The following is a 230,686-nucleotide window of genomic DNA, read 5'->3' on the forward strand; positions in this document are numbered from 1 at the left end:
GCCAATAAGGCTTGCAAAATAAACTGGGCCCGCTCTTTCCCTTCATACCGGATAAGAGAAGCCAGAGAGTCTAACCACTCTTTGGTTTCGACGGGATCGTTATCACTCCACGTTTTCGTCATCACTCGTTTCCTGCCAGTTCTATTTTGGCGCCAAGTTTAACTCGAAATGATAAAAAATCCAAAGCTGCGTTTTATCTCTCAAAGCCAGCAGAGAAAATATTCCTAAAGATTGGTAGTCAATACGTGTTACACATTTCTCCTATTATAGCCTAATGATCGCCAATCACGAAAAACAGGAATAAGTTTGCGTTATTTAAATGATTATATTGGATTTTTGTTTAGATTTTGCGCCCGGACTCAAGATACTCGCAGAGCTGAGCGGCGCCGTCCAGCAACCGCGGGCCTGCCCGGTCAATCCAGTCTGGATTCACTGTAAAGAGTAAGTGATTTTTTACCGCGGCCATTTCTGGCCAGTTTGCCCAACGCGATTTCCAATCCTCACTGGTGGCACTGCTCACAATCACATCCGGATTGGCAGTGACCACAGCTTCCCAACCTACTTCAGGCGCGAGGGTCCTGCTATCAGCAAAAATATTACGCCCGCCGCAAAGCGTAATGACCTGGTTAATCCAGCTATCTTTATTAATAGTAATAAGAGAATAAGATCCAATCTGATAAAAAACCGTCACAGGTTTTTTTGCATGGTAGCGCTCGCGTATTGCCTTAAGACGCGCGTTATATTGTTTAACCGCCTTATTTGCGCTTGTTGTTCTGTCAGTCAAGCAGCCGAGATTAATCATTGTGTGCGGCACATCTTCTAGATGGCGAGGTTCTGTCGTATAAACCGGCAGGTGCATTTTTTTAAGCGCCATCAGCTGGCGCGCAAAAGTATTGCTCCATGTCACGATCAAATCGGGATGCAGGGAAATGATCCGCTCAAGATCGATGCCGCTGTACGAACCCACTTCAGGAAGATGTCGTGCTGCCTCGGGATAATCACTACCGCTGATCACCCCCACTACCTGCTGACCTGCGCCGACTGCAAATAATATTTCAGTGATATCAGGCGCAAGACTGATGATGCGCTGTGCGGGTTGATTCAGGCGCACCTTATTGCCCATATCATCTGTCACTTCACAGGCTGCGTATACCAGAGGAGAGAAAAGCAGATAAAAAATCGCGGAAATAAACAACCAGGCAGCCGTTTTCTCCCATCGCAGATGGCGGCATAACAACGGCTTGTCATACAAGTAAGCCTTCACTTTCATGATGCGACTAAAAGTAGGATTAATGTTATTCAAAAAAAACCCGGCCGGTCTAAGTTCACACAACCCATGCGATAAGCGCAACAATTACTAGCACAATCACAAATACACGATCCAGCAGGTGGATAGCCGCTCGTTCTGCAGAACCGTCCTCGGGAATTTTGCCCTGCTCCTCATTGCCAAGCGCTGCCTGCCCGCATTCCGTCAATAGAGCTTCGCTGCTTGATAAACCCTGCAAGACTTTTTTCTGCCAACATGACAACACATGCACAAAATGGCCGCCCAAAGCAAAAATGAAAGTAAAGAGGCGAACGGGCACCCAATCCAGGACCGCCTTGATGAGACGGGCTGTTTGCGACAGAGTGGGTGTCATGTCCTCTCTTGGCATTTCTGACGAAGACAAGGCAACCGTCCGGTATAAAACTGCACCCACAGGACCCAAAATCAAGTACCAGAATACAATGGCAAACACACGGGTATTCGCTTCCACAAAAATATTGTTAAGAAGATGTTGGTGCAGCGACTGGGAATAACTGGTGTCGGTAATGCCAAATGAAGTTTTTAATTTATCCGCTGCAAAATGTGCATCACCTTGCGTCAGCGCGTTGATACAGGAAAAAGCATCGGCCCAAAGGTTCTGAGGACCAAGACAATACAGCAGGATAAAGAGATGAAACAGAAGCCTGATAAACCCGTATAACCAGCCTTTCAGTGAAATATCAATGATGGCAATGACAATGAGCAAGGGCAGGATAGTTAACAAAAGCGTCAGATAAGGCGACTTGCCGGGCAGGCGCTCACTGATCAAGTTCTCATACCGATGATACCAGGACCATTGACGCAGATGGCTCCAGTCAAAAAACCGCTCAATTAATAAGGCAATTAAAATCACAATAAAGGTCATTGCAGTTTTCCTTTTAAATAGCCCTGTCAAAAGCGGGCCCCTGATCTCTTTTTCAGCCTGGCGTGTATTATAACGTGAATTTTATAAACATAAATCGCCATCGCAAGTAAAAAGCAAATCCATTTCTCCCTGGTCAACCCCGGCCGCGAGCGACCGAAGGTTTATGGATCAACAGCATTTTATGCAAATTTCATTGCAAATCCGCCAGAAATATTAAAAAATGGCACCTTTATTAATCTTGTGTATACAATAAACAATCATGCAACCAGAAGAAATTAAACACTTAATTGAAGCGGGCTTAAAAGGCTCGGAAGCGTATGTTGAAGGTGACGGCACTCATTTTACGGCTGCCGTCATCTGCCCCGTCTTTGCCGGCCGATCACGCATACAAAAGCAGCAGCTAGTCTATGATACAGTAAGAGCCCAGTTGCTGGACGGCAGGCTGCATGCCTTATCCATTACCACCTTTACACCGGAAGAATGGCAACAACTCAAAGACGATCTGAATGCAGAGGAATCCTGATTATGGAAAAGCTGATCATAAAAGGCCAACACCCCTTAAATGGCGAAATTAAAATTTCCGGCGCCAAAAATGCAGCGCTGCCGATTCTTGCCGCATCACTACTGAATAGTTCTCCCATTCAGATCAGCAATATCCCGCATTTGCAGGATGTGACGACCATTGTTAGCCTGCTCGGACAAATGGGTGTGCGCATCACGCTGGATGAGCGTTCCAATATAGAAGTAGACGCAGGAAAATTGAATTCCTTCCATGCACCTTATGAATTAGTCCGCACCATGCGGGCTTCGGTACTGGTGCTGGGACCACTGTTGGCCCGATTTGGGCAAGCAGAAGTGTCTCTGCCTGGGGGCTGTGCGATTGGTACCCGTCCTGTGGACCAGCACCTGAAAGGGCTCCGGGCCATGGGGGCTGACATTCGCATTGAAAATGGTTACATCAAAGCCACAGCCAAAAAGCTGAACGGCGCAACCATTGTAATGGATATTGTGACCGTCACCGGCACAGAAAATATCATGATGGCAGCCGTTCTCGCCAAAGGACAAACCATTATCCACAACGCAGCACGCGAACCTGAAGTGGAAGATCTGGCTAACTTTCTTAACACTATGGGAGCACACATACGCGGCGCAGGTACGTCCACCCTTATCATTGAAGGCGTCGACGAACTGGGTGGCGGACGTTATCAAGTTCTCCCTGATCGGATTGAAACAGGCACCTATCTGGCCGCAGCGGCCATTACCCGCGGCAAAATCAAACTCAAAAATACCCGGCCGGAATTACTCGAATCTGTCCTACTTAAAATTGAGGAAACGGGTGCTTTCATTGACACCGGGCCGGACTGGATCATGCTTGACATGAAAGGCAACCGTCCGCGAGCTGTCAATATCAGTACGGCTCCTTATCCAGCGTTTCCCACTGACATGCAGGCACAAATGATGGCGGTGAACACGGTCGCCCAGGGCACTGGCGTGATTACAGAAACCGTTTTTGAAAACCGCTTTATGCATGTACAGGAACTGCAGCGCATGGGCGCCCATATTGCACTCAAAGGCAATACCGCCATCTGCACGGGAACCGATGACCTGCATGGCGCACCCGTCATGGCCACTGACTTGCGTGCATCCGCAAGCCTTGTGCTGGCTGGATTGGCAGCCAAGGGCGAAACGACTATCGATCGGATTTATCATATTGATCGCGGTTACGAATGCATCGAAGAAAAGCTCGCACAGCTTGGCGCGCAAATTAATCGTTTGCCATCAGACTCAAAGGAATAAAATGACATGAACCGGAAAGGATACCGATGGTTATTTTCGCTTCTGTTACTTCCCTTGCTTGCTCAGGGTGCAAACCAGAGTGACCTGGATAAGCTGGTCGAATTAAAGAAAGCTCAAAGTACTTATCTGGATTTATCCAATGTGGATTTGCGAAATTATTCGTTCATCCCCGGCAAGATTGATTTGCAACGGGCAAATTTATCTCACAGCAATTTATCAGGCGTTGATCTCTCAAAAATGAACCTGAGCGGCGCAAATCTAAGCTATGCCAATTTGGCAAATGCCAGACTCAATCAAGCTGTCTTGACCAGCGCCAACTTGCAGCATGCAAACCTAAGCGGCGCCGAACTGCATCAAACCGATCTATCCGGCGCAGATTTAAGCTTCGCCACCTTAACCACTGCCAACTTGCAACAAGCCCTTTTTATCAAAGCCGATCTCACGTGTGTCAATCTCAACCAAGCGGATTTAACCCGATCCAACTTTACAGAGGCCGTCATTTCGGGCGCAACGTTTATCAATACGATGACTGCCGATATCATCGGGTATGATTCCGTGACGGATAGGAAGATAAGTTGCGGATAGTCACGCTGACATGCATCAGGGATTTGGTTGTTATGCCTGCGGTTTGCGCTTTCTAACAAAAGACTTTCATTCCCTCATCTGGTCACAAGATGAGGGAATGATTACACGCTGTTAATTCAAATAAAAATCCAGTGTCGCCCGCAATCCTGTTTCCATGCTGACTTGCGGTGTCCAGCCTAACTGCTCATTTGCATGGCGAACCAAAGGCACACGCAATGACACATCCTGATAGCCTTCACCGTAATACTGCTGTGCGTCAATATCAACCAGCTGCACGGATTTCGCCCGCTCGGCATAGTTAGGATAAGACTGTGTAATGAGGCTAATGAGTGTCTCCGCAAGTTTGCGTATGGAAATATTTTCGGATGGGTTCCCAATATTGAAAATTTTATTACGCGCACTGTCATTTTTATTTTTGATGATGCGTAATAAAGCATCAACGCCATCACCAACATAAGTAAAGCAACGCTGCTGCGAACCGCCGTTAACGAGATTGATATTTTCACCGCGGAGGATATTGCCTATAAATTGCGTCAGCACGCGCGACCCGCCGGGTTTGGGATTAAACACGTTATCAAGACGCGGACCATACCAGTTAAAAGGACGAAATAAGGTATAAGATAATCCCTTATGTTTGCCGTAAGCATAAATCACGCGATCCAATAACTGTTTCGAAGTGGAATAGATCCAGCGTTCCTTATTGATGGGGCCCGTAACAAGGTTACTGTTTTCTTCGTCAAATTCAGTGTCAGGGCACATGCCATAGACTTCTGAGGTAGAGGGGAAGATCACATGTTTTTTATATTCAGCGCACTGGCGCACAATTTCAAGGTTAGCTTCGAAGTCAAGTTCAAACACACGCAGAGGGTCCTGCACATAGAGCGCCGGCGTTGCAACCGCAACCAGTGGCAGGATCACATCACAGTGCTGAATGCGTTCCCTGATCCAGTCTTTCTGCTTGGTAATATCGCCACTTACAAAATGAAAACGCGGATGCTGCAGACAAGTCTCGATTTTATCCTGCGCTAAGTCCATGGCATGGATCTGCCAATCAGTCTGCGCAAGAATTGCTTCGCTTAAATGGCTGCCAATAAAACCGTTCGCACCCAGAATTAAAACGTTCATAAAACACACTCCTATAAGAAAGGGATCTGACAGATTAATACTGCTGACTATAGCGTTTTAAAAAATTGCCAAATTATTGTCATCCCCTATTTATTTTTTAATTAAAAATACCATACATCACATCGAGCACTTTATCGTGTTCGGCATCTGTCATGCCCGGAAAGAGCGGCAGACTGACGATGCGTTCGCATACGTCTTCCGCGTGCGGGAAATCGCCAAGATTAAAACCAAATGCCTGACGATAGTAAGGATATAAATGCGCAGCACGGTAATGCAAACCTGTACCTATATTCTTTTCTTTCATAGCCTGCATAAATTCATCACGATTCATGCCCGTGATTTCTTCATTGATAAGCGGTGTATAAATATGCCAAGCATGCAGATGTTCATAAGGCGGTCGCTTGGGCAGCGTCCATTGCGGCCAGTCAGACAGGGCTTCCTGATAGCGATTCGCCAGTTCATTGCGGCGAGCAATAAAGCCGCCCAATTCCTGAAGTTGATGAATGCCAATCGCAGCTTGTATATCCATCATATTGTATTTATAGCCGGGCAGGACCACTTCATAATCCTGGCTGCCTCCCTTGCTGTAACGGTTCCAGGCTTGTCTGTCGATGCCATGAAAACGCAGCCGTTCAATTTGCATTGCAAGCTGTTGGTCACGGGTAACGACGCAACCGCCCTCACCTGTAGTCATGTTTTTGTTAGGATGAAAGCTGAAAACCTGCGTGTCACCAAAGCTGCCAATACGTTTACCTTTATATTCAGCACCAATCGCATGCGCTGCATCTTCAAGCACACGAAGTCCGCGCTGTTCCGCTATTTCATAGACAGGATCCAAGTCCACGGGAAGACCGGCAAAATGAACCGGCATAATGACACGTGTACGATCAGTGACTGCATCCGCGAGTCTGTTCATATCCATATTTAAAGTGCCAGGATCAATATCGATCAGAACAGGCTTGCCGCCCGCCAGCACAATCGTATTCAATGTGGCGACAAAGGTGAGTGGGGTTGTTATCACTTCATCCCCTGGCGCAAGATCCATTCCGAGCAGGGCAACATGCAAACCGGCTGTTGCGGACGTTAATGGCAGCACATGCGGTGCATCAAAATACCTCTTGAGATTTTCAGTAAATTGGTTCACCCGCGGACCTGTTGCAATCCATCCGCTTTTTAAGCAGGCAACAACTTCATCGATGGCGGCCTGACTGATAGACGGGCGCGAAAATGGTAAAAATTCTTCAGACATAATATCCCCTTTTCTTTATGAACTACTTTGGGCGACCAGATAGACGCCCGCAATAATGACGAAAATCCCTAATATGCGTATTGACGTTAATGGCTCACCAAAAAAATAATTCGCAGCCAGTGCATTGACTACATAACCTATACTTAGCATGGGATAAGCAAAGCTGACCTGAACGCGCGATAATACCAGCAGCCAAACCACGACACTGATCACGTACATGCACAGGCCCGAAATGATGGGTAAATTCCCCGCTACTTTGACACCAATCGGAATCACATTGGCTGCACTAAATTCAAAATGACCGATTCGGCTCATCCCCGCCTTCAGCATAAGCTGGGCACCCGCATTTAACAGCACCCCCAGCAGGATGAGTGCAAATATCTGCATAACTGACACCTCTCTTCAAAACCACCAGGAACAGGCTCTATTTATCCTTATATATATTGGTATATAGCAATCCGGACCCAGGGGCGGAATATGACGCAAGCAAGAGATGCATAATACAAAATTTTTAGTCAATTTACACATTTCCCAGCAAATTAAGCTATAATAGATGGCCTACAAGCAAACCAATATCTGTATTTATTTGATTAATAAAGAGTTAAGAGGAATCTACACCATGACATTACTCGTTGGCAAAAAAGCGCCGGGGTTTACAGCGGCAGCAGTGATGGCGAATGGAGAAATCAACCCTAATTTCAACCTTCATGAAGCCATTGACGGAAAATATGGTATCGTCTTTTTTTACCCCTTAGACTTTACTTTTGTTTGCCCCTCAGAACTAATCGCGCTCGATAACCGAATTGAAGAATTCACCTCACGCAATGCGCTGGTGATGGGAATCTCTATTGATTCTCAATTCACCCATAACGCATGGCGCAATACACCTGTAGCAAGCGGCGGCATCGGTCAAGTCCGTTATCCACTCATCGCAGACGTCAACCATCAAATTTGCCAGGCTTATGGCGTCGAGCACCCGACTGCACATGTTGCGTTACGTGGTGCGTTCATCATCGATAAGCAAGGCATCGTCCGTTCTCAAATCGTGAATGATTTACCACTCGGCCGTAATGTAGATGAACTCTTGCGTCTGATTGATGCATTAGAGTTTCATGAAAAACATGGCGAAGTTTGTCCCGCAGGCTGGACCAAAGGTAAAACGGGTATCAAACCGACTTCTGAAGGAATTGCAAAGTTCCTTGCTGACGAAGCTGGGCAATTATAATCATTTTCATGATATCTGTAACAAAAAAACCCGCCGCTTGGCGGGTTTTTTATTTTCCTGTCATGTTATTTTCGATAATGCTTTCATTTCTGCGTAAGGTTAGGTAATTCGTTGATGAAACTGCACCTGTCATTGTCGGGAAGCATTGTAATAGCATCTCATAAACTGGACTTTGGCTATTTTACAAAATGCTCGATAATGCTGTCATCCTGAGCGAAGCGCACTACTGTCCGGTGAACCTGTATCATAAATAAACAGGTCTCCTTGAAATTAAATAAATAGGAGGCTTGTATTGTCTATTGCGATATTCTGCAACATGCAAATTATGTCTGATCCAGACTAAAACGAGATGTAATGAACGTTTCTCATTTGAAACATTTTTAAATATTTGTATCAATATAAAAGCAATCAAGGCTGTTGCTATTTGAATTTTAACCGCATTAGAAGATCGGCCCAGAAATTTTTTAAGTCGAAGATTTTGCTTGATCCATTTAAAAAATAGCTCTATTTCCCATCGGGCTTTATAAAGCTTAGCAATATTTTCTGCTGGTAAATCTTTCAAGTTAGTTACCAAAATAAGAGGAGTTTTTCCTTCTCTTTTTACACTTATATATCTCAGCGTCTCGCTATATTCCATGCGTTTTCCACCACGTGGAACTTTATTTGAAATTCTAAAAAGACAATCTTGTAAGATGGGTTCGCGAGTATTTTTTTGCCGGCTTTCTATAACAATGGCCGCATTCTTCTTTAATCGAGTCACAAAATAAGCCTGCCTTTTGTTGATGCTCCACCACCAATTGTAATCGTAGTAACCTTTATCAAACACATAAAGGGTGTTTTTAAGGATTGGCCATTTTTGTCCCATCGTCGCATCATTACAATTTGGATGACTCAACTTCATCCTTAAGGGCAAATCTAATCCTAAATCATATTCAACATGTAGTTTTAATCCTTGTATATGCCGAGTCGCATATTGCTTTGACCACTCATCGTACCCTTGGCCTCTTAGCTGTATCGGGCTACTATCTAATATCCTGATTACTTTTTTTATTTCTTTATGTTTTTTCCTGGGTAACAAAGACATAAGCTGTTCTAATATCCAAAAGAAACTTTCGGCTGGTCGTTTTCGATTGGCATCACTTAAGGTCGAGCGTTTTACTTGCGTTTTTATACCAATTTTTTGACTGTTTATCGCAACCTCTAACGTGCGTAAGCTTTTAATTTCATTAATATGTGCATAAATCATCGTTTTTAAATGTTCAAATGTATTAAATGATTCATAACGATGATCAGATCGAAAGCGTTCTATACATTCCTTCATTAATTTTTTTGTAACGGGTTTTAATAATCGTTGAAAAACGGTATCTTTCATCAGTTCGTCCTTGGTGCTAAATGTGGTGTTTAGCGCGCTATCATAGCGCTTTACCAAGGACGATCAATTTTTAATCTGGTTCACCGGACAGTAGTGGAGCGAAGCGAAGGATCTTCTTTTGTACATCGGGAGATCCTTCGCTTCGCTCAGGATGACAGCATTGTGAAGTGTGTCCGTTTTGCTTGTTGGCCCCGATATAAATTACTGGCTTAAGCTTAATCTTTTATAATTTTTTATTTTTTTGCGGTTTATATCGAAGAGAGTCTGGATTGCTTCGCTATGCTCGCAATGACAAATACAGTTTCATCAACGGAATAGGTAACCTTTGTAATTGTGAGCGTAGCAATAAATGGGAATTAGCTTGTAAAAAATATAAAACTTTATTCATAACATGAATAAAGTTTTATAAACTTTTTTTATTTTAATTTTATAAAGTGACTTACATCTTTAAAAAAAATTGAATCTCTGCTATAAACTCACCTCTACAAAAAATGTATGATAAGCGGGTATTTTTGCCTGTTTTATACGGTGCATTTTTGTATGTTATGAATAAAAAATTGCTAGCAAGTAAACTAAAATGTGCAGCTTTAGCATGTTTGTAAGAAAATTTGCTTGCAATGGTGGACAGTCATGAGTTAATTTTGAAACTCGTCCGGATTAATCATTTCAAGGAGATACAACAACTATGAAATTAAAACTCGTTGTCGCATCAATGAGCATACTTGGATTAGTCAGCGGCCCTGCATTCGCTGCCAAGACTCATAAGATGATGAAGAGTGATATGAAACAAACGGTTCGCCATGACTATAAAGACATGGGAATCCAGGAACCTGTCTGCACCATCAACCCAGCTTCTCTTACCATGGATGAAATGACCCAAAACGTAGGTCGTGCATTACCCAATCCCTGCAACCCAGGCTGGTTTAATCGAATTCAAGTAAGCGGCGGCATCAACGTTGACGTTGGCAAATGGGGTAACAGAAACGCCAATATCATGGGTGAAAACTATCAGCGTTTGTCTTTGAATGATGCTTACATTAACGTTTCTGCCGATGTGAATGATTGGGCAAAAGGTTTCGCAAGCTTAAGCTTCAGCAACCCAACCACCAACGTGAACCCTTCTATCTATAAACTCTGGGGTGCCGCTGAATACAACGCTGCCTATGCCAACAACATCAACGGCAACGCATCAAATGTCATCCAGCTTGAACAAGCTTATGCAACTTTCGGCAACTTTGATGTCTCTCCGATCTTCGTTCAAGTCGGTAAGCAATTCCAAGATTATGGCCGTTACGAGATTCATCCGATCACTGAAAGCATGACGCAAGTCATGACCAAAACCCTGGCGACCTCTATCCGAGCAGGCTTTATTGCTAATGGTTTCCATGGTTCTATCGCAGCATTTGATGATCCAATCAATAAAATGGGCAACACCTCCAGCCCAACCAACTACACCGCTGCTGTAGGCTATGACCAGAACAACGATCAGCTTGGCTTTGATCTGGGTGCAGGTTATATCTACAACATGATTGGCGTGAACGACGTTGCTTACAACGTAGTGAACTTCAATACATTGGGCGGCACACTGGGCAACACTGGTACTTATCGTAATCGCGTAGGCGCTTACGCGCTGTATGGCGATGTCAACAGCGGACCTTTCTCGCTGGGCGCACGTTATACGCAGGCTCTGCAACGCTTTAACGTCAACGACCTGCCGAAGAACGGTATTGCTGACCTGACTGGCGGTGTCATCACTGGCGCACCAATTGCAGGCAGATCCGGTGCTAAACCATGGGCTGCAGGCATTCAGGGTGGTTACGGATTTAATGTCTGGGATAGAAACCAGAACATTTATCTGGGTTATCAAACTTCTCGCGAAGCTGCTGGTCTTAACCTGCCGAAAAACCGCTATCTGGTTGGCTACGGCATCGATGTGTGGAAGAGCACTAACCTTGGCATTGAGTGGGATCATGACAATGCCTATAGCACAGGAAATGGCGGTTCCGGCAACAACACGAACCTTGTTTCCTTACGCGCTGGTGTTCAATTCAGCTAAACCCAGACAATGGGAAAAAAGCCCGCCTCGAGCGGGCTTTTTTTGTCTGAAAATTTGAGTGCGTTTATTTAACTTTGCTTAAACTGGACTTTGGCCATTTTTACAAAATGATTCGATAACGCTGTCATCCTGAGAGCGTTTTTTTGCTCGAAGGATCTCCCGATGTACAAAAGGAGATCCTTCGCTTCGCTCAGGATGACAGCTTTGTGAATGCTTTTCAAAATGGCCAAGGTCCGGTTTAATAAACTACCCGCTAAATTGTTAGCCGATTCGCAATATGACAAAAAAGCTCCGCCGTGCGCTCAGCATCATAAATCGCTGAATGTGCTTGTTGGATATCAAAAGAAACCCGCGCTCGTCTAGCAGCTCGTGCCAGTATGGTTCGATAACGCTGTCATCCTGAGAGCGTTTTTTGCTCGAAGGATCTCCCGATGTACAAAAGGAGATCCTTCGCTTCGCTCAGGATGACAGCTTTGTGAATGTTTTTCAAAATGGCCAAGGTCCGGGTTTAATAAACTACCCGCTAAACTGTTAGCCGATTCGCAATATGACAAAAAAGCTCTGCCGTGCGCTCAGCATCATAAATCGCTGAATGTGCTTGTTGGATATCAAAAGAAACCCGCGCTCGTCTAGCAGCTCGTGCCAGTATGGTTCGATAACGCTGTCATCCTGAGAGCGTTTTTTGCTCGAAGGATCTCCCGATGTACAAAAGGAGATCCTTCGCTTCGCTCAGGATGACAGCTTTGTGAATGCTTTTCAAAATGGCCAAGGTCCGGTTTAATAAACTACCCGCTAAATTGTTAGCCGATTCGCAATATGACAAAAAAGCTCCGCCGTGCGCTCAGCATCATAAATCGCTGAATGTGCTTGTTGGATATCAAAAGAAACCCGCGCTCGTCTGGCAGCTCGTGCCAGTACTGTTTCTCCCAATGTGAGTGCGGAAAGTGAAGCAGTATCAAAGGTAGTAAAAGTGTGAAAGGGGTGATACCGTATACCCGCGCGTTTGGTTGCTGCCAAAATAAAATTCAGGTCAAACCAGGCATTATGTCCAACCAGCACTGCGCGATAACAGGCTGTCTCTTCCAGTTGCTTTCTAACTGCAGCAAAAATTCGATAAAGCGCTTGGCTTTCGGGAATAGCGAGCCGCAAGGGAGAAAAAGGATCAATCCCGTTAATTTCCAATGCCTCCTGTTCAAGGCGTGCGCCTTGAAAGGGCTCAACATGATAGGCGACTGTTTGTTGCCGGTGGAATTTGCCTCCCTCATCCATCTTAAGCAGGACTGCTGCGATTTCCAGCAATGCATCTGTTGCCGGATTTAGCCCCGATGTTTCTACATCTATGACAACCGGTAATAATCCTCGAAAACGGCGGGCTAAGCGTGTTGTTCTATTATTCATCTTTTCTCTGGCCAAAAACTAAGTTTTCACTAAAATAGGGGGGTAGTATAACAGGTGCATCATCTACCTTTCTCACCGCTCCGCTTCTGAGCGGTAACAATTTGATAAATCATTAAAACAATATCGGGAAGACTATGTTAACGACCACACCTTTACCCCAATCCAATCCTCTGCGAGATACTATCACAAAAGCTTATAGAATGGATGAAACGGAATGCCTTAACCGACTGCTTCCAGAGGCCGCCCTTTCCAAAGAGAGTTTAGATCAGGTTGCAGCGACTGCAAGGCAGCTTGTTATTGAAACGCGGGAATACAAAAAGAAGCAGAGTAAAATTGATACACTGCTTCATCAATACGATCTTTCCACCGAAGAAGGTATTGCCCTCATGTGCCTTGCGGAAGCGTTGTTACGTATTCCAGACAAAGCAACCATGGATAAATTCATCAGCGATAAAATTTCAACGGCTGAGTGGAAATCGCATCTCAGCACAGAGAATCCCCTTTTCATTAATGCAGCCACTTGGTCATTGGTCTTTACCGGAAAGGTTTTCGCACCCACGCTTAAAAGTCAGAAAAACCTGATGGGCTCGTTAAAGCGCGCCGTCAGTCGCCTGGGTGTGGCGGTAATACGGCCTTTCATTCTCCAGATGATGAAAACCATTGGCACGCAGTTTGTCATGGGACAAGACATCGATTCCGCTTTGAAGCGCGCTCAAAAAATAGAAGACATGGGCTACCGTTTCTCTTATGACATGCTGGGCGAAGCAGCGCGAACAGCAGAGGATGCGTCGCATTATTATACGGCTTACGAACAAGCCATTGCCGCTATCGGGAAGGTTGCCCATCAAGATAGCCCGATAACGAATCCTGGCATTTCGGTTAAGCTTTCTGCGCTTTCACCCCGCTTTGAATACACACAACGCGAACGCGTACTAAAGGAAGTCCCACCGCTGCTGCTCGCACTCGCCCAGCAAGCTAAACAATATAACATTGGTTTAACCATTGATGCAGAAGAAGCAGACAGGCTCGATCTCATGCTGGATATTTTTGAAATGGTTTATACCGATGCTTCGCTCGACGGTTGGACAGGTTTGGGTATTGTCGTACAAGCCTATCAGAAACGCGCCTCCTTCGTCATTGACTGGCTGGCGGATCTCGCTAAACGGCACGGTAAGCGCATTATGCTGCGCTTAGTCAAAGGAGCTTATTGGGATGCAGAAATCAAGATGAGCCAGGTCCAGGGCTTCAACAATTATCCGGTTTTTACACGTAAAAATTCAACCGATGTATCTTATCTTGCCTGCGCAAAACAGCTGCTTTCACAACCCCAGTGTTTTTACCCCCAGTTTGGCACGCACAATGCCTATTCCGTTGCGGCCATTATGGAAATAGCGCAGCAATATAATAAGGCTGAATTTGAGTTCCAGTGCCTGCATGGCATGGGCCGGCCTTTATATGATCAGATCGTGGATAAAACCAAATTCAATCTTCCCTGCCGCATCTACGCACCCGTTGGCACGCATAAAGATTTATTAGGCTATCTGGTTCGCCGTCTGCTTGAAAATGGCGCGAATAGTTCGTTTGTCAATCGTCTGGCCGATGAAAGCATTCCCATGGAAAAAATTATTGCTGATCCGGTCGCTTATATTGTGGGCCTAGAGAATAAACGGCATCCCAAAATTCCGCTGCCTCAAGCCATTTATGGTGAATGGCTCAATTCCAGCGGCATCGATCTCTCCAATACACTGCAACTCGCTCAGCTTAAAAAAGCAATGGAAACCGCTGCAAAAGAAACATGGACCGCAGGCTCCATTGTAAACGGTAAAGTTTATATTGATAAAAACCCTCACCCGGTTGTCTCGCCCAGTCATATCGAGCAAGTAATTGGTTATGCTAGCAAGGCTGATGAGACTCTGATTGAAGAAGCGCTTCAAACCGCCGTAAATGCAGCATGGGATTGGGCTACCACACCCGTTACTGAACGGGCGGCGATTTTAGAACGCGCAGCCGAAATTTTTCAGCAGGAAATGCCTGCTTTAATGGCGATCGTTACTCAGGAAGGCGGACGATGCATACAAGATTGCCTGTCAGAAGTCCGTGAGGCCATTGATTACTGTCGTTATTATGCTTACCGGGCACGACATGATCTGATGCCCATGCCATTGCCTGGCCCAACGGGTGAGTCCAACCAGCTTTCGCTGCATCCGCGTGGGGTCATTGCATGCATCAGCCCCTGGAATTTTCCCATTGCCATTTTTACAGGGCAAATTGTGGCTGCACTGGCTGCAGGCAACCCTGTAATTGCCAAACCTGCTGAACAGACCCCGCTCATCGCATTCAAGACAATAGAAATCCTGCATCAGGCAGGTATTCCTAAACCTGTCTTGCAGCTGCTTATCGGACCAGGCAGTGTGGTCGGTGCCAAATTGGTCAGTGATCCTCGCATCGCGGGTGTCATTTTTACTGGTTCAACTGAAACAGCGAAGCGAATTGAACAGTCGCTGGCAAACAGGACCGGACCCATTGCGCTTTTCATCGCAGAGACCGGCGGCCAGAATGCTATGATTGTCGACTCCTCCGCTTTGCCGGAGCAAACGGTGATAGATATCGCTCAATCTGCATTTAACAGCGCAGGCCAACGTTGTTCAGCCTTGCGCGTCCTGTTTGTGCAAGAAGAAATTGCCCCGCGATTGCTCGCAATGTTAAAAGGCTATATGGAAGAATTGACCATCGGCGATCCCCGCCTGCTTGCTACAGATATTGGTCCTGTCATCGATAACGATGCACTGCAGATGCTGAAAAATCATTTTGCCAAAATGAGCCATGAAGCCAAGCTTATCGCACAAGTCCCTATGCGCGAGTCTCCTTCAGGTCATTATTTCGCTCCTTGTGTATTTGAGATTGAACATCTCGGTTTGCTCGAGCGAGAAGTTTTCGGCCCGATTCTACATGTTATCCGCTATCAGGCACGCGATCTGGATAAAGTAATGGATGCTATCATCCGCACCGGGTATGGATTAACATTAGGGATTCACAGCCGCATTGAAGCAACGGTACAATACATCCAAAATCGGATGCCGGTTGGCAATATTTATGTCAATCGCAACATGATTGGCGCAGTGGTAGGTGTACAGCCATTCGGCGGTGAACGATTATCCGGTACAGGCCCAAAGGCAGGCGGCCCGCATTATTTGCCGCGTCTTTGTGTTGAGCACACCGTCTCCACGAATACGACTGCAGTAGGCGGTAATGCACGTTTAATATCACTACTCGAGGAAGATTAATGGCACAAGCACACCCAGTTACCTATGTCATATTTCTCATTTTCACAGGTACTGCCATTTTATCAACGATCGCGTTATTCACGCGCCAATCGCTGCTGGTTGCCTATATTGCACTAGGGGCCATTCTTGGTCCCTGGGGCCTTAAACTGATTGATAACGCAGGTATAAACCGACAGGCAGGTGATATTGGTATCATCTTCCTGCTGTTTTTGCTGGGACTGCATTTGCAGCCGCAAAATCTTTTTCATTCCTTACGGAAAATGAGTCTCATTACCCTGACAAGCTCGTTTATCTTTTTTATTCTGGGTTTTCTTACCAGTCATTTATACGGTTATACTTTTGAAGAAAGCGCCCTCGTAGGTATCGCTGCAATGTTTTCGAGTACCATTATTGGTATTAAACTACTACCTACGACAATCCTGCATCATCAACATACAGGTGAGTTAGTCATCAGTATCCTGCTGTTACAAGACATTATCGCTATTGCCGTCCTATTAGGCATGGAGATCGCAGCGAGCCGTTCCGTTTCATACAACCATGTAATGCTGGTCATCAGCGCTTTTCCGGTTTTATTACTCGTCGCTTATGTTTTCCAGCGCTATATCCTGGCGAGGCTGCTGGAACGTTTTGACAAAATTCATGAATACATTTTTATTCTCTCAATCGGCTGGTGCCTTTGCATGGCGCAGCTAAGCCGCTCTTTTGGGTTATCAGAGGAAATCGGCGCATTCGTTGCAGGCGTTGCACTTGCCTCCAATCCGATCTCATTTTATATCGCTGAAAGCTTAAAACCCCTGCGGGATTTTTTTCTGGTGATTTTCTTTTTTACCATTGGCGCCGGGTTTAACTTTGATTATTTTTCAACTGTCATTGTGCCTGCTTTAACACTCGCAGCCATTATCTTGCTGCTAAAACCAGTGGTCTTTAACTGGCTGCTCAGCCGCTCGGGTGAAGTCAAATCAGTCAGTTGGGAAATTGGTGTTCGATTAGGACAAATGAGTGAATTTTCCTTGCTCGTGATTTATATGGCGCTCGAAACAAAATTATTATCGCCAGCGAGCACTTATATGGTGGAGGCGGCCATTATTATTACGTTCATTGTTTCCTGCTACTGGACCGTCATGCGCTATCCAACGCCGCTAGCCTCAACCGACAAACTGCGACGAGATTAGGATGCTTTAAAATATTCTGAATCCTGTTCGCCTTCTTTAGACAAGTCACTTTCTGAATCTTTGCTTTCACCTTCAAAAGCACTGTTCTGAGACAGGTGACTATCTATATCTGCAGGTGGCTGTGATTGCCAAAAAGGAAAATTCATGGCTGCTAGTTGAGTTCTGTTTTCATTAAGTATGACATTGTCTTCAAGCCCGGTCGGTGTTTTGACATCATTTTTGATGACATTGACGTATGCATTGTTGTTATTATCATCAGAAAAATTTTTTTGTGGTTTAGCTGCAATCTCATCATTTATTTCAACTGGTTCGCTTTTACGCTTATGAGAATAGACATCTCTCTGTTTATGTTCATTAAAACGTTTAACCTGAAATAAAAATCTGAAAAAGGCCATCACCTCATCATCAACACCCGCCAGCACTAACACTTGCTCAAGATCAGCAAATACCTGGCCATTATGAAAAACGGCGAGCTTCGGATTGATTGCCTCTCGAATCTGCGCAGCCGTATATAGAGAATCATCTGCAGGATTAAAACTATCTGTCATAAATAAAATAGAAGGGGCAGCGTGTTTTCCCAGCTTGTATAGGATCTTGTTAATATTGCCCAGTCCATCTTTCAATTCTTCGTCTGCCATGACTTCATACTGACGGCCGTATCCAGAGGATGAACCCCTAATCGTTATAAAGCCTTTGACAGCGATAGAAAATTTACCACTTTGTCTTTCAATTTGCTTTTGGATACTATCTTCTAAGCACATCACTGTTTTCTTGGCGTAGACGGTATTCAACAGCAGCGCCAGAAAATAATGACCAAATGAAATATAATGACATTTACCGCCGCCCAGCACGGGTGTATAAGCATTTTCACTCGTCATTGTCAGCATACCAACCTGCAATAACGGCCAACCCGATGATTTGTTACGCGGGACCAGGGGGATTTTTTCATCCATACGGGGATTGGATTGATTATGCTCCTCCACATAAGGCTGTTCATTTGACATAACCGGAGTGATGAAACTGGGTTGATAGGATCGGCCTGAAGCTAGCATATTCGTATAAACCTGATTTTTAACAAATAGTTATAAGATTTTTAACTTACTCTTTGTACGCTACATCTTATTTTGATTTAACGTTATAATACCAGTCTAAAATTAATCTAAACTTAATGTATAAGTTCAAAGCCAAGCACGTAGCCAACCGTTAAAAATGAGAAACATATGGGCATTCATTCGCATTCACATCAAGGCAACACCGGCCATCATCATACACATGAAGCACCGCATTCGTTAAACAAAGCATTTGCGATCGCCATTGCCATCACTTCAGCCTACATTCTTGCTGAAGTCATTTATGCGTTTATGGCAAACTCCATGAGCTTGCTGGCGGATGCCGTACATAATCTTGGCGACGTGCTGGGGCTTGTTCTTGCCTGGATTGCGAACTGGCTGCTTTCGATTCCAGCCCGCAAACGTTACAGCTACGGATTCAAACGCACGACCATCATCGCAGCGCTTGCCAATGCGTTTATTCTGGTTGCCACATCGGCACTAATCGCCTACGAATCTGTCTTCAAGCTGATTTATTTAACCGATGTAAACGAAGATATCGTCATTGTTATCGGTATCATTGGTGTTTTCGTGAATGCCGGCTGTTCACTGCTTTTTATGCGCGGTGCACGTGATGATATCAATATTAAAGGGGCTTTTTTACATCTGGTTGCTGATGCGCTCATTCTGGTTGGCGTTGTAATAGGTGCAGTATTGATTAAATATACAGGCATTTTATGGATTGATCCTGTACTGGGTCTCATCATCGTGGGTATTGTGCTTTGGGGCACATGGGGATTATTACGCGATTCGGTCAGCCTCATCCTGGATGCGATCCCCCACTATATAGATTACGCAGGTGTTAAAGACTATCTCAATCATTTGCCGGGTGTAAAAGCCGTACATGATTTTCATATCTGGGGATTAAGCACCAAAGAAGTCGCGCTCACTGCACATCTTGTGATGCCCGAAAAACCATTAACTGATGCCGATTATAAAAAAATAAACCATGAGTTGCATGACAAATTCCGGGTCAATCACGTTACGCTACAAGTTGAATCCGGCAGTGATGATGATCCCTGTCTTCGCCGTGAAAAATGTTGAAACATAGCATTTTTTACTTTGATTTTATTGCAGCCAGTGCCTTTTTTGCAGCTTCGTGACCTTTGCTGGCAGCTTTCTCATACCACACTCTGGCTTCATTAGCATCAGGCGCAACACCCCAGCCATTTTCATAGAGGCGAGCCAAATCATACATTGCCTCCGGCACATAATGCGGCGAGCCTGCTGCCCGACTCAGCCACTGAAATGCGCTTTCATAATGCTGGCTAACGCCTATCCCCTGCAAATAATGGCGGCCAACTTCATAGGTGGCTTTGGCATTTCCCTTACCTGCGGCTTCACGCATTAACAGAAAAGCCATATCATTGTCCTGCGCAACGCCATAACCGTGTTCATACAATATGCCTTGCAAATAAATAGCATGATGATCCTGACGCGCGGCATGCTTTAAATAAAGCTGCAGCTGTTCCTGTTCTTCCACTGAGATTGCTTGGGCACGAAAATGCTCAAGCAGGCGATGGACTGATGCTTCATCCCCTGCCGCCGCTTGCTTGATAAGTTGCGCAAAATCTTCAATCATATGGATAGCTATTTTATTATCCTTTTATACACGCAAGGGGCCTTAAAAACGCAACACGCCGAGCCAGGCCACCTTTTTCAGTCGCTTCAGCAACCTCATCAACATCTTTATAAGCACCAGGCGCTTCTTCTGCCACGCCACGCATCGTTTTTGAGCGTATATAAATTTTCTGCCGCTCGAGTTCATCGATAAGCTGCCTGCCATGCCATTGTTTTAGCGCCTGATGGCGACTCATTTTTCGACCAGCACCATGACTTGCGGAAGAAAAAGCCTGATTTTGTTCCACGGGATTGCCCGCCAACAAATAAGAGCCTGTGCCCATGCTGCCGCCAATAAATACAGGTTGACCTGTTTGTTTATACCGTTCGGGCAATAACATATGTCCAGGCGGTAATGCCCGGGTGGCACCCTTACGGTGTACGAACAATTCACGCTCCTTATTATCGACGCGATGCTTTTCCTGTTTGCACGTATTATGCGAAACATCATACAACGTTTCGATGTGAATATCGGGAATGATGGATGACATGGCTTCTCGGGTCAGATGCGTGATAATTTGCCGGTTAGCGAGCGCACAATTAATCCCCGCACGCATTGCGCCAATGTATCGTTGGCCTTCTTCAGAAAGAATGGGGGCACACGCCAATTCGCGATCGGGTAAATGAATACCCAACCGACCGGCTGCCTTGGCCAATGCCACAAGATAATCGGATCCAATCTGATGTCCCAATCCTCTTGAACCGCAATGAATGGCAATAATGATTTGTCCTTCACTGATGCCAAATGCTCGTGCTGCCTCTGCATCATAAATTTTTTCGACGACTTCTACTTCCAAGTAATGATTGCCTGAACCCAGCGTTCCCATCTCGCCGAGCTGGCGTTTTTTTGCCTGATCAGAAACATTGTCAGGTTCTGCGTCTGCCATACAGCCTTTTTCTTCAACATAATTGAGATCTTCACGCACACCGTAACCTTTACGTAACGCCCACTCTGCACCCCCAGTCATTACCTTGTTAATTTCCGTCATAGAGAGACGAATTTCTCCTTCGGAACCCACACCCGCAGGAACAGTATTAAATAATGCATCGACAATTTGCAGTAAATGTCCAGACACATCGTTGATGAAAACATTGGTGCGCAAACAACGCACGCCGCAGGAAATATCAAATCCTACACCGCCCGCTGAAATAATACCGCCTTCATCCGGATCAAATGCCGCCACTCCCCCAATAGGAAAGCCGTAACCCCAGTGCGCATCCGGCATGGTCATCGCCGCACCCACAAGGCCCGGCAGTTTTGTCACATTGACAATTTGTTCGCGTACCTTCTCATCCATTTCCTCAATTAAGGCTTTATTCCCATATAAAATAACCGGCTTTGGAGTAGAGGTAATGGTCCAGCGATAAGGATCAAGCGGTTTAATATCGGTCATATCCATATAGTTTTAGTCACCTCTTTAGACATCTACTACACATCTTGCTTCCCATTGATGGTCTCTTTTTTTTACCGATAACATGGTTAGCGTGGCACCTTTCACCTCAATACCGCGTTCTATATTTTCATTCCATTTTTCGCCCGACGCCGTGCCTTGCCAGTATTTGCCTTCCTGCTTTAAGTGAAAATCACTCAAGATAAGATTGTGCTCCTGTGCTCTTGCGATCAACTGATTCAGCCATGTTACAAAAGCCAGTTCAAGATCTTCTTCTTCAAATTCAAATGTGATGGTTTGCTGCGAATGGATCTGAGACAAATTCGCCATCAGCGAGAACATCGACTTTGCTGCATTGACAAAACAGGCTTCAACCGTTTCACCACGGCCGATAATACCGATATCCGCATCATGCTCAAAATAATTTTCTTCGTCTGTCATTCCTATCGCCTAGAGCGCAACAGCTTTGGGCTTAACCAGGCGTTCAAAATCATGATAGCCAAGCTGGATCAGTTCGGAATGTGATCCGGCATTAAACAGAATATGATCTTGTTGGCTTAACTGGCTAGAAACATACACCGGCATGTCATATAGATTTCCAAACGGCGGCATTGCACCTACTTCACACCCCGGAAACTTATCTTTAAATTCCGATTCGGAAGCAAGCTCCGCTGTCGAGCCTAAGTCCTCGCGCAGTTTAGCAAAATTAACCTGGTCATTTGCCGGGATGACCACCATGGCAAACTGGCCATCTACTTTAACAATCACGGTCTTAGCAAGTTGTTTGCCTGAAACATGGGCTGCCGCGGCGATTTCCTGAGACGTAAAAGCGGGCGAATGGCCGAGCGTAATATATTTAACATGGTGACTATCAAGGAATTCTTTAAGCTTTTTAACAGGCATGGCGATCTCCTTTTCATTACTCATCTTAACATTAGTATTATAGCCCCGTTAGCCAGCAGAAGGATCATTGCCTTTTAACCACACTTGTTGTAAATTGCAGCTCGCGTAACAAATGAACAATTCGCAATGGAATATAAATTAAACAAACACTTACATGCCGAGCGCTGGCTGTTTCTTTTTATCTCAATTCACCTGATAGGCTGGACGCTTGTCCCTGCCCTGGTTCGTTATAATCTCCCGCTCGACGCCATTGAGGGAACAACCTGGGGCCACCAGCTGCAATGGGGCTATGATAAAAATCCGTTTCTGAATGGCTGGTTAACCGCGCTTGCGGGTTTTCTGGGCGGTCCTTCCGGATGGATGATTTATCTTTTCAGTCAAATTTCTGTTGTCGTCTGTTTTTGGGCGATATGGCGGGTAGCAAAAAACATGTTGCATCCCGCTTATGCACTTATTTCCGTCATGCTGCTGGAAGGGGCACAGTACTATAACTTCCACGCCATCGATTTCAATGACAATACACTGGAGTTGGGATTATGGGGACTGTCTATTTATTTTTTTTATAAAGCCTTGCGGTCTTCAAATCATTATCGAGCCTGGTTTCTCACTGGTCTCTTGGCTGGCCTTGCCTTTATGGCAAAATACTATACCGCTGTTCTGCTGGCTAGCATGACGTTGTTTCTCTTTTTACGCGCTGAAAATCGCAAACAGTTAATCACGCCAGCGCCTTATGTGGGTCTGGTTACCTTTTTAATTGTTATTTTGCCGCATCTTGTATGGTTATTCTTTCATGACTTCATTACTGTCACCTATGTTTTTCAACGTACCAGCAGCCCGCCCTCATGGACAAATCATTTCTTTTTTCCTCTGCAATTTACCTGGCAACAAGGTCAGGTGCTTTTGCCTGTTCTTGCCCTTTTCGCATTATTGCTGATGGGTAAAAAGCCCATTCTGGCGCAAGAAAAAACTGAACTGACTTCGTTTGATAAGGCTTTTTTATTTTATATTGGCCTGGGCCCTTTTTTATTGACCATTTTACTCGCTTTACTCTTCGGCATTCGATTACGTGCAGGCTGGGGTATGCCTTTATGGTCGCTTGGGGGAGTTATCCTCGTAGCAATGCTTCAACCCCACCTCACCAAAAGCAAATTCTACCGTTTTATTGCTGCTATTTTTATCATGATTGGCGCCATGCTGAGTGCATACAGTCTTTCATTGATTGATTCTCCCGATCCCTCCAGCGCCAATTTTCCAGGACGTGAAATCGCAGAGACCGTTACCAACGCATGGCGTGAAAAATATCACACTCCGCTTGCTTATGTAGGCGGATCGCGATGGGTGGGTGGAAATATCGGTTTTTATTCTTCAGACCATCCTGCTGTATTTATCGAATGGAACAAGAAACGCGCGCCATGGATCAACATAGCGGACATGAAAAAACAGGGGGCAGTATTTGTGTGGGAAATTTCAGCTGGCGAGACACTCCAAGACAGTGTGCGCAAGCAATTTCCACAATTGTTAGAAAACCAGATAATGACTTTTTCCTGGCTGCGAAATCGCTACGACTTGTCTCCCATCAAGATTGGCGTTGCCATTTTACCGCCTGCCGAATCACGCTGATATAGCCTAAAATTTCTCCTAAAACTAATGGGTCGTTAAAACACCGCGCGAATCGCCTGCAAAGCCGTATCAATATCCTCTTGGGAAGTGAATCGACCAAATGAAAAACGCACTGAGCTTTTTGCCTGGTCTTCGCTTAGTTCCATTGCGCGTAAAACATATGAGCCTTCGGTGCCCTTGCCCTGGCAAGCTGACGCCGTCGATACGGCAATGTCAGGCAGCTTCGCCAGAATCGCATCAGCAAGCATACCTTCGAAGCGAAGACTTAAAATATGCGGGACAGTGTGATTGACGTCCCCATTAATTCTAAGGTTCGTAATGTACTGCAAGCCGGATAAAAAATGATCACGCAAGCTTTTAATCGCCAATGTATCCCGTTGCATTTCCTGCGCTGCAAGATGAAATGCTTCCCCCATTCCTGCAATCTGGTGTGTGGCGAGTGTACCGGAGCGCATGCCCTGTTCCTGACCGCCGCCATGAATCAAAGGAAGAACACGCACACGCGGCTTTTTACGTAAATAGAGCGCGCCCACGCCTTTGGGACCATATACCTTGTGAGCGCTGAGCGATAATAAATCAATGGGCGTTTTACTCAGGTCAATGCTGATTTTTCCTGCGCTTTGTGCAGCGTCAACATGAAAAAGAATTCCCCGCTGAGAAGTGATACGGGCAATAGCGTCCACATCCTGTATGACGCCTGTTTCATTGTTCACATGCATGATGGAAACCAACACAGTATCATCACGCAGCGCTGCTGCGAATTCGTCAAGATCGAGCAGACCCTTTGGCGTGGGTTTCAGGTAAGTGACTTGATAACCTTCCTTCTCCAGGTGCTGACAAGGATCAAGCACCGCTTTGTGTTCCGTTTTCATGGTAACAATATGCTTGCCTCTGCGCTGATACAAATAAGCTGCGCCTTTTAAGGCAAGATTGTTTGCTTCGGTTGCGCCTGACGTCCAGATAATTTCTTCGGGTGCCGCATTGAGTAAAGCAGCCACTTTTGCTCGTGCGCCTTCAACCACTTCTCTGGCAGCTTGGCCGAATGCATGTTGTGATGCCGGATTGCCAAACAAACCATCCAGGGTCAAACAGGCTTGCATACATTCCGCAGCACGGGGATCAAGCGGCGTTGTCGCCGCATAATCTAGGTAAACAGGTTTTAAAAGCATTATCAGAATTTGAATGTATTCGTTGGTTTTGAAATTTCCACTTTTTCTGCATTCATTTTTTCTAATTCACTCGCTAATTTATCCGGCGTTATTTCCCATGGTGTTCTAAATCTTGGTCGAGAAAAAATGCCGCCGCCTATTTCGACAAAATGTTTCACTAACGAAGTGCAATTATAAATTTCTGGCAGAGAACGATCGATCTTACTGATTTTTTTGCTTAACTGTTTATTTACCGACCCTGAAAAAGGGTTCTCGGCAATGATGCCTACCGAATGAGGACTGAGATTGCGAGTCCAGGCGTACAGGCTGATATTTGGAAATAATTGATAGCAAACCTTGTGCTGTTTGACGCCTTCCTTGATTTTTTGCGCTTCTTTCTGCATTGCATCGACATCCAAATCTTTTAATTTATAAACGAAATCAGGCGCCTGTTTGTAAATGATATCTTGAGCAAGGACTTCAAATTGCGCACTTGTCTGATGTCTTACTGACTGTGCTTCCTGATCTTCAGTTAATTTATTCGCGAAAACAGATTTCAATGGAAAAATCTTTGTGGGACCGATGGAAGGCAGCCATTTCGGCCAGATACTCATATAATTGCCTGGATCATTTTCCGTGTACTTTGGCTGATCTCCGCCTATTTGAATGGCTGCATGGCCCACTGAATCGACTTGCATTTTCCAGATAAAGACCCAAACGATTTTATCTTTCGCTTCAGTCTGCTGCTGGGAAGAGGAGTTTGTTTGCTGACCGGATGAAACTTGGCTACTAAAGAAAGCTGGAAAGAAAGCGGGAAAGGTCGATCTGCGATTCAACATTGTCTGTCCTCCTGTACTCTTCTCATTAACGTAGTACATCTATTCATACAAGCTATAGCTGATCGACCGCTATAACACAAGTTTTTTTAACCCAACACAGGTTTTCGATTGTGATGAGGGTGAGTTCCTGATTTGTGTTCCGCCTTCAGTGCTTCTTCAATGAGCGCTTCTTTTTCTGTTTCATTTATCTTTTTGGCCCCAATGTATTCTAATGACAAGTGTTGCCCTATCGGTGAATTGCCCCAGGGCAGCAAATTGGGAAACCCTTCTTTTGGATAACCACCCGCTTCCAACAATCGGCGAATAACTGACGTACAGTTATCTTTTTTTACTGCGGGAACTTTTGGATGATCATGATCCAGCGGTATTTCACTGATCGGTTCATGCGCAAAAGGTGAAACACTAGGATGATAGTGATTGGCATAAGCAATCAGATTATGAATACGTGGCACATTGGGGAAAAACTGGTACCCATGCTTATGGTCTTTCACATCTTCGTGCATCTGATCATGAAGCTTTTTCATTTCGTCATAATGAAGATGAGGTACAACCGTTACCATATCCGGCTTTCTTCCCTCATTTTCAATATCTTCATGCATGCCACAGGAAAAATGGCCGCCTAATGACAGAAATTTAAATGGTAGAAAATTTACATATTTTGTTGCCGGCTCTGCAGGGTAAAAGCTAATATAAAAAGGTTGATCATTCTGGCCGCCCTTGATAAGCACAGCCTGGTGGCCTATTTGCTGACGTTCTTTATCAGGCAGCCAGGTATAAACAACTGCCAAACCCTTTTTGTCCTGGTCTTGTTTTGTATCATCATTCGCAGAACTTACTGTGTGTTTCTTTGCCAGGTGCGAAGGTGCAAATAAAGTCAAATAGGTAGTCATGGAAGAACCGAACAATACCTTGGAATACTTTAAAAATAACTCTCTGGATTTCATGGATTCATAGCCCTTGAATATTCTAATTAGAATGGAATGGCTGAAAATATAACTCATTTACGTTAAGGAAGTATTAAATAGCTGATTATTGGAAATATTTTATTTTATTAATCAATTAGATACTGATAAACCGCTTTCACTGAAAAGCGTTCACAAGACTGTCATCCTTCGCTCAGGATGGCAGCTTATTGAGCATTTGTAAAAATGGCCAACGTCCAGCAGAGAGTCTAATTTATTTCATATAATCATAAACAACGCGGCCATACGGCAAAATGAGGTCGCTCACCACATGGACAGCGGAGATAACTTTTCGCACGGGCAGCTCGGAAACCGGAGCCAGCGCATGCGCAAACAAGCTGATTTCTGCAGGCCCCGACCAGGCGCCCTTGATTTTAAGATCTTCATAAACATATTCAACCAGCTCACAGATCCGGGGCTTGCCATTTACATGCGGAATAATTTTGAGCAGATAGCCGGGTGACATAAATGCTTTAAAAATTTTCTTCTTATCGAGCTCCTGATGTTTGTAACCCATTGTAGCTGTTGCAATCCGGCATCCCTCATAATCGAGTGTGCCCAATAAGGTTTCTTTCACCACCTGCAGATTGGGATCCGCGAGCTTCTTGGGAAATCCCCATATCTCCCTACCGCCAGCGATGGGCGAATCATCGTTCAGATACATGGCATGGGTATAATTGCCCACTTTGTTTTTGAACTTCACGGGAATCACTTGACCAGATTCCACATAACTGCCAAAGCCGGTTGAATCCGGCATTAAAATAAATTCAAATTTGACAACCGGCTCCGTCACTTGAAGCGGTTCGGGAACGACTTCCTTAAGAACATCCATATCCGTTTCATAAGTGACAATGAAAAATTCCCGGTTGATAAAGCGATAGGGGCCGCGCGGATAAGAAGGGCGATACAAAGGCATGGCAAATGCATTTTTAAGTACTTGATCCTTTTTCATAGTAATAACCCTTCCTTAGGCCAATAAAAAAATAGTATATCATGGGAGCATTACCCGTTTTTAGCTGCGAAGGTAATCATGCTCTAGCTCAGACGTTCAGGCACGCTCCGTAATCCATAGGCCAAGTCTTTTTCACCTGCTGTACCTGATTCAATATATTCTGCATCCTGGTTCACACACCAGGTATCGAAACGACGTTGACCCGCTAGAATATTTTTGACAGTCAGCATGGCCGTCATCATGGAGTGATCCTGATTATTGTATTTATGCATGCCGTTACGGCCGATTAAATGCAGGGAAGGAAATTTTTCATCTAATTCACGGCGAATTACTTCCACATGTGTTTGATAATAATTGTCATAAACCGGATAGGCCTTTGTTTGCCTGACCACACAGCCATCAACAATATCATCCAGCGTGGCGAGGCCTAGTTGCACAATTTCCCGCTTGGCTTTCTGAATTAATGCATCATCCGAGGATGTCCAGACATTGTCGCCATCAAAACAAAAGTATTCCATACCGTAACAGCACATATCTTTTTCAGGCACCATATCCGGCGACCAAGATTTAAAATTTTGAATACGCGCCACATCAACCTGCGAATCGTGTACATAAATCCAGTTATCAGTAAATTGTTGCCTGTCTTTTAGAATCAGTACGACAATTAAAAAGTCACGATATTTCAGTTCGTTTGCTGCCGATAAAGCGCCAGATGAAAGCGATGGCGAAAGGTACTGCGTCACTAGATCACGCAACGGTGCGGATGAAATGACATGACTTGCGATGACTTTTGCGCTATTGCCAGCGTTATCGCGATAATGCACGTGCCATTTATTTTCATCTGCATTGTATTCACAACGGTAGACTTCACTTCCCAATAATACCTTACCCCCCTGTTGTTTTATTTTTTCTGCACATGCTTCCCATAACATCCCCGGGCCTTTGCGCGGATAACGAAAAGTATCAATCAATGTCTTGATTGTTTCTTTACTGTTGCGCCTTGACCATCTTTTGGGAATGAGCGCACTGACTACAGCCGAAGACAATGATAATCCTTTGATACGCTGCGCTGCCCAGTCGGCAGAAATCGCATTGCAAGACATGCCCCAGACTTTTTCAGTATATGTTTTAAAAAAAATACTAAAAAGACGCTCCCCAAAATGATTGGTAACCCAATCAGCAAAACTGACTGGCTGTTTAATTGGTATAAGCCGCGCTTTGGCATAAGACAAAACGCAGCGACATGACTCCACCAACCCCAGCTTGCGCAGGGCTTCAAACGCTTTCAACGGATAGGAAAAAAACTGCTTGCGATAAAAAATGCGTGAAGAACGTGGCCGCTCCAGCATGCCATGCGGCAATATTTCAGTCCATAAGGCTTCCACTTCCTGTGCCTTGGAAAAAAAACGATGCCCGCCGATATCAAAACAATAACCCTTGTAAGTAGCGGTCTTGGCAATGCCACCGACGTATACCGGATCCGCTTCCAGAATAGTCACAGAGCGGTTTTCCTTGCTAAGCAGATATCCGGCTGTTAATCCTGCAGGGCCGGCGCCGATAATCACGACTTCTGATTGCATACTGATCAAATCCATGTAACATATAAATTTTACTATCCTAAGCTATCACAATTTTATGGCTTTTCCCTATAAGAATTTCAGTCTTGATACTGAAAAAGGCTATCTCCTTTGCACTGTCGGTCTTGTCCTGCTGTATATTGGATTCGAGTTTTTTTATATATCGCATGCCGGGTTACTACGTGATGAATTCTGGTTCGGCCATCACGTTTATCAGTATGTTCACCACCTTCCTTACCGGGACTTTTTACCTTACAAGCCCGTGCTGGGTTATTACCTGTTAAGCATCCCTCTGTATTTTTCAACGTCCGCCTTTGCGCCGCTCTATTACATCAAATACGAAATCGCGCTGATCAATGTGTTTTTTATACTGATTACCACGCGGTGGCTCATGCGTTTTTTTCAGCCCCAAGCCGTTTTCTTAACATTGATTATTCTCTGCGCCAGTCAATTTTTTATGATTCATTCCGCTCAGCTTCGAGTTGACATGTTGTCCAGCTGGCTTGGACTGATCTCCTTGTTACTAATTTTATCCAATCGTACCATCATGGCTGGCGTCATGATGGCAATAGCGTTTTTGGTTTCACAAAAAGCTTTATGGTTTTTTGCCGCGACGAATGCCGCTTTTATTCTTTACTGGATAAGCGCCAGCCGTTACAGAGAGACTTGTTGGCGCATGGTCAAATTTAATCTGGCGATCATCCTGCCTGTGCTCGCCTATGTGCTAGGCTGGGCACACTACTCAAGTCTCTCGTCTGTATTGCAAAGTGTTTTTTACGAAGGTTATACGCAATCTAAAATCACCTGGTATCGTCAGATTTATTATGAATGCTGGCAGGTGATTCTATCGAGTGGTTCGCTTTTTATTCTGCTTTGGCCATTAACCTGGTTGAGCTTATGCGTGCGCACGGATGACGAAACCATATATAAAAGACGTTTATTTATTGCTTTCTATTCAACCGTGATGATGATATTGATTTTAAGCTATCAACAAGCGTTTCCTTACAATATGGTATTTTGTATCCCTGTTTTTTTTGTATTGTACGCTGATTTTTTTTCTTGGTTGTTTATGCTGTTCAGACATCCTTCCGCTTTCACATCATTTCTCAGCAAACGTCAGCTCTTCTGGTTCATTTCTGTCTACTGCATACTGACGGTGAGCGTCATGATAGCAATGGGGTTGCCCAGCGCTTACTTCCAGACATTGCTTATTCCAGTGAGTCTGGGTCTCTTGATTTATCGACGGCAGCACAGCACCTTCTATCCCTCACTCATTCTCATTCCTGTTTTGTTTGCAGGTATTGTCTACCCACTGATGGCGACGAGCATAAGCGCCCTCACGCATTCCCTTTATGGCGGTTATCAAAAAAGGAATATTGAAGTCGCGAGCGATTTGCTGGTAGACGGTGGCGATTATTTTGCAGGCTCGCCTCTGCTTTATCAAAAGAACCAAGCCATTCCCGGCCTAATGAATCTAATTGGGCCTGCGATCGATTATCTTTATCATCCTTCTCCTGATCTTTTACCTATCCTCATTCCTTCACTTTATTTAACGCCAAGAACGCCAGAGCAAATACTGCATGACTTAAAAACAAAACCCGTGAAATTTTATATCAATAATAACCGGATTGAAGCGCTGCCCGCTGCGATACAACGCTATCTTTTTTCTCAGTATCAACATTTTTGGGGAAGCATTTTTCTTTACGCACCGCTTGTACCGGCCTCAGATAACGCTTTTTTGCTCAAATTTGCAGGAACTTATCAGTTAACGGGACCGCGTGCGGCAAAGGTTTATATCGATAATAAGCGCTATCAGCCCGGCGATAAAATCGCATTGACCGCGGGTCAACATTCAACCCGAAGTGATCGAGCATATCGGCTAAAATATCTTCCTGAACACAAACTCCAACTAGACCCGAAGTATCAATACTACGCGCGCGAAATGCTGGGAAGTACTTAGCTGCACACTCGGTTCTGTTGCCTGCATGACTATTTAATAAATCATTCCTCAGGAAAGAATGGCCCGAATCATACGAAGCCAGTTGTCTTTATTGCCTATCGGATCTACTGGACGCGCTACTTCCGGAACCAGTTGCAAGCGATAGGAACGGGCTGCATCCGTCAGATGATCGCCCTCTTTCAGTTGAATCGTCTGTCCTGGATGCCTTCTTTTACCATCAATTATAATCGGTTTTTTCGCCGCGCTTTCGATACGATAACGCCCTGTGAATTTAAGATGAAAAGTTAATTGATCGGGTGTAATTTCTGGCGCGTATAGATAAAGGCTACCATAGAAGTGCTGGTAATGTTTATGTATATACTCTGACAATTCCGACGGCAGAGTCAGTATACGATAATTATTGATGACAACTTTGACGGGTTTTCTTTCAAAATCATCAATCACTTTTTTAACCGTCGTAGGCACAAGGTAAAGCGAAGGTAAAAGCAGCGGTTCGAGCTGCTTTGTGGGATCATATAAATAATCCAGCGCAGGTCCAATCAGATTTTTCAATCCCTCGATGGGTTGATCCTTTTGGTAAAGAAACGGAACGCCGCCGACATAATCCTCATTTTTTTCCAGCAGGCTAGCTGTCAAATAAATCATTTTTTTTTGATAATTTCCATTCAAATGAATACTCGTAACTAGCGAGCGATAGAAAGGATATACAATACCCACGGCGATCATGATGGTTGTGATGGCATAAAAACAGCTTAGCCGTATGGTTTTCTTCTCAAGAAATAAAAGAATACTCATCAGCAAAGGAACAAGCGCGATAAGATAATTGATGGGATTTAATGCAAATAGAATGATGATTACACTGATCCAGAATATATAAAATGCCATGAGATATATAAAATACAAAGACAATGTCGATCTCGCCGGATCCCCACTCGCAACCTTTTTTTGCATGAAAAACCACGTCATAAATTCTGCGTAAAGCAAAAAGAAAGCAGGCACGGTCAATACAAAATTATAGGGAAACGGCTGCTTGTAATTGATAAATAAAATTAAGGCAATGGAGGCAAAGCTGACAAGAAAGAGGCGACGATCAAGTTGAGAAGGCTCCGCGGATTTTTCAAACAGACAGATAAACGCGAGCGGCCATAATAAAAATAACAGTGGCCCGCGTTTGAGCGCGATCTCCCAGCACATGAGATAAATGTGAATAAACCAGTCAATGCCGGCCTGAATATAAGCCTCATAAAACAGGCTGTAGAGCACCTCTGATGGGCCCACGATCAATGACCAGCCAAGGACATACAGGGCAATAGGCATGACGGCGGTCACATTGAAAATCAGCAGCGTACGCAAAGAGAAAGAGGAAGAACGATTGCATAACCAGCAGATAAGCATGGCGCCATCGATTGCAACGAGATACCACAAAGCCTTTTGCGACACCAGAAAAGCGATGCCGAACAGAATACCGCCCAAACGAAAATAGTGATTAAGCACGCAAAGCGCCATGAGGAGACACAGCCAGCTCGTAAGCATATCAACACGCAAGTCGGCTGAATAAATCAGGAACGTGTGATTTGCCAACACGGCAAGCAACGCAAAGAGCACTGCTTTACGGTCAAAAAACCGTGTTGCCCAGAGGCTGCATAGGATAATAAACCCGGCGTTGATCAGTGCAATTTCACCTTTGATATAAAAGAGCGGCTGCAACAGGCTGTGGAAAAAAAACAGGGGGAGAGAGAGCAGGTAATAGCCAAGAACAGTCTTGTATGGTGGAAAATCACGATACGGCAAATTGAAGGTATATTCATAAATATGACGAGCAAATACAAATTCGTCCGCAGAGAGCGCCGCATACGGGATAAAAAAATATTCAAAGATAAGGTATCCCGCACTGACCAACAAGACACTGTATAAAAAAAAAGATGAAGTATTTGTCATGCGGCTGTGGTGCATTTGAAGATTTCCTTATACTCTGACGTAATCCACATCACTAGCTAGTTTTTTCCTGGTGGAATGGTCTTACTTTTTTCTTGATTCCTGTATCGCAGTCAGTATACCCCGCAACATGTTCATTTCCATGATATCAGGACGTGTGCGTAAAAAAAGACGGCGCAGGCGTGTCATTAACTTGCGTGGCGCATTCATTTTCAGAAAATCAATCTCAATCAGCACTGTTTGTAAATGGTCGAAAAATTTTTCCATTTCATCTGCTGTTGCCAGTCGATAGTCCCAGCTTTCTTCAAAGGCTGTTTCATGCAGGCCTGTCGCCATTCTTACTTCATATGCGACAATTTGCACGGCGGCAGCAAGGTTGAGCGAACTGTATTCAGGATTGGCAGGTATCTGGATATGCAAATGGCAGCGTTGTAACTCTTCATTGCTAAGACCCGACTGTTCACGACCGAATACAATGGCAATCTGGCTGCCCGCTGCTTCATGCTTGATTTTTTCAGCCATTTCTCGTGGCGTCAGCAAAGGCCAGGGAATCGTTCGCGCCCGCGCACTGGTCCCCACTACCAACGTGCAATCAGCGATCGCATCATCAAGACTTGCTGTTACGATCGCCTTTTCCAGCACGTCCGTCGCCCCCGATGCCATTTCATTGGCCTTTGGATGCGGGAAGAGTTCAGGCGAGACCAGGTACAACTCATGCAAGCCCATCGTCTTCATGGCCCTTGCCGCAGAACCAATGTTGCCAGGGTGTGAGGTATTGACTAAAACAATACGAATACGGTCTAACATAACGTCTATCGAATATCACTTTTTGCAAAAAATGGATAGCACATCCTATGCAAAAAAGGCAGGAAAAGCGAGCAGAAAGCGGGGAGCATCACCAATTATCGCTGGCATCCCTATTCTATTCGTTTTATCATGGTCGCATTTCCATAACTAAAAAACAGACGCTCTTTACACATTATGCGAGATCCCATTATCAATATTGCTATTGAAGCAGCCCGGGCTGCCGGCAACACGATTGTCAGGGCCATTCCACGCCTGAACATTATTAAGGTAGCCGAAAAACAACCCAATGATTACGTGACTGAAATTGACCAGCGCGTTGAGCAGGAAATTATCACCATCATCAAAAAGGCCTACCCTTCGCATGGCATTCTTGGCGAAGAAAGCGGCGAACAAAAAGGCGATGATTATCAATGGATTATTGACCCTCTGGATGGCACCCGTAATTTCATCCATGGATTTCCGCATTTTGCTGTTTCCATCGCTGTGACCCATAAAAACAAAATTGAACATGGTGTCATTTATGATCCAATTCGCCAGGAACTCTTTACCGCGACCCGTGGCAAAGGCGCTCAGTTAAACGAACGACGCATTCGCGTTAGCACACGTAAGCGTCTCTCTGAAAGCCTCCTGGGGACAGGATTTGCCTACCGCCATCAAAATATTGACAATCCTGTGCCGGGCAACATCCTGCAACAGCTCCTGCCCGCCTGCGGGGATATCCGGCGTGCAGGAGCCGCTACCCTGGATCTCGCTTATGTCGCTTGTGGGCGATTAGATGGCTTTTGGGAATTCGGCCTTCATCTATGGGACATTGCTGCAGGGCTTCTCCTTGTTAAGGAAGCTGGCGGCATGGTTTGCGACCCCCATGGCGGCGAGGATTATCTAAAAACAGGCAATATTGTGACAGCAAATCCTGCGATTATGCGGCAATTGCTCAAAATGATCCGGCCCCAGTTAGAGGCATGACAACCCCTTGATCGTGTTCACTTAAATTCCTTATTGTGGCTTTGGAATATAATAAGCATATAGATGTAAACGGTCCCTTCTATGCCCAGGAGAGCTAAAATGGCCTTTCGCTATACTGCCAAAATATATTTTGACGAAGACGAAGTCGCGCACGAAAGCGGAAACGACGCCGACGAGCTTTATACCTGGATGTTAATGAAAGCCCAAGGAAAGTTCGGCAATTTCAGTGGTGAAATTGTTGATAACAAAACGGGTAAAGTCGTCAAAAGTTTTCGCAAGGCTCCTCCTGATTGATCCGTAACGGAATCCTTCGTATAGTGTTGCTGTTGCGCTCCCCTGTTATTCCCGTGCAGGGAAGTACGAAGTACATGGGATAACAAGAAAGGTAAACGCTGTTCAATGTACGAAACAACCCGCGTTTGCGCAAATATCGTAAGTCGAAATAAAAAGGATTATTTATGCAATATATCGCCCGCATTAACTGGAAACGCAATGAAGCCTCTTTCAACGTCAAATCCTATGACCGCACCCATCAGATTTCTTTTGGTGGCGGTCTTTCCATTGAAGGAAGCAGTGCTCCGGAATTTTTAGGTAAAGCAGACCTGCCTAATCCTGAAGAATTGTTCACCGCCTCCATTTCGAGCTGCTTTATGCTGACTTTCCTCTATTGGGCCGCCATGAAAGGATTAACTATTGATGAGTACGATGCAGAAACAGTAGGGGTACTCGCCAAAAATGCAGAAGGAAAAATGGCCATGACTGAAGTAATCATTAAACCCCGCATCCATTTTTTTGAGAATAAAACCCCGGAACCTGCCGTGCTGGAAGAATTGTTTAAAAAAGCACATGACAATTGCTTTATTTCCAACTCTGTCAAATCCAAAATCACAGTACAATCAGAACACGTTACAGCAGCTGAATAACATAGGCTCCTGGAAAGCGCCCGCTACGTAAATCGGCGAGCGCTTCGTTCGCCTGTTCCAATCCGTAAGTATGAACTTCGGTTTCGATGGGAATAGCGGGCGCAATCGACAAAAAAGCTTCACCATCGTGACGTGTTAGATTCGCTACCGAGCAGACCATCCTTTCGCCCCATAAAATATCATAAGGGAAAGAAGGAATATCGCTCATATGAATTCCGCCGCACACCACTATCCCGCCTTTTGCCACCGCCCTAAGCGCGATGGGAACAAGCTCGCCCGCAGGTGCAAAAATAATGGCAGCATCCAGCGGCTCCGGTGGTGATTGAGTAGAATCGCCCGCCCATACTGCGCCCAATTCACGCGCGAACTGCTGGCCGCGCGTGTCCCCTTCACGTGTAAAAGCATAAACTTCTCTGCCCTGAAAACGTGCAACTTGGGTAAGAATATGCGCCGCCGCACCAAAGCCATAAATGCCGAGTCGTCTCGCATCGCCAGCTTTTCCCAGCGAACGATAACCAATCAAGCCCGCGCACAGCAAGGGAGCGGCCTGGTTATCTGGATAATGCTCAGGCACGGGAAAACAGAAACGGGGGTAAGCGAGACAATAGTCAGCGAGTCCTCCGTCTATCTGATAACCGGTGAATTCAGCACGGTCACACAGATTTTCTTTGCCTGCAAGGCAATAGGTGCAATGTCCGCAACTATTGCCCAGCCATGGCACACCGACTCGCTGCCCCAGGGAAAACGCCGTAACATTTTTACCTTTTTCAGCAACGGTACCTACAATTTGATGACCCGGAATTAACGGAAGTTTGGGATACGCCAACTCACCATCCATAATATGAAGGTCTGTACGACATATTCCGCATGCATGGACCTTGATTAGCAGCTGGTTTTCATCCGGCACGGGTGTGGCAACATGGGTATATCGCAGTGGCCGCTTTGGGTGTTCCATCAGCATGGCACGCATGGGCTTTTCCCTTCCATGGATCTCTGTATTTAGTTTAACTCAGTTTGTCCCGTCCTGTTTATTGCCCACTCGAATAATAAGCACCTGATGCGCCACTCTGCGCCTGAGGAGTGGATGAGCTGCTGCTGGAATAACCCGTGCTGGAAGAAGATGAAGCAGGGTTTAGCGCCGTGGAATGCATATCGTTGCCATGGCTGGGCGTTTGGGAACTATAATAGCCACTGCTATCTGTATGATGACGACGGTGATGGTAGTCGCGATTGTATCCCGAATACATATCACTGTGATAGGCCGCAGGATGCTGATTGCTGCTGTAATAATAATTGGATGAATAGCTTTCTTCTGCAACGCAGCCAGTCAATGACCAGGCGCCTGATAACAGCATGATGACTTTCGCAAGATATTTCATTTTAGCGTCCTCAGCAAAACATTAATTACAACTTCGCGTATTCACATATACGCTATAAGATCCTGACGAACCATATACGTCAATCACTGCATGATGGCAGGCATAACCTGTCATTGGATCATACCCGACAACCGGGAAAATCCCTTTCTGGAACGGATCACGAATTAAAATGAAAGTATCTGCAGTAACCGTATTATTGAACACATGGTCACTTTTATTAGGATAGACCAAATCCTTAATAGGTGTATTGGGCACATCCACAACAATGTTTGCTGACGTATAATTATTAACAATAATGTCTGTTGCCGGCGATGTAGTTTTAGCCACAGTGCGCACTGCCTCAGTAATAGGAAATTGCTGGCTGTAATAACCGCTCTGATCCGTTGGACCAGCAAAGGCAATCGATGTGGAAACCAAACTGATAGCGACCGTTGCGCTGAGAGAAAACTTCTTCATGATTTGTCCTCGTTAATAATCCTTGCATACTATAAGCCCAATCCAATGACAATTGGATTGGGCTGCTGTTAAGGATCCTGATTATACGTGCAGATGATTAGCTGGCAAGTACCCTTTTCCTACAATGGATTACCCTCCAACCTGGCTTTACGAGCGGAACTTGTTTGCCTGCTGATTCGTATTGATACTCGAGATAAAGCTTGCAAATTCAAGCTGTGCATTTACTTTTATATTGAAAGACTCTGCAAGACGGTCCTGCACAGTGGACAGGCTTAAAATAGTTAATAGCGCTTGGATTTGTTTAGTCTGTCCCTTAAGCAACTCCCCAAGTTGATCGCAGGGTTCCTTCCTTAAATTCGCTACAAGTTTCTGCTGACCGCGGAAATTCACTGTTACAGTAAAGAACCGGGCAAGGAAATCCGCAATTTTTATCAACTCCTTGTCTTTGTTTAAATCAAGATTTGCCAAAGCATCAAGCAAATCATTGTTTGTCATAATTGGTTTACTTTGCTGATGAAACATAATTTCCCCGTTTTTTTATCCTGATCGTTATAACTGAACTTTGGCCATTTTTACAGATGTTCACAAATTTGCCACCCTGGGCGCGCAACTTTGTCATCCTGAGCCCCGCAACTTTGCCACCCTGAGCGCAACTTCGTCATCCTGAGCGCAGCGAAGGATCTCCTCTTGTACATTTAGAGATCCTTCGAACAAAAAAACGCTCTCAGGGTGACAGCCGTTCTATAGAATCAGCAGCATTTGTCAAAAATGGCAAAATACGGTATTAAAAACATGCTTTATACTTCAACAAGTATCTTTTTTCAACAACCCATCTTCATGTCGAGCTAATTAAAAAGGAGATAAATCATATAATTGTTCACCTTTTACACGCTGCTCTGTGGTAAATCTTTCGGGATAATTTTCATAGTTAACAGTGGTCATCATGCCGCCCATTTGATGGTACAAAATATGGCAATGCAGCATCCAAATGCCGGGGTTTTCTGTATCCAGCACCACTTTCATGGTTGAATGCGGCATGACATTCACTGAATCACCTTTGCGGCCATTTATTTTCTTGCCGTTAATTTCGGTAATCTGAAAAACATGTCCATGAAAATGCATGGGATGTGCCATACCGCTTTTATTATTGAAATAGAGTTCAATGCGCTGATTTGGTTTGACCTTGTAGGGTGTTACATAAGGCCATACCTCACCGTTAATAGTCCATCGATAAGTCTTCATGTCACCTTCAAGGTTATAAAGCAGTGACTGCTTGATAGGTCGCAAAGGAAAAGGATGCAATGCTTTTAATTTTTTTTCCTGCTCATCATTCAGAACCGGGTTCACTGACTCTGTTGTTTCAGAGAGCCTGGGAACCGCTGCATGCGTCGTTGCCAAAATCAAACCTGTACGCTGACGCGTGCCTTCCGGCAGCGCCAAAATAGGATAAGCGCCTTGGCCTGGTGGGATTTGCACGCGAATATCCAACCGATTACCGATGGCTAACTGAAACCGTGAACCCTGCACCGGCTGCACAGGCTCTGCATCCACCGCAAACAAGGTACCCTGCAGTTTGCCCAGATCCACATAGTAATTGCTGCTGGCAGAACCGTTAATAATGCGAAGACGAACCGTCTCGCCTGGTTTTACGCGTATCACCTGGGGATTGCTAAGTGTGCGGTGATTGGTGAGATAAGCATCAAATTTAACATCGCTCACATCGGGCATGGCCATCTTTTTGCCCATCGTTGGCATGTCCATAGGCATCTTGTCGCTGGATGCTGCCGCCTGCTGAAGATTGCCTCTCAACTTTGCGTACACTTCCCTGGGGTTTTCAAAAGTAAAATCCTGAATAAATAGCATGGCTTCTTTTTCTGGTTTTTCATTGGCGCCATAAATAATAAGCGGCGCCGCCATCAGTTTTTGTTCCTGCAATTTATAATGGGAGTGAAACCAGTACGTTCCCGCCTGTTTTAATTTAAACTCATAAGGGTAACTTTCTCCGGGCTGGATGGGTAACTGTGTCACATAAGGTACACCGTCGTCATCATTTGGGCTCAATATACCGTGCCAGTGCAGCACTAGGGGAACTTGTGTTTTGTTTTCAACAACGACGTTAAAAAGATCTCCCTCTTTGCCGGTTAAGCCAAACTTGCCATTCCGCTGCTGAATGCCAAATACCTTACTCTTTTTTCCATTCACCCTGATAGTTTTCTCAATAACTTGCAGATGAACCTGTTTGGCAGAAGCCGCGGCGTGCGTGGAAGGGAAAGCGATAAAGAACAGAAAGAGTAGTGCAATATGAAATGATTTCCGTATCATTGCCGTCAGTCCTTGACTATTTCCTGATATTACTGCCACTTTATCGCAAAATAGCAGCAGAGGCAAAACAGCGGCCCGAATTGAATGCGCCAGAATAGCGGTATCGTAAAAACTATTATCCGCGCTTACTAATCCAATGTACGTCTATAACGCTTTAACGCAATCAATAACATCACCAGCATAAAAAGAATGATGGGCCACAAATCCACCCATATATCGGCAAACCCAATGCCTTTTAACATGATTCCCCGTACGATATTGATAAAATGCGTCAGCGGCAGCACATTGCCAATCCATTGCGCCCAAAACGGCATGCCTTTAAAAGGAAAGGCGAAACCGGAAAGCAGAAGAGAAGGCAAAAAGAAAAACATACTGATCTGGCTTGCTTCCAGCTGTGTTTTTGCTAAGGTGGAAATCATGATACCCACAAAAAGATTGGCCAGAATGAATGGCAAAGTGACCACTAGCAAGGTCAGCTCACTGCCCAGTAGAGGAATTTTAAAAAACCAGACAGCCAGAAAAATCACGATCACCACTTGCAAATAACCAACAATGATAAAAGGCGTCGCCTTTCCAACGATGACTTCAACGGGACGGATCGGTGTGGATAGCAAGCTTTCCATCGTTCCCCGTTCGCGCTCACGCGTAAGCGCCATGGAAGCGACCATCACAAAGGTCATGGTGAGTACCGTACCCAGCAACCCAGGCACAATGTTGTACTGCGTAATCGCGCTGGGATTATATTTTGTGTGAATCCGTAATTCGGCGGCACCCGGCTTCGCGTTTAATCCGTCTAAAGGCCCTACCAGATCATATTGAAACACGGTGGCCATCACCCCCGTCGCCGCAGAAACCGCCGATCCGACGGAAACAGGATCTGTACCATCCACTTCGAGCAAGGCAGCCGGATATTCACCCCGCACTAACTTGCGGGAAAAATCACTGGGTATCGTGAGCGTAAACAAAACCTGATGCCGCTCAATGAGCCGTGTCGCTTCGGCTTCCGATTTGGGAAAATGATCGAACTTAAAATATTTTGTGTTTTCCAACCCGTATACTAATGAGCGCGAAAAAGGGCCGCGGTCAAAATTAATTAACGCACTGGGTAAGTCTCTGGGATTCGTATTGATGGCAAGACCAAATAAAATAAGCTGCACAACAGGTAAAGAAATAACCATGGCGAAAGTGCTGTGATCGCGTTTGAACTGGATAAACTCTTTTATAATGAGCCCCCATAAACGGAATAAAGAAAGTTGCCTGATCATTTCGCACTACCCCCCCGTTCTTTCGGCTACCAAATGAATAAATACCGCTTCGAGGTTGGTAGGCACTTCTTCCCATTTATAATCAGGAAAGCGATTAACAGCTTGCTGGATCAAATCGAGATCTGTACCGCAGATGCGTAATTCATTACCCCATGCAATCACCTGCTCAATGCCCGGCTGATTTTGCAACGCCTCCGCAAGCCGGGTAAGATGGCGGCCTGTTGCAGCCCAGGTGATCAATCCGGCGTGATTGATAATCTCTGGAATAGTGCCTTGCGCCATCAAATCGCCATAGACAATATAGGCAAGTCGATTGCACCGTTCTGCTTCATCCATGTAGTGCGTGCTAACCAATGACGTAATGCCTTGCGAAGTCAAATTAGAAATATAATTCCAGAATTCACGTCTGGCCTTGGGGTCAACACCTGCAGTGGGCTCATCCAGCAGCAGCAACTTAGGATCATGTATCAAGGCAGCGCCCAGCGATAATCGCTGTTTCCAGCCGCCGGATAGTCTTCCCGCCAGTACATTCTCAAACTTATCCAGTTCCAAATCAGCCATCATTTTTTTCGTACGGCTGGCATAGTCTTTTTCACCATACATGCGCGATACAAATTCAAGATTTTCTCTTACTGTCATATCCTGATAAAGACTGAAGATTTGAGGGACATAACCAACGAGTGGTTTAATCATGCGGGTTTCACGCAAGATATCATAGCCCAAACATTCTCCTTCGCCTGAATCCGGCGTCATGAGACCGCATAACATGCGAATGGTAGTGGTTTTACCGCTGCCATTCGGGCCCAGGAAACCGAAAATTTCCCCGCGCCTTACCTGAAGCGAAACGTGATTAACCGCCCGCTTTCCGTTGAAACTTTTGGTTAAATCACGCACATCAATGACATATTCATCCGTTGTGGTCATCACATTATCCCTGTTTACGCGGATAATAAGTGACGTAGATCGGCTGGCCAGGATGCAGTTGGTACGCATCTTCAGGCGCGAACCTTGCTTCAACACGATACACCAGCTTTTCATTGGTTTCAGTGCTATAAATCACTGGCGGTGTATATTCCGCTGAAGGCGAAATAAAAGTAATTTTGCCCGTATAGGATTGTGTACAGCCATCGCAGGCCAGCTTGATCTGGTCATTCACCCGAATACCACCCAGCTGCGATTCACTGACAAAAAAAACTGCTTTGACATTTCCCGGCGCAAGCAGCGACAAAATAGCTTCATTGGCAGCGGCATATTCACCCAGTCGGTAATACGTATCAAAAACCACCGCTTCCACTGGCGCGTTAATTGTTTTTTGTTCCTTGGTCCATTTTGCCTGGGCAAGGGCTGCTTTTGAGGAAGCAATATTTGCATTAGCTTGAGCAAGCTGGGCGATAAGCGCATTGTAATTTGATTTAGCGCTATCCAGCTGGGATCTTTCGATAGCATTTTTGGGGACTAATATTTTGTATCGTTCATACGTAATTTTTGCGAAAGCAAGATTCGCCGCAGTCGCGTCCCGGCTTGCCACCGCCTGCTTGAGGTTTTCCTGCGCTGCCTGATAGGCATCGCTTTCCGGCTGCTGTTCCAGCACGAATAATCGCTGCCCCTGCTTAACCTTGTCACCCCGCTTAACCAGTAGCTGCTCCACTACACCGGAAACACTGGTGGCCATGTATGTATAGCTGCCTTCTATATAACCCTGCGCCTCTGCATGCTCGGGTTGACGCGAGCAGCCGCTCGCGAACAGTATGCAGACCAAAAGAATTGATGCCTGTCTGATAAAACGCATCCGTGGTTTCCTTTGCTTATCCTTGTTTTAATCATCATAACATTGATTTTATTTGATGGAGTACCGTAAAAAATGCCACCTCCCACTCGCAAAAAGTCATCCTATACGCGAAAAGTCATCCCGCACGAAAAATGTCATCCCGCAACAAGTGCGGGGCGACAAGGGAATATATGACAGGATGGGAGAACAAACAGCGAAAATCAAATAGTATTAAAGCAAGAAAATTCAAACTAAGGCCGTTCATCAGCCTCTTTACGTTGCGGCGTGAGATGCTGCCGGTTAAGTCCCAATGAAATGGTCAATGAGCCTGCCACATAAATAGAAGAATAAGTACCCACGGCAATACCGATGATCAAGGCCAGTGAAAATCCATACAGCAAGCTGCCGCCCAGGAAAAAGAGCGCGAGCACCACAATCAAGGTCAGCACGGAAGTCATGATGGTGCGCGACAATGTCTGATTGATGGATACATTCATCACTTCAAGGACGCTTGCTTTACGCATCTTGCGAAAATTTTCACGTACACGATCAAAAATGACAATCGTATCATTCAGTGAATAACCTATCACGGTCAAAACAGCCGCCAGGGTAATGAGATTAAACTCGATATTAAAGAAGGAGAACACACCTAGGATAAGGATAGGATCATGAATCAATGCCACTGTTGAACCAATTGCAAAACGCAGATCAAACCGGAAGGCAATATAGATCATCGTACCCAGCAGAGCAAAGATGATGGCAAGAATACTTTTACCTGCCATTTCCTTGCCCACCTGCGGGCCAATGTAATTGACCGCGTCCACCTTGCTGCCCGGCAAGGTTTTCATTACCTGGTTAACCATTTCGGTTTGGGCCTCATTATCCATTTCTACTGCTTTTTTGTTCTTTGGCACCAGGGTGACCAATACGTCTTTTGACGTGCCATAACTGATGACAACAGCATCATGAAAACCGGCTGTTTCCAGATTAGAGCGTATCTGTCCCAAATTGGCTTCTTCTGGAAAACTGAGCTGGATCTGCGTACCGCCAGTAAAGTCCAAACCCAAATTCAATCCATAAACCGCGAGTGAACCAAGGGAAAACAGAAAAAAAATGATAGACAAGACTGCCGCCCATTTGCGCTGGGCCATAAAATCAATGTTTGTATTCTGTTTAAAAAATTCCATGTGTCAGATCCCAATAGAAATACGCTTGATTGAACGACCGCCATAAATCAGATTAACTAAAGCACGCGTGCCCATGATCGCAGTAAACATTGATGTAATAAGACCCACTGTCACCGTAATGGCCAATCCTTTCACCGTGCCGGAACCGAGGCTGAACAGAATCATCATCACGATCAGGGTTGTCAGATTGGCATCGAGAATGGTAATAAATGCGCGCTCATAGCCTGCATGAATGCTTGACTGCACGCCCATTCCCCGTCTGAGTTCTTCGCGAATACGCTCAAAAATCAGCACGTTCGCATCCACGGCCATGCCTACTGTCAGCACAATACCCGCAATACCGGGCAGCGTCAGTGTCGCGCCAAGCATAGACAGAACAGCAACAATCAGCACAAGGTTCATGGCAAGCGCAATGTCAGCAATCACTCCCATCAAGCCGTAATAGAGTGCCATAAAGATCACCACCAGGCCCATGCCGACTTCAACGGAAAGTACGCCCATGCGTATATTCTGCTTACCTAAACTTGGCCCCACCTGGCGTTCTTCGATAATGGTCACGGGTGCAGGCAAGGCGCCGGCACGCAATAACAGTGCCAATGTCCGCGCCTCGTTTTGGCTTGCGAGACCTGTGATCTGGAAATTACTCCCGAGGGCGCTTTGGATCGTGGCCACGCTAATGATGCGGCGTTCTGTCTGATAGGCGATTGTCTGCTTGCCGTTTTCAGTTTTAGGGACGGATTTGATTTCAACATACACTACCGCCATCGGCTTGCCGATATTTTCAGCCGTGACTTTGGTAAACAGGCCCTCACCCGCGCCACTTAACCGGACTTGTACATTGGGACGGCCATCTTCGCCAAAACCGGAAGTCGCGGCCACAATGGAAGAACCACGCAATACAATCTGGTTTTTTAACAGAATGGGCTGTCCGTTATAGTTGTAAAGACGCGTATCGGGCGGTGCCACACCCTGTTCTGCAGCTAACGCAGCATGATGTTCTGTATCCACCATGTGGAATTCCAATGTTGCCGTCTTGCCTAAAATATTTTTGGCTTCTGCGGTATCTTGAATGCCTGGCAGATCAACAGCGACCCGGGATTCTCCCTGCTGTTGCACAATGGCTTCTGAAACGCCCAATTCATTAACGCGGTTCCGCAGGGTGTTCATCGCCTGCTCCAGGGTTTCTTCCCGAGCCTGGAAAAGAGCCTGCGGAGACAATTTGCCCTGTAAAATAAATTCATGCTCACTCGGCTGGTTTTTCTCCCAGCTAAATTCAGTATAACGGCGCATGACAAAAGAATAAGCCGCATCCTGCGCATCCTGGGATCGGAACTGAATGACGACCTGGTTATCTGATTTACGGGTAATGCCGGAATAGCGAATACGTTCATCACGCAATGCCTGGCCGATGCTGCGTAAATCACCTTCAATGCGCTGCTGCATGACGGAATCAACATCTACCTGCAGTAAAAAATGCACCCCGCCGCGCAAATCCAGGCCCAGCCGCATGGGCATAGCGCCGATGGATTTTAACCAGCCGGGTGTTGTACTAGCGAGGTTTAAGGCAACAAGATAGTGATCGCCCAGCGATTGCTGAATGACTTCCTTCGCCTTCAGCTGATCATCTGTTGTTTGAAAACGAAACAACAAGGTCTGCCCCTGGAATTGAACATCCAGATACGTAATGCCAGCTCCCTGCAGAGCATTCTTGGCCGCTTCCAGAGTGCTGTTATCTACCTCAGAGGAATTGGTCCCCATAATTTGTACAGCCGGATATTCCGGATACAAATTAGGTGCAGCATAGACAAATGCGGCTACAATGACAAAGACGATCAGGAGATATTTCCAGAATGGATAGCGATTTATTAAAGCTGCCATGAGCAGATAGTGTCCTATTTATTGATTATATACTGCAAACCGATGCGTTATTCGATCGATTTTAATGTTCCCTTTGGCAGTACGCTCACCACAGCGGATTTCTGCATGAGAATTTCCACATTATTGGCGACTGACAAGGTAATATACTTGTCGCTCAACTTGATGATACGTCCCAGAATCCCGCCCGCTGTCATCACCTCATCACCTTTGGCTAGCGAATTCAGCAAATTTTGCTGCTCTTTAGCGCGTTTGGTCTGTGGCCGCCAGATAGCAAAATAGATAAACAAGAAGAAAATGACAAACATAACCATTAAGGACATTCCACCACCTTGGGGGCCGGGAGGAGGCATGGATCCTTGCGACTGTGCTTTCGCCAGCGGAATAAAAAAATTCATTATTTGTTCCATCATTGGCCTTTACCTTTTTTGGAGTGCGGAAAATGGAAAGATTATAAGCGGTTTCCGCCTGCCGTCAAACCAGAAAAATCAATTAGATGCCTTTCTTGCTCCAATTAATGAATCCAATCATCCCCTTACCGCTTCAAAAAGCAGCTTGCGCGCTAACGTCCTAATATTTTGATAAGAATTAGTCACTAGAATACATGCTAATAAACGAGGAAATGGTAATCATGTTAAAAAAGCTGACTGCTGGCGAGGCCCTTGAAATTGCAAGACAAGCAAATCCAAAGGTAATTGTATTAACCTCTGCTTCTGATAAAAAAGAAAAGAATTCGCTAAAAGCGGAAGAAAACATGCTGGATACACCCATTGCTCCGGAAACCGACCCAGAGTTACGATTTTTGGTCATTGGTTGCCAGGGAAATGCAAAAGACTCGCAAAAAAAAGTAGCCAAACAGCTTGCCGAATTTATTAAAAAAACCGGAAGACGGCCAGATTTTATCCTTATCACCGGCGACAATATTTACGACAGCGGAGCAAGCTCTCCGGATGATACGGGCTTTGCCGAGTGTTTTGAAAATATTTATCGTGTCCATCCTGAGTTGAAAGACATCCCCTACTTTCTTATCCTCGGCAATCATGATGAGGACTTGCATAATGCAAGTTTACCATTGTCACTCAAAGGCCCTGAGCGAGGATTATTTCAAGTCGCTTATACCTATCTCAGCGCACAAGAAGATGTATACAACATTCCGCTCAATCCCAGCGCAGTGCCGACCACCAATACATATCGTTTACCCAGCAATGCCTGCATGGTCGACCTGGATCAGCTACAAGGCTGGAACATGCCTGCACGTACGTATTCACTAGTAAAAGGCAACACTGAGATTTTATGCATTGATTCGAACACATATGTAAAAGATTATCTGGATTATTTGGATTATCAGGATTTCCAAAACTATCTGGTGCATCTCAATGGGAATATCACCATTTCCGAAGATAATACCGCTTTTAAATTCGCGCAGGAATATGCCCGCAAGCATGCTGTTTGCGATAAAGCCCTTATCCATATTGTTACGGACGAATTTATAAAGCGCAAAATTATTATCGATGAAAAAGGAACAATCAATCCGAATAACCAGGCAAAATGGCTGGAAGACAGAATGGCCGCAGCAAAGAAAGCAGGTAGACGCACTCTGCTGGCTTTACATCATCCTCCTTTTACGCCTGGCAAACGCGCTTTCCACTCTGACGCTAAGCTTTATCTGCCTGACAAAAAAGACAGGGAGAGAATCAAGGCGCGCTTTAAAATCGAAAAAGATACCTCTTACAATCTGATGATTAGAGAAGTATTCAGAGAGCAAAACTTGGTATTTGACAGTATCTTGGCTGCGCACGACCACGATATTTATTTCTACAACAATAAACCTTTTTCTTCACAGGAAAAAAAGGAAGAAAGCAGTAACAGCAATAATACTGGGTCGCATTATTATGAAATGTGTCAGTTAACATGCGGCGGTGGCGGTGGAAAATTACAGAGCAGATTGGGTTTTACTGACCAGCAATATCTGGGCTGCTTTCTCAAACACCATGGATTTGCCGAAGTCGTTTGTGATGCGCAGGATCCAACACTAGTGCATTACTCGCTTTATGCAACAACAAGCAAGCCTATTGAGCGAACCTTCCATCTAATCTTTAACAATAAAAGCGCTGAACCTATTCGCCATTTTCCTTCCACAATGAGCGTGAAGGAACGGGAGCAGATTACTGGTTTTTGCAAAACGGTCAAAAATGCGCTTGATAAATATTTTAGCTTTCTTGATATCAAACAGACCGAGGAAGAAGGGAAATATTTAGGGCTCAATCCTATCCACGGTAATGTAAGTCATGGCGAAACAGGCGTTAATCGTGCTCATGAAATCTGGGCTTACATCAGCAATGCTGAACCAGATGATTTAGTTACTACAATTAAAACCGTATACATGATGGCAAAATGGGAACAGGATTTGGTTTCGACGCTTTTTATTACCAAGCCTACTACCAATTCACTTATCACCCTTTTAAATGGGTGCATGAAAGAAACCTATGGCAAGGAGCTAAAGGAATTGAGTGATTTGCTCGCTGATGTGCCCGTAAGACAAGAAGTTAAATTGCTCTAAAGTCCGGCACGTTTGTTTGCTTGTGCTTCTGCAAGGGAGAATCTATCCACATGGCATCGCCATAACTATAAAAGCGGTACGATTGCGCAACCGCTTCCCGATAGGCATGCATGATCCGCTCATAGCCGCCAAAAGCACAAACCAGCATCAGTAGCGTTGAACAAGGCAAATGCAAATTGGTAATGAGCGCATCGACACAGCGGAATTGATAACCGGGATAAATAAAGATACTGGTCTCGCCATGATACGGCGCAATCGTACCGCTCTGACTGGCTGTTTCAAGCGCCCGCATACTAGTCGTGCCAACGGCGATGACGCGATTGCCGCGTGATTTTGCCGCTTCAATCTGATGGCAAAGTTCTGCCGGTACTTCCAGATATTCCGCATGCATTTTATGCTCGGTAATCCTCTCCGAACGTACCGGCGCAAACGTGCCTGCGCCAATATGAAGCGTCAAATAGCCCATCGCGACGTTTTTCTCGCGCAATTGTTGTAATAGGATGTCATCAAAATGAAGCCCCGCTGTGGGTGCAGCAACTGAACCTTTATGCCTCGCGTAGACCGTCTGGTAACGGATCTTATCCAGGTCATCCGCCATCCGGCGCATGTAAGGTGGTAAAGGAATATGGCCAATGGACTCAATCATCTCCAGAATGGAATGCGTAGTGTCAAGGTAGCCTAATTCATAAAATTGATCCCGCCTGCCCAACACTTCTAGCCTGACATCGGGTGTGAAGATAAATAGATCACCGATCTTGGGTGCCTTGCTTGCCCGAACCAGGGCAAGAATTCGCTGATCATCCAGTACCCGCTCAACCAGTACTTCCACTTTTCCACCGGTGATTTTCTGTCCCAACAATCGGGCTGGAATGACTTTAGTATCGTTAAAAACCAGCAAATCCCCCTCATCAATAAGATCAATTAACGAGCTAAATTCGCGGTGAACCAAATCGTTTTGGATAGTATTAATGCATAACAGCCGGCTCGCACTGCGGGTTTCCAGCGGATAACGAGCTATCAGCTCGGTGGGCAAAGGAAAATGAAAGTCATTTAACTGCATGGGGTATTCTTCACTGTTGTAAGCATTAGCTTAATGATTAAACTGATTTTTGCTGATACCAAATAGTCATCAAATTATATAAATTTTAGACTAACTTCATATTTTAAACCAAGGATTGGTATATGAAAAAGGGAAATATTATAGATCTGGATACTTATCGCAATCAGCGAAACACTGAGCAGGAGCAACCTGCCGTTGACGCGATGAGCGATGAGCTCACCAAAGCCATCCAGTCACTCATTTATCGCTTGCGAGAGCTTGGGCCGCTGAAGCAGTCAAATTAATGACAAATGCAATTTCATCAACGAATTACTGAATCTTTAGTCCCGTCACGTTATTCAAGTCCTGTGCTTGAAGCCAGCTGTTTTAATAATCTCTTAATAATGGGTTGAATATAATATGCTCAACCCATAAGAGAACAAAATAATGCGTACATTCATTACACTTTATGCGGTCGGTGCCAGCCTGGAACTCAACGCAGTAGCAAAGGGCGCCGCAACGCTCTTATCCGCAGCGCATCCACAAAAATGCATCTTCTTTCTTACCGAAGGTGAAGCCCTTTTTTATGCGAAAAGGACTTCGGCTTATGATTCCTTTGGCAATCCAGCAACATCACCTGTTGTTTTTGAAGTCCAGGTTCAATCTTCACTGAAGCCAAATGGTAACTTTATTGTCAGCAAAATTGTCTCCGGCCGGTTTTTTTCACTTCCTCCGGTAGCGTTAAACGTGACAAGCGATCAATATTTTAAAACCATGCCGCCTCTTATTTGCCATCCCGATAATTTTAAAGGCAAATGGGACATCCTCAAAGACTATGCCAATCAGACTGATAAAGTAGAAGATGGTTATAAAAAACTACAATGGTTCACCTTTCTCTGCTGCAACAAGAAAGGTCTTACTACACCCTCAAACACTTATCACTTACCCAAAGGCGTAGATAAAGAGATATGCGACTATGTCGCCGGCCGCTCGATAGGCAAAAAGTAACAGGCTTTAGCCTGTTACCCCGCACGCGTTGCGGGGTCCGATGTATAAAAACAGGCGCGCTCCGAGTAACTAGCCCACCGAAATACGACACAAGTCGATAAAGAAACTGGGCAATAATCCCAAAAGCAATGCCGCTGCACCATTAATGCTGATAGCAATACGCATGTCAGCAGACATGATCACCGGCAGGCTACCCACACCGTCCACCGGTTCTTCAAAGTACATGAGCATGACCACACGCAGATAATAGTAAGCACCAATCAGAGCAAAAATCAGGGCCAGCACAGCGAGCCAGACATAATCCGCCTGCACAAGGGCTTCCAGCAATCCTAGTTTGGCAAAGAAACCAACGGTAGGCGGAACGCCAGCCATGGAAAAAAGCAACAACAGCATCATGAAAGCGAGCCAAGGATTGCGCGCATTCAAGCCGCGATAATCATCCAGCTTGTCAAACTCTATTCCTTCTTTGCTCATGATGCTAATAATCGCAAACGCACCGGCTGCGACCAGAACATAGGTAGAAATATAGAACATCGCTGCAGAATACCCTTGAGGATCATAAGGACCTGCTAAAATGCCCAGCAAGGTATAACCAATATGGGCGATAGAAGAATAAGCCAGCATGCGTTTAAGGTTGGATTGCGCGATCGCCAACAGATTTCCCAGGAACATGGAGAGTATCGCAATCACAATCAGCACATGACCCCAAGTAACAGAAAGGCTAGGCATAGCCTGAACCAGCACGCGAATAGTGATAGCAAACGCCGCAACTTTGGGTGCGCTTGCGATGAATAAAGTGGTAGGGGTAGATGCTCCCTGATAAACATCCGGCACCCACATATGAAACGGTACGGCACCAAATTTGAAAATCAGGGCGCCCAGCACAAAAATCAGCGCTACCAGCGGAACCATATTCTGCTGTTTTTCCAAAACCTGAGCGACCGTGCCAATTTGAATGTCCCCGGTTACGCCGTATAACAGTGAAATACCATATAACAATAGGCCTGAAGCGAGCGCGCCCAGCACAAAATATTTCATCGCCGCTTCAACGGCAAGATCAGATTCCTTATACATCGCCACCATGGCATAAAGCACAAGGGAGAGCAGTTCCAGCCCAAGGTAAATGGTCAAAAAGCTGTAAGCAGAAGCCATTACAGACATGCCCAGCACGGAAAAAAGACCTAGCAGATAATATTCACTGCGCGCAATGCGGCGTGACTTGATGTAGTCCCGCGCATAGGCAAACGCAAAAAAGCTGAATACATAAATAAACAGTTTGGACAGAATTGCAAGCTTATCAACAATGTAATTTCCACCAAACGTAATGATGGGTTCCGGATACTCGCGATATTGCGGCAGGGTTATAAAAAACGCGCCAATCAGCGTCAGCTGCACAAGCAGATAAGTCACGAAGCGATAACGCTCTGCAACGAAAACGTCGACCAGCAGAATAATGCACGCCATGCTCAGGATAAACATCTCCGGCAAAGCGGCTGAAAATTGTGGCATTGAAAAATTCATTGTTAAGCCTCAATACTTTTAGTGACACTCTCTATCTTTGTTATCAAGCAAAATTCACGCTCATGGGCATGTTCATCGCCAGTCCCGGCGGCATGCTTTGCAGCAGTAAATGGCCAATGGTGACACGCAACACGTCAATGATGGGTTGCGGATACAAACCGACAAAAAATACACCTGCCGCCAGCAAAATATAATTCACTTTCTCAAGCCAGGTGATGTCTTTAAACTGGGCGACATGTTCATTCGCAATGGGGCCGAAGAAGACGCGCTTGTACATCCACAAAGTGTAGGATGCGCTTAAAATAAGCGTCAGCGAAGCAGTCGCTGCGACCCAAAAGTGAGTCTGGAAAGCGCTCATGATGATCATGAACTCACCTACAAAACCAGCCGTGCCCGGCAATCCCACATTGGACATGGCAAACAGCATAAAGAAGGCGGCAAAAATAGGCATTGTATTGGCAACACCGCCGTAATCCTTGATGAGACGGCTGTGATTATAAAACCGTTCTGAGAGCAGTCCCACGCCAAGGAACATCGCGCCTGATCCAAAAGCATGCGCCACCATCTGTATCACCGCACCTTCCAGACTCATATAAGCATCCTGCAGCGTACGCATGTGCTGCACAATGTCATAGACCATGAAGCAGCCCAGCGTCGCAAACCCCATGTGTGCGATAGAAGAATAAGCAATCAGTTTCTTCATGTCCGACTGCACAATGGCGATTAATCCGATATAAACAATGGCGATCAGTGATAACACAATCATGAGCCAGGCGAGTTTTTCGCAGGCAATGGGCGTAATGGGCATACTAAAGCGTAGAAACCCGTAAATGCCGAGTTTCAGCATTAATGCAGCAAGAACCACTGAACCACCCGCGGGTGCTTCTGTATGCGCATCCGGCAACCAAGTGTGAACCGGCCACATGGGTACTTTGACAGCAAAGGCAAGAAGAAAGGCAAAAAACAACCATTCCTCCGTCGTTTTGCTAAGCGCCAGGCCATAAAAATCCTGAATCATGAATGAGCCGGTTTGATTGTAAAGATAAATCAATGCCACCAGCATCAGGATGGAACCCAGAAAGGTAAACAGGAAGAATTTAATAGAGGCATAAGAGCGATTGGAGCTTCCCCACATGCCAATGGAGAGATACATGGGAATCAACATGCCTTCCCAAAAAACATAAAAGAGAATGGCATCCATCGCGCAGAATACACCGACAATCATGCCCTGCATGACGAGAAAAGCCGCCATGTATTGTGCGACGCGTACTTTAATTGCGTGACAGCCGGCAATCACAACCAGCAATCCGGTAAAGTTGGTCAGAATCACCATGACCAACGAAATACCGTCTATACCCAATGCGTAATTGATTTTATAAGCCCGAATCCACAAGACGTTTTCCACATACTGCATGTCATAGCGGCCAGCATCAAAGCCTAAATAAAGGGGAATGCAGAGCAGAAAACTGGCGAGCGCGACAATCACGGCAATCGTGCGTGCGATGTTTGCGTTTTTATCGCTGCCGGTGCAAAGGCATAATACGGCGCCTATCAGCGGCAGCCAAATCACAATGGATAAAATAGGAAGTTGCGTCCACATGTCAGAATCCCACCATGTACCAGACTAAAAAGACCAAAATGCCCAGCACCATCGCTAGCGCATAGTGATAGATATATCCCGTTTGCATGCGCCGGGACACGCGCGCGAGCCACTGAATGAAGCGACCTGATCCATTCACACAAACGGTATCAATCATCTTCACATCACTTACTTCATAACACACATGGCCGGCATCCTGTGTTCCGTGCACCAGCACAATCTGATTAAAATCATCAAAACCATACTTGCGCACCAGTATTGCATAAACCCAGGCAAACCGTTCCTTAAATAGTCTGGACCATTGCGGAACGCCCGCCGTAAATAGCCACGCCGTAAAAATACCGGCAATGGCAAACCAGAATGTGAGTGACTTACCGGCTTCCAGCGCCATCAGCTTGGCACCCGGGTATTCGGTTGATAACGCGTTTAGCACATTGTGTTCAGGCAGCACAAAAATACTATTTCCCAATAAGTTGTCAGGCGCAAATAACATGGGGCCAATGAGCAGCTGACCGGCAACCAGGCTAGGTATGGCAAGCGCGATCAATGGAACCAGAACAACCCAGGGCGACTCTTTAACGTGGCCCCTCAATTGAGGATCCATGCGCTCATTCGTGTGAAAAGTCATGAATAACGCGCGGAACATATAAAGCGGCGTCACAAATGCACCTGCCAGCACACAGAGATAAGCATAACCTGCACCCGGCACCGTGCTTAATTTGACAGCTTCAATGATAATGTCCTTGGAATAAAATCCGGAGAAAGGTGGAATTGCACAGAGAGCGAGCGAACCGATGACAAAAGTAATATAGGTAATCGGCATATAAGCAGCAAGGCCACCCATTTTACGCATGTCCTGCTCATGATGTAGGGCGATAATCACAGAACCTGCCGCAAGGAATAACAGCGCCTTGAAAAATGCGTGGGTAATCAGATGAAAAATCGCGGCATCATATGCAGAAGCGCCTAAAGCCACTGCCATATAGCCCAATTGGGACAAAGTCGAATAAGCGATCACGCGCTTGATGTCATATTGGACGACGGCCACGAGACCCATGAAGAAAGCGGTTGTGCCGCCAATAACAAGAATAAAGGTAAGCGCAGCAGGTGAAAACTCAAACAGAGGCGACATACGCGCGACCATATAAATACCGGCGGTCACCATGGTAGCAGCATGGATCAGTGCGGAAATCGGCGTAGGACCTTCCATGGATTCGGGCAGCCATACATGCAACGGTACTTGTGCTGATTTGCCCATGGCACCCACAAAAAGTAAAAAACAAATCATGGTAACCACCGGTACGCTATAACCTGGGATGAATTCCATCATTCTATTCGCGATGAGGGGAACCTGACGAAACACGTCAGTATAGGTGAGCGAATCAAAATACATTAATACCATTGCTGTCGCGAGAATAAAGCCTATATCACCCACACGGTTGGCCAGAAATGCTTTGAGGCTACCAAAGACAGCGGCTTCTCGTTTAAACCAGAAACCAATCAAGAGATAAGATACGAGACCCACGCCCTCCCAGCCAAAAAACAGCAACAGGAAATTATTCGCAAGCACGAGCATCAGCATGGCAAAAGTAAACAGGGAAACATAGCTGAAAAAGCGCTGATAACCTGGATCATCCGCCATATAGCCAATGGTGTAAATGTGCACCATGAAGGAAACAAAAAGCACAATCATCGCCATAGTCGCACTCAGGCGGTCCAAGAGAAAAGCCACATCAAAGCGAAGCATGCCTGCCGTCGCCCAAGTATAGAAGCTGTCCTGCACGGACGGATGGCCATTCAGGACAATGACTTTAAACAAGTAGCAGGACAATAAAAATGAAATGCCGACCAGTGTAATCACAATGCGATGAGTCCATACGCGACCCAGCGCTTTGCCCAATAATCCCGCCAGCAGCGAACCTGCCAGCGGCAACAATGTCATGAGGAGTGCAACCCAAATAAGAGGATTTTCCACTTTCGCTATCCTTTTAATGCATCAAGATTTTGAACTTCGATTGTTCCGCGTTTGCGGTAAAACACAACCAGAATCGCAAGTCCGATCGCCGCTTCAGCCGCCGCGACTGTCAAAATAAAAAAGACAAATACCTGGCCTATGTAATTTTGCAGAAAATAAGAAAAGGCAATAAAGTTGGTATTAACAGCCAACAAAATCAACTCAATGGACATGAGCAGCACGATGATATTTTTACGGTTTAAAATAATACCCGCAATGCCTAAACCAAATAAGAGCGCGGCCACGATTAAAAATTCAGTCAGCGATGGCATGGTTATTCACCTTGATCTTGTGAAAATGTTGCTTGATTCATTTTAAACTTTCTAACCCCTTTTATCTGAACTCGATTTTTTAATACCAGACGCTGCAACAAGTGGGACACAATAAAATACCTTGCTATTCCTCTTTGTTACCTTTCTCTTTCTTCGCCGCGGGCATTTTTACCAATCGCACACGGTCTTCAGGGCGTACGGAAATCTGCTTATTTGCATCCTGCACCTTGCGACGCACAGGTCCGCGATGAGTAAGCGTGATGGCAGCGATAATGGCTGCGAGCAGTAATACGCCTGCAATCTCAAAAGGATAGGCATAATCCGTATAAAGTACCGCGCCCAGCTCACGGATATTACTAAAATGGGGAGGCTCCGGCGCAGGCGCAGGCATCTGCGTCAGACCAAAATTTTCAGGCCCCACAGCGGCAATAGTTAATCCCGTGATAATCAGCACAACAATGATACCGAACGGCAGATAACGCACGAAGCCGCTACGGACGGATTCTCTATCAATGCTCAGCATCATGACCACAAACAGGAACAGTGTCATTACCGCGCCTACGTAAACAAGCAGCAAAATCAGCGATAAAAATTCAGCGTGCAACAGCATCCAGATGCCGGCCATGGCAAAAAAGGTCACCACAAGCGACAGCACGCTGCGTACGGGATTGCGCACTGTAATCACTGCAACCGCAGAGCATACGGCAACGGTTGCGAAAAGATAAAAAATAATATGCAAAGGTGTCAGCATTAAATTTTTTCCACTGTTAGTAAACCCATTTCAAACTATTCTTTAAGCACCTTCTTAAATCACGTAACAACTTTTTGGCCTTCGTGATGATCTCTCATCAACGATACGGCCGATCTTCTTTTCTAGCCTTAGCAATCTCAGCTTCATATTTATCACCAATCGCGAGCAACTTTTCTTTAGTTAAAATATTTTCACCACGTTCTGTAATGTGATAATCCGCCATGTTAGTCAGCACAATGGAATCCACCGGACAAGCTTCTTCACAAAAACCACAATAAATACACTTGAACAAATCAATTTCATACAGCGTCGTCCGTCGTGAACCATCTGCTCGTGGTTCAGATTCAATCGTAATGGCTAGTGCGGGACAAACCGCTTCGCATAATTTGCAGGCAATGCAACGTTCTTCGCCGTTTGGATAGCGGCGCAAGGCATGAACACCGCGAAAACGCGGCGAGGTAGGCGTTTTTTCTTCCGGATATTGAATGGTAAATTTCTTTTTCCAGAAATAACGGCCCGTGACGCGCATCCCTGTTAAGAGATCCCATAGCGAAAAACTTTTTACATATTGCGCAAGACGTCGCCACATATTTTTAACCTCTAATTTCTAGCGTGCTGATGAGCACTCATTTTATGCAAACCACGGGCTCACTTTAAAATGTACCGCAAAGGCAATCACCACCACCCAGATTAATGTCAGCGGAATAAAAATCTTCCAGCCCAAACGCATGATCTGGTCATAACGATAACGTGGGAAAGTTGCCCTGAACCATAAATAACAATAGAGAAAAAAGCTGACTTTAATTAGCAGCCATACAAATCCCGGTACCCAGGCAAAAAGAGAATCGAGATAAGGAATGCCTTGAAACGGTGACAACCATCCGCCCAAAAAGAGCAGCGAAGCGAGTGTCGAGATCAGCGTCATGTTGACATATTCGGCGAAGAAAAATAAAGCAAAGGTCACGCCTGAATATTCCACATGGAATCCTGCCACAATTTCTGATTCGCCTTCCGCCACGTCAAATGGTAAACGATTGGTTTCCGCGACACCGGATGCCCAGTAAACAATGAAAAGTGGCAGTAACGGCAACCAGTACCAGCGCCAGAAGCCGCCATTTTGCGCACTCACAATATCCTGAAAGTTGAGTGAGCCGGCTGCCATCATGACACCAATCAGCGCAAAGCCCATGGCGATTTCATAAGAAATGGATTGCGCCGCAGCGCGTAGCGAGCCAAACATGGCGTATTTAGAATTAGAAGCCCAGCCGGCAATCATAATGCCATAAACAGAAAGAGATGAAATGGCAAGTGTATATAAAACACCCGCATTGATATTGGCCAGCACCACACCCTTATCAAAAGGAATAACCGCCCAGCCAATCAACGCCGTGCTAAAACTAATAATGGGCGCGATTATAAACAGAAAACGATTCGATGCAGTGGGAACAATAATTTCCTTAGTCAGGAGTTTGATGGTATCAGCAAATGGCTGGAGCAAACCTCGCGGGCCTATACGGTTAGGTCCGATACGCACATGCATATAGCCGATGACCTTGCGCTCAAAATAGGTGAGATAAAGCACAACCACCACGAGCCCAATGATGATCGCAACAATCTTGAGAAGGATAATCGCTATTAAAAATAAGCTGTCCAGCATTTTATTTTTTTACCTCATGTCCCGTACCGCTTGTTTGTCTGCCATTTTTACAAAATGTTCAGCAACACTGTCATCCTGAGAACGTTTGCTCGAAGGATCTCTTTTATACACCTTAAGATCCTTCGCTACGCTCAGGATGACAAAGTTGCGCTCAGGATGACAAGGCTGCGCTCGAGGATGACAAATTTATGAACATCCCTCAAAAATGGCCACAGTCCAGTTTATAACTTTTCAATCTCCACCTTTCCAATCAAATCACCCAGCCTGCTTGTGGCCGCAATCCCGCCTGCTATCCAGACTGCACCTTCCGCGATGCGCGCATCCAGCATGACGGATAATTGCGCCTCGCCCGAGGATTGCCGCACAGCGACGGTGCTGCCTTCATGTAAATCAAACTGAGCCGCTGTCTTAGGATGCATGCGAATTGCCGCTACATCGCCTTCCATCAGTGTCTGCGCGTCCTGCAATGGTTTCGCACGCCGTACCAGACTGTCGACCGCATAAAGTGGAATCTCTCCAATGCGAGTCAAGCCGGCCGTTTCCTGTGTTAAGGAAAAATGGTCGGGCTGCGTTAGCTTCGTCTTTTCCATTGAATTTTTTTCGACAAGCGCTTTTATTTCGTGTTTAACTTCTTCCGCACTTTCATAACCAAAGCCTTCAAGATGCAGAAAATTTCCCAGCACGCGCAATATCTTCCATGCTGGGCGCGATAAACCATAAGCTTGCGCAACGCCATTAAAACTTTGCCACTCACCTGTCGCATTGATAAACGTACCTGCGGTTTCGGTAAAAGGCGCGATCGGCAGAATAATATCTGCATGCGCTTCCAGGACGGGATTTCTATACATTGACAAGGCGATCACGCATTTAGCTTGTTTGAGCGCGGCAATCGCATGCGCTGCGTTTGCGCAATCCAGATCAGGTTCGACATTTAGCAATAGATATGCCTTACGTGGTTTTTCCAGCATGGCATAAGCGCTTAAACCGCAATAATTGATCGCTTCACCAGCCGCATGTCGATGTGGCACCGCACCCGCTAACCAGCCGCCGGCTGTATTGGCTCCATCCGTCAACATACCTACGCGAGCACCCGTGAATTCAGCCAGCTGCTCGGCAAGATAACGAATCGTAGCTGCCCGCGGATGATGCAACGCCATTGCGCCGAGGAGAATGGAAACTTTCTGTTTTCCTCGCAGCACTTCTGTTATCGCCTTTGTCTCATCATCAGCGCTAACATTGTCGAATTTAGCCTGGAAGTCATTTACCAGCGCTGCTAACACCTGCGGAATGCGATCGGGCGACACGGTTTTTTTCGCGCGCAATTTGAAATTGAATTCGTAATCCACCGGGTTCACTGCCACAATCGCCGCGCCATTCAATGCAGCCTTGCGTACACGCAAACCTACCAGCGGCTGTTCTTTTTGAATATTACAGCCAATGAGAATAATGGCATCTGACTGCTCAAGCTCGGTCAGTGACATTTGCAGTCCCGGAAAAGCAGGCATCGCTGCCTGATCTGTCGTATCTATTTCCCGCAGGCGATGATCAATGTGCGGACTGCCGAGCTGGCGCATGATTTTCTGCAGCAAATAAAATTCTTCCAATGTGGAATTGGGTGAAGCAAGCGCACCTAATTTATCGGCGCCAAATTCAGCAATCGCTTCATGCAATTGGGTCGCAGCCATTTCAAATGCCTTGTGCCACTCTACTACTTGCAGCTTTCCATCCAGCCGAACCAGTGGCTCCTCCAGACGATCAGCATGATAAAGGCCGGTATAACTAAAACGGTCACGGTCAGCAAGCCAGGTTTCATTCACTGCCTTGTTTTCACGCGACACAACGCGCATCACTTTGCCATAGAGGGTATGAATATTTAAATTGGCACCTACACAGTCATGAGGGCTGATGCTGGGCGATTGCATCATTTCCCATGCGCGCGCGGTAAAACGATAGGGCTTGGAAGTTAGCGCACCTACCGGACAAAGATCGATAATATTGCCCGATACTTCAGAAGTCATGGCATGCTCAACAAAGGTGCTGATTTCTTCATGCTCGCCGCGGAAAGTCACGCCGAGTTCACGCACACCTGCAACCTCTGCACCAAAACGCACACAGCGTGTGCAAAGAATACAGCGCGTCATTTCTGTTGCAATGAGCGGCCCCAAATTTTCATTCGCTACAGCGCGCTTGCTTTCGGTATAACAGGATTGGGATGACCCATATCCCATGGAAAGATCCTGTAATTCACATTCGCCGCCTTGATCGCAGATAGGGCAATCCAGCGGATGATTTATCAGTAAAAACTCCATAACAGCGCGCTGCGCATCAATGGTTTTTTGCGACTGGGTAAATACTTTCATGCCGGGTGTCACAGGGGTTGCACAAGCCGGCAGTGCTTTAGGCGATTTTTCCACTTCCACCAGGCACATGCGGCAGTTTGCCGCAACGGATAAATGTTTGTGATAACAAAAACGCGGAATATAAATACCCGCTTCATCCGCTACCTGAATGACAGTCTGGTTCGGCTTTGCCGTTAATTTTCGCCCATCTATTTCAATTTCAATATCGGCCATGGCTAACCTTTCAATTTCATTATTTACATTCCGGCAAACATGTTCCATGCTCTACATGGTAAAGAAATTCATCATAAAAATGCTTGAGGCATCCGCCTACCGGCCACGCGGCCGCTTCGCCGAATGCGCAGATGGTACGGCCTTCAATATTTTTGGCAGCGCGGCGCAGCGTTTCCAAATCTGCTTTGGTGCCACGCCCATGTTCAATTTCATGCACTAAACGATAAAGCCATCCTGTGCCTTCACGGCAAGGCGTACATTGGCCGCAGGATTCTTCCATATAGAATTTGGAAATGCGTTCCAGTGCTCGAACAATACACGTTGTTTCATCCATCACAATGACTGCACCTGAACCTAAACCCGAGCCTGCTTTTTGAATGGAATCAAAATCCATATCAAGGCCCATGATTATTTCTGCCGGCAAGATAGGCATGGAGGAGCCACCAGGGATAACTGCTTTTAATCGATGACCCGTACGCACACCGCCTGCGAGCGCCAGCAGGTCTTTGAAAGGCGTGCCAAGCGGCACTTCAAAGTTGCCGGGTTTATTGACATGCCCCGTGACGGAAAAGATTTTGCAGCCACCATTATTCGGTTTACCCAACCCCAAAAACCATTCTGACCCTTTTTCCATAATGACCGGAATAGAGGCATAGGTTTCTGTATTATTAATTGTGGTCGGACAGCCATATAATCCGCGCGCAGCAGGAAAAGGCGGTTTATAACGCGGCCAGCCTCTTTTGCCTTCCAGGGATTCCATCAATGCAGTTTCTTCACCGCAAATATAGGCTCCGGCGCCCAGGTGAGTATAGAGATCAAAATCAAAACCGGAATCCAGAATATTTTTACCAATCAGGCCTGCTTCGCGCGCTTCCTTGAGCGCCGCTTCGAAACGTTCATACGGCTCCCAGTATTCGCCACGGATATAGTTATATCCCACGGTCGCGCCCATGGCATAAGCGCCAATCGCCATGCCTTCGATCAGTTGATGCGGATTAAAACGCAGGATATCGCGGTCTTTGCAAGTACCGGGTTCGCCTTCGTCTGAATTACACAGTATGTATTTTTGTCCGGGCATATCGCGGCGTATAAAGCTCCATTTGAGCCCGGTAGGAAAACCCGCGCCGCCTCTGCCACGCAATGCCGAGACCTTAACTGATTCCACTACTTTTTCCGGCGCAATCTTTTCACGCAGAATTTTCTTCCACTGCTCATAACCACCGGCGCTGACGTACGTTTGCAGCGTCCATGGCTTGTCCAGATGTAATGTACGAAAGCAAACTTCATTTGCCATGTTGATACCTACTCTTTTCGCTTGAGCTGTTTTTAATGATCGCGCGCATCATCCCAGCTTTCCGAGAATCTCGTCTATTTTTTCAGCCGTCAGGTTTTCATAATACGTTTTGCCAATCTGGCATACAGGCGGCGTCACACATGCGCCCAGGCATTCCACTTCTTTTAATGTGAACTTGCCGTCTGCTGTTGTTTCATTGACATCCACATTCAGCCGATTTTTAAGATGAGCCAGTATTTTTTCCGAACCATTTAACATACAGGAAATATTGGTGCAAAGCTGTATCACATGCCGACCAACAGGCTCAAGATGGTAGAGGGTATAAAATGTGGCGACTTCATAAACGGCAATGCGAGGCATTTCCAGATAATCAGCTACTGCATCCATCCATTCGACCGTGAGTGAACCGCCGTTTTCTTCCTGTACCAGACGTAGGGCTTCAAATACGCCTGAACGTTTTTGCTCTGGCGGATAACGCAGAATCCACTCATCGATGCGTGCGCGAATGGCAGGCGTTAAAACAGTTTTCTTGTTTTCTGTCATCATCGGTCAATCTCACCAAAAACAATATCCAGACTGGAAAGAATGGCGACCACATCCGCAATCATGTGTCCGCGCACCAATTCATTGAGACCTGCAAGGTGCGGAAAGCCAGCTGCGCGTACTTTCAGGCGATAAGGCTTGTTGGCGCCATCGGATATCAGATAAACACCGAATTCGCCTTTAGGATGCTCAATCGCGGTATACACTTCGCCTTCCGGCACGATATAACCTTCGGTCATGTTTTTGAAATGATGAATCAGGGCTTCCATACTGATTTTCATTTCTTCACGCGGCGGCGGTGCTACTTTGTAATCATCAATCATCACTGGACCAGGATTTTTACGCAGCCATTCTACGCACTGGCGAATAATGCGGTTGGATTGGCGCATTTCATTGACACGCACCAGATAACGATCATAGCAATCGCCGTTCGTGCCTACCGGAATATCAAAATCCAGACGATCATATACTTCATAGGGCTGTGTCTTGCGCAAATCCCACGCGACACCAGATCCGCGCAGCATGGGGCCGGTAAAGCCCATCGCTATCGCGCGTTCTGCTGAAATCGCGCCGATATTCACTGTGCGTTGTTTCCAGATACGGTTATTCGTTAGCAGGGTTTCGTACTCATCTACGCATGCGGGGAAACGTTCTGTAAAACTTTCAATAAAATCGAGCAGCGAACCCTGACGGTTTACGTTTAATTTGGCGACTTCTTTTTCATTACGCCATTTCGAAGGTTTAAACTGCGGCATTTTATCTGGTAAATCGCGATAAACACCGCCCGGGCGGTAATAAGTTGCATGCATGCGCGCGCCGGAAACGGCTTCATAGCAATCCAGCAAATCTTCTCGTTCGCGAAAACAGTAAAGAAAAACCGCCATCGCGCCGTTATCCAGCGCGTGTGAGCCAAGCCATAACAAGTGATTAAGGATGCGAGTGATCTCATCAAACATCACGCGAATATATTGTGCGCGAACCGGCGGCGTAACACCCAGCAATTTCTCAATTGCAAGGACATAGCCGTGTTCGTTACACATCATGGAAACATAATCCAGACGGTCCATATAACCGATGGTGTGATTAAACGGCTTGCTTTCAGCGAGTTTTTCCGTGGCACGATGCAGCAATCCCACGTGAGGATCGGCGCGCACGATGGTTTCACCGTCTACTTCCAGAATCAGGCGCAAAACGCCGTGAGCGGCAGGATGCTGGGGGCCAAAGTTGAAAACATAATTCTTGATTTCGGGTGCCTGGTTTGACATGCGCTACTCCCCCTTCTCGACCAGATAACGATGGTCATGGCGGATGACTTTGGGTTCCAGTGTACGCGGCACGATGCTGACGGGCTCATAAATTACCCGCTTCAATTTGGCGTCATAACGCGCTTCGACTTTGCCGATCAGCGGAAAATCCTTGCGGAAAGGGTGACCCGCAAAACCATAATCTGTCAGAAGACGACGTAAATCGGGATGGCCTTTGAAAAGAATGCCGAAGAGATCAAAAACTTCGCGTTCAAACCAGTTCGCAGAAGGCCAGAGAATCATCACGGAATCCACGATCAGCTCTGTACCATCCGGAATATTGACGCGCAAACGCAGACGGTGATTATTGGAAAGCGACAGGAGGTGATAAACCACTGCAAACCGGTTGGATTTACCTCCCTCTTCACGCACCAACTTGGGCATCACACCACGGCCAAAGCCTGTTTCTGTCGTGGATTCTGTTTGCCAGTCAGCGAGACCATAATGCAGATAATCCACGCCGCAAACATCCACTAGCAATTTAAAATCAAATTCAGGCGCATCGCGGAGCACGCGGCAAATTTCCAGCAGTTTTTCGGGCTTGACAGTGACGGTCAGCTCATCGAACGCAATTGCTGTCTGTTCAATCCCATCTGCAAAACGGGATTGGATCAGCGTACCAAGATCATTCACATCTGCCATGATTGTTGCCCTTAGCGTTCTATGGTTTTGCGGCGTATTTTATTCTGCAGCTGGATGACGCCGTACATTAAAGCTTCGGCTGTTGGCGGGCAGCCCGGCACATACAGGTCAACCGGTACGATTCGGTCACAGCCGCGCACTACGGAATAGGAATAATGATAATAGCCGCCACCGTTCGCGCAGGATCCCATGGAAATGACCCAGCGCGGCTCTGCCATCTGGTCATAAACTTTGCGAAAAGCGGGCGCCATCTTGTTGCACAAGGTGCCGGCAACAATCATCAAATCAGATTGACGGGGACTGGGACGAAAGATAACGCCGAAACGATCAAGATCATACCGCGAAGCCGCCGAGTGCATCATTTCAACCGCACAGCAGGCAAGCCCAAAGGACATGGGCCAGAGCGAGCCGGACCGGGCCCAATTGAAAACATTTTCAATGGACGTAACATAAAAACCCGGCTTCACCAAATCGGTTATTCCCATTCGAGCGCTCCTTTCTTCCACTCATAAATAAAACCAATCGTGAGCAGCCCTAAAAAAATACCCATGGCGATCATGCCAAACCAGCCCAGTTCTCGGAACACCACGGCCCAGGGCACTAAAAAAGCGGTTTCAAGGTCAAAGATAATGAAAAGAATCGCTACCAGATAATAACGCACGTCAAAAGGGGCGCGGGCATCGCTGAAGGCATCAAAACCGCATTCATAAGGGGATAATTTTGCGGAATCCGGCCGTTTGGGGCCCAGCAAATAGCCGAGCATGGGCGCAATGAGACCGACCGCCAGGCCGATAATCATGAATATAAATACTGGCAAGTAATTTTGTAGCAACCCCATTTCTCCTGATTTGAGTTTGCATAACAAGTCAGGCGATAGTATACCTTAATTCTTCGAGAGCCGTTTATTTGGCTACGTGATAGACCGTATGCACGTTTTACTATTACTAAAAATGCCGACGGACGGACTCGAACCGTCACAGCTTGCGCCACTACCACCTCAAAGTAGCGTGTCTACCAATTCCACCACGTCGGCTTTTTCTGTCGCTCATTTATTTCTTTGTTGGTATCTGCTCCGGTGAGACAGGCGCGGGTTGGCCCGATGTATTATTGACCGGAATTTGTTCTTGTGTGTTTCTTGCCGGCGCTACAGGCAAAGTAATTACTTTTTCCTGCTTATACGCATGGGCAGCCAGGTTATTCAGGACAATGCTGGTTATAAAAAACACAGCAATTAATCCGATGGTAATTCTGAAAAGAAATGAACCGGATCCACGGCTTCCGAATACCGTCTGCGATGCGCCGCTACCAAATGCCGCGCCCATAGTTGCACCCTTGCCCTGCTGCACCAGCACCAGCGCAATGATGAAAACTGCCGCAAAAACATGTATGAGCATAATAAATTGATACATTCTTACCCTCTCAGCCTGCTCTTCCTTACTCGGAAAGCAGACGATGATTAATTCACTTTCGCCTTTTGTACGCTATTATCCATCGGCATTGCCGCAGCGCAAATTTTCAAAAAGCTGGCCGCATCTAATGATGCTCCGCCTATCAAGCCGCCATCAATATCTGCCATAGCCAGCAGAGACGAAGCATTCTCAGCCTTCATGCTGCCGCCGTACAGTATACGAATTGTTTTCCCTATATCAACATTAATTTGTGATAAAAGTTGGCGAATGTACGCATGTACTTCCTGCGCCTGCTCGGGCGTCGCGGTTAAACCCGTGCCAATCGCCCAGACAGGTTCGTAAGCGATGACGGCTTGACGAAATGCTTCGATACCGGCAGCCTCAATCACAGACTGGATCTGTTCACTAATCACCCGGACGGTTTCGCCGTGTTCACGCTGATCTCGGGTCTCGCCCACGCAGAGAATGGGCTTTAATCCCGCCTCGATTGCGGCTTTAAATTTAGCGGCAATTAATGCCAAATCTTCATGAAAAAGCGTTCGGCGCTCGGAATGGCCGATTAAAACATAATCGCAACCAAGATCAGCCAACATGGGACCTGCAACTTCACCAGTAAAGGCACCCTGCGTGCCAGGATAAAGATTCTGTGCACCCAGCATGATGGCTGACGCGTCCAGCAATGTTTTTGCCTCAGCAAGATGTACGAAGGTGGGAAGCACTAAAATATCGATTTCTGCAAAACCATCAGCGCCCTGCTTGATCCCTTCGATCAGGGCTTTCACCTGGCTTTTTGAGCCATGCATTTTCCAGTTGCCAGCAATTAGAGGTTTACGCACAACATCACCGCCTTATCCATTAAGTGGCGGTGATTTTAAACGAATTGAGGAAATGTGTGCAATGATTTCTATATAAAATAGAAAAATGTTCGTTACGGATTTCTTTGTGTTTTTAACCTGTCACGTACATCCGCTGCATTGTTGATTTTCGTATTCATGCCAAGATCATTTTGACGCGTCTTATCAATGTTATTTGGACTCGCGGGATCCGTAAACGAAGAAATTTTTGGTTTCTGCTCTTGCACCTTGGATAAAAGCTGGGTTTTCTTCGCTTGCAGTTGGGGATCAGCTGTCGTATCCAAATTGGTTGATAATTCTTTTTCCCAAGCGGCAGTCCGTCTCGAAAGCTCTGTTTGCTCTTGTTCTATTTTCGCGATCAGCGAAGATCGGTTACGTTCAAAATTATCTCGTATTTGCACAAGATCACGCAGTCTGTCTGGCTCGAGATTAGGGTTAGTAAGCAATTCTTCGCATTCTTTCAGATGAAAATCCAGTTTGTCCTTGGCTTCCTGCAAGTGCGAGATGCGATCCTCAATGGAACTCAGATCTTTCTCAATCACCTTCAGCTTCTTGCCAACATCTGCATTATTTGCATTTGCGAATGGCGTAGCGTCATCATTCTTGTATAAAGCCTGCTTGAGACTTCCTAAATTCGTATCCACATTATTTGGGTCTTGGCAGGGTCTGTCCTGAGCATCCAGTGCATTTCTGTAACCTAAAAATTCCCCGCTGTTATTCATTCTACGTTCTTGCCGCAAAACTGCCATTTCCGCATTATGCTTGTCTATTTTTTCATAAATCGATTTCGCAGGGTTCTTCGTTCTTCCACCAGAAAGTGCAAGGTATTCCTTCAATTGTGGATCATCAATATCCATGGCAAGCTTATGTTCTTTCGCTGCCTTTAACATCTGCTCAATGTTACCAATGATATGAGGATGGTCCTTAGGATTAATGGGGTTCTTATACTTCAAAGAAATATAGTCACTGCCTTGATCTTCCAGCATTTGCGCGGCCATTTTGCTTGACTTATAAAAATCCATAACAGGCGCACGATGATCTTCACCAAACATGCCGCGCTTTCTTTCGTGGGGAGGGCGAATGGGGATAATGGTCTTGCCATCGTCCTCAACCTTGACAATCACTTCCTTATAATAATCTTTCTGCCCATTATTATAATAACCGTTTTCCAGTCTTTTACGCCCAATGCTTTCCGCAACAATACGTGGACGCTCGTTAAGGTCAATGTCCTCGGGTGGCTTATCAGATCGGTAGTATCCCAGCCCTCCTGTATGCTCAGCCCACTTCATCGTGGCGACGGAGTTGACCTTCTCCCACCATGCGCGCTCCTGATCACGCTTTTCTTTCTGCAATCTCTTTTCTTCTTCTGTGGGACCTGTAAATGCCATATTTCGCCTCTTTTACATTAGATCGTCACTATTAATGATAAATTATAATACAAATTTATGGTTAAAGTTACTGTTTAATCCATCCCTCTCATTTTCACTTGGGTCGTATAAGCCTTTATATCCTCAGAATTGGGTGTAAAATTAATCACTTCCAGCTGCTTGCCATATTTATCACCCAGGCGCTGGATCTCTACCCAGGCTGCCCGCATCATTTTATTGAGACCTGCCATTTCAATTGTCCAATTGCGCTTGTAAACCTCTCGGGCCATGGCACGGGCAGTTTGCAAACCATCCTCAATCGTACGCTCATAAGAAAACAAGTCTTTTGGACAACCGACCAAGCAGCTACCCCGATCATAGACGTTATAATGAGGGCTAACGCCTTCCAGCGTTAAAAGATGCTTTTCCCCCGGCGGCTCCAGATTAAAAGCGTCCCACATGGTGAGCAAACCCCAGCGCTCCACAAGATAATAAATATCCTCCATGGTGATCGGCCGTTCATACATCTCGCCCAGATCGGGAAGCGGCAAGTTTTGCCCCAGCGCCTGCCAAACCTGCGCCTTTATCTGATCTGCATATTCACTAGCAGAGGATGAGAGGCTGGGTTTGATTGTCAGGATAAAGTTTGCCTGCGCAGATCCTTCTTCATTTTGAGCTGTAATCAATATTTCATAATTGCCATGCGTATCCTTGGCGGGAATACCTGTTATAATGCCGTCTTCTGTGCAAATCAGCCCTTTAGGCAAAGCTTGTCCATCTGATAATTCACCCTGAAAACGCGCGGGAGCGCTGCCCTCTGCTACCTGAATAAACTGTTTAAGATCAAAAGGCCCAAAAGCCGCCTGCTCGTTGACGACCTGCGCTGGGATAGGGTTAACAAGAACGGGTGCTGCCATGGTCAGGACTTTCCTAAATTAATGCCATTTTGGTTAAGTATAACAAGTGGCTCAGGTAAATACAGGTCGAATATATAAGACAAGTAAACAGGAAAACAACGTCCGTGCTTAGCTATTCAGCCAAAGTGATTTGGCTAGTTTGTAAAACCTTTTCCACTTTGCCTTACACGCATGGATCCCGCGGACAAGCCGCGGGACGACGAGTAACAATGACAACATAACCAAGGCTTACATTTCATTCGTTGTCATCCCGCGGCTTGCCCGCGGAATCCAGGATTCATTCAACCTCATCACACTAAACAAGAGAAAAAACATGAAGCAATATTTTGTATATATTCTTGCAAGCCAGCGACATGGCACGTTATATACCGGCTCGACATCCGATTTAAAAAAACGTATTTGGCAGCATAAAAACAATATTATTCCAGGGTTCACTGCCAAATATCGGGTACATCGGCTTGTTTATTACGAAGAACATTCAAGCCTTGTTGAAATGGTACGTCGTGAAAGACGAATAAAAAACTGGTGCAGGAAATGGAAGTTAAATTTAATTGAAGAATTTAATCCCACCTGGAAAGATTTATATGAAGAAGTCTGCTCCTGAATGGATCCCGCGGACAAGCCGCGGGACGACGGTGGCAGTGCTCTACCTTGAGCATACACAGCTCTCACGGAACAGCGGTGGTAGCGCTTGCCTTGGGCACAGCTCTTACGGACAGCGGTGGTAGCGCTTGCCTTGGGCACAGCTCTTACGGACAGCGGTGGTAGCGCTTGCCTTGGGCACAGCTCTTACGGGCAGCGGTGGTAGCGCTTGCCTTGGGCACAGCTCTTACGGGCAGCGGTGGTAGCGCTTGCCTTGGGCACAGCTCTTACGGGATAGCGGTGGTGGCGCTTGCCTTGGGCACAGCTCTTACGGGCAGCGGTGGTAGCGCTTGCCTTGGGCACAGCTCTTACGGGCAGCGGTGGTAGTACTTGCCTTGGGCACAGCTCTTACGGGATAGCGGTGGTGGCGCTTGCCTTGGGCACAGAGCTCTTACGGACAGCGGAGGTGTGGGCAACCTACCACAGGGAGAGCGGCTCTTGTGAGACATCGTCGTCCCGCGGCTTGTCCGCGGGATCCACTGCAGCATTACCTCTGAATTGAAGAATTGAGATCGAGACAAAAAGGTACGTTAACAAACCACCGTATTATCCACCCACTCATACATCTCCGTACTCGTCACCGGACACTTGAAACACTGACTCCCACAGGCGGGTTTTTTGCTGCACTGGCGAATTTTCCCCTTACGCATCCAATGTGAAAGCAGACAGCGAATGGTGTCGGGATCTGCATTGAAGAGACTGCAGAGGCTGCCTAAAGTGGCGATTTTGACTTGCATCATGTGGTTTTTGATATCAATCAGGTTCACGTTGACCTCCCTGTTGCCAAAGTTCCTGTGGGTGAAAAATATTTATGATCACGATTCGCATACCAGCGAATGGCTGCAATCGTTCCAATAAAAAAAGCAGCGAGTGACGCAATCCAGATGGAAGAAGAAAGCGGATGCCGCATCCATGTCGCCGCCTGATAAAAAGCGACCGCTGTGCCATAGGCCACGCCTGTCATCCAGCAGGCTGAAAATAGAGACCAGCCGCGGTGCAACTCACGCAACATCGCTGCGGTAGTCGAAATACAGGGAAAATACAGCAACACAAAAAGCAGATAGGCGAACGCGCCAATCTGGCCGTCAAATTGCTGATACATGAGACCGTAAACACCTTTATCCACCGGATCAATGGGCGCTTTCGCAAGCACCGGATTGCTTAATGCGTTACCCAACTGAGCGAAATTTTCAGGAATGGAACGGAGCGCTTCGGCTAATCCCGCCCACAGGCTAAAAGTGTCAGCCGAAGAAGCGGCAGCAAGATGTCCCATCTGTGTGTAAAGCGTGTTAAGTGTACCCACCACGACTTCCTTGGCCAGAATGCCAGTGACCAATCCTACCGTCGCGGGCCAGTTATTCGCATGAATACCCATCGGTGCAAAAATCGGTGTCGCCCACTGACCAATCAGCGAGAGCAGCGAGTGTGCATCGCCTTCTCCTGTATTCATGGTGCCGTCGAGGTTCAGCGAATTCAGCGCGCCGATCAGGATGCAGATGGGAACAATCAGCTTACCTGCGCGGAAAACAAAACCTTTGAGACGTTGCCATGCATGTAACATCAGCGTTTTCATATGCGGGACGTGATAAGGCGGTAATTCCATCACCAGCGGCGCGGGATCACCTTTTAACAATGTTTTGCGCAGCATAAAGCCGGTTAACACGGCCATGAGGATGCCGATGAGATAAAGCGCAAAGACAATATTTTGTCCGCCACTTGGAAAAAATGCGGCTGTAAACACGGCAAAAATAGCAAGCCGTGCCCCGCAGGACATGAATGGGCTCATGAGAATAGTGAGAATGCGGTCGCGTTTATTTTCCAGCGTGCGTGCACCCATCACAGCTGGCACATTGCAACCAAAACCCACAATCATGGGCACAAAAGCCTTGCCCGGTAATTGCAGCGCACGCATCAGACGATCCACTACAAAGGCAGCACGCGCCATGTAACCGGAATCTTCCAGCATGGCGAGAAACAGAAACATGGCGCCGATGACGGGAATAAACGTGACAGTCGTGTTAATGCCTTTGCCAATGCCATTCGCCAGCAAAACCGTCAGCCACGCGGGTGCGCCTATGCTGTTGAGCGCATAGGCAAAGCCATCTACAAAAATTGTCTGGCTGCTGATATCAAAAAAATCCTGAAACGCGCCACCGATGTTAATGGAGAACAAGAACAGCAAATACATGACTGCGAGAAAGATGGGAACACCCAGGATACGATTCAAGACGATATTATCGATACGCGTTGTCCATGGTGTTTTAGTGTAAGCAGAACGCATAACACAGGATTGAATGAACTGCTCTATATAGCGGTAGCGTGTATCGGCGAGCAAAATATCCGCTTCTTCGCCTAATGCTTGTTGAATTGCCGCTTGATGTGATGCAGCTTTTTTTAAGATATCAACCGAAGCACGCTGACGAACTAGCACGTCATCCTCAAGCAGACGGATGGCATTCCACCTATTTGCAGATTGCTCGAGCGATTGCGCATACAGCATCCTGTCAGCAGATAAAGCGCCTGACAAATCGGCGATCGCCTCTTGAATCATCGCAGGATAAGCTAAACTTTTACGATCCTCTGCTGAAGACGGGTCATATTCGGTAATAACACGCTTCAATTCCCGCAGCCCATTTCCCTTATTCGCCTCAAGCGCAACCACTGGACAGCCGAGTTCATGCGAAAGCTTTGCGATATCAATCTGTATGCCGCGCGCTTGTGCTACATCCATCATATTGAGCACAAGGATAACTGGTGCATTCATTTCAAGGAGCTGCAGGGTAAGATAAAGGTGTCGCTCCAGATTGCTGGCATCCACGATATTGACGATTACGTTTGGATGCTGCTCCAGAAGATATTCGCAAGCAATTCGCTCATCCATTGCAGCCGATTCTGAAGCTAGGGTAAGAGAGTACACACCAGGCAAGTCTACGACTTCGACAAGTGTAGTTCCTTCTGTAAAAGAACCGCTTTTTCGCTCAACTGTCACACCCGGCCAGTTGCCTACCCGCTGGCGGGCGCCTGTTAAGGCGTTAAATAGCGTGGTTTTGCCGCAATTAGGGTTGCCAACAAGGGCAATAGATCGCTTTGATTTGGGTGCTGCGCCCGATTGAATAGCGCAGCAGGAAGAGGAGGATTGGCAGCATGGCATCAGGCAATCACCTCTATATCCAGCATACTAGCTTCATCTTTGCGCAGGCTCAAGGCATAACCTCTTACCTGAATCTCAACAGGATCACCCAGAGGCGCCACCCGTAGTACAGTAAATGCGGTGCCTGGAATTAAGCCCATTGCAATCAAGCGCTTGCGATAGCATCTTTCACCGGCTTTAATGGCGATGATACGGGCTTTATTACCTGTTGTTAAATCAAGGAGTTGCATAGGTATTCCCTTGTGATGAAGGTTAGTATTCCGAAAATAGAGGCAGATTGTCAATAGTAATGAGAATTATTCTCATTACTATGATTCAATATTGGGTTTATAATTAAAAAGATTAAGAATAAAGCTAAATAAGAAAATTTTAAGACAGAGGCATAAGATCAAGATTATAATTAGAAGTATCGCTTATGATGGATTTAAGAACATCTTAAGTCAAAATGAACTACTATATTACATATTAGAAGTGCTTTTCTAAAACTAAATCACTTCTATTGAATTTTCAGAATAGGCAGCGAGGCATCACATCCATGGCAACAAAAAAAGAACAACTGATAGCTCAAGGAAAACATGATTTTGTAGATAATCTTGAAGCAATTAATAATCTTTTGGGCCAAATAGAAAATGTCTTAGTGACGCTTCGGCCTAGGTCCGACGTCTTATTGGGTCAAGTGCAAGGTCATCGCCAGCTAATAACAAACTACCTAGCTGATGGAGCTCCAATTGATCCTAATGCTGATCAAGAAATACTAACACAGACGCCTTTATTAATTAATCCAAGTAACGATTTGATTGGCAACGGTCGCCTGATGCAATTCATCGCTCGCGCTGATGTCGCTGCCTTACCAGGATTGGCTGCTCTCCTTAACACCGATCCGGTCAAAACCAATTTGATAACCCATTTCTCTACTAACCCGCTTCCGGCCGATATCAATACCCTGCGTACTGGTATCGCAACCGCAGGCAATACCGCAGACGATGTTTTCAATGCCATTGTAACTAACCTTCCCGCTGTGGGTACGCTTGCTAACGTCCGCGCTGCTGCTGGTACAGCTGGCGTTACCGAAAATAACCTCCGCGGACAAGCTCGTTTACGAGAATTCATCGCTCGCGCTGATGTCGCTGCCTTACCAGGATTGGCTGCTCTCCTTAACACCGATCCGGTCAAAACCAATTTGATAACCCATTTCTCTACTAACCCGCTTCCGGCCGATATCAATACCCTGCGTACTGGTATCGCAACCGCAGGCAATACCGCAGACGATGTTTTCAATGCCATTGTAACTAACCTTCCCGCTGTGGGTACGCTTGCTAACGTCCGCGCTGCTGCTGGTACAGCTGGCGTTACCGAAAATAACCTCCGCGGACAAGCTCGTTTACGAGAATTCATCGCTCGCGCTGATGTCGCTGCCTTACCAGGATTGGCTGCTCTCCTTAACACCGATCCGGTCAAAACCAATTTGATAACCCATTTCTCTACTAACCCGCTTCCGGCCGATATCAATACCCTGCGTACTGGTATCGCAACCGCAGGCAATACCGCAGACGATGTTTTCAATGCCATTGTAACTAACCTTCCCGCTGTGGGTACGCTTGCTAACGTCCGCGCTGCTGCTGGTACAGCTGGCGTTACCGAAAATAACCTCCGCGGACAAGCTCGTTTACGAGAATTCATCGCTCGCGCTGATGTCGCTGCCTTACCAGGATTGGCTGCTCTCCTTAACACCGATCCGGTCAAAACCAATTTGATAACCCATTTCTCTACTAACCCGCTTCCGGCCGATATCAATACCCTGCGTACTGGTATCGCAACCGCAGGCAATACCGCAGACGATGTTTTCAATGCCATTGTAACTAACCTTCCCGCTGTGGGTACGCTTGCTAACGTCCGCGCTGCTGCTGGTACAGCTGGCGTTACCGAAAATAACCTCCGCGGACAAGCTCGTTTACGAGAATTCATCGCTCGCGCTGACGTCGCTGCCTTACCAGGATTGGCTGCTCTCCTTAACACCGATCCGGTCAAAACCAATTTGATAACCCATTTCTCTACTAACCCGCTTCCGGCCGATATCAATACCCTGCGTACTGGTATCGCAACCGCAGGCAATACCGCAGACGATGTTTTCAATGCCATTGTAACTAACCTTCCCGCTGTGGGTACGCTTGCTAACGTCCGCGCTGCTGCTGGTACAGCTGGCGTTACCGAAAATAACCTCCGCGGACAAGCTCGTTTACGAGAATTCATCGCTCGCGCTGATGTCGCTGCCTTACCAGGATTGGCTGCTCTCCTTAACACCGATCCGGTCAAAACCAATTTGATAACCCATTTCTCTACTAACCCGCTTCCGGCCGATATCAATACCCTGCGTACTGGTATCGCAACCGCAGGCAATACCGCAGACGATGTTTTCAATGCCATTGTAACTAACCTTCCCGCTGTGGGTACGCTTGCTAACGTCCGCGCTGCTGCTGGTACAGCTGGCGTTACCGAAAATAACCTCCGCGGACAAGCTCGTTTACGAGAATTCATCGCTCGCGCTGATGTCGCTGCCTTACCAAGATTAGCTGCTCTCCTTAACACCGATCCGGTCAAAACCAATTTGATAACCCATTTCTCTACTAACCCGCTTCCGGCCGATATCAATACCCTGCGTACTGGTATCGCAACCGCAGGCAATACCGCAGACGATGTTTTCAATGCCATTGTAACTAACCTTCCCGCTGTGGGTACGCTTGCTAACGTCCGCGCTGCTGCTGGTACAGCTGGCGTTACCGAAAATAACCTCCGCGGACAAGCTCGTTTACGAGAATTCATCGCTCGCGCTGATGTCGCTGCCTTACCAGGATTGGCTGCTCTCCTTAACACCGATCCGGTCAAAACCAATTTGATAACCCATTTCTCTACTAACCCGCTTCCGGCCGATATCAATACCCTGCGTACTGGTATCGCAACCGCAGGCAATACCGCAGACGATGTTTTCAATGCCATTGTAACTAACCTTCCCGCTGTGGGTACGCTTGCTAACGTCCGCGCTGCTGCTGGTACAGCTGGCGTTACCGAAAATAACCTCCGCGGACAAGCTCGTTTACGAGAATTCATCGCTCGCGCTGATGTCGCTGCCTTACCAGGATTGGCTGCTCTCCTTAACACCGATCCGGTCAAAACCAATTTGATAACCCATTTCTCTACTAACCCGCTTCCGGCCGATATCAATACCCTGCGTACTGGTATCGCAACCGCAGGCAATACCGCAGACGATGTTTTCAATGCCATTGTAACTAACCTTCCCGCTGTGGGTACGCTTGCTAACGTCCGCGCTGCTGCTGGTACAGCTGGCGTTACCGAAAATAACCTCCGCGGACAAGCTCGTTTACGAGAATTCATCGCTCGCGCTGATGTCGCTGCCTTACCAGGATTGGCTGCTCTCCTTAACACCGATCCGGTCAAAACCAATTTGATAACCCATTTCTCTACTAACCCGCTTCCGGCCGATATCAATACCCTGCGTACTGGTATCGCAACCGCAGGCAATACCGCAGACGATGTTTTCAATGCCATTGTAACTAACCTTCCCGCTGTGGGTACGCTTGCTAACGTCCGCGCTGCTGCTGGTACAGCTGGCGTTACCGAAAATAACCTCCGCGGACAAGCTCGTTTACGAGAATTCATCGCTCGCGCTGATGTCGCTGCCTTACCAAGATTAGCTGCTCTCCTTAACACCGATCCGGTCAAAACCAATTTGATAACCCATTTCTCTACTAACCCGCTTCCGGCCGATATCAATACCCTGCGTACTGGTATCGCAACCGCAGGCAATACCGCAGACGATGTTTTCAATGCCATTGTAACTAACCTTCCCGCTGTGGGTACGCTTGCTAACGTCCGCGCTGCTGCTGGTACAGCTGGCGTTACCGAAAATAACCTCCGCGGTGAAGCTAGGTATCTCGAATTCTTCAACCGCGCTGACGTCGCTGCCATGCCAGCTCTACAGGCTGTCCTGCAGGATGTCACCGTCAAAGGCGCTTTGATCAACCATTTCAAAACAAATGCCGCACCCGATGCCGCTACCTTGCGTACCCGGCTCGCAGGCGCTAATACCGCAGACCTCATGCGGGCTGTCTTTCATGATGGCGGCGTATTCGGTAATGCCGGCTTAGACGTTAATACCGCTACCACATTAAATGATGCTAACCAGGCTGCTCGTATCGCGCAGCTCCGCGGTGAAGCTAGGTATCAAAAACTAATGGCAGAAAACAATGCAACTTTAACGACCATGCAAGCAGTAAAGGATCACTTATCTGCGCCAGCTGTCAAACAAGCTCTAATCACGCATTGGGGTAATCCTGGAAATGCTGCACCGGATTATGCTAATGCCATTATTAACTTACGCGAACACCTCAGGCAATTAAATCCTAATGATCTAGCTGGTGCGCAGAGCGCCTTCACTCAAGCAAATGTTTTTGGCGCTGTACCTAATCTGGATGTTGCAATTCAAGGTCTTATCCACACTAACGCGGAAGCAAATAATCTTCGCAGCCAAGCCAGAAGTAGCAAGGCTACGACTGATGCTAGTGCTGCAGCAGTATATCGAAAGGAATACTTTGATCATGCAATCGCTTTTAAGAAAGCATTAGACAAAGTTAAAACCAATGATCGAGCCAGCCTAACGAAGCTTGCTGATTCCATACGCACTTTACAAGGTACGTTGAAACCCGATCACGAGCTTCAAAAACCGCTGACTAAGTTATTTGAAGCCTTAGGTAGCCCCGCCTTAAATACTCAAGTAAATATCCCGCTTGCTGATCCAGAAGCATTCAGAAGAACCCTCAGCAATGCGAAAAAAGGATACGAGGGCCTGAAAAAAAGTGTTGAGCAAATTATCGAAAAAGGAACCAAACTCGATACGGAAGGCCTAAATGCCTATTTGGAAATGGCAAAAATATATCAAGACGAAGCTGAGAGACGCATTGGATCCATCTCACAGCGAGATGAAGAAGAAGCAGAACGTATCTTGAAAGCTTGTAAAAAAATGCAGGATGCAATTGATATGGCTGAAGGTCAACTACTGAATAAAAAGAGCGAACTCAGTGATCCAAGAGGTATAATTTTCAATCGCAGTGGTAAATTAAAAGAAGTGGAAGATAGATTAACTATCATAGCTGAGTGCAGAACAACTTTAAACGATACAATACAAAAAATAGATCAAGCAAAAAATATAGGCCAGGTTCAACAAGTAAATTGTTTCAGTGATAACAACGAAGTTTTGCCGCCTGGTACAACGGAAACAGACATTCTACAAAAAGTTCAAGCTTTCACCGGAGGTGGGGCTGCTCCAGTTGCTGTCATGGGTGTCGCTACAGTAGAAAAATCGAATCGGTTTGACCGCGGGGCCGTTCGTATTAATTACACCACGCTTGAGAAACAAAACTCTCCTCGTCCTGGAGATACTAGCGACTTTAAAGTGGCTTCAGTGCAAGGCGTTATTGGAAATGCTTATCAGTCCCAACTCTATTATGAACGAGCTGATATCGACAAATTGAAGCCTGATCAATTAGTCAAAATGGCCGCCATTGAAGTAGAAAACTTTTATGCTGGATTGCATGATAAGAATTTAAAAATGACATTAAAAGGCAACATGCATCCAAAACTTGCTGAAGCAATTACTGTTTATTGCGAATTAAAAAAATATTCCACCCCTGTCACAAGGATCAGATTACCGGAAAGATCCAGTTCTAAAAAAGAAGAATACAAGAAGGAGTTTGCAAAACATCTTAAGGAACAGGCGCCTGCGATCTTCCACGGTGCAGAAGGCTTAGGACAGACAAATAAAACTGTCGAGCAACTCCAGGAAGCTACACAAACGACGCACACGCATATACCACGTGGTCCCAGATAACAATCACCCTCTCAGCACCTCCTCCAACTTCACCCGCAATTCCCCTAGCTGGCCATGAAAAAAATGGCCAGCTTCGGGGAAGCGCAAAATGATAGGCTTGGGCTCTCTTGCTTCCGCCCATGCCAACACTTCCTCCGGCGGCACTACTTCATCCAATTCACCTTGCGCAAGCACCCAGGGGCAGAGAATGGGCGGCAGGGTTTGCATGGGAAAATGCTGTACGGGTGGCGCAACGGTGATGAGCTTTTTGGCAGGAACTTGCGTTGCCGCTTTGGCCGCTACGTATGCGCCAAAGGAAAAACCGGCAAGCCAGATATCACGCACGGGGTGTTCCTGTTGTATCCAATCAATCACAGCCAGCAGATCTTCCAGCTCGCCAATGCCCTTGTCAAATTCACCTTCACTTTTTCCCACACCGCGGAAATTAAACCGTACCGTGGCGAGGCCCAGGTATTGAAAAGTTTTAGAAAGCGTTGTCACCACCTTGTTATTCATTGTCCCGCCAAACAACGGATGCGGATGGCAAACAATGCCCCATGCATCCTGCGGTTCAGCGAGCGGTTCTGCTGTAATCATTTCAAGCTGCCCAATGGGCCCCGGGATCAAAAGGGTGGTGTCTGTTTTGGTTTTAATAAATGTCATGAACTATACCTGTTTCTTACAGTCAATTGTCATGCAAGCGGTGGCATAACAATTGATTGTAATGTAATGATTATTTATAACTGGACTTTGATCATTTTTGAAAAGCGTTCACAATGCTGTCATCCTGAGCGCAGCGAAGGATCTCTCGATGTACAAAAGGAAATCCTTCGCTGCGCTCAGGATGACAGCATTATCGAGCATTTTGTAAAATGGCCAAAGTCCAGTATAAGGAATATAGCATATCTCAAAATAGATACCCGCTTACGAGGCTTGACTGATTGAAAAGCAATCAACCCTAAGTTATGATTATGGGCATAAAATAAACAAAACGAGCCGTAATTATGCCTATTATTGCTAACCTGGATACATTCCAACAAGAAAACGTACTTTATAACAGCTTTATCGGTGCCTATGAGTTTAAAATTCTCAATCCCGTCCCTAGCTCGCAGCAGCAAAATGGTCAATTCTGCAAGCTGAATGCCTTGAGTATGGTACTCAACTGGCTTCATCACACGCAGCCCGATTTGCCCAAACCGCCGCCAGTGAGAAAAAGCTATGGTTTATTTCAGGAAAATGATGCAACGACTTCACTGCGTGAAATAGCAAAAAAACAGCATGGCTCACAAGTGGGTGAAGTGTATGATCCATTCACTTTAATGGCGATTGCGCGACAGAGTGGTTATGCTGATCTCACGCTGATCACACCATGCACACCCTCTGACTATATCGAAACCCTCATCAATGCAGTGAATGCCCATGAAGCACCCATTGTTTTTTTCGATGTCAACGTTAAAACGGGTGACGTCATTCAGGCGAATGGCAAATGGGAACACGCCGCTGTTATCGTTGGCTATTTTACGACTAAAGAAAATAAACCCGGCTTCATCCTCGCCCAATGGGGACAGTATCACTGGTGTCACGCTAATGATCTTGCTTTATCTGCCGGGCAATTATCACTGTCCCGACAGGCGGAAACATTTTATAAATTTAAGAAGAATTGGAAGGAACATGAGGCTATTGCCGAATATGAGCCCTACTTGCTTTTTCAGAAAGCCGACAAGGTTCGGGTAGCGAATGCCCCGACTCACAATGGTGGTTTCAGGAATGCTATTCTTATTGTATCGAATAAAAAGAAGCAGCATGTGAAGATGCTGGACAACGAACAGGAACACCTTTTCACTGATTACCTGATGAGGCAAGGGCCTTTAAAAAATTAAAACTAGTTAAATCTTCACGCCCCTCTCTTTGATTCATTCCTCAAGCTTGCAGCTCCCTCGCTTTCTGCTGTGCAACCTGTCCACCACTTATTTGTAACGAGATAAGTGTTAAAAAATTCCAAGGAGGTAATATGAAAGAATATAAATATTATGTTTACATACTCACTAGCGAAAGAAACGGCGTTTTTTATGTTGGTGTTACGAACAATCTTACTCGCTGCATATATGAACACAAAGCAGAACTTGTGCCGGGATTTACGAAAAAATATGATGTAAAAATGCTGGTTTATTACGAAGATTTTGAAGATATCAGCGAAGCAATTCGGCGGGAGAAAATTATTAAAAAATGGAAAAGAAAGTTTAAAGTTGATGCAATAGAGCGAGCTAATCCTCAGTGGAAAGATCTTTATTTTGATTTGATTTAATTGTGACACCAGGCACCGCAATACTTCCACTGTCACCCCGCACTTGTTGCGGGGTCTGGTGTAAAAAAATAATGTCTTCTTTTATTTTTTTTATACCGGATCCCGCAACAAGTGCGGATGACAATGGCACTGCGTTAGCGGTGGTGGCAATGGTGCTGCGTTAGCGGTGGTGGCAATGGTGCTGCGTTAGTGGTGATGCAATGGTGCTGCGTTAGTGGTGATGCAATGGTGCTGCATTAGTGGTGATGCAATGGTGCTGCATTAGTGGAGAGATTTTATTGTGGTAGTTTCCTCACCGCGAGCCTGTCGCCTTCAGCAGTCTGTCACGGATGGCGTCCCATGCTTCGCCCTGCGGGACGGTTTCGATGATGATCCATTTGAAATCCTGATGATCGAGTTTGCGTAATGTGTGGTAAAGATCATGGGCATAAGCGGCAGCTTCGTGCGGCATTTTGATGCAGCGGATCTTGTCATTTTGCGGCATGATGACATCGCTATTCACCACAAAAGCGGCGGGGAAATCATCACGATCGAGAGCAAGCAGCATATCGGGAATGTTTTCGGTTTCGATCAGGATGGTTCGCGTTCTGGGGGCATAGTGCAAATGATGCATGCCGGGAGCGCGGGTTTCATGCTGTGCATAAGGCGAGGCAATATCAGGCAGGCCCAGTTCCGCGGCAATCGCATGGGCAGTGATAGCACCGGGGCGCAGGATAACAGGGGTTTCTCCGCTCATATCGATAATGGTGGATTCAAGCCCTACTTCGCAAGGGCCACCGTCCAGAATGAGATCAACCTTGCCCCCCAGTTCTTCCGCCACGGCGTGCGCTGTGGTTGGGCTAATGCGGGTAAAACGGTTAGCAGAAGGGGCGGCGATACCACCCCCAAACGCCTCCAGAAGTTCTCTTGCCACCGGATGACGAGGAATACGCAAACCCACCGTATTCTGCCCTGCCGTCACGATATCCAGTACTTGCGGCTGTTTTTTCAAAATCAGGGTCAGCGGTCCCGGCCAGAAAGCACGGGCAAGCTTCATCGCCGCGGGCGGAATCTCACGAGCCCAGTCCTGTAGTTGTTCGATATTGCCAATATGTACAATCAGGGGATGATCATGGGGCCGCTCCTTGGCAAGAAAAATCTTGCGGACAGCGCTTTCATTGGTTGCATCCGCGCCCAGTCCGTAGACTGTTTCTGTCGGGATGGCTACGAGCCGGCCTTCGCGTAAGAGCTTGACTGCTTTCGTTATCTCGGGTGTTGTCATATCGTATAATCGTGGGCAAGCTGCCTATTTTTGGGTAATATAACACTTCAAATGAAATAAGAGATAATGTTTCGCAATGACCGAGCCTGAGCAACCGATTAACGAAACCACAAATGAGGCCGCACCCGAAGCCCTGGCGCCTATCGCCACTGTCAAGGGACAGGCAATCATGGACCTGCCTAAGGACCTCTACATTCCACCCGATGCGATGAAGGTCTTTCTGGAAGCCTTTGAAGGCCCACTCGATTTTCTGCTTTATCTCATCAGAAAGCAAAACATTGATATTTTAGATATTCCAGTTGCCTCAGTCACCCGTCAGTATATGGAATATATTGAATTGATGCAGGAATTATCGCTGGAACTCGCAGCGGAATACCTGGTCATGGCGGCCATTCTGGCTGAAATCAAATCACGCATGCTACTGCCCCGGCCGTCCGATGCAGAGAATTCAGAAGAAGACCCTCGAGCAGAGCTGGTGCGCAGATTGCAGGAATATGAGCGTTACAAACAGGCTGCCGAAGACATGGACAAGCTGCCCCGCCTTGAACGTGACACCTTCACAGTGCAGGCAGATGCCTCCGCAATCAGCGTGGACAAGCCGCTACCCAATGTCTCTTTGCCCGATCTTCTGCGCGCCCTGGTGGACGTGCTAAAGCGTGCCGAGTTAAGTGCCAGCCATCACATCCGCATGGACTCCCTTTCCGTACGCGAAAAAATGTCCCATATCCTTGCCGCCATTCAGGACAAGGAACACTTTCTGTTTACCAACCTCTTTAACCTGGAAGAAGGTCGTCTGGGGGTTGTCGTCACCTTTCTCGCCATGCTGGAGCTGCTCAAACAGAGCCTGATTGAGTTTGTGCAAGCAACGCCGTTCGCCCCTATTTACCTTAAGCCCAAAGCGGCTTAGCCCTCTTATTGCTCGGGCAAAGGCTGGCGGGCAAATTCGATGTACTCCTTGAGCGTCATGGGTAGCGATATGTTATGATGAAGATATATTCCTTTTAAGAGTAACAGGATGAGCAATACCCGCACACAGCCCGCTGACAAATTGCCTCTTCGTATACAGGGCAGCACGGCTAAAATTATTCTTACACTTTACAAGCAATCGATGGGTCTTAAAGATATTCCGGACGATGACCCCATTTTGAAACGCTGCGCCCTGCTGGATGCTGAAGCCTGCCATGCAAAAAACAAACTGCTGCCAGCAAATAATCTTTATAGAGCGAAGGAAGCCATTACAAGCAACCTCTATCAATTAAATGAGGTTGTGAATACTAAAAAGACGATACCAGGTGACCGGCAGGAAGCCGCCATGCTGGCAGATTTGCACGCCAAATACACGGATCGATTTAATTCGCTGAAAGGCAATATCGAAAAAGTTGAGCAAAATTCCAATCAGCTTTTACAGGAATACAGACGGTTGATTCAGGAACAGCATGAAAATGTTTCTGAATTTCTGCTTACCAAAAAAGATGTTTCAAAAGCAGATATCGAACGGCTTTTGACTCAGCTTGAAAAAGACCTCAAACATTTTTCAGTCGTCGTTTCTCAGCAGGAGAAAGAGCAAAAATCACTCCAGCAAAACCTCAACGAACTGGAAAAGAATGCGTTTAATTCTATTCCTGCGAGCGCCCGTAAACCGGTTAGCGAAGCGCCTGCCGCTGCAGCAAGACCCGAAAGGCCAGAGCCGGAATAGTTTTTATTTCCTGATGATAGAACGCTCCATTCCTCCGTACGTATCTTCAGGCCGGCTGCTGCTCGCGCATTAACAAGTGGTGCAGGCGGATGCCGGATAGCCAGAGTGCGGCGAAATAAATCACGACAGCGGATCCCAGCAAAAAGAGCAGATGACCATACCGCCACATGGCATGATGGGTCATCCAGGTTTGTAAATCGCCTGCGCCCAACCAAAGCCATGCTGCAAGAACAACATTGGCTGCGATTAAACGCACCGTAAATAAACGCCAGCCTTCGCGCGGATGATAAAAACCACGCTGGCGCAAAAAATAAAATAGAAATCCGGTATTGAGTAAGGCAGACAAGGAAGTCGCCATGGCGATACCTGCATGGGCGAGTGGCCAGATCAGCAGCACATTAAAGATCATATTTGCAATCATGGCGATCACACCAATACGCACGGGCGTGCGTAAATCCTGCCGAGCATAAAAGCCTGCAGATAATATCTTCACCAGCATAAAAGGCGTAATGCCGATGGCAAACGCGGATAAGCTTTTACTTGCCTGGATCACATCAAACGCATTAAAGCGGCCATATTGAAACAAGGTGGACAACATGGGCCCCGCCATTACGGCGAGTACGACGGCTGCGGGTACGCCAATCAGCAGAACCGCGCGCAATGCCCAGTCTATGGTAAGGGAAAAGGATTGATCGGATTGTGTCGCGTGATGACGCGACAAATGCGGCAAAATTACCGTGGAAATCGCCACGCCAAATACGCCCAGTGGAAACTCCATCAAGCGGTCTGAGTAATAAAGCCATGACACACTGCCCACCATGAGCAGTGAGGCAAACAAGGTATCCACCAACAGATTCACCTGCCCCACGGAAACGCCAAAGAGAGCAGGCACCATCAACTTCAACACGCGGGTGACGCCGGGGTCACGAAAATTGATACGCGGCCGCGGCAACATGTGTAGGGTTTTGAGGAACGGCAATTGGAAAAGAAGCTGGATGATGCCGGCAATGCATACCCCCCACGCAAGACCGATAATAGGCGTCGTAAATTGCGGCGACAGCCAGAAAGCAGCGGCGATCATGCAGATATTCAGAAACACCGGCGTAAAAGCCGCCACCCAAAATCGGCTGTACGTATTCAATATGGCGCCTGAAAAAGCGGTAAGCGAGATCAGCATGAGGTAAGGAAAATTGATTCGCAACATGGTAACGGCGAGATCAAAACGGTCGCCTTGCGTTTCAAAACCGGGGGCAAAAAGACGGATAATCCAGGGAGCAAAAATAATTCCCAACATGGTCACACCAAGCAGCACAACCCCGAGCGTGCCAGACATTGCATTAATAAATTGCCTGACTTCCGGCTCGGATTTCTTTTTTTGATATTCAGAAAGCACAGGGACAAACGCCTGTGAAAAAGAACCTTCCGCGAACAAGCGACGCATAAAATTCGGGATCCGAAATGCGACAGAAAATGCGTCAAACTGGGCTGCTGCGCCAAAAAAATGCGCCGTCACCATGTCGCGTATAAACCCAAATACGCGGGAAATCATGGTCATGCTGACGACAACCGATGTGGATTTGAAAAGCGATTTGCTCATGGTTTTCAGGTCAAAATAAAGGAGCATTTTACTATATGACGGCTTAAAAATTTACTTTTTTCGTCTTGACTTCTTATGTCTTTTTGGCGATATCTGTGTCATAGCCTGTGCAGCTGAATAATGAAAGATTAACTGAAAAGGATGTCGTTATGACTTCAGAAGGAACTGCCAATCTAGCCTTATTGCTCGAAAAAAACCGCTACCATGCCAGTCTTTATCAAACACGTTCTCCCTTAATGCATCTCATTCGAAGTGAAGCCATGGCGGAGAAATCCAAGCGGGAAAAGCTGCTGGATTGTATTCAAATCTTTTCCGATTACTTTCAAAAAACCATCATGCTACGCAATGTTTTTTGTGAACATTTAAAATTTATGCCCATCGCCCAAGCGCACTTGAGAGAGGAATTCGAACACAATCTGGACCTCTTCCGGGATCGAAAACAACGCCCAGCTCCCTGGGATCCCTTGCTGGATGCTACTTCCGCGTGGTTTGCGTGGAAGATGCTGACGCTTGATAATGAAGAAAAAACGCTGCTGGTTCATCTGGTACTGGAAACTAGCGCCAATATCTTCTTCACGGAAGCTCACCAGGTCATGCACGCCTATGGTGAAACGGAATACTTCACCATTCACGCAGCCGTGGATAGCGAGCATGAGCAGATGGGAGTAACGCTGCTAGAGAACCTGACTGCTGACAAATACAAGCGCTTAATAGTGGTTCAGCAGCAGGGCTGGGACATGCTCAATACGGCCTGTGATCGCATTGCTTCCCTGACCTGCGCCTCGCCGAGCATGGGCAGGCTTTGAGCATAAGACAATAAATACTTATATTTCAACAGATTAAATAAAATAACGGGACAGATGCCTTGCTCCACAGACCACGCTCAAAAATCTCTTATGAGCCTTTAACAAATTGACAATACATCAAAAAGCAGGCATATTACGCACTCTTTTTTACAATCCTATTAGACAGAAAAAGATTTTGGAGAGCAACCTTGGCTAATACAAAGCAAGCAAAGAAACGCGTTCGCCAGGCTGAGAAAAATCGGCGGCATAATGCCAGCATGCGTTCCATGCTGCGTACCTACATCAAGAAAGTGACCGCTGCTATTACAGCAGGCGATCAAAAGGCTGCTTTAGCCTCGCTTCAGGAAGCAACCCCTGTTATTGACCGTATGGCCAATAAGGGCATTATTCATAAAAATAAGGCGGCACGCCATAAAAGCAGGCTAACGGCACACATCAAAAAACTGGGTGAGACTGCCGGGGCCAAAGCCTAACTATCTATCCCTCTCGTTTTGAAGATCAAAGCCCTCGTGCAAAAAACTTGTACGGGGGCTTTTTGTTTTATTCCCCGACGAATTTGTCATCCTGAGCGCAGCGTTTGTCATCCTGAGCCCACTCAGTCATCCTGAGCGCAGCGAAGGATCTCCTTTTGTACATCGAGGAGATCCTTCGCTGCGCTCAGGATGACTGAGTGGGCTCAGAGGGTGACAAATACTCTCTACTATTCTTCTGATAAATCAGCTTCTTCAGCGCCATGCGTTTCGAGGTAATGCATGGCTGCCTTGGCAAGGTGTTCCAGTCCTTCTTTTCTGAGGCCTGAGATAATGAAAACCCGGCCTTGCCAGCCCAGGCGTTTAACGATGTTTTCGCAGGTTTCAGCTGCTGTTTCGGGGGGAAGTAAGTCCACTTTGTTTAGCACCAGCCAGCGCTCTTTATTCAGTAAATCTTCATCGTATTTGGCGAGCTCCTGGGTAATGGCCTGCACACTTTCTACAGGGTCACTGCCATCGATGGGGGTCACGTCCACAACATGGAACAGAAGCCGTGTTCTGGCGACATGTTTGAGAAAACGAATCCCGAGGCCCGCACCTTCCGCTGCGCCTTCAATCAAGCCTGGTAAATCGGCTATAACAAAGCTCCGATAGCGGGACACGCTGACGACACCCAGATATGGATAAAGGGTAGTAAAGGGATAGTCGGCGATTTTAGGACGCGCCGCAGACATGGCGCTAATCAGGGTCGATTTGCCCGCGTTTGGCATGCCCACCAGACCCACATCAGCCAGCACTTTAAGCTCCAGACGAAGGTGTCTTTTCTCCCCTTCCTGACCAGGAATGGTGCGTCGTGGAGCACGATTCACGCTGCTTTTAAAACGGGCATTGCCAACGCCATGGCGGCCTCCCTGGGCCACGCAAGCTGTCTGGCCGGGCTCAGTCAAGTCTGCGATCAACTCGCCGGTATCGTCATCGTAGGCCATGGTTCCCACCGGCACTCTCAATACCAAGTCGTCACCGCTTTTGCCCGTACAATTCTGGCCGCTGCCTTTTTCACCGTCTTTGGCTTTATAGGTACGAATATATCGGTAGTCGACCAACGTATTAATGCTTTCGTCCGCGCGCAAATAAACGCTGCCGCCATCGCCGCCGTCACCGCCATCGGGACCGCCGAAGGGCATGAATTTCAGACGCAGAAAGCTGCAGGCCCCATTACCGCCCCTGCCAGCTTCAACATGAATTTTAGCTTCATCTACGAATTTCATAACCTTCCTAACCCCAAGCGGTTAACAGTTAATGTTTCCGCATTTATGAGCCCACTTACTCTTGATATCAAAAAAAAACCTCGCATTTTTAGCGAGGCTTTTTATGACGTTATATATCAACTATAGCAGGATTAAGCTGCTTCTACCGGCTCGATGCTAACACAGCGCTTGCGTAACGGGCCTTTAATTCCAAACACAACACGGCCAGGCTTTAAGGCATATAAGGTATAATCCTTGCCCAAGCCCACATGCATGCCTGGATGGAATTTGGTGCCGCGTTGGCGAACGATGATTTCACCTGCTTTTACTATTTGGCCGCCATATCGCTTGATCCCCAAATATTTTGGGTTAGAATCGCGACCATTTCGTGTACTACCACCAGCTTTTTTATGTGCCATTGCAAAAAACCCCTATTTTTCAAGCTGCTTTAGGCTTTAATCTCGGTAATTTTTACTTCAGTATAATTCTGTCTGTGACCCTGCCATTTTTCATGGTGCTTACGGCGACGGAATTTAATGATGTGAATTTTTTTATGACGGCCGTGAGAAACGATCGTTGCAGAAACTTTGCCTCCATTAAGATAAGGCTGTCCTACTTTAATTGAATCTCCTTCACCAACCATCAAAATCTTATCAAAATCAATTGTCCCACCCACATCGCCAGGCAGTGACTCAATCTTTAGGGTATCTCCCTCTTGAACACGGTATTGTTTACCGCCACTAAAAATAACTGCGTACATTTGAGCCCACTCCAACACTATCCATTCGGATTACTAAAAAGAGGGGGCAATTATATTTTATTCATATAACGCTCGCAACTGTTTTGCAGGGGTTTTCTAGGCTCTGGCTTCGCGAATCACACGAAGTTAACCTCATGCGGGATGCTAACTATAACTATTTGAATAATATAAAATTATACAAATCGCCTCGGTCAAAACCCTATTCATCTGGATTTTTTATTTATTTTCAAATAGTTAAGAAGAAAACCCTTTCACCAGCTTATTTTTGAAAAAATAGACCATAATGAATATACAAACACATATAAAAGAGGCAGTGGTTACATGAAGGAAATCGCCATCGCAGGTGCGGGTCCAATGGGGTTACTTTTAGCCATTCGTTTAAAGCAGCTAGGGTATGAAAACATAACATTAGTTGATGCCCGGGCGGGTACCTACACCCGACCAGGCATACTAAATGCCAGTATTTTTGAAGAGTTGACTCAGCTTATTGGCCTACCCGTCGATTTTTCTGACTCCTACCACCTGAAAGATGTGGAAAGATCGCTTTATAAAATTGCAGAATCATTAAATATAAAAATAATGAAAGCAAATTTTACCGGCTTTGAAGGCAAAGCGCTTCGCGTAGAAGATGAACACCATGATATTCATATTTTACCGTGTGACTTGGCAATTGATGCAACCGGTTCCAGGCGTGCGCTGGTTAATGAGATAAACAGATTATTTCCTGATGCCTTTTCTGTTCAGCCCATCGCTGATCCTTCCCACAAAAAACATCTTATGGCGTACGTTAAAGTAGAGGAAAAAACGGATTCAGATCCTCCTTCAACGCCTGCTCCTTACGGATTTGATTTTATGGTTCAGAAACTGGAAGAATTACGGGCAATGGGGTGGAAGGGATTTGTTGAACCAGGATTTTATGCGCTACCTTTGGCAAAAAACAAAACCTGCTTCTATGTGGAAATACCTGAAAATCTTGACGCAAGCCAACATGAAAAGTGGCTCAAAACCGTTGTCGCATTTCATACCGGAAAAGACAATTTTGACTATACTCTATTACCAGCTTCACGAAAATATGGAAGCAAACCGCGATTTCTCACATTCATTGTCGATCCGCATCAAGTAAATGAAGCTTTCTTTCAACACGCACAATTTCCCTGTGTGATTCCAGTAGGCGATGCTCAAATAGAGCCCGATTATCGTATTGGAATTGGTATTAAAAGCGGAGCATATCGTATTAAATGTTTGCTAGATGCAATGGTATTAGAAAAAGATCAGGAATTTCATATTGATTTTGAAAAGTATCAAAAAGAGTTGGCAGCGGCAATGCAAATGCATGCGGCTGCGCTTAGCAAGTTTTATCAGGAAAAACAGCGATCGTATGAACATTACGCAAATTTGTTAAGCATTTATGAAACAGTCATTGCTTCAGCATCGATGAGCAAACAAAAAGAGTTGCAGCCTTCATTTGCCGAGTTAATACAGGCTTATGCTCAGAGCTTGTATGACGCGGGTAATAATGCATTAGAAAGCATTTTAACAAGCAGCGGTGATATCCCGCTGGACAAACATGGCTTGATCGCGGATGAAAAAAAACTGGAAGATGCTATCGCTCGTTTAATAGACGCGTACAAATATGCTCAGGGTGATCTATATACGATGGCAAGTCTTAAGCTGAATGAAATTGCTCACCTATATGAAAAATTAGCTGATGTGTTCATTCAAAGAGGGGCTTATGGCTCCTCGCTCAAATGCTATGAGAAAGCGAACATGATCATCGAAAAAATTCTGAAGGATAGGGCTGAATCCGTATTAATAAAATATAAACACACGCAAACCCTGCATAAAGCTTCACGTTACGAAGACATGTATGATATGGCGTGTCAAACGCTTAGCGAAATCAAAAATATTGGCATGGATCCTGAAGAGAAGAAAAAATTTACTTATAAACTTGAGCTGAATAAAGCCTTGGCTTTGCTTCATATTCTTCACATACGAAAAGATTTGGAAGAAAGAGACTATTATGAGGACGAATGCAATAAAGCAATAAAACATGTCAAAAGTAGTCCGTATTTAAAAGATAAACATCTCCTCCAGCTAACAAAACTTCTTGGAGAAATTCCAATAGAAAGCATGTGCAATATTTTAAAAGATGGGGATAAAAGTGATTTAGCAGCGGATAAGTCGAAAAGGAGGTAATAAAAAACCAAGCCAGAATACTCGGACTTGGTTTTTATTTACTAAAGAAGTGTAATTTTAAGCTGCAGATTCTTCGTCACGGCGGGCAACCAGTTCAACAATTGCCATCGGTGCATTATCGCCTTTGCGAAAATCGCATTTCAAAATACGAAGGTAGCCACCTGGACGGTCTTTATAAAAAGGACCAATCTCAGCAAATAACTTCTGAACGATGTCACGATCACGCAACCGGGTATAAGCCAATCGGCGTCTATGCAGCGTATCTTCTTTTGCCATGGTAATCATCGGTTCTGCAAATCGGCGCAGCTCTTTTGCCTTTGGCAATGTTGTTTTGATCACTTCATGGCGTAGCAATGATACGATCATATTTTTAAACATCGCCTTACGATGACTACTCGTACGACTTAAATTTCGACCACTATTTCGATGACGCATAACTAAAACCCTTTTAAATTTACTTGCTTAAATTCTAAATAACACTGGATCCATTCAAAGGATAATTACTTCTTACCCTCATTGTCTTGCGCGGTAGGCGTACGCCAGCCTTCAATTTTGGTACCAAGGCTAAGGCCATGCGCTGCTAGCACATTTTTAATTTCAGTTAATGATTTCTTGCCCAGGTTGGGTGTTTTCAGCAGGTCTGCTTCAGCACGCTGCACGAGATCACCAATATAGAAAATATTTTCAGCCTTCAGGCAATTTGCAGATCGGACTGTCAGTTCAAGATCATCAACAGGACGATAATAAATCGGGTTCACTGATTCTTCATGCGCCGATTTTTCCTGCACCAATGGCGCCGATTGAAGGTCAACAAAAGCAGCCAACTGCTGCTGCAGAATGGTTGCAGAACGTCTAATCGCCTCTTCCGGATCCAGAGTACCGTTCGTTTCGAGGTCAATGATGAGTTTGTCCAAGTCGGTACGCTGTTCAACACGCGCGTTTTCGACCGTATAGGCAACCCTACGAATCGGGCTAAAGCTCGCATCCAAATGCAACGCACCAATCGTCGTTTTGCCTTCAGATTTACGCACACGCGTAGCTGCAGGCTGATAACCTCTACCCAACACAACCCGAATGGTCATATTAATGGAACCATTTTCATTGAGATGGCCAATGACGTGGTTCGGGTTAACCACTTCCACATCATGTTCCGGTTCTATATCACCAGCGATAATAGGTCCTGGGCCTTTCTTGCTAAGTTTTAATGTAACTTCCTGACGGCCGTGGAGCTTTATCGCGACGCCCTTCAAGTTCAGAAGAATTTCAACCACATCTTCCTGTACGCCTGGAATGGCACCGTATTCATGCAGTACACCATCGATTTTTACTTCAACGATAGCAGCGCCTGGCATGGATGATAATAAAATCCTGCGCAATGTGTTTCCTAAGGTATGCCCAAAACCACGTTCTAGCGGTTCGAGTGTGATCTTCGCGTGATACGGTGAGATCGTCTCAACAGCAATTTCACGAGGCGTCAAAAAATCAAATGGATTGCTTTGCATGTAACAACCTCTCTATCCCAGAAGTGACTTATTTAGAATACAGCTCAACAATTAGCTGCTCATTAATGTCTGGCGGTAAACGATCCCTGTCCGGCGCAGATTTAAATGTGCCAGTAAAATTGGAAGAATCGACTTCCAGCCAATCACAGCTTGGCCGAGCCTGAGCCAACGTCAACGCTGACTGCACGCGAAGCTGCGTGCGTGACTTTTCACGTACACTTACTACATCACCTGGCGATAACAAATACGAGGGGATATTTACCACCTTGCCGTTAACCAGGATGCAGGCGTGATTCACCAGCTGTCTTGCTTCCGCTCTTGTGGATCCAAACCCCATTCTGTAGACTACATTGTCCAGTCTACGTTCCAGCAGTTTTAAAAGATTCTCACCTGTAGACCCTTTAAGACGTGTTGCTTTCTTAAAGTAGTTTTCAAACTGCCGCTCTAAGATACCATAAATTCGTCTAACTTTCTGCTTTTCGCGCAATTGAACACCATGTTCCGTTTCGCGTCCACGGCGTGCACCATGCTGGCCTGGCGCCGTATCCAGCTTACACTTGGTGTCTAATGGTCTGACGCCGCTTGTAAGTGAAAGATCCATTTTTTCACGGCGGGCAAGTTTGCATCGAGGACCTAAATAGCGTGCCATTCGTTATCTCCTGTTACACTCGTCGTTTCTTTGGAGCACGGCAACCATTAAAAGGAATACCGGTCACGTCAGTGATTGATTTAATTTTTAACCCAGCAGCGTTTAATGAGCGTATAGCCGACTCACGACCTGGCCCTGGCCCTTTAACACGCACATCGACACTTTTCATACCGTACATTTCAATTGCTGCAGCTGCTGCTTTCTGTGCAGCTTCACCCGCGGCATAAGGAGTGGATTTGCGCGAACCGCTGTAACCGCATTTTGCGCAGGATTCCCAGGCAACGGCATTACCCTGGACATCGGTAATCGTTATGATTGTATTATTAAACGAAGACAATATGTGAGCGATACCGTCACTGATTTGGCGCTTTGCCTTCTTTTTTGGTTTAACTGCTGCTTCAGCCATCTTAACTACCTTAATTATTTACCTTTTCTTTTACCTTTACGAGTTCTAGCATTTGTTCGCGTACGTTGACCGCGCACAGGTAATCCACGCTTGTGGCGCATTCCGCGATAGGTGCCAAGCTCTACAAGGCGCTTAATGTTCATTGCTACTTCACGACGCAGATCGCCTTCAACGCGAAATTCGCCAACCTTGCTGCGCAAGCTTTCCAGCTCAGCCTCGGTTAAGTCTTTGACTTTTTTGGTAGGATCAACCTTCGCCGACTCACATATCTCTTGAGCACGACTTCTACCAACACCATAAATTGCAGTAAGCCCAATCACGACATGCTTCTGCACTGGTATTATTACGCCTGCTATACGGGCCGCCATTCCATCACTCCTAACTCATTCTCAGAACTTAATTGAATAACATACAAAAAGTGCATGAGTTTAATATTCAATTATTAAAAAATCAACCTTGCCTTTGTTTATGACGCTTTTCTTTGCAGATAATTCTGACAGTATTTTTTCTTCGAATTATCTTACAGTTACGGCATATCTTTTTAACAGATGCACCCACTTTCATATCTCGCTCCAATCAATTTCAGTCTATTATTACTATTAACGAAGTGAACTCAAGCCGCTTCCACCACGCAAATTTGCCTTCTTCAGCAGTGATTCATATTGATAAGACATAATATGGGCTTGTACCTGCGCCATAAAGTCCATCACTACCACTACGATAATTAACAAAGACGTTCCTCCAAAGTAAAAAGGGACGTTCCAAGCTAAAATCAAAAACTCAGGGAGAAGGCAGACTAATGTAACATAAATCGAGCCTGCCAGGGTTAACCGCGTCATCACCGTATCAATGTAGCGGGCGGTTTGCTCGCCTGGTCGAATTCCGGGGATAAATGCCCCTGATTTCTTTAAATTTTCAGCTGTTTCTTTGGGGTTAAACACCAATGCGGTATAAAAGAAACAGAAAAAGATAATACCAGCACCAAACAGCAACATGTGCAACGGTTGACCTTGCTGCAAAGCAACGCTCAATGTAGACAGCCACTCTAGACCTTTGGTATTGCCAAACCACTGGGCAATCGTCGCCGGAAAAAGAATCAAGCTCGATGCGAAAATGGGGGGAATCACCCCTGCCATGTTAATTTTTAACGGCAAATGGCTGCTCTGCGCTGCATACACTTTACCGCCTTGCATTCTTCTCGCGTAATTGATCGTAATGCGTCTTTGCGCACGCTCAATATATACGACAAAAGCCACCACGCCTACTATCGCTGCAAGAATAAGCAACAGAACAATGACTTGTAACTGTCCTTCTCTTACCTGCTCCAGGGTCCGGCCCAATGCTGAGGGCAAGCCTGCGACTATACCGGCAAAGATAATCATTGAGATACCGTTACCGATGCCTCTTTCTGTCACCTGTTCGCCGAGCCACATGAGGAACATCGTTCCCGTCACCAATGTCAGCGTTGTTGTGAAGTAAAACGCAAAACCGGGTGCAATGGCAACATGATTTGCAACCAGCATCTTGGATATGCCAATTGCCTGAAAGGCTGAAAGGATAACCGTTCCATAGCGCGTATATTTGTTAATCTTACGCTGCCCTGACTCACCTTCTTTACGTAATTCAGACAGTTGGGGCGAAAGCACAGTCAACAGCTGAATAATAATAGAGGCTGATATATAGGGCATGATACCTAGCGCAAAAATACTAAAGCGCATCAAGGCACCGCCAGAAAACATGTTAAACAAGCCAACAATATTATTCTGTTGGGCATTAAAAAGCTCTTGCAAGCGGGCAGGGTTAAGACCAGGAACCGGGATATAAGAGCCAATTCTAAATACAACAATCGCCAATAAAACGAAAAGCAACCTGTACTTTAAATCAGTAAATCCGCTGGATTTTAAATTTGCACCGAGCCTGCCTGCTGCCATTACGCCTCAACCTTTCCTTTTGCCGCTTCAATTGCCTTGCGGGCACCAGCGGTGACTGATAAACCACGAACCGTGATGGGTCTGGTGATTTCGCCTGAACCAATAATTTTTACGTCTTTGGTATTGAACCGAATCACGCCTGCCTCGATGAGTGCTGCCAGATCAATGGTTTCAGCTTCAATACGATTCAGGTCAGACAGGTAAACTTCTTCACGCAGTAAAGATTGACGTGAGCGAAAACCAGATTTCGGGATGCGACGTTGCAAAGGCATCTGGCCACCTTCAAAACCTACCTTGTGGAAACCGCCTGCTCTGGCTTTTTGCCCCTTGTGGCCACGGCCGCAAGTTTTGCCTTTTCCTGACCCGATCCCACGACCTAATCGTTTGGACTGCTTTTTGGAACCCGGTGCCGGATGTAAAGTATTAAGTTGCATCTTTACATTTCCTCTATGGATAATTTTAAGTTAACTAAAAATTTATTTGTTTTCGCCAAGTAGTTCTTCAACTGTCTTGCCGCGTTTTGCAGCCATGAATTCAGGCGGTGTAATGCTTGACAAAGCATTCAGGGTTGCGCGAACAACATTGACTGGATTGGTTGAACCACCAATTTTGGCGAGCACATTCTTAACGCCCAATACTTCGAAGACAGCGCGCATAGCACCACCAGCAATAATACCTGTACCATCTGAAGCCGGCTTCATAAACACGCGGGTTGCCCCGTGTTTGCCAATGATCTGATGATGCAGGGTATCGCCCTTGAGCACAACATGACGCATGTTCTTGCGTGCATTTTCCAGTGATTTTTGAATTGCGACTGGAACTTCACGCGCCTTTCCTCTGCCTATGCCGATACGACCGTTACCGTCACCGACTACAGTCACAGCGGAGAAGCTGAAAATCTTACCACCCTTTACCACCTTTGCATTACGTGCAACGGCGACAAGCTTTTCAATGTATCCATCGCTTTTTGTCGTCTGATCAAAACTTGCCATACTGTTTAACCTTTTCTTTAGAATTCTAAACCGACTTCTCTCGCTGCATCAGCCAGCGCTTTGATTCGACCGTGATAAAGGAATCCGGAACGATCAAAAGCCACCTCACGTATGCCAGCTTCCAATGCGCGCTTGGCAAGCAGTTTACCCACTTCCTTTGCTGCATCAACATTACCTGTCACTTTAAGCTTCTTTTTCAACTCCTTGTCCAGCGTAGATGCACATGCGAGTGTCTTTGAGCCATCAGATGTCGTTACTTGTGCATACATGTGACGCGGCGTTTTGTAGACACACAGCCGTGAAACTTCTAATGCACGTATTCTCATGCGTGTGCGTTTTGCTCTGCGTATTCGTGCTGCTTGCTTATTCATCGCCATCTCTCTATATCTTATTTCTTTTTCGTTTCTTTCAATTCGATCACTTCATTCGCGTAACGGACGCCCTTGCCTTTATAAGGTTCAGGTCCGCGTACACTTCTAATCTGTGCAGCAACCAAGCCTACTAATTCTTTATTAATACCTTTGACTAAAATTTCAGTCTGCGTAGGCGTTTCAATGGTGATGCCTTCTGGCACAGCAAAATCAGTTGGGTGCGAAAAGCCCAAGCTTAAAGAAAGTACTTTGCCTTTAGCTTGTGCACGATAACCGACGCCTACCAAAACCAATTTGCGTTCAAAACCTTGCGCGACTCCATGAATAACATTATGGATATTTGCTCGCGTGGTACCCGCAATTGATCTGTATAATTTTGTCTTAGGGCCGGTTAATGTACGCTTACTTTCATTATTCGGCTGAACCTTGATTTCATTATTTTCAATTGCAACATGTACATAAGGATGAATTGCCATTGTCAGTTGGCCTTTAGGACCCTTAACAGACAATTTTTGATCCTGCAATTTTACTTCAACCCCGGATGGGACAACTACCGGTTTTCTTCCAATTCGTGAAGTTCTCGTATTCACTCTCGTCACTCCTACTCAACTGTGCATAAGACTTCGCCGCCTACCTGTTGGGCACGGGCTGTCTTATCGGACATCACTCCTTTCGGAGTAGAAATAATTGATATACCAAGCCCCCCCCGCACTTGCGGAAGCTGGTCGTAACCCTTATAGATACGAAGCGCAGGCCGGCTGATGCGTACAATTTTCTCAATCACAGGACTGCCCTGGTAATATTTTAAAGCCACCTGGATATTCTTTTTGTTGCCAGACGCAACAACTTCAAAATCCTCAATGAACCCTTCTTCTTTAAGAACACGGAGAATTTCGCGTTTCAAATTTGAATGCGGCATATGCACTTTCTGGATACCCATCGCCTGGGCATTCCTGATAATGGTTAGCATATCTGCAACTGGATCTTGCATTGACATCTTACGATACCTCTATTTTAGACTTTCACGTCTCTCAATATCCGATTTACCAACTTGCCTTGTGCATGCCGGGAACCATGCCATTAATAGTGGCTTTGCGCATATGCAATCTGCACAAGCCTGTCAATCTGTTATAAGCACGCGGCCTTCCGCACAGCTTGCAGCGGTTGCGTCGGCGCGATGGACTTGAATCGCGTGGAAGGTCTTGCAACTTGCTCATCGCTTCCCAACGTTCTTTGTCGCTTAAGTTAATATTGCTCACATCTTCTCTTAACTTGTCGCGTTTGGCTCGAAGGCGGTTCACGAGCTTCTGGCGTTTTGCATTACGGTTTCTGACTGATTTCTTTGCCATATCCTTAACTCACTTCTTTCTCTCTAAAAGGAAAATTGAATGCCTGCAAGAGAGCAAACGCTTCTTTATTGGTATTCGCGGAGGTGGTGATCGTGATATCCATCCCTCTCAGCGCATCAATTTTGTCGTACTCAATCTCAGGAAATACGATTTGCTCTTTAATTCCCAGACTGTAATTGCCACGGCCGTCAAACGACTTAGCACTGATACCACGAAAGTCACGCACGCGAGGCAGCGCAATGGTAATTAATCTGTCTAAAAACTCGTACATCTTTGCTTTGCGCAAGGTTACCTTGCAACCAATAGGCCAACCTTCGCGAATTTTAAAACCCGCGATGGATTTACGGGCCAATGTCGGCACCGCCTTCTGACCTGTGATTTTTTCTAAATCACCGATCGCATTCATGAGAATCTTCTTATCAGCCGCCGCTTCGCCAACACCCATATTAATAGTAATCTTTTCAATATGCGGAACCTGCATGACGGATGAGTAACCAAACTTTTCTTTCAGTTTTGGTACAATTTCTTTTTTATAAACATCGCGCAACCTTGGCATAGCAACACCTTTTACTCTTTAACTTCAACAGCTTGGTCGCTGGATTTAAAATATCGCACGCGTTGACCATCTTTTAAAACGCGCACACCGATCCGACTCCCTTTTTGTTTGGTTGGGTCGTAAACCATCACATTAGAACGGTGAATGGGCATGGACTTGGAAACAATGCCGCCGCGCTCGCCTGTATTGGGATTAGCCTTCACATGCTTTTTGGCAACATTAATACCATCAATCAGAAGCTTTTCTCCCCCATCAACGACAGAGAGCACAACTCCTTTCTTTCCCTTATCTTTACCTGCGATGACAATCACCTCATCGCCTTTTCTAATTTTTTTCATGATCGTTTCTCTTTAATCTGCCTATTAGAGCACTTCAGGTGCTAACGATATAATTTTCATAAAGTTTTCACCACGCAGCTCCCTGGTAATAGGGCCGAAAACACGGGTGCCTATCGGTTGTAATTGCGCATTAAGCAATACAACAGCATTCTCATCAAAGCGAATCGTTGAACCATCCGGCCTTCTTACACCTTTTTTAGTTCGAACGATAACAGCGTTCAAAACCTCGCCCTTCTTGACCTTGCCACGTGGGATCGCTTCTTTGACAGAAACCTTGATAACATCCCCAATACTGGCATATCGGCGCCGGGTGCCACCTAACACTTTTATACACATGACGCGACGTGCACCACTGTTATCAGCCACATCGAGCATTGTTCGCATCTGAATCATGCTTTACTCCAACTTCACTGTTAGCAAGCTTTTGAGCCCGCCAATATTATCATGTTTAATTAAAAATAAAAGCTTAAATACAACAATTTTTAACACGTCACTCCCGGGGAGGCGAGGGTCAATCACCGTTGATTGGGTGGTTGAAAGGGTCCTGCTTTCGCAAGAATAACGGTTTAAATTTTTCGCTCCGTCCTAAACCGGGGAAATAATTATTGTTCTTCCCGCTTTAGTATTTCTACCAGCATCCATCGCTTGGTTTTGGATAGCGGACGACTTTGTTTTATCATCACAAGGTCACCGATACGGCATGTATTGTCTTCGTCATGAGCATACATTTTGGAAAAACGTCGCACAAACTTCCCGTATAAAGGATGCTTTACCTTTCGCTCTATTTGAACAACGATCGTTTTGCTCATCTTGTCACTGATGACTTTTCCGATGATTGTCCGTTGAGACTTGCCTTGTTCTGTATCTTTCTGTTCAGTCATACGCTTGAACCTTTCTCTTTTAATATAGTTTTAATACGGGCAATATCCAGCCTTACCTTTTTAAACAGGTGCGGCTTTGGAGGTTGACCTGCGCCCTTTTGAATTCTCAGATTAAACTGCTCTTTTAATAAAGCTAGCAATTCTTTATTCAACTCTTCTGTGCTTTTATTTCGTAATTCACTGGCTTTCATTACAATATCGTCCGCGCTACAAATGCTGTTTTTACTGGTAATTTAGCTGCCGCAAGACCCAGCGCTTCTTTTGCTAAATCTTCGGTAACTCCTTCAATTTCAAACATAACGCGGCCAGGCTGTACAAGCGCAACCCAGTACTCAACGTTACCTTTACCTGAACCTTGTCTAACTTCCAACGGTTTCTTGGAAATAGGCTTATCCGGGAAAATTCGGATCCACACTTTACCGCCTCGCTTGATGTGGCGGGACATGGCACGACGCGCAGCTTCAATCTGGCGTGCTGTAATGCGACCGTGCTCTAATGTTTTCAGGGCAAACTCACCGTAGCTTACTTTCGTTCCACGGGTCGCTATACCTCGATTGCGGCCCTTGAATTGCTTTCTATATTTTGTACGTTTTGGCTGCAACATGGATTACTTCTCCTGCTTGGCAGTTTTTTCGGTGGTTTCACTTTGGGGAGCAGCCTTATCGCCTAAAACTTCACCCTTGAATATCCACACTTTGACTCCGATAACACCATATGTTGTATAGGCTTCTGCTAAAGCATAGTCGATATCCGCACGGAAGGTTTGCAAAGGAACACGTCCTTCTCTATACCATTCTGTACGCGCGATTTCGGACCCGCCTAATCTGCCGCTGACGCTAATTTTGATGCCAAGCGCACCTGAGCGCAGCGCGGTGGTGACAGCGCGCTTCATAGCGCGTCTGAACATGATTCGTCGCTCCAGCTGTTGCGCAACGGATTCAGCAACCAGCTTCGCGTCCAATTCAGGCTTACGCACTTCCTCGATGCTGACATGCACCGGCACATTTACAATTTTACTCACTTCATCACGCAGCGATTCTACTTCTTTACCGCTCTTGCCAATAATGACCCCCGGACGGGCGGTATGAACTGTAACTCTGGCATTACGCGCGGGACGGTCAATCTGAATGCGGCTAATTCCAGCTTGTGCGAGCCTTTTATGTAGAAAATCTCTTACTTTTAAATCGGCGCACAGTGTATCTGAAAATTCTTTTGCAGATGCATACCATCTGGATGCCCAGTCTTTTACAATACCTAAGCGTATGCCAACTGGATTAACTTTTTGCCCCATTACCGCTTACTCCTCATCTCATCCGATAAAACAACTGTAATATGGCAAGTTGGCTTCAAAATCCGGGATCCACGTCCCTTTGCTCTTGCCATCATACGCTTATAAGCTGGACCTTGATCAGCGAAGACCTCGGCGACTTTTAGCTCGTCAATATCCGCGCCATGATTATGCTCAGCATTCGCAATTGCTGAATCCAGGACTTTCTTTAATACCGCCGCGGCACGTTTGCGGCTAAATTTCAAAATGTCCAAGGCACGATCAATAGGCAAACCACGAATTTGATCGCACACAAGACGGCACTTTTGTGCTGACAATCTTGCAAATTTTAGTTTCGCTGCAACTTCCATTCTTGAATCCTCTATCTTCTATTCGCTTTACTCAGATGCCTTTGATTCTTCAGCACCCTTGGCCTTTCTGTCACCCGAATGGCCACGGAATGTGCGCGTAGCAGCAAATTCACCCAACTTGTAGCCAACCATGTTTTCTGTCACGTACACCGGTACATGGAGCCTGCCATTATGGACGGCAATAGTAAGCCCGACCATTTCTGGCACAATCATTGACCGTCTGGACCAGGTTTTAATGGGTCGTTTATCGTTCCCAGCAACGGCCTTTTCAACCTTTTTTATCAGGTGATTATCTACAAATGGTCCTTTTTTAATTGAACGTGGCACGCTGACACCTCATACATTAATTAGTAGTTATTTACTCTTGGCCTTTTCTATAAATTTAGCTGTGCGCTTATTCCTGCGGGTTTTATAGCCCTTTGTTGGAACACCCCATGGGGTAACAGGATGGCGTCCACCCTTGGTACGTCCTTCACCACCGCCATGTGGATGATCGATTGGGTTCATAGCCGTACCACGTACGGTAGGACGTATACCACGGTGCCGTTTAGCACCCGCTTTACCATAGGAAAGCAAGTTGTGCTCAGAATTACCCACTTCGCCAATCACTGCGCGGCATTCAGCCAGCACTTTACGCATTTCGCCGGAACGCATGCGTAAGGTCGCATAAATCCCTTCACGTGCAATCAACTGCACAGAAACACCTGCACTGCGTGCAAGCTTCGCACCACCACCCGGCTGCATTTCAATGCAGTGAATGGTTGAACCGACGGGTATATTCGCTAATGGCAGGCTGTTGCCAGGCTTAATGGCAGCATCACGCCCCGAGACCACTTCGTCGCCCGCCTTTAATCCCTTGGGGGCAATAATGTAACGTCTTTCACCATCTGCGTATAGCAGCAGCGCAAGATGTGCACTGCGGTTAGGATCATATTCCAGACGTTCGACTTTTGCTGTAATGCCGTCTTTATCGCGTTTGAAATCAACCAAGCGATATTTTTGTCTGTGACCGCCACCAATATGTCTGCAGGTAATCCTGCCCTGATTGTTTCTGCCGCCCGTCTTGGTTTTTTTCACAAGAAGCTGAGCGTGCGGCTCGCCTTTGTGCAAGTCTTTATTGACAACTTTGATTGCAAACCGTTGTCCTGGCGACGTTGGTGAAAGCTTAACAATTGCCATATTATCCTCAGTATAAATTCTATCTTGCTACTGCGTTAAAACTACTTAAAAAATTGCGCTATTATAAATATAAAAATCCACTATGAAAACTGCTGAAATAGCCGGCTAGTATCATTTTTTTAATTTATATTACTGCGCCCCTATAATATCGAGCTTTTGATCAGCCTGAAGGGTTACATAGGCTTTCTTCCAACCCTTTTTCTTGCCTTCAATTCCCCGAAAAATCTTTGTTTTTGATCGCACATTCACAATACGTACTGATTTCACTTTCGCATTAAACAAATGCTCAATCGCATCTTTGATTTCAGGTTTAGTTGCACTAGCCACCACCCGAAAAACGTAAGAATTTAACTTTTCAGTCCCAACTGTTGCCTTTTCAGATACATGCGGAGACAAAATGACTTTTAAAAGACGTTCCTGGTTCATTTCAGCAACCCCTCTATCTCTTTAATTGCTGCTTCAGTAATAATTACTTTTTCCACTTTAATCAAGGCGACAGGATCAGTGGCTGACGTTGCAGCGTCTCTTACCTCAATATGGGGCAGGTTACGCGATGAAAGATACAAATTTTCATCTACCACATCAGAAACGATTAGTGCCGCGCCTTCAACTTTCATGTCAGTCAGTTTTTTCAATAAAGACTTTGTCTTAGGTGCATCTACCTGAAATGAATCAACTATCACCAGTCTTTCCTGGCGAATCAATTCAGAGAAGATTGACCGCAGCGCACCTTTATACATTTTCTTGTTAACTTTTTGCTTATAGCTGCGAGGCTTGGCAGCAAATACTTTACCACCTGTTCTCCAGAGCGGGCTTCGAATGGTTCCGGCACGCGCCCTGCCTGTACCTTTCTGGCGGAAAGGTTTAACGCCACCACCGCTAACTTCGGCGCGGGTTTTCTGAGCCTTCGTACCAGCACGGCCAGCGGCCATATACGCTGTAACAATTTGATGGATCAATGCTTCATTAAAATCGCAGGCAAATACATCATCTGCGAGTTCCACCTTTTTTCTTGAATTCAGTAATTTTAATTCCATGGCCCTCTCCTCATGCGCTCTTCTTTACAGCCGGGGTAATAATGACATAGTTATCAGGTGCACCCGGCACGCCGCCTCTAATGAGCACCAAGCCACGATCTAAATCAATGCGTACAATCTGCTGAGACTGGATAGTTCTTTTCACGTCACCCATGTGACCTGCCATGCGCTTACCTTTAAAAACTTTACCTGGCGACTGTCGTTGCCCGATAGATCCAGGTGCTCGGTGCGAAAGCGAATTACCATGGGAAGCATCTTGTGAGTTAAAGTGGTGCCGTTTGATAACGCCGGCAAAGCCCTTACCTTTTGTTATGCCTGAAACATCGACGTACTGGCCAACAGTAAAACGGTCAAGCTTTAATTCAGAACCTACTTTTATGTCACCCAGACCACCTTCACCTTCTTCTTCCAGACGGAATTCCCAGAGACCAAAACCTGGTTCAACGCCCGCCTTTGCAAAGTGTCCGGCTTCCGGCTTTGTTAAACGTGTACGCTTACGATTTCCGGTGGTAACCTGAATAGCCGCATAGCCGTCATTTTCCATTGTTTTGATTTGGGTAACGCGATTCGGCAATACCTCAATGACTGTAACGGGTATAGATGCCCCATCCTCAGTATAAATCCGAGTCATCCCACATTTTTTTCCAAGCAAACCTATTGTCATTTTTATCGCCTCACCTAGGCCTTATCTCTACTACCGTTTCCCAGAAGACAGGCAAGCCCGTATTCTAGTGCCCATGCAGACGACTTGTCTGCATGGTGCGATTTAAATTAATTAGTCTTCTGCATCTACGCTGATTTGCACATCCACACCAGCCGCAAGATCAAGTTTCATCAATGCATCAATCGTCTTATCAGTCGGACGGTTGATATCGACTACACGCTTATGCGTGCGCAACTCGTACTGATCGCGAGCATCTTTATCTGCGTTGGGTGCAATACAAATCGTATAACGCTCAATGCGTGTTGGCAGTGGAATGGGGCCACGAACCTGAGCACCCGTTCTTTTTGCCGTTTCAACGATTTCTTTCGTTGATTTATCTATCAATCGGTGGTCAAAAGACTTTAACCGAATGCGAATTCTTTGACTCTTTCTTCCTATTGCCATAGCACTATTACTCGACTACTTTAGCGACGACACCAGCTCCGACCGTACGGCCACCTTCTCGGATCGCAAATCGCAATCCTTCTTCCATCGCTACCGGCGCGATCAATGTAACCACCATCTTGATGTTATCGCCTGGCATTACCATCTCAACTCCTTCCGGCAACTGCACTTCTCCCGTCACGTCTGTCGTGCGGAAATAAAACTGCGGACGGTACCCCTTAAAGAACGGTGTATGTCTTCCACCCTCTTCTTTTGACAGTACATACACTTCCGCTTCAAATTTCGTGTGGGGCGTTATACTACCCGGCTTTGCCAGTACTTGTCCACGCTCAACTTCTTCTCGCTTCGTTCCGCGCAACAGTACACCCACATTGTCTCCCGCCTGACCTTGATCCAGCAGCTTACGGAACATCTCTACACCCGTGCAGGTCGTCTTCGTCGTCGGCTTAATACCCACGATTTCAAGCTCATCACCTACCTTCACAATTCCGCGCTCTACTCGACCCGTGACCACCGTGCCTCGGCCTGAAATCGAAAACACGTCTTCAATCGGCAACAAAAACGGCAGATCCACTGGTCGTTCCGGAATCGGAATATAGTCATCCATCACTTCTACCAGCTTCATAATGGAAGGAATGCCTATCTCGCTTGTGTCACCTTCCAGCGCCTTCAATGCACTGCCAACAACAATCGGCGTCTTGTCTCCAGGAAACTGATACTGGCTCAGCAGATCTCTTACTTCCATCTCTACCAGCTCCAGTAGCTCTTTATCATCAACCATGTCTGCTTTGTTCAGGTACACAACAATGTACGGCACACCTACCTGACGCGCTAACAGAATGTGTTCGCGGGTCTGTGGCATCGGGCCATCCGCCGCTGATACAACCAGAATCGCTCCGTCCATCTGCGCTGCACCCGTGATCATGTTCTTCACATAATCCGCGTGACCGGGGCAGTCTACGTGTGCATAGTGTCTCTTCTCGGACTGGTACTCAACATGGGAGGTCGCAATCGTGATGCCTCGCGCCTTCTCTTCCGGAGCATTGTCAATCTGGTCGTAGGCTCTCGCTTCTCCACCAAATTTCTTCGCCAATATGCTCGTTAATGCCGCTGTCAGGGTCGTCTTCCCATGGTCTACGTGACCAATCGTGCCAACGTTTACGTGCGGCTTCGTACGCTCAAATACTTGCTTGCTCATCGAATCTTCCTCTCTTTATAAACCTTTTCTTCATTTCTCCCTTCCGCAGCTTCAAGCCGGGACAGGAAGATGTGATTTCACCGATTACTTCTTATTTTTATCAATAATTTGCTCAGCTATATTCGCTGGGACTTCACTGTACTTGGCAAATTCCATCGAATAGGTTGCGCGACCCTGTGTCATAGAACGGAGATCAGTCGCGTAGCCAAACATTTCGGATAGCGGCACTTCGGCATGGATCAGCTTACCGGATGGGGAATCATCAATTCCCTGCAAAATACCACGACGCCGGTTGAGATCGCCCATGACATCACCCATAAAATCTTCAGGTGTGACAGCCTCAACTTTCATAATAGGCTCTAAAATTACCGGCTTAGCGCGTTTTGCACCATCTTTGAATGCCATTGAACCTGCAATCTTGAAGGCCATTTCACTGGAGTCAACTTCATGGAATGAACCATCAAACAGGGTCACTTTGACATCCACCACGGGGTAACCAGCGATAACACCATTTTGCAGCTGCTCTTGGATACCCTTATCAACGGCAGGAATGTATTCTCTTGGAATAACACCTCCCACGATCGCATTTTCAAACTCGTAGCCCTTACCAGCTTCCTGTGGCTCGATCTTGATCCAGACATGACCATATTGACCGCGACCACCGGATTGGCGCACGTATTTCCCTTCCTGCTCAACCGAGGAGCGGATGGTTTCACGATAAGCTACCTGGGGTTTACCCACGTTAGCTTCAACACTAAATTCGCGCTTCATGCGATCCACGATAATTTCAAGATGGAGCTCGCCCATACCAGAGATAATGGTTTGGCCCGACTCTTCATCCGTATGGACACGGAATGACGGATCTTCCTGTGCTAGCTTGCCCAGTGCAATACCCATTTTTTCCTGGTCTGCCTTGGTTTTGGGTTCAACAGCAACCGAGATAACCGGATCAGGGAATACCATTCTTTCAAGAATGATCACTTTATCAGTGTCGGTAAGCGTATCGCCTGTTGTAACCTTTTTTAAACCCACGGCAGCAGCAATATCACCTGCCAACACTTCTTTAATCTCGGTACGGTCATTGGCATGCATTTGCAATATACGGCCAATACGCTCTTCACGATCTTTAATCGGATTGTAAACGGTATCACCTGAACGCAGCACGCCCGAGTAAACGCGAAAATAAGTCAGCGTACCCACATAAGGATCGGTCGCAATTTTGAACGCCAGCGCGGAAAAGGGTTCATTATCTGAAGGATGACGTTCTGCAGGAGTCCCTTCAGCATCATTCAAATGGCCCTTGACAGGCGGCACATCAATGGGTGACGGCAAATAATCAATGACAGCGTCCAACATCGCCTGCACGCCTTTGTTTTTAAAGGCAGAACCGCAAAGCATGGGAACAATTTCATTGGTCAAAGTGCGCTGACGCAGGCCGCGCTTGATTTCTGCCTCGGTCAACTCACCCGTCTCTAAATATTTATTCATCAGCTCTTCACTGGCTTCTGCTGCAGCTTCAACCAGTTGCTCATGGTATTTTTTGCACTCAGCCAACATATCCGATGCGATTTCACGTTCTTCGAATGTCGTACCCTGCGTTGCGTCATCCCAGTAGATGGCTTTCATCTTCACTAGATCCACTACGCCTTCGAACTTGTCTTCAGCACCAATAGGCATCTGGATAGGCACAGGATTGGCCTTTAATTTAGTCCGTACCTGATCAACCACACGCAAGAAATTAGCGCCTGTGCGGTCCATTTTGTTAACAAAGCCAAGCCTCGGCACACCATAGCGGGTTGCCTGACGCCATACGGTTTCGGTTTGTGGTTCAACGCCGCCAACAGCGCAGAACACAGCGCAAGCGCCGTCCAGGACGCGCAAGGAACGCTCTACTTCGATAGTAAAATCCACGTGGCCAGGTGTATCAATAATGTTAATGCGATACTGTGGAAACTGTTTAGCCATCCCATACCAGTAACAGGTTGTTGCAGCAGACGTAATAGTAATACCGCGCTCCTGTTCCTGCTCCATCCAGTCCATAGTAGCTGTACCTTCATGGACTTCGCCCAGCTTGTGGGATACGCCAGTATAAAAAAGAATACGCTCGGTTGTTGTTGTTTTACCGGCGTCAATATGGGCCATAATGCCTATATTTCGATATCGCTCAATTGGTGTTACACGTGCCACGATTCACCTCTACCTTACCAACGATAATGTGCAAACGCTTGGTTTGCCTTAGCCATACGGTGCACGTCATCACGTGTTTTAACGGATGCGCCGCGACCCATGCAGGCTTCATATAATTCGGCCGCTAAACGAAGCGCCATTGTTTTTTCTGAACGACTCTTGGCCGCCTTCACAACCCAACGCATTGCGAGCGCGAGACCTCTATCAGCCGCCACTTCTACTGGCACCTGATAAGTTGCACCACCCACTCGGCGTGATTTTACTTCAACAGTAGGAGCCACATTACCTAAAGCTTTTTGGAGTGACTCCAAAATTTCCTGTTTGCTGTGGGTGTGTGTTTTAGACTTCGGAGAGGCAGCGGCTGTCTTTTTGCCTTTTCCGCCCTCACCTTCGCCCTCACCCTTGTCGCCCTTACTTTCTTTCTTTAGACGATCCGTCAATGTATTCAAGGCGTTATAAACAATCGTTTCAGCGATAGATTTTTTACCCGCACGCATCACGACATTGATGAATTTGGCGACCTGATCACTTCCAAAAAGAGGATCGGGTAAAACTTCACGCTTGATTGCAGCTTTTCTTCTAGGCATTGCTCATTCCCACCGTTCCCAAAAAATTAAATATCTTATTGCTTAGGTTTTTTTGCACCATATTTGGAGCGACCTTGGCGCCGACCTTCAACACCACCGGTATCCAAGCTACCGCGCACGATATGATAACGAACACCGGGCAAGTCTTTAACACGACCGCCGCGAATCAGGACCACAGAGTGTTCCTGTAAGTTATGTCCTTCACCGCCAATATAAGCTGTGACTTCATAGCCATTGGTTAAACGTACACGTGCCACCTTACGCAAAGCCGAGTTCGGCTTCTTCGGGGTCGTTGTATATACGCGCGTACAAACACCGCGTTTTTGTGGGCTTCGACCCAATGCAGGAACCTTGGATTTAAAAACCTTTGGTGCCCTGCCACTACGCACTAGCTGATTAATCGTTGGCATTTAAATTCTCTCTCCAACCGTTAAATATTCGTTCCCGTTTCATTCCCCTATTTAGCATAAGGGCCATATAAAATGTTATTCCCGCTCCGGATCGAAATCCGGGTTAAACACCGGCGGGAATCCATCCCTGCAAAATCATACCCTTCAATCAGCGAAACATTGCTGAATAATTGTTTTTATTCAAGCAGTTCTGAAATTTCCGCCAGATGGGCTCCCGCCGGTGTTTAACCCGGATTTCGATCCGGAGCGGGAATAGCATTCTCCATCCCTTTAATCGACACAAAAAATGGTGCTTCCTCTCCCATCTCCATTCTGCGCTTCTACACGCAAAATTTATGTATAGGAGAGGCGCGATTCTAAAAAAGCACAACCTTTTATGTCAAGGACTTATTCAGTTTTATTTTACTTTTTCAGTACGCTGGTCACCCTGACCCTGGCGCTCAGAACCCACCTTACGGTCAAGATGATAGGCCAAGCCGGTACCTGCCGGGATCAGCCGACCAACAATCACGTTTTCCTTTAAGCCTCTCAATTCATCCAGCTTTCCATTGACAGCAGCGTCGGTGAGGACACGTGTCGTTTCCTGGAAGGATGCGGCTGAAATGAATGATTCAGTCGAAAGCGATGCTTTAGTGATACCCAGCAGCATAGGCTCATGGCGTGCTGGTATCTTGTTTTCTTTCTTAAGACGCTCATTGACTTCGCGCAGCAGGCTGTATTCCACCTGTTCAGCCTTGATGAAGCCAGCATCACCTGGATCTGCGATAATGACTTTGCGCAGCATCTGCCGAATAATCACTTCGATATGCTTATCGTTAATTTTTACACCTTGCAAGCGATAAACATCCTGAATTTCATTCACCAGATAATTCGCCAGTGCATTCACTCCCAACAGCCTTAGCACATCATGCGGATTCAGCGCGCCTTCGACCAGCACTTCACCTCTTTCCACATGTTCGCCTTCAAAGACGTTAATGTGACGCCATTTTGGAATCAGCTCTTCATGCACATCGCCCGATGGAGAAGTAATCATGAGGCGGCGTTTACCCTTGGTTTCCTTACCAAAGCTGACAATACCGGAAATTTCCGCAAGCACTGCGGCATCCTTGGGACGACGCGCTTCGAAAAGATCGGCTACCCGTGGCAAACCACCAGTAATATCGCGTGTTTTTGATGTTTCTTGCGGAATACGTGCAAGCACATCGCCTACTTTAACTTTCGCACCGTCTTCAAAGTTGATGATAGCATCAGCCGGCAGGAAGTATTGTGCCACCAAATTGGTGCCTGCCAGATACAAATCTTCGCCTTTGTCATCAACCAGCTTGATCATCGGCTTGAGTTCTTTACCACTCGCTGAACGCTGTTTTGGATCAGTCACAACAATGCTGGCTAAGCCTGTCAGTTCATCTGTCTGACGATGCATGGTGACGCCTTCAATCAAGTCTACAAACTTGATATGTCCGGCGACTTCAGTGATCACGGGATGGCTATGCGGATCCCAGTTTGCCACAATCTGGCCAGCATCGACCTTGGATCCATCCTTGACGCTTAGTTCTGCACCATAGGGGATTTTATAACGTTCACGCTCACGACCATGGTCATCCAGCACGGCTAATGTGCCCGAGCGAGATACGGCAATAAACTTGCCGCCCTGGCGTTCAATGATTTTGACGTTATGAAGTTTGGTCTTGCCTGGGAATTTCACCTGAACATTATTCACAGCAGTCGTACGCGATGCCGCACCACCGATATGGAAGGTTCTCATAGTGAGCTGTGTACCCGGTTCACCGATCGACTGCGCAGCGATAACGCCAACAGCTTCACCAATGTTAACGCGGTGACCGCGTGCAAGATCTCGACCATAACAGGCAGCACAGATACCAAAGCGGGATTCGCAGGCAATGGGTGTGCGTACATAGACCTGGTCAATGGTCATGTCTTCCAGCTTCCTAATCCATGTCTCGTCCAACAAGGTTCCCTGTGGGATAACCAGGGTATTAGATTTGGGATCATAAATATCCTGGGCTGTGACACGTCCGAGTACACGTTCATGTAACGGTTCAACCACGTCACCGCCTTCGATCAGCGGAGTGACCATAATGCCTTGGCTCGTACCGCAATCGTCTTCGGTAATCACCAGATCTTGTGCTACATCGACTAAACGGCGGGTTAGGTAACCGGAATTTGCGGTCTTAAGCGCGGTATCCGCGAGACCCTTACGTGCACCGTGTGTTGAAATAAAGTATTGCAACACGTTTAAACCTTCACGGAAGTTTGCCGTGATAGGTGTTTCAATAATGCTACCGTCAGGCTTGGTCATCAAACCACGCATACCGGCCAGCTGACGTATCTGTGCAGCGGAACCTCTCGCGCCTGAATCCGCCATCATGTAAATGGAGTTAAAGGATTCCTGCTTAACTTTGTGACCTTCTTTATCTTTCACTGATTCAGCGGAAAGTTCTTCCATCATCGCCTGAGCAACGAGGTCATTGGTGCGTGACCAGATATCCACGACTTTGTTATAGCGTTCACCTTGGGTCACGAGACCGGATGCAAACTGAGCCTGAATCTTGCGGACTTCATCTTCCGCCTGCTCAATGATGTCGGATTTTTTCTTGGGGATAACGAGGTCATTCACGCCAATCGAAAGACCGGAGCGCGTCGCATAGTGGAAGCCGGTATACATCAGATGATCTGCAAAGATAACCGTTGCTTTCAAGCCGACTTGACGATAAGCAGCATCGATCAGGCTGGAAATCGTCTTTTTGTTCATGGTGGTGTTAACCAGGTTAAAAGAGAGACCCTTTGGCAGTAATTCAGAAAGAATAGCGCGGCCTACGGTTGTTTCAACAAAACGGATTTTTTCCTTGAATTCACCCGGCTTGTCGCCAAATTCATATTCCTTGACACGCGCGCGAATTTTAGCATGCAAATCAACAATGCCGTTTTCATAAGCACGATGCACTTCATCCACATCTGCAAACACCATGCCTTCACCACGCGCATTAATGCGTGTACGAGTAAGGTAATAAAGGCCTAATACCACATCTTGCGTTGGAACAATAATGGGTTCGCCGTTCGCGGGTGACAGAACATTGTTAGTAGACATCATTAATGAACGCGCTTCAAGCTGCGATTCCAGTGACAATGGAACGTGCACAGCCATTTGGTCACCGTCAAAGTCGGCGTTATATGCGGTACAAACCAGCGGATGCAACTGAATTGCTTTACCTTCAATCAGGACAGGTTCGAATGCCTGAATACCCAATCGGTGCAGTGTTGGCGCACGGTTTAGCATGACAGGATGTTCGCGGATGACTTCTTCTAATACGTCCCAAACCTCGGGCTCTTCACGCTCAACCATTTTCTTGGCAGCTTTAATCGTGGAAGCAAGGCCGAGCATTTGCAGGCGGCTATAAATAAACGGCTTAAACAATTCCAGCGCCATTTTCTTCGGCAATCCGCATTGATGCAGTCTGAGTGTAGGACCCACAACGATGACAGATCGACCGGAGTAATCAACGCGTTTACCAAGCAGGTTCTGACGGAATCGGCCTTGTTTACCTTTGATCATGTCAGCCAGTGACTTGAGCGGACGTTTGTTGGAGCCAGTGATGGCACGGCCGCGACGACCGTTATCCAGTAACGCGTCAACGGATTCCTGCAGCATGCGTTTTTCATTACGCACAATGATGTCCGGCGCATTCAGATCCAGCAATCGCTTTAAACGATTGTTGCGATTGATCACACGGCGATAGAGATCGTTCAGATCAGAAGTCGCAAATCGTCCGCCATCCAAGGGAACCAATGGACGCAGATCGGGTGGTAACACGGGTAATACGGTCAGAATCATCCATTCGGGTTTATTGCCTGAATCCAGAAAGGCTTCCATTAGTTTCAATCGCTTAGACAGCTTTTTATGCTTGGCTTCAGAGGAAGTCTTGGTCAGCTCATCGCGAATGCGTGGTACTTCCACTTCCAGATTGATGCCGCGCAATAATTCTTGGATCGCATCTGCACCCATTCTGGCTTCAAATTCATCGCCATACTCTTCAATGGCGTCATAATAAGCTTCTTCAGATAATAATTGCCCCTTCTCCAATTGCGTCATACCGGGGTCAATGACCACATATGCTTCAAAGTAGAGAACCCGTTCAAGATCACGCAGGGTCATATCCAGCATCAACCCTATACGGGAAGGCAGCGAACGCAGGAACCAGATATGCGCGACAGGGCTGGCCAGTTCAATGTGACCCATACGCTCACGACGCACGCGGGAAAGCGTGACTTCAACACCACACTTTTCGCAAACCACGCCACGATGTTTCAGGCGTTTGTATTTGCCGCACAAGCATTCATAATCCTTAATAGGACCAAAGATTTTGGCGCAGAAAAGTCCGTCCCTTTCTGGCTTGAATGTACGATAATTAATCGTTTCCGGCTTCTTAACTTCACCAAAAGACCAGGATCGGATCATATCCGGAGAAGCAAGACCAATGCGGATAATGTCGAATTCTTGCGGCTGATTTTGCTGTTTAACCAGATTCAGTAAATCTTTCAAGGTGAATCCCCCTCATGCCATAACGCAATAGTTAACCTTTCATTTCTATCATAAAACCTCTATCAAGAGGCCTGCAGAACGGGCGGCGGCCAAAAGCCTACGCCCTTTTTTCTGCAGCAGAATCAATCAAACTCAATGTTTATCGCCAGCGAACGGATCTCCTTAATGAGCACGTTAAACGCTTCCGGCATGCTTGATTCCATATAGTGATCACTGTCTACGATGTTCTTGTACATCTTGGTTCGGCCGGTGACATCGTCCGATTTCACTGTCAGCATTTCCTGCAAAGTGTAAGCAGCGCCATATGCTTCAAGTGCCCACACTTCCATTTCACCGAATCGTTGACCACCAAATTGCGCTTTACCGCCTAATGGCTGCTGGGTCACCAGACTGTAGGAGCCGGTAGAACGAGCGTGCATCTTGTCATCCACCAAGTGATTTAGCTTCATCATGTACATGTAACCAACAGTTACCGGCCGATCAAAAGCATTGCCCGTACGTCCGTCATGCAATGTAGCCTGGCCTGTTTCTGGCAGATCAGCCAGTTTCAGCATGGCTTTAATTTCTTCTTCAGAAGCACCATCAAATACAGGTGTCGCAAATGGCACACCTTCACGCAAATTATTGGCCAGGGTGAGCAGTTCATCATCATTCAAACTGGACAGGCTTTCTTTGTGCTTGCCAATGCCATAAATCGAATTCAGGAACTGACGAATATTGCGAGAGGATTGACGCGAATCAATCATCTGGCCCACTTTGCGTCCGAGCTCTTTTGAAGCCCAACCCAAATGAGTTTCCAACACTTGTCCAACGTTCATACGTGATGGTACGCCCAAGGGATTCAACACGATATCAACAGGGGTTCCGTCTGCGAGATAAGGCATATCTTCCACGGGTACAATCATGGAGATAACACCCTTGTTACCGTGACGTCCCGCCATTTTATCGCCGGGCTGCACACGGCGTTTAACTGCCATATAGACCTTCACGATTTTCAGCACACCAGGAGCAAGATCATCACTCTGAGTGATCTTCTGATGCTTGGCTTCATAAGCTTTTTCAAAGTCCAAACGGATTTTCTTGAGTTGTTTGGCAGCGGTTTCCAACTGTTTGCTCGCGCTTGCATCCTTGAGATGGATTTCAAACCACTTTTCGCGCGGTACTTCGGTCAGATAGGTTTTGGTAATCTTTGAACCCTTCTTTAGTTTATTGGGTCCGCCTTCTGCCACGCGGTTCAGCAGCAATTTTTCAACGCGGGAGAATACGTCATTTTCTTTAATACGCATTTCATCGCTTAAATCCTGCTTGGCTTTAGCCAGTTCATTCTTTTCAATTTCTAGCACACGTGAATCTTTCTTGACGCCTTCACGAGTGAATACTTGAACGTCAATGACCGTACCTTCCATCCCCGTTGGCACACGTAATGAAGTATCTTTTACGTCTGATGCTTTTTCACCGAAAATAGCGCGAAGCAGTTTTTCTTCTGGTGTCAGCTGAGTTTCACCTTTTGGCGTTACCTTACCGACCAGAATATCGCCTGAATTGACTTCAGCACCGATGTAAACAATGCCGCACTCATCCAACTTCGATAATGCACTTTCGCTGACATTCGGAATATCGGCAGAAATTTCTTCCGGTCCCAATTTGGTATCGCGGGCAACGCAAGTTAATTCTTCGATATGAATACTGGTAAATCTGTCTTCCTGCACAACGCGTTCGGAAATGAGGATAGAGTCTTCGAAGTTGTATCCATTCCAGGGCATAAACGCAACAAGCAGGTTTTGACCGAGAGCGAGTTCGCCGGTATCGGTTGATTGACCATCTGCTAGCACATCGTGCTTTTCAATGAGATCGCCTTTTTGCACCAGAGGACGCTGATTAATACAGGTATCCTGATTGGTACGCGTATACTTGGTAAGATTGTAAATATCCACACCCGTACTGCCTGGTTCCGCTTCTGTATCGTTTACGCGGACTACAATACGTGAGGCATCCACATAATCCACTTCACCACCACGCTTTGCGACCATGGTCACGCCGGAATCTTTAGCGACCAGATGCTCTATACCTGTACCGACTAACGGTTTTTCCGTTTTGAGCGTAGGCACAGCTTGGCGCTGCATGTTTGATCCCATCAATGCACGGTTAGCGTCATCATGCTCAAGGAAGGGGATGAGTGCCGCAGCAACCGAAACGATCTGCTTGGGCGAAACATCCATAAATTGGACACGATCAGGCGTTGAGAAGGTAAATTCATTTTTATGTCTGACAGGTACCAGTGAATCGGTTAATCGTCTTTTTTCATCAACCGTTGCATTAGCCTGTGCGATGATATAGTCGCCTTCTTCAATCGCTGACAGATAGACAACGTCGTCCGTCACTTTTCCGTTGATAACTTTGCGATAAGGCGTTTCTAAAAAGCCATATTCATTGGTTCGCGCATACACAGCTAGCGAGTTGATCAAACCAATATTGGGGCCTTCCGGCGTTTCAATAGGGCAAACGCGACCATAATGAGTAGGATGTACGTCACGCACTTCAAACCCTGCGCGCTCACGGGACAAACCACCCGGTCCCAATGCTGATACGCGGCGCTTATGGGTAATTTCTGAAAGCGGATTATTCTGGTCCATGAATTGGGAAAGCTGGCTGGAACCAAAAAATTCCTTGATCGCCGCGGAGATCGGTTTCGCGTTGATAATATCCTGCGGCATAATTGCTTCGATATCTGGAAGGCTTAAGCGTTCCTTCACAGCGCGTTCAACACGTACCAGGCCAATGCGGAACTGGTTTTCTGTCATTTCACCTACGCAACGAACGCGGCGATTGCCTAAGTGATCGATATCGTCTACAACATCTTCACCATTGCGAATTCGAATCAGTGTTTTTAAGACATCTAGGATATCTTCTTTTGACAGCACGCCTGAGCCCGTGATTTCCTTTCTGCCCACGCGGCGGTTTAATTTCATGCGACCCACATCGGAGAGATCATAACGCTCCGGTGTAAAGAACAGGTTTTTAAACAGGGCTTCTGCCGCATCTTTGGTAGGCGGTTCGCCAGGACGCATCATGCGATAAATTTCAACGAGGGCTTCCTGCGCATTTGTCGTTGAATCAATGCGTAATGTATCTGAAACATAAGGGCCACGATCGATGTCATTGACATACAGTGTTTCAAAACGCTTGATGCCTGAGCTAATTAACGTCTTTAGCATGTCTCCGGTAATGATATCATTCGCATTACCCAGCACTTCACCTGTTTCAGGATGGATCACTGCTTTTGCCAGCACTTTGCCTAACACATAATCTGCTGGCACTTCGAGATTCTTGATGCCTGCTTTTTCCAGCTGGGCAATGTGACGCGCCGTGACACGGCGGCCTTTTTCAATGATGACCTTGCCTGCTTTCTTGACTTCGAACAGTGCAATTTCACCACGCAGACGTTCTGACACAAGATGCAGAATAATTTTGCCATCTTGAATATCAAATATATTATTTTCAAAAAAGGTAGCTAAAATTTCTTCCACTGACATCCCAAGCGCACGCAGGAGGATTGTCACTGGCAGCTTGCGGCGACGATCGATACGTGCATGAATGGTGTCTTTGGGATCAAATTCAAAGTCCAGCCATGAACCGCGATAAGGAATAATACGCGCAGAGAATAACAATTTGCCGGACGAATGTGTTTTTCCTTTATCATGCTCGAAGAATACACCTGGTGAACGATGCAACTGGGAAACCACAACACGCTCGGTTCCATTAATGACAAAAGTACCATGCTCCGTCATCAGGGGAACTTCACCCATATAGACTTCTTGCTCTTTGACGTCTTTAATGGCCTGGGTTGTACCTGCCTCTGCTTCCCGATCATAATGCACAAGCCGCAGCTTGACACGCAGCGGTGCTGCATAAGTCAATCCGCGCATTTTGCATTCTTTTACGTCAAAGATAGGCTCGCCTAAGCGATAACTCACATACTCTAATGCCGCATAACCCGACAAGCTGCTAATTGGAAATACCGATGAAAATACGCCATGCAAGCCGCTTGAGCTTTCGCCATCACCCAGAAACTTGCGATAGGAATCCATCTGGATCGCAAGCAATGAGGGTACATCAATAGCGCTCAGGAGTTTGCCGAAATTTTTACGAATACGCTTTTTCTCAGTATATGAGTAGGTTGAACCCATGTGTAATACCTCTGCGTCTGCACGATCAACTATACTTTCCACCCCGGTTCAGGGACGGTTGCTTACACGGTAACGCGCGGTAAGCAAGCCTTTTCAATAAACCGAGCCGTTTTAAGTATACAAGCGAAATAAAGGAAAAGCCGGCGATAAGCCAAATCACCGGCCCTAACAAAATTGACAATCAAGTGTAACAATTTAACAGCGAGGCCGTTACTTGATCTCAACTGTCGCTCCTGCTTCTTCCAATTTCTTTTTGATCTCTGCTGCTTGTTCCTTGGTAACACCTTCTTTAATTGGCTTTGGCGCACCTTCAACGAGATCTTTAGCTTCCTTCAGGCCAAGGCTGGTGAGTTCGCGCACAACCTTGATGACATTGATTTTGTTGTCGCCTGCTTTAGCAAGGATAACATTGAACTCAGTTTTTTCTTCCTGAGCCGCAGCACCTGCGCCAGCAGCAACCGGCGCAGCAACTGCAACCGCAGCAGCAGAAACACCAAACTTGTCTTCCATAGATTTAATTAATTCAACGACATCCATCACGCTCATTTGGGATATCGCTTCCAAGATTTCTTCTTTGCTTACTGCCATTTTTAATCACTCCAAACTTATTAATTATAGACACTAATTTAAAAAAAGTTATGCAGCCGCCTGCTTTTGATCGCGAATAGCTGCGATGGTTCGAACCAATTTAGCATGGGGTTCTGCCAGTGTACGTACGAACTTGGTAATGGGCGCTTGCATGACCGACATCAATTGAGCAATCGCTTCATTACGGGTTGGCAAGCTCGCCAGTCTATCCAAGCCTTCTGGTGGCAGCAGCTGACTCTCAATAGCCAACGCCTTCACCTTAAGCTTTTCATTTTCTTTGGCAAACTCTTTGATTAAACGCGCAGCTGCACTTGGCTCTTCTTGCGAAAACGCCAACAGCAACGGGCCAACCAGTTCTTCCTGCATACAGGCAAACTGTGTTCCCTCTAACGCACGGCGTGCGAGCGTATTACGTACTACACGCATGTAAACGCCTGCTTCACGAGCAGATTTACGAAGCCCGGTTAATTGGGCAACGGTTAGCCCGCTATACTCAGCAGCAACGAGAGACACCGCCTGTTTCGCAACGCTGGCAACCTCACTAACAATGGCCTTTTTATCTTCTAACTTTAGTACCATTTAATACCTCCGATTGTCGGACATTGCCTTATCAGAAAGCAGAAAAATGAAGAAATCAAACCAGAAGTTATTAAATTTATTGCATCAATCTGGCTTCGCTCGCAATAAATGTCTTCTGCCTTAAAGCCCCCATCTCAACCTTCCGTCCTCTGATGGCAATACCAGTCCATTGGCATCACCGTCTGCGTAGGTTGATGAATACATTCACCTTATTAAGCCCGCTCGACTCTTCTTTCACCTAAAAGCCATGCAAGCACCTACGGTCTCTGACGGGCATTGGCATAAGCAAAGCCACGTCAAATTCTGTCATCCCGCCTTCTGGCGAGGTGCCCCTTTGGGGCAATATTATGCTCCACCTGTTTTTTGATGGCGGCTGATTATACCATTTCACATAAGCGATTGATAGAACATGCTTTATGAAAATGACTCTGCTCTATAGCGCCAGCGACGATATATCAAGCGATAAGCCAGGCCCCATGGTGGTAGAAAGCGTAATTTTCTTAAAATAAATACCCTTAGCTGTGCTGGGCTTGGCTTTTTTAAGTGCGCCAAGAACAGCGTTGAGATTTTCTGAAAGATCTGCTGTGTTAAAGTCAATTTTGCCAATGGTGCAATGAATAACGCCAGCCTTGTCTGTACGGTAACGAACCTGGCCCATTTTAGCGTTTTTAACTGCATTAGCAATATCAGGAGTCACTGTTCCATCTTTTGGGTTAGGCATCAAGCCGCGAGGACCCAAGATTTGGCCTAACTGGCCGACGATTCTCATGGCATCCGGGGTCGCCAGCACCATGTCAAAGTCAATCTTTCCACCCTTTACCTGCTCAGCGAGATCTTCAAGACCAACCAGATCTGCGCCCGCTTTTTTTGCCGCATCGGCATGAGCAGAACTTGTGAAAACAGCTACGCGCACATCACGCCCAGTACCTTTTGGGAGAACAATGGCACCGCGCACCGCCTGATCAGATTTACGCGGGTCTACACCGAGATTAACCGCCAAATCAACGCTTTCACGGAACTTGGCTTTTGGCATTTTTTGAATGATTTCAAAAGCTTCCCTCAAGGAATACTGCTTGCCGGGTGTCAGTAAATCACGAATTGCACGAATACGTTTTGCTAATTTTGCCATGTTACACTCCCTCCACTTCGATGCCCATGCTGCGCGCACTGCCCGCAATGCAGCGAACAGCTGCTTCGAGACTTGCCGCAGTCAGGTCCGGCATTTTGACTTTTGCGATTTCTTCTAGCTGCTTACGGGTTACTTTGCCAACCTTGTTAGTGTTTGGCGTGCTGCTGCCTTTTTCTACTTTTGCAGCTTCCTTAACCAGATAAGAAGCGGGAGGCGTTTTGATAACAAAAGAAAAGCTTCTGTCTTCGTAAACCGTGATAACGACTGGCAGTGGCTTGCCTTGTAAATTGGGCGTCTGGGTTTGCGCATTAAACGCTTTGCAAAACTCCATGATATTAACACCTTGCTGACCCAAAGCAGGGCCCACGGGTGGGCTTGGATTCGCTGCGCCACCTTTAATTTGCAATTTAATATACGCTTTTATTTTCTTTCTAGATCTGGATGCAGTCATATATCACCTCATCTTGGGTACAAACGCCTCTCGGCTCCCCGTTACTAAATAACTGTCATGCCAGCACGGGCCGGCATGACACACAAACTCAAACCTTCAATAACAAAACATCCATGCAGTCAGATAGCTGATCTGCATGGATTTAAGATCTATCCCTTTTCAACCTGATCAAACTGTAACTCGACAGGCGTTGAGCGGCCAAAGATCAATACAGCAACACGCAGCCGGTTCTTCTCATAGTTAACTTCTTCAACGACGCCATTAAAGTCAGCAAAGGGTCCATCAATAACACGAACCACCTCGCCCACTTCAAACAGAACCTTGGGTTTGGGTTTTTCACTGCTATCTTGTATACGCTGCAAGATGGTTTCAGCTTCTTTGGGACTAATCGGCGCCGGCTTGTCACTGGTTCCACCAATAAATCCCAACACCTTGGGAATAGATCGCACCAAATGCCAGGTCTGATCATCCATCACCATTTCAACGAGCACATAGCCCGGAAAAAACTTGCGTTCACTTTTTCTTTTTTGACCGCCGCGCAGCTCCACCACCTCTTCAGTGGGAACTAAAATCTCACCAAATTTGTCTTCAACACCTTCAAGGCGAATACGCTCCTGCAGGGCCTGCATGACAAATTTCTCAAATCCAGAGTATGCGTGCACAACATACCAGCGCTTTTTCGGCATTGTCTGATCTGTTGTCATAACGAAATTCCTCGATAGTAGCTATAGCTCACTCTTAGCCTCTTTGCCCGGTTAGCCAGCCAATCAGCCAAACTAAAACGCTATCCATACCCCACAATAGAAGAGCAAGGATAATGACCATTGCAGCAACAACCAGCGTTGTCTGCATTGTTTCTTCACGTGTAGGCCAAACGACTTTTCGCAATTCCCCACGGGATTCGCGAAAGAATTCAACCACCCACCGACCTTTTTGGGTCCGCGAAATCACAAATCCGGCAATTGCCAAGACCGCGAGCCAAACCAGGGTACGTATTGGCATGGAAATTTCGCTATAGTAATGATTACCAACCAATCCGGCAAGCAATAAAACTAGAGCAACTAACCACTTAAGCCAGTCTAGCCGCCCCTCTCCCTGATTTTCTGCCTTAAAAACCATTACATTAGCCTTTGATTTCACGCCCTGACTTCTCACTTAAAGATCAATACAATCAGGCCAGGAGGGTCTCGAACCCCCAACCTGCGGTTTTGGAGACCGCCGCTCTGCCAATTGAGCTACTGGCCTAATACTTACTCGACTACTTTAGCGACGACACCAGCTCCGACCGTACGGCCACCTTCTCGGATCGCAAATCGCAATCCTTCTTCCATCGCTACCGGCGCGATCAATGTAACCACCATCTTGATGTTATCGCCTGGCATTACCATCTCAACTCCTTCCGGCAACTGCACTTCTCCCGTCACGTCTGTCGTGCGGAAATAAAACTGCGGACGGTACCCCTTAAAGAACGGTGTATGTCTTCCACCCTCTTCTTTTGACAGTACATACACTTCCGCTTCAAATTTCGTGTGGGGCGTTATACTACCCGGCTTTGCCAGTACTTGTCCACGCTCAACTTCTTCTCGCTTCGTTCCGCGCAACAGTACACCCACATTGTCTCCCGCCTGACCTTGATCCAGCAGCTTACGGAACATCTCTACACCCGTGCAGGTCGTCTTCGTCGTCGGCTTAATACCCACGATTTCAAGCTCATCACCTACCTTCACAATTCCGCGCTCTACTCGACCCGTGACCACCGTGCCTCGGCCTGAAATCGAAAACACGTCTTCAATCGGCAACAAAAACGGCAGATCCACTGGTCGTTCCGGAATCGGAATATAGTCATCCATCACTTCTACCAGCTTCATAATGGAAGGAATGCCTATCTCGCTTGTGTCACCTTCCAGCGCCTTCAATGCACTGCCAACAACAATCGGCGTCTTGTCTCCAGGAAACTGATACTGGCTCAGCAGATCTCTTACTTCCATCTCTACCAGCTCCAGTAGCTCTTTATCATCAACCATGTCTGCTTTGTTCAGGTACACAACAATGTACGGCACACCTACCTGACGCGCTAACAGAATGTGTTCGCGGGTCTGTGGCATCGGGCCATCCGCCGCTGATACAACCAGAATCGCTCCGTCCATCTGCGCTGCACCCGTGATCATGTTCTTCACATAATCCGCGTGACCGGGGCAGTCTACGTGTGCATAGTGTCTCTTCTCGGACTGGTACTCAACATGGGAGGTCGCAATCGTGATGCCTCGCGCCTTCTCTTCCGGAGCATTGTCAATCTGGTCGTAGGCTCTCGCTTCTCCACCAAATTTCTTCGCCAATATGCTCGTTAATGCCGCCGTCAGGGTCGTCTTCCCATGGTCTACGTGACCAATCGTGCCAACGTTTACGTGCGGCTTCGTACGCTCAAATACTTGCTTGCTCATCGAGTACGCTCCTCTCTAAATAAGTACCGTCACATCTCATCCAAATACATAAATAAAGCCAGAAATCAAAAAATAGCGACTTCCGCGTTTCTGACATTCTTATACACAAAAACGGAAATATTCTCCATCCTATTTTTTAACTTCTGATTTAGCCCACAACCGGACTTGAACCGGTGACCTCTTCCTTACCAAGGAAGTGCTCTACCGACTGAGCTATGTGGGCGACCTACGATCTAGAATAGAGCGGGTGATGGGAATCGAACCCACGCTATCAGCTTGGAAGGCTGAAGTTCTACCATTGAACTACACCCGCTTTGCTCTAGTTACCAGAAACTAGAATCTGGAATGTGAATCGCATGCATGATACATGACAGCCAGGGAGTATCGCTAAAATCCAGTTTCTGGTATCCAGAATGGAGGGGGAAGGATTCGAACCTTCGAAGGCGTAAGCCGTCAGATTTACAGTCTGATCCCTTTGACCGCTCGGGAACCCCTCCTCTAAACCAGGCGTGAATTTTGCTTTATACAGATAGCTATGTCAATCATAGCAAGTTAAATAGTTTGAAAATTTTGTCTGGCTTGCCACCATCATAAAAGTAGCTGCTGTGCCTGCTCAAAATACGCATTACTTCCTCTGACATATACATGTCGCATCGGTTTCTGAAGGCATCAAACGCCTATATAGAAATGATACATTGAAGGATAAGAACGCCACGCTGGTTTTGGCCAAAGCGAGCTTATCCAAAAAAGCAAGGACGTTATGAATGGCAAAGACAATTAAAACAATCCGCAAAGTGGACATACTTCAAACAGATGAGGCGCTTTTCAAGCATCACTACGTAGGCTGTCTTGTGCTCAGTAAAGATAACAAAGTCTTACTTCAACAGCGCGGACATAACTGGCATTCCTTTCCGGGATACCTTTCCGAGTTTGGTGGACGCATAGCACCCAACGAAACGCCTTTGGAAGCGTTAGTCCGGGAATTAAAGGAAGAGCTTGGTGCGCAGGTTAATGAAAAAGAGGTGATCAGCCTCGGGGTCATCAGCGAAGCTGTCACTCATTATAGCAAACTTGTCTATGTTTATTTTTGGCATGACAAGCGCGGCACCATCACTGGGTGCTATGAAGGCGAGGCTTGCTATTTTGATGACGTCAACACAGCGCTTGAACATGCCAAAATAATGGACAGCGCGCGCTGGCTGCTCTATGAATGCAAAAAAAGAAAACTTTTATAAGATCCATACCAGAGGAATCGGTATCTGATAGTCAGCAAAAGCAAGCTGGCATTATCTGTGATTTTTTAGAAAGGGCGAAAGACCATACATCCACATGACCAATCATCTTTTTCTTAAAAAAATTGTCCCCGGCTTTTACGCCAGGGACTTGTGTTTTTCTTAAAACTATTTCACCCAGCCGTTCGGTTTCGGTGTCTTGGAAAAAGGTGTCGGGTGAAAAGCAGATTTTTTTTCTTGCTCAACAGACGCGCTTTTCCCGCCCATCAAAGCTTCTTTGAGCGTCGTTTCTAGCAGATTTTTGCTGGGCAGAAGGTTTTTATCCGCAAGATAATCGATAAATGCGGCAAAACATGCCAGGTTAGGTGTTCTATCAGGATTCAGCATCTTGATTGTCAGCGTATTATTTTTGATATCTACACTAAAATTAGCAACCGAGATGCCTTGAGCCTTAAACTCATCCTTAAACTCTTTCATAAATTCATTAAATTGGTCTTTAATTTTATCAAAATACTGGCGCAATTCATCTTCTTGAGCCTTGGTTAAGCCTTTCTTCCCCTGAAGAGTTAAGATACCGTTTTTGCTATCAATCTGGATGGATAAGAATGCTTCCGGCTTTTCAAAGCTCAGTGCGTTATCCAGCCATTGCAATTGGACCCAATTTTTCCCATCTAAAAAAAGCGAGCTGATATGACTCATCTGTTTAGCAGCATCCATTTTTTGATTAAGCGTATGTTTGGCAGATTTGTTGTCTTCCTTTCCTCCGCCGCCCGAGCCGCTACCGGCATGGCCTTTGCAGATAGGAACGCGCATTGCCCTGCACATAACACAAGGGTTTCTTTCAATTAAAAGCGTAATAGGATCTTTTTGGGAACTTTGGTTTTGATTCTTCTGCATCTGTTCTTTACCAGGCATAGTTACCTCGTTTTTTTTAAAAAGTGGATGACCGCCAATATTTTAACATTAATTATTCTCAGTTAGATTTAGACTAGCTTAACAGCATAAACTAATAATCCCTCAGGATACAATCATCCCGAGCTAACTGATTGATTATAGCAATAATGCATATCCATCACAGGCTTATCCATGCGCTAAATTGTCTTCGATAGCACTTTCTTGCCTTCCATCTTAAATTCTTCACCAATAGGAATATAAGAAGTGCCAACTGTATATTTACCCGATTCTTTATTACATTTTTCAAAGATTTTCTTCAAACATTCTTCCGGATTTTTTTCCTTTATGATGTTTTTCTCCTGCATGGTTCGCTGAACTTTTCCCACTGAGCGCTCAAATAAATGCAGCCCCTTATTAAAGATAGATTTTGATGTTTCTTGATTCTGCTTTGGTATTAATGAAACATCGCCACGATTCCCGGACAGGATATTTAGCGAATTAGTAATTTGGACATGCAGCTGACTGTTGACCGCTTTTGCCCAGACGTACGCGGCTTGTAAAAACGTGATTAACTCTTCTGTTTTATCGCTATCGCTTTTCCCCTGTTGGGAGCAAATATCACCTACTTGCTTGATAATCGCATTCACATAATCGCCTCTATCCGTGTTAGAACGCGTTAACTCATCCGCAATGGATTGAGCAACCCTTCCCCAGTTGTATTGGGTCAAATGGCCCGGCTCCAACATAATATAAACTTGATTCAGCTTCTCAATCCTATCTTTCAAAGGCTGCATACGATCATTAAAGGAAGTTACAATTTCTTTGCGTGTTAATACAACAGCCATTTTTTGATCGCGCAAGCGGTTATATTTAGCAATCTCTTCTGGGTGTTTTAGCAGTTTATTTTCATATTTTTCCATTTTTTCATTATATTCTTTTAATTGCTCCTTATAATAAGGGTTTTCGTAGGTTTCCGACGGGTAAATCACGAACTCCTGGTCATCCACATAGGATTCTCTATGTATAATTTTCTCAGGTGGATCCGGCTTTATTGGCTCCTGGGGCATTACCGGATCTGGAGGCAGTGGATGTTTTTTTAATTCTTCTTCTTTTTCTTTTTGGATTTTATTAATCTCTGCGAGTAATTCACCAATATGTTCATTAATTATTTCTTGCAATTTGCTTGGAACCATGGATGTTTTTTCGCCACCATCCTGTAAAATCTCTTTTTGAGCACGACCAATAGCAAAGCGCTCAAGATCAAAATCGTTGTCCATTTTTTCAAATTTTAATTTTTCCGCTAATTCTGGACTCACAGAAACAAGTTGCTGCAAGATATCATCAAATGAAATTTCTTCGCCGTTATAAGTAAAGTATGGCATGACAAGCCACTCCTTTATTATGCTTTTATAAATATTATATCCCAACTTGACAGGCAAATTAGCCGCGCAATAAATTCAATGGATTATAAAAAACCTTAAAATATCAAAACCCGCACAAAATCACGCCAAGAAGAAAAGCGTTGGGATCTCGAACGGCGGGCTTGAATCAGAAAATAAAAAGGGATGACATTCTCTGGTACGATAATTGAAAGCTCAATATTGCGAGCAATTTAACAACTATTCTCTTTCTAGAATTTATTTCTGATATTTTTTACCTTTATCAGCCTCCGCGTGCTCTTCGAATTTTTTTTCATGTGTTGAATATTTGACATTTATAATTCTTGGCTCTTTCCCACCCACGACGGTTAGTATATTCGGGTTTTTATCTTTATTAAGCTCCCACATCGTCAACACACTCAGGCGCGGATAAACGCGCACTGCTCTTTTAATTAACTCATCACCTTTTTTTTGATCAAGCATGGTTTTTGCAGAATGATAATCAACATTCAATTCTACAATATAGGTAGCTCCACGATGACTGGCGCTTCTTAATGACGCATCTGCTTTTTCTTTCGTTTCAAATAGCAGGCTTGACGAAAGATAGTTAGCTAGATTGGAATTATTGAGCATGGAAACTGGATCATATGCGGCTTGGCCGCTCTTAATTACTAAAAATGATGTAGTAGTGACCCTAACAAACATTTGCTTAAATGTTTCATTCTCTTTCTTTAATTCTCTCAAAGCGTTTGTATCTGATACCTTCAACTTCTTCTTCAATAACTCAATCCACAAAGCATCTTCGCCAGCTTGCTGGCTAAAAAATCTGGATGTTTGCCCAAGCCTTGCTAAATCTTTTTCTGATAAAAATGTAAGAATTTGCTGTATAATCTCATCGGGAAGATCGCCCAACAGCGTGCTTAAATTTTTTTCCTCTTCAATTTTTTTACTCTCTTTCCGCCGCTTGCCTCGATTAGATTCCATAACGCCTTCTCCAATAATTCTTTTCATTATTATAGATTAACCTCAAGCTGAAATGGTTAAGCAATACTCAACCATTTGAAAATTAAGAAGGCTTGATGACGGTATCGTTGATTTTTTCTTTGCAGATTTTTTAAAGTGTGGACTGAACTATTCATTTTTTTGTGTATTTGCTAAAAAGCCCACAATGTTCGGTTTAAATCCATGCTGTAAACCGTGCCATCTCTAGAAATAGCGGGTGATGAAACACCACCGCTAAATTCTTCATTTTTAGCAACTCTCTCCAAATCAAAATTGAATGTCCATAAACCATCGCGCGCGCTGACATACAGATATTTAGCAGAAATGGCTGGAGCACCGAGGCTTGTGCCAATCGTGCGAAAAGTTTGTAATAACTTAAGATCTGAATCCAGCATGATGACTTCTTGTTTAGCTACCAAATAGAGCTGGCGGCCAAAGGAAACGGGCGGTGAATAAACCGATTTGCCCGCTTTGAACCATGGCTTTGCCAATTCTTGGCCATTGATAAGATTATAAAGCGCGACCGTACCGTCTTTTTGACCTTGCGCAATCGTACTATTGGTAAAAACAGCTGGGGAAGCGGCAGCGCGATGCTTGCTAGCTACTTTTGCCCACAGCTTTATAAGGCATCTATCTTGCCAACGATAAGCGGCAAGTGTTTTGTGGCCATCGTCAATTACAATAATGGGCCGATTCTCATAAGAAGAAAAATCAGCAATGGCGATAGTAGGTTCTGCCCAGCCAAATAATTCTTCCAATGGTGTGACACCGGAATTAACACCTGATACATCAAAATCGATTGGGCTGCTGATAAAATCCCAGATATCCCCCAAAATATCACCTATATTTGATCCGGCAGTAATGGGAGAAGGCGGATACTTTACTATTTCCTGGCGATGAACAACTTCGCCAGCTTGATCGAGGACCATCATCTCTAATAAAAAATCAACCGTGCCAAATCGAACTGATATGAAAATATACGTTTCTTGATCACTAAATACTTTAGGCGAAGAAAAGCTAAATCCACCTGGCTCATACCCTGAACTCGAAGTGGTTGGGAAATGATAGAGCCAGCGGCGATTGCCATTAGGATCAAAACTATAAAGTGTAGAATGAAGTTTTAACTGGCGACGCCCGTCTTCGCCGCGATGATCAACGGATTGTGTCGCCTGAGTGGCAATGAGATAGATATTTCCATCATTATCAATTGCGGGTGAACCAGAAATAATGCTGCGCCCATGCCCAGGCCTAATCTCGCGCCGCCAGCGTATGCTGCCATTAGGATTAACGGCGACTAGCTCATCATCCAAGGTTCCAATATAAATAGTGTTATCCGGCCCTATTACTGGAGATGCATACCCTACCCGGCCGACTTCAGTTCGCCACTGAGGATCAATTGCAGGACGTGATGAGACAGGAGCAAAACCTCTACTCGGACCATCTCCATGAAATTGCCGCCAGAACGCTGTCATTGTCATCAGCCTTTTATTAAACGGGCAAGAGCAAATGAAATTATCCATTAAATTATACAATCAACATCTCTTGCGGTATAGCCAGGCATTCAACCTGACGTCAATTAAAGTGTTGGCTCCATTCTTTGACCGGCATCAACTTATTAATTAAGATAAACGATAGCATTCCATTAGCTGGAGCGAAACAGGAGAACCATATGAATCAACCCAAGCGTATTTTCATCATTGGACATATTGGCGCCGGCAAAGGCGTACTGGCACAGGCATTAGCTAAAAAACTGGGTTGGCAATTCATCGACGCTGATTTTGCATTAGCACCTACTATCGGACGCAATCTGGACGAAATAATCGGAACCCAGGGTAAAGCAGTCTTTCATCATTGTTTATCCGAAATCTTGTCATGGCAAATTACTAAAGAAAATATTGTCGTAACAACTGATGACAGCATCGTCTGCCACGAGAAAAATCGACAACTACTGTCATCCGAATTTGCTGTCTATTTAAAAGTGAGCACCTCAGTGCAATTGGAGCGCATTTCTTCTAATCGTCCACTTTTGCCGGTGGCAGACTACAAGGCATTTTTGGAAAAAATCCATGATGAGCGCGATGCTTTATATAATCAAATCTCCAGCTTTTCGATTAGTTCTGATAGCGGCTCTATAGAAGAGCATGTTTTAAGCGTTATCAACGCAATGGGGAATAGATAGATCCTATATCTATTTTAACGAGCGGTTTCGGTACACCGCTGGCAGCATGGATTTAACCAAAATTACTGCCCTACAAACAAGATAATTAAAAATTTGACCGCCACAAGCCTGCAGACCACCATCTTAATAATTCCTTAAGCCAAAACGGCTAACATTTGCCCAAACATTAATTATCAGAATTTATTCGAGGATTATTCAGCATTATGCGCTTAACTACGCTTCTCACTCATGCTATTTCACAAATCTCAAACACCATCAACACACTACATCGCCAACATAATGTCCTTGATGAAAATGAAGCTAATGCCCGTCATGCTCTACTATATATTAATACATGCCTACCATTTTATAAGGAAAACAAAAGCAGCCTCCCAAACAATGAATTTGATCTTCTAATTGAAACAATTATGTGCCTGCCGCACAATAGTAAAATTTTAGAAGAAATGGTATATCTCCTTATAATAGTAAATGATATTTTACAAGAAAGAACACCCAGCGAAAAAAGATTTCAAACCATCAGCAGCGTTATTGAAAAATTACCTGACTCCATATTTGAAAACATAAAAATAGACCGCACAAGCAAAACAGCAAATTACATTAAATCAAAATTAAACAAGCCAATAGAACTTATTGACCCAGCCGCCGTTAAAAAAGAAAACGTCGTAGTCATGCTTAAAGGTGTCGAAGAATATAACGGTGAAGAAAATTTTGAAGCGGTTGATAAATTGCTAGATTCAAATGCATTACCTTCTTCTGAGCAAATCTCTTTGCTTGTTAAATTAATTGATGATTATGCATTAGGAAAATTTCAAGAAACAGAACTAACAACAATACTTCACGCTCTTTATTCTAACAACAAGGATAAAGATGAATTCACCAAAAACTTTTTAAAAGCCTATCAAATCTCTTATGATGGGTTTTATAGAAAATCGAATGGTAAAAATGTGTTGTTAAAAGGGATTGCTATCATATTCCCTATTCTTGATAAGCATTTGACCCCGGGCCAACTTCTTGAATTCCTTTCCGAAATAAATTTTGACCTCAAAGACCCTCAAGCATCAGAAAATGACAATGCATACTATTATTATTTTAATATAATAAAACTTTTCAAAGGCGAAAAAAATACGGGCGAGCTATACGATTATAATGGAAGAGTTTTAAGCCAGATTATTTATGAAGAATATGGACGCCTGCACTCTATCATGCAAATATTGAGTAGAGACACACTATCAGGTATTGAATTATCAAAATCCCCAGTCTTGGCGCTATTGCCACCCCACATTCAATCTGATATTTCTGAGCAAAAAAGGTCAGTCCAAGTAGAATTTGAAAAATTCATCACTCTGTTTGTTCAAGTGAATCAAAACGCATCCAAGCACCAACAAAGAAATATCAGTCTTTTCTTTTTCAAGCATTACGATGTCATTCGTCAACTACTCTGCATAATGGGATCAGAAAGTATTTATTATATGCGAAATCATTTGGCAGGAACCGTACTTAACCTCGAAAGGACACTTGAATTTCTCCCGAGATTACCGGAAGAATTGCTGCAGCCATTAGCTCAATATTTTAATCAATGCGGCGTCACCACTAAAAAACACCCTGAGCAAATTGATGCATTTAAAACCTGTATTATTGCATTAAAAACGTTAATAAACTTGCAAGCTCACAAAGAGGAACTTGAAACCAATTTTTCGTCCATGTCTGATTATTATCTTTCGATAGCAAAAGGAAAAACTCCCCAAGAATTTCTAAATGCGTTAGCTAAAATATTGTTAAGCTTTATTTTGCAGAAAAATAATATCGATTTAACAGATAAAGTAATATCTGAAATTTTCAAACGAATAAAACCAACGCAATTTGCTCAACTTGCGGCAGCCAGTCAACATATGGCTCAGGATGAATACCGTGATGTTTATTTAAATCTATTACAGCTTGATTTGATTGGCGGAAATATTGATGCATTTTTGCATGACACACATCAACAGAACGATCTCGGACAAAAACTCGCACACCATAACGAGCGGATCAGAACGAAACTCATTGCGCAATCTATCTCTCCAAAGACTGCGTTACATTATGATAAAAATCTGTGTGTTATTGTGCAGCCTGCCAACATCACGAGCCAAGTTAATAAGGGTAACCTGATTGTTGTACTATGGACTTACCTCACGCAACTAAAAAAGGAAACTGATAAACTATTAGCAAAAGCAAAAATGACTGACGTAAAAAACACCCAAAGATTGGCCGCAATAGCAGCCGCCATTGAAATGCTACAAAAAAGCATCAAACAAAATCAACTTAACCCAACATTTGAAATCGTTAATGCCCTTACCACCGGAAATGCTCAGGCATTAATTGAAAAAATCATTCGCAATATTGATGCCTTGATCGCACATAATGCCGAAACATCAAGTGTATTTAATGAATTTGCCCAACATACAAAAGACCAATGCGAAATCATTAAACAAACCAAAAATCAGCCTACTAATAAAATTGATTTGAGCTATTTTAGGGTTGAACAATGGTCAAAGGAAAAATTTGCGACGTTCTTTTTAGGTGACGAAGTTGGCTGTTGCCTCGCCACAACAAATAGCCAATTCCAGGCCATGGTACAAAGACGCATGGATGACGCCATGTTATTTCATGTTGCTATTGACCAAATTACCGGCAGACCCGCGGCACTGATTTGGCTTTATCTTGCCGAAACTGCCGATAAGGACATTGTTCTGATAGCAAATTTTTTTGAAGTTAATACAAAGTATGCCGTAAATGATTCATTAAGGCTGGCATTGTTAAATGCCTTGCTGTTATTCACTCAGAAATATTGTGAAGCCAATCCAAATATTAAAGGATTTTACATGAATCAGTTAAGTTATGGCTGGAACATCAAAGACATCCGGCATTACCCCCTCACCGAACTTGTTATCGCTGACAAATTAGGCGGCCCATTCATCCCTGATATTGATGCAGAGCAAATTGATATGGAAGACCTTGATACTTGCAAGCAGATTCAAGAACTGACCAAACAAAAATATTATCTTGTTTCTCTTAATCAAAATCAATTCCATAAATTTGACTCAGCAATATTAGCTAGCGACATCAAGCCTGAGATGATTGATAAAGACATGCTCATCCAAAATGCCGTTTTCTTGATCGCCAAATATGAAACAAAATTGGACAAAGTAATGCAACTAATTATTGACAAGCACCGATTAGAATTAGCTCCATTTTATCAAGCCTCGCTCGAACGTGATGCTAATTTTATTAATGACGTCAATTTCGCATTGCAAAATTCCCTTGATTTTGAATCCGCCAATGACCCCACTAAAGAAAAAAACCTATCTGGTAAATCCAACATGGATTCTTTAGGGTTCTTTTCTAGCCCTAAATTTACCAAGGAAGAAAATTATCTTATTGCCCATCGGCATGACAATGAACAAGCGCAGCACCAATATGATAAGCGGTTTGGCTTGATTATCCGAAAATCATGAGATGCAGACCCGGGGCGCGTCATCGATTGACTCTTAGTGCATACTAAAATTGAATAGGCTATGCTACCATAGCTAACAATAATTCAATTTATTGTTAACGATTGCGCGATTACATTTCAACATTTAATAAAATGGATTTTATATGTCTGACCAATATATCAATATTGAAAAGCTCAAGCTAATTCCTCCACATGGATCAAGCAAAGCGCTTATTCCTCTTGTCATTTTGGCTGCCGTACTGATCGCGGCATTTTTATCAGTCGGCACTGTACCTGCTGGATATAAAGGTGTTTTGCTTCGCTTTGGCGCGGTAACAGGTGAGATCAAAAATGAAGGATTATATTTTAAAATACCGCTTGTAGAATCCGTTGTGCTTATGTCTACACAAATTCAGAAATATACTTCTAAAACCACAGCATCAAGCAAAGATTTACAGGTAGTAACTACTGAAGTTACACTGAACTACCAATTGGAAGCCGATAAAGTCAGTGAAATTTATCGCAGCATGCGCCAGGATTATGAACACCGCATTATTCAGCCATTTGTGCAGGAAGCAGTTAAATCAGTTGCAGCTAATTTTGACGCGGAACAGTTAATTACACAAAGGCCTATCGTTAAAAAGCAGCTACAAGATTTATTATCGGCGAGACTAAACCAGTTAGGTATTCATGTTGTTGAACTATCTATTACTGAGTTCCAATTCACGCAGGTATTTCAGGATTCCATTGAAGCAAAAGTAAAAGCTGTTCAGCAAGCACTGGAAGCAGAAAATGCATTGCGGCGCGTCGAGTTTGAAGCAAAGCAGGCCGTTGTAAAAGCAGAAGCTGAGGCAAAAGGGCTTGAATTGCAAAAAGCACAAATTACCGATCAACTACTTGAATTAAGAAAAATCGAAGTACAAAGGGCTGCCGTACAAAAATGGGATGGCGTCATGCCAACCGTGATGACTGGTAGCGGACCCGTACCCATGATTGATGTCTTGCGTCCCGAAAAGAAGTAATACAATCGTGTCCAGGCAGTGTTGGCCATTACTATTCTAGCTGCAGAATGAATGCCATCGGTAAAATGAACACAAAGTTGATTTGCGTTCATTTTACCTTGATGCGCTCATTTTTGCCGTGGAACCAGCAGAGCTATTCACTCCCTAAAGGATATATTCCAAATCGATCTCATCATGCACAGGAATACCGTAATCCCCGATCATTCCTGTCGTTGGCTTGCTGATCGTATTTTTAAGTCATTATTTTGATTCATCGCCACTCCACAACTCCCCGGAGCCAAATTGTTCTTTTGGAGCATCCTTAAACTTAGGCAACGCATCGTCAATGTCAACAACTCTATTTACATACCAAACATGTCGAACAGGCTCAAAAGATTCGGGGAACGCACCTGAAAATTGAAAATTATTGACATTGATACCAATTCCCGCCTGCTTATCTACATCAAGAGAGATGCCATAAATAAGACTATGGCAAGACTTGCATAGCAGTAGCCTTGCATTATTTTTTATAATCTCATCAAGCCCATCACTTCCTGATGTAATATGAAAATTTGACGCCAGATATCCAGCCGTCCACGCATAGCCTATTTTGTCTTTATCCCGCTTTGAAAGCGCTGCTATCTCGCGACATTTATTGCAGTGACAATACTGCGTAAAAAAAGGATCGCCATCACAATGGAATTTAACTGCACCGCAATAACACTCGCCAGTATATTGAGACACCTGATGCATGCTCCTTAATTAACAATTAACGATTTTTGATACGGTAAAATCGACATTCAATACCTTTCGTAATGTCTGTTTTGTAATATGTCATACCGCATTTTTCCATGACACGAGTTGAGCCAATATTTCCTGTAACTGCATAAGCAATAATGTAATCAGTATCAATATACTTTTTTGCATACTCAAGTAGTGCGGTTACCGCTTCTGAAGCAAAACCTTTTCCCCAGAATTTTTTATGCAACACATAGCCAACCTCTGTCTCGCCTGCCTCAGTGAGGCCAAAACCAGCGCGGCCAATAAACTCACCAGAATCAAGATCAAATAGCAAAAAACACGGCAACCCCTTTTCTGTGTATGCAGTGATAAACCGATTGATCATAGCTTCTGTTTTCGCGCGATCCCTCGTGCCATCTGGGAAAAATTCTTTTACCTCTGGATCGCTCTCCAACGGATGCAAATATGCAATATCCTCTTTTTCGAGGAACCGCAAACCCAGCCGGCTTGTCTTAATCATGTATTCGCCGCTCAATTGTCATCTCCCGTTACAACTCTGTTGCCTTGCTTATCTCTTAATCCAGCAACAAAGCCATACTAATATGATTCTCATATTCATTATCTATACAAACAGCATTTCGGTGCAGCCCTTCCATCTTAAAACCAAGCTTTTCATACAGGGCAATCGCAGGCTTATTATGTTCACGGACAGTTAATTCAATTCTTGTAAGACCTCTATGCCGCGCCTTCTCAATCGCTGCCCGCATTAATGCTTCGCCAATACCTTTTCCACGAAAAGGTGCTAATACTCCAATTCCCAGCGCGCCAGAATGAGCAAAGACAGGGCGGTGAAGCGAGGTAATATCACACCAACCAATCACCCTGCCTTCGCTAACTGCAATAATGTGCGGCCAATTTTCGCGTAGGTTCTCCATAACAAATGCCCGAGCCATCTCTAGTGACGGAGCATCTAAAAATGCGAGGTATTTTCGCTCCCGAGCCACACCTCCTACTGCCTCTCTGAAGCTTTCGATATACTGTTCACTGATTGGTATGATTTGATAATGTTGCATATAAAACCTAAGTTCAATTCCATGTAGAGTATTATATCGAAAGAGTGAGGAATTTATTGCATTTCTTTCGCCGCCCAAAATTGAGCTATAGGCAAGCGTAAGTTAACCAAAGAATTAGCTTAAGACCTCAATTGCTGGTCATATCGCATGGAAAGACATTGAAACGCTGTTGAAAACATTAGGCGCTGAAATATCAGGAGGAAATGACTCGCGGGTGAGGGTTGCTTTAAATGGTGTACGTGCCGTCTTTCACCGTCCTCACCCCCAGAAGGAAACAGACAAGGGTGCAGTGGTTTCAATGAGACGATTTTTAAAAGAAGCAGGTATCAAATGTTGATATATAAAGGCTACATGGGTCATGTCGAGTTTGACGATGAGGCAGATATTTTTCATGGCGAAGTGATTAATACGCGCGATGTGATCACTTTCCAAGGAAAATCCGTTGCTGAAATCAAAAAGGCTTTTCGTGAATCAGTTGATGATTATCTGGCCTTCTGCAAGGAACGCAATGAAGAACCAGAAAAACCTTTTTCTGGAAAGTTTAATTTGCGTCTTGATCCTGACTTACACAGACAAATTTATATAGCAGCAAAACAAAATAAAATGAGCCTAAATCAATGGATAGCCGAAGCGATTAAGCATCATATTCAGGAGTGACTTTCTACAGCCATCATCCCTTACAAGGATACTTATGATGTAACTCTGTAATGACAAAAACCACTGCAGGCATATTATTTTTTAAAAGCAAATTAGAAATGATAAGTAACCACATATATTTGAATTTGCTGATTATAGACAACTGGAGCAAGACAATAAACGCAAAATTTATTATTGCGAAACACATTCACCTTGGCAAAAAAGGCAGTAACGAGAACATGAATGGACGATTAAGATGGCACTTGCCTAAAGATGCCGATATTGCCAAAATAACTCAGGAAGACCTTGATCAATTAGCTGCAAAAATGAACCGGTGCCCTCGAAAATGTTTGGGCTTTAAAACACCTCAAGAACTGTTTTTTCAGCAGTATAAAAATGACTGTCGCACTTGGGACTAAAATCCGGCTCTACCCCAAATAAGGGGGCATTTTAATCGTAAATAACATACCTTACTTGTTGAATGGACAAGGAAAAGGAGATTAAAAATGCCCCAAAAGGATATTATCCTAAGTTTACCCGGCTTTACCATCAAAAATGTCAGTGGTCATAACCCGATAATTATTGATGTTCATTATCGAAACAAACCACGATGCCCAGCTTGTAATGGCAGGAACGTGCGCAAGAAGGCTAGCTTCATTCGGCGTGTTCGTCATGAGCCGATAGGGCATAGACAAACAGTGTTGCGCTTTAAAGCTTATAAACTCTATTGCCATACCTGCCAGCGTTACTTTAACCAGCAGTTCCCTGGTATCAATAAGTATCAGCGAGCAACAGAACGCCTGCATAATCACCTTTATCATCGACACACGGAAGGTGTTTCGCAACAGTCTCTCGCTCGTGACTTTAAAATGGGTAAAGCAACCATTGAGCGCTGGTACCATCAGCAATATGTGCTTGCTCACAAAGAAATTGATGTTCGACACTGTCCAACAGTGCTTGGCATTGATGAGCATTTCTTTAGTAAAAAACAGGGTTATGCCACCACGTTTTGTAATCTCAGAAAACATAAAATATTCGACATCGTTAAAGGTCGATCGGCAAAAGATTTGGCAAGCTATTTAGATCGACTACCCGGAAAAGATCGCGTAAAAGTCGTCTGTATTGACTTAAGTAGCACATATCGAAGTATCGTGCATCAGTATTTCCCTAATGCCAAAATCGTTGCTGATCGCTTCCATGTGATTCGACTCATGCACCATATGTGTATGCAGACTTATCAGGAAATTGATCCCAAAATGAAAAATAAACGAGGGTTATTAGCAGCACTCAGAACTAACCCAGACAATCTCACTTCAGACAGATTGAAAAAGCGTGATCAGTATTTAAATGAGCATCCTGCAACTGCTGCCATATACCATTTTAAACGGCGCTTGCATCGATTGTTAATGAAAAAAACAGTGTTCAAAAGTCGTTGCCAGCGGCTAATTCCAGTATTTTTAAAAATGGTTACAGCATTGAAACAGAGTCCATTTAAACGATTAGTAACGCTTGGCAAAACACTTTATCAATGGCGTGAGGAGGTGGTACGTATGTGGCGATTCACAAAGAACAATGGAATAACGGAAGGCTTCCATCGGAAGATGAAATTAATACAGCGACGAGCATATGGGTTTCGGAACTTTGAAAACTATCGGTTACGTGTTAGGGTGCTGTGTTCGTAAATGGTGTGCCCCCTGAAATGGGAAAGACCCAGAATTTTTCATTTAACTATTTGGTTTTGTTGAAGCTGGCGATGGGACTCGAACCCGCGACCTGCTGATTACAAATCAGCTGCTCTACCAACTGAGCTACGCCAGCGTGATGACTTAAGGGTGCAATTTTATATAGAGAAAGGTTAAAATAGCAATGATAAATTTTAAAAAAATCCCGCCCAGCCGAGCTATTTCACCCTGATTTAATAAGCCAACCCAAGCATTCCAATTTGACGAACCACTCATCACCAACCTGCACCGCAAGACACCAACAATGGATCAATTTTCAATCAATTCTCACCACAGGAATCACCAATGAAAACATCACCCGCTTTAAACATCCTTATAATAACAACCATCCTAACCACCTCCCCCATCGCCTACGCCACCAGTTGGCCAATTTTTTTACCGCCCGACAGGGCATTATTATTGCGCCAGAATCTTGTGGATACAGCGCATTGCCCGCCCGGCCAAGGCAAATTGCGACCGGAAGCGACGGTGAATATTCATGACCAGCTTTGCAAAAGTTATTGCTCCGATAACTGGGCCTGGACAGGGAAAACGGACGAGACATGTCATGACCTGGCTAATGCGTTTAATTTTCAACGCTATAGCATTCACCATCACCGTGACAACAACGGTACAGTCAGCTACAGTGTCGTGACCGCCTTCTATGGCGAAAAAGAAGCAGCCGATCCCTCATTCACCTTTACATTCCGCGCACCCGAACAGCATTGGTACTGTTATGAAATGAACCCAGACACCCACGCGCTCATCTGCGGAAACGACATTTGAGACCAGCACAAAAATTGCAATCCTCCCCGATTAAACGTAAGATCGCCCCTTACATACATTCCATCTATCCGCTTTATACCCGCCATGACACACCAGCGACCAAACAAAACCCGCAAGCAACCGCGACGCAGATTTAATATTGACGTAGAAAGCCTGCTCAGCCTGCCAAACAAACTGGGTGTGTTCTGGAAAGACACGGAAGGCCGCTATCTGGGCTGCAATGACATGGCAGCTGAAATGATCATGCTCCCTTCGCGGCAGGAAGTGGTCGGACGCACGGATTTTGATTTGCCGATTCGCGCCGAAGAAGCGCAATGGGTCCGGGAGGGTGACTATCTAGTCAAAACCCTGCGCCGGCCTTCCCAGTTTCATTACATTGTCACCCTGCCGCAAAAAAAGCTGGAGTTTATTACCATCAAGATGCCGCTCTTCGATGCGGAGGGGAAAATTACCGGCATATTTGGGATAGACAATTTCATTGATCGGCATTCTTTTCAGGCAATCCTTCCCCTGCTGGCAGAAGCAAATTGCCTGACGAATAACATGCAAATAATACGGCCGCCAACACATTCACCGCTCACCAAGCGCCAGCGTGATTGCCTTTATTATCTGGCACGCGGCATGACTGCAAAACAGATCGCGCACCAGTTGAATTTATCGCAGCGCACGGTGGAGCATCATCTCAACACGATCAAGCATAAACTGAATTGTCACTCGCGTTCCGAACTGGTAGAAGCAGCGCTTAGCATGAATCTACTGGCGAATTACCGTTAAATCACACTTCTTGCAAAGCAGGTTTTTCCGTCTCTTTTGCTTTGGATTTCAGGAAAGAAAAATTCAGGTTCACGAGGGCAACCCCGACAGCTGCCAGCATCATGCCCGTGATTTGCACGGCATCCAGCGTCGTTTTGAACACAAGATAGGAAATCACCGCCGTTACCGCCGGAATCAGATAGAAAAGACTGGCGACTTTGTGGGACTCACCTTTGCGCAGCAAAATATAAAGAAAACTGGTCGCGCCCAGTGATATCACCACCGACATCCAGCCCAGCGCAAACAGGAACTGTCCGCTCCAGGTGACGTGTAACGAATCAAATGACAAGGCCAGCAGCAGACACAGCAGACCAGATACGGCAGACTGGATAACACCGCCCGTAAAAATATTCATCGAGGCGCAAAACCGTTTCTGATAAAGATTGCCCACAGTCAACCCCAGCAAACCTAAAAATGACATGAGGATGCCGACGCTGTACTGTGCGTCAAATACTGCATTTTCACCCACAACCAACCCGACCCCCATCAGTCCCAGTATCAAGCCCAGCCACTGTTTGCCGGCTACTTTTTTGTTGAATACAAAATAGGAAGCAACTGTCACAGCAATAGGCTGCAGCGCCGTGATCAGAGCAGAGATGGCAGGCGGCACGCCCATATCCATGGAGACCCAGGTGCCGACAGAAAAAAAACACACCAAAAAGATACCTGAAACACCGATATGCAAGGTTTCCTTCCAGCTTGACGGCCATTTGGAGCGCATCCATAGCGCGACTAGCAACAGCAAAAAGGAAGTCAGCGCAAAGCGAACGACGAGGAAAGAGAGCGGTTTGGCGTAGGGAAAACCCAGTTTTGCGCCCACAAAACCCGAGCCATACAGGATAATGAAAAGCATGGAAAGAACAAAAGTAAACCCCTTTTCATTTCGCCCAGCACTTGCAACCATCTCGCTTTCCTCTCTCTTTTTTAGTTTTTTATCACACCCTTACGGTTGATGGCGAGCTCAGAAATATCATGCTCGGTGCCGCCGTTAACGGCAAGATCCGCGCACATTTTTCCAAAAAGCGGAACAAATTTGAATGCCCAACCACCCGTGAATAATACTATATTTTGGTGGTGTGGAACGAATTTTTCCGGCATAAAATCAAGCACGCTCAGGTTATCGACAATCTGCGGATGCACAGCGGCTGCCATGTCAATGGGCGCCGGCGAGACACCGCGCATGTGCTTTTTCACGTATTCCTGCGTGATATGGATATCGATATCGCGTGGCACATATTTGCGTTCGCCAATCTCTGTAAACGTATGCGATGCCCAATCAACCGCAAGACGCACGAAGCCTTCGCGACCAAATTTGACCGGTGGAAAACCATAAAAAAGCTTGGTGGGTACGCTTTCATCCTTGTAATCAAACTGGAACCACATGGGGAATGTGAGGCTCGGATCTGTGATTTTGTAATAGGCAAATGCCATTTCCCAGAAGAGAATATTTAGCTGGAAACCAAACTGGCCGACAAATTCATTGATGTAAGGACCGGGTGTCACAATGACTTTTTTTGCAAAATAAGTGTTGGTGGTTGATTTCACCATGACACCATTCGCATCCGCTTTCACTTCAGTGACCGGCTCATTTTCATTCAGTGCAACACCGTATTTGGCATTGAGGCTGACTAAGGTTTTAAGCAGCAGCTTGACGTCAATGACAGCGTTATTTTCGTGATAGACACCGTAATAATTGTCCGGCAGGTCCTTAAAAGGAAAGCGCTCTTCCAATTGTTTCTTGGTGTATTTAATGCAGCGATGACCCAGACTTTTTAATACTTCATATGCCGTTTCAATGGTACCTTGGGCTGTGTATTCTGTTTCAACACCAAAATTGAGCAATCCATGCGGATGCAGTAATCGCTGGCCGCTTTCTCTTTCAATTTCCCTGTACATATCGCCCGCCTGAAACGCCATCTTGGCATGGCTTGCTTCCGTTATCGCCGTGCGCCACATTCTCACGTGGCCTGCTGAACTGCCAGCCTGATTACCAAAGGAAAATTGCTCCAGTACAATCACACTTTGACCCATTTTTGCCGCGTAAAAGGCGCTTGCCAATCCAATGGGACCGCCGCCAATGACAATCACATCGGCATCATACATGCCAATCTTTTTAGCATTCATCATAGCCACTCCTATTTTATTAATTGCGCAATGTCTGCGTTTTTTGCCATGGATAAAAACACATCAAGCGCCTCTTGTGGTGAAATTTTATAATTATCAGCCAGGGTCAGCAGGTTGTTGGTCTTGTGATAGATGACCTTGTACACGAAATTATAAATGCGATCAGGCTCAATCGACCGGTATTTTTCAGGTTGCTTGAATTCAATAGAATCACAAATGACAGCACCTGCGTTGCTGACGACGTCCGGGATCCAGAAGATGTTTTTTTCTTCCAGCACGCTGATGACATTAGGCGAAGAAAAAGGATGATTCGCGCTGCTGACGATCCATTTGCAATTGATTTTTTCTGCATTGGCCGGCGTGATAATATTGGATGCCGAGCAAAGCAGCAGATAATCGCACTTCATTTCATACCAGTTTTCATTGGCAGAAATATTAATCGCGCCCGGAATGTCTGCATGAGCCGGATTGACATCATAGGTATAAACTTTATGTCCGCTGGAAATTAATTTATTAGCAAGTACGGAGCCAATTTTGCCGGCGCCGTGAATAATGAATTCAAGCGGTCTGCTTTTATCGCTTTCTGCACGGGCCAGCACAGCCATGAGTGAGCCATAGACGCCATAACCCGTTGCTTCCGAGGTGTTGATGTTCGATCCCATTGCATTTAATACATAAGGGCTCACGGTGCAGAGAAATTCCATGTCCTCGTTGTTGATGTTAAGATCACAACCCGTATAAATGGATCCCTTGTGCTTATTTAAAACATTACCCACATAAGTCAAAAGTTTTCGTTTGTTCTCGGGATTATTCTGGCCATTCGCAACAATCTTGACGCCGGAAAACCCCGTGTTGTAAATACGATGCTTCTCGGTCATGTGAGTTGCCAAAACAATCGCTTCCGCTTCCTGGTTTTTTACATCTGCATACTGATAAAAACGCAACCCGCCATTGGCCGGCAATCCGGCACTGTCTTTTTCATAAGCGATGGTGAAGCTAAGATCCGAGTCGATAAGATATGTTTCAACATTATATTCCCGCGCATGCATTGTCGTTCTCCCCTCCCGTTTAAACGGGATTATTCTGCTGCCTTTGATTTTATATAAAACAAAACACTCACTTTTTGCCGACAAGCAGCCGGCAGGCGATGAAAGCAATGGCGAAATATATAAAAAGGGCTTGAGAGAATCTATCCGTATTTTTTACGGATAATGCTCGATAATGCTGTCATCCTGAGAGCGTTTTTGCTCGAAGGATCTCCCGATGTACAAAAGGAGATCCTTCGCCTCGCTCAGGATGACAGCATTGTGAACGCTTTTCAAAAATGGCTAAAGTCCAGATAAAGACCATTCCGGGCTAATACTTCACTGGATTGCGCCGCTCTCGTTCGCAACGTGAATTCAACCTATTAGTAGCGCCATTGATCAATAAGTTGCTTATTTAAAAGGACGATTTTTGATTTGATGATCCTGCTCTACAACCTTGGCAAACGCTTCATTAGACATCGTTGGGATAAATTCCGTGATCTGATAATCGGCAATGCCGTTTTTCTTAAAAGGATCTTTCGCAAGCACTTCTTCCAGCGTCTGTTTATCCTTAGTTGAAGCAATAATAACGCCACCTGTTCTTGGCTCTTTTCTACCGGAGGTAATAAAGATGTTTTTTGCGTAGCACTCTTTCAAAAAAGCACGATGCGCTTCCAAGTGATTTTCTACTTGCTCAAGCGGAACCTTATACTCCAGTGCAACTATAAATAAATTTCGCGCACATTGGCTAAACATACCAAAGTTAGAAAACAATTTTGTCGATGTGAAAGCACGAAACATTAGCATCCTCCTTCAGATTTTTTGTTAAAAGCAGCGAACAATATTATCCCTAATAACGTAGTCACAAAAATGTAAATGCCTAAATTGAGAACTGAATTTTTGCTTAGCGGCCCAACGAGTGATGATGACAAAGCAGCGACGCCAAGCTGCAAAAAGCCCAGCAACCCTGACGCATATCCCGTCGATTTGGAAAATGAACTAATAACGCCCGCTGTACCGAGCGGTATCAAGAAACCGTTGCCAAAGGTGAGTATTGAAACAGAAGCCACCATCATATAAAGCGGTAAATGAATCATTCCCGCAAGCAAAAGCAATAAACCGCCCAAATTAAAAGCAACAAATCCAACATAGATAACCTGATCCAATTCAAATGAATTTAGCAGGCGCCTTCCCGTTAAATTTCCCAAAACATAGGTGAGCGATAAGCTAATATAGAAAGCGCCGATTGCGCGCTCGCCAAATCCATTCGCGTGAAAGATGAAAGGCGATTGTGCAATATAAGCAAAATAGGCAATGTAGGCCGTGCACGGCACTGAAACATAGGCAATGAATTTTTTATTGAAAAACAATTTTGGATAAGCTGAAATGACTTTCAGCAAATGCAGCGATTGCCGGTTCTTTTCGGACAGGGTTTCAGGCAAAAAATACACTGCCAATATGGCAACCGTCAGTGCAAATAAGCCGACAAATAAAAAAGTTGCCTGCCACCCGAAATAATAACCAATGAAACCGCCGATGACCGGCGAAATCGCAGGCGACATGCCCACAAAGGGAAAGATGGTTGAGAATATTTTTCCTGCTTCTTTTGCATCAAATAAATCACCCACAATGGCTCTGCCAATAATGAGCCCTGAACAGGCGCCGATTGCCTGAATAAACCTGGATACCAGCATTTGTGAGTAAGTGACCGAAAAAGCGCAGGAAACAGAGGCAAAAAGATAAACAAACATGCCAAGCACCAGCAATTTCTTGCGGCCAAATCGATCTGTCAGCGGGCCTAAAATGAGCTGCCCAATCGACAAGCCAAAGAGGTAAATGCCCAATGTTAACTGCATTGCATGTGGATCATGCTGCAATGCTTTTCCTATAGCAGGCAAGGTAGGCAAATAAACATCCGATCCGACCAGGCCGGCCGTACTCATGAGCATGAGGATCAATAGAAACAACCATCTTTGATGCGCGATTAACTTTACATTTTCAGCAGCTGTGACGGATTGGTTAAGCATATCTCGGCCTTTCGTGTCGTTGAAATTGAAAAATCAGAAAACCATTGATCAGAAGCAGTTACCCATTCCGTGACGTCCATTTGGCTGGTTTGCCCAAGATCAGAGCTGTATATTACCTGCGGTATCGTTTGTAAAACAGAACGAAAATCTTGTTGATCCTGATAAGAAAGTAAATAAGTGAGTGCTGTTTGCTCTGTCCAAACAAATGGGTACGTTTGCGCAATTTCCATAAGCGCTGCTGCGCTTAAGCCAGTCAGCGGATTGGCGGGCTGATTTAAAAGCAAAGGAACGTCAAATTGTCCGCAAGCGTCAATCAAGGCAAACACTTCTTCTTTTGAAGCATGGCCCGATGAGAGCACGATAGGATAGTCCTTTGCCAGTTTAAAGATATCATCTAACTCGGACTTTAATTTTCCATCGGCATTAAAAATCGTTTCGGGCTGGCACAGCTCGCCACTCAATAGAGGACTGGTTAGTTGGCGAGATAGCTTAGAGGTATGTTTGCGTCCGGTCATCGTTGGCAGATGTATAATCATTTTGGAAGGAATAATGGGTTGATATTCCGCAAGCGCCCGGATAATAGGACGATAATGTATTCCACCGGCTATTTTATTCAGGACAAGGGATGGGAAGACAGGCAATCCTTCGCGTTGCGCAATCGTTGCCTGCGCTGCCGTAGAGCCCAGATGGCTTTTCAACACAACAGCGCCATTTAATTTTTGATACTCCCTACCAACGTCAATGGAGCTGTAGCGACGTTTATAAAGATCAGGATCAGCATGATAGTGAATGTCAATAAAACTGCATTGATCAAAAAAATGGGGTGCCATTATTTTTTATCACCACCCAGCCACGGCTGGTCATACCGATGTAATTTTCGTGCATCCTCTAATTTCAAACCTCCCTTTACAGAAGCAATGATCGCCTGTTCGGTTGATTTGATGTTGCTTGCCTTTTCGACAATTTCTTTCAGGTATGCTTGCGGAATCACAACAGTGCCATTGTCATCTCCCATGATGATGTCCCCAGGCTTGATTCGGACACCATTGATAGTTAATTCGCATTGTTGTGCTGATTTATAAACGCGATTTTTACCTGATCGCATATAGATAGCGCTGGCAAATAGCGGATAATTTGACTCGCGGATAAAATGCACATCTCTTGCCGCACCAAATACCACGGTGCCGGCGATATTACGCATCAAAGCAACCTGGGTTAAAATGTCTCCCCATGTCGTACAGTCCTGCCGCCCTGCATTATCGATCATAATCACTGCATGCGCAGGCACATCATCAATATAATTGCCAGCGCTCTTAAACTCAGCCTGTTTTTCTTCATAAGGCAAATATTTTACCGTGAAGGCAGGCCCTACCATTTTGCTGCCGGGGGATATCGGCTTAATGCCTAAAAGCGCGCCTTCAATGCCGCAGGCATCCAGCGCATCTGAAATCTCGGCTGTATCAAATTGATAAAGTTGTTGCAGTAAATCCATAAATTAACCCTCAAGCGATTTTATAAATTGCCGCAGTTGCCACGCAATATAGCTTTTAGCATACTCTATTACCTCATGGCCGCGGTTGGGAATAGAAAGCTTATGCGCATAGCGACACTGCTTCCCAGAGAAGCCTTCGCATTCTAAAGAAATCATGCCAGTAAATTCGGTTTGATTTTGCAATGGCTTCGACGCTTTCACGCAAAACCAAACTCCATCGGTATCTTCAGCTGGCTGCGTTTTAAAGTAATTTATATTTTGTAAAGAAACTGCTTTCTCAAATTCGCCCAGAGTTGCCTTATCTACCACAGAAATGATGTGAGGAAAATGTTGTAATGATTCTTCCAACACTTCAAAAGCTTTTTTTCCATCGCAGGAAACAAGGCAAGGTAAAAGCAATGCTTCTACAGCATGAACCAGGTCGTTAACATCTTCGTTTTCGTCTGCGGCCAACTTAATTTCGAGATAAGGGTAATGCCAACGATAAGCTATCCCGACCGAGTGAGACTTGGCAATTTCATCAATTTGCGGAGCAATCTCACCCTCAATTAATCCCAAGGTCATCCATCGATATACTTTCTTTTTTTTAAAAAAGCCGGATTGCTCCAACCTAGCGACCACATGCTTATCAAACATGGGGCGGCACTCCCTCGGTGGTCCGGGCAGCATAAAGATATGTTTGCTTTGCCATTCGATGTGGCAACCGAAAGCGGTGCCATTTTCATTCGGATAAAGCTCGGCGTGCCTCGGGAATAAGGCTTGCTGACGATTCGATTCTGTCACGGCCAGGTTGAAACGTTCCAGGCGGTTAACTACATGCGTCCATGCTGTTTCGTCAAAGCACAATTCCTGTTTAATGACGTCAGCAATAGCAAAACGCGTTGTATCATCCGATGTAGGACCTAATCCACCGCTCACAATCACCGCATCCGATTTGCCTAGCAGGTAGGTTAACGCCGACGAAATCGCTCTTTTGTTATCAGACACCTGAATATGCTGATCAATATTCCCGCCTTTTTCATTGATCGTTTTCGCAAAAAAGTGACTGTTGGTGTCCTGAATCTCGCCTTGCACCAGCTCATTTCCTGTGGCCAGGAATGAAATGGTTTTTTTTGTTTTAGGTTGAAGACAGCGATCAATGATGGCATTAGCCATTGTTTGTGTTGAAGCATCTCCACCCATATCATAAGTCACAAACTTGCCTTCCTTGATAACTTCGTGAAGCGCTTGCTGGATGCGGCCTGCTTCAGCATGATAACCAAAATGTTTTAATAAAAGCCCAATGGTCAGGAACATCGCACCGGGATTTGCGCGATTTGATTTAACACGAGGTGCACTGCCATGCACGGGCTCAAAATAGCAGCCCTTTGCGCCAATATTGGCACTGGATGCAAGGCCAAGGCCGCCCATCACACCTGCGCCCAGGTCAGACAGAATATCACCGAACATATTTTCAGCTACGATCACGCCAAATTCCTGCGGGCGCTTTACCATCCATAATGCAACCGCATCAACATTATGAATATCAGCTTGAATATGCGGATATTTCTGGGCAATGCCTTCAAATATCTCTCGCGCAAAAGCGCTGCTTTTGCGTAACACATTCGGTTTGTCTGCAAAGGTAACGCGATTAAATCCCTCTCGCTGCGCATGACTAAAAGCAAATTCAAATAAACGCGCCAAACCGTCGCGTGATTGTAATCGTAACGAGCAGCTAGCATCCTCAGCTGACAGATGACGCCAACGTGGATTTGCTGCAACGACCGAGTGCAATGCATCTGGAAGGGGATAAAAATCCAATCCTGCGTAAAGCCCTTCGGTATTTTCCCGGATAACTGAAAAATTAAAATCTTCACCCTCGCCCTTGATATTAAAACAAGGTCTCACATTCGCATACAAATCAAGCTGTTGCCGCAACTGAACAATGGGTGAAACATAAGGAGGCGGTGAAGCTCGCAGGTGTTCTGGAAGCGCTTTTAATGCTTCTTTCTCCGGCATGCTGGTTGTCGCACCCAGCAAAACAGCATCACATGATTTTATGATCTCCCAGGTTCTCGCCGGAATTGGATTGCCTTCCTGCTTCCAGCATTCCCAGCCAATGTCACCAAAAATAGTTTCAACAGGAAGTCCCAACGCTTCAAATATCGGCACAGCAGCAAATGTGACATCCTGACCAATGCCATCGCCCGGTAAAATCGCTAGTCTCAATTTTTTCATGCGCTTTCCTCAAGGAATTTAATCATAGGCGGCATGCAATCGGTCAGATTATTTTGCAAAACCCGCATGCCAGACCGGGGTATGATAACAAGTTGACTGTTTGGTGAAGTGATAACATTGCCGCTATTAACTAATTGTGAATTCTCACCTATTAAATGCAAATATTTCACTCGGGTTTTTTGCAGCATGGGACGAGAATCCGCTTCCAGCACAAACTGAAGTCCTCTCGAAAGCCGCAATGCTGCTCGCTCAGGATGGTTTAGGTTGAAATGTTGAGGCGCTTCATAGGGATAAAACACATACCGATTTAATTCGTGAAGCGCAACAGCCATTAAGTTTTCTTTTATCAACCGGATCACCTGATCCAGGCGTTTGGAAAGCAAATCATCCGAAAATGACGGTACAGAAATGAAAACCAGCGGCTTGTTTTCTTGCTCAACAAGATCAAGGCAATGCTGCAAAATCACGCCGCCGAGCGAAAACCCAAAAATAGCATGATAGCCGGGGATCAATGTCTGAAGTTTATCGTGCCATCCCGCGAAAAAATCTTTTCGATGCGTATCTGCATTCACTTCCTCCAGAGGATCGATGAAGTCTATGCTATATTGCGGCACAAGAAACTGCAGCGATGCTTCGATGGCCTTGATTTCAGACCATTCCGCCAACGCTGGGCCGATGACTAATATTTTTTTCATTACTAAGCCCCGCATACTGATTTTGCGCTTCGTAAATATTGTGAAGCGCGAGAATAATAATCGCTGGTATCAACAAAACTACCTAAATTTGCAGCATCATCTTGAGATAAATCAAATATGCCCAGGATAATATCCTTTGTGGAGAAATCATTTTGGGTATCGTGTAAATTTTGTTTAACATAGTTGGCAGCTTCCATCAGCCTTGAGAAGTCATACTGCCTATTTCCCCCTGCGTGGAGAAAACTGACAATGCCTTCTGTGCGCAAATTGCCCGACCCTTTCCCAAAGCCAAATAATGAAGCATCTATAAATTGAACGCCATTTTTGATAGCAGCCACTGCGTTTGCTTGTGCCAAAAATAAATTATCATGCGCATGAAATCCAAATGGGACATGACACTTTTCTTGCAAATAAGAATATAAATGATCAACGTCATCGGGCGTCAGGCTTCCATTTGAGTCAGCCAGGTAAATTGCTTTTACGCCAGTTTTTGCGAGATCAGTAACCCATGTTCTTATCTGCTCTCTATTGAAATGCGAAACACGTGTAATATTAGCAAACACTTCAAAATTATATTGGCTGGCCATTTCGATCGTTTGGAAACCTAAAGTTGGCTGCTTTGCTGGGAAACATATTCTAACCGCATTTACTCCGCAGTCTTGCATTTCTTCCAAATCATGTCGTTGTATATTTTTGGGATGCAAAATCACGGTCAGCTTGGCATGCTGTATCCATTTTTTACAGTATTCGAGATAGTTGCGATCGCATGTTGCTGTTTGGCCCATATTAGCGATAGGTTTAAGCGGCCCATTTCGATAACCTACTTCAATATAACGCACACCCGACTGATCGAGTAACGTTAAAATATCCCGCACCACGCCGGAGGAAAAGTGAAAATTAGTCTTATAACCGCCATCACGAAGGGTGACATCTAATAATTTTATATTATTTTTCATAGCAATACCTGAGTCAATCTCGTCACCAATCGCTTCGTGATGCTTGCGCATGCAGGGAGAAAGTCTTGGCAGCGAGGGCAAAAATATCAAAAAAACATGATCATATCAATCAAATGTGGCTAATTTTTAATTAAAAACCACCGATCAACCAGCAATATATAAAAGGAATATTTGAGAATCTATCCGTATTTTTTACGGATTTAGTTAGTTCTAAAGAACATCCCGCAATTTCAAATCCGCTAAAAGTTTTTCAGGCCCTTCAAATTTCACTGCGTCCATGCCCACTTTTTTGGCGCCTTCTACGTTTTCATCGACGTCATCTATAAAAATACAATCAGCCGGCTCAAGTTCATTTCGCCTTAAAAGCAGTTCATAAATGAGTGGATCGGGTTTAATTACATTTTCTTTGCCGGAGATGACAATATCCCGGAAGTATTGAAAGAATTCATACTTGCCATGCACGTAGGGAAAAGTTTCAGCAGACCAGTTGGTAATGGCATACAAAGGATAATTCAAATGAGAGAGTTGTTTCAGAATTTCAACGCTGCCTTCTATCTCGCCGCCAATCATCTCAGTCCATTTGTTTTTCCATAAATGGATGGGTTCTTCGTAGTGGGGAAACTTGGAAGATAAAAAAGTTAAGCCTTCATCGAAAGACAATCCTTTATCCATTTCTTTATTTAAAAGGAAAATACCTGTTTCTTCGTAAAACTGTCTCGTCTTATGCTTATCTTTAAAATAAGCATCATAAACTCGATCTGGATTCCAATTTATCAATACCTGGCCAAGGTCAAAAATAATATTTTTCATTTGGGTTCCCCGCGGCATGATCACATTCTGATTTGACATCATCTCGCAAAATACCCTCTTTTTCCAGGACTGTGACAAGCAAGATGCTGAAGAATGAGATAAATAACAGTATCAAAAAGTGCTCAAATCGGGTGACACAGTTATTTCACATATAATAGTCAATCGCTTTTTCAATTAATTCAGCTTTAGAGGAGACTTCCATTTTTGTTTTTATATTTTCCAAATGTTGTTCTACCGTGCGTTTGGATATTTTTAATAACTCGGCAATCATTCGAGCCGACTTGCCTCTCACCGCATGTCTTAAAATTTCATTTTCCCGACTGGATAAATAGATATGGCAGACTTTTTTCTCTGATCTTATTGGATAAGCAGGCTTGATCTCACCCGCTTGAAGCAGTCCGAGCTCGGCAACATAGCTGAGGGACGCTGCAAGTGGATCAACACCCAGGGTGATGCCAATGCCAAACAAGCCGATAGTTTTATTTTCCTCATTCAGGATCGGGGTTTTGATTGCCAGCGAATGATAAGTCATCTCATCTTTGCGCAGCACATTTTCCTCATATATTTTTTTTCGCATAGTCGACATAACTTCTCGATTATGCCCCATCACCAGCCGAGCGCTTTTTGGCGTTGCGACATAACGTATGGATTTTCCTATCGCATTCTTTGTTGAAAGAAAACCTGACGTGGTTGCGCTTTGCTCGTTTATCAGCTGAACAGCACATTCCGTATTAAGAAACGTCACACTCAAAGGGAGTCGAACAGCCTGACCAATCGTCAATCCGGTTGGTACTAAAGCGGCACGGGATAAATTCACCGCCTTATCCGGACGCAATAATCTTACGCCATCGCCATAGCGATAGATCAACATTTCATGGCTGATGTCGAGTTTTTGGCGGTTTGGCATGGCAAACGTGCTGAGCAATTAGAAAACAGGAAATTCTAGTTTAAGTTACTGGAGTTATCAATCAACTTGATCAAAACAGTCAATCATCCTGGGCATTAGAGATTGTGCTTTTTTTTGGTATGATTTCTTTAAAATTAGCACAATTAACGAGGAACTTTTATGAAAGCCCGCTATAGTCCCATACCGACTGATGAACCCAACGGAGAATCGGAAATAGTCATTACTAACCTGGAAGGCATGACGGAAACAAAACCAGTTGAGTCCCGCCTTCAAAAAGTAGGCAGATATGTTCTGCAGGATATTCTTGCTTTTGATCCTTATGCAAAATGGTATACATCCGCTTGCCAGGTTGGTTTTTCCCTCTGGGCAGCCAAAGAAGCGTTTGATGAACTGGAGGACTACACAGCCAGTTTTCTGCCTCAAAAGGTCATTGTTCCGCTATGTTATCTGACGAGCGTTGTTATCTTTATTAGCACTCAACAAATAGGTAGTACGCTCGATTTGAGCCTTGCCAAGCGCGAGCTGGAAGAAAAATATACTGATTTAAAAAAAGAATTGGATGAACTGAGGAGCGAGATCAGGGAAAAAAAGAGGAATGACATGAACAGCGAGCCAGAAAAAAGAGTTGGCGCAAGCAATGTGATCTAATAGATTAGACGGCCGGTTGAACTTCATTGCGAGCGTAACGGAAGCAATCCAGGTTTTTCGGCGCTGGTTGTTGGGAAGCATTGTAATAACATCTCATAAACTGGGCTTTGGGCAATTTACAAAATACTCAATAATGCTGTCATCCTGAGAGCATTTTTTGCTCGAAGGATCTCCCGATAACAAAAGGAGATCCTTCGCTTCGCTCAGGATGACAGTTTTGTGAATGCTTTTCAAAAATGGTCAAGTCCAGATAAAGATCAAACCATTACAGCGATGACAGGTTTTTATATGGCAGGCGTGTCCGCCAGGCGATAAACTTTGGCAGCGGTGGACCCATAAAACAAAAAACCCCGGTTGAGTTAATCAGCCGGGGTTTTTTCGAATTAGAGCCTGGCGATGACCGACTTTTGCGTAGTTAAAACCACACTATCATAGGCGCTAAATGGTTTCACTTCTGAGTTCGGGATGGGATCAGGTGGTACCCACTTGCTCTGGTCGCCAGGCAAAATACGGTTGTAAGATTGCGATTCACTGTCACCCCGCACTCGTTGCGGGGCAAAACGACTTGGGTGTTATATGGTCAAGTCTCACGGTCAATTAGTACTGGTTAGCTGAACGCATTACTGCGCTTTCACACCCAGCCTATCAACGTCTTGGTCTTAAACGGACCTTGAGGGGCCTTGCGGCCCGTGAGATCTCATCTTGGGGCAAGCTTCCCGCTTAGATGCTTTCAGCGGTTATCTTTTCCGTACTTAGCTACCCGGCAATGCCACTGGCGTGACAACCGGAACACCAGAGGTACGTTCACTCCGGTCCTCTCGTACTAGGAGCAACTCCCCTCAAATCTCAAACGCCCACGGCAGATAGGGACCGAACTGTCTCACGACGTTCTAAACCCAGCTCGCGTACCACTTTAAATGGCGAACAGCCATACCCTTGGGACCGGCTTCAGCCCCAGGATGTGATGAGCCGACATCGAGGTGCCAAACACCGCCGTCGATATGAACTCTTGGGCGGTATCAGCCTGTTATCCCCGGCGTACCTTTTATCCGTTGAGCGATGGCCCTTCCATACAGAACCACCGGATCACTAGAACCTACTTTCGTATCTGCTCGACCCGTCAGTCTCGCAGTTAAGCACACTTTTGCTCTTATACGCATTGCGCGATGTCCGACCGCGCTGAGTGTACCTTCGTACTCCTCCGTTACTCTTTGGGAGGAGACCGCCCCAGTCAAACTACCCACCATGCACTGTCCCCATCCCGGATTACGAGATTAGGTTAGAGCCCCAAGCATTTCAGGGTGGTATTTCAAGGTCGGCTCCACCTGAGCTAGCGCCCAGGTTTCAAAGCCTCCCACCTATCCTACACAGAAACGCTCAAAGTCCAGTGCAAAGCTATAGTAAAGGTGCACGGGGTCTTTCCGTCTTGCCGCGGGTACACTGCATCTTCACAGCGATTTCAACTTCACTGAGTCTCGGGTGGAGACAGTGTGGCTATCGTTACGCCTTTCGTGCAGGTCGGAACTTACCCGACAAGGAATTTCGCTACCTTAGGACCGTTATAGTTACGGCCGCCGTTTACCGGGGCTTCGATCGAGAGCTTTGTCTTGCGACTAACCCCTTCACTTAACCTTCCGGCACCGGGCAGGCGTCACACCCTATACTTCCTCTTTCGAGTTCGCAGAGTGCTGTGTTTTTAATAAACAGTCGCAGCCACCGATTCTTTGCAACCCCTTCACGCTCCAGCCGCAGGGCCTTCACCTAAAGAGGCACACCTTCTCCCGAAGTTACGGTGTCAATTTGCCTAGTTCCTTCACCCGAGTTCTCTCAAACGCCTTAGTATTCTCAACTTGTCCACCTGTGTCGGTTTGCGGTACGGTTCACAGACTTTCATCGCTTAGTGGCTTTTCCTGGAAGCTTAGCATCAGCTACTTCTCTCATACCGAAGTATAAAATCGTCATCACATCTCAGCATATGAACGGCCGGATTTGCCTAACCGTTCTGCCTACTTGCTTAAACTGGGATATCCAACACCCAGCTAGCCTAGCTTTCTCCGTCCCCACTTCGCTCCAGTCTACAAGTACAGGAATATTAACCTGTTTCCCATCAGCTACGCTTCTCAGCCTCACCTTAGGGACCGACTCACCCTGCGCCGATTACCGTTGCGCAGGAAACCTTGGACTTCCGGCGTGCGGGTTTTTCTCCCGCATTATCGTTACTCATGTCAGCATTCGCACTTCTGATACCTCCAGCAACCCTCTCAGGTCACCTTCACAGGCTTACAGAACGCTCCTCTACCACTCACACTTACGTGTGAATCCGTAGCTTCGGTGGATAGTTTTAGCCCCGTTACATCTTCCGCGCAGGCCGACTCGACCAGTGAGCTATTACGCTTTCTTTAAAAGATGGCTGCTTCTAAGCCAACTTCCTGGCTGTCTCTGCCTTCCCACATCGTTTACCACTTAACTATCTCTTCGGGACCTTAGCTGACGGTCTGGGCTTTTTCCCTCTTCACGACGGACCTTATCACCCGCCGTGTGTCTCCTGTATTATCCGCTGCGGTATTCGGAGTTTGCATCGGTTTGGTAGGACTATCACGTCCCCCTAGCCGGCACAGTGCTCTACCCCCACAGCTTAAAATACAAGGCACTACCTAAATAGCTTTCGAGGAGAACCAGCTATCTCCGAGCTTGTTTAGCCTTTCACTCCAATCCACAACTCATCCCCTACTTTTTCAACAGTAGTGGGTTCGAGCCTCCAGAACGTGTTACCGTCCCTTCACTCTGGTCATGGATAGATCGCCCGGCTTCGGGTCTAATAACGCCGACTTAACGCCCATTTCGGACTCGGTTTCCCTTCGCCTCCCCTATACGGTTAAGCTCGCCAACGCTATTAACTCGCTGACCCATTATACAAAAGGTACGCAGTCACAAGGCTTGCGCCCTGCTCCTACTGCTTGTACGCACACGGTTTCAGGTTCTATTTCACTCCCCTCTCCGGGGTTCTTTTCGCCTTTCCCTCACGGTACTGGTTCACTATCGGTCAGTAAGGAGTATTTAGCCTTGGAGGATGGTCCCCCCATCTTCAAACAGGATTTCTCGTGTCCCGTCCTACTTCTCGAACGCTTGCACATCACATCTTTTAATCTACGGGGCTATCACCCTCTGCGGCTGACCTTTCCAGGTCATTCAAATAAGATAGCGATGCTTTCCACGTTCAGGCTCTTTCCCTTTCGCTCGCCACTACTTGGGAAATCTCGGTTGATTTCTTTTCCTATAGGTACTTAGATGTTTCAGTTCCCTACGTTCGCTTCGCTGACCCTATGTATTCAGGCCAGGATGATACGATCTCTCGTATCGGGTTTCCCCATTCAGATATCCTCGGATCAATGCTCGTTGCCAGCTCCCCGGGGCTTTTCGCAGGCTGCCACGTCTTTCGTCGCCTCTTACTGCCAAGGCATTCACCATGTGCGCTTAATTTCTTGACCATATAACCCTAAGTCGTCTTACTCATACGCTCGCGCGCATCAGCTTAACTTCCAGCGTCATACTCGTCATCCCGCATTCTTTGCGGGTGTGCTGACTCTCACACAAGTAACACCCAGTTTTGTACATCTTCATGTACAGTGTACTTCGCTTCTTACAACCATTTTGTTAAAGAACTTTCTGTCTCGTCTAGAGATCAGAACATAACCTTCTCTTTCTCGAGAACCTTATCTTCAAATCTCTCTTCACCCTGGAGCCAGTCGGGATCGAACCGACGACCCCCTGCTTGCAAAGCAGATGCTCTCCCAGCTGAGCTATGGCCCCAACTTCAACCTTTACTCTTCTTCACCCTTCCACTTAGTTAGTGGGCCTGGGTGGACTTGAACCACCGACCCCACGCTTATCAAGCGTGTGCTCTAACCAACTGAGCTACAGGCCCCTTTCTATAACTCATGGGGCTTTGCTAGCCCATCTCTACAACTTTATTTAACAAGATCTTAAAAGAGTGACTTATGTGCGCGCCTATTCCGAGTCGTATGCATCTACATTTGCCTTTCGGCTGGCTGCTTTCGCAGCAATAATAGTAAGGAGGTGATCCAGCCACAGGTTCCCCTACGGCTACCTTGTTACGACTTCGTCCCAGTCATGAATCATACCGTGGTAGGCGTCACCCTTTCGGTTCAACTACCCACTTCTGGTACCATCCACTCCCATGACGTGACGGGCGGTGTGTACAAGGCCCGGGAACGTATTCACCGCGACGTTGCTGATTCGCGATTACTAGCGATTCCAACTTCATGGAGTCGAGTTGCAGACTCCAATCCGGACTACGAGACGCTTTCTGAGATTGGCTCCCCCTCGCGGGTTGGCTACCCTCTGTACGCCCCATTGTAGCACGTGTGTAGCCCTACCCATAAAGGCCATGATGACTTGACGTCGTCCCCGCCTTCCTCCGGTTCCTCACCGGCAGTCTCCTTAGAGTCCCCAACTTAATGCTGGCAACTAAGGACAAGGGTTGCGCTCGTTACGGGACTTAACCCAACATCTCACAACACGAGCTGACGACAGCCATGCAGCACCTGTCTCTGCGTTCCTTTCGGCACTCCCAACTCTCATCGGGATTCGCAGGATGTCAAGGGTAGGTAAGGTTCTTCGCGTTGCATCGAATTAAACCACATGCTCCACCGCTTGTGCGGGCCCCCGTCAATTCCTTTGAGTTTCAACCTTGCGGCCGTACTTCCCAGGCGGAAGACTTATCGCGTTAGCTTCGATACTGCTTGGTTCCCCAATCAACATCTAGTCCTCATCGTTTACAGCGTGGACTACCAGGGTATCTAATCCTGTTCGCTCCCCACGCTTTCGCGCCTCAGCGTCAGTATTGGGCCAGGTGACTGCCTTCGCCATTGACGTTCCTTCCGATCTCTACGCATTTCACCGCTACACCGGAAATTCCATCACCCTCTCCCATACTCCAGATCAGTAGTTTGCGATGCGCTTCCCAGGTTAAGCCCGGGGCTTTCACATCACACACACTCATCCGCCTACGCGCCCTTTACGCCCAGTAACTCCGATCAACGCTTGCACCCTCTGTATTACCGCGGCTGCTGGCACAGAGTTTGCCGGTGCTTATTCTGTCGGTACCGTCAATGTGCATGAATTATCCTCATACACACTTCTTCCCAACCTAAAGAGCTTTACGACCCGAAGGCCTTCTTCACTCACGCGGCATCGCTGGATCAGGGTTGCCCCCATTGTCCAAGATTCCCCACTGCTGCCTCCCGTAGGAGTCTGGGCCGTGTCTCAGTCCCAGTGTGACTGGTCGTCCTCTCAGACCAGTTACCGATCATCGCCTTGGTGAGCTCTTACCCCACCAACTAGCTAATCGGACGCAGGCCTCTCTGGAAGCGCCACCCCGCAACAAGTGCGGGGCAGCTTTGCTCTCTCGAGTTTACGCGGTATTAGCCAAAGTTTCCCTTGGTTATCCCCCTCTCCCAGGCAAGTTCCTACGTGTTCCTCACCCGTCCGCCGCTCGTCAGCAATCTGTATTGCTACAGATCCTGTTACCGCTCGACTTGCATGTGTTAGGCGTGCCGCCAGCGTTCAATCTGAGCCAGGATCAAACTCTCCACTTCTTGAAACTCTTCGCCATAGAAATAAATCTACAGCTAATTCTCTCCTTGCATTACCTTCTCAGGTAAGCGCGCACATATCTCACTCTTTCATCTTGTTAAAGAACTTTTACCGCTTGAGAGGGCGCATTCTACCCTAACTCGCTCCCATGTCAACAGGATTTTTTATCGTCTAACGTGTTGAGTAAAAATGACTGATATTTCGATCAACCCGAATATCCAGATCCCCCAAACAGAATGCCCTATAATTAGGCCCATCTTCAATTATAGTATAAATTTTGCTTTTTGTTTGGCGCAAAAATTAGACAAAATGGCCAAGATGCACTACATTAAGCCTGTCATTCATTATACTAGAACTATAAAACAAACCCATCATAAATTAAGGTGTTCACGATTTTATGCTTAGAAACAATGACCTACCACTAGGAGATCTTTTCCTTTTAGATAGCGCTGAGATGTCTAAAGAAAATTTTTCAAACGCGATGGATATCCAAGATAACCCCGATATGAACACCTTGGATGAAGAAGGCCAAACCTGGCTGCACCGCGCCGTACAAGAGCATAATCACAAAACCGTACGCTTTCTGCTTGATAAAATAGACGGAATTGATGTTTTCAAGCGAGACGAAAATGGCATGACAGCGCTGGAGTACGCGATCCAAAGCGGAGATAGCAAATCGTATGCCCTGCTTAAGAATGTTATCCAATTTAATTCCCGTCCCGAAGCCTATCTATATGCCATTAGCTGGCTTAACCAGTTAAAAGTTCGCTACCCTGACCTCCTTCAAATCAATCAGTGCAGCGAGGCGATCAAAATTGCTTTTGAAAATCATGAGCGAGACACACAAAAAGTTGCGGACTATTTAGCGGATTTAATTCCCTTTTTATCATCTCCAGACCGGGCGGCGCTTAATAAAATCATTAATGCCACTCTAAAATGCAACTCTCTGAAACAAACCGCTATTAGAAAATTTGAGAACCCCATTGGCCGGCGTGCCGAATCAGAATTATTCAGCCTGTTATTATTAAAACCGACTAAAGCCATGATGGAGGTGGTGGGCCAGGTTTCAAACCAGATTTTAAAGGCCATCGAGGATCTGGAAAAAACCAATCAGCAACGCTATATCTATCTTCTTTTAAGGATGCTGAAGCAATCCTCGCATGTGATTGCCTGCGGCGCATTTGAAAATTTACCCGCATTGGAGACTATCAAAAAAATATTAAGCGAAAACAGGCCTGGTCAATTGGTTGAAATCATGCATATCCATTATAAATTTTCGCGCGATATTTACCGTGACATCCCTATTCATTGCGCTCCCGTCCGGGAACCGGTGGGAAAATTATCCGAGATAATAAAAGAAACCTGGCCAGGTGATCCCAAAGATTTTTTTACTTTTGCAATTAGCGGCGAATTTAATAGAGTGCATCGCGCCTATATTGCAGATAGCAAAATGTATCTTGGGCCGCTTTATAGGGCTGAAAATTCGCGAGGCAGATCAGGCATGCTCAAACTCATTTTCAGCAACCGGTTAAGTCTAATGCTGGCCTCGCAAAGCGAATATGAAAAAGACCTGCCCGTGCTTTCTTCCGTGTGGGTTCCTGATTGCAAAGGCCAAGACGCAGATTTTTCATCAGCCTATGTAAAGGATTTGATAGAGAATGATGCCGTCTATGTCGCAGGATTTTCTGGCATGGCGTCCACCCTGCTGGGGCAAATGGAGATACTGGTTAACTTTGAGGATGTCACGCTAAAAAAACAGTACCTAACAGTCATTGCAGCCTATATCGTCGGCGCCGGTTTTCACAGCCTGCATGAAGTCATCGGCCCTGCTGAATTTACATTAAATCTTGTTCCCGGGTATAAGATCAGTATTCCGAACAAAAACAAACTGGCGGAACCGCCAAATTATAATCTATTTTTTGACCAGCAAAGCCAGATTGATCCGGAGTTCAATGAACGCAGAGAAGAAGCGTGGGCAAGGTTAATCGCCTTCTTTGACAATGTTTACCGACCGCGAAATGAGCATCTGATAGCTCCGCTATCCCATCAAACAGCGAACCCGCACCTGTCCTTATGGAGAAGCGGCGACAACAAACCGACTCGGCAAAAAGAAATGGGGTCGCGTAACCCTGTCAGAGAAATTAACGGAATCCATCTCAAAACTACAAATAGCATTTAAATTTTTAGACTCGCGGGCATTCCATCGTTTTGCCCGCATTGGGAGGCTTGTCTATCACGGCACTTCATTTTACGAGAGCGCGTTTTCTCTATCTTTATTTTTTCTTTTTCGAACCCAACAATTTGCGTAAAAACATGCCGGTATAAGAATTCGGATGCTTTGCAACTGCTTCCGGCGTGCCGGTAGCAACCACCTGGCCGCCCTTATCGCCGCCTTCCGGCCCCAGATCAATAATCCAGTCAGCTGTTTTGATCACATCCAGATTATGCTCGATAACAACAATAGTATTGCCATGCTGACGCAAACGATGCAGTACATGCAAAAGCTGCTCAATGTCATAGAAATGCAAGCCCGTGGTCGGCTCATCGAGAATATAAAGTGTGCGCCCAGTATCGCGGCGGGAGAGTTCCTTCGCAAGCTTAATGCGCTGCGCCTCACCCCCGGACAAGGTTGTCGCGCTTTGCCCCAAGGCGATATAGGAGAGACCCACATCAAGCAGCGTTTGCAATTTGCGTGCAATCATGGGAATGGCATCAAAGAAACTGCGCGCTTCTTCTACTGTCATCTCAAGCACCTGATGAATGTTTTTACCTTTATAAAGAATTTCGAGCGTCTCGCGGTTATAACGTTTACCCTGACAAACATCACACGTCACATACACATCCGCAAGAAAATGCATTTCCACTTTGATCAAGCCTTCACCCTGACAAGCTTCGCAGCGTCCGCCTTTTACATTGAAACTGAAACGTCCCGGATGATAGCCGCGAGAGCGCGCTTCCTGCGTGCCGGCAAAAAGATCGCGAATAGCGGTAAAAAGACCCGTGTAAGTGGCAGGATTGGAACGCGGTGTACGGCCGATGGGACTTTGATCAATCACGACGACTTTATCCAGGTATTCCAGACCTTCAATTTCATCATGCTCTGCCGGCTCCAGACTTCCCGCCTCATTCAATGCGCGCAATGCCACAGGCGCTAACGTATCGTTAATCAGCGTGGATTTGCCTGACCCCGATACTCCCGTGATGCATGTCATCAATCCAATAGGAATGGCGACATCAATGCCCTTGAGATTATTGCCGGACGCGCCTCGTATAATGATCTGTTTGTCAGGATTCATCGCTGTCCGTTCAGCCGGCACCTGGATCGCGCGCTTGCCGGAAAGATATTGGCCTGTCAGCGATTGAGGATTACGCATGATGTCTTTAGGCTCACCCTGTGCCACAATATGGCCGCCATGCACGCCCGCACCGGGCCCCAAGTCCAGAATATGATCTGCACTTAAAATGGCATCTTCATCATGCTCTACCACAATCACGGTATTACCGAGATCGCGCAAATGATGCAGTGTTCGCAGCAAGCGTTCATTATCACGCTGATGCAGTCCTATCGAAGGCTCATCCAGAATATACATAACGCCCACCAGCCCTGAACCAATCTGGCTCGCAAGCCGTATACGCTGCGCCTCACCCCCGGATAACGTTTCGGCGCTCCGGTCAAGACTGATATAATCGAGCCCCACATCTACCAAAAAGCTTAAACGGCTAGTCAATTCCTTGATGATTTTCACGGCGATTTCGCCGCGATAACCAGGCAAATGCAATGCTTCGAAAAAAGCTTTTGTCTTATCCACCGCCCAGGAAGCAATGTCGGGCAGACTTTTATTGCCTACAAAAACATGTCGCGCCGACTTATTCAAACGCGTACCTTCACACGTTTCACATTGCCCCGTCGCAATGTACCGGCGCAACTCTTCGCGCACCAATTCGGATTCAGTATTATGATAGCGACGCTCCAGATTAGGCATCACGCCTTCAAACGGCGAATTTTTAGAAAAGGTATACCCATCCTCATCTTTATACTGGAAACGCACTGGCTCACCGCCGCCATACAATAAAACATTCTGGATTTTTTTAGGCAAGCGCGCGAAAGGAATTTCCAAATCAAATTTGTAATGCTTGGCAAGCGCTGACAGCAGCTGATAATAATAAGTATTACGGCGATCCCAGCCGCGGATGGCGCCATCCGCGAGACTTAATTGCGGATTGACCACTAATTCAGGATCAAATACTTCTTTAATTCCCAAGCCATCGCATTCCGCGCATGCACCCACTGGGCTGTTAAAAGAAAATAAACGCGGTGACAATTCAGTCAGGCTGTATCCGCAATCTGGACAGGCAAATTTCGCTGAAAAAACTTTGGGTGCGCGCGCGGGTGAATCCATCAGACCAACGGCAGCAATGCCTTCGGCAAGACGCAGGGCTGTTTCAAACGATTCCGCCAGTCGCACCCGCATATCTTCATGCACTTTGATACGGTCAATGACCACTTCGATCGTATGCTTTTTACGTAAATCCAGTTTGGGCGGCTGGTCCAGTTCAATCATTTCCCCATCGATACGCGCCCGCACGAAACCTTGCCCACGCAGTGCCTGCAGCAAATCCACATGCTCACCCTTACGTTCCCGCACAACTGGCGCAAGAATCATGATTTTCGTCCCTTCCGGCATAGCAAGCACAGTATCCACCATCTGGCTGATGGTTTGCGCTTCCAGCACATTGCCATGCTGCGGACAGCGGGGCTGGCCGACTTTTGCAAATAACAGACGCAGATAGTCATGAATTTCAGTAATCGTACCGACCGTTGAGCGTGGATTATGGGATGTTGATTTCTGTTCGATGGAAATCGCAGGCGAAAGCCCTTCTACATGATCCACATCCGGTTTTTCCATCATGGACAAAAATTGGCGCGCATAGGAAGAAAGTGATTCCACATAGCGGCGCTGGCCTTCCGCATAGAGGGTGTCAAATGCAAGCGAAGATTTGCCCGAACCAGACAATCCCGTAACGACAATCAGCTTGTCGCGTGGCAAGTCTACATTCAGGTTCTTGAGATTATGGGTGCGGGCACCGCGTATGCGTATTTGCTTCATAGTCGACACTTTTAGGGGAAAATGGCGGTATTATAATCGCATTTTGCCCGCCTGATAAGAGAATTATAGACGACACGGATCCGCTTATCCTGTCGCCCTATTTCACGCTTTACTTTGCGCAGCGCGCCACCAGTCAAAATAACACTGCCTTGACGAATGGGACAAAACCCACATTTTTATAATAGAATACGCCCATCTTACAACAGTTTGAAAAGAGTCATCACCATGTCTTCAGGTAAAATGACCGCCATTGAACGGCGAGCAGTAATCAGTCTTTCCTCTATCATGGGCTTGCGCATGATCGGCCTTTTTATGGTCTTGCCCGTTTTTGCTTTGTATGCGCAGCGGCTTCCCGGCGCTACTCCTCTTAAAATGGGGCTTGCCATGGGCATTTATGGCTTGTTTCAGGCGCTTTTTCAAATTCCTTTTGGCGCCCTGTCAGATCGTTTTGGCCGCAAGCCAGTCATCCTTCTCGGGCTTTTGATTTTTGCCATCGGCAGCTTCATCGCTGGCATAGCCCACTCCATGTTCTTTCTCATTATCGGCCGCGCCCTGCAAGGCGCAGGTGCTGTGGGGAGTACGATTTTAGCTATGATGGCGGACCTGACTCGCGAAGAAAGCCGTACCAAATCCATGGCCATTGCCGGCATGAGCATCGGCTTTTCATTTTCGCTTGCCATGTTGTTAGGCCCTCTGCTCACCAAGTGGCTAGCAGTCAATCAACTTTTCCTATTGGCCGTACTATTTAGCCTGTGCGCCATTAGCGTTCTTTATTTTTCTGTACCCACTCCCGTCAGCGTGCGCTGGCATCGGGACGCGGAACCGGAATTAAAATCTTTTTTTAAGTTATTGGTCTTCCCTGAACTGGCAAAGTTAAACGGCGGCATCTTTATTCTTCATGCCATTTTCACCGCCAGTTTTGTGGTCATTCCCATTAACCTTTACCATTTCGCCGGCTTGCCCGCGAACAAGCAGTGGCTTCTTTATTTGCCCACTCTTTTGGCCGCTTTCATTATCAGCCTCTTTTGTGTTGGCATGGCTGAACGCAAGCAACAGCTCAAACCCTATTTTGTAAGCGGCATCATTGCACTCGCCATAGCTGAAATAGCATTATGGCTCACCCCCGGTAACCGGTTGCTAACTGCCCTGGGTTTAAGCCTCTTCTTTTTTGGCTTTTCCCTGTTGGAAGCTTTTTTGCCCTCCCTGATCTCGCGCACCGCGCCCGCAGATCGCAAAGGAACTGCGCTCGGGATCTATTCATGCTCTCAATTTTTAGGTATCTTTGCAGGTGGAGTTCTTGGAGGATGGCTATACGGCCAGTTCGGCTTTACGGGTGTGTATCTATTTTGTACTCTTGCTGCTCTCTTCTGGCTCATTCTCGCCCTGCTTATGCAACCGCCGCGTTTTCTGGTCACACACATGCTGCGTTTACCAGCCCATCGCTGGGACACCATCGCAGCAAAATTGCAGCTCATTCCCGGCGTCGTAGAAATTGTATTTGTAGCGGAAGACAGTACAGCTTATCTCAAGCTGGAGCGCGGAGCGGCACAACATCCCGATTTCATTCGCCTCAAAGAACAATTACAATCGAACAATTAGTTTAGGAGAACCAAACATGGCACGTGGTAGCGTTAATAAAGTTATTCTGATTGGCAATCTGGGACGTGATCCCGAAATACGTTATACCCCGAGCGGCCTGGCTGTTGCGAATATTACCATTGCAACTTCCGAAGTCTGGAAAGATAAACAAAGCGGTGAAAACCAGGAACGCACCGAATGGCACCGCATTGTGTTATACCAACGCCTGGCCGAAATCGTGGGCGAATATCTGCGCAAAGGATCAAAAGTCTTTATCGAAGGACGTCTGCAAACACGCAAATGGCAGGATAAAAATACCGGCCAAGATCGCTACACCACGGAAATTGTCGCCGATTCACTGCAAATGCTGGATAGCAAGGGTGGAAACATGGGTGACACCCCCTCCTCTTATGAAAAACCAGCCGCAGCGCTGGCTGCTGAGGCGGCACCTGCATTAGAGAATTTTGATGACGATGTTCCGTTCTGATGTTCTTTTATACAAAAAAAGGCGCGAAAGCGCCTTTTTTGTTATATGACTTGATCGCCTGATTCTACCTTCGGCATAATCTAATGAAGGATATTCAATCAGCGCGATGCAATGGAGGGCTCAATGAAATATCAGTCAATTATACGTTATGGGTTTGCGCTAGCTTTTTTATTAAGCGCACCTGCAGTACTGGCTGAACAAGAAACAGCCCAAGCGCCTACCGCAGACCTGGTTATTCAGAAAGATAAAATATATAACCCAAACGCACTCAGCTTTGACAGCGTGCAAATCTATGAAAAAAATTTTGACCCGACCCAACATCATTCCGTCAGCGCGGAAAATCAAAAAAAGATAGATGAAATTGAAATCTTCATTAAAAAAACCGACCCCAACGCTTATACCAAATTAAGCGCCGCCGATCAGGAAGCTTTCGGCCGCATTGCTTATAAACTAGGACGTTACTATCTACTCGATTCCCGCAATCCGGAGCTTGCATTGCCAAAACTGGAACTGGCGGCAACCCTGCTGAAAAAAAAGCAGGACAAGGCATGGAGCTATAACTACCTTGCCTTTGCTTATGAACAGAAATATGCAATCAGTGATGAAGACGCTGATAAAACCAAAGCGCTCGATTACAGCAACAAAGTTATTTCCTCGCTTTATCCCAAGGCAAAAAACAGGGAAGTGGCATTTGCTTATTACGTAAACGGCCTGGTGCAGAAAGATGCGGCTGATTACGATCAAGCTAAAAACAGCTTTGAAACTGCTATTACGATTTATGAAGCTCTCCCCGAAGGGAAGGATGACCATCTAGCAGTGGCTAAAAACAGCCTGGCTGACACGCTCCTGATACAAGATGGACACGATCAGGAAGCGCTTGCCCTGCTACAGCAAGTCGACAGTTATTGGAAATCAAAGGGTAATAACCAGCAAAATCCCCATGCAGCACAGAATTTACTGTCATTGGGTGAGGCTTATTTGAAGATAGGCGATTCAAAAACTGCCAGCGACCAAATCAAGAAAGCCATCCAGATTATGCAAAACGTGTATGGCAGTCAGAGTCCGCTGCTGATAGAACCTTATGAGCTTTTATCCAGTGCCTATATAAAACTTGGCGATCAGAAGCTTGCCAGTGTTTACGAGCGTAAAGCGAATGCACTAAGCAAAAGCTGATCGATCTGCTTTTTGAGGAATTTCAGCGAAATCATGTCTCGTTATAATCTTGCACTGCTACCGGCAAAGCAGACAATTCAATTTATCCAGCTTGCGAAAACATTTCGTGATAACGCTGCTATTGACTATATCCTGGGTGAGCATTCTCTCCCGCATATTACTTTGGCCCAATTCAGAACTGATGATTGGCTACTACTGGAGAAACTATGGCAACAGCTGATGGAGCAATTAAGGTTAAATGAGTTTAAGGAATTGGCCTTGCAGTTGAAGGGGCTCGATCTTTATCAGGACCCGCAAAATAAAGACGCTGTCTGGTTGCAATTACTCCCCCAATACGATCCCGTTCTTTATAACCTGCATAATGCAGCGGTGAGCATCCTGCATCAGAACAATCTCTTCCCACTCAATAAATCAGCTGATCTCTATGAGCCTCACTTGACGCTTATTCATACGACAAATCTTGCCTACATTGACCGCTATAAAGAATATCAAATGAATATAGCTGATATTTTTTATCCTGCACTGGGCGAATCGGATGAAGCAGGTCAGTTTGTTCGAGTGATTAAACAGTTTGGTTGAAGCCAAATTCCTTGCACACCATTTTTTTCTACTTCCCACCTAACTGCTTCTTCAGTTTCATAATCCGTTTATAAGCTTCATCAATACGGTTTGCGCGGATTTTTCCTGTCATCACGTCGTCATAGATCATATCAACCAATGCCTTGGGATCTTGCGGTGTGTCTGACAGCTGATTGGCAAATACTAATATATCGGCGCCTGCGTTAATCGCAAGACGTATCGCTTCCGCAAGGCCGTAATTATCTGCAATGGCCTTCATCTGCATATCATCTGTTATCACCACGCCGTCAAAACGCAAACCACCCCGCAGGAGATCATTCGTAATGGAGGAAGAAATGCTCGCAGGATATCCTTTGCTGTCTAAACCATAATGAACCACATGTGCTGTCATCACTATCTGGCAACCATCGCCTTGATTCAACAAAGTCTTGTAAGGATCCAATTCAGATTCTTTCCAGGTTTGCGTCACGTCCACAAAACCCAGATGCGTGTCTCCATTTGCACTGCCATGACCTGGAAAATGTTTATAGGAGCAGAGAATTCCATTCTGTCTATAGGTTTTTGCAAATAATCCGGCGTAATCGATGACTTTTTGCGGATCTGCAGAAAAACTCCGCCCCAGCTTGCCTATCGCCGGGCTCTCCGGATTCACATTCACATCCACAACAGGTGCGAAATTCAAATTGATGCCCGCTTCTCGCAAAGTAGCTGCCATCTGCTGTGCATACCGCCCGGCTTCTTCATACGAGAGCTGCGCGATCTCGGCTGCAGACAGGGTTTTAGGAAAGCCATAATTTTCTTTCAGCCGATTAACCTTTCCGCCTTCATAATCAATACTAATGAGCAACGGATAGAAATCATTGCCATGCCGGCTCGCCGCCTCCCGTGTATAATCCTGCAATTGTTTTGTCAGGTGTTTCACCTGCTCAGGGTTTTTAATATTATGCTCATAGGTTTTCGTCTTGAAATCATAATCGTAAAGAATGACGCCGCCGATTTGTTGCGCCAAAATGGCTTGTACAACCGGGTCATCCTCCTGCAAAGTCATGCCTTTGAAACCGATTAGCAGCATTTGACCTATTTTTTCTTTAAGCGTCGGTTCATTTGCAAATACCGCCGAAGAGAGTATTGCCATCAGACAGCTTCCTAAAAAAAATAATACCCAGCGTTTCTTGTTCATGCCCTGTTCCTTTAACGATTTTCCTGCAGGATTGTAGAGAGATAGGGATACCGATACAATGATTTAAAAGCAAACTATTATTGAACAAGGATGTCTAACATGCGACTAACCAGTTCCGTTTTCGAGCATGAAGCTTATATTCCAAAAAAATACACTTGTGATGGGCAAAATGTGAATCCTCCCCTCCACATTGAAGATGTACCTGCCGGCTGCAAGAGTCTTGTGTTGATAATGGATGACCCGGACGTGCCGCGTTCTCTGCGTCAAGATGGCATGTGGGACCATTGGGTAGTCTTTAATATTCCGCCTGAAACGCGAGAGATTGCCGAAGCCCATGAACCGCTCGGCACGCACGGACGCGGCACCGGCGGCAAGGCAAAATATGAAGGCCCCTGCCCGCCTGATAAGGAACACCGCTATTTTTTCAAACTCTATGCTCTGGATACCCTGTTGTCCCTACCTGAAAATTCAACTAAACAAGCCGTAGAAAAGGCGATAGAAGGCCATGTGCTTGCAAAAGCGGAATTGATGGGACGATATGACCGTTCCTAACTAAATAGCTAGGACAAGCGCACACTGACTTCGCCACAGCGAAAAGCATGTATTTTACCGTACTGATCTCGCATGATGAGTTCACCGCGTTCGTTGACCCCTTGCGCTATGCCCGTGATTTCGTGCTCGCCGCTGCGTATGACTACCCATTTATTGCGCAGCATATCATAACGATTCCAGTCAGGAAGAAAGGCGGCAAATCCTTTTTCAGCATAATGCGGCAACTCGCCTAACAACTCATTAATTAAAAGCCCTGCCAGCTTATTTCGCTCTACCTGACCTTGAACAATTTCAGTTATATCAATAGAACTTTGCGCAAAAGGATTATCCATCGGCAAGCGCACGTTTAATCCGAAACCAATCACCACCGGATAAGTACTTTCATGCGAAGGCAAGCCTTCAATGAGGATGCCCGCCAATTTACGCTGCATAAAATAAACATCATTTGGCCACTTCAACCTGAGACCGCTGCCTACGCCATAACGTGCCAGCGCTTTCAGCAGCATCACACCCACCGCCAGACTTAAATGGGCAATATCCGTATGAGCTGAGGGGAAGCGCCATAACAGTGAACAAAAAATACTGGCCCCTCGCGGCGAAAACCATTGCTTGCCCTGCCGGCCGCGACCCTGCGTTTGCTCTTCCGCCAAACAGACAAAGCCCGATTCAGGATACGTTTTGGCTTGCTTCAGCAGATAAGTATTCGTTGAATCAATTGACTCAATTACTTCTAATCGGGACAACCGTGCCCGGTTAGCCGGGCTTATTTCTGCCTCAATTTTTATTTTGTCCAGCCATTCGATGTGCGTGTTCATTTTTATCTGTGTTAGATTGAATTGACGAGTATGATAATGGCCGTTAAATAAAAAAACGAGCAGCAAATACATGTTGCTCGTTTTTAATTAAGCCGCTTGAAAAAAATCTACAGCGTAATAGGGCAACGCATATATCCAGCCAAACAAGTATAAAGGCCGTCATTTAACTTCTTCCAGCCGCTATTTTCAAGCGCGGGACGAATGGAAGGAGAAACAGATTTCAGCTTGATTGTTTTAAGATATGCATTCTTATAGGTATAAAAGACAGTCACTTCTTTCTGGTCAGGCGTGAAGTAGGCTGAGCCCGAACTGAAATAGAAAATTTCATCTTTGCCTTGCTCAAGGTCAGCGGTAGATAAGTCTTCCGCAAGATAGTGACGGTCAAACTCAAAACAGCTTAACTTGCCGGCCGTGTTCAAGGTGCAATGAATACGCTCGGGTGGAAAATAGCTGTCCGATCCCGCATAAGCCCCATTTGCCAGTCCCATGGATAATGCGATTAACATACCTGCGATTGTTTTTAATTTCATTTTTAATCCTCCCTGGTTCATGAAATAAAAAAAGCCGCGGGGAGAGTAGCTGGTTGTTGAATACCTGTCAACAAATGTCCAAAAACGAAACTGAAGTCATACCTGAATGATACAGATAATAAACACTTTTGTTTTTACTATTGCGAAATCTGTCAGAAATGATTAAATATGAAAATTATTCAACAAATCAAAAGGGACCGGGCATGAATACTGCACTCTTGTTGCTAGAAATTCAAAATGACTATTTTCCAAATGGAAGGATACCTTTAGAAAAAAGCCTTGAAGCCAGTGCGAAAGCACAATCCATACTGCATGCCTACCGGGAAAAAAAGATGCAAATAGTGCATGTGCAGCATATTTCAACGCATCCTGATGCTACTTATTTCCTGCCTTGTACCAAAGGCGCTGAATTTCATTCCAGCGTGCAGCCATCCAAAGGTGAAATGATCGTCAAAAAACATTATCCCAACAGCTTCAAAGATACTTCGCTTCTCAATTACCTTATTAAAAACCAGATCAACCACCTCGTTATCTGTGGCATGATGACCCACATGACAGTCGATGCCACCGTACGCGCTGCTTATGACCTCGGTTTCACCTGCACTGTCCTGCACGATGCCTGCGCCGCACGTCAGCTTGAATTTAATCATAATGTCATTACTGCCCAGAATGTGCATTATGCCTTTCTGGCCGCTTTCCAACCCAGCTATGCCACCGTGCTTTCCTCTGATGATTTTCTGCAAAAAGCCGGGGCACGGATTCCGATCGCCTCATAAGGAAATAACGCGCGCATGAATTGGGAATCCCGCTATTTACCGCCTGACCCGACAATATGGCAGGGACGTGTTGATATTCCGGATGATTCCTGTTTTTACCAGCACATACAACCGCTTAACCTCTTGACGCAGAAACTGGAAAAAGCTTCTGCGTTAACGTTTGCTATTGTCGGGTTCAAGTGTGATGAAGGGGTTGCACGCGATCTGGGACGCACTGGCGCCTTTGAAGGGCCAACCGCCATTCGACACCGCCTGGCAAAATTGCCGGTGCAGAACACTGAGATTATCTGCTACGATGCTGGCAATATCATTTGCACCGACCATGACCTGGAAGCAAGCCAGCAAGCACTAGCCGACATGGTGGCCATGCTATTGGAACATAACATACGCCCCATCATCATCGGCGGTGGCCATGAACTCGCATGGGGCCACTATCAGGGAATCAGCAAAGTCTACCCTGCGACCAAACGCCTGGGAATTATCAGCTTTGACGCCCATTTCGACTTAAACCCTCTTCAACCCAGTCATCGCGGCAGCGCCACCACTTCTTTTTTCCAGATTGCCGAAGCACACCAGGCTGAAAAACGCCACTTTGACTATAACTGTATCGGCATACAGCACGTGGGCAACATCAGACAATCCTTTGACATTGCCAAACAATACAAGGTCAAACTGATTCTGGCCGATGAAATGCACCAGGGCTTGCAAGAGAAATGCATAGACTTTGTTGATCGTGTCATTGATGAAAATGACATCGTCTATATGAGCATCTCGCTGGATGTATTTTCACCCGCCTTCGCACCCGGTGTCAGCACGATTCAACCCTTAGGCTTAAATCCCTGGCATGTGATTCCCATTATTCGCCAGGCAGCCAATTCCGGCAAAATGATCAGTTATGATATTGCCGAGCATGTACCGCGCTATGATATTGATCATCGCACGGCGAAACTGGCCGCTACGCTGATTTACGAAATTATTCATCACCACAGCAAACATCCTCGAATATGGTAATCGCGTGAACGCCCCTATAAAAACTTTTCAAACGTCCTTATTACGCTGGTTTGACCGTTACGGACGCAAACATCTACCTTGGCAGCAGAATAAAACGCCCTATCGAGTCTGGATTTCTGAAATCATGCTGCAGCAGACACAGGTCAACACCGTGATTCCTTATTATGAACGTTTTATGCAGCAATTCCCCGACCTTCGCTCACTCGCACAAGCACAGGAAGATGAAGTATTACACCTCTGGGCAGGCCTCGGTTATTACAGCCGTGCACGCAATTTGCATCGCGCGGCAAAAACGATCATGGAAAAATTTAAGGGCCAATTTCCGGATACACCCCTTGCCTTAGAATCCTTGCCAGGCATCGGCCAGTCCACAGCAGGCGCCATTCTGGCGCTGGCGTTTCATCATCGAGCGCCCATACTGGATGGCAATGTTAAACGCGTACTGGCACGCTTTCATGGCATAACGACACCGGTCAACGAAAAAAGCACGGAGAGCCAACTGTGGGAGCTGGCTGAAAAGCATACACCCGCGAAACGGATTGCCGATTATACGCAAGCCATAATGGATTTAGGGGCCACCCTTTGCACCCGCAGCAAGCCGCAGTGCGGCCGCTGCCCGCTTATGAAAAACTGTTCAGCACATCAGCAAGGTATCGTGGATGTGCTGCCAATCAAGAAAGCTGTGCGCGCCTTGCCTGTGCGCACTGCCACTTTTCTTGTGTTTAAACAAGACAATTGCGTTCTGCTGCAAAAACGACCGCCTACGGGGATTTGGGGAAGCCTCTGGAGCATGCCGGAAATCGAAGGCAAGCCAGACTTCGAGCGCATACGTCGTTTTAGCCAGCGGCAGTTCAAGCTGACAACGTTTCATCACCAACCGCTTGAATCCTTCCGCCATACTTTCAGCCATTACCATCTGGATATTTTTCCGGTCATTATTCCTGTCAAAAAAATCGCAACGAAGGCAGCGCGCGCCCGCCAGCAAGGAATGGAAGAAATGCCACAAATTTGGTATAACCCCCATCAACCCGAGCCGCTTGGCTTGCCTAAACCGGTTGAACGTATATTGAGGATGATGCCATGACACATAAAGTTCACTGCGCCAAGTTGAATAAAGAAGCAGAAGGGTTAATGCATCCGCCTTTACCCGGCGCGATGGGTCAAAAAATTTATGAGCAAATTTCGAGTGAAGCCTGGCAGATGTGGTTGAATCATCAGACCATGCTGATCAATGAATACCGTTTGAGCATGATCGATCCCAAGGCCCGCACCTTTCTGATGCAGGAAATGGAAAAATTTTTATTTGGCTCTGGCAGTGAAAAGCCCGCTGGTTTTATTCCTAAAGAATAAATCAGCCCTCGGATTGAATTGACTCCCCAAAAGACAAATCCTACAATCCGCTCCGTTTAAAAATAAGAACTAACTAAGGAGTGGTTTAGGGCATGAAAAAGTATTTTATATTTGTAATCATATTATTACTCTCCGGATGCTGGTCCAAAAAAAGCGAGCCCTCCCTTTTTGGCATGCCCGAGGAGCAATTCCGACAGCTTCCGTCTGAACAACAGCAGCAAATTATTTCTTCTTATACCCGTCAACAGGAAATTCGCGCCAAAAACGAGCCCATGGAAAACCTGGTCAACGTGCTGGAACGCTCTATCAAACAGCAGTCGCGCACGACGGTACAGATCCACAACCACACCATCGACCAGCCGGTGAAACAGTGCCGCAAGGAAGGATCTACCCAGATTTGCGATGAAAGCGTGCTGGTTACTCAAAATAATGCGACTAATTACCTGATGGAGTTTGATAAAACCTAGTGAATTTTTAACCACATACCAACATACTTTTTACTTGACTGAGACCGTTGCACTCGGTTTAATAGGCATCTCGCAACACTGGCCAGATAGCTCAGTTGGTAGAGCAGAGGACTGAAAATCCTCGTGTCGGCGGTTCGATCCCGTCTCTGGCCATTAAAGTGCCTCGGGTCTTTGGGTCTTTCCCATTTCAGGGGGCACACCATTTACGAACACAGCACCCTAACACGGGGTCTTTCCCATTTGGGGAAGAGCTTCCGGATGATTACCTTTTTGAAATTATATTGAAAGGAAAACTGCGTTCCGTACGTTCTTTTGATTCCGGCGCCGCCTTATTCCGACAGGGCGGGAAAAGATTCAATGGTGCAAGTGTCAAATATTCGTTGTCTTCCGATTCAGATGCATCCTTGACTTTTCTGCACACCGTAAACCGGTCAGATTTCAAATATTCGCTCGCGCTTTTTTTAGCAGGATATGTCGAGTCAAAATCAGTACCTAAAGTCTGTGTTTTCGGCACATCACCATCGCGTATTAGTACATACTTAGATTCTTCTTCCAACGGACCCATGGATGGTGTATCGATTTCTTTTTTACTATCACGCACACACTTTGCTTTTAAAGAGGTATCATCAATGGCGTATTGATCCTTTTTCTCGTGCTTTGTAATTAGATTTATTGCGGCTTCATAAAAGCGCAAGCCATCATCGACCATGGCCTCCGTTGGTTTATAATCAGGCGAACCAAGACCTGGAACAGAAACAAGATAGGAACGAAAGGCATTAATAAATACCAGGCACGCATGCGCCAATTTGATTCTATCGATATCGTCCTGAGACAATGCATCCCTTTCCAGTAAATCGGTTTTTGTCTTGATGCAAATCGCTTCTATATTGTGTACGAACTGGCGCAACGTCGCTCTATTATCAAGCCGAACCCGCTTGGGTAAAAAATCATTCAGTCGTTCTGTTATGTCGCCTGAAATAGTTAAGAGGCTTGCTTCTCCGGGCACGCCCATTATCAGTCCCAGCATAGTAACAATAGTACATCTAAATGCATACATATCTGACATGATGGATAATTCATGTTTTTTTATTGCATCATCATCCAACCATCTAATGGCCAAGTCAGAATTCACTACAATCTTGCTATCAAGTCCCTGCAGGCTATTGCGAAGATCCTGAGCCAACCCCAAATCGCTGATTCTGATAAAGCCATTTTTTGAATCCAGTTTTAATCCAATGATTTTTCCGTTTTCATCCCATTTAAAATCTTCATTCTTGAATGAAAATACAAGAAAGTTTCTCGTCGCGACATCGGCATGGATAAATTCGTATTTATGAAACGCACTCAATGCCTGTCTCATCTTGGCGCAAAATACCAGCAGCACACCTGCTGGATCTGCCCGGAATGCTTCAACAATGCGTTTATCTTTTATTTTGGATTGGTCATGGCCGAGGTGATAGAGAAAATCTTTTAAGTCCCCATGTTCCGCTAAAGGGCACGCAAGTGTATAGGTTTTTTTGTTAGCCTCCTCATCAATGATTTTAATGGGAGTGGGAATGACAATTTCTTTTTTTGCATCACTCACCGCATAACTGCTACTGCTCTTGCGAAGAAAATCTTCATTTCTTTTTTTGATGCTGACGCTGGTAAGCACTTCCTTTTCATCGTAATTTTCATTTGGCTTGGTACTGTATTTCATCGCAACGGAAGACCCAAGATCTTCATCCTCCACTCCTACAATTATTCCGCTTCGCACTTCGCCGAAATTGCCTTTGCCGATTACATTCATCACTCTGACATTGCGACTAGGGACAGGTAAAAACACAGCGGAACCCCTGGGGTTGTCCGCCTGTTGCTTAGGCACATCCCTTAATTTTGTAAGTTGCCCCGTTTTGGTTTTATTATGCGTATCAATAGCCTGTATTGTGTTGGATTTTTTACGATCTTTGCGGAACATGATGAATGCCTAAGTTAGCCTTGAGGGCTTAAATTATATGAATCAAATATTAAGTGAATATTAAGTGACTAATAAGGCAAACCGAAACTCTTTCACTGCGTCTAGTTAAATTCTAAAAATAATGTGTTAATAGTTTTCTTTACAAAACCAATCCTGGAAAGTGCCTTGCACTTTCCAGGAAATTGTTTTTTTAACTCGCACGCTCTACATTTTCGAGGATCTGAAGCAAGGATTGTGTCGTTATCCCTTCTGCAAACAGATCGGTTTTTATTTCCCGCCCCTGCTTGTCATAAAAAATCAGCGTTGGCGTACCATAAACGTTAAAATGTTTTATCAACTTCATTGCATCCATGCTTTGATCAGTTATATCAACACGAATGGTTTCAAAACCCCTCATGCGTTGTTGCACTTGCTCATCAGAAAACACGTTCCGATCAAGCGCCTTACAGGATGGGCACCAGGAAGCGTAAAACTCCATTAATACAGGCTTTTGTTCCGTCTTGGCGAATCGCAAACGCTGATTGACTTCAGATAATGTCGTTACGGTTGAAAATAATTTATCCGCCGTCACCAGCTTATTTTTGGCATTCGCATTCGTTAAGGGATACAACGGTTGCAGCACATTATCATGTCCGCTTGCTGCGCCCACCATCATGACAACGCCATAAATCAAGGCAACCACGCTTAATCCGCGCAGTAATGGCAACCGCTTTTCAGAATGAAAATCCAATGCGCCAAATAGAACCGCACCAAAAATCACCAATGATGCCCACAAAAACAGCGTGACTGCGCCAGGTAATATACGGGAAGCAATCCAGACGGCAAGGCCTAGCATCATCAATCCAAACGCGTGTTTGATCGTATTCATCCATGCACCAGCCTTTGGCAATAATGCACCCTGGCTGACACCGAAAAGAATAAGCGGCATGCCCATGCCTAATGCCAGCACAAAGAGAATAAGTCCGCCCTGCAAACTCTTTCCCGTTTGCCCAATGTAAGTTAGCACGGAAATCAACGGTGGCGTGATGCACGGCGACGCGATCAGAGTTGACAACACACCCATGCCTGCCACACTTAATCCGGAACCGCCCTTCTGGCGCTGACTGACACCTTGAACATAGTTTTGCAAAGCACGCGGCATGGCAACGCTAAATAAATCAAACATGGATAATGCCATTATCACAAACACCAAACTAAAACTAAGAATAATCCAAGGTGTTTGCATCGCTGTTTGCACTGTGCTCCCCATGTAACCCGCCAGCATGCCAGCGACAGCATAGGTCAACGCCATTGACAGCACATAGATGGAGGACAGTTTTAGTGCACGCAGCGTGCTGATTTTTTCTTGTCCGATTAAAATAGCAGACAGGATAGGTACCATTGGAAGGACACAAGGCGTAAAAGCGAGCAGAATTCCCACGCCAAAAAAACCCGTCAGGGTAAGTAAAAGATGATTTTGATTAATCACTGCCGCAGGTTCTGCATAAGCAGAAGCGCAAAAGAGGATTGCAGTTATCATAAAAAATAGTCGAAATTTCATGTTCCACCTCATAATATAGAATGCATTATATATTTCACTGCCCCAACCTTTTCTACGGTTACGCCAAATGTAAAAACAGATTGAAGCAAGCGTTATTTAAAAAGCAAACTGAAATTTAGGTGGTCTGAATATACGCCGGATAGGGCTCATGGCAAGCAGCCCCAGGAGATAAAGCAGCTGGATCCTTCCTGACAGCGATTGAAAGAATTGGAGAAAATCAGGAAGAATGTAAAATTGCAACTTGAATGCCTGACAAGGTTTGGGCGACTGGGTCTGCGCATTTTTTTGCTGCGGGCAAGTGGCTCTAGCTTGGATCGCTACGCCAGCAGAGTGATCGGTGCGAACGGGATGATTTGCGTACGGTGCAAATGCGCTACTAATAAACTGCGCCGACAGCAGCGGCAACAGCAAGGCCAGCATCACAATTGAAAATGTTTGCTTTTTAATTCGAGACAGTACCACGATAACCTTATTCATTTTTTGTCAGTACATACCTTTACCAATCTAACAGAAAGATCCTTGACACACAAGTTACCGCAACCCGCAAGGGGAACCTCTATTACATATTGAAATCAATAATTTTATACGTTATATGTAAAGCCAATGCTGCTAGTTTAAAAAGACCAGCATCTACCAGCATTACACCCTCTTGCCATCCCTGCGCTTTGAAAACCAAAGGAATCTCTACCATGAAAAAATTATTCATTTTATTTCTCCTGCTCTTATTAATGCCCCCTGTTTTTGCAGAAAATTTAACCTGCCCATCAGAAAGTCAAATCAAGCGTGTCAAGCTGATAAAAGCCATGCAAAATCCTTATGACCCTACCTGCTGGGATTTTATCTCTCATGTTTTCCGCCATGCCGGCAAAGAATGGAATGTCGGATTTGGCACGTTTTTGCCTGATGCAAAAACACCTGCGGAAGCACTCAAGCAAGGGCAAGCTTATTTTGATCAATCGCCACTTATCATTAAAGAACCGCAGCCTGTCGATATTCCGCATAAAATTTTATGCGATTACATGCCTACGGGCAGACTTTACTGGGTGTCAGCTTTAAGCCCACCAGCTAACCAATAAAATTTATTGACCCGTTGCCTTCACAAATCAAATTGACTATAGTCATTTTTAAGCCTTAAAACAAATAAAGGTGGTGAATATGTTAACCGCTATCGGAATCTATCAAATCGACCCGTACTCAAAGCCGTTTGTATTTCAGAAAATCATGTTTGCCCAGGCAGACAAAAGCTATTTCTTTCAAAGAAACCAGCTTGAAAAAATTGAAAAACAATCGTTTCTAAAACTGGCTGGCTCTTTGGCAACCGACCGCTTTTACTGTTCTCAAGTGGATAATGAATATCACTACATTAAAATGAGCGCGGACAACATCGCCATCGCAGTTTCAAGCAGAAAAGAATTGGAAAAAAGTGAAATCGCTTATTTATTTGCGAATATACGCCATATTTACATGCGCAATCAAAATATCAATCAGACTTTAGACAATGTCATCATCAATCCTTTTGGCTTCACGGGAAAAGATTTATTAATATCACATACGCAACAAAATCTGGATGAATTAAAACTAGAATTATTCGATGTACTGGGCAAGGTTTTAGATCGCGGCAATGCGCTTGAAGAGCTGCAACCTAAAGTTATCAAGCTCAATGAAGCATCGAACAAGTTCAGACAAGCCGCGGAACGGCAGCGATCTTGCTGCCGTTATTGGTAAAGCTGTTATTTAGTCTGCTAGATTTGTCATGTATTGCCAGAGCGCTTGCGCACCCTGATAAGTTGGATAATTCGGATTTGCCGTTGTGGTGTAATCATTATCGAGACGCCATTCCATCATGCCAGCCAACCCCTCGGTTAATGCAAATCGCGATTTCTCTGCGATTGTCCCATTAGGCCCCAATGTATCCGTAACGCCGCCAAACTGATTATAGCCACGCTCCGTCTCAATGCCGCCAATAATTTTGCTGCGCGGAAATCCAGCTTTTTCATATTGAGCCGTAATGCTTGCCAGATGAAGCCCTGTGCCATAAGACATGATATTAATTTGATCCAAATTATCTTTTAAAACTGACATATCATAGGCAAAAGAAACATAAGGCCAGACATCCAGCGTTAACCGATAACCATAGCTATGCAAGGTGGGGTAAAGTTGCTTCACAAGATTGTTCAGATCCTGTTTATTCAAACGCATTTCCCAGTCAATATCAAAACCATTAAAACCATATCGGCCTAAAAACTGCCGCACATTCTCTGCGAACTGCGGATCATTTGCCGCGCCACCATAGGAATTTTTATCACCGTCGCCCCCAACCGCAAGAAATAATTCCGCGTCTGGGTTAACACTTTTCATGCGCGCAATGATGTCCTGAACATGTTCTACTTGCCCATCAAATGCAATGGAAAAATGACCTTCAGGTGTCTTAATGATTTTACCGAATGCAATATAAAGCCTGTTGAGTTTATCGAATGGCGTATCTGTCCGGAATTTCTGCTCCCATACCTGGCCGCGCTCAGTCCATATCCCAAAAAACTGGGCGACAATGGGCTTTGATCCTGGTGAGAAGGGAGCTGCCCCTGCGGACGTAACGATCGTCCATGTAAGCGCAGAGAGCAATAATTTGTGTAATTTCTTCATTTGAATCCTTCCGAAGTTAACAACGAAACGCATCTTATATAACTTTATTAACAAAATCAAATAGCTACATAAAAAGCGATTGGTGTCCTGTTAATTTTAGGTTAAGGCGACACAAGTAAAATAAGGCTCATAATTATTATTAAACACACGAGAACGGGGTTAACCGATTATGCTTAGAAATGGCGACCAAAAAACAGTTAAAAGAAAAAACGAAGACGAAAAATCATCGCAAACTGTAAATATCGTAAAAAAACAAAAATCAGCCGCGAATCATAGTTTTTTCACACCGACTACAAGTGCGCTCAACACAACTGGCGAGCTGCAAAAAACCGAGAACGTCGATGCAAAATCAAATTTAGAAACGGTTGAAACCAGTTACAATCCCAGATTAATTGGCGAGGCACTAGTTGAATCAACCAAACAAATGGTCGATCTCATGATGATGCTGAACGCCAACGCATTCTCCTATATTCCTAAAGCTACTCTGCAAGCCAGCTTTGATATTATCAAAGCTGGTGAGGCTTACTATGCGGTAGAACATGGCGCCATTCATTCAAAAACTGTCGGTGAAAATAAATCATCGCTTCTTAACACCTATTTGATTCAAAACATTGATACAGGGCAATATTTTATTCTGAAAGCATATACAATCAACGACGACGACCAACTATTAGTAAAAATCCAGGATGAAATCAAATTACTAATAAAAGCAAAGCAATTTGTCGCGCAAGTAGACGATCGCTCTTTCAATAAAACATTTTATATCATTAAAACCTATGCGCCAGGATTAAGCTTGAAAGACGCCATGGATCAGGGCGTTGCTAAATTGAACTTTAATGAAAAAGTAGAAGTCGCTAAAAAAGTAATTGAAACCCTCATGACTTTACATCGTGACAGCAAGATCATCCATTGCGACCTCAAACTCGAAAATATCGTTTTAAATCTTGAAACGATGGAAGTACAGATCATCGATTTTGATGTTTCGCTACATATGGACGAGAATGAACAAGCTTCTACAAAAGAAATTCGCGGCACATTCAAACATCTTGCCCCTGAAATCATCGCCCAAAGCAAAGACGGCACGTATGTTTACAATAAAAAAACGGATACTTTTGCGTTGGGTGTCGTACTAGCAGAATGGCTGGAACTAGAAGATTATCTGTCTGATGATTTCGAGCAAAACGAACTTTTACTAACGCAAACCGCATCAAACTTATTTACATCCAAGCTGCTACCGCCGCAGCAAGAAACTGCATTAAAAGCCGTGCGCGGATTAATGGACCCCAATGATAGCACGCGGTTGGATTTAGCTTCGGCCTTTGAACTTCTGAGCGATAAAAAACTTAAAACCGTAGCTACGTTCTCATAAACTAATAAAATCAAAAAGGGCCCTCAAAAAAGGGCCCTTAATATAAAGATTAACTCACCGTAAAAGCGGACGAATGTCCAATATACGGATAAACTTTTCCACTCCAGCCTGATTTCCAGTCGCCGTAATGCGCGATTCGATATACGCCTTTTGGTGTCTCTTTTGGAATACGCCAGACAATCGTAATCAGAGAATTGGCAATGCCGCTACGTTCCCAATGGTATTCGGTATCCCAGTCATCATCTTTTTTGATTGTTTTCCATTGGCCATTCTCATACCTCTCTATTGCCAGAAAAGTATCCTGCGTATGATAATTATTTTTTGGATGACCACCCCAAAAAATTGCCTGAACAGTATCTCCAGGATGATAAATGGATTTCACATCCCCGGAAACATCACCGAATGATTTGGATACTGGTTTGTCATCAAACACGACGCCCGTTTGCAGATTCGTTTGTGAATCCAGCAGATCAAGCGGCTGCGGCCCTGCGTCAACAGGAACATGAGCAACCAGTGCCCTGGTTAATTTCGCGAATTCCTGTTGCAAGGCTGCCTGTGTCCACGGACCAAAATGTGTTGATGCTCCTTCGTAACGCTGCAACTGGTATTCTTCGTAAGTGGCAACATAACCCGCATAAGCATTTGACAGAGCAGAAAGCACAACATGGTGGCCCACAGGCAGCTGCTGCGCAACGGTTTCGCGAATGCGGCGACCTGTCATGGTTGTTAATTCAAATGGCGCCGCCACAATGACCAGATTACCAATTTTAATCATTTGCAGGGGAAGCACGTTGGGTGTCCATGGATAAGGCTTCATCGCGCCTGTCTGAACAGCAATCGGTTTCACACCCTGACACGCGGTGGTGGTCAGTTCGCACGCCAGGCCAGGAATGACATTACCAATGTTTTCGCAACTAATGCCCTGCTTGCCAACACCTTCTCCATCCTGTGTGCCAGCCAGCATGGAAACACCAATAGCTGCCGTACAGGTCGTCTGCGGTTTGCCGTTTGTATATTGCGGAACGATGCTTACCTTGTCCATGGCCACAAAAGTATGCCGATAATCGACATCCCCCGTTATCTGCTCCCCTGCCGCATGGAACAATTGCTTTGCTTTTTCATATTGCGGCTTGCCTGCTTTTTCTATTGCCAACAACCCCTGCAAGCCTTCGCCTCCTTCATGCCCGTACGGATTGGGTGAAACATCGCCTGCGTTCGCTTGTGCAAATGCCGCCACAAAAGTCCCTGGACTTTTGTCTGAACCAAAATCTTTTTCAAAAAGATATTCGGCATAGCCTTTATTATCACTGCTAATTAAATGATTTTTGTTATTCATGGAAACGCCATGAATGGGAAACCAATTAATAGTACCGATGGATTTCCCGTCCACACCATCGAATCGAATCAATGTCATTTCAGTGTCCGTATCACCCTGATAGCGCGCACGTTCCTGTTGCGGATTAAGCAGATAAGATTGCGGTGAACGGTTATAACTGATACCGGGCAAGGACCCTTTCGCTATCCGGATATGCGCCTTAGCCATGTTATTTTGCGCGCGTTCGATAGCCGTTACGATGCCGTTCACAATAGCGTCAAAATTTTCGCGGCTAAAACCCAAGGTGGTAAGGTTATAAAAAGCATAGGTAGAAAAACCGCCGGGCCCGCTATGCGTATGGGTAGCTGTTATCAGTACGTTGCTGTCGCTATAGCGGTCACCATATTTTTCCCTGAGCTTCATGACCACATGTTCTTTGATGCCCTGAAAAACCTGACCTAGATCCGCATTCACAAATACTACGCGCTTGCTGTTGCAGGGTGATTCAATCACAAATGCACGTGCCCATAAACGTTGAAGAATACCCGCCGTTTTCTGCTGTATCATGCCATAACCCATCATGCCTTCTTCAGCAGCAGGTCCTGTCACATCATAAATGCCGGCGCCGACATTAAAAGTATTATTATCTTCGCACTTGTTTACTGCAAAAGCGGTGGAAGAGAAAAAAGTGAGTGTCAATGCAATTGAGAGCAAACATCGTTTAGAACGATAACGCAGAACAGTCATGACGCCAATCTCCTGTGGCAAAGGTTCGTGAGTCCTGAAAAGGGACAACTATACGCTTTGAAGTCGGCTGAATTCCAGCATAATTTCACGAAAAGGAAACGGACACTCCCAAGTTTGCTGAAAACAGATCTTGTCATCCGCCTGCATAAGCTGAATAATAGGCGCGCAAAAAATCGTGAACCTGCCACGAAACAACGTTTGAGTCCAAGGAAAGACATCCATGAAAATCATTTATGATAACGACGCATCATCCGATGACGTAACCGCGTTAATTTATCTTGCCAGTCATCCGGATGTCACACTTGAGGCGGTTACTATCGCTGGCACCGGTGAAGCGCATGGGCCTGATGGCGCAAGGAATATCGCCGATCTCTGTTATATGCTTGGCAAACCCAATATTCCCATTGCCTATGGCAATGAGAAACCCTGCGACGCTTCAGGAAAACCTTTTCCAGATGTTTTGCGCAATCTAATGGACAATCTTTTTAAAGACAAAGATGTCCCCAAACATCCTAACCCGCCTATTAATGATTCCGCTGTTGAACTAATCAAAACTGTGCTCGAATCTAGCAGTGAAAAAGTCACTATTTTGGCGACGGGCCCTTTAACCAATATTGCTCAATTCATCGAACAATATCCATATCTAAAAGACAACATAGAAAAAATTGTGATCATGGGCGGCGCTGTCAATGTCCATGGCAATATAAAAGCGCTCGACCCCACATCAGACAATATTGTGGCCGAATGGAACATCTATGCCGATCCCAAAGCGGCAGATATCGTCTTCTCCTCCAAAATACCGGTTACCCTCGTGCCTCTCGATGCTACAAACCAGGTGCCAATGACAAAAGCGTTTTATGATTCCTTGAGCCATCAACTTCACGCTGGGTTAAAACTTATTTACCAGTTGCTCAAAGTGATAGTAGATAATTATGGGATGGAATTATTTCTTAAGGAATTTTATCTTTGGGATCCCTTGGCAGCCATGATTTGTGTTGACCCGCAGCTCGCCATCACGAAAACCATGGCAATCGCTATGGATCTTAAAAACGCCCAGACGAAACCCGTGGCTGAAAACAGCCATGGAGCCTCCCTGATTCAGGTTGCGGTTGAGATACCTCAAGCGCATTTGATACTGGGACAACTCATTAGCGAGATTAAATCCAATCTTATCCATGCACAAAGCAAGACAACGCCAACTAATCTTTTTCAAATACCGCCGGAAGTCAAAATGGATTCCTTTCAACAGGCTCATTCTTTTGAAAAAAGATTATCTTAAAATGGGTAATCGACTGGTTACGCCTGCTTCGAAGCAAGCCTTGTATCCAGCACCTTACCAACATAAAGGCCCTTACACTCGCGACTAAACCATACCCCTCTTGTTTCGCCGTATTCAGTCAGCTTATAGAGGCGATAATAAATATGATCTTGCCATTTTTTGCCAACCGTCGCCTTGCTTGCCCAAAAATCCCCATCAATAAAATAAATACCCTGCTGCTTGCGGAGATGAAAAGAGGCATTGCTTAGTTTGATTCCACGATCTGTTTTCATCGGATGGGCAAGCGCGCGACTCACTGTGTGAATAAAAGTGCCCGGCAAATGCTCATTACAATAACCCTGCGTCACATTTTTTTTATTTGGGATAGTTTGATAATAGGTTCCTTTCCACGTCACCGATCGGTAGTCACAGAAAGCCGTAGCAGGCAAAAGCACCAAAAATAAAATTCCTGCCACGATACGCTTCACGCTAACCTCCTTCACTCAAAGCAAATATACGCTCATAAGCGGTAGCAGCAGCGGCAATGATACCATCCACTTTTACCTCATGACGATTAAAAATGAATTCTCCCTTTTTCTTGTCCGTCACCCTGCCTTGTGCCTCCTGCACAAGCAAAACACCGGCGGCAATATCCCATTCATTTTTGGGGCCCAGACTCCAAGTTGCATCTCCTTGTCCCGCGGCAATCAATGCCAGCTTATAAGCAATAGAGCCTACTTGTTTGATTTGATGTTGCTGGAATCGCTCCCATTCACCACGCTTATATTCGGATCGACTTGCCAGTAACAAGAATGGATTTGAGGTAACATCTGGCGTGCAAACTATTTTCTGATTATTTAACCATGCGCCTTCATTTTTGATGGCATGAAAAAATTCATTGGTAGCCGGATTGAAAACAGCTGACAAAACAGGTTTACCTTTTTCAACCAGCGCGACGGAAATGGCATATTCAGGAATGCCGTAAGCGTATTCCTTTGTACCATCAATAGGATCGACCACCCATACACGCTCGCATTCCAGCCGCGAAGAATCATCGACGCTCTCTTCGGAAAGCCAACCGATAGCGGGAAATTGACCGCATAATTGCGTTTTCAGAATCTCATTGGCCAGCAGATCCGCCTTGGTAACAATGTCATTATTTGCTTTTTTTGCGACCGTAAAGCCGGTTTTTTGCAGGCCCAATATTGCCTCACCTGCTTCTAAAACTGCTTCCCGCAACGCTTTTAATTCATTAGTCATATGATTTAATTAACCTTCTTTGTTCTCTGGTTTTTCTTCTTAGCGCGCGCAAAGCGTCGTCCAATACTCGCAAAGGATAGATCAGCTTCCAGGGCACTGACCGTTCAATCGTTCGAAGTTTACGCTCAAGCTGCTTGTTTTTTTTAAGCAAGCTGTTGATATAAGCAAAACCCGGATATACTTTATCAAATTCAGCCTTAAGTGTCTGCCAAGTTGATGAAAAAGCTTCGCTCTCAAATGCTATTTCATCTTTGGCAAGCTTCATAAACAGCTCATACAAATGGGCACAGATAGGTGCAATCGCCACAGCGGGGTGTGATTTTAAATCCTCTTCACTGTATTCATAGTGCGACAATTTTTTATCCAGATAATAATTGGCATATTGATCCATATCGGACGGATCAACCTTTGATTGAATGCCCAGCTTGTCCTTGATACGCGCAAGCTGCTGGCGCGGGTTTTGCATAAGGAGATCATAACTGACCATCAGGCGATTTCTACCATGCGTGCAATTAATGACAGGAATGAGATGAATAAGCCATAACAACAGTCCTATCTCTATATCAGCGCCACTCAAGCGGCGCCATGACGAGGCACAAGCTAATGGATTTCGCAAAGCGATAATATAATTATCACTCAAATGCAGCTCCGCAAACACTTCCTGCCAGAAAGGGAGAACCCGCGAAGTACGCGGATCCTTGAAACCCCAAGATGAAGTTGATGCCAAACGCTTTTGCAGAATATGGGTGGCGGATAGCTTCAAATCACTAAGTACAGGATTATTGCGGCATTGATCGTCAATCAAATGCACGCTCATCCAGTTATCATTCAGCGCAAAAGATACACCACGATTAATTTTATAAACGATATCCTTATCTTCCCAAAATCCAGTGGGATTCCATTTGTTATTTCCCGAACCAAAATTATCGCCGAGGTCAATGCCCAATGCTTTTAATCCCCGCGTAATCGCACTGGTACCGCTTCTAGGCATTCCCACTACAATATAAAGGTTTTTTTTTTGCTTATTCACCTGCTCGCCATTCATTGGATGTATCCCAGCAACTTAATCTGCTTAACCAAGATGTCAATCATGGCCTCAGGATGAACATGTGCCGTGTCAATCGCGATTTCAGGTGCAACAGGCGATTCGTAAGGATCGCTAATCCCAGTAAACTGTTTAATCACCCCTTCTCGCGCTTTTTTGTATAATCCTTTACGATCACGTTCTTCGCAGATTGCAAGCGGCGTCGCAACATAGACTTCGATAAAACCACCTACTTCGCTGATCATTTGTCGCACCATTTCGCGTGCCCTGGCAAACGGCGCGACCAACGCGCAAATGGCAATACCACCATGCTTTGTAATTTCTTTTGCCACAAAACCGACACGCGTGATATTTGCTTCCCGATCTTCCTGACTAAAACCAAGGCCGCGAGATAAATGTGTTCGAATCACATCGCCGTCCAGCACAGAGATCTGTCTGTCTACCATTTCGCGCAGTCTTAACGAAAGCGCATTCGCCAAGGTCGATTTTCCCGAACTGGGAAGACCGGTTAAAAAAATAGTAAATCCCTGTTTATGTCGAGGAGGATATGCTTTTCGCAATTCATTAATTACCGTTGGATAAGAAAACCACTCGGGAATTTCCAAGTTTTTATGCAGCCTTTCGCGTAATTCAGTCCCGGAAATAGCAGCAGGTGTTTCATCTTCAGGAAATTGATCAATAGGAAAATAACGAGATTGCTTATGGCTATAGACCATTTCTTGAAAAGGAACAATTTCAATACCAATTTCTTTCTGATGAGTGAGCGCGAGATCTTGCGCCGCATAAGGGTCATAAAAGTTTTCACCGTCCTTGTTCCTGCCAGGACCCGCATGATCACGCCCTACGATAAAATGCGTGCAACCATAATTTTTGCGAATAATAGCATGCCAAACGGCTTCTTTGGGGCCGCCCATGCGCATCGCCAACGGCAATAAACTTAAAAAAGCATTATCCGGATAGGTTTTTAATACATGCTCATAGCAACGCACACGCGTGTAGTATTCAATATCTCCTGGTTTTGTCATGCCTACGACAGGATGCAGAAGCAAGTTTGCACCCGTCTGTTGAGCTGCACGTAAAGTCAATTCCTGATGTGCGCGATGCATGGGATTGCGTGTCTGGAACGCGACTATTTTTTTCCAGCCGCGCGCATGAAAAAGTTCGCGCAGGGCCTGCGGCGTATGGCGCAGATAACTAAAATCGTAATGATGCGGCAGCGAAATACCCAGCAGCTTTCCGCCTATATAAACATTTTTCATTTGGTGATAAAGATAGGAGACTCCCGGATGACTGTCATCCTGAGTAGTAAATATCGCTTCCGCTTCTTGTTGCTTATTCACTTGCCAGACATCTTCTACCTGCAAAATCGCCAGCAGCAAGCCTTCCGCATCCCGCAAAGCAATCTCATCGCCTGTCTTGATCGTTTCAGCAAACGCTGGATCAACGTCCAACATAATCGGCATTGGCCAAAGCGTTCCGTCTGCAAGCCGCATTCTGTTCAATACGCTTTCATAATCCGCACGGGTCATAAATCCGCTAAGCGGCGCAAATCCGCCATTCAAAATTAATTCAAGATCACAAAGCTGGCGATGAGATAGTGTTAAAGCGGGTAGTTCATGGGCACGGTATTTGTATTCGATTTTTTTTTCAGGTGTGAGCAGAGTGGCAGGTGCTTCAGCATGCCGTTGCGAAGAAATGAATGTTGATTCCATATCACTATCCTTAATGTTCCGGTAATATCAAGAGCGTTTAATTGAATGTTTAATGACAAATTTTCAAATTTAAGCAAATTCTCCTTAAATTAGCAGCATGGTGATATGAAATAGTTTATTCAACGAGTTCTCGCCAATCTCTTTTTAATCCATGTTGAGTAAATGTTTAGCAAGATGAAAGCTTTGTTTCCGTATCTCGGGTACCGCACTGCATTCCCAGGCAGCGCCCCTTGCTGGTGGCCCAAGGGTATAAAGCGATGAAGAAAAATGGCCTGATGTTTCCTTTAATGCACCCACTGATGAAACGGCAAACCCCAGATCAAGCGGGTCCATTAATGCCATACCGCGCGAGAGAAGCGACTGCACTAACGGCTGCTGCATTGAGCTTAAGGATGGCCCCATACAATTAATGACCCATTTCACTTCCAGCGGTAATATATTATTTTTGTGGCGCAATTTTATTTTTGCGATCCTTTTTTCTATTTCAAGAATACGTCCGGCCAAAATTTTTAACTGGCCGCGATTGCGCAACTGCATTAACAAGTCTGCTACTTTCTTATGCACGCGATGACGATGGATGTTCCAGTAAGGCAGTAGGTGTCGCAAAAACCGGCTTTTGTCCGCGAGACTTGATCTTTCCCACAATGCAGGAATATAGCCTCGCAGCGCATTAATTATTGAGCGCCAATCGCCGCCTTCATTAATATGATTTTTGCTTCTGGAACGCAAATGCATTGAAAGCATGCGCAACTGATGAGGCAAGTGATCCTGCATCAGCAGATAAGGCACTTTGACATCTGAGTGTGACAACGGCAGCAACCCATGACGCGATACGGCATAAATCGGCCCCTGATGGTCCTGATGATACAGCGTTAACACAGCATCAATCATACTTAATCCGGTTCCCACAATTAACACCGGATCCTTTTTTTCTATGCGCCGGGGCGCTGTATATTCCCAGGGGTTATGAATACAATTAACTTCTTCGGAAACAGAAAAGGGAAAAGCAGCTGGCAAATTATTTCCCAACGCCAATACAACTTTGTCTACTGGAATGCGTTCATTATTTTTTGAAATCAGTACCGCCTGACTCCCTGAATAAGCAATATCGACGATTTCATGAGGCGATAATGTCAGACGTGTAACAGCAGAATCCGCCTGAATCTGCATCAGCAAATCTTTTAGATAACTTCCATAGAGAAAACGTGGCACGAATTGTTCGTGGCAAGCAAGCGTCCTATCCAAAAAGGGAGTGGCCGCAGAGTGGGTATTAAGCCAGTTAACAAAGTGTTCTTTTTCATCCTCGAATACGCTCATATCTTGTGCGCGCACATTCAGCAGATGAAAGGGAAAGGGTGTGCTATAGGCATCGCCAGCACCAAAACAGCCGCGCTTTTCAAATAAAACAACTTCCAGCGGGTGTCGGTTTATACGGTGCAGTGCCGCTGAGACCGCCGTTCCTGAAAAGCCTGCACCAATGATACCGATTCGATGAACCGGCTTGTGCTCACTTAACTCCATGTAGCCATCATATCCAATAATTAATTTAATACTATTAAATCTGCTGCCCGTCATTCATTGGAATCAACAGCAGGGACTTCTTAAAAACGCTTAAGGTACCATGCAGTTAATAAAAAGTCATTGGGAATGACCTGTTTAAAAACCAGGTTTGGCTATCTCTGTACACGACAAAATTTCTAACCGTTCACCCTGAGGAGGCCGCGAAGCGGCCGTCTCGAAGGGTGAACGGTTAGAAATTTTGTCGTGTACAGAGTTTGACTATATCATATCGGCAAAATATTATTATTATCTGAATTACCTGGGCAAAATTAACACTCTCACTATGAATCTTTATCGCGCCGCTTTCTTGCACATCAAAACCTTTCCCTCTGCGTTCTGGGTCGTCCTAAGCGCCACCTTAATGAACCAGATCGGTAATATGGGTATTGTTTTTCTTGTTCTCTATTTAAATCAGCATCTGGGATTCAGTCTTTCTCAGGCTTCCATCGCCTTCGCTGTCTTTAGCGGCAGCATGCTTGTGGCGGGCATGGTGAGTGGCGGCCTGATTGATCAGTCAGGCGCCCTGCGAGTCATGATAGGCGCTTTGTGCGCAAACGGATTAACCCTGCTACTTTTCCCGCTAACCCATACGTATTCAGCGATTTTGTTTATGTGCCTTATCTGGGGCACCCTGTATGGTCTTTACCGGCCGGCTTCGCAAACCTTTGTGAGCCAGCTTTCTGCACCCGGTATTCATAAGCTTACTTTTTCGCTTTATCGGCTCACTATTAATCTGGGAATGAGTATTGGCCCTGCGCTGGGCGGTTATCTCGCTTACCATTCCTTTGCAGCGATCTATGTAGCCAATGGCTTCGCCAATCTGCTGGCCAGCCTGATACTGATTGCTGGCCTGGCACACTCAGGCTGGCTGGATAAACATGCCGCCGCGAGACAAAAGCTTTCCCTCAACATTCGCTGGCTCAAATATGACCCCCTATTACGCCTGTTTGTCATCGGCATGATCCCGGTCTCCATGGTTTTCTTTCAGCATGAATCCACACTGGCTGTCTTTCTGAAACGCGACTTGGGCTTCTCATTAAGTTTTTATGGATTATTATTTACTTTAAATACCTTCATTATTGTTTTCTGCGAACTCCCGCTCAATGTGGCCACCATGAATTGGCCTTATCGTATCAATTTTCTGTTAGGCAGCCTGCTGATTACTGCCGGCTTTGCCGGACTTTATTTTGCGACACGTGAATGGCATATCATTCTGCTAACCGTCATCTGGACTGCCGGTGAAATGATACTCTATCCTGCAGCCAGCAGTTATATCGCCGACATCGCACCCTCCGCCCATCGCGGAAGCTACATGTCGCTCTACAGCACTTGTTCAAATCTCGGTATACTATTAGGTCCTTGGGCTGGCGCTATCGTGATGGAAAAAACGGGCGCGCAAGGATTATGGATCGCCTGCGGCATCTGGGGCATGCTCTCCATGATTATTTTTAATTATTTGCGCGAATCAAAGCAGTTGGGTGATAATGACGTGTCATGGCGGACAGACGCCGACACGCATTGAATGCATTAATACGGAAGGATTTATGAATACATCAATGAACACGATGGCCAAATTTATTTTTTGGAGCCGATGGCTGCAAGCGCCATTATATTTGGGGCTCATTGTTGTACTGGCCTATTATGTTTATGAATTCGCTGTTGGATTGATCCATCTGATTGCCACCGCACATGACATGACTGAAACAGCTACCATGCTGCAAGCGCTGAATCTGATTGATATGGTCATGATCGCCAATTTGCTGATCATGGTCATTGTAGGCGGTTACGAAATTTTTGTTTCCCGATTGAATATACGCGCGCACCCTGACCATCCTGAGTGGCTGGATGAAGTTAACGCAGGCACAATGAAAGTTAAGCTGGCATTAGCGCTGGTCACCATCTCTTCTGTTCATCTGTTAAGTACGTTCATTGATCCCGCCAAGAAAGAGAGTGCGACGGTTATGTGGCAAGTCATTATTCACCTGACACTGGTGATCTCCGCAATCGCTATTGCCCTGACAAACAAGCTGATTATCACTTCTCGCCAGCGGGCTTTTCCACTCAAACATGACACGGGAAATGGTTAAATCCTTACCCCTCTACGGTAAAGGATGACCCGCATCCGCAAGTCGTTTTGGCGTTAGGATTACGGATAATAAACTGCTCGCCTTCAATGTCTTCTTTATAGTCAATTTCCGCTCCCGCCAAATACTGAAAGCTTAGCGGATCAACCAACAGCTGCACTGTCGCCGAACCACCTTCTTCCCCATTCTTATCGTCCCCTGTCTGCCGGGTTTTGACAGGCTTGCTAATGACAGTGTCATCGGGCTGCACAGCCTCATCAAAGGTAAAACCATACTGAAAGCCAGAGCACCCCCCACCTGTCACATAGACTCGCAACTTGAGGTTAAAATTGCCTTCTTCCTGTATGAGTTCCCAGACTTTAGCTGCCGCATTTTCGGTAAAAATTAATGGATCTGACATGTTCATGGCCTCGTTTTGGGCATTATACCAGAATTTTAAAGCGCCCTCAGAGATTAATAAAAACTATTAATCCCATAAAAACAATTAAATAGTTTTACCATCCGGGCTATTATATCTTAGCGGAATACCCATTATAGGAGAAATAATAATGTTAAATATAGGCGACCGATTTCCAGATTATGCTTTAAAAGGCGTGGTTTCCACCGACATCAAAAATGCGTTTGTGGACATAAGCCGCAAAGATTTTTCAAACAAGTGGCAAGTATACTTCTTCTGGCCCAAAGATTTCACCTTTGTTTGTCCCACAGAAATTGCCGAATTCGGCAAGCTGTATGAAGCTTTTACGGATCGTGATACAGAACTGCTCGGCATCAGTACCGACTCCGAGTTTGTACACCTTGCGTGGAAACAGCAAAAAGATGAATTACGCGATCTGCCTTTTCCAATGCTATCCGATCTCAAGCGGGAGCTTTCAACGGCGCTCGGCATTCTCGATCAACAGGAAGGCGTGGCTAAACGGGCTGTATTCATCGTTGACCCGGAAGGCATTATCCGCTTCACGATGGTCACTGATCTCAAAGTAGGACGAAATCCGCGCGAAGTGCTGCGCGTACTGGATGCGCTGCAGACTGACGAGCTGTGTCCCTGCAACTGGCAAAAAGGCGAAGCCACATTAGTGGTTGCATAAAGGAGAATAACAATGAATATTGAAACATTAAAAAGTGAACTGCCTGATTATGCGAAAGATATCCGACTCAATTTGGGATCAGTGTTAAGCGAAGAAGGCGCATCCGATCTCAACCAAAAACAGATCTTGAGTATTGCGCTGGCTTCAGCTTATGCGACGCGCAACCGCGATGTCATTGATGCCGTCGCCCACCAGGCAAACGCAGAACTCTCACACGAGGAAATAAGCAGCGTGAAAACAGCAGCGACCCTGATGGCGATGAACAATATCTATTATCGCTTTACTCATGCTCTGGAAGATCAAACGTACGCAACCATGCCAGCAAAACTGCGCATGACAATGATGGCCAATCCAGGAATTGATAAAATCATCTTTGAATTGAGCAGTCTCGCCGTTTCCGCAATCAATGGCTGCGGCAAGTGCATGAATGCACATACCCAGCAAATTGAAAAAGCAGGCATCAGCAAAGTGGCAGTGCAATCCGCTATTCGTATTGCGAGCGTCATCAATGCGACTGCGCTCGCCAGGGAAATTGCTAATTAACAATTAGCCATTCGCCCGCAGCGCTTTAATGGCTGCGGGCGCATAAGGATTTACCATGAAAAGCATCAGAGAAGCTTCTGACAACCTGACAGATCTCAAGACAGATTGCAGAAAATATCAACGCCATCTGCTTAACAAAATTGCTTCCCTGGCCGAAAAACTTCCCGTTCCCATCTTAAATGAATACATTATCCGCGCTGAACATCAAAAAAATATCTGCCGCTCCGTGAAACGTCTCGATGGCGCCGTAGACACGGATAAAATCATTCACATTGCGAATACAGGAGGCAATTTAGCCCACCTGCTCGGCTTTCCCTCCTCCGCTTTTGACTATCTTCCCGGCTCCAAGACACACTATATTAATTATCTGGATTACACTGAGGCATGCTCTCCGAAAAACCATGCAAAACTTTATGCTGCCATCATGAAATATAATGAAATCACACGGATCATAGATGCGCTGGAAAATAATTTGCCCCTATTCAAGATGACAATCAACGATCCCAACATACAGGCCATCTTAAAAATTCACCGTGATTCACCCTATTTAAAATTTGCAAGCGACATATTTGGGATAGATAAAAGCTCGCTCTCAGGTTATGGGCTGACTGATTCTGCTAACAATGCGACACGCTTCTGGAAATCAAAAGGACACAAATTACTCGAGAAATTGCAAAAAACAATGACAGAGATTGAGTCGCCCGAAACAATTTATAAGCCCCTGCCTTAATTTCATACTGGCAATAACAGTGCCAAAAAAGCGATGGGACGACGGCGGAAGCGGAAATTTACCAGACAGTAATGCGCCTGCACGGGGACGACAAACGATGACGCGGGATGATACCGCAAATAAACACTCTCAAATAAATGCCCGCTAATTCTCTGGCAAGAAGCTGTCATTTTATGGATAATCTCATTCCTCGCGCCATACGATCAGAACAATTTAAAAGGAAGTCTATCATGCTCTGGGTAAAAGCTTTTCACATCATTTTTATGGTGACATGGTTCAGCGGACTGTTTTATCTGCCACGTTTGTTTGTCTATCATGCAATGGCAACCGACCCCATTAGCCTTGATCGCTTCAAGGTCATGGAAAGAAAGCTATTTTATGGTATTGCCACACCCGGTGCAGTTTTCACTATCCTGTTTGGTCTTTGGATACTTAGCTACGACTTCCATGGTTACATGCAAATGACCTGGCTGCATATCAAACTGAGCCTGGTGCTACTACTGATCCTTTATCATGGTTATCTTGGCAAACTACTGTATGATTTCAAGCGCGACCGCAACAAACACGGCCACGTCTTTTATCGTATCCTTAATGAAGTTCCCGTGCTCTTTCTCGTTTTTATTGTAATACTTGTCGTGGTAAAACCTTTTGGGATGATTGCGAATTGAGGTCTTTGGACTTGGATAACTGCTGATCGGCGCTAGCTGAAAATTTGTTATTACGCTGATAACCCGTAGAAGCCGTATCCGACCACCCTATTATTGATTGCAATTGCTTAACTACGCCCTTTCTTTTGCGCGCGGTTAATTTAGGGGAATTATCTTGTGAAAGATTGATCCATCCATCTTCCTCAAGAAGAGCATTTTCTTTAAGCTTATCGGTTTTTGTATCACTTTTTTTCTCTTCGCTATAGTCGCCATTGATGACCAACGGCTCGATTAAACGTTGTTGGATAACATCCGCTTGCGGCCTTTTTTTCGCTTCATAATCCTCTACCCTGAGGATATCTGTCTGACAGATAGGTACAATGCTGCCAACAACCTCCTGAATTGCATTGTCGCTATTCGCCAGCGTTCCTTCCTGCTCAGGATCAAACAAAGATTGCTCCATCGCTCTTTTGATTGCATCTTTAGTTTCATCGCTCGCCGCATCAACTTTGATTCCCTGCCGCAAGGTTTCTTTTTTAATTTTTATTTTTTCTATGATTTCTTTCTGGTATTTCTCATGCGCATCCAACAAAGCCTGGATCTGGTCAAGCACCACATCCAGCTTGTCGATTAGGATAACCTCGAGCAATGCCTTGGTACCTTTAAGGCCGGAAGGGGTATATTTATTCAGTGCCGATTTCACCAGATAAGGCCAGGAAGCATGGCGTTTGTCTTGAATTTCTTTGATGGTTGCCCGGTAAGCATCACCATTTAAATCAAGAAATAGCTTGACGGACGGAATACGAACCGCACTTTCATAAGAGCGCAGGTTATCGCTAACCATCAGGTAATCAGCCAACTGAACAGGAGGATAATTCATCGCATATTTCAGCAAATTTTCCCATTCAATGTAACCGGTATGATTTGTCGCGTTTACAATAGTCAACAGCTGCTCAGGAGACAGCTCGTCAATCAGGCATTTGGCATGTTCTTCTGGTAAAAGCCAGGTACTCTCTTGTTTTAACTGCTGCTTTAACGTGTAAAGATTGGACGGTTCAACGGCAATAATATCGCACTTTTTTTCTACTTTATGGATATAAAAAATATGCTCATCTACTAGCACATAAGCATTCGGCGATTTCCCTGGTAACTTGTTCATGTTGGACAAAAGATAATTTCGAATGACCCGTTTTTCTTCCTGATCAGTCTCTGCCAATTCTGCTTCTTTGGGCAAAGCCATTAACAATAAGTCATAACCACCGCGCTTCTTGCGCAAATACGAAAGGAGATGGGAAGAAAAAAAATTAGAAGCAGAACTGAGCGCCATATGCAGAAAATAAAGAAAATCCTTACCTGCTTTTTTACCGGGCAGTGGCTTGTCTGATAGCAACGATATCAGGATAAAGGCTTGGAACCAAATATATGAAAGCGGATCATAAATAAATTTACTCTTATATCCTATACACCAGTAGATAAAATCCAATGAAAGCTGGTAAGCCGCACCCATCCCAAATGAATAAGCATTATTTTTGGCAAGTACTTCCTGGCGATGTTTGGTACATTTATTTGTCAACGTCATTTCAACCAATGCACGTCCGTCAATCAATATGCGGGGAAGATACATCAGATAAAAACCAAGCCCATAGGGCACCATTTGCGAAGCAATGAAAATGGCGGTCATATCGATAGCATAAAGCGTGGGGCTCGCGAGTCCCGCAAAAAGAATGGCTGCGTCTTCACAACCACAGTGCGTGTTATTGGGATTCGCGTGTTCTTTGCTAATCGTTTTCGCAAGGCTAGCGTTGTTAATTATATCGTTTGCACTCATTTTTCCCCATTGGGGAAGAATCACACAAGTCGTTACTACAAAATTAGCGGCCGCAGCTGCAAGATAAGCGGTATATCCTAAATAGGACTCCTCTGCAGCTTTTTCCGGGTCATAAACTTTTTCGCAAAAATAATATTTGAATATTTCATAGCCTAATACGGGACCCAATAATACCAAATTGATCCAGAGTCCCTGATAAAATGCTTTTCGTGTGTCGGCAGAACGATAAAAGAAGGTGAGGTTTGCCGGGTCCATAAAGCGCGACGTACCTTCCCAAGTCTGTATCAGATTTTCAGCGCCGTCATCAGATTGAGAGACTACCCGGGCAAGAGCGGCCGTCTGTGTATAGGTTTCCTTGATGGCAGGCCCTACAGAAGTAACTTTGGTATAGGTGTCTTTAATACTAGAGGTGATTGAATTGAGTTTATTTTTTGCCCGGTCGAAAAATCGTCCATGCATAAGGGATTCCCTTCGTTGGCATTTTTATATTTCTTTGAAAATAACATCGCCGGCTTAAGGTATTCTTAAGAACTGGATCGGCCCGCCGCAGAAAAGATACTATTGCAGAATGTGTTTTAACGCCCCATCAATCTCCGGATACTCAAATTTAAATCCCGCTTCGAGCAGACGTCTGGGATAAGCATGCTGGCCTTCCAGGAGTAATGCTTGCGCCATCTCCTCACCCAGGATCAGCTTTAATAAAAACGCCGGCATCGTGACAGCCGCCGGTCTGTTCAGTGCTTTTCCTATCGCTTCTGACAACATGCGCTGAGTAATCCCCTCAGGCGCTGCCACGTTAAAAGGGCCTGATAAGACGGGATTTGCTAACAGAAAATCGATTGCACGGATCACATCATCAATCGCCACCCATGAAAATGGCTGATGGCCTGTGCCAATGGGACCGCCAAGAAAAAAGAGATAAGGTTGCATCATTTTAGACAAGGCACCGCCTTCTTTTGCCAGCACGACGCCAAAGCGCAAAAAGACAACACGGACACCTGCCGCAATGGCGGGTTGGGCAGCTTTTTCCCACTCACATACGATCTGCGATAAAAAATCTGGGGGAGCGTCACAGTTAAGGCGAGTACTTTCATCCAGACGTGGAGGCAGCCCGTCATATAGCTGTGTTTGCAACCCATAAACTCCCACACCGCTTGCATTCAATAAGGCCGGCGCATGAGCCCCGAGGCCAGCCAGCAACCCTGCTATTTTACGGGTGGCCTCGACCCGGCTTTGGAGAATTTCTTTTTTACGTTCCGCATTCCAGCGTTTGCTGCCAATATTGGCACCCGCCAGATTCACCACAACCTCTGCAGACTGGAGTATCGCTGGCGTGAGACGATCCCAGGTTACTGCCTGCACACGTTGGCCAAACACTTCCTCTATGTGCTGCTGGGTACGTCCGATGACTGTCACCGTATGTTGTTGGTTGAGCCAATGCTCAACCAACCGCTTACCAATTAAGCCTGTTGCGCCTGTGACAACTCTATGCATGAAGACTCATCCTTGAGTAGTTTGTCAAAAACTTCTTCCGCTGCGTTTAATGTCGCAACAATCTCCTGAGCCCCGTGCACGGCTGAAACAAAACCCACTTCGAAGGCGGAGGGAGCAAGATAAATACCTTTGCTCAACATACCATGAAAAAATCGTTTAAAGTGAGTCAAATTAGCGCGCTTCACAGCACCCTCTGTTTCGATTTTATCTACTTCCGTGAAAAAGAGGCCAAACATGCTGCCAATGGAGGTGGCATAGAAAGGAATCGATGCAGCCATCGCCCGAGTATAAAGACCTTGTATCAATGTCTGGGTCTTTTTTTCCAATTCAGCATAAAAGCCTGGCTGGGTCACCAGATCCAGCGTAGCAAGTCCCGCTGTCATGGCAATAGGATTCCCCGATAGCGTGCCTGCCTGATACACAGGCCCTAAAGGTGCAATGGAGCGCATGATTTCGGCGCGGCCGCCAAAAGCAGCGGCAGGGAAACCGCCGCCTATAATCTTGCCCAGCACGGTCAAATCCGGCGTGATATTAAAATAGGTTTGCGCTCCACCCAGACCCACGCGAAAACCAGTGATCACTTCGTCAAATATCAGCACGCTGCCATAACGATCACACAATTCGCGTAAACCCTGCAAAAAACCGGGAACCGGCAGAACCAGATTCATATTTCCCGCCACCGGTTCGACGATGACTGCGGCGATATCATTTCCATACTTTGCAAACAGCGCCGCTACTTCTTCCAGGCGGTTAAATTCCGCCACCAGGGTATGCTGCGCGATGCTCTCCGGCACGCCGGCTGAACTCGGCACACCCAAGGTAAGCGCGCCAGAACCGGCCGCGACCAGCAAACTATCCGCATGCCCATGATAACAGCCGGCAAACTTGATGATTTTATCGCGCCGCGTATAGCCACGGGCCAGCCGTATCGCGCTCATGGTCGCTTCTGTCCCGGAATTGACAAAGCGTATCATTTCAATTGAAGGGAGCAGCCCGCATACTTTTTTTGCCAGCTTGACTTCAATTTCAGTCGGCGCGCCAAAACTTAACCCCTGTTGCAGCGCTTCTGTCACTTTTTCAATTACATAGGGGTGGGCATGACCCGCAATCAGAGGACCCCAAGAGCAAACATAATCAATATATTCTCGGCCATCGGCATCCACCAAGTAGGGGCCGTGCCCGCTTTTTATAAAAACAGGCTCGCCTTCTACACCACGAAAAGCCCGCACAGGTGAATTGACGCCGCCCGGGATATAATGTTGAGCCAGATTAAATAACTGTCTTGAAAGCATCATCGTTGGTTTTCTCTGTTAGATTGAGAGCGTTTATTTAACTTATCCCCGCCAGTTTTTACCGGCTGATTACCCTACCCTTCATGGCAATTAAGTATTATAATCTGCCATCACTAATCCAATAATTCAAAAAATCGTGACATTTTATCTTAATTAATCACACCTAAACAACCGAGAGAAAACCCATGCAAGAGAGAACCCCCGCACCCTTTAAACGCTATATGTGCTTGTTATGCGGCTATATTTACGATGAGGAAAAAGGCTGGCCAGAAGACGGCATCGCCCCCGGCACACGCTGGGAAGATGTACCGCCGGCCTGGCAGTGCCCGGAATGCGGCGCCACTAAAGATGATTTTGAAATGATTGAAGTAGCGTAAATTAAAGCGTTTCAAAACCACGGTACGTTTGCCAGGGTAGTTCTTCATACGAAAGATCCGTAACCCTGGCAAGCTCAGGACCCTCTTTTAGCCACTCGTACAATTTCGCTACTTTGTCTTTTTCACCGCAGGCGATGACTTCGACACGACCATCGGGCAAGTTTCGCGCGAATCCTGTCAGACCCAGTTTTTCAGCCTGCTCCTGCGTGGAAGCACGAAACCACACGCCTTGCACCTTTCCTGCAACAAAACAGTGAATACAAATTTTTTCTGTCATCTGGTGCTCCTTTTCAGAGATTATTTACGTCTGAAGACGACTACCTGCACATGCCCCATTGAATCATGCGCCACAATTTCAAACCTGGATACAATCTCCGTCGGAAGGGCATTGAAATACGCAACCCGTGTGACAAAAAAAGCGGGGCTCGTGAATTCAAGCAGCGATTGCGGATCGTCTATAAAAACAGGCTGCTCTCCTCGCGGCAATGCATGAGGCATCTGGGTGAGATATTTGATAGGCCAGCCATCGGGTTTCTCTTTATAAAACACCAGGCGCGACCGATTTTGTATACGCTGTTCTTCGACAGCAGCAACAAAGTGACGGGACTGGTTGAGTGACAATTCAATTTTTTCCATCACGCCTATGTACGTCATGACAAAGCCGAGCGCAGCCGTCATAATCATCCACGTCGTAAGGCATGCTTCGCGATTGATATACCGAAACACAACCAGAAAATTCAGCAGCTGCATTGCAATGAGAAGGGTGACAACCGGCAAATAGGCGATGCCAAAGTCTAGGTGACGATTGTTAGCATAAAAAAAGACGGCCTCTGTTGCCAGCATGAGCAAGGCCGGAAAATATAAAAAAATTCTTAAGATAATCGAACGCAAAAGGGAAAAATATTTTTCCCTTGTCAGAACGGCAAAAGGATAAGCCGCTATTAGCGCAATAGCAGGGGCCATAGGCAGAATGTAACGTGTCTTTTTGTCGCCGGGGATGCTCATGCCAATTAGAATAACCAGCATCCAACCGACCAGTTTCAACAGAAACCCCGCATCCGGCAGGGAACGCCTTCGATATAGAAAGATATAAACCATACCGCCTGTTACGAGAGCGGCCAACGGAAAACTCAGCGCATAATTACCCATGCCGTCTACAAAATAAAAATAAACAGGCAGATAACTATTATCTATTCTGCCCAGCACCTGCATACGCAACACATCACGTAAAAACGCTTCACCACCAACATGATAGGCAAGCGCAAGCAGTGTGCCAGTACAGATCAAAAGTAGAACTAAGGCGATTAATCCGGAAACAAAACATTTTTTAAAATTAAGCTTCAGCAGGTAATAGACGCAGATCACCCCTGTAGGCATGACAAGGCCTATGGGGCCACGGAATAAAAAACCCAGCACCAGAAGCGGATAAATCCATTTTGCACGTGCAGGTTTATTTGCTTTGTCAGCTGAATACACCAGATAAAAACAGCAAACGGTCACCAGCGCAGGATACATATCAAGTGCAATGGTTCGTGCACTCTTTAAAAAAGCCAGGGTTAGCAAAAGAAAAAAAACAGCATACCATCCCCAACGTATGCTATGAAGCGTACCCGTGCAGAACGTCATGACCAATGTCAGGCTGGCTGCAAGTGCGCTTGGCAGTACGGCAACCAATTTATTCATGTCGCCAAAAAGACAGGCAAACAGATAGATTAGGAAAGTTGAAGTAACAGGATAATCAGGGTAAGGCTGCTGATAGGTAGTAGGGAACCAGGTCGGCCCATAACGCCACATTTCCAGAGCAAACAGATAAAAGCGCGACTCAAAACCAATAATTTCCTGAGCGCTTAATCCCCAGGTAAAAAAAACCAGGCTCAGAAAAAAAATGGCCAAGGACGCTAGCCCTCTACGGTACAGTACGGACATGATGGATTAATCTTTATCTAAAAATGATGGTTCGCATCTTAGCATAACTCTTCATGCAGTCGAACCGAAGGCCTCCAGACATAACCTGGCTACGCAGTTCCTCTGTACACGACAAAATTTCTAACCGTTTGCCCTGAGGAAGCCGCGAAGCGGCCGTCTCGAAGGGTGAACTTCTCGCCAAGAATGAAACTCTACTAGCCGCTGGACGGAGCTCTATTTATAATGACCTCACGCGCTCAGGGATTTTGTTATACAATTCCGTTCCACACAAAGCCGAGGAACGGCGGTGAGCGTTCACAAACAAAACAACAGGAGTACCATGAAAGATTATTTGATTGCTCCCTCGCTGCTATCAGCTGATTTCGCCAAATTGGGAGCTGAAGCAGAAGCCGTATTGCAAGCTGGGGCTGACATGCTGCACCTGGATGTCATGGATAATCATTATGTCCCCAACCTCACGGTGGGGCCGCTGGTCTGTGAAGCACTTAGGAAATATGGCGTTCGAGCGCCCATCGATGTGCACCTCATGACGCGTCCCGTGGATCGCCTGATCGTGGACTTTGCAAACGCCGGCGCCACGCACATTACTTTTCATCCTGAAGCGTCCGAACACGTGGATCGCAGCCTCGCACTGATCCGAAAGCACGGCTGCAAAGCAGGCCTTGCACTGAATCCAGCCACCACACTGCATTGTCTTGAATATGTGCTGGATAAAATTGACATCATCCTGATCATGTCCGTCAATCCTGGCTTTGGTGGCCAAACCTTTATTCCTTCGTCCCTTCAAAAAATTCACCGGGCCAGAGATCTGATAAATTCCAGCGGTCGGGACATTCGTCTGGCCATAGATGGCGGCGTTAAAACTGATAATATTGCGCAAATTGCGCAGGCAGGCGCGGATATGTTCATTGCCGGTTCTGCCGTGTTCCACCACCCCGATTATCGGGAAGTCATTTCGCTCATGCGCGAACAATTAGCAGACGTAAAATAAAAGGTTAGCTCATGCAAAAACCCAAACCCACGGCCGGTCTTCATCACGTTGCGCTTTATGTAAAAAAATTTACTGAATGCGCTCACTTCTACACAAACCTGTTGGGCATGAAAATCATGTGGCAGCCCGATGAAGATAACCTTTATCTCACTTCAGGCAATGACAATCTTGCTCTGCACCGCGCGCCTGCTGATTTCATGCCTGCGCCTCATCAGCATCTGGATCATATCGGTTTTTTTCTGACTGAAAAGGAAGAAGTGGACCGCTGGCATGATTACTTGCAAGCCAACGGCGTCACTATCAAAGCAAAGCCTAAAGATCACCGTGACGGTACGCGCAGCTTTTACTGCGCGGATCCGGATGGAAATATTGTGCAGCTTATTTATTACGTTTTATAACCCGGAACCAGAGCGGCTCTTTCACTCGCTTCCTGCAGCTGCAAGATATCAAACACAATTCGATCAGCTACATTCTCAAGCTCAGGGAAACGCTTTTTTGCCTCTGCTGTGATCTTTGAACGGTTTGCCAGCTTATCCAGAATGGTGTCCATCCATTGAGGCAATGCTGGATTAAAGATAAGCGCAGGATTCATGAGTATTTCTATTAGAAATCGCATATGATCATTCTGCGGATAAGTACGCAAAAAATTCAGTATTTTCTCGAGACAGCTTTGCTCAAATACAGCCGCTTTTAATCCGTATTGATCAACCAACTTAATTAATGACCTGGCAAAACCCGTATATTCTAGCGGACCTATGTTACTGAAATAACTTGGATTCGCCCTGCTCTTTTGCGTGCCTATTTCTTCCAAGAGTGCGAGATAGGGCTTTAACGGCAAGGCATGAATGAGCTTAAGCGTTTCCAGCAGCTGTTTCCTGTCATATTGTGTTTTAAATAAATAAGGTCGGATTCCTTTAATTTTATACTCCTTTACTGGCTTGAGTGCCTGCTCCAACTGCTTCAACAAACGAACAACCAGCGAGTTTTCATGAGCAGACCAGCTTCTGCCCGTGTCCCACTCTGCCTGTATTATCGAATCTAAGAAAATTCTTGCATTTTGAGCTTTATCCAAAATAGGCGAAAAATTTGCATATTGCGGAAGAATCTTTTGAGGATAATGGATGAAAAAAGCTTTAGCGTCTGCTTTTTTTTCAGGATCAGCATCACCTTGCAGAAAGCGTCTCCATAAAATATCCTGGCTTGCTAGTCGGTAAAAAAGCTTGGAAACCTCGCTCGCTCTCACGAGATCAGGAGGATTCAAGTAGAAAAGTATCAGCGTAATTACTTCGACTGGAACCGTTTCAAAAGGACCGTTAGCTGATATCGTTGTTGTTATTTCCTTATTATTTTTACTTTCCTTATCCACTTTTTTTTTGCGAGAAAAAGGCATCAGCACACCCCGTTATTCCTGATAGTAATTGGTTTTTTTTGAAATAAAAAAGGATAACGGCTAAGAGTGTGGCAGCATCAAGGGGCCAAGTCAATGAGCCCAACTGCTTCTTAACCCGCCCGATGATAGGGCTAGGAATGAAGAAAGTAATTTATTATTTAACAAACAGTTGGCATCAAATTCCTTGCGAAAGCTTACTGTTTTCGCACACCCGCTGCCGAGCCTAACAGCACGATATCAGCTCTGCGTTTCGCAAAAATGCCGTTTTCTACTACGCCCACGATCTGCTTTAGCTTCTCTTCCCATTCTCGCGGTTCCAGCATTTTGAGATTGTAAACATCCAGAATCTGGTTCCCGTTATCGGTTACAAATCCTTCTCTATAGACAGGATCGCCGCCAAGCTGCACAATCTGCCGCGCCACAAAGCTCCGCGCCATGGGAATCACTTCCACCGCAACCGGGAATTCGCCCAGCATGTCAACTTGCTTGCTTTCGTCCGCGATGCAAATAAATTTTTTAGCGGCAGTCGCAATGATTTTTTCCCGCGTCAGCGCACCGCCGCCGCCTTTGATCATCTGCTTTGCTGGATTAATTTCATCTGCGCCGTCCACATAGAGCGGCAAATCGCCGACAGAATTGAGCTCAATCAAGGGAATGGAAAGTGCCTTCAGTTTATTCGCTGTGGCAGTCGAACTCGCCACAGCGCCTTCGATATTTTGTTTGATGCGGGCAAGCGCATCAATAAAATAACCAACCGTGCTACCCGTCCCAACCCCGATTATCATGTCTTGTTCGATGAATGATAACGCAGCTTCCGCAGCTGCTTTCTTTCCTGCTTCCTGATCCATGCCGAATCCCCATTACAGAATATAGCTAGACAAGTCCTCGTCCTTCACCAGCTGCTGCAGGCGCTCGTTAACATAGGCTGCATCGATATTGATTTCTTGGTCTTTTAATTCATTCGCATTGTACGAAATCTCTTCCAGCAGCCGTTCGAGCACAGTGTGCAAGCGTCTTGCACCGATATTTTCCACGCGCTCATTCACATGCCAGGCAATTTCAGCAATGCGGCGCACGCCATCCGGCAGGAATTTAAGTTTGACACCTTCAGTTCCCAGTAAGGCCGTATACTGCTCAGTCAAGGAAGCTTCCGGCTCTGTGAGAATACGTACAAAATCATCGGTGGAAAGTGATTTCAGTTCAACACGAATAGGCAAGCGGCCCTGCAATTCGGGAATAAGATCCGAAGGCTTCGCAAAATGGAACGCGCCAGATGCGATAAACAGAATATGATCCGTACGAACCATGCCATACTTGGTAGAGATGGTTGAGCCTTCGATCAATGGCAGTAAATCCCGTTGCACGCCTTCTCGCGATACGTCCGCACCTGCATATTCGGAGCGCTTGGCAATCTTGTCAATTTCATCCACAAACACGATGCCGCTTTGTTCAACGCTTTCAATTGCCCGCGCTTTAATTTCATCATCGTCGATCAGCTTTGCCGCTTCTTCTTCGCGCAGGATTTTCTTGGCTTCGCCCACTTTGAGCTTGCGCATTTTTTTGCGTTCCGCACCCAAATTCTGGAACATGCTCTGCAATTGATTCGTCATTTCTTCCATACCAGGAGGCGCCATGATTTCCACCCCGAGTGGCGCAGCTGAAACTTCTATTTCAATCTCTTTATCATCCAGCGAACCTTCGCGAATTTTTTTACGGAACAACTGGCGTGCTGAAGTATCCTCTTTGACAGGCTCGTGCGGTTCTCCCACAAAACTTCCGCGTGGTGGCGGCAACAGGGCGTTTAGGATGCGCTCTTCAGCCGCCTCTTCTGCAATCGGCCGCACCTTGCTCATTTCATTTTCACGTACCATCTTGATCGCCATATCGACCAGATCACGAATGATCGATTCCACATCCCGTCCCACATAGCCTACTTCAGTAAACTTGGTAGCTTCTACTTTGATAAAAGGCGCGTTCGCGAGTTTTGCCAAACGGCGGGCAATTTCGGTTTTACCAACGCCCGTTGGTCCAATCATCAGAATATTCTTCGGCATGATTTCATCACGCAGCGGAGAGGATAACTGCATGCGCCGCCATCGATTACGCAGCGCTACCGCTACAGCACGCTTGGCTTCCGCCTGGCCAATAATGTGTTTATCGAGCTCAATGACAATTTCGCCCGGTGTGGGTGTCGCTGGAATAGTCGTAGGCATGTTTTCTTCACTCATGTCGTTATGATAGCTAAGTGCTCTGTTTAACATTATGGCAAGGTCTCAATCGTAAAATGATTATTGGTATAAATACAAATGGATCCGGCAATTCCTAATGATTTTTCTACAATGGTTTTTGCATCCAGATCGGTGTTTTCCAGCAAGGCCTGGGCAGCAGACTTCGCATAGGGGCCGCCTGAGCCAATGGCAATCAGGCTGTTTTCAGGTTCAATCACATCGCCATTACCGGAAATAATTAAAGATGCTTTTGTATCTGCGACAACCAACATGGCTTCCAGTCGGCGTAGCATGCGGTCTGTTCGCCAGTCTTTTGCGAGTTCAACCGCCGCTCGCACCAGATTACCCTGATGCGTTTCCAATTTGGCTTCAAAGCGTTCAAACAGGGTAAAAGCATCCGCCGTGCCGCCGGCAAATCCGGCCAGAATTTTATTATTGTAGAGACGGCGCACTTTGCGCGCATTTCCTTTCATGATGGTATGGCCCATCGTCACTTGACCATCTCCCCCGACCACCACCATCCCGTTGCGCCGTACAGAAAGTATCGTTGTACCATGCATTTCAGACAAAATGTATGCTCCTATTTCTGGAAATCTTTTTATTTAGGATGCGTACCTAACGTTTAAACTTTGAGCCAAAACGCTGAGATGCGCTCTAAATCTTAATATAAGGGCAGATATTCACTTTACAAGCCCCATGGTGGACATATAATAAAATCCCTTTTTCCCTTGAGTGTCAATGCCATGCGACCGAGTCAACGAGCAAACCACGAACTTCGTGAAATTAAAATCACCCGTCATTTTACCAAACACGCCGAGGGTTCTGTTTTGGTTGAATTTGGTGATACCAAAGTCATTTGCACCGCTAGCGTCACCGCTGGTGTCCCGCCCTTTCTCAAAGACAGCGGCAGAGGCTGGGTCACCGCAGAATACGGGATGCTGCCCCGGTCTACCCATGAACGCATGCAGCGCGAAGCCGCCAAAGGCAAACAGGTAGGAAGGACGCAGGAAATTCAGCGGCTGATTGCACGTTCTCTGCGCGCTGCCGTGGATTTAAGGATGCTGGGCGAAAATACCATTATTGTTGACTGCGATGTGATCCAGGCAGATGGCGGCACCCGCACCGCCTCCATCACTGGTGGCTGCGTCGCCTTATATGACGCCATTCAATACCTTTTGCGCGAAAATAAAATTGTGACAAATCCTTTTCAGCAATTTGTTGCTTCTATCTCTGTCGGTATTTATGAAGGTGAAGCCATTATTGATCTTAACTATGTAGAAGATTCCACTGCCGAAACAGATATGAATATCGTTATGACCGAACACGGCGGCTTCATCGAAATCCAGGGCACAGCTGAAAGGGACACTTTTGAACAGGCAGATCTGGATAAAATGTTAACGCTTGCCAAAAACGGCATACGGCAATTAGTTCAGATTCAGAAGACAGTGCTGGGATCGCATTAATGAAAAACTGAAAACACCCCTCATCCGCCCTTCGGGCACCTTCTCCCACAAGGGGAGAAGGATAATAGTTATCTATTGCGAGGTTACCGAACAGCAATGAACCTTCACTGGGATGACGTACTTACTCGGATAATGCGGGCGGCTGTTTTATTTTCTGCGCAGATTTAAATATTGCTCGTACTCATCCTGCTGAATTTCTTCAGCTAGCAATTCATCCAGAAGGATCTGGGTATCACGGCTGACTTCTTTGGCTCCGCCAGAAAAAGTTGTATAGGTTATAAATGTCTCAGAAGGGTTCGCCTGCTTTTTTGCTTCTACTTTCTGCTTTTCTTTTTCTTCATCAACCTTCTCAACCAGCAATGCCCATTTATCTTCTTTATCTGTTTGGGTTGCGTCCAGTTCCAGTTGCAAATAGAGCGTATCGACTAAAAGCGGCTTCTTATTTTTTTCTTCTACATGCTTAATGGTTTCCCTATAAAGCTCGGTTTCAGTGTAATCCACCGCTTCAGGAGCCGGTAGCATCTCAACGAATTCGCCTTCGCTCCAATGAATACCTTCATTATTAATGAGTGCAAGCACAGGCGCATCAACATGACATTCTTCCCGGGTCGAAAGAATTCTGTCTTTATCTTCTATCTTCTGGATTCGTGTTTCAGCTTCTTTATAAGCAGCCTCACTGAATTGATCTTCATCAGTCAAGTCAGTGAATTTGAACTGGTTCTGTGGTGTTCTTGCAATCACGTTTCGCTGAACAAGTTGGTCAACGCACTCGGCTGACCACTTCAATTCCTGAGTATCAGGCACATATACATTCTTGAAAGGAACTCGCTGGTCTTTCTGCTCCGCAAGAAATTGCAGCACCTTCTCGCTTTCTGGTACGGCATCCAAGCGCTGAGTCACTTCTTCTTTAGTTAAAGGCATGATGGCGACAGTAATATCTTCTACACAATCAACCACACCGCGGTCGGATAATTGCTGTATGTCATTTTTTTTGCCGTTTTTATTTTCAAGCAGGTAGGATTCTTTTTCTTTATCAAGCGAAATGGTACCGTGTTCGATATGAATATGATGCGGGTTATCATTTTTATAACCATCCACATTCGCGCCCCAGAAACGGCCCAGCTGGCCCAATTCCAAGTCACCCGCCCATTGGCCTGGTTTTTTCATATTAGCCATGAATGTGCCATAACCTTCCTCTTCCCACCAAGCAAGCAGAGCTACTTCTTTTTCCTGAAAAACATCATCCAATTGTTTTTCTAATTGGTTGAGCTCAGTTGTTTCTTCTTTGGTTCTGTTGGTAGCCGTTTTTAAAGCACCATAGCGTTGCAAATCAACCTGGCCGTGAAAGAGTCCGTTGCTCAAATCCTCGAACGCTCGCGAAATATGATCATGGCGTTTGTAAATATCATCTTTAACGCCAGAAATATTCACACCCGCCGTATTTAACGCATAATCCCTAAATGCGCTAACGAGTGGTTGAATGGTACGATGGTAGTGACGACGATTGTTATCTTTGTCATCTTTTTCTGCTCAGAAAAGGGTTAGTTCACGCATGATGGGCGCGAGCATCAATTGAAAATTTTCTTCGTTTTGCTTTCGAAGCTCAAAAATCTTTTCTTTTATTTCTTTCCACTTGGCTTCGAAATTATATTCGTTGACCTTCATGATGGCTTCTTCTAGCGGGAGATTCGTCAAATCTTCGGGAAGCTGGATAAACTTGTGTTTGGCTGCAATGATGATGAAATAAGCGAAAGCACTGCCAGGCGTTTTGCCGTGTTTTACAAGATTTGTTTCAATCTGATTGATAACAGGTTCTTTCCAAAAGGCGCGATCATATGCATGGAATGCGCAATCTCCCAGGCCCATGGTCGGTTTAGGAATTAACTTTCTTGGCTGTGTCATGAGGCTCGCTCTTCGTTTTATGCTTTTGTTTTAGCATATATTATATGAGTTCTATAATAGGCCGATTATATTAAGAAATCATTAAAAATGGCAAAAAAACGCTCACGAACAAGGTCTTATTTTCTACCCTGACCCGGCCCTTTTTGGCGATTTTCAAGTTCAGATTCCTGCTGGGGTTTATGCGATACAGGTGTCTTTTGGGACCAAAAGAGGGCCCATGAATTTGCAAGTCGCGCAGGCGTCTCCGGTAAAACGGGGGGAAGTTGAATAGTAGATTCCAACGCGGGCTCTTTCTTCCAAGCCCCTGATTTTACTTCTTTATTTAATAAATCGCGCGCATCATTTTCGCTAAAGCCACTCACATGGGTAGTAATACCACCTGGCCTCATGGATTCTTCCAGCAAAATTTTACTGAACAGCGTGTGGTGATCTTTAACTTTTTCATTCAAATCCCCCACTGTTCCATCTACATATTTTTTTGGCGCCGCCATGTCTTATTCCTCCCCTAAATCCTTCGCATATCGCTCTTTTTCACCGCATTTATCCCATAAAAAATCGGCTATGGTTTGCTTGACAACACCCGTCATCGGTCGCCCGAGCAGGTCGAAATACCAGAAGTGGAAAGGAACTTCGCTGGTATCTACTTTAATCACCGCTTTCTGATTACCCAATTTATACAAAATAAAATGCTCTTCTTCTGCAAAAGCGCGGTCCTTTCTGCTTTCTTCAAGCAGACTATCCAGCACCTTTGCAAGACCGTCAGGCCCTTCTGCAAGGATGTATTCTGCTGATAGATCAGCAACTTCTGTCATGGCCTTCACCTTTTAAGCGCTACTATCTTTATAATATAAAAATTGCCTTAAAGAACCCTTAAAAACCAGGGTTAAGAGAGGAATTTGAACAGCTCAACTATAAGCTTGAGCCGCGCACCAAAAGTATTACAGCACTATATCATAATTCATAATAAGGGGGGCATGGTCTGAAAAACGCTGGTCTTTGTAAATTTCCGCTGATTTTACTGTAGGCTTAAGCCCTGGGGAAATCACCTGATAATCAATTCGCCACCCCACATTTTTTTCCCATGCCCGCCCGCGGTTAGACCACCAAGTGTACTGATCAGGCGCCTGATTAACCTGGCGAAACGCATCCACAAAGCCCAACTGATCAAATAGTTTATCCATCCAGGCGCGTTCTTCTGGTAAAAAACCTGAATTTTTCTGGTTGGATCGCCAGTTTTTGAGATCAATGGCTTTATGGGCAATATTCAGGTCACCACAGATAATATAGGCCTGTTCTGCTTTGTTTAGCTGCTCAAGATGCTTTTCGTAGCGATCCAGAAAATCAAATTTGATCGTTTGACGATGCTCGCCAGACGTCCCTGACGGCATATAAAGCGAAGCAATCCAAATGGGTCCGAGATCAATGGCAACATGACGCCCTTCCCGATCTGCCACATCAAAACCCAAGCCGGTCACTATCTGCTTTGCTGGATAGCGCGAATAAATACCCACGCCACTGTAACCTTTCTTTTCAGCACAATGAAAATAGGCATAATAGCCCTCCGGGCGGAATTGCGGGTCTTGTAATTCATGCTCTTGTGCTCTTAACTCCTGCAGACAAATCACATCAGCCTGCTGGCGGTGCAGCCAATTGAAAAAACCCTTGCGCCCTGCCGAACGTATCCCATTCAAATTAACCGTAATAATTTTTAGCATTATTTACTCAATAGTTTTTGTAAAAATTTATTTGCTTTTTCGGGCAGATGTTTGATTTCTTCCTGCATCTTGGCTTTGACTTTTTCAACCTGTTCTTTTGTTATTATAGTTTTCAATGTCAGTTTATCCAGGCGTACAGAAGGTTCTTCCAGGCTACCGTCCACCAACACAGGGACAGGCCATTTCAACTTCACCGTGCCTAAGGGTGTCACGAGCAGGCGATAATCCAGAGTTTGATGAACAAGATCAATACTGCCATCCGCTCTCACAGCGAAAGCAGAAGAAGCTAAAAGCAGATTGTTCGTTGTCGCCACACCATTTTTGATGACTGCCAATCCGGTCATGCTGTCAAACGTGGTCTGGTTATGATTATTCGGTTCCGGCAGCGGCTGCTGGTTAAGCAACGCATCCGCGCTTTGCACAAAATAATTAAGGTCAATTCCTTCGATGGCGCCATTGGTTAACGTGAATTGGCTGCTTCCGTTTAAATTAGCAAGCAATTGATCACGGCTATTACCCTGTGTCTCTGCCTGCAACCGCACCTGGGCCGTGCCGGATAATTTTATTTTTCGCTCAGTGCCGTGCAGATCAGCCAGCAAAGGGCTTAATTGCATGCGATTCATCGTGATGTCCCAATCCCATTGCGGCACAGCAGATAAAGTACGCCCGTGCGCAATACCGTCCAGCGACCCTCCATAAAAAGAAGCGGTCAACGGCTTGAGCGTCAGCACATTGTTCTGCCAATGCAACCCAATGCGGGCATGCTCAGCCTTCAGGTTGTTCAGCCGGACTTCGGCAATACGCACATCGCCCTTTAACTCTTTGTTTCCTTGCAATAATTCCCAAAATTTGGTGGCAATCGTGACGTTCTTTAAATCAGCAAAAGGAGTAGACTGCTTGGGCGCAGTCAGGGTCATATGATCGACCTTAACGCCGAGCCTGGGGAAAAAAGACCATGAAAGGTTTCCATCCATGGTTAACTGATAATCCGTTTTTTTCTTTACTTCTTCAATAATCACCGGCTTTAGCTTGTTAGGATCGATAAAAAGAACAAGCGAGACAATAATAAAAGCACAGATCACAATAAATAAAATCAGAATAGCTAGTAGCTTGCGTAACAGTTTCACTCGATTGCTCTCCCAATGGAATTATCGCGTAATAACCTCAATTCTATATAGATTGCCTCACACTTCAACCCTGGGATTTTTCGTCGATGCGTTTAATGCCACTGGATCCCGCTGACAAGCGGTGGACGATGGCGAGTGGAAATTTAAAGCGGGTGATGGGAATCGAACCCACGTTAAGAGCTTGGGAAGCTCCCGTTCTACCATTGAACTACACCCGCGTAGAGAGGCGTATTCTATGGGATTTGATCCACCGTGTCACCTCAGCTTAAAAATCGCAAAAAAAAGCCCGGCATGGGCCGGGCTTTTATTAGATAGCAAATGCATTAGCAATTTGCGGTATCGACACCCACTTCACTAAAAGCCGTTCTCACAGTTTCTGTATCATAACTGAGATCCTGCGCAGCTTTTATCGCACCGCAAGCGCCCTGAACGAAGGTGGAAGACGATGTCCAGTAATTCTGGTTCGCATTCACCATCACGTCAAAAGCTTTTCTTACATCCCAGCCTTCCGCCGTACCCATCAGATAAAAGGCACGATTGTAAACACCGCTGCTGTAGTGAACATCCAAGCCGCTATAATACTGGCTTGCATTATCGATGGAGCAACGGCTGCCTGCTGGTTTGCCTTTGCAGTCTTTGCTGGGCTGATCCATATAACGCAGCGCTTCGTTTTCTGCCTTGAAAATTTCTGGACCAATCTGCCAGCTATTTTTACCATAAGCAAAAAACTCGGCCGCCTGCGCCGCCATGTCAGAGTAGGCTTCATTCATACCGCCAGATTGGCCGGAATAACGAAGATTGGAATGCTGCTGAGTAAAGCCATGACTAATTTCATGCGCAGCCACGCCCAAGGATGTCAGAGGATAAAAATAGCTTTGGCCGTCACCAAACGTCATCTTTGATCCATCCCAGTATGCGTTATCATAATTGGGCACATGCACAACCATTGTCAGCATCATGGGCTTGCCATTTTGTGTCAGAACAGGGACGCCGTACCATTTTTGATACATATCCTTGATTACCGCACCGCCGAACAAAGCGTCATTCGCTGGCGAATAACCGCCATTCACTGCGTCAAAATCGCCATCCCAGTATACGTTGTTATGATCTTTATCCGTTTCCGTGCAACCATAAGACATCAGTTTGCCGCTAGAACCGTATTTTTTCACAGTCACGTCACTATTCTGCAGAGAACAGGTTTCGCCATCCCGTTTGATCTTTAAGGTAGGCAGATTACCGGTCAGGCCGTCATAAACCAGCTTACCCATTTTTTCGTTACCGCCAAAACCACCGCCTGATGCATCTTCATTTTCCAGTGTTTTAATCTCATCCCATTGCTCGTACACCTGAAATGAAAGCGCATCCATCACATAAACAGGTTTGGTAGGTGTAATTGAAGTGTCTTTGGGTTCCACATAAAAGCTGACCTGATAAGCCCAATGCGCCTTGTTATCCTTGCCTACATAGACAACCAGGCTGCTTGACTCGTCTGTCATGTTAGGTTTCCCACCCGCTTTATGTTGAAAGTTTGAAACGGCACGATTTAGCGCTTTCTGCGCCTGTGCTTGCTCAAAAACAGATTGAGGTGCACTGGCTAAGTCGGCATGGATATCCTGATACAATGTGCCATTCATGAAGCCTTTTTGGTTTTGCGCAGCAGACAACACGCTTGTTAACGATTTCGCGGTTTTTTCCCCATTGGGTATATGCACCACTGCATCAGCACCTAAGACAGGATAGCCTGAATAAGTTTCCTGAACACGCACATGCAATGTTTTATTAGGTCCGATAGAACGACTGGTTTCTTCAATTTTGACTACGCCTTTTTGAATGGCAGCAGCAGTTGGCGATTGAACAAACGTTTGTAAAACCGAAACAGGATGACGACTAAGATCGACGGGTTTGGCAGCATGGGCTGAAAATCCATATCCCATGGACAATCCAAACAATACCATTCCCGACAATGCCAGCTTTCTCTTACTTCTTTCCATGCATTTTCTCCTTAAAAGGTATGGTGAGATTCCGTCATTCCATTTTTGATAAAAGAAGTTATCGAAACAGGAATGACCGTACAAGCGGGGCAAAACACTGTGAACTTAGATCGATGATTTTTTGAATGAGCGAACAGAAGCTTCTAATGTAAACTTCAACCTTGATAAAGTAAAGGCAATTTGAAAAAATCTATTAATTTCTCATTTTGTTTATAACATCGCAATAAAAATTATATAATGGCTTGCAACAAATTACAGGATTTATACAATTACAAAAGGCGAGATTAATTTATGTATAAGATTTGCTTTTACGTCCCCGCACTACAAGCAGAAGAAGTAAAAAACGCCCTCTTTGCAAGTGGCGCCGGAAAGATCGGCAACTATAGTCATTGCGCCTGGCAAACACTGGGTGAAGGTCAATTTTTACCAGAAGATGGCAGCCAGCCATTTGTAGGCAAGGTAGGCGAGGTAGAAAAAGTCAGCGAATACAAAATAGAAATGGTTTGTGATGATCAATACATTCATGCCGCCATCGCCGCACTCAAAGCCGCACATCCTTATGAAGAACCCGCCTATCAAGTTGTTAAACTGACGGCAATCTAATTATTAACGTCGATGGATAGCATCAGGGTATTTTTTAATTGCTTGAATTCATAGCGAAACCCAGGTCATCGTCCTTATATATTAATATATAAGAAAGATCGCGTCTGTTCTCTCTGTTATGCAGTGACAATGCCGACCTTAAGGCAAGGATAGCAGAATGCCCATACATAATCTGGAAGTCGCTCAAAAGTTTAATAAGCTGGCCAATTTACTGGAAATCCAGGGCGCCAATCCTTTCCGTATCCGCGCCTATCGCAATGCAGCGCGCGTGATCGATAGTCTCAGCAAAGATATCGCTGACATGATTGCAGAAAAAGAAGACCTGACGGAGCTTCCCGGTATAGGCGAAGATCTGGCTGAAAAAATCAAAACCATTATTAAAACCGGCGAACTGCCTTTGTTAAAACAAGTTGAGAAACGCATTCCTTCTGTTTTAAGTGAATTGCTGGAGGTCGAGGGACTGGGCCCGATGCGCGTAAAAATGCTTTATAAGAATCTAAAAATAAAAAGCATAGAGGATCTCAAAACTGCCATTAAGAAAGGCCGCGTCCGAAAACTAGCCGGCTTTGGTGAAAAAACAGAGAAAAAAATCCTTCAAGGCATCACGCATCGCTATGAATACGCGAAACGCAACCGGCTGGCTGATACATTTTCTATTGTTGACTCCCTCATCCGGCATCTCAAGAGAGATAAAACCGTCAAGCAAGTGGAATGTGCGGGAAGTTTTAGACGCCGCAAAGAAACCGTAGGCGATCTTGATATTCTCGCCACTGCAGAAGACGGAAAAAAAACAGTTGAGCACTTTATTAAATTTGAGGAAATCGCAGAAATTATTTCGCGCGGCCCCACCCGCTCAACCGTACGCCTTCGCTCAGGTATTCAGGTCGATCTGCGCGTTGTGCCGGAAACAAGTTATGGCTCGGCATTGCTTTATTTTACAGGATCAAAAGAGCATAACATTGCTATTCGCAAAATTGCCGTGCAAAAAAAATTAAAGATAAATGAATACGGCGTTTTCAAAGGCAAAAAACAAATCGCCGGCAAGACAGAAGAAGATGTCTATCGCCAGATCAATCTCCCTTATATAGCCCCTGAACTGCGCGAAGACCGCGGAGAAATTCAAGCGGCCCAAAAAAAACAATTGCCCCAATTGATTACCCTCGAATCCATCCGTGGTGACTTGCACTGCCACACTTCCGCAACCGATGGCAATGCAGACCTGGCTGCCATGGCAAAAGCTGCGGAAGAACTAGGCTATACCTACCTTGCCATCACTGACCACTCTCAACGCATGAGCATGACACACGGTTTTGACAAAAAAGCTATCCTCGCGCAAATCAAAGCAATTGATAAACTCAATGAAAAAATGAAAAAACTGGTGATTCTGAAATCGATAGAAATGGATATATTAGAAGATGGTTCACTTGATTTGCCTGATGAAGTATTAAAAGAATTGGATCTGACTGTCTGCTCTATTCATTCCAAATTTAATCTGCCGCAAAAAAAACAAACGGAGCGCCTTATTCGGGCCATGGACAATATTTATTTCACCATTCTCGCGCACCCTACCGGCCGCCTGATTAACCAGCGCGAAGCTTATGCCATCAACATTGAGCAAGTTATGCAGGCTGCTAAAGAACGCGGCTGCATACTGGAAGTCAACGCGCAGCCTGATCGCTTGGATCTTAACGATATTTACTGCAAGATGGCAAAAGAAATGGGCATCAAATTGGCTATCAACACGGATGCACATAGCGTCTCGCAACTGGACTATATGAAATTTGGCGTTTTTCAGGCTAGGCGCGGCTGGCTTGAAAAAAGCGATGTGATCAATACCTTGCCGCTTCAGGCTTTGAAGAAATTATTTAAAAGATAAAACAGGCATCGCTAAATCTGGAGATCAAGGACGAACTTATGAAAGATACCGTATTCAAAATTGATTTCGAATTGATAGCGGGATTTATTTTTCGCCTGTTTTTTGTGGCGGGAGGCAAATGGTACCTGCCGATGGACAGGGCGCTCAGGATGACAGCCCTTCTCTAGAATCAGCGGATTGCAAAATCAGGCAACTCCGCTTGCCGGGCGCACAACCTGAAACCGCTTTTATCTTGACATACTTCACATCGCGCCATTTTTTCAGCAAGTCCTCATAATGGCGGGAAAAAGGATTGCCCGATTGACCCATCGGGACAATGTATAAACTGTTATCAAAGTCACTAAGGTCAATGATTTCACGATAAATGGCACCACTTATCTGTTTTAGAGTAAGCGGGTCATAAGTACCTACATTGACCGTATAAGCACCGCCCGATGTTTCAATTGAACGGTTCCATATCCCGCCCAGCAGCTTTATTTTTCCTAGACCATTGGCCATGAATTCTGCCTGATGAACGCGGCCCCACCGCCAGGCCAATGGATTACTGCCCAGATCCGCAGTGATTTTTTGGATAGCGGCGTCAAAGCTTTTTTGCAGATCCGATTGAGAAGCCTCGTCTTTCAAATAGCGATAAAGAAAAAGCGGCTCTATGATTTTATCCTCATGACGCAGCGCTTCTGGCACCAATTTTTCAAATGCATTAATCCAATAGGCAAATAACGTGGGCGCAATATCCGCCCTATCCGTTTTCCCTGTCCAACGTTGTAATGCATCCAGTGCGATTTGAGCAGTTTTGGTCTGCGCCTTCACTTGCAACAGGTAAGGCTTCAACTGCAGCCATAAGCTACTTATATCATCCGCTTGAATGGCAGCCATATCTTCTAGCGACAGGCATTTACCCGCATGCAACCGGTGCAGAATCTGCTCGATACGATAAGGCGGCACGGGCCAGCGTGCGTTTAATGAATAAGGATAATTATCTGCAACCATTTTATTATTAGCCGTGGCAATCAGTCCGGATGCTGGGTTTAACTGGTGCGGCAATTGCTGAAAAGGAATAAAACCATGCCATTGATACTGTTTTTCAGCAGTGACAGGCAACAAACTTTTCCAGCGGCGAAGCGGAAGCCGGCCGGGGTAATAAAAACCAATATTGCCTGCTCGATCCGCGTAAAGAAAAGTTTGCGTAGGCGCAACAAAATCTTTTAAGGCAGCCTCAAACTGCTGCCAATCAGCTGCATAATTGATCTCGATAAAACTCTGGATAGTCGTATCACCCGGCATAAGCGCAGTCCACTTCAACGCGATTTTCTCAGGAGATGCTTTAAGCTGCGGCATCACCGCATTCACGACAGGACCATACTGGCTTTCAAGCACGGAAAAATGCACTGGCTTGCCAAAACGTACCGAAATGATTTCGTCACGCTTTACCAATGGTTCATTCTTTTTTAAAACATAGAGATCCGCCGCATCGTTATAGCCATTGGTCAGGCCCCAGGCAATCTGCTCATTATGACCGATCGCGACTGCAGGCAAGCCAGGGATAGTCGCGCCCGTGACATGCAAACCCGGCCCGCGTAGCTCGACCAGATACCAAAGCGATGGCGCCGAAAGCGAAAGGTGTACATCGTTTGCAAGCAGAGGCTTACCGGTCGTTGTTCTGCCACTAGCCAAGACCCACCCGTTTGAACCTTTACCGGGCGCTTCATTCATTCCCAATATGCGGTTTATTCTCTCCTCGCGCTGCTTGATGCCCGAGAGAGATGGCTCAGCAGCTCGCTCATCAAAACCCGAAGCATAAACAGTCGGTGAAGAGTCAGGATAATCAGGAAAGTAATGGCTTATCGCCGACAAGCCGAACCGCTGTTTTACCAGTGCATAATCCAGTTTATTTAACCAGCTATGACGCTGCAGATTCCAAGCCATCATTTTTTGCCAGGCGATACTATCAATGACTGTCCACCTTTTGGGTTGGTAATGCAGCAGGGTAATTTCCAGTGGAAAAATACCTTGTTGTATAAAAGCGTTTATACCTGCGGTGTAACTTTTCACGATTTCCTGCGTTTGTTTATTAAAACTGGGCCAAGCCGCCTGCGCTGCACGATAAAAACCCAGTGTTCGCAAATACTCATCTGCTTCCAGTGTTTTTTTGCCAAAAATTTCACTCAATGAGCCGCTGGCGGCACGCCGCTGGAATTCCATTTGCCAGAAGCGATCCTGCGCGTGTACAAACCCGAGCGCAAAAAAAGCATCGTTGTCATATTCGCGTGCCGCGATATGAGGAACACCGTTCTCATCCCGGTAAACATGAACTGAACCGCGCAGACCAGGCAGACGCAGCAAGCCCTCCATCACTGGCGCTGATATATAGCCTAAGTAAATGATCATGCCTGCCAATAATAAAAACACCATAGCGAGGGAACATAAACTAACGGAAAGAATTTTTTTCATGTTGGCTCTAGGCGGGAGCAGGGCTTTTTTTCTGAAAATGAAACAAGGTCAAAGTATAAAAAAAACAATAACAACCGCCTACTATAGCTGACGGCAGAATGGTCTTTATGACCCTGGGCGTGCCAATGGAAAAATGAATAAAGGCCATGATAGCGAGCACAAAGAGGAGAGGAAAAAAAACCGTTACCATAAAGCGCAGCATGCGCTGTTTTATATTGATAAAACAAATTTCCATACTGACGGTCATCACGCCCGTCACAAAAAAACTCAATATGCCTTGTGCAAGCGCTGCATACAAGGCAACGACCGGATTCATTGCATGGTTGATGTAAAACGCCCATGACCCATAGACCAAGCCCGCCAATAAGCTTATCCCTATGCTTTTTTGTTTTATCTGTTTATCCGCCATCTTCTTTTCCTTGCATCGTAAAAATACGCGAAAGCCGTTGTTTAAGCCGGCTTCTCTCCGCCTCGGATGCTTCTTCTAATGGAATAATATTTACCGCTGCACCCTGATCCTGCTGGAAAAAATAATGCATTTTGTAACCTGCAAGCAGCGGGTGAGACCCTATTACCTTTCTTAATCGAATCTCCAACAGGGGAATCAGTTTAACCGACCAAGCACGTCCCAGTCCGCAAAAATTTCCCAGACTGTAAGCACAGAAGCCGCGCTCAAACCATTCCATTGGCTGCAAAGTATGGGTATGAATGCCTACCAGAAAATCCATCCCCAGCTGATCTACCAGCATTTTAGCCAATGCGCGCGTTTTTCGATGGGGGAAATGCTGAAATTCATATTCCCAATGCGGCATGCCGAATAAATAATCCAGCCGGTATTTCTGCTTCAGACATCGCCAGGGGTGCTGCAAAATATGCTGCGTACGAAATGCTCCTGGATCATGCGGCGGAAAAATTTCGCGATTCATCCAGTCCGTCCAAGCTACAAAGCCCAGTCGCCATTCCTTGTGCTGCACAATGCGAAGCGGCGGCGTATCAGCACGAAAACGCCCCAATGGTATAACACCCATGCCTGTCAAAATATCATAGGGTTGCAAACAGGCTTCATAATCCTTATCGCCCGTATGATTATTCGCCATGGAAAGCAGCCAGCGATGAGCCGGAAGCCCTGTCTGCTCAATGATGTTGGCCAGATAATCGCGTGGCATATGAAACACAAAACGATACCTCGCGCGGGCGTTAGGCGCATGATAGCCAACGGGTGCTTCACAATTGCCGATAAATAAATCTGCGGAGCGGATCAATTGACATAAGACCGGATGCAAATGAGGGATACGGTCTTTGTTTTGCACCATAATATCGCCGCAAAATAGCAGACGTATATCGTCTGCTTCATGGATTCCATCTTGGTATTGATCTGATACCAGCTGCATTGCCGTGTGATTGCGCATGGAAGGCCAGTTAAAATACATGGGCCAGCGTAAAGTATAATGCCAAGGATATGGTGACGGCATTACGCAACTTCCTTCTCAAACAGGTAAGCATGCGATCCGGCAAGCAACCCTTCACAGACAGGCTGCTGATCCTGATCCAGGCTAATACACCAATTTGCGACTGCAAGACGCAGTGCGGGAATACCGTTAAACATCGTGCCGGAGAGTGAAAGCTGGTTTGTCGCATTGATCTGTTTGATCAATTGCTGATTGTCTTCCGATGAAGCTACTTTTTTATGTCTGAATAATACAATATTAAAAACAACCGGCATGATGAGCTCATAGGCTTCTTGTTTTTTTATCCACTCTCCCATCGCCTGGGCAAACTCATATTGACGCTTCACCATGTCTTGGTAACCTGCTTTGCCGTAAGCGAGCAGTGACAGCCACATGGGCAAGGCCAAAAAGCGTTGGGAATTAGCGACCCGTGTATTCATGGGATGATCATGGTCACCGGATAAATAAGGTGCCACGGTTGAAAAAGTTTTGGTGAGATAAGTGTAATTTTTCTTGTTTATAAATAAAAAACCACACCCATAAGGCACATTACCCAGTTTATGACCATCACAGGTAATGGAATCCGCCCATTCAATGCCTTCGGCCAAGGCGTGTGTAGCAGGGTAACAGCGTGCGAATAACCCAAATGCGGCATCAACATGCAGCCATGCATTATATTGGCGACATAACGCTGCGATGGTTTCGAGAGAATCAAAGCTGCCCGTATTTACTTCACCGCAATTCGCTACCACAATCGCATTTTGATGATGCTGTAATAACTTCTCCAGCGCCGCCAGATCCATACAGGCTGCGCTGTTCCCGGTTTTGATCAGATGGCGCCGTCCAAGACCCAATACCTGCATCGCCTTATCGATACTCGCGTGCGGTGCGCTAGCGATGACGGCGGGTGGCTGCAAACCGTAGAGACCAGCATCGCTCACATTGATTTTTTGCCTTTCACCATGCCATTGCCGAGCTGCCGCGAGCGCGCACAAATTCGCTTCCGTGGCGCCGGTTGTAAAAATACCCTGGAAATCCTGCAAAGGCAGATCAAACAATTCAAGCAGCCATTGTATGGTCTGATTTTCAATTTGGCTCGCCACGCCATGACCGCATAACATGACGATCTGGTCAAAAACTGTCGTATAAAAATCACCTAACACCGCTGCCGGCGTGCGGCCACCCACCACCCAATTAAAAAACCGTGCATGATGGTTACGGACGAGATACGGCGCAACTTGATCCTGGAAAACAGCCGCTGCCCGGCTTAAGCCTTCACCCTGAAGGGAAAGCGGCAAGTTTAAAACAGAAGGCGCCCGCTGCTCTGCATGCACTTTATAAATGGGTAAAACATGGGCGTTTTTTTCGTCTTCGATAAAAGACTCGATTAATGCATGTGCAGCTGCCTTAAACGCCAGCGCTTCGCTTGCCTGCTCTTTGTTTATTTCATACGGCATCACTGAAAACCTTTTTTGGACAGATGGATAAAATCTTCTAAAAAGTCGCCTTTTAATAAGTGATACGGATGCCCGCCACGATGCGGAATGGTAAACTCTAATGATCCGTTGGAAAGCAGAAACCGTGAAAACAACCGCTTTACCACTGGCGTGCTGTAGCCGAAATAATGATGATAATCACTCGTTGCAAGCGTCTGCATGCCTGCATAAATGATAATGGCAGGCAAAAGACGTGGTAACGCAGTGGTGTGACTCACCAGTAACCGTGACCATTCAAGGTATTGCGTTTGGTAATGATCACCCAGAAAGTGCCGCAATTTTTCGGATTCTATAAATTGACAACTTTCAAATGGGTAAGCACACAAGCGAATGCTTGCCACCATTTCATCCCGTAACCAAGCAGCATAAATAATGCTGCTATTATCAAATCGATCCAGTCCTTTTTCATCCAGCTCTGCCACCATATATGGCTTTTTGGAGGCATAATTTGCGCGCCTGAATCGCCCTAGCTGATTCCATTCATCGTTAGTCGTGAGTTTACCGAAGAATAAAGGAATCGTTTTTCCTGCTCCCGCAATGGTTGATGCAACGGATTGCATGAAACTATCCGTCAACGACGGATAGTCTCTGGCAACCCTGGCATGGCAAAGTGACTGCGGCTCATTTTTTTCAAGAAGCATTTCCTGCATATTCATAAACTGGCTTCCCGGTCACTGCGCGTAAATGATTTGCCTCTTTCACCGCCAACAATGTGATCTTTTCAATGCCAGCCTGATCGTTGCTCGCCAATGTCTGCTGATAGACATCTTGAAAATAAGCGACAAATAATCCATAGATATGGTTTAAATGCATAAAAAAGCGCGCCTCATCCTCTTCATTATTAATCAAGGCCGCAAGCACATCCCATACGAAGTCATTATGATTATCCCGGATATCATGATTAACATGACCGCGCGCACCCATCAGGTTTTCCTTGCCGAAAACCCGCTCTAGATTGTCCAGCCACACAGGCTGGGTTTTGCGTGTTGTGTATTCCAAAAAATAAGCGCTGGTAATGGCTGCCATGGGACCTTCATGTTCCAGCGTGAAATAAAAATAACCATTAAGCAGTTTTGTAGAAAACAGTGGCTCATATTGCTGATAGATTTCTTCAATGGTCAATCCAGCCAGTTTTTGCAAATCCCGAGCAAACATGTGGCCATGCAGCATTTCATCTTCCGTATAGTTCGCCCAGGCTTTGGCAAGCCGCGGATTATGCTTGGTAAAATAATGGATAACCAACGCATCAATCATACGCTTGTGACGAATACGCAATACCGTTTCAATGCTGTGACGTACAAAATAGTTGAGATCAATCTCGGCTGCGTCCTTTTGATATCCGCCCAATGGAGCAACCTGATAAAACCGCTCAATCATGCCATCAAGTAAAGCATCCACACGCGCGCGCAGATTATTTTTATCTAATGCCACTGTATCCATTACTCTCTCCTTATTTATATGATGACGCGCTGGCAATTTAAGAAAAAACTATTATATAGCTTACTATTTAATAGTAAAGACGTATCAAGAACAAAAATAGAAAATTTGAAGCAATCGGAAGCCCTTGATTGATAAATGCGGCGTTCTTATTTATTATTACCCTGGGCGAGCCCCTTAGGTGAGATTAGAATTGTGAAATATGATCTTGGTGAAAGCACATCAACCCTGATAAAAAAGGCCAGCCAACTCTATATTCGTCTGGCGAACAAATACCTTAAAGACCTCGGCATTCCCCATGCCTATTCGCTTTTTCTGTTGCAGCTGTGGCAGGAAGACGGGCAAACGCAAGCAGTACTGCATAAAAAAATTGGGATTGAACAGCCTACGGCTGTCCGAACACTGGATAGAATGGAACGAGATCTTTTTATCAAGCGTGTCAGGCATAGCGATGACCGCCGGGAAATCCGTATTTTCCTGACCAAAAAAGCAAAGGACCTGCAAGTTAAAGCAATTGAATGTGCAAAAACCATCAACAGCCTGGCGCTGGAAGGTTTCAGCGCAACCGAAAAAAAAGCGCTGAATAAATTATTGCGCAACACCATCACCAACCTGGAAAAGCATCTCACCAAATAAAAATGCGGAAGGACGGTTGACAGAGCGAAAAGATCATCTGATGATTTGCAATGCCAGGGCACCATGATTAAAAAAGACAGGATAACACCATGCTCAAGCAAGTTCGCCGCACTCTTATTCATCAGCTGTGGGATAAATACCGCAGCCAATCTGTACAAACCCAGTTAATCGAAAAAGGGTTAAAACACAAGGGCATCCAAAAATTTACCCTGGATCACTTTGCCATTATTGATCTTCCAGGACCCCACACCGGCATCAGTCATTTAAATCAGCTTTTCTCGGCTATCGGTTATATCGTCCAGGGTAGAGATTATTTGCCTGACAAACAAAATGATTTCTTGTGGATGACGGAATGCGACAGCCTGCATTCGCCGGCTACAGAAGTATTACCTCAAGTCGTCGTAGCCGATTTCAGGCTGGATGAGCTGCCTCTGACGATCAGAAAAATTATTGAAAAATATGCTGCCAAAACCCGGCCCTCTCCGGTTCCCGAAGCGCAAAAACTCGCAGGACGCGCTTATCTGGGAGATGAGGCTGCTGCAAACAACTTATACAGCCTGATAACCCACTACCTATCCGGCAGAGACTGGCCCCTGCCCACGATCAACGAGTTTCATACTGTTCAGGCATTCAATGAACTATTAGCCTGGGTCCTTGTTTTTGGTCGCACGCCCAATCATTTTACGCTCTCTGTTCATTTGCTCGACCATTTTAGTGATTTAAATGCTTTTCATGCTTTTATCGAAACTGAAGTGGAACTCCCGCTGAATCAGGATGGAGGTGTTATCAAAGGGGGGCCATCGGTAGGTATTGCGCAAGGCTCAACAGCGGGCATGCCAAAAACAATCCCTTTGGCGGACGGCAGCATTCAATTGCCTACGGATTTTGTTGAATTTGTCTGGCGCTATCCCTGTTATCCTTCAGTGAAGCCAGTATTGTGGGAAGATTATTTCACGGGCTTTGTTGCCCAGCATGCGGATCGCGTCATTGAATCATTATATGGAGACCAATAACCCACTTAGTGATGGATGAACTGGATCTCCTCTTTACCTGAGTTTGATCCCAAACCGGTCAAGATTGCCGCATACAGCTCATGATAGGCGTCGTCCCTTGCAATTCCCTCCTCCTTGATAACCTTCTCCGCCAGCAAGGCATATTCGGGCTCTGAGACAAGTTTCTTGAATAACACGCCCAAACCATAGTAATCGGAACGGAATCCGATGATATATTCACTCAGGAATTTATTATCCTTTGTCAGCCACTTTTTTAACAAATTGAAAATAGATGTATACTCAGGGGCAGTTTGCGTCTGAAATTTGCGGCGGACTTGGGTAAAAAGATTGGAGCTATTCACCAGCGAAAGACTGATACCCGCTGATAATGCTTTCCCCGTCTGATGATCGAAAACTCGAATGCTTCTTCCGAAATCAATAATGTACGCATCAATATCCTTTGCTTTTTTATCGATGATAATGTTTTCAGGTTTCAAATCCGTATGGATCACACCCAGCGCGTGCATGCATTGAGTAGCTTCAACAATTTTACAGAAAATGGTCAAACGGGTTTCAAGGTCAAGCCCTGTCTTAATATATTTATCTAGGCTTTTGCCAGGAAAAAAAGGCATGGTAAAAAATTGATACTCTTGATCTTCATATAGCTTAAAATCAAATTCTTTTTCGTAAACAGTACTATACCCTTCAAAATCTTTACGGGCGGTACAATTGTCTTTTGAAATTTTTTTAATACAAAAAATTTTTTTCAATGGAGAGCATTCCGTTTTCACTGCCTTCGCTTCGCCTTCGTCCATGTTGGCGTTTGCCTCTATATCACCTAAACCTTCGGTGACTTCGACAAAAAAAACTGCTCCTTTTCTTCCTTTGTTTAAATACTCAAGCTGGGTAATTTTTCCGCCGTAATCTTTTTCGATTGCTTTAACTATATTTTCCGGAAGCATACTCGTTCCCGCCTCGTTTAATACCAGATTGTTCAATAATTAGGCATTGTAAAGGAGGGGGGACAAAAATAGCAACGGGGTAACCTAAAAAATATTTCACGCCTCTTAAGGACTTTTTAAGGTTTATATTTTTTTAAAGTAAAAACCAATAAGCTATCGTAAGCCATGTTTTTCTAGCCACGCAAGAATATCTTCACATACATCACGGACTGAGCGGCTATCGGTTAAGACGGTTAAATCCGCGATGCCTTCATAAATAGGCTCACGCTCTTCCCAAAGACGCTCAAGCACTTCCTGTGGATTATTCCCTTGTAAAAGCGGGCGTTTTTTATCGCGCTTCAGCCGGTCAAGCTGTGTTTTAAGGGAGACTTCCATATAAATGACCAAGCCGCGCTGCCGCAAAATCTCACGTACTTCGGGTGTCTCTACGCAACCCCCGCCGGTTGACAACACAATATCCGGCAAGGCGCTGAGCTCGTCTATTACTTTCATTTCACGCAGCCTGAAACCGGCCATTCCTTCCAGATCAAAAATCCAGGTCAGGCTGACGCCCATTTTTTTCTCTATTTCTTCATCGGAATCATAAAAATCTTTATTAAGCTGCTTTGCCAAATAGCGGCCTACACTGGTCTTGCCAGCACCCATGGGTCCTACGAGAAAAATATTTTTGCGTCTGTCTTTCATGCTGCCTGTGTCATAATGGTTGGTGTAATAAAAATAAGTAATTCCCTTTTGTTTTCCCGTTTTTTTTGTTGCCTGAACAGCAAGCCGATCACCGGTACGCGGCTGATAAACGGAATCGCCATCTGGCCTTGATCAAAGCTCGATTCATAAATACCACCCAACACAATCGTCTGTCCGCTTTTTACGATCACACCCGTGGTTATCTGGCGCGTGCTGATAGTGGGCGCACCTTGGATCATTCTGCTGCCGGGTCTGTCCTGATTAATCTGCAATTGTAGCAATACCTGATGGCCTGGCAAAACTTGCGGCGTGACTTTTAATCCGAGCACCGCTTTTTTAAACGCTATCGCCGTTCCACCACTCTCGCTCACTTCCTGATAAGGAACTTCCTCTCCCGCTTCAATCGCCGCAGGCTGCTGATTAGCGGTAAAGAGACGGGGACTTGAAATCAATTCAGCATGACCGGCGTTTTCCAATGCTGATAATTTTACATCTAACAAGGAGCTATCCGCCAGTTTGGCGATCGCCATACTATAGCTCCCAACCTGCTGAGCAGATCGCGCAATACCATCTGCCTCGGTAGCAGAGGTGACGACAGCAAAATGAACCCCCAATTCCCGTTCAAAATCATTATCGATGCTAACCAGCCGCGCTTCAATGAGAATTTGCGGCACAGGCACATCAAAAGCCCGGATTAAACGCCTCACTTTGTTGATCTGCTCACTCATATCCTGCACACAAATTTGATTGGTGCGCGTATCGATTCGAATATGCCCGCGCTTTGAAATCAACGACGCATGCTCGTCTTGTAATAAATTCGCAATAGACTGCGCACTGCCATATTTGATTTGCCAAACACGCGTAATGAGCGGCGCGGTCTCATTGCGAGCCTCTTGCCATTTTGTTTCTTCCTGCTTGCGCCTGATCAGCTCATCCTGCGGTGCAATGAACCACACGCTTCCTATACGCCACTTAGCAAGTCCCTGCGTAGCCAGAAGTAGTTTAAGTGCATCAGCCGGCGCCACGTTTTGCAGGTGTAATGTAACCTCACCATTAATTGCAGGGCTGATCATCACATTCATTTCAAGAAATTTCGTTACCAGGCGCAGCACATCCGTCAGATTTGCGCGCTGTAAATCCAGCGTCAGTTTTTTATTGTCCGCCTGGGCAGGTGGCGCTAAAAAAATAAAGACAAAAACAATCAGCAGGTATTTGTAAATAACGGGATGGAACATACATTCACCTTAAAAATAACGTTTGTCGACAGATAATAGGGGGAGGGTTAACAATTCAATAAGATGTCATCCTGTGCGAAGCGAAGGATCTCCTTTTGTACATCGGGAGATCCTTCGAGCAAAAAAACGCTCTCAGGATGACAGCAAGATAACTTTTACAACGATGACAAACAGCGTGAGGCAATCGATGATGCCTTGATTTAAAAAACGAATAACCCGTGGCTTCACTTCCACAACTCCAACTCATCTGACGCGTTCAAAAACAGACCTGCTGCGAATCATACGCAGCTGCTTATCTGGCAGCACCATCAAGATGCTGTCTGGCTTAATTTCCTTCACCACCGCTCTCTCTTTCCCCAGCACAGAACCGCTGCTAACTGTAATGAGCCTGCCATTCGGGTATATTACCAGCGCCATTCGATGCCGATCCTGCTGCAAACTGCCTGCCAAGCGTAAATGGGTTATTGATATGGATTGCTGCCAGGCAGCATCTTGTGGATTGACAGCCTCAACTCTATTTTCTGCACGGCAAAATGGATTCGCCGTCTCGGATTTTGCAGCTCCAGCAAGAGGATAAAGGTGAAAGCGCTTACTTTTCTCCA

General features: G+C 45.6%; 226 protein-coding genes, 10 tRNA genes, 3 rRNA genes and 3 pseudogenes (2 of these 242 only partly in view). 68 read left to right on the plus strand and 174 right to left on the minus strand.

Annotation, left to right across the window (positions count from 1 at the left end; translation table 11 throughout):
* From aceE to ampE, 3 genes are all read right to left on the minus strand, one after another.
* Positions 1–125, minus strand: the beginning of a protein-coding gene (aceE, locus tag AQUSIP_RS07420; RefSeq protein ID WP_114835335.1) for a pyruvate dehydrogenase (acetyl-transferring), homodimeric type. It extends 2,545 nt beyond the left edge of the window; only the first 125 of its 2,670 coding nucleotides appear in the window; it begins with the start codon at positions 123–125; its stop codon lies beyond the left edge, outside the window.
* A 215-nt stretch (positions 126–340) separates the two neighbouring features.
* Positions 341–1,303, minus strand: coding sequence for a cobalamin-binding protein (locus tag AQUSIP_RS07425; protein WP_147277511.1), 963 nt, complete (start codon positions 1,301–1,303; stop codon positions 341–343).
* A 22-nt stretch (positions 1,304–1,325) separates the two neighbouring features.
* Complete coding sequence (ampE, locus tag AQUSIP_RS07430) at positions 1,326–2,171, minus strand: regulatory signaling modulator protein AmpE (RefSeq protein WP_114835337.1); 846 nt, start codon at positions 2,169–2,171, stop codon at positions 1,326–1,328.
* A gap of 259 nt (positions 2,172–2,430) precedes the next feature.
* Here ampE and AQUSIP_RS07435 point away from each other — a divergent pair, with 259 nt between their 5' ends.
* Genes AQUSIP_RS07435 through AQUSIP_RS07445 form a run of 3 tightly spaced genes read left to right on the plus strand, consistent with a single transcriptional unit; the run spans position 2,431 to position 4,553 of the window.
* The gene (locus tag AQUSIP_RS07435; RefSeq protein ID WP_114835338.1) at positions 2,431–2,694 is read left to right on the plus strand and encodes a BolA family protein; all 264 of its coding nucleotides are present in this window, start codon (positions 2,431–2,433) and stop codon (positions 2,692–2,694) included.
* Positions 2,695–2,696: 2 nt separating this feature from the next.
* Positions 2,697–3,968, plus strand: coding sequence for a UDP-N-acetylglucosamine 1-carboxyvinyltransferase (gene murA / locus AQUSIP_RS07440; RefSeq protein WP_114835339.1), 1,272 nt, complete (start codon positions 2,697–2,699; stop codon positions 3,966–3,968).
* A gap of 6 nt (positions 3,969–3,974) precedes the next feature.
* Positions 3,975–4,553, plus strand: coding sequence for a pentapeptide repeat-containing protein (locus AQUSIP_RS07445; RefSeq protein WP_114835340.1), 579 nt, complete (start codon positions 3,975–3,977; stop codon positions 4,551–4,553).
* A gap of 111 nt (positions 4,554–4,664) precedes the next feature.
* On the opposite strand, the gene AQUSIP_RS07450 is transcribed toward AQUSIP_RS07445, so the two are convergent.
* From AQUSIP_RS07450 to AQUSIP_RS07460, 3 genes are all read right to left on the minus strand, one after another.
* Positions 4,665–5,678 carry a bifunctional UDP-4-keto-pentose/UDP-xylose synthase gene (locus AQUSIP_RS07450; RefSeq protein ID WP_114835341.1) on the minus strand — a complete coding sequence of 338 codons (1,014 nt, stop codon included), beginning with the start codon at positions 5,676–5,678 and terminating at the stop codon, positions 4,665–4,667.
* A gap of 97 nt (positions 5,679–5,775) precedes the next feature.
* A complete protein-coding gene (locus AQUSIP_RS07455; protein WP_114835342.1) occupies positions 5,776–6,927 on the minus strand; it encodes a DegT/DnrJ/EryC1/StrS family aminotransferase in 1,152 nt (383 codons plus the stop codon).
* 15 nt (positions 6,928–6,942) lie between these two features.
* The gene (locus tag AQUSIP_RS07460; RefSeq protein WP_114835343.1) at positions 6,943–7,314 is read right to left on the minus strand and encodes an EamA family transporter; all 372 of its coding nucleotides are present in this window, start codon (positions 7,312–7,314) and stop codon (positions 6,943–6,945) included.
* Positions 7,315–7,546: 232 nt separating this feature from the next.
* Between AQUSIP_RS07460 and AQUSIP_RS07465 the strand changes: the two genes are divergently transcribed.
* On the plus strand, positions 7,547–8,152 hold the full coding sequence (locus AQUSIP_RS07465) for a peroxiredoxin (protein ID WP_114835344.1): 606 nt from the start codon (positions 7,547–7,549) through the stop codon (positions 8,150–8,152).
* 244 nt (positions 8,153–8,396) lie between these two features.
* On the opposite strand, the gene AQUSIP_RS07470 is transcribed toward AQUSIP_RS07465, so the two are convergent.
* A complete protein-coding gene (locus tag AQUSIP_RS07470; RefSeq protein WP_232058605.1) occupies positions 8,397–9,524 on the minus strand; it encodes an IS4 family transposase in 1,128 nt (375 codons plus the stop codon).
* A 685-nt stretch (positions 9,525–10,209) separates the two neighbouring features.
* Between AQUSIP_RS07470 and AQUSIP_RS07475 the strand changes: the two genes are divergently transcribed.
* Positions 10,210–11,580, plus strand: coding sequence for an LbtU family siderophore porin (locus tag AQUSIP_RS07475; protein WP_114833652.1), 1,371 nt, complete (start codon positions 10,210–10,212; stop codon positions 11,578–11,580).
* 253 nt (positions 11,581–11,833) lie between these two features.
* On the opposite strand, the pseudogene AQUSIP_RS12605 reads toward AQUSIP_RS07475, so the two are convergent.
* The 3 genes and pseudogenes from AQUSIP_RS12605 to rnt all read right to left on the minus strand — a co-directional run.
* Positions 11,834–11,965, minus strand: a pseudogene (locus AQUSIP_RS12605) (ribonuclease T); the annotation flags it as partial.
* A gap of 138 nt (positions 11,966–12,103) precedes the next feature.
* A pseudogene (locus AQUSIP_RS12610) lies at positions 12,104–12,235 on the minus strand (ribonuclease T); the annotation flags it as partial.
* A 137-nt stretch (positions 12,236–12,372) separates the two neighbouring features.
* Complete coding sequence (gene rnt / locus AQUSIP_RS07480; RefSeq protein WP_148326090.1) at positions 12,373–12,978, minus strand: ribonuclease T; 606 nt, start codon at positions 12,976–12,978, stop codon at positions 12,373–12,375.
* A gap of 134 nt (positions 12,979–13,112) precedes the next feature.
* On the opposite strand from rnt, the gene putA reads away from it, so the two are divergent.
* Both putA and AQUSIP_RS07490 read left to right on the plus strand, forming a co-directional pair.
* Positions 13,113–16,262 carry a bifunctional proline dehydrogenase/L-glutamate gamma-semialdehyde dehydrogenase PutA gene (gene putA, locus AQUSIP_RS07485; RefSeq protein WP_114833654.1) on the plus strand — a complete coding sequence of 1,050 codons (3,150 nt, stop codon included), beginning with the start codon at positions 13,113–13,115 and terminating at the stop codon, positions 16,260–16,262.
* Positions 16,262–17,434: a cation:proton antiporter domain-containing protein gene (locus AQUSIP_RS07490; RefSeq protein ID WP_114833655.1), complete on the plus strand. Its 1,173-nt coding sequence runs from the start codon at positions 16,262–16,264 to the stop codon at positions 17,432–17,434. The genes putA and AQUSIP_RS07490 overlap by 1 nt, the downstream gene beginning before the upstream one ends.
* Here AQUSIP_RS07490 and AQUSIP_RS07495 read toward each other — a convergent pair.
* Entirely contained in the window at positions 17,431–18,486 is a 1,056-nt protein-coding gene (locus AQUSIP_RS07495) for a hypothetical protein (RefSeq protein WP_114833656.1), read from the minus strand. The two genes, AQUSIP_RS07490 and AQUSIP_RS07495, sit on opposite strands and share 4 nt — an antisense overlap.
* Before the next feature lie 168 nt (positions 18,487–18,654).
* Between AQUSIP_RS07495 and AQUSIP_RS07500 the strand changes: the two genes are divergently transcribed.
* Positions 18,655–19,587, plus strand: coding sequence for a cation diffusion facilitator family transporter (locus AQUSIP_RS07500; protein ID WP_114833657.1), 933 nt, complete (start codon positions 18,655–18,657; stop codon positions 19,585–19,587).
* A 13-nt stretch (positions 19,588–19,600) separates the two neighbouring features.
* On the opposite strand, the gene AQUSIP_RS07505 is transcribed toward AQUSIP_RS07500, so the two are convergent.
* Genes AQUSIP_RS07505 through AQUSIP_RS07520 form a run of 4 tightly spaced genes read right to left on the minus strand, consistent with a single transcriptional unit; the run spans position 19,601 to position 22,457 of the window.
* A complete protein-coding gene (locus AQUSIP_RS07505) occupies positions 19,601–20,125 on the minus strand; it encodes a tetratricopeptide repeat protein (RefSeq protein ID WP_114833658.1) in 525 nt (174 codons plus the stop codon).
* A gap of 16 nt (positions 20,126–20,141) precedes the next feature.
* Complete coding sequence (locus tag AQUSIP_RS07510) at positions 20,142–21,563, minus strand: RtcB family protein (protein ID WP_114833659.1); 1,422 nt, start codon at positions 21,561–21,563, stop codon at positions 20,142–20,144.
* 18 nt (positions 21,564–21,581) lie between these two features.
* Complete coding sequence (locus tag AQUSIP_RS07515; protein WP_114833660.1) at positions 21,582–21,995, minus strand: archease; 414 nt, start codon at positions 21,993–21,995, stop codon at positions 21,582–21,584.
* Positions 21,996–22,004: 9 nt separating this feature from the next.
* A complete protein-coding gene (locus AQUSIP_RS07520; RefSeq protein WP_114833661.1) occupies positions 22,005–22,457 on the minus strand; it encodes an aminoacyl-tRNA deacylase in 453 nt (150 codons plus the stop codon).
* Between the two features lie 126 nt (positions 22,458–22,583).
* Between AQUSIP_RS07520 and AQUSIP_RS07525 the strand changes: the two genes are divergently transcribed.
* Positions 22,584–24,077, plus strand: coding sequence for a glycosyltransferase family 39 protein (locus tag AQUSIP_RS07525; RefSeq protein WP_114833662.1), 1,494 nt, complete (start codon positions 22,584–22,586; stop codon positions 24,075–24,077).
* A gap of 35 nt (positions 24,078–24,112) precedes the next feature.
* Here the strand turns inward: AQUSIP_RS07525 and AQUSIP_RS07530 are convergent, their stop codons facing one another.
* The 5 genes from AQUSIP_RS07530 to AQUSIP_RS07550 all read right to left on the minus strand — a co-directional run bounded on the left by AQUSIP_RS07530 (position 24,113) and on the right by AQUSIP_RS07550 (position 29,558).
* A complete protein-coding gene (locus tag AQUSIP_RS07530; RefSeq protein WP_114833663.1) occupies positions 24,113–25,246 on the minus strand; it encodes an aminotransferase class V-fold PLP-dependent enzyme in 1,134 nt (377 codons plus the stop codon).
* A gap of 2 nt (positions 25,247–25,248) precedes the next feature.
* Positions 25,249–26,064, minus strand: coding sequence for a hypothetical protein (locus tag AQUSIP_RS07535; RefSeq protein WP_114833664.1), 816 nt, complete (start codon positions 26,062–26,064; stop codon positions 25,249–25,251).
* Between the two features lie 86 nt (positions 26,065–26,150).
* Positions 26,151–27,008 carry a hypothetical protein gene (locus tag AQUSIP_RS07540; protein WP_114833665.1) on the minus strand — a complete coding sequence of 286 codons (858 nt, stop codon included), beginning with the start codon at positions 27,006–27,008 and terminating at the stop codon, positions 26,151–26,153.
* A gap of 232 nt (positions 27,009–27,240) precedes the next feature.
* The gene (locus tag AQUSIP_RS07545; RefSeq protein WP_114833666.1) at positions 27,241–27,978 is read right to left on the minus strand and encodes an acetoacetate decarboxylase; all 738 of its coding nucleotides are present in this window, start codon (positions 27,976–27,978) and stop codon (positions 27,241–27,243) included.
* A gap of 83 nt (positions 27,979–28,061) precedes the next feature.
* Positions 28,062–29,558, minus strand: a complete 1,497-nt coding sequence (locus AQUSIP_RS07550) for an NAD(P)/FAD-dependent oxidoreductase (protein ID WP_197737843.1) — start codon at positions 29,556–29,558, stop codon at positions 28,062–28,064.
* Positions 29,559–29,613: 55 nt separating this feature from the next.
* On the opposite strand from AQUSIP_RS07550, the gene AQUSIP_RS07555 reads away from it, so the two are divergent.
* A complete protein-coding gene (locus AQUSIP_RS07555) occupies positions 29,614–31,515 on the plus strand; it encodes a hypothetical protein (protein WP_114833667.1) in 1,902 nt (633 codons plus the stop codon).
* Between the two features lie 48 nt (positions 31,516–31,563).
* On the opposite strand, the gene AQUSIP_RS07560 is transcribed toward AQUSIP_RS07555, so the two are convergent.
* Entirely contained in the window at positions 31,564–33,468 is a 1,905-nt protein-coding gene (locus AQUSIP_RS07560; RefSeq protein WP_114833668.1) for a hypothetical protein, read from the minus strand.
* Positions 33,469–33,534: 66 nt separating this feature from the next.
* Positions 33,535–34,257, minus strand: coding sequence for a tRNA (cytosine(32)/uridine(32)-2'-O)-methyltransferase TrmJ (trmJ, locus tag AQUSIP_RS07565; protein ID WP_114833669.1), 723 nt, complete (start codon positions 34,255–34,257; stop codon positions 33,535–33,537).
* Positions 34,258–34,431: 174 nt separating this feature from the next.
* Between trmJ and AQUSIP_RS07570 the strand changes: the two genes are divergently transcribed.
* The 3 genes from AQUSIP_RS07570 (at position 34,432) to AQUSIP_RS07580 (ending at position 36,146) form a co-directional block, all read left to right on the plus strand.
* Entirely contained in the window at positions 34,432–35,223 is a 792-nt protein-coding gene (locus AQUSIP_RS07570) for an inositol monophosphatase family protein (RefSeq protein ID WP_114833670.1), read from the plus strand.
* Between the two features lie 99 nt (positions 35,224–35,322).
* A complete protein-coding gene (locus AQUSIP_RS07575) occupies positions 35,323–35,517 on the plus strand; it encodes a hypothetical protein (protein WP_114833671.1) in 195 nt (64 codons plus the stop codon).
* A 164-nt stretch (positions 35,518–35,681) separates the two neighbouring features.
* On the plus strand, positions 35,682–36,146 hold the full coding sequence (locus tag AQUSIP_RS07580) for an OsmC family protein (RefSeq protein ID WP_114833672.1): 465 nt from the start codon (positions 35,682–35,684) through the stop codon (positions 36,144–36,146).
* Here the strand turns inward: AQUSIP_RS07580 and AQUSIP_RS07585 are convergent.
* From AQUSIP_RS07585 to yajC, 11 genes are all read right to left on the minus strand, one after another.
* Positions 36,130–37,116: a zinc-dependent alcohol dehydrogenase family protein gene (locus tag AQUSIP_RS07585; protein WP_114833673.1), complete on the minus strand. Its 987-nt coding sequence runs from the start codon at positions 37,114–37,116 to the stop codon at positions 36,130–36,132. The genes AQUSIP_RS07580 and AQUSIP_RS07585 overlap by 17 nt on opposite strands.
* Before the next feature lie 58 nt (positions 37,117–37,174).
* Positions 37,175–37,525: a hypothetical protein gene (locus tag AQUSIP_RS07590; protein ID WP_114833674.1), complete on the minus strand. Its 351-nt coding sequence runs from the start codon at positions 37,523–37,525 to the stop codon at positions 37,175–37,177.
* A 21-nt stretch (positions 37,526–37,546) separates the two neighbouring features.
* Complete coding sequence (locus AQUSIP_RS07595; protein WP_114833675.1) at positions 37,547–37,981, minus strand: hypothetical protein; 435 nt, start codon at positions 37,979–37,981, stop codon at positions 37,547–37,549.
* Positions 37,982–38,128: 147 nt separating this feature from the next.
* Complete coding sequence (locus tag AQUSIP_RS07600; protein ID WP_114833676.1) at positions 38,129–38,503, minus strand: hypothetical protein; 375 nt, start codon at positions 38,501–38,503, stop codon at positions 38,129–38,131.
* Positions 38,504–38,830: 327 nt separating this feature from the next.
* On the minus strand, positions 38,831–40,303 hold the full coding sequence (locus AQUSIP_RS07605; protein WP_114833677.1) for a multicopper oxidase family protein: 1,473 nt from the start codon (positions 40,301–40,303) through the stop codon (positions 38,831–38,833).
* A gap of 128 nt (positions 40,304–40,431) precedes the next feature.
* Positions 40,432–41,568 carry an ABC transporter permease gene (locus AQUSIP_RS07610; RefSeq protein ID WP_172621973.1) on the minus strand — a complete coding sequence of 379 codons (1,137 nt, stop codon included), beginning with the start codon at positions 41,566–41,568 and terminating at the stop codon, positions 40,432–40,434.
* A 6-nt stretch (positions 41,569–41,574) separates the two neighbouring features.
* Complete coding sequence (locus tag AQUSIP_RS07615; protein WP_114833678.1) at positions 41,575–42,492, minus strand: ABC transporter ATP-binding protein; 918 nt, start codon at positions 42,490–42,492, stop codon at positions 41,575–41,577.
* Positions 42,493–42,496: 4 nt separating this feature from the next.
* Entirely contained in the window at positions 42,497–43,357 is an 861-nt protein-coding gene (locus AQUSIP_RS07620; protein WP_114833679.1) for an HlyD family secretion protein, read from the minus strand.
* 230 nt (positions 43,358–43,587) lie between these two features.
* Complete coding sequence (gene secF / locus AQUSIP_RS07625) at positions 43,588–44,523, minus strand: protein translocase subunit SecF (RefSeq protein WP_114833680.1); 936 nt, start codon at positions 44,521–44,523, stop codon at positions 43,588–43,590.
* Between the two features lie 3 nt (positions 44,524–44,526).
* Complete coding sequence (gene secD / locus AQUSIP_RS07630) at positions 44,527–46,401, minus strand: protein translocase subunit SecD (protein WP_114833681.1); 1,875 nt, start codon at positions 46,399–46,401, stop codon at positions 44,527–44,529.
* Between the two features lie 47 nt (positions 46,402–46,448).
* On the minus strand, positions 46,449–46,811 hold the full coding sequence (yajC, locus tag AQUSIP_RS07635) for a preprotein translocase subunit YajC (RefSeq protein WP_456151157.1): 363 nt from the start codon (positions 46,809–46,811) through the stop codon (positions 46,449–46,451).
* A gap of 218 nt (positions 46,812–47,029) precedes the next feature.
* Here yajC and AQUSIP_RS07640 point away from each other — a divergent pair, with 218 nt between their 5' ends.
* A complete protein-coding gene (locus tag AQUSIP_RS07640; protein ID WP_170131744.1) occupies positions 47,030–48,958 on the plus strand; it encodes a metallophosphoesterase in 1,929 nt (642 codons plus the stop codon).
* On the opposite strand, the gene queA is transcribed toward AQUSIP_RS07640, so the two are convergent.
* Positions 48,945–50,018 (minus strand): tRNA preQ1(34) S-adenosylmethionine ribosyltransferase-isomerase QueA, encoded by a 1,074-nt coding sequence (queA, locus tag AQUSIP_RS07645; protein WP_114833685.1) that lies wholly within the window; start codon positions 50,016–50,018, stop codon positions 48,945–48,947. The two genes, AQUSIP_RS07640 and queA, sit on opposite strands and share 14 nt — an antisense overlap.
* Before the next feature lie 122 nt (positions 50,019–50,140).
* Between queA and AQUSIP_RS12365 the strand changes: the two genes are divergently transcribed.
* Together AQUSIP_RS12365 and AQUSIP_RS07650 are read left to right on the plus strand one after the other, a co-directional pair.
* The gene (locus tag AQUSIP_RS12365) at positions 50,141–50,302 is read left to right on the plus strand and encodes a hypothetical protein (protein ID WP_170131745.1); all 162 of its coding nucleotides are present in this window, start codon (positions 50,141–50,143) and stop codon (positions 50,300–50,302) included.
* Between the two features lie 142 nt (positions 50,303–50,444).
* Positions 50,445–51,005 carry a hypothetical protein gene (locus AQUSIP_RS07650; RefSeq protein WP_114833686.1) on the plus strand — a complete coding sequence of 187 codons (561 nt, stop codon included), beginning with the start codon at positions 50,445–50,447 and terminating at the stop codon, positions 51,003–51,005.
* A gap of 69 nt (positions 51,006–51,074) precedes the next feature.
* Here the strand turns inward: AQUSIP_RS07650 and nuoN are convergent, their stop codons facing one another.
* The 19 genes from nuoN to AQUSIP_RS07745 form a co-directional block, all read right to left on the minus strand.
* On the minus strand, positions 51,075–52,514 hold the full coding sequence (gene nuoN / locus AQUSIP_RS07655) for an NADH-quinone oxidoreductase subunit NuoN (RefSeq protein WP_232058655.1): 1,440 nt from the start codon (positions 52,512–52,514) through the stop codon (positions 51,075–51,077).
* A gap of 55 nt (positions 52,515–52,569) precedes the next feature.
* Positions 52,570–54,126 (minus strand): complex I subunit 4 family protein, encoded by a 1,557-nt coding sequence (locus AQUSIP_RS07660; RefSeq protein WP_114833688.1) that lies wholly within the window; start codon positions 54,124–54,126, stop codon positions 52,570–52,572.
* Position 54,127: 1 nt separating this feature from the next.
* Entirely contained in the window at positions 54,128–56,068 is a 1,941-nt protein-coding gene (nuoL, locus tag AQUSIP_RS07665; RefSeq protein WP_114833772.1) for an NADH-quinone oxidoreductase subunit L, read from the minus strand.
* A gap of 38 nt (positions 56,069–56,106) precedes the next feature.
* The gene (gene nuoK, locus AQUSIP_RS07670; RefSeq protein WP_114833689.1) at positions 56,107–56,412 is read right to left on the minus strand and encodes an NADH-quinone oxidoreductase subunit NuoK; all 306 of its coding nucleotides are present in this window, start codon (positions 56,410–56,412) and stop codon (positions 56,107–56,109) included.
* Positions 56,413–56,536: 124 nt separating this feature from the next.
* Complete coding sequence (locus tag AQUSIP_RS07675; protein WP_114833690.1) at positions 56,537–57,163, minus strand: NADH-quinone oxidoreductase subunit J; 627 nt, start codon at positions 57,161–57,163, stop codon at positions 56,537–56,539.
* 97 nt (positions 57,164–57,260) lie between these two features.
* Complete coding sequence (gene nuoI / locus AQUSIP_RS07680; protein ID WP_114833691.1) at positions 57,261–57,752, minus strand: NADH-quinone oxidoreductase subunit NuoI; 492 nt, start codon at positions 57,750–57,752, stop codon at positions 57,261–57,263.
* A 42-nt stretch (positions 57,753–57,794) separates the two neighbouring features.
* Positions 57,795–58,820 carry an NADH-quinone oxidoreductase subunit NuoH gene (nuoH, locus tag AQUSIP_RS07685; protein WP_114833692.1) on the minus strand — a complete coding sequence of 342 codons (1,026 nt, stop codon included), beginning with the start codon at positions 58,818–58,820 and terminating at the stop codon, positions 57,795–57,797.
* Positions 58,821–59,041: 221 nt separating this feature from the next.
* On the minus strand, positions 59,042–61,393 hold the full coding sequence (gene nuoG, locus AQUSIP_RS07690; protein ID WP_114833773.1) for an NADH-quinone oxidoreductase subunit NuoG: 2,352 nt from the start codon (positions 61,391–61,393) through the stop codon (positions 59,042–59,044).
* Positions 61,394–61,412: 19 nt separating this feature from the next.
* Positions 61,413–62,687, minus strand: a complete 1,275-nt coding sequence (gene nuoF, locus AQUSIP_RS07695; protein WP_114833693.1) for an NADH-quinone oxidoreductase subunit NuoF — start codon at positions 62,685–62,687, stop codon at positions 61,413–61,415.
* Positions 62,688–62,735: 48 nt separating this feature from the next.
* Positions 62,736–63,230, minus strand: coding sequence for an NADH-quinone oxidoreductase subunit NuoE family protein (locus tag AQUSIP_RS07700; protein WP_114833774.1), 495 nt, complete (start codon positions 63,228–63,230; stop codon positions 62,736–62,738).
* Positions 63,230–64,495, minus strand: coding sequence for an NADH-quinone oxidoreductase subunit D (locus AQUSIP_RS07705; RefSeq protein ID WP_114833694.1), 1,266 nt, complete (start codon positions 64,493–64,495; stop codon positions 63,230–63,232). Before AQUSIP_RS07705 ends, AQUSIP_RS07700 begins: the two co-directional genes overlap by 1 nt.
* Positions 64,496–64,498: 3 nt before the next feature.
* Positions 64,499–65,176, minus strand: a complete 678-nt coding sequence (locus tag AQUSIP_RS07710) for an NADH-quinone oxidoreductase subunit C (protein WP_114833695.1) — start codon at positions 65,174–65,176, stop codon at positions 64,499–64,501.
* Between the two features lie 11 nt (positions 65,177–65,187).
* Entirely contained in the window at positions 65,188–65,661 is a 474-nt protein-coding gene (locus AQUSIP_RS07715) for a NuoB/complex I 20 kDa subunit family protein (RefSeq protein WP_114833696.1), read from the minus strand.
* Entirely contained in the window at positions 65,652–66,014 is a 363-nt protein-coding gene (locus AQUSIP_RS07720; RefSeq protein WP_114833697.1) for an NADH-quinone oxidoreductase subunit A, read from the minus strand. Before AQUSIP_RS07720 ends, AQUSIP_RS07715 begins: the two co-directional genes overlap by 10 nt.
* A gap of 113 nt (positions 66,015–66,127) precedes the next feature.
* Positions 66,128–66,209: transfer RNA gene (locus AQUSIP_RS07725), tRNA-Leu, on the minus strand.
* Positions 66,210–66,225: 16 nt separating this feature from the next.
* Positions 66,226–66,585, minus strand: a complete 360-nt coding sequence (gene secG / locus AQUSIP_RS07730) for a preprotein translocase subunit SecG (protein WP_114833698.1) — start codon at positions 66,583–66,585, stop codon at positions 66,226–66,228.
* Between the two features lie 47 nt (positions 66,586–66,632).
* Complete coding sequence (gene tpiA, locus AQUSIP_RS07735) at positions 66,633–67,421, minus strand: triose-phosphate isomerase (RefSeq protein ID WP_114833699.1); 789 nt, start codon at positions 67,419–67,421, stop codon at positions 66,633–66,635.
* Between the two features lie 92 nt (positions 67,422–67,513).
* Positions 67,514–68,827, minus strand: coding sequence for a hypothetical protein (locus tag AQUSIP_RS07740; RefSeq protein ID WP_114833700.1), 1,314 nt, complete (start codon positions 68,825–68,827; stop codon positions 67,514–67,516).
* A 74-nt stretch (positions 68,828–68,901) separates the two neighbouring features.
* Positions 68,902–69,723, minus strand: a complete 822-nt coding sequence (locus AQUSIP_RS07745) for an Ig domain-containing protein (protein WP_114833701.1) — start codon at positions 69,721–69,723, stop codon at positions 68,902–68,904.
* Positions 69,724–70,036: 313 nt separating this feature from the next.
* On the opposite strand from AQUSIP_RS07745, the gene AQUSIP_RS07750 reads away from it, so the two are divergent.
* Both AQUSIP_RS07750 and AQUSIP_RS07755 read left to right on the plus strand, forming a co-directional pair.
* A complete protein-coding gene (locus AQUSIP_RS07750; protein ID WP_114833702.1) occupies positions 70,037–70,327 on the plus strand; it encodes a GIY-YIG nuclease family protein in 291 nt (96 codons plus the stop codon).
* 167 nt (positions 70,328–70,494) lie between these two features.
* Positions 70,495–70,692 (plus strand): hypothetical protein, encoded by a 198-nt coding sequence (locus tag AQUSIP_RS07755; RefSeq protein WP_147277461.1) that lies wholly within the window; start codon positions 70,495–70,497, stop codon positions 70,690–70,692.
* A 203-nt stretch (positions 70,693–70,895) separates the two neighbouring features.
* On the opposite strand, the gene AQUSIP_RS07760 is transcribed toward AQUSIP_RS07755, so the two are convergent.
* From AQUSIP_RS07760 to AQUSIP_RS07770, 3 genes are read right to left on the minus strand one after another with little or no spacing between them, the layout of a single operon-like run.
* A complete protein-coding gene (locus AQUSIP_RS07760; protein WP_114833703.1) occupies positions 70,896–71,132 on the minus strand; it encodes a FeoC-like transcriptional regulator in 237 nt (78 codons plus the stop codon).
* A complete protein-coding gene (feoB, locus tag AQUSIP_RS07765) occupies positions 71,129–73,516 on the minus strand; it encodes a Fe(2+) transporter permease subunit FeoB (RefSeq protein WP_114833704.1) in 2,388 nt (795 codons plus the stop codon). Before feoB ends, AQUSIP_RS07760 begins: the two co-directional genes overlap by 4 nt.
* On the minus strand, positions 73,516–73,746 hold the full coding sequence (locus AQUSIP_RS07770; RefSeq protein WP_114833705.1) for a FeoA family protein: 231 nt from the start codon (positions 73,744–73,746) through the stop codon (positions 73,516–73,518). Before AQUSIP_RS07770 ends, feoB begins: the two co-directional genes overlap by 1 nt.
* Positions 73,747–74,051: 305 nt before the next feature.
* On the opposite strand from AQUSIP_RS07770, the gene AQUSIP_RS07775 reads away from it, so the two are divergent.
* Positions 74,052–79,418, plus strand: a complete 5,367-nt coding sequence (locus AQUSIP_RS07775) for a hypothetical protein (protein WP_148326091.1) — start codon at positions 74,052–74,054, stop codon at positions 79,416–79,418.
* A 3-nt stretch (positions 79,419–79,421) separates the two neighbouring features.
* Here AQUSIP_RS07775 and AQUSIP_RS07780 read toward each other — a convergent pair whose 3' ends face one another.
* Positions 79,422–80,060, minus strand: coding sequence for an alpha/beta hydrolase (locus tag AQUSIP_RS07780; protein ID WP_114833706.1), 639 nt, complete (start codon positions 80,058–80,060; stop codon positions 79,422–79,424).
* A 341-nt stretch (positions 80,061–80,401) separates the two neighbouring features.
* On the opposite strand from AQUSIP_RS07780, the gene AQUSIP_RS07785 reads away from it, so the two are divergent.
* Together AQUSIP_RS07785 and AQUSIP_RS07790 are read left to right on the plus strand one after the other, a co-directional pair.
* Positions 80,402–81,277 (plus strand): hypothetical protein, encoded by an 876-nt coding sequence (locus tag AQUSIP_RS07785; protein WP_114833708.1) that lies wholly within the window; start codon positions 80,402–80,404, stop codon positions 81,275–81,277.
* A gap of 131 nt (positions 81,278–81,408) precedes the next feature.
* Positions 81,409–81,702: a GIY-YIG nuclease family protein gene (locus AQUSIP_RS07790; RefSeq protein ID WP_114833709.1), complete on the plus strand. Its 294-nt coding sequence runs from the start codon at positions 81,409–81,411 to the stop codon at positions 81,700–81,702.
* Between the two features lie 292 nt (positions 81,703–81,994).
* On the opposite strand, the gene AQUSIP_RS07795 is transcribed toward AQUSIP_RS07790, so the two are convergent.
* Positions 81,995–82,963: an L-threonylcarbamoyladenylate synthase gene (locus tag AQUSIP_RS07795; protein ID WP_114833710.1), complete on the minus strand. Its 969-nt coding sequence runs from the start codon at positions 82,961–82,963 to the stop codon at positions 81,995–81,997.
* Between the two features lie 169 nt (positions 82,964–83,132).
* Between AQUSIP_RS07795 and AQUSIP_RS07800 the strand changes: the two genes are divergently transcribed.
* Together AQUSIP_RS07800 and AQUSIP_RS07805 are read left to right on the plus strand one after the other, a co-directional pair.
* A complete protein-coding gene (locus AQUSIP_RS07800) occupies positions 83,133–83,870 on the plus strand; it encodes a segregation and condensation protein A (RefSeq protein ID WP_325048276.1) in 738 nt (245 codons plus the stop codon).
* A gap of 108 nt (positions 83,871–83,978) precedes the next feature.
* The gene (locus AQUSIP_RS07805; RefSeq protein WP_114833712.1) at positions 83,979–84,659 is read left to right on the plus strand and encodes a hypothetical protein; all 681 of its coding nucleotides are present in this window, start codon (positions 83,979–83,981) and stop codon (positions 84,657–84,659) included.
* A gap of 46 nt (positions 84,660–84,705) precedes the next feature.
* Here the strand turns inward: AQUSIP_RS07805 and murJ are convergent, their stop codons facing one another.
* The gene (gene murJ, locus AQUSIP_RS07810) at positions 84,706–86,256 is read right to left on the minus strand and encodes a murein biosynthesis integral membrane protein MurJ (RefSeq protein ID WP_114833775.1); all 1,551 of its coding nucleotides are present in this window, start codon (positions 86,254–86,256) and stop codon (positions 84,706–84,708) included.
* Positions 86,257–86,405: 149 nt separating this feature from the next.
* Between murJ and AQUSIP_RS07815 the strand changes: the two genes are divergently transcribed.
* Both AQUSIP_RS07815 and rpsT read left to right on the plus strand, forming a co-directional pair.
* Positions 86,406–87,062 (plus strand): hypothetical protein, encoded by a 657-nt coding sequence (locus tag AQUSIP_RS07815; protein WP_114833713.1) that lies wholly within the window; start codon positions 86,406–86,408, stop codon positions 87,060–87,062.
* A 188-nt stretch (positions 87,063–87,250) separates the two neighbouring features.
* Positions 87,251–87,535, plus strand: a complete 285-nt coding sequence (gene rpsT, locus AQUSIP_RS07820) for a 30S ribosomal protein S20 (protein ID WP_114833714.1) — start codon at positions 87,251–87,253, stop codon at positions 87,533–87,535.
* Positions 87,536–87,762: 227 nt separating this feature from the next.
* On the opposite strand, the gene cgtA is transcribed toward rpsT, so the two are convergent.
* The 3 genes from cgtA to rplU form a co-directional block, all read right to left on the minus strand.
* Entirely contained in the window at positions 87,763–88,800 is a 1,038-nt protein-coding gene (gene cgtA / locus AQUSIP_RS07825; RefSeq protein WP_114833715.1) for an Obg family GTPase CgtA, read from the minus strand.
* A gap of 131 nt (positions 88,801–88,931) precedes the next feature.
* The gene (rpmA, locus tag AQUSIP_RS07830; RefSeq protein WP_114833716.1) at positions 88,932–89,198 is read right to left on the minus strand and encodes a 50S ribosomal protein L27; all 267 of its coding nucleotides are present in this window, start codon (positions 89,196–89,198) and stop codon (positions 88,932–88,934) included.
* A gap of 29 nt (positions 89,199–89,227) precedes the next feature.
* The gene (gene rplU / locus AQUSIP_RS07835; RefSeq protein ID WP_114833717.1) at positions 89,228–89,539 is read right to left on the minus strand and encodes a 50S ribosomal protein L21; all 312 of its coding nucleotides are present in this window, start codon (positions 89,537–89,539) and stop codon (positions 89,228–89,230) included.
* A 321-nt stretch (positions 89,540–89,860) separates the two neighbouring features.
* Between rplU and AQUSIP_RS07840 the strand changes: the two genes are divergently transcribed.
* Positions 89,861–91,735 (plus strand): FAD-dependent oxidoreductase, encoded by a 1,875-nt coding sequence (locus AQUSIP_RS07840; protein WP_114833718.1) that lies wholly within the window; start codon positions 89,861–89,863, stop codon positions 91,733–91,735.
* A gap of 57 nt (positions 91,736–91,792) precedes the next feature.
* Here the strand turns inward: AQUSIP_RS07840 and rplQ are convergent, their stop codons facing one another.
* From rplQ to AQUSIP_RS08060, 44 genes are all read right to left on the minus strand, one after another.
* The gene (rplQ, locus tag AQUSIP_RS07845) at positions 91,793–92,170 is read right to left on the minus strand and encodes a 50S ribosomal protein L17 (RefSeq protein ID WP_114833719.1); all 378 of its coding nucleotides are present in this window, start codon (positions 92,168–92,170) and stop codon (positions 91,793–91,795) included.
* A gap of 65 nt (positions 92,171–92,235) precedes the next feature.
* On the minus strand, positions 92,236–93,237 hold the full coding sequence (locus AQUSIP_RS07850) for a DNA-directed RNA polymerase subunit alpha (protein ID WP_114833720.1): 1,002 nt from the start codon (positions 93,235–93,237) through the stop codon (positions 92,236–92,238).
* A gap of 28 nt (positions 93,238–93,265) precedes the next feature.
* Positions 93,266–93,886, minus strand: coding sequence for a 30S ribosomal protein S4 (gene rpsD / locus AQUSIP_RS07855; RefSeq protein WP_114833721.1), 621 nt, complete (start codon positions 93,884–93,886; stop codon positions 93,266–93,268).
* Between the two features lie 13 nt (positions 93,887–93,899).
* Positions 93,900–94,292, minus strand: coding sequence for a 30S ribosomal protein S11 (rpsK, locus tag AQUSIP_RS07860; RefSeq protein WP_114833722.1), 393 nt, complete (start codon positions 94,290–94,292; stop codon positions 93,900–93,902).
* A gap of 14 nt (positions 94,293–94,306) precedes the next feature.
* Positions 94,307–94,660, minus strand: coding sequence for a 30S ribosomal protein S13 (rpsM, locus tag AQUSIP_RS07865; protein WP_114833723.1), 354 nt, complete (start codon positions 94,658–94,660; stop codon positions 94,307–94,309).
* 82 nt (positions 94,661–94,742) lie between these two features.
* Complete coding sequence (rpmJ, locus tag AQUSIP_RS07870; protein WP_114833724.1) at positions 94,743–94,856, minus strand: 50S ribosomal protein L36; 114 nt, start codon at positions 94,854–94,856, stop codon at positions 94,743–94,745.
* Between the two features lie 35 nt (positions 94,857–94,891).
* A complete protein-coding gene (gene secY / locus AQUSIP_RS07875) occupies positions 94,892–96,223 on the minus strand; it encodes a preprotein translocase subunit SecY (protein ID WP_114833725.1) in 1,332 nt (443 codons plus the stop codon).
* Positions 96,223–96,657, minus strand: a complete 435-nt coding sequence (rplO, locus tag AQUSIP_RS07880) for a 50S ribosomal protein L15 (protein WP_114833726.1) — start codon at positions 96,655–96,657, stop codon at positions 96,223–96,225. The genes secY and rplO overlap by 1 nt, the downstream gene beginning before the upstream one ends.
* 42 nt (positions 96,658–96,699) lie before the next feature.
* Positions 96,700–97,215, minus strand: coding sequence for a 30S ribosomal protein S5 (rpsE, locus tag AQUSIP_RS07885; protein WP_114833727.1), 516 nt, complete (start codon positions 97,213–97,215; stop codon positions 96,700–96,702).
* Positions 97,216–97,232: 17 nt separating this feature from the next.
* Positions 97,233–97,586 (minus strand): 50S ribosomal protein L18, encoded by a 354-nt coding sequence (rplR, locus tag AQUSIP_RS07890; protein ID WP_172621974.1) that lies wholly within the window; start codon positions 97,584–97,586, stop codon positions 97,233–97,235.
* A 17-nt stretch (positions 97,587–97,603) separates the two neighbouring features.
* On the minus strand, positions 97,604–98,176 hold the full coding sequence (gene rplF / locus AQUSIP_RS07895; RefSeq protein WP_114833729.1) for a 50S ribosomal protein L6: 573 nt from the start codon (positions 98,174–98,176) through the stop codon (positions 97,604–97,606).
* Between the two features lie 11 nt (positions 98,177–98,187).
* On the minus strand, positions 98,188–98,583 hold the full coding sequence (gene rpsH / locus AQUSIP_RS07900; RefSeq protein ID WP_114833730.1) for a 30S ribosomal protein S8: 396 nt from the start codon (positions 98,581–98,583) through the stop codon (positions 98,188–98,190).
* A gap of 46 nt (positions 98,584–98,629) precedes the next feature.
* Positions 98,630–98,935 (minus strand): 30S ribosomal protein S14, encoded by a 306-nt coding sequence (gene rpsN / locus AQUSIP_RS07905; RefSeq protein ID WP_114833731.1) that lies wholly within the window; start codon positions 98,933–98,935, stop codon positions 98,630–98,632.
* A 4-nt stretch (positions 98,936–98,939) separates the two neighbouring features.
* Entirely contained in the window at positions 98,940–99,491 is a 552-nt protein-coding gene (rplE, locus tag AQUSIP_RS07910) for a 50S ribosomal protein L5 (protein WP_114833732.1), read from the minus strand.
* 11 nt (positions 99,492–99,502) lie between these two features.
* On the minus strand, positions 99,503–99,829 hold the full coding sequence (gene rplX / locus AQUSIP_RS07915; protein ID WP_114833733.1) for a 50S ribosomal protein L24: 327 nt from the start codon (positions 99,827–99,829) through the stop codon (positions 99,503–99,505).
* A gap of 24 nt (positions 99,830–99,853) precedes the next feature.
* Complete coding sequence (gene rplN / locus AQUSIP_RS07920; RefSeq protein ID WP_114833734.1) at positions 99,854–100,222, minus strand: 50S ribosomal protein L14; 369 nt, start codon at positions 100,220–100,222, stop codon at positions 99,854–99,856.
* A gap of 209 nt (positions 100,223–100,431) precedes the next feature.
* Positions 100,432–100,710 (minus strand): 30S ribosomal protein S17, encoded by a 279-nt coding sequence (rpsQ, locus tag AQUSIP_RS07925; RefSeq protein WP_114833735.1) that lies wholly within the window; start codon positions 100,708–100,710, stop codon positions 100,432–100,434.
* Positions 100,707–100,901 (minus strand): 50S ribosomal protein L29, encoded by a 195-nt coding sequence (gene rpmC, locus AQUSIP_RS07930; RefSeq protein WP_114833736.1) that lies wholly within the window; start codon positions 100,899–100,901, stop codon positions 100,707–100,709. The genes rpsQ and rpmC overlap by 4 nt, the downstream gene beginning before the upstream one ends.
* Entirely contained in the window at positions 100,901–101,314 is a 414-nt protein-coding gene (rplP, locus tag AQUSIP_RS07935; RefSeq protein WP_114833737.1) for a 50S ribosomal protein L16, read from the minus strand. Before rplP ends, rpmC begins: the two co-directional genes overlap by 1 nt.
* 3 nt (positions 101,315–101,317) lie before the next feature.
* Complete coding sequence (rpsC, locus tag AQUSIP_RS07940; protein WP_114833738.1) at positions 101,318–102,001, minus strand: 30S ribosomal protein S3; 684 nt, start codon at positions 101,999–102,001, stop codon at positions 101,318–101,320.
* Positions 102,001–102,348: a 50S ribosomal protein L22 gene (gene rplV, locus AQUSIP_RS07945; protein WP_114833739.1), complete on the minus strand. Its 348-nt coding sequence runs from the start codon at positions 102,346–102,348 to the stop codon at positions 102,001–102,003. The genes rpsC and rplV overlap by 1 nt, the downstream gene beginning before the upstream one ends.
* Before the next feature lie 27 nt (positions 102,349–102,375).
* Complete coding sequence (gene rpsS, locus AQUSIP_RS07950; protein ID WP_114833740.1) at positions 102,376–102,675, minus strand: 30S ribosomal protein S19; 300 nt, start codon at positions 102,673–102,675, stop codon at positions 102,376–102,378.
* A gap of 27 nt (positions 102,676–102,702) precedes the next feature.
* Positions 102,703–103,527 carry a 50S ribosomal protein L2 gene (rplB, locus tag AQUSIP_RS07955; protein ID WP_114833741.1) on the minus strand — a complete coding sequence of 275 codons (825 nt, stop codon included), beginning with the start codon at positions 103,525–103,527 and terminating at the stop codon, positions 102,703–102,705.
* A gap of 129 nt (positions 103,528–103,656) precedes the next feature.
* Positions 103,657–103,953, minus strand: coding sequence for a 50S ribosomal protein L23 (rplW, locus tag AQUSIP_RS07960; protein WP_114833742.1), 297 nt, complete (start codon positions 103,951–103,953; stop codon positions 103,657–103,659).
* On the minus strand, positions 103,950–104,564 hold the full coding sequence (rplD, locus tag AQUSIP_RS07965; RefSeq protein WP_114833743.1) for a 50S ribosomal protein L4: 615 nt from the start codon (positions 104,562–104,564) through the stop codon (positions 103,950–103,952). The genes rplW and rplD overlap by 4 nt, the downstream gene beginning before the upstream one ends.
* 10 nt (positions 104,565–104,574) lie before the next feature.
* Entirely contained in the window at positions 104,575–105,228 is a 654-nt protein-coding gene (gene rplC / locus AQUSIP_RS07970; protein WP_114833744.1) for a 50S ribosomal protein L3, read from the minus strand.
* A 111-nt stretch (positions 105,229–105,339) separates the two neighbouring features.
* The gene (gene rpsJ, locus AQUSIP_RS07975) at positions 105,340–105,672 is read right to left on the minus strand and encodes a 30S ribosomal protein S10 (RefSeq protein ID WP_114833745.1); all 333 of its coding nucleotides are present in this window, start codon (positions 105,670–105,672) and stop codon (positions 105,340–105,342) included.
* Between the two features lie 7 nt (positions 105,673–105,679).
* Positions 105,680–106,870 (minus strand): elongation factor Tu, encoded by a 1,191-nt coding sequence (tuf, locus tag AQUSIP_RS07980; protein ID WP_114833746.1) that lies wholly within the window; start codon positions 106,868–106,870, stop codon positions 105,680–105,682.
* An 84-nt stretch (positions 106,871–106,954) separates the two neighbouring features.
* Positions 106,955–109,012 carry an elongation factor G gene (gene fusA / locus AQUSIP_RS07985; protein WP_232058689.1) on the minus strand — a complete coding sequence of 686 codons (2,058 nt, stop codon included), beginning with the start codon at positions 109,010–109,012 and terminating at the stop codon, positions 106,955–106,957.
* A 59-nt stretch (positions 109,013–109,071) separates the two neighbouring features.
* Complete coding sequence (rpsG, locus tag AQUSIP_RS07990; RefSeq protein WP_114833748.1) at positions 109,072–109,644, minus strand: 30S ribosomal protein S7; 573 nt, start codon at positions 109,642–109,644, stop codon at positions 109,072–109,074.
* A 35-nt stretch (positions 109,645–109,679) separates the two neighbouring features.
* Positions 109,680–110,054: a 30S ribosomal protein S12 gene (gene rpsL, locus AQUSIP_RS07995; protein ID WP_114833749.1), complete on the minus strand. Its 375-nt coding sequence runs from the start codon at positions 110,052–110,054 to the stop codon at positions 109,680–109,682.
* 397 nt (positions 110,055–110,451) lie between these two features.
* The gene (gene rpoC / locus AQUSIP_RS08000) at positions 110,452–114,615 is read right to left on the minus strand and encodes a DNA-directed RNA polymerase subunit beta' (protein ID WP_114833750.1); all 4,164 of its coding nucleotides are present in this window, start codon (positions 114,613–114,615) and stop codon (positions 110,452–110,454) included.
* A gap of 122 nt (positions 114,616–114,737) precedes the next feature.
* On the minus strand, positions 114,738–118,802 hold the full coding sequence (gene rpoB / locus AQUSIP_RS08005; RefSeq protein ID WP_114833751.1) for a DNA-directed RNA polymerase subunit beta: 4,065 nt from the start codon (positions 118,800–118,802) through the stop codon (positions 114,738–114,740).
* 210 nt (positions 118,803–119,012) lie between these two features.
* The gene (gene rplL / locus AQUSIP_RS08010) at positions 119,013–119,390 is read right to left on the minus strand and encodes a 50S ribosomal protein L7/L12 (RefSeq protein WP_114833752.1); all 378 of its coding nucleotides are present in this window, start codon (positions 119,388–119,390) and stop codon (positions 119,013–119,015) included.
* Positions 119,391–119,438: 48 nt separating this feature from the next.
* Positions 119,439–119,969 carry a 50S ribosomal protein L10 gene (rplJ, locus tag AQUSIP_RS08015; protein ID WP_114833753.1) on the minus strand — a complete coding sequence of 177 codons (531 nt, stop codon included), beginning with the start codon at positions 119,967–119,969 and terminating at the stop codon, positions 119,439–119,441.
* A 433-nt stretch (positions 119,970–120,402) separates the two neighbouring features.
* Complete coding sequence (gene rplA, locus AQUSIP_RS08020; protein ID WP_114833754.1) at positions 120,403–121,098, minus strand: 50S ribosomal protein L1; 696 nt, start codon at positions 121,096–121,098, stop codon at positions 120,403–120,405.
* A gap of 1 nt (position 121,099) precedes the next feature.
* Entirely contained in the window at positions 121,100–121,549 is a 450-nt protein-coding gene (gene rplK, locus AQUSIP_RS08025) for a 50S ribosomal protein L11 (RefSeq protein ID WP_114833755.1), read from the minus strand.
* A 149-nt stretch (positions 121,550–121,698) separates the two neighbouring features.
* Positions 121,699–122,253, minus strand: a complete 555-nt coding sequence (gene nusG / locus AQUSIP_RS08030) for a transcription termination/antitermination protein NusG (RefSeq protein ID WP_170131748.1) — start codon at positions 122,251–122,253, stop codon at positions 121,699–121,701.
* A gap of 34 nt (positions 122,254–122,287) precedes the next feature.
* Positions 122,288–122,689 (minus strand): preprotein translocase subunit SecE, encoded by a 402-nt coding sequence (gene secE / locus AQUSIP_RS08035; protein WP_232058656.1) that lies wholly within the window; start codon positions 122,687–122,689, stop codon positions 122,288–122,290.
* A 32-nt stretch (positions 122,690–122,721) separates the two neighbouring features.
* Positions 122,722–122,794: transfer RNA gene (locus AQUSIP_RS08040), tRNA-Trp, on the minus strand.
* A gap of 5 nt (positions 122,795–122,799) precedes the next feature.
* Entirely contained in the window at positions 122,800–123,990 is a 1,191-nt protein-coding gene (tuf, locus tag AQUSIP_RS08045) for an elongation factor Tu (protein WP_114833746.1), read from the minus strand.
* 150 nt (positions 123,991–124,140) lie between these two features.
* A tRNA-Thr gene (locus AQUSIP_RS08050) sits at positions 124,141–124,213 on the minus strand.
* A 19-nt stretch (positions 124,214–124,232) separates the two neighbouring features.
* Positions 124,233–124,303 (minus strand) — tRNA-Gly (locus tag AQUSIP_RS08055).
* Positions 124,304–124,404: 101 nt separating this feature from the next.
* A tRNA-Tyr gene (locus tag AQUSIP_RS08060) sits at positions 124,405–124,487 on the minus strand.
* A gap of 267 nt (positions 124,488–124,754) precedes the next feature.
* Here AQUSIP_RS08060 and AQUSIP_RS08065 point away from each other — a divergent pair.
* On the plus strand, positions 124,755–125,225 hold the full coding sequence (locus AQUSIP_RS08065; RefSeq protein ID WP_114833758.1) for an NUDIX domain-containing protein: 471 nt from the start codon (positions 124,755–124,757) through the stop codon (positions 125,223–125,225).
* A gap of 165 nt (positions 125,226–125,390) precedes the next feature.
* Here AQUSIP_RS08065 and AQUSIP_RS08070 read toward each other — a convergent pair whose 3' ends face one another.
* The 4 genes from AQUSIP_RS08070 to AQUSIP_RS08085 form a co-directional block, all read right to left on the minus strand.
* Entirely contained in the window at positions 125,391–126,137 is a 747-nt protein-coding gene (locus AQUSIP_RS08070) for a hypothetical protein (RefSeq protein WP_114833759.1), read from the minus strand.
* A 176-nt stretch (positions 126,138–126,313) separates the two neighbouring features.
* Positions 126,314–127,498, minus strand: a complete 1,185-nt coding sequence (locus tag AQUSIP_RS08075) for a hypothetical protein (protein WP_114833760.1) — start codon at positions 127,496–127,498, stop codon at positions 126,314–126,316.
* 255 nt (positions 127,499–127,753) lie between these two features.
* Positions 127,754–128,506, minus strand: a complete 753-nt coding sequence (locus AQUSIP_RS08080) for an F-box protein (RefSeq protein WP_114833761.1) — start codon at positions 128,504–128,506, stop codon at positions 127,754–127,756.
* Positions 128,507–128,649: 143 nt separating this feature from the next.
* The gene (locus tag AQUSIP_RS08085) at positions 128,650–129,969 is read right to left on the minus strand and encodes a PQQ-binding-like beta-propeller repeat protein (RefSeq protein ID WP_170131749.1); all 1,320 of its coding nucleotides are present in this window, start codon (positions 129,967–129,969) and stop codon (positions 128,650–128,652) included.
* 197 nt (positions 129,970–130,166) lie between these two features.
* On the opposite strand from AQUSIP_RS08085, the gene AQUSIP_RS08090 reads away from it, so the two are divergent.
* From AQUSIP_RS08090 to AQUSIP_RS08100, 3 genes are all read left to right on the plus strand, one after another.
* A complete protein-coding gene (locus AQUSIP_RS08090) occupies positions 130,167–130,676 on the plus strand; it encodes a shikimate kinase (RefSeq protein ID WP_114833763.1) in 510 nt (169 codons plus the stop codon).
* A 203-nt stretch (positions 130,677–130,879) separates the two neighbouring features.
* Entirely contained in the window at positions 130,880–134,170 is a 3,291-nt protein-coding gene (locus tag AQUSIP_RS08095; RefSeq protein ID WP_114833764.1) for a hypothetical protein, read from the plus strand.
* A gap of 142 nt (positions 134,171–134,312) precedes the next feature.
* Positions 134,313–135,170 carry a prohibitin family protein gene (locus AQUSIP_RS08100; protein WP_114833765.1) on the plus strand — a complete coding sequence of 286 codons (858 nt, stop codon included), beginning with the start codon at positions 134,313–134,315 and terminating at the stop codon, positions 135,168–135,170.
* A 240-nt stretch (positions 135,171–135,410) separates the two neighbouring features.
* Here AQUSIP_RS08100 and AQUSIP_RS08105 read toward each other — a convergent pair whose 3' ends face one another.
* From AQUSIP_RS08105 to AQUSIP_RS08115, 3 genes are read right to left on the minus strand one after another with little or no spacing between them, the layout of a single operon-like run.
* Positions 135,411–135,893 carry a GFA family protein gene (locus tag AQUSIP_RS08105; protein WP_114833777.1) on the minus strand — a complete coding sequence of 161 codons (483 nt, stop codon included), beginning with the start codon at positions 135,891–135,893 and terminating at the stop codon, positions 135,411–135,413.
* A 25-nt stretch (positions 135,894–135,918) separates the two neighbouring features.
* Positions 135,919–136,410 carry a GNAT family N-acetyltransferase gene (locus AQUSIP_RS08110; protein ID WP_114833766.1) on the minus strand — a complete coding sequence of 164 codons (492 nt, stop codon included), beginning with the start codon at positions 136,408–136,410 and terminating at the stop codon, positions 135,919–135,921.
* A gap of 55 nt (positions 136,411–136,465) precedes the next feature.
* Positions 136,466–136,963, minus strand: a complete 498-nt coding sequence (locus AQUSIP_RS08115; protein WP_114833767.1) for a GNAT family N-acetyltransferase — start codon at positions 136,961–136,963, stop codon at positions 136,466–136,468.
* A 157-nt stretch (positions 136,964–137,120) separates the two neighbouring features.
* On the opposite strand from AQUSIP_RS08115, the gene AQUSIP_RS12615 reads away from it, so the two are divergent.
* The 4 genes and pseudogenes from AQUSIP_RS12615 (at position 137,121) to AQUSIP_RS08135 (ending at position 139,281) form a co-directional block, all read left to right on the plus strand.
* On the plus strand, positions 137,121–137,300 hold the full coding sequence (locus AQUSIP_RS12615; protein ID WP_407641497.1) for a type II toxin-antitoxin system HicA family toxin: 180 nt from the start codon (positions 137,121–137,123) through the stop codon (positions 137,298–137,300).
* A complete protein-coding gene (locus tag AQUSIP_RS08125; protein WP_114833769.1) occupies positions 137,294–137,620 on the plus strand; it encodes a type II toxin-antitoxin system HicB family antitoxin in 327 nt (108 codons plus the stop codon). The genes AQUSIP_RS12615 and AQUSIP_RS08125 overlap by 7 nt, the downstream gene beginning before the upstream one ends.
* 121 nt (positions 137,621–137,741) lie before the next feature.
* Positions 137,742–138,018 (plus strand): annotated as a pseudogene (locus AQUSIP_RS08130) (IS30 family transposase); the annotation flags it as partial.
* Between the two features lie 87 nt (positions 138,019–138,105).
* On the plus strand, positions 138,106–139,281 hold the full coding sequence (locus AQUSIP_RS08135; RefSeq protein WP_148326074.1) for an ISL3 family transposase: 1,176 nt from the start codon (positions 138,106–138,108) through the stop codon (positions 139,279–139,281).
* Positions 139,282–139,344: 63 nt separating this feature from the next.
* Here the strand turns inward: AQUSIP_RS08135 and AQUSIP_RS08140 are convergent.
* A tRNA-Thr gene (locus AQUSIP_RS08140) sits at positions 139,345–139,417 on the minus strand.
* 209 nt (positions 139,418–139,626) lie between these two features.
* Between AQUSIP_RS08140 and AQUSIP_RS08145 the strand changes: the two genes are divergently transcribed.
* The gene (locus AQUSIP_RS08145; protein WP_114835421.1) at positions 139,627–140,106 is read left to right on the plus strand and encodes a hypothetical protein; all 480 of its coding nucleotides are present in this window, start codon (positions 139,627–139,629) and stop codon (positions 140,104–140,106) included.
* Between the two features lie 84 nt (positions 140,107–140,190).
* A complete protein-coding gene (locus tag AQUSIP_RS08150) occupies positions 140,191–140,880 on the plus strand; it encodes a helix-turn-helix transcriptional regulator (RefSeq protein WP_114835420.1) in 690 nt (229 codons plus the stop codon).
* 1 nt (position 140,881) lies between these two features.
* On the opposite strand, the gene AQUSIP_RS08155 is transcribed toward AQUSIP_RS08150, so the two are convergent.
* From AQUSIP_RS08155 to AQUSIP_RS08210, 12 genes are all read right to left on the minus strand, one after another.
* Complete coding sequence (locus tag AQUSIP_RS08155; protein WP_114835419.1) at positions 140,882–141,823, minus strand: DMT family transporter; 942 nt, start codon at positions 141,821–141,823, stop codon at positions 140,882–140,884.
* Between the two features lie 20 nt (positions 141,824–141,843).
* A complete protein-coding gene (locus tag AQUSIP_RS08160; RefSeq protein ID WP_114835418.1) occupies positions 141,844–143,046 on the minus strand; it encodes an FAD-dependent oxidoreductase in 1,203 nt (400 codons plus the stop codon).
* Positions 143,047–143,054: 8 nt separating this feature from the next.
* Positions 143,055–144,092 carry a Glu/Leu/Phe/Val dehydrogenase gene (locus tag AQUSIP_RS08165; RefSeq protein WP_114835417.1) on the minus strand — a complete coding sequence of 346 codons (1,038 nt, stop codon included), beginning with the start codon at positions 144,090–144,092 and terminating at the stop codon, positions 143,055–143,057.
* Between the two features lie 387 nt (positions 144,093–144,479).
* A complete protein-coding gene (locus AQUSIP_RS08170; RefSeq protein ID WP_197737846.1) occupies positions 144,480–144,869 on the minus strand; it encodes a YciI family protein in 390 nt (129 codons plus the stop codon).
* Entirely contained in the window at positions 144,869–146,095 is a 1,227-nt protein-coding gene (locus AQUSIP_RS08175) for a multidrug effflux MFS transporter (RefSeq protein ID WP_114835416.1), read from the minus strand. The genes AQUSIP_RS08170 and AQUSIP_RS08175 overlap by 1 nt, the downstream gene beginning before the upstream one ends.
* The gene (locus tag AQUSIP_RS08180; RefSeq protein WP_114835415.1) at positions 146,059–146,925 is read right to left on the minus strand and encodes a DUF6282 family protein; all 867 of its coding nucleotides are present in this window, start codon (positions 146,923–146,925) and stop codon (positions 146,059–146,061) included. Before AQUSIP_RS08180 ends, AQUSIP_RS08175 begins: the two co-directional genes overlap by 37 nt.
* A complete protein-coding gene (locus AQUSIP_RS08185; RefSeq protein ID WP_114835414.1) occupies positions 146,925–147,587 on the minus strand; it encodes an RraA family protein in 663 nt (220 codons plus the stop codon). Before AQUSIP_RS08185 ends, AQUSIP_RS08180 begins: the two co-directional genes overlap by 1 nt.
* Positions 147,588–147,590: 3 nt before the next feature.
* Positions 147,591–149,804 carry an isocitrate/isopropylmalate family dehydrogenase gene (locus AQUSIP_RS08190; RefSeq protein WP_114835413.1) on the minus strand — a complete coding sequence of 738 codons (2,214 nt, stop codon included), beginning with the start codon at positions 149,802–149,804 and terminating at the stop codon, positions 147,591–147,593.
* On the minus strand, positions 149,801–150,499 hold the full coding sequence (locus tag AQUSIP_RS08195) for a hypothetical protein (RefSeq protein ID WP_114835412.1): 699 nt from the start codon (positions 150,497–150,499) through the stop codon (positions 149,801–149,803). The genes AQUSIP_RS08190 and AQUSIP_RS08195 overlap by 4 nt, the downstream gene beginning before the upstream one ends.
* A 2-nt stretch (positions 150,500–150,501) precedes the next feature.
* A complete protein-coding gene (locus AQUSIP_RS08200) occupies positions 150,502–151,506 on the minus strand; it encodes a beta/alpha barrel domain-containing protein (protein WP_114835411.1) in 1,005 nt (334 codons plus the stop codon).
* A gap of 159 nt (positions 151,507–151,665) precedes the next feature.
* Positions 151,666–152,265: an HAD family hydrolase gene (locus AQUSIP_RS08205; RefSeq protein ID WP_170131892.1), complete on the minus strand. Its 600-nt coding sequence runs from the start codon at positions 152,263–152,265 to the stop codon at positions 151,666–151,668.
* A 145-nt stretch (positions 152,266–152,410) separates the two neighbouring features.
* Positions 152,411–153,172, minus strand: coding sequence for a PAS and helix-turn-helix domain-containing protein (locus AQUSIP_RS08210; RefSeq protein WP_114835409.1), 762 nt, complete (start codon positions 153,170–153,172; stop codon positions 152,411–152,413).
* Between the two features lie 159 nt (positions 153,173–153,331).
* Here AQUSIP_RS08210 and AQUSIP_RS08215 point away from each other — a divergent pair, with 159 nt between their 5' ends.
* Positions 153,332–153,820, plus strand: coding sequence for a hypothetical protein (locus tag AQUSIP_RS08215; protein WP_114835408.1), 489 nt, complete (start codon positions 153,332–153,334; stop codon positions 153,818–153,820).
* A gap of 388 nt (positions 153,821–154,208) precedes the next feature.
* Here the strand turns inward: AQUSIP_RS08215 and rrf are convergent.
* The 5 genes from rrf to AQUSIP_RS08240 form a co-directional block, all read right to left on the minus strand.
* A 5S ribosomal RNA gene (gene rrf / locus AQUSIP_RS08220) occupies positions 154,209–154,323 on the minus strand.
* A 73-nt stretch (positions 154,324–154,396) separates the two neighbouring features.
* Positions 154,397–157,308, minus strand: a 23S ribosomal RNA gene (locus AQUSIP_RS08225).
* Between the two features lie 249 nt (positions 157,309–157,557).
* Positions 157,558–157,630: transfer RNA gene (locus tag AQUSIP_RS08230), tRNA-Ala, on the minus strand.
* Between the two features lie 41 nt (positions 157,631–157,671).
* Positions 157,672–157,745: transfer RNA gene (locus tag AQUSIP_RS08235), tRNA-Ile, on the minus strand.
* 145 nt (positions 157,746–157,890) lie between these two features.
* A 16S ribosomal RNA gene (locus AQUSIP_RS08240) occupies positions 157,891–159,438 on the minus strand.
* The 16S, 23S and 5S rRNA genes sit together here with 2 tRNA genes alongside, the layout of an rRNA operon.
* Before the next feature lie 452 nt (positions 159,439–159,890).
* Between AQUSIP_RS08240 and AQUSIP_RS08245 the strand changes: the two genes are divergently transcribed.
* Positions 159,891–161,615 (plus strand): ankyrin repeat domain-containing protein, encoded by a 1,725-nt coding sequence (locus tag AQUSIP_RS08245; protein ID WP_172621975.1) that lies wholly within the window; start codon positions 159,891–159,893, stop codon positions 161,613–161,615.
* Between the two features lie 94 nt (positions 161,616–161,709).
* Here AQUSIP_RS08245 and uvrA read toward each other — a convergent pair whose 3' ends face one another.
* Positions 161,710–164,544, minus strand: coding sequence for an excinuclease ABC subunit UvrA (uvrA, locus tag AQUSIP_RS08250; RefSeq protein ID WP_114833513.1), 2,835 nt, complete (start codon positions 164,542–164,544; stop codon positions 161,710–161,712).
* Positions 164,545–164,769: 225 nt separating this feature from the next.
* On the opposite strand from uvrA, the gene AQUSIP_RS08255 reads away from it, so the two are divergent.
* From AQUSIP_RS08255 to AQUSIP_RS08270, 4 genes are all read left to right on the plus strand, one after another.
* Positions 164,770–166,143 carry an MFS transporter gene (locus AQUSIP_RS08255; RefSeq protein ID WP_170131735.1) on the plus strand — a complete coding sequence of 458 codons (1,374 nt, stop codon included), beginning with the start codon at positions 164,770–164,772 and terminating at the stop codon, positions 166,141–166,143.
* 16 nt (positions 166,144–166,159) lie between these two features.
* Positions 166,160–166,609: a single-stranded DNA-binding protein gene (gene ssb, locus AQUSIP_RS08260; RefSeq protein WP_114833511.1), complete on the plus strand. Its 450-nt coding sequence runs from the start codon at positions 166,160–166,162 to the stop codon at positions 166,607–166,609.
* A 123-nt stretch (positions 166,610–166,732) separates the two neighbouring features.
* Positions 166,733–167,782, plus strand: a complete 1,050-nt coding sequence (locus tag AQUSIP_RS08265; RefSeq protein ID WP_170131734.1) for a tetratricopeptide repeat protein — start codon at positions 166,733–166,735, stop codon at positions 167,780–167,782.
* Positions 167,783–167,815: 33 nt separating this feature from the next.
* Positions 167,816–168,361, plus strand: coding sequence for a 2'-5' RNA ligase family protein (locus tag AQUSIP_RS08270; RefSeq protein ID WP_114833509.1), 546 nt, complete (start codon positions 167,816–167,818; stop codon positions 168,359–168,361).
* Positions 168,362–168,389: 28 nt separating this feature from the next.
* On the opposite strand, the gene AQUSIP_RS08275 is transcribed toward AQUSIP_RS08270, so the two are convergent.
* Positions 168,390–169,541: a glycoside hydrolase family 3 protein gene (locus AQUSIP_RS08275; RefSeq protein ID WP_114833508.1), complete on the minus strand. Its 1,152-nt coding sequence runs from the start codon at positions 169,539–169,541 to the stop codon at positions 168,390–168,392.
* A 99-nt stretch (positions 169,542–169,640) separates the two neighbouring features.
* Between AQUSIP_RS08275 and AQUSIP_RS08280 the strand changes: the two genes are divergently transcribed.
* Positions 169,641–170,093: a YbhB/YbcL family Raf kinase inhibitor-like protein gene (locus AQUSIP_RS08280; protein ID WP_114833507.1), complete on the plus strand. Its 453-nt coding sequence runs from the start codon at positions 169,641–169,643 to the stop codon at positions 170,091–170,093.
* Between the two features lie 8 nt (positions 170,094–170,101).
* On the opposite strand, the gene AQUSIP_RS08285 is transcribed toward AQUSIP_RS08280, so the two are convergent.
* Positions 170,102–170,980, minus strand: coding sequence for a biotin--[acetyl-CoA-carboxylase] ligase (locus tag AQUSIP_RS08285; RefSeq protein WP_114833506.1), 879 nt, complete (start codon positions 170,978–170,980; stop codon positions 170,102–170,104).
* Positions 170,981–171,015: 35 nt separating this feature from the next.
* Entirely contained in the window at positions 171,016–171,438 is a 423-nt protein-coding gene (locus AQUSIP_RS08290) for a hypothetical protein (RefSeq protein ID WP_114833505.1), read from the minus strand.
* 203 nt (positions 171,439–171,641) lie between these two features.
* On the opposite strand from AQUSIP_RS08290, the gene AQUSIP_RS08295 reads away from it, so the two are divergent.
* From AQUSIP_RS08295 to AQUSIP_RS08320, 6 genes are all read left to right on the plus strand, one after another.
* On the plus strand, positions 171,642–172,214 hold the full coding sequence (locus AQUSIP_RS08295; protein WP_114833519.1) for a cysteine hydrolase family protein: 573 nt from the start codon (positions 171,642–171,644) through the stop codon (positions 172,212–172,214).
* 15 nt (positions 172,215–172,229) lie between these two features.
* Entirely contained in the window at positions 172,230–173,225 is a 996-nt protein-coding gene (hutG, locus tag AQUSIP_RS08300; protein WP_114833504.1) for a formimidoylglutamase, read from the plus strand.
* Positions 173,226–173,229: 4 nt separating this feature from the next.
* Positions 173,230–174,309 (plus strand): A/G-specific adenine glycosylase, encoded by a 1,080-nt coding sequence (mutY, locus tag AQUSIP_RS08305; RefSeq protein WP_211310084.1) that lies wholly within the window; start codon positions 173,230–173,232, stop codon positions 174,307–174,309.
* Positions 174,306–174,575: an oxidative damage protection protein gene (locus AQUSIP_RS08310; protein WP_114833503.1), complete on the plus strand. Its 270-nt coding sequence runs from the start codon at positions 174,306–174,308 to the stop codon at positions 174,573–174,575. The genes mutY and AQUSIP_RS08310 overlap by 4 nt, the downstream gene beginning before the upstream one ends.
* 92 nt (positions 174,576–174,667) lie before the next feature.
* The gene (locus AQUSIP_RS08315) at positions 174,668–175,042 is read left to right on the plus strand and encodes a hypothetical protein (RefSeq protein ID WP_114833502.1); all 375 of its coding nucleotides are present in this window, start codon (positions 174,668–174,670) and stop codon (positions 175,040–175,042) included.
* Between the two features lie 80 nt (positions 175,043–175,122).
* A tRNA-Phe gene (locus tag AQUSIP_RS08320) sits at positions 175,123–175,195 on the plus strand.
* 109 nt (positions 175,196–175,304) lie between these two features.
* On the opposite strand, the gene AQUSIP_RS08325 is transcribed toward AQUSIP_RS08320, so the two are convergent.
* From AQUSIP_RS08325 to AQUSIP_RS12370, 4 genes are all read right to left on the minus strand, one after another.
* A complete protein-coding gene (locus AQUSIP_RS08325; protein ID WP_114833501.1) occupies positions 175,305–176,999 on the minus strand; it encodes a protein kinase in 1,695 nt (564 codons plus the stop codon).
* 190 nt (positions 177,000–177,189) lie between these two features.
* Positions 177,190–178,539 (minus strand): protein-disulfide reductase DsbD, encoded by a 1,350-nt coding sequence (gene dsbD, locus AQUSIP_RS08330; protein ID WP_170131733.1) that lies wholly within the window; start codon positions 178,537–178,539, stop codon positions 177,190–177,192.
* A gap of 96 nt (positions 178,540–178,635) precedes the next feature.
* Positions 178,636–179,016 (minus strand): hypothetical protein, encoded by a 381-nt coding sequence (locus AQUSIP_RS08335; RefSeq protein WP_114833499.1) that lies wholly within the window; start codon positions 179,014–179,016, stop codon positions 178,636–178,638.
* A gap of 82 nt (positions 179,017–179,098) precedes the next feature.
* Positions 179,099–179,245, minus strand: coding sequence for a hypothetical protein (locus tag AQUSIP_RS12370; RefSeq protein WP_170131732.1), 147 nt, complete (start codon positions 179,243–179,245; stop codon positions 179,099–179,101).
* Between AQUSIP_RS12370 and AQUSIP_RS08340 the strand changes: the two genes are divergently transcribed.
* Positions 179,229–179,615: a hypothetical protein gene (locus AQUSIP_RS08340; RefSeq protein WP_114833498.1), complete on the plus strand. Its 387-nt coding sequence runs from the start codon at positions 179,229–179,231 to the stop codon at positions 179,613–179,615. The two genes, AQUSIP_RS12370 and AQUSIP_RS08340, sit on opposite strands and share 17 nt — an antisense overlap.
* 79 nt (positions 179,616–179,694) lie before the next feature.
* The gene (locus AQUSIP_RS08345) at positions 179,695–180,264 is read left to right on the plus strand and encodes a synaptobrevin family protein (protein WP_114833497.1); all 570 of its coding nucleotides are present in this window, start codon (positions 179,695–179,697) and stop codon (positions 180,262–180,264) included.
* 9 nt (positions 180,265–180,273) lie between these two features.
* On the opposite strand, the gene AQUSIP_RS08350 is transcribed toward AQUSIP_RS08345, so the two are convergent.
* Complete coding sequence (locus AQUSIP_RS08350; RefSeq protein ID WP_170131731.1) at positions 180,274–181,182, minus strand: glycoside hydrolase family 18 protein; 909 nt, start codon at positions 181,180–181,182, stop codon at positions 180,274–180,276.
* A gap of 169 nt (positions 181,183–181,351) precedes the next feature.
* Between AQUSIP_RS08350 and AQUSIP_RS08355 the strand changes: the two genes are divergently transcribed.
* On the plus strand, positions 181,352–182,551 hold the full coding sequence (locus AQUSIP_RS08355) for a protein kinase domain-containing protein (RefSeq protein ID WP_114833495.1): 1,200 nt from the start codon (positions 181,352–181,354) through the stop codon (positions 182,549–182,551).
* A gap of 49 nt (positions 182,552–182,600) precedes the next feature.
* Here the strand turns inward: AQUSIP_RS08355 and AQUSIP_RS08360 are convergent, their stop codons facing one another.
* Positions 182,601–184,613 carry a neutral/alkaline ceramidase gene (locus AQUSIP_RS08360; RefSeq protein ID WP_114833494.1) on the minus strand — a complete coding sequence of 671 codons (2,013 nt, stop codon included), beginning with the start codon at positions 184,611–184,613 and terminating at the stop codon, positions 182,601–182,603.
* Between the two features lie 220 nt (positions 184,614–184,833).
* Here AQUSIP_RS08360 and AQUSIP_RS08365 point away from each other — a divergent pair, with 220 nt between their 5' ends.
* Entirely contained in the window at positions 184,834–185,892 is a 1,059-nt protein-coding gene (locus AQUSIP_RS08365) for a nucleoside hydrolase (protein ID WP_114833493.1), read from the plus strand.
* 17 nt (positions 185,893–185,909) lie between these two features.
* On the opposite strand, the gene AQUSIP_RS08370 is transcribed toward AQUSIP_RS08365, so the two are convergent.
* The 5 genes from AQUSIP_RS08370 to AQUSIP_RS08390 all read right to left on the minus strand — a co-directional run bounded on the left by AQUSIP_RS08370 (position 185,910) and on the right by AQUSIP_RS08390 (position 191,463).
* Positions 185,910–186,359, minus strand: coding sequence for a hypothetical protein (locus AQUSIP_RS08370; protein WP_114833492.1), 450 nt, complete (start codon positions 186,357–186,359; stop codon positions 185,910–185,912).
* 1 nt (position 186,360) lies between these two features.
* Entirely contained in the window at positions 186,361–187,131 is a 771-nt protein-coding gene (locus AQUSIP_RS08375) for a 3'(2'),5'-bisphosphate nucleotidase CysQ (RefSeq protein WP_114833491.1), read from the minus strand.
* Entirely contained in the window at positions 187,124–188,176 is a 1,053-nt protein-coding gene (locus tag AQUSIP_RS08380) for a sulfotransferase family protein (protein WP_114833490.1), read from the minus strand. The genes AQUSIP_RS08375 and AQUSIP_RS08380 overlap by 8 nt, the downstream gene beginning before the upstream one ends.
* Positions 188,173–189,888: a bifunctional sulfate adenylyltransferase/adenylylsulfate kinase gene (locus AQUSIP_RS08385; RefSeq protein ID WP_114833489.1), complete on the minus strand. Its 1,716-nt coding sequence runs from the start codon at positions 189,886–189,888 to the stop codon at positions 188,173–188,175. The genes AQUSIP_RS08380 and AQUSIP_RS08385 overlap by 4 nt, the downstream gene beginning before the upstream one ends.
* Before the next feature lie 144 nt (positions 189,889–190,032).
* A complete protein-coding gene (locus tag AQUSIP_RS08390) occupies positions 190,033–191,463 on the minus strand; it encodes an FAD/NAD(P)-binding protein (protein WP_114833488.1) in 1,431 nt (476 codons plus the stop codon).
* Positions 191,464–191,731: 268 nt separating this feature from the next.
* On the opposite strand from AQUSIP_RS08390, the gene AQUSIP_RS08395 reads away from it, so the two are divergent.
* Complete coding sequence (locus tag AQUSIP_RS08395; protein ID WP_114833487.1) at positions 191,732–192,970, plus strand: MFS transporter; 1,239 nt, start codon at positions 191,732–191,734, stop codon at positions 192,968–192,970.
* Positions 192,971–192,992: 22 nt separating this feature from the next.
* A complete protein-coding gene (locus AQUSIP_RS08400) occupies positions 192,993–193,535 on the plus strand; it encodes a TIGR00645 family protein (protein ID WP_114833486.1) in 543 nt (180 codons plus the stop codon).
* A gap of 4 nt (positions 193,536–193,539) precedes the next feature.
* Here AQUSIP_RS08400 and erpA read toward each other — a convergent pair whose 3' ends face one another.
* Complete coding sequence (gene erpA, locus AQUSIP_RS08405; protein WP_147277455.1) at positions 193,540–193,938, minus strand: iron-sulfur cluster insertion protein ErpA; 399 nt, start codon at positions 193,936–193,938, stop codon at positions 193,540–193,542.
* Between the two features lie 142 nt (positions 193,939–194,080).
* On the opposite strand from erpA, the gene AQUSIP_RS08410 reads away from it, so the two are divergent.
* From AQUSIP_RS08410 to hemJ, 4 genes are all read left to right on the plus strand, one after another.
* Positions 194,081–194,620: a peroxiredoxin gene (locus AQUSIP_RS08410; RefSeq protein WP_114833484.1), complete on the plus strand. Its 540-nt coding sequence runs from the start codon at positions 194,081–194,083 to the stop codon at positions 194,618–194,620.
* Positions 194,621–194,632: 12 nt separating this feature from the next.
* Entirely contained in the window at positions 194,633–195,163 is a 531-nt protein-coding gene (locus AQUSIP_RS08415; protein WP_114833483.1) for a carboxymuconolactone decarboxylase family protein, read from the plus strand.
* 55 nt (positions 195,164–195,218) lie between these two features.
* Positions 195,219–195,893 (plus strand): hypothetical protein, encoded by a 675-nt coding sequence (locus AQUSIP_RS08420; RefSeq protein ID WP_114833482.1) that lies wholly within the window; start codon positions 195,219–195,221, stop codon positions 195,891–195,893.
* Between the two features lie 230 nt (positions 195,894–196,123).
* Complete coding sequence (gene hemJ / locus AQUSIP_RS08425; RefSeq protein WP_114833481.1) at positions 196,124–196,561, plus strand: protoporphyrinogen oxidase HemJ; 438 nt, start codon at positions 196,124–196,126, stop codon at positions 196,559–196,561.
* On the opposite strand, the gene AQUSIP_RS08430 is transcribed toward hemJ, so the two are convergent.
* From AQUSIP_RS08430 to hemL, 3 genes are all read right to left on the minus strand, one after another.
* On the minus strand, positions 196,512–198,827 hold the full coding sequence (locus AQUSIP_RS08430; RefSeq protein WP_114833480.1) for a hypothetical protein: 2,316 nt from the start codon (positions 198,825–198,827) through the stop codon (positions 196,512–196,514). The two genes, hemJ and AQUSIP_RS08430, sit on opposite strands and share 50 nt — an antisense overlap.
* A 99-nt stretch (positions 198,828–198,926) precedes the next feature.
* On the minus strand, positions 198,927–199,862 hold the full coding sequence (locus tag AQUSIP_RS08435; RefSeq protein WP_114833479.1) for a TIGR01777 family oxidoreductase: 936 nt from the start codon (positions 199,860–199,862) through the stop codon (positions 198,927–198,929).
* A complete protein-coding gene (gene hemL / locus AQUSIP_RS08440; protein ID WP_114833478.1) occupies positions 199,829–201,157 on the minus strand; it encodes a glutamate-1-semialdehyde 2,1-aminomutase in 1,329 nt (442 codons plus the stop codon). Before hemL ends, AQUSIP_RS08435 begins: the two co-directional genes overlap by 34 nt.
* A gap of 182 nt (positions 201,158–201,339) precedes the next feature.
* Between hemL and AQUSIP_RS08445 the strand changes: the two genes are divergently transcribed.
* A complete protein-coding gene (locus AQUSIP_RS08445; RefSeq protein WP_114833477.1) occupies positions 201,340–201,531 on the plus strand; it encodes a rubredoxin in 192 nt (63 codons plus the stop codon).
* A gap of 1 nt (position 201,532) precedes the next feature.
* On the opposite strand, the gene AQUSIP_RS08450 is transcribed toward AQUSIP_RS08445, so the two are convergent.
* The gene (locus AQUSIP_RS08450) at positions 201,533–201,808 is read right to left on the minus strand and encodes an acylphosphatase (protein ID WP_114833476.1); all 276 of its coding nucleotides are present in this window, start codon (positions 201,806–201,808) and stop codon (positions 201,533–201,535) included.
* 20 nt (positions 201,809–201,828) lie between these two features.
* Positions 201,829–203,424: an ArnT family glycosyltransferase gene (locus tag AQUSIP_RS08455; RefSeq protein WP_170131729.1), complete on the minus strand. Its 1,596-nt coding sequence runs from the start codon at positions 203,422–203,424 to the stop codon at positions 201,829–201,831.
* Positions 203,425–203,776: 352 nt separating this feature from the next.
* Between AQUSIP_RS08455 and rpe the strand changes: the two genes are divergently transcribed.
* Together rpe and AQUSIP_RS08465 are read left to right on the plus strand one after the other, a co-directional pair.
* Positions 203,777–204,448, plus strand: a complete 672-nt coding sequence (rpe, locus tag AQUSIP_RS08460) for a ribulose-phosphate 3-epimerase (protein WP_114833474.1) — start codon at positions 203,777–203,779, stop codon at positions 204,446–204,448.
* 11 nt (positions 204,449–204,459) lie between these two features.
* On the plus strand, positions 204,460–204,846 hold the full coding sequence (locus tag AQUSIP_RS08465; RefSeq protein ID WP_114833473.1) for a VOC family protein: 387 nt from the start codon (positions 204,460–204,462) through the stop codon (positions 204,844–204,846).
* Here AQUSIP_RS08465 and AQUSIP_RS08470 read toward each other — a convergent pair.
* From AQUSIP_RS08470 to hslV, 4 genes are all read right to left on the minus strand, one after another.
* Complete coding sequence (locus AQUSIP_RS08470; protein ID WP_147277454.1) at positions 204,834–205,838, minus strand: F-box protein; 1,005 nt, start codon at positions 205,836–205,838, stop codon at positions 204,834–204,836. The two genes, AQUSIP_RS08465 and AQUSIP_RS08470, sit on opposite strands and share 13 nt — an antisense overlap.
* 194 nt (positions 205,839–206,032) lie before the next feature.
* On the minus strand, positions 206,033–206,686 hold the full coding sequence (gene rpiA, locus AQUSIP_RS08475; protein ID WP_114833471.1) for a ribose-5-phosphate isomerase RpiA: 654 nt from the start codon (positions 206,684–206,686) through the stop codon (positions 206,033–206,035).
* A 12-nt stretch (positions 206,687–206,698) separates the two neighbouring features.
* The gene (gene hslU / locus AQUSIP_RS08480; protein ID WP_114833517.1) at positions 206,699–208,051 is read right to left on the minus strand and encodes an ATP-dependent protease ATPase subunit HslU; all 1,353 of its coding nucleotides are present in this window, start codon (positions 208,049–208,051) and stop codon (positions 206,699–206,701) included.
* A 47-nt stretch (positions 208,052–208,098) separates the two neighbouring features.
* Positions 208,099–208,635, minus strand: a complete 537-nt coding sequence (hslV, locus tag AQUSIP_RS08485) for an ATP-dependent protease subunit HslV (protein ID WP_114833470.1) — start codon at positions 208,633–208,635, stop codon at positions 208,099–208,101.
* A gap of 174 nt (positions 208,636–208,809) precedes the next feature.
* Here hslV and rph point away from each other — a divergent pair, with 174 nt between their 5' ends.
* Complete coding sequence (gene rph, locus AQUSIP_RS08490) at positions 208,810–209,529, plus strand: ribonuclease PH (protein ID WP_114833469.1); 720 nt, start codon at positions 208,810–208,812, stop codon at positions 209,527–209,529.
* Between the two features lie 147 nt (positions 209,530–209,676).
* Here rph and AQUSIP_RS08495 read toward each other — a convergent pair whose 3' ends face one another.
* From AQUSIP_RS08495 to AQUSIP_RS08530, 8 genes are all read right to left on the minus strand, one after another.
* Positions 209,677–210,891: a hypothetical protein gene (locus tag AQUSIP_RS08495; RefSeq protein ID WP_148326092.1), complete on the minus strand. Its 1,215-nt coding sequence runs from the start codon at positions 210,889–210,891 to the stop codon at positions 209,677–209,679.
* A 168-nt stretch (positions 210,892–211,059) separates the two neighbouring features.
* A complete protein-coding gene (locus AQUSIP_RS08500) occupies positions 211,060–211,431 on the minus strand; it encodes a hypothetical protein (protein ID WP_114833467.1) in 372 nt (123 codons plus the stop codon).
* 116 nt (positions 211,432–211,547) lie between these two features.
* Positions 211,548–211,922 (minus strand): hypothetical protein, encoded by a 375-nt coding sequence (locus AQUSIP_RS08505; RefSeq protein ID WP_114833466.1) that lies wholly within the window; start codon positions 211,920–211,922, stop codon positions 211,548–211,550.
* Between the two features lie 3 nt (positions 211,923–211,925).
* Complete coding sequence (locus tag AQUSIP_RS08510; protein WP_114833465.1) at positions 211,926–212,243, minus strand: hypothetical protein; 318 nt, start codon at positions 212,241–212,243, stop codon at positions 211,926–211,928.
* A gap of 126 nt (positions 212,244–212,369) precedes the next feature.
* Positions 212,370–213,146 (minus strand): exodeoxyribonuclease III, encoded by a 777-nt coding sequence (locus AQUSIP_RS08515; RefSeq protein ID WP_114833464.1) that lies wholly within the window; start codon positions 213,144–213,146, stop codon positions 212,370–212,372.
* On the minus strand, positions 213,146–214,273 hold the full coding sequence (locus AQUSIP_RS08520) for an AsmA family protein (protein ID WP_114833463.1): 1,128 nt from the start codon (positions 214,271–214,273) through the stop codon (positions 213,146–213,148). Before AQUSIP_RS08520 ends, AQUSIP_RS08515 begins: the two co-directional genes overlap by 1 nt.
* Positions 214,274–214,420: 147 nt before the next feature.
* Positions 214,421–214,491: transfer RNA gene (locus AQUSIP_RS08525), tRNA-Gly, on the minus strand.
* A 105-nt stretch (positions 214,492–214,596) separates the two neighbouring features.
* Positions 214,597–216,264, minus strand: coding sequence for a M4 family metallopeptidase (locus tag AQUSIP_RS08530; protein WP_114833462.1), 1,668 nt, complete (start codon positions 216,262–216,264; stop codon positions 214,597–214,599).
* A 291-nt stretch (positions 216,265–216,555) separates the two neighbouring features.
* Between AQUSIP_RS08530 and AQUSIP_RS08535 the strand changes: the two genes are divergently transcribed.
* From AQUSIP_RS08535 to AQUSIP_RS12565, 3 genes are all read left to right on the plus strand, one after another.
* Positions 216,556–216,867 carry a YqfO family protein gene (locus AQUSIP_RS08535; RefSeq protein WP_114833461.1) on the plus strand — a complete coding sequence of 104 codons (312 nt, stop codon included), beginning with the start codon at positions 216,556–216,558 and terminating at the stop codon, positions 216,865–216,867.
* 157 nt (positions 216,868–217,024) lie between these two features.
* Positions 217,025–218,743, plus strand: a complete 1,719-nt coding sequence (gene polX, locus AQUSIP_RS08540; RefSeq protein WP_114833460.1) for a DNA polymerase/3'-5' exonuclease PolX — start codon at positions 217,025–217,027, stop codon at positions 218,741–218,743.
* Between the two features lie 38 nt (positions 218,744–218,781).
* Entirely contained in the window at positions 218,782–218,910 is a 129-nt protein-coding gene (locus AQUSIP_RS12565; protein ID WP_267896339.1) for a hypothetical protein, read from the plus strand.
* Here the strand turns inward: AQUSIP_RS12565 and AQUSIP_RS08545 are convergent.
* Genes AQUSIP_RS08545 through AQUSIP_RS08570 form a run of 6 tightly spaced genes read right to left on the minus strand, consistent with a single transcriptional unit; the run spans position 218,888 to position 225,578 of the window.
* Entirely contained in the window at positions 218,888–221,194 is a 2,307-nt protein-coding gene (locus AQUSIP_RS08545; RefSeq protein WP_114833459.1) for a penicillin acylase family protein, read from the minus strand. The genes AQUSIP_RS12565 and AQUSIP_RS08545 overlap by 23 nt on opposite strands.
* Before the next feature lie 7 nt (positions 221,195–221,201).
* Positions 221,202–221,603, minus strand: a complete 402-nt coding sequence (locus AQUSIP_RS08550; RefSeq protein ID WP_114833458.1) for a hypothetical protein — start codon at positions 221,601–221,603, stop codon at positions 221,202–221,204.
* On the minus strand, positions 221,593–222,666 hold the full coding sequence (locus AQUSIP_RS08555) for a CapA family protein (protein ID WP_114833457.1): 1,074 nt from the start codon (positions 222,664–222,666) through the stop codon (positions 221,593–221,595). Before AQUSIP_RS08555 ends, AQUSIP_RS08550 begins: the two co-directional genes overlap by 11 nt.
* The gene (locus AQUSIP_RS08560) at positions 222,666–224,099 is read right to left on the minus strand and encodes a pyridoxal phosphate-dependent decarboxylase family protein (protein WP_114833456.1); all 1,434 of its coding nucleotides are present in this window, start codon (positions 224,097–224,099) and stop codon (positions 222,666–222,668) included. The genes AQUSIP_RS08555 and AQUSIP_RS08560 overlap by 1 nt, the downstream gene beginning before the upstream one ends.
* Positions 224,099–224,794, minus strand: a complete 696-nt coding sequence (locus AQUSIP_RS08565) for a hypothetical protein (RefSeq protein WP_114833455.1) — start codon at positions 224,792–224,794, stop codon at positions 224,099–224,101. The genes AQUSIP_RS08560 and AQUSIP_RS08565 overlap by 1 nt, the downstream gene beginning before the upstream one ends.
* A complete protein-coding gene (locus tag AQUSIP_RS08570; RefSeq protein WP_114833454.1) occupies positions 224,769–225,578 on the minus strand; it encodes a hypothetical protein in 810 nt (269 codons plus the stop codon). The genes AQUSIP_RS08565 and AQUSIP_RS08570 overlap by 26 nt, the downstream gene beginning before the upstream one ends.
* A gap of 192 nt (positions 225,579–225,770) precedes the next feature.
* Between AQUSIP_RS08570 and AQUSIP_RS08575 the strand changes: the two genes are divergently transcribed.
* Both AQUSIP_RS08575 and AQUSIP_RS08580 read left to right on the plus strand, forming a co-directional pair.
* Entirely contained in the window at positions 225,771–226,211 is a 441-nt protein-coding gene (locus tag AQUSIP_RS08575; protein WP_232058658.1) for a MarR family winged helix-turn-helix transcriptional regulator, read from the plus strand.
* An 89-nt stretch (positions 226,212–226,300) separates the two neighbouring features.
* Positions 226,301–227,224, plus strand: coding sequence for a DUF1338 domain-containing protein (locus AQUSIP_RS08580; RefSeq protein WP_114833452.1), 924 nt, complete (start codon positions 226,301–226,303; stop codon positions 227,222–227,224).
* A 5-nt stretch (positions 227,225–227,229) separates the two neighbouring features.
* Here AQUSIP_RS08580 and AQUSIP_RS08585 read toward each other — a convergent pair whose 3' ends face one another.
* The 4 genes from AQUSIP_RS08585 to AQUSIP_RS08600 form a co-directional block, all read right to left on the minus strand.
* The gene (locus tag AQUSIP_RS08585; protein ID WP_114833451.1) at positions 227,230–228,165 is read right to left on the minus strand and encodes a protein kinase domain-containing protein; all 936 of its coding nucleotides are present in this window, start codon (positions 228,163–228,165) and stop codon (positions 227,230–227,232) included.
* A 153-nt stretch (positions 228,166–228,318) separates the two neighbouring features.
* A complete protein-coding gene (gene aroK, locus AQUSIP_RS08590) occupies positions 228,319–228,849 on the minus strand; it encodes a shikimate kinase AroK (RefSeq protein WP_114833450.1) in 531 nt (176 codons plus the stop codon).
* Entirely contained in the window at positions 228,846–230,084 is a 1,239-nt protein-coding gene (locus AQUSIP_RS08595; protein ID WP_114833449.1) for a type IV pilus secretin PilQ, read from the minus strand. Before AQUSIP_RS08595 ends, aroK begins: the two co-directional genes overlap by 4 nt.
* Positions 230,085–230,327: 243 nt before the next feature.
* Positions 230,328–230,686, minus strand: partial view of a pilus assembly protein PilP gene (locus AQUSIP_RS08600; protein WP_170131728.1) — the 3' portion only. The gene runs 475 nt beyond the window's last position; only the last 359 of its 834 coding nucleotides appear in the window; the start codon falls outside the window, past its right edge — the gene reads right to left on this strand; it ends in the stop codon at positions 230,328–230,330.

Origin of the sequence: Aquicella lusitana, assembly GCF_902459475.1 — a bacterium.
Taxonomy (GTDB): domain Bacteria; phylum Pseudomonadota; class Gammaproteobacteria; order DSM-16500; family DSM-16500; genus Aquicella; species Aquicella lusitana.

Coding starts and splice junctions, on each gene's coding strand:
- AQUSIP_RS07555 (WP_114833667.1), top strand. CDS start 29,614: ATGGCTTTTCCCTATAAGAATTTCAGTCTTGATACTGAAAAAGGCTAT.
- AQUSIP_RS07850 (WP_114833720.1), bottom strand. CDS start 93,237: ATGCAAAGCAATCCATTTGATTTTTTGACGCCTCGTGAAATTGCTGTT.
- nuoH (WP_114833692.1), bottom strand. CDS start 58,820: ATGCTGGACAGCTTATTTTTAATAGCGATTATCCTTCTCAAGATTGTT.
- AQUSIP_RS07490 (WP_114833655.1), top strand. CDS start 16,262: ATGGCACAAGCACACCCAGTTACCTATGTCATATTTCTCATTTTCACA.
- feoB (WP_114833704.1), bottom strand. CDS start 73,516: ATGCCATGCTGCCAATCCTCCTCTTCCTGCTGCGCTATTCAATCGGGC.
- polX (WP_114833460.1), top strand. CDS start 217,025: ATGCCCATACATAATCTGGAAGTCGCTCAAAAGTTTAATAAGCTGGCC.
- AQUSIP_RS08075 (WP_114833760.1), bottom strand. CDS start 127,498: ATGCCATACTTTACTTATAACGGCGAAGAAATTTCATTTGATGATATC.
- rpmC (WP_114833736.1), bottom strand. CDS start 100,901: ATGAAAGCCAGTGAATTACGAAATAAAAGCACAGAAGAGTTGAATAAA.
- AQUSIP_RS08110 (WP_114833766.1), bottom strand. CDS start 136,410: ATGATTAAGACAAGCCGGCTGGGTTTGCGGTTCCTCGAAAAAGAGGAT.
- AQUSIP_RS08195 (WP_114835412.1), bottom strand. CDS start 150,499: ATGAAAAAAATATTAGTCATCGGCCCAGCGTTGGCGGAATGGTCTGAA.
- AQUSIP_RS07505 (WP_114833658.1), bottom strand. CDS start 20,125: ATGATTGAAGATTTTGCGCAACTTATCAAGCAAGCGGCGGCAGGGGAT.
- rpsM (WP_114833723.1), bottom strand. CDS start 94,660: ATGGCGGCCCGTATAGCAGGCGTAATAATACCAGTGCAGAAGCATGTC.
- AQUSIP_RS08210 (WP_114835409.1), bottom strand. CDS start 153,172: ATGCCAAACCGCCAAAAACTCGACATCAGCCATGAAATGTTGATCTAT.
- AQUSIP_RS08280 (WP_114833507.1), top strand. CDS start 169,641: ATGCGACTAACCAGTTCCGTTTTCGAGCATGAAGCTTATATTCCAAAA.
- rplC (WP_114833744.1), bottom strand. CDS start 105,228: ATGACAATAGGTTTGCTTGGAAAAAAATGTGGGATGACTCGGATTTAT.
- AQUSIP_RS07475 (WP_114833652.1), top strand. CDS start 10,210: ATGAAATTAAAACTCGTTGTCGCATCAATGAGCATACTTGGATTAGTC.
- AQUSIP_RS07445 (WP_114835340.1), top strand. CDS start 3,975: ATGAACCGGAAAGGATACCGATGGTTATTTTCGCTTCTGTTACTTCCC.
- AQUSIP_RS07815 (WP_114833713.1), top strand. CDS start 86,406: ATGACTTCAGAAGGAACTGCCAATCTAGCCTTATTGCTCGAAAAAAAC.
- AQUSIP_RS07570 (WP_114833670.1), top strand. CDS start 34,432: ATGCGAGATCCCATTATCAATATTGCTATTGAAGCAGCCCGGGCTGCC.
- erpA (WP_147277455.1), bottom strand. CDS start 193,938: ATGAACATGTCAGATCCATTAATTTTTACCGAAAATGCGGCAGCTAAA.
- rpiA (WP_114833471.1), bottom strand. CDS start 206,686: ATGGATCAGGAAGCAGGAAAGAAAGCAGCTGCGGAAGCTGCGTTATCA.
- rph (WP_114833469.1), top strand. CDS start 208,810: ATGCGACCGAGTCAACGAGCAAACCACGAACTTCGTGAAATTAAAATC.
- AQUSIP_RS07660 (WP_114833688.1), bottom strand. CDS start 54,126: ATGTGGACGCAACTTCCTATTTTATCCATTGTGATTTGGCTGCCGCTG.
- AQUSIP_RS08080 (WP_114833761.1), bottom strand. CDS start 128,506: ATGAAAAGAATTATTGGAGAAGGCGTTATGGAATCTAATCGAGGCAAG.
- AQUSIP_RS08290 (WP_114833505.1), bottom strand. CDS start 171,438: ATGAAATTAAAAACAATCGCAGGTATGTTAATCGCATTATCCATGGGA.
- AQUSIP_RS08345 (WP_114833497.1), top strand. CDS start 179,695: ATGTTAACCGCTATCGGAATCTATCAAATCGACCCGTACTCAAAGCCG.
- AQUSIP_RS08160 (WP_114835418.1), bottom strand. CDS start 143,046: ATGATGAATGCTAAAAAGATTGGCATGTATGATGCCGATGTGATTGTC.
- secD (WP_114833681.1), bottom strand. CDS start 46,401: ATGGCAGCTTTAATAAATCGCTATCCATTCTGGAAATATCTCCTGATC.
- AQUSIP_RS08205 (WP_170131892.1), bottom strand. CDS start 152,265: ATGAAAAATATTATTTTTGACCTTGGCCAGGTATTGATAAATTGGAAT.
- AQUSIP_RS08465 (WP_114833473.1), top strand. CDS start 204,460: ATGCAAAAACCCAAACCCACGGCCGGTCTTCATCACGTTGCGCTTTAT.
- AQUSIP_RS08580 (WP_114833452.1), top strand. CDS start 226,301: ATGCTCAAGCAAGTTCGCCGCACTCTTATTCATCAGCTGTGGGATAAA.
- rplJ (WP_114833753.1), bottom strand. CDS start 119,969: ATGGTACTAAAGTTAGAAGATAAAAAGGCCATTGTTAGTGAGGTTGCC.
- rpsN (WP_114833731.1), bottom strand. CDS start 98,935: ATGGCAAAGAAATCAGTCAGAAACCGTAATGCAAAACGCCAGAAGCTC.
- AQUSIP_RS07775 (WP_148326091.1), top strand. CDS start 74,052: ATGGCAACAAAAAAAGAACAACTGATAGCTCAAGGAAAACATGATTTT.
- ampE (WP_114835337.1), bottom strand. CDS start 2,171: ATGACCTTTATTGTGATTTTAATTGCCTTATTAATTGAGCGGTTTTTT.
- rplO (WP_114833726.1), bottom strand. CDS start 96,657: ATGCAACTTAATACTTTACATCCGGCACCGGGTTCCAAAAAGCAGTCC.
- AQUSIP_RS08095 (WP_114833764.1), top strand. CDS start 130,880: ATGCGCTTAACTACGCTTCTCACTCATGCTATTTCACAAATCTCAAAC.
- AQUSIP_RS08500 (WP_114833467.1), bottom strand. CDS start 211,431: ATGACACAGCCAAGAAAGTTAATTCCTAAACCGACCATGGGCCTGGGA.
- AQUSIP_RS07740 (WP_114833700.1), bottom strand. CDS start 68,827: ATGGCATTTACAGGTCCCACAGAAGAAGAAAAGAGATTGCAGAAAGAA.
- AQUSIP_RS07640 (WP_170131744.1), top strand. CDS start 47,030: ATGTTAAAAAAGCTGACTGCTGGCGAGGCCCTTGAAATTGCAAGACAA.
- AQUSIP_RS08515 (WP_114833464.1), bottom strand. CDS start 213,146: ATGCTAAAAATTATTACGGTTAATTTGAATGGGATACGTTCGGCAGGG.
- rplX (WP_114833733.1), bottom strand. CDS start 99,829: ATGAAAAAAATTAGAAAAGGCGATGAGGTGATTGTCATCGCAGGTAAA.
- AQUSIP_RS07805 (WP_114833712.1), top strand. CDS start 83,979: ATGAGCAATACCCGCACACAGCCCGCTGACAAATTGCCTCTTCGTATA.
- rpsE (WP_114833727.1), bottom strand. CDS start 97,215: ATGGCAAGTTTTGATCAGACGACAAAAAGCGATGGATACATTGAAAAG.
- rplU (WP_114833717.1), bottom strand. CDS start 89,539: ATGTACGCAGTTATTTTTAGTGGCGGTAAACAATACCGTGTTCAAGAG.
- rpe (WP_114833474.1), top strand. CDS start 203,777: ATGAAAGATTATTTGATTGCTCCCTCGCTGCTATCAGCTGATTTCGCC.
- AQUSIP_RS08295 (WP_114833519.1), top strand. CDS start 171,642: ATGAATACTGCACTCTTGTTGCTAGAAATTCAAAATGACTATTTTCCA.
- AQUSIP_RS08200 (WP_114835411.1), bottom strand. CDS start 151,506: ATGCGCAAGCATCACGAAGCGATTGGTGACGAGATTGACTCAGGTATT.
- AQUSIP_RS07785 (WP_114833708.1), top strand. CDS start 80,402: ATGCCTATTATTGCTAACCTGGATACATTCCAACAAGAAAACGTACTT.
- AQUSIP_RS08410 (WP_114833484.1), top strand. CDS start 194,081: ATGTTAAATATAGGCGACCGATTTCCAGATTATGCTTTAAAAGGCGTG.
- AQUSIP_RS08155 (WP_114835419.1), bottom strand. CDS start 141,823: ATGGTTGCAAGTGCTGGGCGAAATGAAAAGGGGTTTACTTTTGTTCTT.
- AQUSIP_RS08380 (WP_114833490.1), bottom strand. CDS start 188,176: ATGAATGGCGAGCAGGTGAATAAGCAAAAAAAAAACCTTTATATTGTA.
- AQUSIP_RS12370 (WP_170131732.1), bottom strand. CDS start 179,245: ATGAATAATTTTTTCATGGTAGAGATTCCTTTGGTTTTCAAAGCGCAG.
- AQUSIP_RS08170 (WP_197737846.1), bottom strand. CDS start 144,869: ATGTTTCGTGCTTTCACATCGACAAAATTGTTTTCTAACTTTGGTATG.
- AQUSIP_RS08415 (WP_114833483.1), top strand. CDS start 194,633: ATGAATATTGAAACATTAAAAAGTGAACTGCCTGATTATGCGAAAGAT.
- AQUSIP_RS08570 (WP_114833454.1), bottom strand. CDS start 225,578: ATGGATACAGTGGCATTAGATAAAAATAATCTGCGCGCGCGTGTGGAT.
- AQUSIP_RS07460 (WP_114835343.1), bottom strand. CDS start 7,314: ATGCAGATATTTGCACTCATCCTGCTGGGGGTGCTGTTAAATGCGGGT.
- tuf (WP_114833746.1), bottom strand. CDS start 106,870: ATGAGCAAGCAAGTATTTGAGCGTACGAAGCCGCACGTAAACGTTGGC.
- nuoN (WP_232058655.1), bottom strand. CDS start 52,514: ATGCCACAATTTTCAGCCGCTTTGCCGGAGATGTTTATCCTGAGCATG.
- AQUSIP_RS08535 (WP_114833461.1), top strand. CDS start 216,556: ATGTATAAGATTTGCTTTTACGTCCCCGCACTACAAGCAGAAGAAGTA.
- AQUSIP_RS07605 (WP_114833677.1), bottom strand. CDS start 40,303: ATGATACGGAAATCATTTCATATTGCACTACTCTTTCTGTTCTTTATC.
- rplW (WP_114833742.1), bottom strand. CDS start 103,953: ATGAACCAGGAACGTCTTTTAAAAGTCATTTTGTCTCCGCATGTATCT.
- AQUSIP_RS07580 (WP_114833672.1), top strand. CDS start 35,682: ATGCAATATATCGCCCGCATTAACTGGAAACGCAATGAAGCCTCTTTC.
- AQUSIP_RS08335 (WP_114833499.1), bottom strand. CDS start 179,016: ATGAATAAGGTTATCGTGGTACTGTCTCGAATTAAAAAGCAAACATTT.
- AQUSIP_RS07800 (WP_325048276.1), top strand. CDS start 83,133: ATGGACCTGCCTAAGGACCTCTACATTCCACCCGATGCGATGAAGGTC.
- AQUSIP_RS07470 (WP_232058605.1), bottom strand. CDS start 9,524: ATGAAAGATACCGTTTTTCAACGATTATTAAAACCCGTTACAAAAAAA.
- AQUSIP_RS08390 (WP_114833488.1), bottom strand. CDS start 191,463: ATGACGGGCAGCAGATTTAATAGTATTAAATTAATTATTGGATATGAT.
- dsbD (WP_170131733.1), bottom strand. CDS start 178,539: ATGAAATTTCGACTATTTTTTATGATAACTGCAATCCTCTTTTGCGCT.
- rplK (WP_114833755.1), bottom strand. CDS start 121,549: ATGACTGCATCCAGATCTAGAAAGAAAATAAAAGCGTATATTAAATTG.
- fusA (WP_232058689.1), bottom strand. CDS start 109,012: ATGGCCCATATTGACGCCGGTAAAACAACAACAACCGAGCGTATTCTT.
- AQUSIP_RS07590 (WP_114833674.1), bottom strand. CDS start 37,525: ATGAAATATCTTGCGAAAGTCATCATGCTGTTATCAGGCGCCTGGTCA.
- murA (WP_114835339.1), top strand. CDS start 2,697: ATGGAAAAGCTGATCATAAAAGGCCAACACCCCTTAAATGGCGAAATT.
- rpsC (WP_114833738.1), bottom strand. CDS start 102,001: ATGGGGCAAAAAGTTAATCCAGTTGGCATACGCTTAGGTATTGTAAAA.
- AQUSIP_RS08275 (WP_114833508.1), bottom strand. CDS start 169,541: ATGAACAAGAAACGCTGGGTATTATTTTTTTTAGGAAGCTGTCTGATG.
- AQUSIP_RS08560 (WP_114833456.1), bottom strand. CDS start 224,099: ATGCCGTATGAAATAAACAAAGAGCAGGCAAGCGAAGCGCTGGCGTTT.
- AQUSIP_RS08375 (WP_114833491.1), bottom strand. CDS start 187,131: ATGACTAATGAATTAAAAGCGTTGCGGGAAGCAGTTTTAGAAGCAGGT.
- AQUSIP_RS07780 (WP_114833706.1), bottom strand. CDS start 80,060: ATGACATTTATTAAAACCAAAACAGACACCACCCTTTTGATCCCGGGG.
- AQUSIP_RS07535 (WP_114833664.1), bottom strand. CDS start 26,064: ATGTTGAATCGCAGATCGACCTTTCCCGCTTTCTTTCCAGCTTTCTTT.
- rnt (WP_148326090.1), bottom strand. CDS start 12,978: ATGAATAATAGAACAACACGCTTAGCCCGCCGTTTTCGAGGATTATTA.
- AQUSIP_RS07615 (WP_114833678.1), bottom strand. CDS start 42,492: ATGACCACAACGGATGAATATGTCATTGATGTGCGTGATTTAACCAAA.
- nuoK (WP_114833689.1), bottom strand. CDS start 56,412: ATGCCATCGCTGACTGAATTTTTAATCGTGGCCGCGCTCTTATTTGGT.
- AQUSIP_RS08585 (WP_114833451.1), bottom strand. CDS start 228,165: ATGCTTCCGGAAAATATAGTTAAAGCAATCGAAAAAGATTACGGCGGA.
- AQUSIP_RS07600 (WP_114833676.1), bottom strand. CDS start 38,503: ATGTTTCATCAGCAAAGTAAACCAATTATGACAAACAATGATTTGCTT.
- AQUSIP_RS08165 (WP_114835417.1), bottom strand. CDS start 144,092: ATGCATGCGCGGGAATATAATGTTGAAACATATCTTATCGACTCGGAT.
- AQUSIP_RS08135 (WP_148326074.1), top strand. CDS start 138,106: ATGCCCCAAAAGGATATTATCCTAAGTTTACCCGGCTTTACCATCAAA.
- rplQ (WP_114833719.1), bottom strand. CDS start 92,170: ATGCGTCATCGAAATAGTGGTCGAAATTTAAGTCGTACGAGTAGTCAT.
- AQUSIP_RS07465 (WP_114835344.1), top strand. CDS start 7,547: ATGACATTACTCGTTGGCAAAAAAGCGCCGGGGTTTACAGCGGCAGCA.
- AQUSIP_RS07435 (WP_114835338.1), top strand. CDS start 2,431: ATGCAACCAGAAGAAATTAAACACTTAATTGAAGCGGGCTTAAAAGGC.
- AQUSIP_RS07595 (WP_114833675.1), bottom strand. CDS start 37,981: ATGAAGAAGTTTTCTCTCAGCGCAACGGTCGCTATCAGTTTGGTTTCC.
- AQUSIP_RS07715 (WP_114833696.1), bottom strand. CDS start 65,661: ATGGGAATAACCGATTTGGTGAAGCCGGGTTTTTATGTTACGTCCATT.
- yajC (WP_456151157.1), bottom strand. CDS start 46,811: ATGATGGAACAAATAATGAATTTTTTTATTCCGCTGGCGAAAGCACAG.
- rpsJ (WP_114833745.1), bottom strand. CDS start 105,672: ATGGCAATAGGAAGAAAGAGTCAAAGAATTCGCATTCGGTTAAAGTCT.
- AQUSIP_RS08350 (WP_170131731.1), bottom strand. CDS start 181,182: ATGAAGAAATTACACAAATTATTGCTCTCTGCGCTTACATGGACGATC.
- rpmJ (WP_114833724.1), bottom strand. CDS start 94,856: ATGAAAGTGGGTGCATCTGTTAAAAAGATATGCCGTAACTGTAAGATA.
- AQUSIP_RS08125 (WP_114833769.1), top strand. CDS start 137,294: ATGTTGATATATAAAGGCTACATGGGTCATGTCGAGTTTGACGATGAG.
- AQUSIP_RS08545 (WP_114833459.1), bottom strand. CDS start 221,194: ATGAAAAAAATTCTTTCCGTTAGTTTATGTTCCCTCGCTATGGTGTTT.
- uvrA (WP_114833513.1), bottom strand. CDS start 164,544: ATGAAGCAAATACGCATACGCGGTGCCCGCACCCATAATCTCAAGAAC.
- ssb (WP_114833511.1), top strand. CDS start 166,160: ATGGCACGTGGTAGCGTTAATAAAGTTATTCTGATTGGCAATCTGGGA.
- AQUSIP_RS08190 (WP_114835413.1), bottom strand. CDS start 149,804: ATGAAAAAATTGAGACTAGCGATTTTACCGGGCGATGGCATTGGTCAG.
- AQUSIP_RS08085 (WP_170131749.1), bottom strand. CDS start 129,969: ATGACAGCGTTCTGGCGGCAATTTCATGGAGATGGTCCGAGTAGAGGT.
- AQUSIP_RS12365 (WP_170131745.1), top strand. CDS start 50,141: ATGAAAAAGGGAAATATTATAGATCTGGATACTTATCGCAATCAGCGA.
- AQUSIP_RS08065 (WP_114833758.1), top strand. CDS start 124,755: ATGGCAAAGACAATTAAAACAATCCGCAAAGTGGACATACTTCAAACA.
- nuoI (WP_114833691.1), bottom strand. CDS start 57,752: ATGTGGCGACGTCTTGCGCAATATGTAAAAAGTTTTTCGCTATGGGAT.
- nuoF (WP_114833693.1), bottom strand. CDS start 62,687: ATGGCAAATGAAGTTTGCTTTCGTACATTACATCTGGACAAGCCATGG.
- AQUSIP_RS08445 (WP_114833477.1), top strand. CDS start 201,340: ATGCAAGAGAGAACCCCCGCACCCTTTAAACGCTATATGTGCTTGTTA.
- AQUSIP_RS08145 (WP_114835421.1), top strand. CDS start 139,627: ATGAAAACATCACCCGCTTTAAACATCCTTATAATAACAACCATCCTA.
- rpsG (WP_114833748.1), bottom strand. CDS start 109,644: ATGCCTAGAAGAAAAGCTGCAATCAAGCGTGAAGTTTTACCCGATCCT.
- rpsK (WP_114833722.1), bottom strand. CDS start 94,292: ATGGCTGAAGCAGCAGTTAAACCAAAAAAGAAGGCAAAGCGCCAAATC.
- AQUSIP_RS07610 (WP_172621973.1), bottom strand. CDS start 41,568: ATGATCAGGCAACTTTCTTTATTCCGTTTATGGGGGCTCATTATAAAA.
- rplD (WP_114833743.1), bottom strand. CDS start 104,564: ATGGAATTAAAATTACTGAATTCAAGAAAAAAGGTGGAACTCGCAGAT.
- AQUSIP_RS08285 (WP_114833506.1), bottom strand. CDS start 170,980: ATGTATTTGCTGCTCGTTTTTTTATTTAACGGCCATTATCATACTCGT.
- hutG (WP_114833504.1), top strand. CDS start 172,230: ATGAATTGGGAATCCCGCTATTTACCGCCTGACCCGACAATATGGCAG.
- AQUSIP_RS07710 (WP_114833695.1), bottom strand. CDS start 65,176: ATGGCAGATGTGAATGATCTTGGTACGCTGATCCAATCCCGTTTTGCA.
- AQUSIP_RS08245 (WP_172621975.1), top strand. CDS start 159,891: ATGTCTAAAGAAAATTTTTCAAACGCGATGGATATCCAAGATAACCCC.
- AQUSIP_RS08365 (WP_114833493.1), top strand. CDS start 184,834: ATGAAAATCATTTATGATAACGACGCATCATCCGATGACGTAACCGCG.
- rplE (WP_114833732.1), bottom strand. CDS start 99,491: ATGCCAAGGTTGCGCGATGTTTATAAAAAAGAAATTGTACCAAAACTG.
- nusG (WP_170131748.1), bottom strand. CDS start 122,253: ATGACAACAGATCAGACAATGCCGAAAAAGCGCTGGTATGTTGTGCAC.
- rplR (WP_172621974.1), bottom strand. CDS start 97,586: ATGAATAAGCAAGCAGCACGAATACGCAGAGCAAAACGCACACGCATG.
- AQUSIP_RS07840 (WP_114833718.1), top strand. CDS start 89,861: ATGAAGGAAATCGCCATCGCAGGTGCGGGTCCAATGGGGTTACTTTTA.
- AQUSIP_RS08400 (WP_114833486.1), top strand. CDS start 192,993: ATGAATACATCAATGAACACGATGGCCAAATTTATTTTTTGGAGCCGA.
- AQUSIP_RS07520 (WP_114833661.1), bottom strand. CDS start 22,457: ATGCCTGTTAAAAAGCTTAAAGAATTCCTTGATAGTCACCATGTTAAA.
- murJ (WP_114833775.1), bottom strand. CDS start 86,256: ATGAGCAAATCGCTTTTCAAATCCACATCGGTTGTCGTCAGCATGACC.
- AQUSIP_RS08185 (WP_114835414.1), bottom strand. CDS start 147,587: ATGGATTTACTGCAACAACTTTATCAATTTGATACAGCCGAGATTTCA.
- rplB (WP_114833741.1), bottom strand. CDS start 103,527: ATGGCAATTGTTAAGCTTTCACCAACGTCGCCAGGACAACGGTTTGCA.
- AQUSIP_RS08395 (WP_114833487.1), top strand. CDS start 191,732: ATGAATCTTTATCGCGCCGCTTTCTTGCACATCAAAACCTTTCCCTCT.
- trmJ (WP_114833669.1), bottom strand. CDS start 34,257: ATGTTAGACCGTATTCGTATTGTTTTAGTCAATACCTCACACCCTGGC.
- AQUSIP_RS08255 (WP_170131735.1), top strand. CDS start 164,770: ATGTCTTCAGGTAAAATGACCGCCATTGAACGGCGAGCAGTAATCAGT.
- hemL (WP_114833478.1), bottom strand. CDS start 201,157: ATGATGCTTTCAAGACAGTTATTTAATCTGGCTCAACATTATATCCCG.
- AQUSIP_RS08510 (WP_114833465.1), bottom strand. CDS start 212,243: ATGACAGAAGTTGCTGATCTATCAGCAGAATACATCCTTGCAGAAGGG.
- AQUSIP_RS08360 (WP_114833494.1), bottom strand. CDS start 184,613: ATGACTGTTCTGCGTTATCGTTCTAAACGATGTTTGCTCTCAATTGCA.
- AQUSIP_RS08070 (WP_114833759.1), bottom strand. CDS start 126,137: ATGCCTGGTAAAGAACAGATGCAGAAGAATCAAAACCAAAGTTCCCAA.
- rplN (WP_114833734.1), bottom strand. CDS start 100,222: ATGATTCAGATGCGAACAATGCTCGATGTGGCTGATAACAGTGGTGCA.
- rpsL (WP_114833749.1), bottom strand. CDS start 110,054: ATGCCAACGATTAATCAGCTAGTGCGTAGTGGCAGGGCACCAAAGGTT.
- AQUSIP_RS07515 (WP_114833660.1), bottom strand. CDS start 21,995: ATGACAGACGAAGAAAATTATTTTGAGCATGATGCGGATATCGGTATT.
- tuf (WP_114833746.1), bottom strand. CDS start 123,990: ATGAGCAAGCAAGTATTTGAGCGTACGAAGCCGCACGTAAACGTTGGC.
- AQUSIP_RS07525 (WP_114833662.1), top strand. CDS start 22,584: ATGGAATATAAATTAAACAAACACTTACATGCCGAGCGCTGGCTGTTT.
- AQUSIP_RS07530 (WP_114833663.1), bottom strand. CDS start 25,246: ATGCTTTTAAAACCTGTTTACCTAGATTATGCGGCGACAACGCCGCTT.
- AQUSIP_RS07585 (WP_114833673.1), bottom strand. CDS start 37,116: ATGCGTGCCATGCTGATGGAACACCCAAAGCGGCCACTGCGATATACC.
- AQUSIP_RS08315 (WP_114833502.1), top strand. CDS start 174,668: ATGAAAAAGTATTTTATATTTGTAATCATATTATTACTCTCCGGATGC.
- AQUSIP_RS07750 (WP_114833702.1), top strand. CDS start 70,037: ATGAAGCAATATTTTGTATATATTCTTGCAAGCCAGCGACATGGCACG.
- AQUSIP_RS07675 (WP_114833690.1), bottom strand. CDS start 57,163: ATGCTGACACCTTTGCATATTATTTTTTATCTTTTCGCAACCGTTGCC.
- AQUSIP_RS07650 (WP_114833686.1), top strand. CDS start 50,445: ATGCGTACATTCATTACACTTTATGCGGTCGGTGCCAGCCTGGAACTC.
- AQUSIP_RS08565 (WP_114833455.1), bottom strand. CDS start 224,794: ATGAATATGCAGGAAATGCTTCTTGAAAAAAATGAGCCGCAGTCACTT.
- AQUSIP_RS08175 (WP_114835416.1), bottom strand. CDS start 146,095: ATGCTTAACCAATCCGTCACAGCTGCTGAAAATGTAAAGTTAATCGCG.
- secG (WP_114833698.1), bottom strand. CDS start 66,585: ATGTATCAATTTATTATGCTCATACATGTTTTTGCGGCAGTTTTCATC.
- AQUSIP_RS07745 (WP_114833701.1), bottom strand. CDS start 69,723: ATGGCAGCACCCGTTCTTGTTAACCCTATCCCAGCGCAGGTCGTCAAC.
- AQUSIP_RS08150 (WP_114835420.1), top strand. CDS start 140,191: ATGACACACCAGCGACCAAACAAAACCCGCAAGCAACCGCGACGCAGA.
- AQUSIP_RS08450 (WP_114833476.1), bottom strand. CDS start 201,808: ATGACAGAAAAAATTTGTATTCACTGTTTTGTTGCAGGAAAGGTGCAA.
- AQUSIP_RS08470 (WP_147277454.1), bottom strand. CDS start 205,838: ATGCCTTTTTCTCGCAAAAAAAAAGTGGATAAGGAAAGTAAAAATAAT.
- AQUSIP_RS08550 (WP_114833458.1), bottom strand. CDS start 221,603: ATGGCGGATAAACAGATAAAACAAAAAAGCATAGGGATAAGCTTATTG.
- rpsD (WP_114833721.1), bottom strand. CDS start 93,886: ATGGCACGCTATTTAGGTCCTCGATGCAAACTTGCCCGCCGTGAAAAA.
- AQUSIP_RS08100 (WP_114833765.1), top strand. CDS start 134,313: ATGTCTGACCAATATATCAATATTGAAAAGCTCAAGCTAATTCCTCCA.
- AQUSIP_RS08595 (WP_114833449.1), bottom strand. CDS start 230,084: ATGTTCCATCCCGTTATTTACAAATACCTGCTGATTGTTTTTGTCTTT.
- AQUSIP_RS08385 (WP_114833489.1), bottom strand. CDS start 189,888: ATGGAATCAACATTCATTTCTTCGCAACGGCATGCTGAAGCACCTGCC.
- aroK (WP_114833450.1), bottom strand. CDS start 228,849: ATGAAAGACAGACGCAAAAATATTTTTCTCGTAGGACCCATGGGTGCT.
- rplL (WP_114833752.1), bottom strand. CDS start 119,390: ATGGCAGTAAGCAAAGAAGAAATCTTGGAAGCGATATCCCAAATGAGC.
- AQUSIP_RS07450 (WP_114835341.1), bottom strand. CDS start 5,678: ATGAACGTTTTAATTCTGGGTGCGAACGGTTTTATTGGCAGCCATTTA.
- AQUSIP_RS08215 (WP_114835408.1), top strand. CDS start 153,332: ATGAAAGCCCGCTATAGTCCCATACCGACTGATGAACCCAACGGAGAA.
- rpmA (WP_114833716.1), bottom strand. CDS start 89,198: ATGGCACATAAAAAAGCTGGTGGTAGTACACGAAATGGTCGCGATTCT.
- rplP (WP_114833737.1), bottom strand. CDS start 101,314: ATGTTGCAGCCAAAACGTACAAAATATAGAAAGCAATTCAAGGGCCGC.
- AQUSIP_RS08355 (WP_114833495.1), top strand. CDS start 181,352: ATGCTTAGAAATGGCGACCAAAAAACAGTTAAAAGAAAAAACGAAGAC.
- AQUSIP_RS07790 (WP_114833709.1), top strand. CDS start 81,409: ATGAAAGAATATAAATATTATGTTTACATACTCACTAGCGAAAGAAAC.
- AQUSIP_RS07770 (WP_114833705.1), bottom strand. CDS start 73,746: ATGCAACTCCTTGATTTAACAACAGGTAATAAAGCCCGTATCATCGCC.
- rpoB (WP_114833751.1), bottom strand. CDS start 118,802: ATGGGTTCAACCTACTCATATACTGAGAAAAAGCGTATTCGTAAAAAT.
- AQUSIP_RS07705 (WP_114833694.1), bottom strand. CDS start 64,495: ATGTCAAACCAGGCACCCGAAATCAAGAATTATGTTTTCAACTTTGGC.
- putA (WP_114833654.1), top strand. CDS start 13,113: ATGTTAACGACCACACCTTTACCCCAATCCAATCCTCTGCGAGATACT.
- AQUSIP_RS12565 (WP_267896339.1), top strand. CDS start 218,782: ATGAAAGATACCGTATTCAAAATTGATTTCGAATTGATAGCGGGATTT.
- nuoL (WP_114833772.1), bottom strand. CDS start 56,068: ATGACATTGTTGCCGCTGGCAGGTTCGCTGCTGGCGGGATTATTGGGC.
- AQUSIP_RS08090 (WP_114833763.1), top strand. CDS start 130,167: ATGAATCAACCCAAGCGTATTTTCATCATTGGACATATTGGCGCCGGC.
- AQUSIP_RS08555 (WP_114833457.1), bottom strand. CDS start 222,666: ATGCCGTCACCATATCCTTGGCATTATACTTTACGCTGGCCCATGTAT.
- AQUSIP_RS08265 (WP_170131734.1), top strand. CDS start 166,733: ATGAAATATCAGTCAATTATACGTTATGGGTTTGCGCTAGCTTTTTTA.
- AQUSIP_RS08430 (WP_114833480.1), bottom strand. CDS start 198,827: ATGCATGGACGATTTTTCGACCGGGCAAAAAATAAACTCAATTCAATC.
- rpsH (WP_114833730.1), bottom strand. CDS start 98,583: ATGTCAATGCAAGATCCAGTTGCAGATATGCTAACCATTATCAGGAAT.
- AQUSIP_RS08420 (WP_114833482.1), top strand. CDS start 195,219: ATGAAAAGCATCAGAGAAGCTTCTGACAACCTGACAGATCTCAAGACA.
- AQUSIP_RS07540 (WP_114833665.1), bottom strand. CDS start 27,008: ATGAAATCCAGAGAGTTATTTTTAAAGTATTCCAAGGTATTGTTCGGT.
- AQUSIP_RS07795 (WP_114833710.1), bottom strand. CDS start 82,963: ATGACAACACCCGAGATAACGAAAGCAGTCAAGCTCTTACGCGAAGGC.
- cgtA (WP_114833715.1), bottom strand. CDS start 88,800: ATGAAATTCGTAGATGAAGCTAAAATTCATGTTGAAGCTGGCAGGGGC.
- AQUSIP_RS07550 (WP_197737843.1), bottom strand. CDS start 29,558: ATGCAATCAGAAGTCGTGATTATCGGCGCCGGCCCTGCAGGATTAACA.
- rplV (WP_114833739.1), bottom strand. CDS start 102,348: ATGGAAGTTGCAGCGAAACTAAAATTTGCAAGATTGTCAGCACAAAAG.
- queA (WP_114833685.1), bottom strand. CDS start 50,018: ATGCAGTTAAATGACTTTCATTTTCCTTTGCCCACCGAGCTGATAGCT.
- AQUSIP_RS07510 (WP_114833659.1), bottom strand. CDS start 21,563: ATGGATATGACCGATATTAAACCGCTTGATCCTTATCGCTGGACCATT.
- AQUSIP_RS07620 (WP_114833679.1), bottom strand. CDS start 43,357: ATGCGTTTTATCAGACAGGCATCAATTCTTTTGGTCTGCATACTGTTC.
- AQUSIP_RS07545 (WP_114833666.1), bottom strand. CDS start 27,978: ATGAAAAAGGATCAAGTACTTAAAAATGCATTTGCCATGCCTTTGTAT.
- AQUSIP_RS08270 (WP_114833509.1), top strand. CDS start 167,816: ATGTCTCGTTATAATCTTGCACTGCTACCGGCAAAGCAGACAATTCAA.
- hemJ (WP_114833481.1), top strand. CDS start 196,124: ATGCTCTGGGTAAAAGCTTTTCACATCATTTTTATGGTGACATGGTTC.
- AQUSIP_RS07700 (WP_114833774.1), bottom strand. CDS start 63,230: ATGACAGAAAACAAGAAAACTGTTTTAACGCCTGCCATTCGCGCACGC.
- rplA (WP_114833754.1), bottom strand. CDS start 121,098: ATGGCAAAATTAGCAAAACGTATTCGTGCAATTCGTGATTTACTGACA.
- rpsQ (WP_114833735.1), bottom strand. CDS start 100,710: ATGACTGAACAGAAAGATACAGAACAAGGCAAGTCTCAACGGACAATC.
- AQUSIP_RS07495 (WP_114833656.1), bottom strand. CDS start 18,486: ATGCTAGCTTCAGGCCGATCCTATCAACCCAGTTTCATCACTCCGGTT.
- AQUSIP_RS07560 (WP_114833668.1), bottom strand. CDS start 33,468: ATGCACCACAGCCGCATGACAAATACTTCATCTTTTTTTTTATACAGT.
- secF (WP_114833680.1), bottom strand. CDS start 44,523: ATGGAATTTTTTAAACAGAATACAAACATTGATTTTATGGCCCAGCGC.
- AQUSIP_RS08180 (WP_114835415.1), bottom strand. CDS start 146,925: ATGGCACCCCATTTTTTTGATCAATGCAGTTTTATTGACATTCACTAT.
- AQUSIP_RS08310 (WP_114833503.1), top strand. CDS start 174,306: ATGACACATAAAGTTCACTGCGCCAAGTTGAATAAAGAAGCAGAAGGG.
- secY (WP_114833725.1), bottom strand. CDS start 96,223: ATGGCAGCAGGCAGGCTCGGTGCAAATTTAAAATCCAGCGGATTTACT.
- hslU (WP_114833517.1), bottom strand. CDS start 208,051: ATGCCTACGACTATTCCAGCGACACCCACACCGGGCGAAATTGTCATT.
- nuoG (WP_114833773.1), bottom strand. CDS start 61,393: ATGGCCGATATTGAAATTGAAATAGATGGGCGAAAATTAACGGCAAAG.
- AQUSIP_RS08530 (WP_114833462.1), bottom strand. CDS start 216,264: ATGGAAAGAAGTAAGAGAAAGCTGGCATTGTCGGGAATGGTATTGTTT.
- AQUSIP_RS07575 (WP_114833671.1), top strand. CDS start 35,323: ATGGCCTTTCGCTATACTGCCAAAATATATTTTGACGAAGACGAAGTC.
- AQUSIP_RS08340 (WP_114833498.1), top strand. CDS start 179,229: ATGAAAAAATTATTCATTTTATTTCTCCTGCTCTTATTAATGCCCCCT.
- AQUSIP_RS07720 (WP_114833697.1), bottom strand. CDS start 66,014: ATGGGGTTGCTACAAAATTACTTGCCAGTATTTATATTCATGATTATC.
- AQUSIP_RS07455 (WP_114835342.1), bottom strand. CDS start 6,927: ATGTCTGAAGAATTTTTACCATTTTCGCGCCCGTCTATCAGTCAGGCC.
- AQUSIP_RS08115 (WP_114833767.1), bottom strand. CDS start 136,963: ATGCAACATTATCAAATCATACCAATCAGTGAACAGTATATCGAAAGC.
- AQUSIP_RS08505 (WP_114833466.1), bottom strand. CDS start 211,922: ATGGCGGCGCCAAAAAAATATGTAGATGGAACAGTGGGGGATTTGAAT.
- AQUSIP_RS08435 (WP_114833479.1), bottom strand. CDS start 199,862: ATGCATAGAGTTGTCACAGGCGCAACAGGCTTAATTGGTAAGCGGTTG.
- AQUSIP_RS08325 (WP_114833501.1), bottom strand. CDS start 176,999: ATGTTCCGCAAAGATCGTAAAAAATCCAACACAATACAGGCTATTGAT.
- AQUSIP_RS07500 (WP_114833657.1), top strand. CDS start 18,655: ATGGGCATTCATTCGCATTCACATCAAGGCAACACCGGCCATCATCAT.